This window comes from Microbacterium sp. LMI12-1-1.1 (genome assembly GCF_040676455.1).
Lineage (GTDB): Bacteria > Actinomycetota > Actinomycetes > Actinomycetales > Microbacteriaceae > Microbacterium.
Map to the genome: position 1 here is coordinate 56,253 of NZ_JBEGIA010000001.1, position 228,517 is coordinate 284,769.

A 228,517-nucleotide genomic window follows, 5' to 3' on the forward strand; every position below is an offset into this window, starting at 1 on the left:
GTCCTGGCCGGTCGAGGCGAGCAGCTCGGCGGCGTCCTCGGGGTCGAGATCGATGAGCTCGGACTCGATCTTCGCGTCCAGGAACACGGCATGGGCCGGCGCGACCAGGGCCTCGAGCTCGGCCTTGCGCGCGGCATCCGTCAGCACCGCCTCGTCGACGTTGAAGACGAAGATGAACGGCTTCGCCGTCAAGAGGCCCAGCTCCTTGATCGGCGCGAGGTCGATGCCCGACGCCGACAGCAGCACGCCGCGCTCGAGGGCGTCCTTCGCCTCGACGGCGGTGGCGAGCACCGACGGGTCGAGCTTGCGGCCCTTGACCTCCTTCTCGTACCGCGTGATCGCGCGGTCGAGCGTCTCGAGGTCGGCGAGCTGCAGCTCGGCGTTGATCGTCTCCATGTCGCTCTTGGGGTTGACCGCGCCCTCGACGTGGACGACGTCGTCGTCGTCGAAGCCGCGCACCACCTGGGCGATCGCGTCCGCCTCCCGGATGTTCGCGAGGAACTTGTTGCCCAGCCCCTCGCCTTCCGAAGCGCCGCGCACGATGCCGGCGATGTCGACAAACGACACCGCGGCGGGCAGGATGCGCTCGGAGTGGAAGATCTCCGCCAGCGTGTCGAGTCGCGGGTCGGGCAGGTTGACGACGCCGATGTTGGGCTCGATCGTCGCGAACGGGTAGTTCGCCGCGAGCACCTGGTTCTTGGTCAGGGCGTTGAAGAGGGTCGACTTGCCGACGTTCGGGAGACCGACGATTCCGATGGTGAGAGCCACGGGCATCCAGTCTACGTTGACGCGTGCGGGAGGCCCGCGCCGCTGCGCTCCTGCCGGGCGTCAGTCGGGGTCGATGCGCCACCGCATCAGGCCGTTGCCCGAGCACCGGCGCGCCGCGATACTGAACCCGTGGACGAGTGCTGTGCGCCGCACGCACCGGACGGATTCGATCGCGAGTTCAACGCCCGGTTCGCGCGCCGCCTCGCGCAGCGGTACCGGCGCGAGGGGCTCACGCCGAGCGCGCGGCTGGTGCTCGAGTTCGCCGACTCGCTGGGTCTCGACGGTGCGTCGCTGCTCGAGATCGGCGGTGGCATCGGCGATATCCAGCTCGAGGCGCTCAAGCGGGGCGCGTCGCACACCACCAATGTCGAGCTCTCGTCCGCGTACGAGCCCGAAGCCGCGCGACTCCTCGACGAGGCGGGGTTGCGCGCTCGCGTGACGAGGACGCTGGGGGTCGACCTCGCCGGCGCCCCCGAGGCCGTCGAGCCGGCCGACATCGTGGTGCTGCATCGTGTCGTCTGCTGCTACCCGGACTACGAACGGCTGCTCGGCGCCGCGGCCGGACGCGGAAGGCGCGCCGTGGTGTTCAGCCACCCGACGCACAGCCTCTTCGCCCGTCTGGCGGCTCGCACGATCAACGCCGTGTACGCGCTCACGGGGAATCCGTACCGCGCCTTCGCCCACGCCCCGGATGCGATGGTCGACGTGCTGCGCCGACGCGGCTTCGAACCGCGGTACCGCGGCCGCAGCGGTCCGTGGCACGTCGTCGGCGCGGTGCGCACCTAGCGGCCTGCGCGTCGACGCTTCGAGCGCCGCGCCCGGCGCGATGCCTCAGCGACGGATGCCGCGGTACGCGTGCGTGACGTACGGCAGGTCGACGACCTCGGTGCCGGTGGCGTCCGTGATGCGGCGCTCGTCGAACAGCAGGCCCACTGCGGTGAGGATCGCGCTCCGGTCGGCGTCGGAGGCGGTGATGACGTAGCTTCGCGATGCCACCATGTCCAGCAGTGCCGCCCGCGTGAGTGAGCGGGTCCAGTGCCACGACCGCGCCTCGAGTACGTCGAAGGGCGCGGCGACCTGCGGGCCCTCGCCCGACAGCATCTCCTCGGCGTGGCTGCCATGCATGGCGGCGGTGAGCCGCCCCACCCACGGGTCGGACTCGTCGCGGATGTTCCAGACGAGCCCGAGGACTCCACCGGCGCGCAGTACGCGCCCGACCTCCGCCGAGGCGGCGACGGGCTCGACCCAGTGCCACGCCTGTCCGAGCAGCACCGCGTCGACGGACGCGTCGGGAAGCGGCATCCGCTCGCCCGTTCCCACGAAGGTGGGGACGCCGTGCACGTGTGCGCGCAGCGCGGCGAGCATGTCGGGGTCGGGATCGATCGCGACGACCTCGGCGCCGGCCTCCACGACGGTGCGGGTCAGCTTGCCGGTGCCCGCGCCCACGTCGGCGACGCGGAGCGCGCGTCCGGGCTCGCGCACGGGCGCCAGCATCCAGTCCACCGCCTCGCGCGGATAGTCCGGCCTGCCTGACTCGTAGACTCCGGCGGCGGACCCGAACGACAGCGACATCTCCTCGCGACTGGCCATGCTCCGACCCTACGACGACGCCCTCGTGCGGCGCGCCTTCCGCCGGTGCGGCCCAGGCCGGGTGAGTCTGGGGACGTGCCACTGGATTTCACCGCGATCGACTTCGAGACGGCGAACTCCAGCAACGCGTCAGCCTGCGCGGTCGGTCTCGTGCGGGTGCGCGACGGCCGGATCGTCGAGAAGACCGGTTGGCTCATCCGCCCGCCGGCGGGGCACGACGTGTTCTTCGAGCTGAACGTGCGCATCCACGGCATCCAGCCCGAGGACGTCGCCGACGCCGCCACCTGGAGCCGGCAGCTCGCCGACATCGTCGCCTTCGCCGGCGACGACATCCTCGTCGCACACAACGCGGGCTTCGACATGGCCGTGCTCAAGCGCGCGTGCGACGCGACGGGCGACGACTGCCCGGCCTACCGCTACGCGTGCAGCCTCCAGGTCGCGCGCAAGGTGTACCGGCTCGAGTCGTACCGGCTGCCGTTCGTCGCCGCAGAGGCCGGCTTCGCCGACTTCCCCCATCACAACGCGACCGCCGACGCGCTGGCCTGCGCCCACGTGATGATCGACGCCGCACGCCGGGTGGGCGCGACCGACATCGAAGCCCTCACAGAGGCCGTCGGCGTGCGTGTGTCGCAGATCGCGATCGCCGCCGCACCCGCGATCTCGTTCGCCGTCGCCTAGGGCCGTCTCGTCCCCGTCGGCCGCGCCGCCGCGCGGCACGGCCGCCATGTCGGAGGCATCCCCCACTCTGGAGACATGGACGCAGTCGTGATCGGTGTGGTGGTGATCGCCTGCATCGTCGTGGGCGCCGTGGCGGGGTGGGCGGCGGGACTCGCACGCGGAGCGTCGCGCGCGGCCCGCGAGCAGGCCGATCTCACGGCACGCCTCGCGGGCTCAGAGGCGGCACGACAGGGGGTCCAGGCCCAGCTCGAGCACCAGCAGCTGCTCTACCGTGAACTGGCGAGCCAGGCCCGCCACGACCAGGCCGCGCGCGAGGAGCGCGAACGGCGCGAGCAGTCGGTGCTGCGCGCCCTCGCCCCCGTGCAAGAGACGCTGGCCGCGATGCACACCAAGGTCGACGACCTCGAACGGGATCGGCACCTCCAGTTCGGCACGCTCGCCGAGCAGCTGCGGCGCGCGCACGAGTCCGACGAGGCACTGCGCGCCACCACCGAGTCGCTCGCGAGCGCTCTGCGCTCCGGCAGCACGCGCGGCGTCTGGGGCGAGACGCAGCTGCGGCGGGTCGTCGAGGCCGCCGGGCTCACCCGGCACGTCGACTTCGATCTGCAGACCTCGATCACGACGGATGCCGGAGCCGGCCGCCCCGACATGGTCATCCGCCTCCCCGGCGACAAGGCCATCGCCGTCGACGCCAAGGTGCCGCTCGACGCCTTCCTCGAGGCGAGTGCGATCCCGCTGACGGCCCAGGGCGCCGAGGCGGCACGACGTCGCACCCTGCTCGACAAGCACGTCAAGGCGGTGCGCGCCCACGTCGACGCGCTGGCCCGCAAGACCTATTGGGCCGGCCTGTCCTCCAGCCCCGAGTTCGTGGTGTGCTTCCTTCCCAGCGAGTCGCTGCTCGCGGCCGCGCTCGAAGAGGACGCCTCGCTGCTCGACTACGCGTTCGGCAAGCGCGTCGCGCTGGCCTCGCCGGTGAACCTCTGGGCCGTCCTCAAGACCGTCGCGTACACGTGGACCCAGCAGGATGTGACGCAGGAGGCGCGGGTCCTCTTCGACCTCGGCAACCAGCTGTACGAGCGGCTGGGGTCGCTCGCCTCGCACGCCGACGACTTGCGCCGCGCGATCGAGCGGACCGTCGACAGCTACAACCGTTTCGCGGGATCGCTCGAGACGCGCGTGCTGGTGAGCGCGCGCAAATTCCCCGGTATCGACGCGACCAAGCTCGACGCGGTGAGCGAACCGGCCACGATCGACAAGACGCCGCGCCGGCTCACGGCGACGGAGCTGCTCGACGAGACGCTCGCCGGCATCGACGACCCTCCGCCGGCGACCACGGATGCCGCAGTGACCGCGGAACTGGGCGAGGTGCGCGCGCGCATCGCGGCGCCGAACGAATGAGGCGCGAGCTGCCGCTTGCGCTCTGCGGCGCGGCCGCGGGCTGCGGACTCAGGCGCCGCCGGGGACGAAGCTCAGCAGCACGATGACCGCGGCCGAGACGCCGACGAACGCGCCGACCATCCACCAGGCGCTGATCTCGTGACCTTCGTCGCGCCGCACCCGCAGCAGTACATCGGGTCGGCGTGCCGGATCGATCGCGTTGGCGACCACCGCGTGTGCGCCCGTCTGGGGCGACGACGGATCGGCGGACTGCACAGACATCGTCAACTCCTCGCTTCGGGAACACCGTCGTGTCGCCATCGACACCACAGTCGATTCTGCCAGAGTCGCCCCGCGACGGCGGTCACGAAACAGTCACAGGCGCATCATCTGCCGCACCTGTCACACCGGCACCGCGTGAGGCGTCACAACCACTTCGATACGAGGTGCTCCGACGAGATGCGGCGGAGCGTGCCGGACGCGCCTCGGAGCACGACGCTCTCGGTGTAGACGTATCCGCCTTCGCGGCGGACGCCCGCGACCAAGGCGCCGTCGGTGACTCCGGTCGCCACGAAGATCGTGTTGTTCCCCTTGACGAGTTCGTCCGCCTCGTAGACGTAGCCGTCGAGCTGCAGACCGGCGTCGACGCCCCGCTGCTTCTCGTCGTCGTCGCGCGGCCACAGTCGGCCCTGGATGTGCCCGCCGAGCGCCTTGATCGCGCACGCAGTGACGATGCCCTCCGGGCTTCCTCCGACACCGACGCACATGTCGGTGCGGGCGTTGTGACGGGCGGCGTTGATGCCGCCGGCGACGTCGCCGTCGCTCATCAGGCGCGTGCCCGCCCCTGCCTCGCGGATCTCCTCGATGAGGCGCTCGTGACGCGGGCGGTGCAGCACCGACACCACCAGCTCGTCGACGGGCTTGTCGAGGGCCTTCGCGAGCAGGCGGATGTTCTCGCCGATCGGCAGGCGGATGTCGACGACGCCCACACCGGCGGGTCCGGTGACGAGCTTGTCCATGTAGAAGACGCTGGAGGCGTCGAGCATGGTGCCGTGGTCCGAGACCGCGATCACCGAGAGGGCGTTGTTGCGCCCCGCGGCCGTCAGCGAGGTGCCGTCGATCGGGTCGACCGCGACGTCTGCCTGCGGACCGCGGCCGTTGCCGACGCGCTCGCCGTTGTAGAGCATGGGCGCTTCGTCCTTCTCGCCCTCGCCGATGACGATCGTCCCGTCGAAGTTCACCGTGGTGAAGAAGGCACGCATCGCGTCGACCGCCGCGCCGTCGGCCGCCTCCTTGGCGCCGCGGCCGATGAACGGCACCGCGCGGATCGCCGCCGCTTCCGTCGCCCGCACGAGTTCCAGTGCGAGGTTGCGATCGGGGTGGAGAGGACTCATATCCGCGGTAAGGCTGACCATGCGGTCAGCCTAGCCAGCCTCTCGCCCGATTCACGGGAATTTCACTCAACGGCAAGCGAAGGAATCGCGTTTCTTTGCGATATCGCAGGGACGGGTGTTTCCCACGGCAGCGGGGGCCACCGGCATCCGTGCGCTCTCCGGGGCTTGGGTAGAGTTTGCGTTACGCCCGCAGGGATCAACGGCCCTGAGCCGATACCCCTTCAGACCCGTGAAGATCTAGGAGCACCCATGCCCGTCGCCACCCCGGAACAGTACGCCGACATGCTGGACCGCGCGAAGGCCGGTGGCTTCGCGTATCCCGCCATCAACGCCGCCAGCTCGCAGTCGGTCAACGCCGTCCTGCAGGGCCTCACCGAAGCAGGCTCCGACGGCATCCTGCAGGTGACCACGGGCGGCGCCGACTACTTCGCCGGCCACACCGTGAAGGCCCGCGCGACCGGCGCACTCGCCTTCGCCGCCTACGTCCACGAGGTCGCCAAGAGCTACCCGATCACCGTCGCCCTCCACACCGACCACTGCCCGAAGCCGGCGCTCGAGGACTTCGTGCTGCCCCTCATCAAGGCCTCGGAGCAGGTCGTCGCCGACGGCGGCAACCCCATCTTCCAGTCGCACATGTGGGATGGCTCGGCTGTTCCGCTCGCCGAGAACATCGAGATCGCGAAGGAGCTCCTCCCCCGCCTCAAGGCGATCAACGCCATCCTCGAGGTCGAGATCGGCGTCGTCGGCGGCGAAGAGGACGGTGTCCAGCACGAGGGCTCGAACGAGGCCCTCTACACGACGACCGCTGACGTCTCGCAGGTCGTGGAAGCACTCGGCCTCGGCGAACAGGGCCGCTGGATCGCCGCCCTCACCTTCGGCAACGTGCACGGCGTCTACAAGCCCGGCAACGTGAAGCTGCGCCCCGAGCTCCTCGGCGAGATCCAGGAGGGAATCGCCGCGCAGTTCGGCACCGGTCCCAAGCCGCTCGACCTCGTCTTCCACGGCGGCAGCGGCTCGACCGACGAAGAGATCGCCACGGCGGTCGCGAACGGCGTCGTGAAGATGAACATCGACACCGACACGCAGTACGCCTTCACGCGGTCCGTCGCCGGCTTCATGTTCAAGAACTACGACGGCGTGCTGAAGGTCGACGGCGAGGTGGGCAACAAGAAGGCCTACGACCCGCGCGCCTGGGGCAAGATCGCCGAGTCGGCGATGGCCGCACGCGTGGTCGAGGCGACACAGCAGCTGGGTTCCGCCGGCAAGAGCCTCGCCGCCTGACGGCTTCCGTTCGGGAGCCACGCGCCCCGAACACCTCGGTTGCCTCGGCACCGGTCCTGCGAAGGACTCGGCGTCGGGGCATCCGTCGTCTCACCCCGTCACCGGCGACGGCGGCTCACTCCCCCGGCTCGCCGCGCAGCAGGACGCGGCCGTCCGAGACCGCGCGCACCTCGATCGAGGCGATGTCGGCACGGTCGAGGGCGGTGCCGGCATCCAGATGCGCGGTCGATCCAGGCCCGGCGCGCCAGCTCGACAGCTCGCTGGTGGCGCCGTCGGCCGACGTGACGACGAGCACGTACGGCCATTCCTGATCGTCGGCATAGGGATCGTCGCTGGGCGGGTAGTCGCAGACCATCGAGATCCGCGTGCCCCACGCGACGTCGGTCAGCTCCACGGTCGCGCTCAGCGGCACGTCGGTGACCGGCTGGAGCGCGACGACCTCTTCCGGCACCGCCGCCGGCACGACCGAGGTCGTGACGGCGAAGGCGACCACCACGGCGAGCACCGCGGCGGCGGCGATCCCGCCGCCCCAGGCGAACATCCTCCGACGGCGTGCGCTGCGCGTGCCCCGTGCCACCATCCGGGAGCGGGCCGCCGGGTCGGGGCCGCTATCGCCCGGTGGGTCGAGGAGCGACTCTGCCCGGTCCACTCCCACGCGCGCCAGGAGGCCCAGCGCGGGCGCGAGGTCGGCGATCGCGTCGCGGCAGAGGCGGCACTCGTCGAGGTGCGCCTCGTACAGCCGGCGATCGTCGGAGCTGAGCGCGCGCACCATGTACGCGGCATCCCAGTCGGCGAAGCGGACGTGGTCGGTGCTCATCGCGTCACCCCCTTCTCCTGAAGGGTGAGCCGGAGAGCACGCAGCCCGTAGTGCAGGCGCGACTTGACGGTGCCGGGCGGGATGTCGAGTTCGTCCGCCATCTCGGCGACGGAGAGCCCGCGATAGTACGCGCGGACGACGACGGCGCGGTGCTCCGTCGTGAGTGCGGCGAGCGCCTCCTCGACGAGGATCGCCTCGAACAGCGCGTCGGTCGCGTCGGGCGCGGCGCGCTCGGGCACCTCCGCGACGCCGATCTCACGGCGGCGCCGCGCGCTGCGCGCCTCGTCGATGACGAGGTGACGGGCCACCGTGAACATCCACGAGCGCGTGGTCGAGGGATCCTGCTCGAGGATCCTGGGCGTTCGCCACGCCCGCAGCAGCGTCTCCTGCACGATGTCGTCGGCGCCGGCGCGATCGCCGGTCAGATGCACGACGTAGCGCCAGACCGGTGCGGCGTGGGCGTCGTACAGAGCAGCAAGCCGCTGCGCATCGCGGCCGGCGGCGCTGTCACGACTCTCCACGCTGTCGTGCGGCATCCATCACCTCCCGCAGAGGACACGAGACGTGGCACCCGCAGGTTCAGGTGAGCCGCCACGCCCCCGCCGTCATCACGAGTATGGACCTGCGATGCGGCATCGTGGCAGACCGGTGGGCCGCGTGACCCCGGGGATCAGCCGCCCGCGCTCTCCACGAGCGCCTGCCACACAGCCGGATCGTTCATCAGGGGCACGGCCATGAGCGTGCCGGAGACGAACGTGAACAGGATGCCGCCCACGAGCGGGATCCACCAGGTCAGCCGTCCTCGGCGCACGCTCCACCACGAGACCACGGCCGTCGCGCACCAGCCGACCGCGAGGACGATGACGGCGGCGATCCCCCACGCCCTTCCCGCGGCCGGATCCGTGATCTGCACGTCGACGCCCAGCATGGAGAGCAGCGTCTCGGCGTACGCGCCGTAGTCGAGGAAGGCGGGCACCGACGAGACGACGTTGACCAGGCCGTACGCGAGCAGCGCGAACGTCACGATGCGGTCCACCGGACGAGGACGACGTTCGGCGGGCGCGGGCGACGCGGGGATGCCAGGGGCGGGCGCGTCCGTCATGACCGGCGCCACCGGCTCCTGTTGCCACGGCGCGGGCTCCTGGATGCGCGCGCGCTGCTCCTCGGGCGTGGCGTACTCGCCGAACTGGGGCCTGGGCCGCGACGAGTCCGCACGCGGTGCGGCCGGCCGCACCGGCGGGTCGGGCTCGGTGTCGGCGGACGTGTCGCTCATGCGCGGCTCCGGCCGCCGAGGGCACGGTCGTCGCGCTTGCCGGCGGCATCCGTCCGGAGCTCCTTGGGCAGCGAGAACTGCAGGTCCTCCTCCGCCGTGCGGACCTCCTCGACGTCGCGGTAGCCCGCGGCGGCGAGGTCGTCGAGCACCTGCTGCACGAGCACCTCGGGCACCGAGGCACCGCTGGTGACCCCGACCGTCTCGACGCCCTCGAGCCAGGCCTGCTCGACCTCGTCGGCGTAGTCGACGCGGTAGGCGGCCTTGGCGCCGTACTCGAGCGCGACCTCGACGAGCCGCACGCTGTTCGACGAGTTCGCCGAACCGACGACGATCACGAGGTCGGCATCCTTGGCGACCTTCTTGATCGCGACCTGACGGTTCTGAGTGGCGTAGCAGATGTCGTCCGACGGCGGATCCTGGAGCTCCGGGAACCGCGCACGCAGGCGCCGCACGGTCTCCATGGTCTCGTCGACCGACAGCGTCGTCTGCGACAGCCACACGACCCTCGACGGGTCGCGCACCTCGATGGTGTCGGCCTCGTCCGGCGAGTTCACGATCGTGACGTGATCGGGTGCCTCGCCTGCCGTGCCCTCGACCTCTTCGTGGCCGACGTGGCCGATCAGGAGGATCTCGTAGTCATCGCGGGCGAAGCGCACGGCCTCGCGGTGCACCTTGGTGACGAGCGGGCAGGTGGCGTCGATGGCGCGGAGGCCCCGATCGGATGCCGCATTCACGACCGCCGGCGACACCCCGTGCGCGCTGAAGACGACGTGGGCGCCCTCGGGAACCTCGTCGACCTCCTCGACGAAGATCGCACCGGCGGCCTCGAGCTCGGTGACGACGTGGATGTTGTGCACGATCTGCTTGCGCACGTAGACGGGGGCGCCGAAGCGCTCCAGCGCCTTCTCCACCGCGATGACCGCGCGGTCCACGCCGGCGCAATAGCCGCGCGGGGAGGCCAGGAGCACCCGCTTCTGTCCGGTGCCGGCGATATCCTGGAGCGGTTCGCGCCGCCGCGGGATGCGCGGGACGGGCATGCTCACAGGGGCCTGACTCGCTCGGGTCTGCCCCGCGGTGCTGATGCTCACCCCTCGATTCTACGGGCGGCCTCCTGAGCGGGGCCTCCGCGAGACCGCCCGCGACGCCCGAGGGTTCGCGGGCGAGAGCAGCCCGTCTCGGGCACGAAAGGACCGCATGACGACCTTCCAGCCCGCCGCCGTCCCCGGCGAGCCGCCGCCCGCCGACTCGGTGCGGCCGCGCGACTCCTCGCCGCAGGCGCCGACATCCGTGGCCCGCCTCAACGACACGATCCGCGGATTCGTCCAGACGTGGGGCTCGGTGTGGGTCGAGGGCGAGATCACCGGCTGGAACCAGCGTGGCGGCAATGTGTTCGGGCGGCTGAAGGATCTCGTCACCGACGCCACCATCTCGTTCCGCATCTGGTCGTCGACGCGCGACCGGCTGCCGGGCGACCTCAAGGTCGGCGACCACGTGATCGCCTGCGTGAAGGCCGACTACTTCGTGAAGAACGGGGACTTCGGCTTCGGCGTGTCGGCGATGCGCCACGTCGGGCTCGGCGACCAGCTCGAGCGTCTCGAGCGGCTGCGGGTGCAGCTGCGCTCGGAGGGGCTGTTCGACCCGTCGCGCAAGAAGGCCCTTCCGTTCCTCCCGCGTCTGATCGGACTCATCACCGGCGAGAACTCGGATGCCGAGAAGGACGTCCACCGCAACGCCGAGCTGCGCTGGCCGCAGGTGCGGTTCCAGACGAAGTACGCCGCCGTGCAGGGCGACCGGTGCGTGCCCGAGACCATCGCGGCACTGAAGGCGCTCGACGCCGCGCCCGATGTCGACGTCATCATCATCGCCCGCGGCGGCGGCGACCCGCAGACCCTGCTCGGATTCAGCGACGAGCGCCTGCTGCGGGCGGTGGCTGCGGCATCCACCCCCGTCGTGAGCGCGATCGGCCACGAGAACGATCACCCGCTCCTGGACGACGTCGCCGACCTCCGCGCCTCCACGCCGACGGACGCCGCGAAGCGCATCGTTCCGGACGTCGCCGAGCAGCGCGCCATCGTCGGTCAGCTGCGCGCGCGCATGAACACGCGCCTGGCTCAGCGCATCTCGCACGACATCGCCCAGCTCGAGCAGCTCCGGTCACGACCGGTGCTGCGTGCGCCAGAGACGCTGCTGACCACCCGCGCGCACGAGGTCGAGCTGCTCGCAGCACGAGGCCGGGACCGCGTGGACCGCTCGCTCCAGCTGCACGAGCGGCGCACCGCCGAGCTGCGCGCGACACTGCGCGCACTGTCCCCCGCGTCGACGCTCGCCCGCGGCTACGCCATCGCGCACCTGGCCGACGGCGTGATCGTGCGAGATGCGGCGCAGGCTCCGGCATCCACTGCCGTCGTGGTCACTGTGGGGCGCGGATCGTTCGCCGCGCACTCGGACGGGGAGATCGCCGAACAGCCGCCCGTCTCCGTCGGCACGGCGCCGGCAGACCCCGCCGAGCCCGAACCGGCGGGGCACGGCGCCCCCTCTGCCGCGAACTAAGATGGAGGCCATGACTGAGACGAGCGGCGCCCTCGAGGACGTCGCGACCCTCTCGTTCGAGCAGGCGCGGGATGAACTCGTCCGCGTCGTCGCCGAACTCGAGCAGGGAGCTCCCACCCTCGAGCACTCCCTCGCCCTCTGGGAGCGCGGGGAAGCCCTCGCCGCACGCTGCGAGGAGTGGCTGCTCGGCGCCAAGCGGCGTCTCGAGGCCGCCCGGTCGACGGTCGACCGGGCCGACGGCGAGGAGACGCGATGACACGCGGACCCCGCATCGTCGCCGAGCTCGGCCGCCCCGAGACACCCGAGGAGACCGCCGACCGCAAGGCGGAGTCGTCGCGCGTCTACCGCTCGAGCCAGAATGTGCGCAATCTCATCGCCGCGCTGCTCGCGACCCTCGCCGTCGTCGTCGTCATCGTCTTCGCCGTCCCCCGCGGCACTCCCCCCGAACGCGAGCCGATCGACGTCTCGGCAGTCGCCGCCGACATCGCGGCGTCGGAGGACCGCACCGTCATCACGCCCGAGCTGTCGGACGGCTGGGTCGTGAACAACGCGCGCATCGAGGGCAACGGCCCGGTCCGCGCCTTCACCGTCGTCTACGCCCCGGCCGGCGAGGACGAGCGCGGGTTCCTGCGCGTGGCGCAGGGCTTCGACGCCGACGAGTCGTGGGCCGCCCGCGTCCTCTCGGGCTCGGCCCCGCAGGACACCGTGACCATCGACGGAATCACGTGGGAGCGCTACGACCTCGACCCCGATCGCACGGGGAACATCACTGTCGCCCTCGCCACCGACGCCGGCGCCGACACGGTGCTCATCTACGGCGCGGCGAGCGAGAAGGCGCTGGAAGAGACGGCGCGTTCCGTCACCGATCAGATCACCGCATTGCGCGAGGAGGCCGAGTGACCGACCAGCCCACGCCCGCGAAGGCCTGGCAGGAGATGCAGCGCGGCAACGCCCGCTTCGTGGCCGGGGAGCCCCGGCATCCCCGCCAGGACGTCGACACCCGCCATGACCTCGCGGACGGTCAGCGTCCTCGCGCCGCCCTGTTCGGCTGCGCGGATTCGCGACTGGCGGCCGAGATCATCTTCGACAAGGGCCTCGGCGACCTGTTCGTCGTGCGCAACGCGGGCCAGGTCATCTCCGACTCGGTCGTCGGCAGTCTCGAGTACGCCGTGGCGGTGCTCGAGGTGCCGCTCATCGTGGTGCTCGGACACGACGCCTGCGGCGCGGTGCGAGCGGCGATCGACATCACCGACCCCGAGGCTGACCCGCTGCCGCCGCACATCTGGCGCCTGATCTCGCCGATCGTCCCCGCCGTGCGCCGCGTCCAGCGCGCGTCCGCCGTCGACGGCGTCTACCCCGCCGAGATCGACGCCGACGAGGTCGGGCGCGAGCACCTCCGCGACACCGTGGGTGAACTGCTGCACGCATCCGAGCTCATCAGCACCGCCGTCGCCGAGGGCCGCCTCGCGATAGTCGGCGCCAACTACCGCCTCGCCGAGGGCACCGCGGTCCCCGACGTGATGGTCGGCATCCCCGACCAGGCCTGACCCGGCCTTCCCCCATCCCGTACCGACACATGAGGAACAACGACGTGACCGACATCGAGTACCGCATCGAGCACGACACCATGGGCGAGGTGCGTGTGCCCAAGAACGCGCTCTACGCCGCCCAGACGCAGCGCGCCGTCGAGAACTTCCCGATCTCGGGCGATCGGCTGGAGCCCGCCCAGATCGTGGCGCTCGCACGCATCAAGAAAGCCGCGGCCCTCGCGAACAGAGAGCTCGGCACGCTCGACGGCGCGATCGCCGACGCCATCGCCGGCGCGGCCGACCGCATCATCGCGGGAGAGTTCGAAGACCAGTTCCCGATCGACGTCTACCAGACCGGCAGCGGCACCTCGTCGAACATGAACATGAACGAGGTGCTGGCGACCCTCGCGACGCAGGCGCTCGGCGCGACGGTTCACCCGAACGACCACGTCAACGCCTCGCAGTCGTCCAACGACGTGTTCCCCACCTCGGTGCACATCGCGGTGACGCAGGAGCTCATCGACGACCTGATCCCGGCCCTCGACCACCTGGCGGTCGCCCTCGAGGCGAAGGCCGAGCTGTGGAAGACCGTCGTCAAGTCGGGTCGCACGCACCTCATGGATGCGACGCCGGTCACCCTCGGCCAGGAATTCGGCGGCTACGCGCGCCAGATCCGCCTCAGCATCGAGCGTGTGCAGGCCGTCCTTCCCCGCGTCGCCGAGGTGCCGCTCGGCGGCACTGCCGTCGGCACCGGCATCAACACCCCGCTGGGCTTCCCGCAGCGGGTCATCGAGCTGATCGTCGCCGACACCGAGCTGCCGATCACCGAGGCCAAGGACCACTTCGAGGCCCAGGCCAACCGCGACGGCCTCGTCGAGGCGTCCGGCGCCCTGCGCACCATCGCGGTGTCGCTCACCAAGATCAACAACGACCTGCGCTGGATGGGCTCCGGCCCGAACACCGGCCTCGGCGAGCTGCACATCCCCGACCTGCAGCCGGGCTCGTCGATCATGCCCGGCAAGGTGAACCCGGTGATCCCCGAGGCGACGCTCATGGTGTGCGCGCGCGTCATCGGCAACGACGCGACCGTCGCGTGGGCGGGCGCGTCGGGTGCCTTCGAGCTGAACGTCGCGATCCCGATCATGGGCAGCGCGGTGCTCGAGTCCATCGAGCTCCTCGCCAACACGTCACGCGTGCTCGCCGACAAGACCATCGACGGTCTCGAGGCGAACGTCGAGCGTGCCGCGGCGTACGCCGGGATGTCGCCTTCCATCGTCACGCCGCTCAACAAGCTGATCGGCTACGAGGCGGCGGCGAAGATCGCCAAGCACTCGGTCGCGAAGGGCATCACGGTGCGCGAGGCCGTGATCGACCTCGGCTACGTGGAGCGCGGAGAGCTCACGCTCGAGCAGCTGGACGAGAAGCTGGACCTCCTCTCGATGACGCACCCGGGCTGATCCGCCCGCCCCATGCCGCTGCACCCTCGTCGGCGGGATAATCGGGACATGGCCCGAACGCCCCGCCCGGTCCCCGCGCGCGTCAGGATCCTTGCCGCGATCCTTGCCGTCGCATGCGTCGGCCTGGCGATCGTGGGCAGCGTCACCTTTCTCGTACAGCGCGAGCAGGCCCTCACGAGCGTCAACGAGCGGCTCAAGGCCCAGGTTTCGTCGCTGGACGCCGTGGCGGACGACACCGCCGCAGGGACGCCCTCCGGCGCCTCCGAAGCCACGGACGAGCTCGACAAGGACGAGTTCGATTCGATCGACGACTACCTGAACGCCGTCGTCGCGCGCCTGGTACCCGCCCGCAACGAGGCCTCGCTCGCGCTCATCGACGGTTCACCGCGCTGGGTGCCGTCGACGCTGTCGGGCTTCGACATCTCGCGGAACCAGGAGCTCATCGACCGCGTCGTCACTGAGACGGCCGGCGGCAGCACAGAGATGGGGACGGCGGTCACCGACCAGGGGTCGCTGCGCTACATCGCGATCCCGGTCCGCATGGACGGCGACCCGCGCGAGGGACTCTACGTGCGTGCCGTCAACCTCGGAGCCGAGCTGCAGCCGGTGACTTTCGCGATGACGACGTACGTGATCGCGGCCGTGGCTGTGCTGTTCGCAGTCGGCATCGTCGGCTGGTTCGTCACCGGTCGGCTGCTCTCGCCGATCCGTCACCTCCGCGAGACCGCCGACGCTATCTCCATCAGCGACCTGTCGCGGCGGCTCGAGCCCCACGGCAATGACGACATCTCCGACCTGTCGCGCACCGTCAACTCGATGCTCGACCGGCTCGAGGACTCCGTCGACGATCAGCGCCAGCTCCTCGACGATGTGCGGCACGAGCTCAAGACGCCCATCACGATCGTGCGCGGGCACCTCGAGCTGATGAACCCGCAGGATGCCGCGGACGTGGCCTCCGCGCGTGACATCGGCATCGCCGAGCTCGACCGCCTGACGCGGCTCGTCGAAGACATCGACCTGCTCGCGACGGCCGAGACGGACTCGACGAACCTCGCCGCCGTCGACCTGGCGTGGTTGACCGCTCGCGTCGGCGAGCTCGTCGGCGTGATCCCCGGCCACGACTGGACGATCGAGGCGGTCGCCGACGGCGAGACGACCGGCGATCAGGACCGTCTGCTGCAGGCATGGCTCCAGCTCGCCGACAACGCTGCGAAGTACACGCCCCTGGGCAGCCCGATCGAGATCGGCAGCGCGCGCGACCTGGAGGGCGCCCGGCTGTGGGTGCGCGATCACGGGCCGGGCATCCCCGCGGACCAGCGGACGCGGATCTTCCGCCGCTTCGACCGCGCCCACGTCAAGCGGTCCGTCGGCGGCTCGGGTCTCGGCCTCGCGATCGTCGACGCGATCGCGAAGGGTCACGGCGGGCATTGCGTCGTCACCGACACGCCGGGCGGCGGCGCGACCTTCACCATCCACCTGCCTCCCACGGAGGCCGAGCTGCCGGTGCCCGTTCGTGCCGGTGATGTCGTACTGCAACGGGAGGCCGCGGGATGACCAGGATCCTCATCGTGGAGGACGAGCCGCGGATCGCGGCGTTCGTCAGCCGCGGGCTCGAAGCCGCCGGCTACGAGACGCTCGTCGTCGAGGACGGCCCCGAGGGACTCGAATCGGCGCTGCGCGGCGACGCAGATCTCGTCCTGCTGGACGTCGGCCTGCCCACGATGGACGGCTTCGAGGTGCTTCGCGAACTGCGCGCCCGCGGATCGGCGGTGCCGGTGATCATGCTGACCGCGCGATCCAGCACGCGTGACACGGTGACTGGCTTGGATGCCGGGGCGAACGACTACGTCCCCAAGCCGTTCACCTTCGAAGAGCTTCTGGCGCGCGTCCGCTCCCGGCTGCGTGAGAGCGTCCCGCAGCCCGGCGTGTCGATCTCGCACGGCGACGTGACGCTGGACATCCTGGCGCGGCGGGCGACCGTCGCCGGACGCGAGATCGATCTGTCCGCACGCGAGTTCTCGCTGGCCGAGCAGTTCCTGCGCAACCCCGGCCGTGTGCTCAGCCGCGAGCAGCTGCTGAGCCGCGTGTGGGGGCTGGACTTCGATCCGGGCTCCAACGTCGTCGACGTGTACGTGCGGTATCTGCGCGGAAAGCTCGGATCCGACCACATCGTCACGGTCCGCGGCGCCGGCTACCGCTGGGAGTGAGGTCGGCGCCGGACGTCCGTGGTCCGGCCGGCTCCCCCGCGCGCGAAGAAGCCCCCGGTGCTGGGGGACACCGGGGGCTGTGAAAGGCCGGACTGGGGGATCCGACCGTTGTCAGTCGCGCTTGTCTGGGGAATTGCGCGACTGGTCTTTCTTCGCGTCGTGATCGGCGCCGTTGCCGTTCCCGACGTTTCCGCCCGCATGTGCGGGACGATCCGGGCCGTTCGATGTGCGATCGGCTGAGGACTTCTGCTTCTGCTGCTCCACGGGCGCGACCAGGTTCTGCTGACCGTCGGACTGCGTCCGGACCGGACGCTCGGCCGTCTCGGTCTTCTCGGCCGTCTCACGCTCGAGGCGCGAAACCAGCGCGTCGATCCGCGCGGTGGTCCACCCTTGCGCGTTCGCCCACGAGCGGAGCTCCTCCCACGACCCGGCCGCCTTCGCCGCGGCGATGACGGTCTCGATGTCGGCGGGCGCCGCGGGCTCGGCCGCGATAGGTGCGTTTGTGGTGGCCCGCGAGCCGTCGGACGCCAACGGCTGATCGACGACCTGCGGAGCGGGTGCCTCCACCACTTCGGCGTTGACTGGAGGCACAGGTGCCTCCGGCGTGACGGCCGCGGAGGCGGACGGCGACGGGGAGCTCGCGGAGGGAACGATGACGCGCTCGGAGGCCAAGCTCGTACCGGGCGAATCGGCCAGCGCCATGGTGTTCGCGAGAGCGACCGCGGTCACGACGGCGATGCTCGCAGCGACGGCGGTCACGCCGCCGATCACGAGCCCCGTGCGTGCTTCCACGACTCTGCTGCCTCCCATACGCGGATCGAATTCCCCTCCATCCATGGTGACAGACCGATCGCCGCACAAGTGCCACAGGCGATGAGACTCTTCTCATGCGCCGACGGCGCCGACGGCCGGGATGTCGGCATCCCGGCCCGTCAGCGCCGTCAGTGCAGCTGCGTGTCACCTAGGCGAGCTCGCCCGCCTCCAGAAGGTCGGTGACGAGGGCGGCGATGGCGGAGCGCTCGGAGCGCACCAGCGTGACGTGACCGAACAGCGAGTGACCCTTCAGCGTCTCGATGACCGAGGCCACACCGTCGTGACGACCGACGCGCAGATTGTCGCGCTGGCCGACGTCGTGGGTGAGAACGACTCGCGAGCCCTGCCCGATCCGGCTCAGCACCGTGAGAAGCACATTGCGCTCGAGGGACTGCGCCTCGTCCACGATCACGAAGGCGTCATGCAGCGAGCGCCCGCGGATGTGCGTGAGCGGCAGCACCTCCAAAAGGCCCCGCTCGATCACCTCGTCGAGCACATTGCCCGACACGACCGAGCCGAGGGTGTCGAAGACCGCCTGACCCCAGGGGTTCATCTTCTCCTGCTGGTCGCCCGGCAGATACCCGAGCTCCTGCCCGCCGACGGCGAACAGCGGCCGGAACACGATGATCTTGCGCTGCTGCTGTCGCTCCAGCACCGCCTCGAGCGCCGCGCACAGCGCGAGCGCCGACTTGCCGGTGCCGGCTCGCCCGCCCAGCGACACGATGCCGACGTCGGGGTCGAGAAGCAGGTCGATGGCGATGCGCTGCTCGGCCGAGCGGCCGTGCAGTCCGAAAACCTCTCGATCGCCCCGGACCAGGCGGAACTCACCGTCGTCGATCACGCGCCCGAGTGCGGAGCCGCGCTCGGAGTGGACGATCAGCCCGGTGTTCACCGGAAGTCCTCTCACGTCCTCGCTGACGGCGACTTCGCTCTCGTAGAGATCGCTGATGTCGTCGCCCGACACGTCGATCTCGGAGATGCCGGTCCAGCCCGAGTCGACGGCCTGCTCCGCGAGGTACTCCTCCGCCGTGATGCCGAGCGACGCCGCCTTGACCCGCATGGGCAGGTCTTTCGAGACGACCGTGACCTCCTGGCCGTCCTGGGCGAGGTTCATCGCGATGGCGAGGATGCGGCTGTCGTTGTCGCCGAGGCGCATGCCCGAGGGCAGCACCGACGAGTCGGTGTTGTTGAGCTCGACGCGCAGCGTGCCGCCCAGACCGACGGGGACCGGGAAGTCGAGCCGGCCGTGTTCGACGCGCAGCTCGTCGAGATGGCGCAGCGCCTGCCGGGCGAAGTAGCCGATCTCGGGGTCGTGCCGCTTGCCCTCGAGCTCCGTGATCACCACCACGGGGATGACGACGCTGTGCTCGGCGAAACGGAAGAACGCCCGTGGATCGCTGAGCAGCACTGATGTGTCGAGAACATAGGTGCGCAGATCCTGATCGGGCTCTGCGATCTGCTCGAGATCCTGACTGCGCTGCTCGTGTGGTGCTCGTGTGGTCACAACCCACTCCCGCCCCGGGTGGTTCACCCGGCAGTCACGAGTCGACCAGGGTACCGAGTCGTGGATCGTGAAGTCGCGATCCGTGAGGCCGACTCGACCGGGCTCCTTGCCCGATGGCCTCACGCTACGACCGACCTTCGACATTGCGCGCGCCCGACACGCGGGAACAATGTGACGATCCGGTGAACGGATGCCGCGATCGTGCGGCCGGTCGCTCCCGCTCCGCCTCGCCGGCGGGGCGTCACCTCACGGGTGCGTCACCACACCCGCGCGGCGGAGAACGCGGCGAGCGCATCGCCGAACAGCCGCAGGGTGTCGGCGCCGGTGCCGACGTGCGGCGCGACGCGGATGCGGCCGGCACGGGCGGTCACCGTGAGCCCGTGGTTCGCCAGGGATGCGGCGAGCGGCGCGGCGTCCTGCGGTGCGGGCTCGAGCGTCACGATGCCCGCCCGGCGCTCGGGGTCGCGCGGTGTGACCACCGGCACCTCGTAGCGGTCTGCGGCGAACATGACGTCGGCTGCGCGCGCCGACAGCTCCGCTTCGATCTGCGCGACGCCCACGTCGGCGACCTCGCGCAGCGCGGTCGCCAGGCGAGCCGCGGCGAGTGTGTCGGGTCCCGAGACCGAGAAGGCCTGGGCGGAGGCGGACGGCGCGGGCACGGCGTCGACGGGCAGGTCGCCGTCGACGCCGCGGAAGCCCGAGAGCACGGGGGCGATCCGCTCGAGCGCACGCGCGCCGAACCAGGAGAAGCCGGTCCCCCGGCCCGCGCGCAGCCACTTGTAGCCGTGGCCGCAGACGACGTCGGCGGCGAGGTAGTCGGCGTCGACCATGCCGAAACCCTGGATGGCGTCGACGATGAGCAGGCGATCGCCGATGACCTCGCGCAGGGCGGACAGGTCGGTGCGGTAGCCGGTGCGGAAGTCGACGAGGCTGACCGCGACAGCGCGGGTGTCGTCCGAGAGCGCCGAGCGCACCGCATCGGGTGTCATGAACCCGTCGGCGGGTTCCACCCACTGCAGCTGGAGCGAACCGAACGCCTCGGAGGCACGCGTGGCCGCGACGGTGAGGCTGGGGAATTCGCCCCGGCCCAGCATGAGCCCCCCGGCCAGGCCGTAGACGGCGTGCATCAACCCGTACGTGGTGGACGGCTGCAGCACCACCTGCTCGGCATCCGTCCCGATCAGTTCGGCGACGAGCTCCCGGGCCTCGCGCACGTGGTCGGCGACGAGCTCGATGCTCGTGCGCCGGCCCGAGCCGAGCAGCTCGGTGTCACCCTGCGCCTCGCTGCGGACCGCAGGCGAGAGCGGCCCGAACGCCGCCCAGTCCAGATACCCGGGTTCCCCATCGAACGACGCCAGATAAGAATCCAGATCGGTCACGCGGATCATTCTGGCAGAGCGGCGATCGCCGGTGTGACGAAGTGCTCAGCTGCCGAAGCGGCGCTCCCGCGAGGTGAAGTCGCGGATGGCGCGCAGGAAGTCCACTTCGCGGAGGTCGGGCCCGAGCGCCTCGACGAAGTAGAACTCCGAGTGGGCCGACTGCCACAGCAGGAAGTCGCTCAGCCGCTGCTCGCCCGACGTGCGGATCACGAGATCGGGATCGGGCTGGCCGCCGGTGTAGAGGTGCTCCCCGATCTGCTCGGGAGTGAGGCTCGCCGCGAGCTCTTCGAGGGATCCGCCCTGCTCGTCGTGCTGCGCGATGATGCTGCGCACCGCGTCGACGATCTCGCCGCGTCCGCCGTAGCCCACCGCGAGGTTGACGTGCATGCCGGTGTTGTCCTTGGTGCGGGCTTCGACGTCGGCGAGCACCCGGGCGAGGTCGCCCGGCAGTGCTACGGCGCGACCCACGTGCTTCACGCGCCAGTCGCGCTCGTGCGAGAGCTCGTCGGCGAGCTCGGCGATGATCTCGATGAGGTCCGAGAGCTCCCGGGAGTCCCGCTTGCGGAGGTTGTCGTTCGAGAGCAGGTAGAGCGACACGACGCGGATGCCCACGTCGTCGCACCAGCGCAGGAACTCCTTCATCTTCGCCGCCCCGGCACGGTGGCCGTGAGCAGCGGAGTCGTAGCCGAGCTGCCTCGCCCAGCGGCGATTGCCGTCGATCATCATCGCGAGGTGGTGCGGGACGGCCGCGGGATCGAGCCGGCGACGGAGGCGGTTGATGTAGAGGCGGTAGAGAGGCCCTCTGCCCTCGTTCGTCTCGCCGCGCGCCACAGACCTACGCTACCCCTCGCGCGCCACGGACCCTAGCGCGGCCGGCGCCCCGGCATCCAGGGGCCCGGCTATGTTCCCCGGCCGGCATGCGGCGCCGTCTACGCTGAGGTGATGAGCCGCCGTCGCAGTGCCCCCCGGGCCCCCGAGGTTCCCGTGCTGCCGCTGATGGATGCCGCCGCCGTCGACGCGGCCACGCCCGAGATCAAGCCCTCCTGGCGCGGCTGGATCCATGCGGCCACCTTCCCCGTCGCCATCGTTGCCGGCATCGTGCTGATCGTGCTCGCGCAGGGCGCGCCGGCCAAGTGGGCGTGCGCGGTGTTCATGGCCACGTCGCTGCTGCTGTTCGGCAACTCGGCGCTGTATCACCGGTTCGACTGGAACCCGAGGACCAAGGCGATCCTCAAGCGGATCGACCATGCCAACATCCTGCTGCTGATCGCCGGCACCTACACCCCGATCGCGACGCTCGCGCTCCCGCCGCAGAAGGGCGCGCTGCTGCTCGTGCTGGTGTGGAGCGGGGCGCTGCTCGGCATCCTGTTCCGGGTCTTCTGGATCCATGCTCCGCGCTGGCTCTATGTCGCGCTCTACCTCGCGCTGGGGTGGGCGGCGGTGATGTATCTCGTCGATCTGTTCGAGGCCAACGCCGCGATGATGATCCTCGTCGCCGTCGGGGGGCTCCTCTACACCGGTGGCGCCATCGTCTACGCGCTCAAGCGGCCCAACCCGTGGCCCGGCCACTTCGGCTTCCATGAGATCTTCCACGTGTGCACGGTGCTGGCGTTCCTCTGCCACTGGACGGCGTGTCTGCTGATCGCCCTCGACCCGCTGTCACCGTCGCTGGGGCTCCCGGGCTGACCCGTCCCGGTGCCGCCGCGCGCGCTCAGCGTGCTCAGCGCTTCGGAGCAGGCCCGCCGGCGTCGTCGCCACGGGTCTCGTCATCCGCGGGGTCGATCCTCTCGCCGTCGACCTCGGTGGCCTCGGTCGCCCGGGCCGCCTGCGCCTCGGCGTCCAGCTCCTCCTGGATGTCGGCGCGCACGCGGCCTCGCCGGATGCGGCGCATCATGTCCCACACCAGCAGGATCACCGCGATCGCGATGAACGCGGTGACGACGAAGCCCACGACGCCCGGCGTCACGATGTCGGGGTCCACCTCGGAGGGCGAGGGCGTCGGCGTCGGAGTCGCCGCGGCGCTCAGGAAGGCGACGATCGCGTGCTGCATGGGGTCCTCGCTCTGCCCGCGGGGCGGGCGGTGTCGTCGGGGGTGCGCGCGAGCGCATAGCCTGGAGTCCCAGCCTAATCTTTCCGATCCGGCCCGATGAGACGTCAGGGAGCGGCGTGACCACGCAGGACATGCTCGACGAGCGCTACGGCCGTCAGCGTTCGCCCGGGCGTCGCTGGGCCATCGGCGCCGGCATCCTGGTCGCGGTCGGAGTCGTCGCCCTGTTCGGCTGGTTCACGGTGCAGAACGCGCTGGACGCGGTCGACTCCGACACGACCTCGTTCGAGGTCGTGGACGAGCACTCCGTGACGCTCGGATTCCAGATCACCGCTCCCCCGGGATCGGCGGTCGCCTGCGCGATTGAGGCGCAGGACGAAGAGCACGGAGTGGTCGGCTGGAGGGTCGTCGACCTGCCCGCCTCCGACCTGCATGCGCGGGCCTTCCGCGAGGTCATCCCCACCACTGCCCTGGCTACGACAGGTTTTGTCAACTCCTGCTGGGTGACGTAGTCTGACGGGACATCAGTCGAATCGCGCCCTGGCCGTGAGCCAGGGCGTTCGGTTTATGCCCGTGCCGTCCCGCGCGCCGGGCCCAACGAAGGAGTCAGCCGTGTCCACCGACGCCCCCGTGACCTTCCTCACCCAGGACGCGTACGACCGCCTGGCCGCCGAGCTCGAGCACCTCTCGACGACCGGCCGCGAGGAGATCGCCAAGCGCATCGAGGCCGCGCGCGAAGAAGGCGACCTCAAGGAGAACGGCGGCTATCACGCCGCCAAGGACGAGCAGGGCAAGCAGGAGGCGCGCATCCGCACCCTTCAGCACCTGCTGAAGACCGCCACCGTCAGCGAAGCTCCCGAGAGCACCGGCGTGGTCGAGCCCGGCACCGTCATCACCGCGATCGTCGCCGGAGGCGAAGAAGTCTTCCTCCTCGGCAATCGCGAGATCGCGGTCGGTTCCGAGCTCGATGTGTACAGCGAGGCCTCTCCTCTGGGCGAGGCGATCCTCGGCCGCAAGGAGGGCGAGAAGACCTCGTACACCGCGCCGAACGGGCGTGAGATCGCCGTCGAGATCGTCAAGGTCGAGACCTACAACGGTCAGTAGCAGCCGGCCCCGGCGAGCGCATCCCGCGCGCTAGTCGGGGACCACCGTCGGCGCGTAGCCGGCGTCCTCGAGCACCGAGATGACGTGCGCGCGGTGCTCCTCGCCGCGCGTCTCGACGCTCAGCTGCAGGATCACCTCGCTGATCTGCAGCCCCTGCCCGTGGCGCGTGTGCAGCACCTCGATGACGTTCGCCCCGGCGATCGCCAGCAGCTCCGACACCTGCGCGAGCTGACCGGGGCGGTCCGGAAGCGGGATGCGCAGGGTCATGTACCGGCCGGATGCCGCCAGCCCGTGCGCGACGACGCGCTGCAGCAGCAGGGGGTCGATGTTGCCTCCGGACAGCACCGTCACGGTCGGGCCGTTCGCCATGACCTTGCCCGCGAGGATAGCGGCCACGCCGACGGCGCCCGCGGGTTCGACGACCTGCTTGGCGCGCTCGAGCAGCACGAGGAGGGCACGGGCGATGTCGTCCTCGGTGACCGTGACCACCTCGTCGACGAGGTCGCGGATGATCTCGAACGGCAGGTCGCCCGGCCGCGCCACGGCGATGCCGTCGGCGATGGTGGGCAGCGTCGGGATCTCGAGCGGATGCCCCGCGGCGAGGGAGGGCGGATACGCGGCGGAGTTCGCCGCCTGGACGCCGATCACCCGGATGGTCCGTCCCTCGGCGGCCGCGCGAGCCTTCACGGCCGCGGCGACGCCGGCGATGAGCCCTCCCCCGCCGATGCCGAGCACGATGGTGTCGAGGTCGGGCAGCTCGTCCATGAGCTCGAGGCCGAGCGTGCCCTGGCCGGCGATGACGTCGTGGTGGTCGAACGGGTGGATGAAGACGGCGCCGGTCCGCTCGGCGAACTCGGCGGCCAGTCGCAGCGGCGTCTCGACGGTGGCGCCCTCCAGCACGACGTCGGCGCCGTACCCGCGCGTGGCGAGCAGTTTGGGCACGGGCACGCCGAGCGGCATGAAGATGGTCGCGCGGATGCCGAGCGCCTTGGCCGCGAGGGCCACACCCTGCGCGTGGTTGCCGGCCGAGGCGGCGACGACACCGCGCGCACGCTCCTCGGCCGTCAGCCGCGACAGGCGATACGTCGCACCGCGGATCTTGAACGAGCCGGTCCGCTGCAGGTTCTCGAGCTTCAGATGGACCGGCACGCCCAGGACGTCGGACAGGTGCTGCGACTCGTCGAGCGGAGTGTGGGCGATGACGCCCTCCAGCGTGGCCCTGGCGTCCTCGAAGTCCGCGAGGGTCGGCACCGCGAACGCCGCCGAGCCGGCGTCGGCGGCGGCGGCCGCGGGTCGGGCGTGGCCGGCGGAAGACATGGCGGTGGTCACGAACGGACTCTCCTCTGCCGCGGAACGGTGCTCCAGATGAGGTCGCCGGAGGGTTTGGCTCCGGTCTCCCAGGCGCGTTCGGCGAGATAGACGGCGACGACGTTGACGAACGCCGCGAGCGGGACGGCGAACAGGGCGCCCGGGATGCCGGCGATCATCGCGCCGCCGGCCACCACGAGCACGACCGCGAGCGGGTGCACCTTGACGGCGGACCCCATCAGCAGCGGCTGGAGGACGTGGCCCTCGAGCTGCTGCACGCCCAGCACGACGACGAGCATCCAGAGCGCGATCCACGGACCGTTGTAGACGAGCGCGAGGAACACGGCAACGGTGCCGGTGACGACGGCACCGACGATCGGCACGAATGCGCCGAGGAAGACGAGCACGGCAACGGGGATCGCGAGCGGGACACCGAGGAGGGCGGCACCGAGGCCGATGCCGATCGCGTCGATCGTCGCGACCAGCAGCTGCGTGCGGGCGTAGTTGACGACGGTGACCCAGCCGGCGCGTCCTGCGCCGTCCGCCGCCGGCCGCGCCTTCTTGGGGAACAGCCGCAGCGTCCACCGCCAGATGCCGGCGCCGTCGGCGAGCAGGCACAGCAGGATGAAGAACGCGAGCACGGCGCCGGTGACGACGTGACCGATCGTGGATCCGATCGCCAGCGCGCCTGACCAGAGGAGCTCGGCCTGCTGCTGGATGAAGACCCAGCCCTGATCCAGCAGGTCGTCGATCTGCTCGGGGCTCAGGTGCAGCGGCCCGTCGATGAGATACTGCCGGAACTGGTCGATGGCGGCCACCGTGCTGGCCTGCACGGAGTCCCATTGCCGCATGATCTGCCAGACGACGAGCCAGAGCAGTCCGGTCACGATCGCGAGGGTGCTGACGACCGAGATGACGATGGCGAGCCAGCGAGGCATCCTCCGGCGCAGCATCCACGCGAACGCGGGCCACAGCAGGGCGGTGATGAGGATGGCGATCAGAAGCGGGATCACCAGCAGCTTCAGCTGGATGACGAGCCAGACGCCGATGCCGATGGCGGCGGCGACGACGATGACCCGCCAGGAGTAGGCGGTGGCGACCCGGAGACCACGCGGCACCGCGGCGGAGGTCTCGGTGGAGACCACGCGGCTGCGGTCGCGGACGGCATCGAAGAGCGAGCTGCGGGGCTTGTCTTCGGAGCCGCTCGTACGCCCAGTGCTCATTCGCCCAGTCTAGGCGCGTCGCATTCCGCGACGGTCATGAAGACGGTGGGGCCGATGTCGGAGCCGCTGGCTAAGCTGACGCGCGTGAAGTCCTCGCTCAGCGCCGCAGAAGCGCGGCGCGTCGCGCTCGCCGCACAGGGGTTCGCGCGCCCTCGCCCCTCCGCCGCGGGGACGCGGCAGCTGAACGGCGCGCTGGCGCGGATGGCGACACTGCAGATCGACTCCGTCAACGTCTTCGCCCGGTCGCACTACATGCCGCTCTTCTCGCGCCTCGGTGCGTACGACCCCGCTGCCCTCGATCGGCTGCTGTTCGCCCGGCGCTCGCCGTACGTCGAGTACTGGGCGCATATGGCCTCCTTCATCCCCGCCGCCGACTGGGGACTGTTCGACTTCCGCATGCAGGCGATGCGCGCCAAGTACGGCGGCGCCGGCAGCTGGTCCGACACCCATCGCGAGATCCTCGACTGGGTGCGCGCCGAGCTCGCCGACCGGGGGCCGCTGCGTCCGGCGCAGATCGAGCACGACACCAAGAAGGGCGCCCGCGGCCCGTGGTGGGACTGGGACGTCGTGAAGCAGGCGCTCGAGCACCTCTGGCTGTTCGGCGAGGTCGCGATCGCTGGCCGACGCGGGTTCGAGCGCCGGTACGGCCTGGCGGAGCACGTGATCCCGCACGACGTGCTCGATGCCCCGGTCGCCCGCGACGACGCCGTGCACGAGCTCGTGCGGCGCGCGGCACGGGCCTACGGTGTGGCGACCGCCGCCGACATCGCGGACTACTGGCGGATCGCCGACCGCAAGGCCATCACGGCGGCGCTCGACGATCTCAGCGAGGCCGGTGAGCTGCAGCCCGTCACCGTCGAGGGGTGGACCACCGGCAGGCGACCGGCCAGGGCGTGGCTGCACCGAGAGGCGGTCGTGCCGCGACGCATCGACGCCACCGCGATCCTCACGCCGTTCGACCCCGTGGTGTGGTTCCGGGACCGCGCCGAGCGCCTCTTCGACTTCGAGTACCGCATCGAGATCTACACGCCGGCGGCCCAGCGCCGATTCGGCTACTACTCGCTTCCCGTCCTCATCGACGACGACATCGTCGGCCGCGTCGACCTCAAAGCCGATCGTGCCGCCTCGACCCTGCGCGTGCAGGCGGCGTGGTGGGAGCACGGACGCCCGGCGGATGCCGCACCCCGCCTCGCCGCGGAGCTCCGTCTCGCGGCCGCCTGGCAGGGTCTGGAGTCCGTCTCGATCTCGCGCTGGGGCGACGCCGTCGACGACCTCGCCCGCGTGATGCCCGAGGCCGCCCGACATGACGCCGGGCCGGCTGAACCCGTCGCCCTCTCCCCCGAGGAGCCGGGTGCCGACGAGCCCGCGACCGCGGGGCCCGGCACTGAGGCCGTCGAAGAGCTCGCGAGCTGACGAAGGCGCACCCGCTGAGAACGGCGGTCCAGCGGTCGGACTCACGCGGCGGGGGAACCCACCACCTCGAGGCCGAGCCAGCGGGCGAGGTCCTGGATCTCGGCATCCACCGCCTGCCGGATCTCGTCGGTGAACGGCTCGTCCTCGTGCACCGCGTGCACCCGCAGAACGCCGGCCTTGCGATCGCTCTTGGCGTCGAGCTTGCCGACGAACCGATCGCCGTGCAGGATCGGCAGCGCGAAGTAGCCCCACCGGCGCTGGGCGGCGGGCTTGTACATCTCGAGCAGGTACTCGTACCCGAAGATCTCTTCCAGCCGGCGACGGTCGAACACCAGTCGGTCGAAGGGCGACAGCAGCGCGGTGCGCGGCGCGAAATCGGCGAGCCCGTCGAGCGCCTCGAGGTCGACGCGCCAGACGCCGTCGGTCCGATCGACCACGGCCTCCTCGCCGATCTCGCCGACGTCCACCGGCTCCAGCGGCTGCGCGATGCCCTTCGCCCGCGCGATGCCGAGCGACGCGAGGCGGCGCTCCGCGCGCTCGCGCGCAGCCTCCTCGTCGGTGAGCGCCACCACATCGGGCGGGTAGACCCTGTCGGCGACGTCGAACAGCCGGCCGGCGGCGTCCCTCGACGAGATGGCCACGTCTCCGCACATCACGAGGATCTCGAGGAGCTGCATCGAGTTGCGGTTGTTCGTCCACCCCGACGAGCGCCACGACACCTGGGCGGCGTCGGGGATGTCGGCAGCCCGAAGCGGTCCCTCGGCCCGCAGCCGGGCCAGCACCTCACGACGGAACACGTCGTTGGCGGCCAGCCACTCCCGCGCCTGCGCCGAGTGCGGCCGGTGCCGCATCTCGGAAAGCAGCAGCGGAAGGTCGGTCATCGCCCGGTAGAAGCCGCCCCACTCGAATACGGCGCGGTCCTCTTCGACGAGGCGCACGAGGTCCGCCGGCTGGTAGGGCCACCCGAGCCGGCTCCACAGGATCAGGTCGGCGCTGGGTGCGATCGCCGCCGTCGGCTCGATGTTCACGATGGTGAGCGCATCGATGGTCTCGACGATGCCCGCGGGGCGATGAGCGGTCAGGAGCTGGCCGCGCGCCGCGATGCGGCGGGCCTCCTCACGCGTCAGCCGGACAGTCACGCCCCGACGCTACCGCCGGGCGGCGACATCCGTCTGGTGAGGTTTCGACATCCGTCTGATGAGGTTTCGACTCGCTTCGCTCGCTCAACCTTGAGTCAGAACTGCACGCGGGGCGGCTCCGAGATGGCGGCGCCGTCGATCACCTCGAAGAACTCCCGCTCGTGGAACCCCAGGTTGCGGGCGAACATGTTGTTCGGGAACACCTTGATCTTCGTGTTCAACTCGCGCACGCCGCCGTTGTAGAACCGGCGCGAGGCCTGGACCTTGTCCTCGGTGTCGACGATCGACTGCTGCAGCTGGAGGAAGTTCTGACTCGCCTGCAGCTGCGGATACGCCTCCGCGACGGCGAACAGGGACTTCAGCGCCTGCTGCATGCGTCCCTCGGCGGCGCCGGCCTCGGCGGGCCCGGTCGCCGACAGCGTGTCGGCGCGCGCCTGCGTCACGCGCTCGAAAACGGCCTTCTCGTGCGTGGCATACCCCTTGACGGCCTCGATGAGGTTCGGCAGCAGATCCGCTCGACGCTTGAGCTGGACGGTGATGTCGCTCCACGCCTCATCGACGCGCACGTTCAGCTGGACGAGCGAGTTGTACGTCGCCCAGAGATAGATGCCGACGATGACGGCGAGCGCCACCACGATAAGGACTGGGATCAGCCATTCCATGTGCCGAGGCTCCGTTCGGTAGTGACCTCATCCTACCGACGCGGGCCCCCGCGGCATGAGGCCGATCCCGGTACTCTCAGCCGTTACCCACCGAGGACGCGATCCAGGTACGGGTTGCGGAACAGCCGCTCGGGGTCCAGGCGATCACGGAGGGCGACGAAGTCGTCGAAGCGCGCATACCGCTCGCGGAACGTCTCCGCCCCGAGCGTGTGCATCTTCCCCCAGTGCGGTCGCCCCTCGAAGCCGAGCATGATCTCCTCGACCGCCTCGAAGTACTCCGTGGGGTCCTCGCGCCAGTACCGGTGCACCGCGATGTATCCCGAGGCGCGGCCGTGGGCCGTCGACATCCAGCGGTCGTCGGCCGCGGCGAAGCGCACCTCGACGGGGAAGCCGATGCGCCATCCCCGCTCGTCGACGAGCGCGCGGAGCGCCTCGAACGCCGGCCGCACGTTCGGCACCGGCAGGGCGTACTCCATCTCGCGGAACCGCACCGACCTGCTGGTCGCGAACACGCGGGCCGAGGCATCCGTGAACTCCCGGTCGCCCCACACCTTCGCCGACACGCGGTTGATGGTGGGGACGAGTGCGGGGATCGCCCGGCCCGTCGAGCACGCCACCTGGTGCAGGCCGCTCCCGACGAGCGTGTCGTCGATCCACTTGCCGACCGGTGAGAGCGGATGCCGGGGCGCGCCGTCGGGCAGGCGCGTGTTGGTCTTCGTCATCGCGCGGTCGGTGTGCGGGAACCAGTAGAACTCGAAGTGGTCGGCGGCCGCCACGCGGTCCTCGAGCGCCGCCAGCACGTCATCGAGCGGCTCCGGCTGCTCCACCGCGTGCAGGACGTACGCGGGGACGCACTGCAGCGTGACATCGACCAGGATGCCGAGCGCGCCGAGCCCGAGAGCGACGGCGGGGACCAGCTCGGGGTTCTCGTCCTCGTTCACGGCGAGCAGGTCGCCGGACGCCGTGACCAGCGTCGCGCCGACCACCTGTGCCGCGATGCCGCCGAAGCGGGCGCCGGTGCCGTGCGTGCCCGTGGAGATCGCTCCCGCGATCGACTGCCTGTCGATGTCGCCGAGGTTCTCCATCGCCAGGCCGAAGGGAGCCAGGAGCGCCGGGATCCGGTGCAGACGCGTGCCGGCGAGCAGGGTCACCCGGCCGCGATCCGCATCGACCGACACGAGGCCGCTGAGATCGCGCAGCTCGAGGAGCGCTCCCGGTGCCACGGCGATGCCGGTGAAGCTGTGGCCGGCCCCCACCGCCTTGACGGGGATGTGCTGGGCCGCCGCGGCGACCACCGCTCGTTGCACCGCCGCCACCGTCGGCGGGAACTCCAGGCGCTGCGGTCGCACCGACTCCGTCCGCGCCCAGTTGCGCCAGACGCCGCCGGGGCGGGTCACAGGAACGCCTTCCCCTCGCCGCGGTACGTCGGCAGCTCGCCGACGCGCTCGTCGCCGTCGACGAGGTGGTACGCGGCGACGCGCTCGGCGAGCTCTCCGCTCTTCGAGTGGCGGAACCAGACGCGGTCGCCGATCCGCAGGTCGCGTGCCGCGTCCCCGCGCAGCGGTGTCTGCACCTCGCCGGCGCCCTCACGGGGCGCCATGCGCAGCTGCGCCGGCCAGACGGCACGCGGCTGGCGCGATTCGAGAGCAGGCCCCGAAGCGATCCACCCGCCGCCGAGCACGGTGGCCACGTCGGAGGCCGGCTTGCGCACGACCTCCAACCCGAAGGCCGCCGCCGGCGCCGGGTCGAAGGCGCGGTAGCCGTCGAAGAGGTGGCCGGCGAGCAGTCCGCTTCCGGCGGTCACCTCGGTCACGGACTGATCGGATGCCGTCAGCTCGAGCGACCCGGTCCCTCCGCCGTTGACGAACTCGAGGGGCGCGATGTCGCGCAGGGCCGCGACGATGGCGGCGCGGCGGTCGAGCAGCTCAGCGGCCGAGCGGCGCTGCATCCACCGGATGACGGCATCACCCGACCCCGTCGCATCGCCCTGACCGGCGATCTGGGCCTCGTACATCATCAGGCCGACGAGCCGGAAGCCGGGGCGTGCGGCGATCGAACGCGCCAGCGCGGCCACCTCCGCCGCCTCGTGCACGGGCGAGCGCAGCACGCCGATGTGACCGAGCGCGGGCGCACGCCACGAGGCGTCCGCGTCGATGGCGATCCGGATCTCAGGCCGCGCGCTCGGCGCGGCGATGGCGTCCACCAGGTCGAGCTGGGCGAGGTCGTCGACCATCAGGGTGATGCGTGCGGCGGCGGTCTCGTCGGCTGCGAGGGCGGCGATCGCCGCGCGGTCGACCGTCGGGTAGCCGAGGACGATGTCGTCCATGGTCTCAGCGAGCCACAGCGCCTCGGGAAGGGTGAAGGCGAGGACGCCCGCGTAGCCCGGCAGCGCCAGCACCGCGTCGAGGACCTCGCGGACCCGCACCGACTTGCTCGCCACGCGGATGGGGACGCCTCCGGCCCGCACGACCAGATCGAGGGCGTTGTAGCGCAGGGCCGCGGCGTTGATGGCGGCGACGGGGCCGCTGATCTCGGCGAGGGCATGGGTCATCGCGCCCCAGTAGGACGCGGGATGGGCCCAGGGCTTCTTCGCCGTGGGTGTGGACAGCAGATCGAGACTCATACGGCTCGCTTCGGGTGCGTGCGCATCGCACCAGCCTATGGTGCCGCGGATGCGCTCGATGACCGGATCGCGTCAGCATTCGCAGGTGTGCGACAGCCGACGAGGGGGTCAGTCCTGCGCCCTCTCGGCGCGCTCCTGCTCGACCTCGTCCTCGGCCCCGTACACCGCGATCGGCGGGGCCCCGAGAAGCAGCGCAGTGAGCTTCCACCACCAGCCGCTCTTCGGCACCTTCTGCTCGCTCGCGCTCTGCTCGTGCGCGCTCCGACCGCCCGTGCTGTTCTCGACCATGTCGGGGACCCTTCGCCGCTTTTGCCCAGGCTAACGCGTCTTCTCGGGCAGCGCGAGGGCGCGGAGCCGGTGCCCCCGGTGGGATTCGAACCCACACTCGAGCGATTTTAAGTCGCCTGCCTCTGCCGTTGGGCTACGGGGGCCCACCACGTTCCGCCGGGAACGCGAATGCCGCAGGCTCATCTTCTCAGACGGGCCTGCGGCATCCTGCGAACCTACTTCGCGGCGACCTTCTCGGCGTCGGCGGCCTTCGCGGCGGGCTTGCGCGCAGGGGCCTTCTTGGCCGGCGCAGCCACGGCGGCGGTCTCGACCGGCGCCTCGACCGGCTGCGGCGGACGCGGACGCGCTGCGAACTCTTCGAACACGTAACGAGGGTTCTGCACCGTCGACAGGTTCACCATGTCGCGGCCGAGCCAGAAGTTGTTCCACCAGCCCCACAGCACGCGCCACTTGCGCTCCCACGACGGCATCGCCAGGCCGTGGTAGCCGCGGTGCGCGAGCCACGCGATGGGTCCCTTGAGCGCGAGCTTGCCCGACTGGAACACCCCGACCCAGAGGCCGAGGCCCGCGACGGCGCCGAGGTTCTTGTGGTAGTACTCGCGCGGCAGCTCGCCGCGCAGCACGCCCACGAGGTTCTTCGCGAGGAGCTTCGCCTGGCGCACTGCGTGCTGGGCGTTGGGCACGCAGTAGCCGCCCACGCCGCCACCGGTGAGGTCGGGCACGGCCGACACGTCGCCGGCCGCCCAGGCACCCTCGACGATCTCGTCCTCGCTGCCCACCCGCAGGTCGGCGCGGGTGCGGATGCGACCGCGCTCTTCGACGGGGAGGTCGCCGCCGCGCACCACCGTGGGGTTCGCCATGACGCCGGCGGTCCAGATGATGAGGTCGCTGGGGATGGTCTCGCCCGTGGAGAGCTCGATGTTGCCGCCCACGGCACCGGTGACCTGCGTGTCGAGGTGGACCGATGCGCCGCGCTGGGCGAGGTTCTTGAGCACCCACTCGCTCGTCTTCAGCGACACCTCGGGCATGATGCGGCTCATGGCCTCGATGAGGTGGAAGTGCGTGTCGTCGAACGTGATCTGCGGGTAGCTCTTGACCAGCGACGAGGCGAGCGAACGCAGCTCGGCGAACACCTCGATGCCGGCGAACCCGCCGCCGACCACCACGACGGTGAGGAGGCGATCGCGATCGGGACCGGGAGGAAGCGTCGACGCCTTGTCGAAGTTCGACATCAGCCTGTCGCGGATGGCGACGGCCTCTTCGATCGTCTTCAGCCCGATGGCGTTGTCGGCGATTCCCGGGATCGGGAAGGTGCGCGAGACCGCGCCGGCGGTGACGACGATCTGGTCGTACTCGAACTCGTACGGCTCGCCGGCGATCGGGGTGATGGTGGCGACCTTGCCGGCGTGGTTGATGCCGGTCACCTTGGCGGCCACGACGTTGGTGCGCTTGAGGTGGCGGCGCAGGGCCACGACGGAGTGGCGCGCCTCGATCGAGCCGGCCGCGACCTCGGGGAGGAACGGCTGGTAGGTCATGTAGGGCAGCGGATCGACGATCGTCACTTCCGCCTCGCCCTTGCGCAGATGCTTCTCGAGCTTCCAGGCCGTGTAGAAGCCTGCGTATCCGCCACCGACGATGAGGATCTTGGGCACGGTGTTGGTCACGGTTTGGAGTACTCCTCCTGTGTCAGCGGCTCGGCGCGCGGGACGCCAATCGGATGCGTCGGACAGCAGCGGTGACGCCGAGCGCCACCAGTATAGCCGTCGCTGTGACCAACAGGAGCGGCAGGCTGCCGTACACCACGGTGTCCCGGTCCGGCAGCAGCGGCGAGGAGACGCGCGTCGCGGCATCCGCGTCGGGGAGCGCCGGAACCTCGACGCTCGGCGCCGGCTCCTCCGGCATGGGCGCGACGGGGGCCCGGCGATACAGCCGCACCCAGTCCTCGAGGCTGCCCATCGGGTTGGCGGTCACCGTGGGGAGGCCGGCCGTCACGGCGGCGGCGGCATCCACCAGTCCATAGCCGTACAGCACATCGGGCACGGCGGTCGCACCCGCGGCGGGACGGGCGGTCTTGACGATGCGGTTGATGACGTTCGCGGCATCGAGGTCGGGGTGCGCGGCGCGGACCAGCGCCGCGATGCCGGCGACGATCGGGGCGGCGCCGCTCGTGCCGTCCCACGAGACCAGCGTCGAGTCGGCCGACACGCCGACGAGCTCCTCGCTGGGAGCCGAGACGCCGATGGTGATGCCCTGTGTGGACGCGTCGACACTGGCCTTCCCGGAGCGGTCCACACCACCCACGGTGAGCACGCCGGGGATGGTCGCCGGCGCACCCACACGGGTCGTGCCGCTCCCCCGGTTGCCGGCGGCGACCACGACGACGACGTCGTGGTCGAAGGCGTAGAGGAAGGCGTCGTCCCAGCTCTCGGGCCAGTCCGGGACGTTCGTGGTGAGCGACATGTTGATGACGTCGGCGCCGTTGTCGACCGACCAGCGGATCGCGTCGGCGATCTGGTCGGCGAAAGGCCGCTGCGCGGACGAGCCGAAGGCGACCGATACCGACAGCAGCTGCGCCTCGGGCGCGACGCCGATCATGCCGGTGGCGGGGCCGGTGCCCCGGCCGGCCGCGAGCGACGCGACCCAGCTGCCGTGATCGGCGTCGACTGCGCCCAGGGGCGTGCGCCCGTCGGACGACCCGACCCCCGAGACATCCGTGCCGCCGGCGACGGCACCGTCGAACTCGACCGGGCCGCGGCCGATGCCGGTGTCGATGATGGCGATCTTCACGCCGGCGCCGCGTGTGGTCTCCCACGCCTTCTCGACGCCGTAGTCGTCCAGCCAGTACTCTGCGGCACGGATCGGGTCTTCCTCGGCGGGAGCCGCCTGGGCGGCCACGGGCCCCACCGCGACCAGCGTCGCGGCGACGGCCGCCGACGCGACGGCGGCGAGGGCGCGGCGGATCATCCGCCCGATCCCGGCTGCGCGCACACGCAGCGCTCGGGCGACCACGACGACAGCGCGAGCGCGCGGTCGCCGATCGGATTGATCCCGGGCCCCGCGGCGAGGGCGTGGCCCGCGAGCGCGTGGAGGCACTTGACGCGCGTCGGCATGCCCCCGGCCGAGATGCCGGCGATCTCCTCCACCTCGCCGAACGCGGAGCGGTCCCGCAGGTACGCCTCGTGCGCGAGCCGGTACGCCGCGGCGACCTCCTCGTCGGCGGCCAGCGCGTCGGAGAGCTCTCGCATGACGTGGTCGGCCTCGAGGACCGACATCGCGGCGGTCGCGGCCGGGTGCGTCAGGTAGTAGAACGTGGGGAACGGCGAGCCGTCGGGAAGCCGCGGCGACGTGGCCACCACGGTGGGGTTGCCGCACACGCAGCGCGCCGCGATCCCCACGACTCCGCGAGCCGGGCGACCGAGCTGTTCGCGAAGCACGGTCAGGTCGGCATCGCTGACAGGGGGGTATGGCGGGGTCGTCACAGAGCAGCTCCTTGGTCGGGCCCAGGGTACCGACGCCACCTGGGACGGTGCTGGACCGCGACGCCGCTGAGCGGTCGCGGCGGTCCCGGGCGGTCAGGGCGTCGGCGTGGGCGAGGGTTCGGGGTCGGGCACGCCGATGGTCACCGGCGCCACGGTCTGGGCGAGCCCTGCCTCGGTCACCGAGCGGACGAGCTTCGACATCCAGTCCGCGTCGGCAGCCTCGAGCTCGTCGCTCACCGGCTCCTGCTCCTGGGGCGCGAGTTCGGGCGGCAGGTCGTCGTCGACGAGGTAGACGACCTCGCCGGGCTTGACGTAGTACAGCCGCTCGCGCGCCTGGGTGGTGATGTAGGCGGGGTCCTGCCAGCGCTCGCGCTGGGACTCGAGGTCGGCCACCTCGTCACGGCTGAGCTGCACGGCCGCCTCGAGCGCGGCCACCTGCTGACGCTGATCGACATAGGTGCCGATGGTGGGAACGAGCACGAAGGCGGCGAGCACGACCAGGCCCATCATGATCACCATGAAGCCCGAGAGGCGGATGCCGCCGAGCCAGCCACGTACATCGACGGGGCGTCGCGCGCTCACGGGCCGCCGACGAGGTGCTGTCGCACCCGGGGGACGAGAAGGGGGAGCCGTCGTCTTGGCCACGGCTCCCCCTCACGTCGACTTCAGGCTGTCAGCGCATCAGCCCTTGAACCGGGGGAACGCTCCGCGGCCCGCGAACACCGCGGCCTCACCGAGCTCCTCTTCGATGCGCAGAAGCTGATTGTATTTCGCCACGCGCTCGCTGCGGGCGGGCGCGCCGGTCTTGATCTGACCCGCGTTGACGGCGACCGCGAGGTCGGCGATCGTGGTGTCCTCGGTCTCGCCCGAGCGGTGCGAGAGCATCGAACGGTAGCCGTTCTGGGTGGCCAGAGCGATGGCGTCCAGCGTCTCGGACAGCGTGCCGATCTGGTTGACCTTCACCAGCAGCGCGTTGGCGACGCCGAGGTCGATGCCACGCTGGAGGCGCTCGGGGTTGGTGACGAAGAGGTCGTCGCCGACGAGCTGCACCTTCGTGCCGATCTTGTCGGTGAGAGCCTTCCACGCGTCCCAGTCGTCCTCCGCGAGGGCGTCCTCGATCGTGACGACGGGGTAGTTCGCGACGAGGTCGGCGTAGTAGTCGGTCAGCTGCTCGGCCGACCATGCCTTGCCCTCGACGGTGTACACGCCGTCCTTGAAGAACTCGGTCGCCGCGACGTCGAGGCCGACGCCGATGTCGGTGCCGGGGGTGAAGCCTGCCTTCTCGATCGCCTGGATCAGGAAGTCGAGGCCCTCGCGGTTGCTGGGAAGGTCGGGGGCGAACCCGCCCTCGTCGCCGAGTCCGGTCGCGAAGCCCGCGGCCTTCAGCTCGCCCTTGAGGACGTGGTACACCTCGGTGCCCCAGCGCAGCGACTCGGCGTACGTGTCGGCGCCGATCGGCGCGAGGAAGTACTCCTGGAAGTCGATGCCGTTGTCGGCGTGCTCGCCGCCGTTGATGACGTTGAACAGCGGCACGGGCAGGACGTGCGCGTTCGGTCCGCCGAGGTAGCGGAACAGCGGAAGGTCGGCCGAGTCGGCGGCGGCCTTGGCGACCGCGAGCGAGATGCCCAGGATCGCGTTGGCGCCGGTGCGCGACTTGTTCTCGGTGCCGTCCGTGGCGATGAGGATCTCGTCGACGACGCGCTGCTCGCTCGCCTCGACGCCTTCGATCGCGGGGCCGAGCTCGTCGATGACGGCGGCGACGGCCTTCAGAACGCCCTTGCCGCTGTAGCGGCTCTTGTCGCCGTCACGCAGCTCGTACGCCTCGAAGGCTCCGGTCGACGCGCCGGACGGCACGGCCGCGCGCTGGACGATGCCGTCGTCCAGCAGCACCTCCACCTCGACGGTCGGGTTTCCACGCGAGTCGAGGATCTCGCGGGCGCCTACAGCCTCGATCTGTGCCACAGGGGTTCTCCTTGCTTAGGGTGATTCGCTGGAGCGTCGTCGGTCCGCCCCTCAGCCTACTGACCCGCTGCCGGCTTGTGACGACGGTCAGACGACCAGCGCGATCGCGATGCCGTCGTAGCCCTTCGCGTCGAGCGTCTGGATGGCCGTGGCATCGAAGCGGGGGTCGCGGCCGAGCATCTCGAGACCGCGCTGCACCCCGATGATCTGCGGATTCTCGGTCGCGGGGTTGGCGACCTCGCCGCCGCGCACGGTGTTGTCGACCATCACGACGGTGCCAGGCCGGCCGAGCCGCGCCGCCCAGTCGAGGTAGATCGTGTTCGATTCCTTGTCGGCGTCGATGAAGACCAGGTCGAACGGCTCGTCGCCTTCGAGGGTGGGCAGGACGTCGGCGCCGCGACCGAGCCTGATCTCGACCTTCTCGCCTACTCCGGCGCGATCGAGGTTCGCGCGCGCCAGCTCCGCGTTGCGGGGCTCCGCTTCGATCGTCACGACGAGTCCGTCGCCGGGGATGCCGCGGGCCAGCCAGATCGTCGAGTAAGCGGCGAGCGTGCCCACCTCGAGCACCCGGCGCGCTCCCGAGATCCGCGCCATGAGGTGCAGCAGCTTGCCGTTGACCGGCGCGACCTCGATCGCCGGGAGTCCCGCGTTCTGCTGGTCCGCGACCGCGCGCTCGAGGTCGGGATCGTGGCCGACGAGCAGCTCCGTCAGGTACGCGTCGACGCGGGACCACTTCTCGGGGGTGGGCCAGGTGTCAGGTGTGGGTGCCGCCATGCCCTCAGCCAATCCGGCCGCGGACCGGGCGTCAAGGCCTCGCAGCCGCCCGGTTCACCAGCGCCTCGAGAAGCGCGGCGCCCGTCGCCGCGTCGTCCACGGTGACGACGAACCGCTTGCCGCTGCGGCGGAGCACCTCGATCGCCGCCCCGGCGCGCAGCACCACGCCGAAGCGCCTCCCGGTCGACAGGCGCAGACCCCAGCCGCCGAACTCGCCCATCGGATCCACGTCGACGCGCGCGGCCGATTCGATGTCGGCCAGCGGCACGTGGAATCGCGGGATGCCGAGCACCGACTCGACGTGCAGACCGCTGTCGTCGACGCGGACGTGGAAGGCGAGCGTGGTGGCCGCGAGCGCCAGGAGCAGCACCGCGGTTCCCACGAGGAGCCACACCAGCAGCGGATCCGCGCCGGTCACCCCCGCCACCGCGGCCGATACGGCGATGACGAGCACCCCCGCGAAGATGGCGATCGCGGCGCCGCGGGCGATGCTGGTCGTCCGCATCCACAGCGCCTGCTCGTGCGACGAGAGGGCGAGCGGCCTCGCCGGCGGGGTCGCGACATCCGCCCACTCCTCACGAGGCTGGAGGAACCACGCCGCCACGCCGACGACGGCCGCCGCGGCGAGCGACGCGACGAGGGCTGGCCACACCGCGGGCGCGTCGGCGGAGCTGTCGAGCCCCGCCTGCATCGCGAGCGTCCATGTCAGCGCCACGCTCACCATCGCCGACACCGCGGCGGCCGTGGCGCCCATCAGGCGGTAGGTGGGTCCGTGATCGCCCCGACGGAGACCCGGGAGGGACGTGAGGGCGATGAGCACCGGCACGCCGAGGCCGAAGACGACGGTCGCGATCGGCTGCGTCCACGCGGGTGCGAACCGGTCCGCCTCGCCGGAGGCGTCCCAGTGGACGGCGATCGTGGCGGGTACCTGCGGCAGCAGCAGCAGCTGCACGGCGACGGCGAGCGCGACGAGCGCGACGGGGAGCCACACGGCGACCAGCATGAATCGGCGCAGGGCGGGGCGGGACGGGGCTGTGCCATCAACGGTCACGGGCGATCTCCTTCACAAGGGCGGCGAGGGCGTCGGATGAGAGTCCCGCCGCGCGCGCCCGCGCGACGAGGTCGTGGATGTCGTGGCGGAGGTCCTCGAGCGTGCTGGCCTGGGAGGTCACGACGGCGCCGCGACCGCGGCGGAGCTCGATGAGGCCTTCGTCGCGCAGGTCCTGATAGGCGTGCAGCACGGTGTGCACGTTGACCCCGAGGGCGGCGGCGATGTCGCGTGCCGCCGGAAGCCGGTCGCCGGGCCGCACGCGCCCGGCTGCGGCATCCGCCCGCACCGAGGCGGCGATCTGCGCGAACAGCGGAGCGTCACTCTCAGGATCGATGCGGAGGAGCATGCGTCAATTCTAGTATCACTAGAACAACCCAAGAACACATTTGTGGAGACCCGCCAATCGACTTCTCCGCGCCCACCCGCCTCGGTCATCCTGAAGAACATGCGTGTGACCCCCCGACGCCTCGCTCTCGGCATGAGCCTGTGGATCCCCAACCTGTTCAGCGGCATCCGCGTGCGGAGTTTCGCCGACGACTGGACGAGCGCCACCGTCGAACTGCACGTCAACGTCTTCACCCGCAACTACGTAAAGACGGCGTTCGGCGGGTCGATGTCGGCGATGACCGACCCGTACTACTTCATGCTCGTGATGCATCAGCTCGGGGGCGACTACGTCGTCTGGGACACCCGCGGCGAGATCGAGTTCGTGAAGCCCGGTCGCGGCGTGCTCACGGCCCGGTTCGAGGTGCCGCGCGAGAAGGCCGAAGAGCTCCGCGAGCGCGCCCATGGCGGCGCCAAGGTACTGGAGTGGTTCGAGACCGACATCACGGATGCCGCGGGCGAGGTCGTCGCCCGCGTGCGGCGCGAGGTCTACGTCCGCGAGAAGAAGCGGGTCACCGCGACGAAGATCGCGCCGCACCACGTGCAGCGCGAGGATGCGCCTCAGCGCGCGCGGTAGTCCGAAGCGGTGAACCCGAGCACCGCGCGGAAGTCGTTCGCGAGGTGCGCCTGGTCGGCGTAGCCGAGCTCGGCCGCGATGTCGGCCAGAGCGGCATCCGGATCGTCGCGCACGCGCTGCGCCGCCTCCTGCAGCCGCCGGCGTCGGATCATCGCGGCCGGCGACACTCCGACCGTGCGGTGGGCGAGTCGCTGCAGCGTGCGCACCGAGACCTTGAGACGCTCCGCGGCATCGTCGACGCGGTGGACCTCCGCATCCGACGTCAGGAGCTCCGCCATCGCGTTCGCGAGGCGACCCTCGGGCGTCAGCGGACCGACGCGCTCGCTCAGCCACCGCGACACGACCGCGGCCGCGGCCCCGAGATCGGGCATCGCCGCAGACACGGTCCGCTCGAGCTCCGGCTCGTCCAGCACGGTGTGCCCGTCGACCAGTTCGCTCGGCGCATCGTGCAGCCGCATGAAGGCGGCGGGCTTCAGCACGGCGCCCGCGGCCCAGCCGCTCCCCCGGAGCACTCGCTCGGACGTCCGCGTCGTGGCGCCCCACAGCGTGACGCCGCCCGGCTCCACGGCGAGATTCGCCGCCGGATAGCCGAGGATCGGCTGGCGCGATTCGACGCCGTCGGGCAGGTCCCATTCCGGGAACCAGAACCATTCCACCAGATCGGATGCCGCCGCCGGCGGCGCGAGCCGCGTGAAGCGCGGCAGGCGCTCGGGGTACAGCACGCCGCGCGTCGGATCCGTCACAGGCTCACGCTAATGCGGCGCGCCGACACGGTGCCGCCGAGGGTGTCGCGAATCTCCAAGCCCGCGGCATCCGCCCCGCGTGAGCATGGGGACATGACCACGGAGAACACCACCGGCGTGACCGGTGCCCACACCACCGACGGCCGCCCGCACGCGGCGACGACCCTCACCCCCTTCCTCGCGATCCGCGGGGCGAAGCAGGCGCTCGAGTTCTATCGCGACGTCTTCGGCGCGCGCGTGACCGACGTCACCGAGTTCGACGGCGCGGTCGTGCACGCCGGGCTCGACTTCGGGCTCGGCATCCTGCAGCTGGGCGAGCCGTCCCCCGCCTACGGGCTGGTCGCACCGCCTGACGGCGACGAAGACTGCTACTCGATCGGCATCTACGTGCCCGACGTCGATGCCGTCACGGCCCGCGCGGTGGCCGCCGGCGCGACGGTGCGCGAGGAGCCCTCGACGTTCGTGTCGGGGGACCGCTATGCGAGCGTGCGCGATCCGTTCGGCGTGCGCTGGTCGATCATGACGCGCGTCGAGGACCTCTCCGAAGAGGAGAGCGCGGCCCGCGTCGCCGAATGGGCCGCGTCCGTCAGCACCGGCTGAGGCCGCGGGGCCCGGACCGCGCGTGATCCCGCTGCTCCGGCAAGGCCTCGACAGGTCAACCGGGCTTCCACAGGAGATCTGTTCGCGAAAACGTCCTGCGGAGGCGCGGTTGACCTGTCGATGGGGGGTCAGTCCTGGCCCGCGCCGACCGACGCGAGCTCCGCCAGGAGAGCCGGCAGCAGCGCCTCGGCGGTGCGCCGGTACCCCAGTGCGCTCGGATGGAATCTGTCGAGGCTGAACATCTCGTCGGGCTGGGTGACGAAGAACGGACCCACCGCGCGCCTCAGCGACACCGGTCGCGCACCGCACCGGCATGCCGCACCGGCCTGGGCGTCGGCGAGCTGGCGGGACAGGCGCGAGCCGAGCGCGCGCAGCGGCTGCGGCACCGGTCGCAGCGCCCCCAGGTCGGGGCAGGTCCCGACCACCACCACGGCGCCCCGAGCGCGCAGCCTCAGGATCGCGTCTTCCAGGTGCCCGATCGAGGTGGGCACGGGGACGCGGTGGGTGATGTCGTTGCCGCCGACGACGATGACCGCCGCATCGGGCGCGTAGCCGGCGGGGAGCCCCTCGACCTGCTCGGCGAGCACCGACGACTCGGCGCCGACGATCGCGGCCGTCCGCAGCCGCACCGGACGGCCGAGCTTGCGCGCGAGCCCTTTCGCGAGCCGGGCACCCAGCGTGTCCTTGCGGCGCTCGGCGCCCAGTCCTGCGGCGATCGAGTCGCCGAGCACGACGAGTTCGACCGGCTCGCCGTCGAAGCGCCGCGCCCAGATGCGGTCGGCGTCGAGCGCCTCCTCCCCCAGCGGCTTGCCGATGCGACGGCGGGCGACTGCCGCCTGTCGCGACAGCATCGCGCGGCCTCCGAGCAGCACGAGCCCTGCCCCGAGGGCGGCGCCGGCGAACGCGGCGGCGACGGCGCCCGGGTCGGCGTCGTGCGTGCGTGACATGGCGTCATGCCACAGCACCCGAATGAACGGATGCCGTCATCCCGGTGACGCACCGGGGGCGACGCGGGTCAGGACGCGCCGACTTCGGCCATCCTGGCCGGTCGGAGCGGGCCGTGCACGCCCGGATCCGCGTTCGCGCGAGAGCGCTAGAGTTCGCGCGTGACGTCCTCCTCCCTGCAGCGCCGGCTCGGCCTCGGCGACGCCGTCTTCATCGGCCTGGGCTCGATGATCGGCGCCGGCGTGTTCGCCGTGTGGGCGCCGGCGGCGGATGCGGCCGGCACGGGCCTGCTGATCGGTCTGGCGATCGCCGCGATCGTGGCATTCGGCAATGCCACCTCGTCGGCGCAGCTGGCGGCCGCGCACCCGACCTCGGGCGGGACGTACGCCTATGGTCGCGCCGAGCTCGGCCCATGGTGGGGGTTCGTCGCGGGATGGGGTTTCGTCGTCGGCAAGATCGCCAGCTGCGCAGCCATGGCGCTGACGTTCGCCGCCTACGTCGCCCCGGCCGGATGGGAGCGTCCCGTCGCGATCGTGGCCGTGGTCGCCCTGACGGCGGTCAATTGGTTCGGCGTGACCCGCACGGCCGGCGCCGCCCGCGTGATCGTGGTCATCTCGCTCGGTGCCCTGGCGGCCGCCGTGACGGCCGCCTTCTCGGCGGACGCCGCCTCGAGCTGGTTCTCGGCCGAGACGGTATGGGAGGGCGGCGGCTACGGCATCCTGCAGTCCGCCGGCCTGCTGTTCTTCGCCTTCGCCGGCTACGCGCGCATCGCCACCATGGGCGAGGAGGTGCGCGATCCCCGGCGGGTGATCCCGCGCGCGATCGTGATCGCGTTCCTGGTCGCACTCGCGGTGTACGCGGTCGTGGCCGTCGCGGTGCTGAGCGCGCTGGGCCCGGCCGGAGTCGCCGCGTCGACGGAGCCGGTGGCCGACGCCGCCGCGCGATCGGGATGGGGCTGGATCGGCGTGGTCGTTCGCGTCGGCGCCGCGGCCGCCTCGCTCGGCGCGCTGCTCGCACTCATCGCGGGGGTGAGTCGCACAGCGTTCGCGATGTCGCGCGAGGGCGATCTGCCCCGCCTCCTCGACCGGGTTCATCCGCGGTGGGGCGTTCCGCACCGCGCAGAGGTGGCCGCGGCGTTGGTGGCGGTGGCATTGGTCGCCCTGGTCGACCTGCGGGGAGCGATCGGCTTCTCGTCGTTCGGCGTGCTCCTGTATTACTTCGTCGCCAACGTCGCCGCCTTCCGCCAGGCGCCCGACGCGCGGCGCTACCCGATGGCTCTGCAGATCATCGGCGCGATCGGATGCCTCGTCCTGGCGGCGACGCTGCCCTGGCAGTCCGTGGTGGGGGGCGTGATCGTGGTCGCCGCGGGCGTGCTGTACCGGGCGATCCGCCTCCGCGTCGCGCGGCGCGACTGATCGCGCGCCACGTGGCTCAGGCGAGCGGTTTGACCTCGAGATCGTCGGCCGTCGTGCCCGCCGTCACGGTCGCGAAGGCCGTGTAGCCGTCGGATGCTGCGCGCTCGAGCAGCGCCTTGAGGTTCTTCGTCCGCTGCTCCAGCCGCACCCGCGAACCCTGTCGCACGAGCCCGGCCTTGAGCGCGAGGAGGCCGGCTTCCGGCACGTCGCGGTCGTGGACCAGCACGACGGCCGGTGCCGCGGCATCCGTCCGCTCCGCGACGAGGTCGACGATCCGCTCGAACCCGATGGAGAAGCCGACCGCGGGCACCTCCTGCCCGAGGAACCGGCCGATCATGCCGTCGTAGCGGCCGCCGCCGCCGAGCGAGTAGTCGACCGAGGGGTGGGCCAGCTCGAAGATGGTGCCGGTGTAGTACCCCATGCCGCGCACCAGGAAGGGATCGAACACGAGCGGGATGTCGCCGGCGAGCTCGTCGCCCGCCGTGGCGGCACGCGCCGCGGCCGCCGCCTCGCCGATGCCGACGAGGTGCGCCACGATCTCGTCGGGGGCGTCCGCCGGCAGCGCCTTGCGGATCTGGCGCTCGCCGTACGGGTGGTACTCGAGGGTCATCGGGCGGCGCAGGAAGGCCTCGAACGCGTCGATCGCCGCCGACTCCGGTCCCTGAGCCTGTCGAAGGGCCCGCTCGCGCAGCTCGGCCACGATCCCCTCGGGCCCGATCTTGTCGAGCTTGTCGATCGTGATCAGCACGCCGGGGCGCTCCTGGGCGCCGAAGCCGAAGCTGTCGAGCATCCAGTCGAGCACGCGGCGGTCGTTGATCCGCACGCTGCCGCCTTCGAGCCCGAGGGCGTCGAGAGTGTCGAGCGTCGCGACGACGAGCTCGGCCTCGGCGCGCGCCGAGCCGTCTCCGATGATGTCGATGTCGCACTGCACGAACTGGCGGTAGCGGCCCTTCTGCGGCCGCTCGGCCCTCCAGACGGGTGCGATCTGGATGGAGCGGAACACCGACGGCAGCTGGCCGCGGTTGGTGGCGTAGAACCGGGCGAGCGGCACGGTCAGGTCGTAGCGCAGGCCGAGGTCGGTCAGACTCGCGGGGTCGTCGGCCGCGGCGCGGATGGCATCGGCGTCGAGGCCGCGCTTGAGCACGTTGTAGGCGAGCTTCTCGTTATCGCCGCCGATGCCCGCGTGCAGCCGCGCGTACTCCTCGACCACCGGCGTCTCGATCTCGTCGAACCCGTGCGCGCGGTAGCGCTCCCGGATGACGGCGAGCACGCGCTCGCGACGGGCCTTTTCAGCGGGGAGGAAGTCGCGCATGCCGCGCGGCGGATTGACGGATGCCACGGAGCCATCTTTTCAGATGCGCTACGAGCCCATTCGCAGGTCGTTGAGCGAGCGAAGCGAGGCGAAACGCCTCCCCCGCACGACGAACGCCACCTCAGCGCGTTTCGTCCCGCTCGTTCCTCGCTCGCTCAACGACCGATCGCCTCGGCGGCGCGGATGTCGCGCTCGAGGCCCCGCAGCCGTTCGCGGAGCGCGCGCTCGGCGTCCCAGCCGTTCGCGCGTGCCGTCGCGACCAGCGCCAGCAGCGCCTCGCCGAGTTCCGACTCCGAGCGAGGGTCGCCGTCCACCGATGCGCCCCCCGGGCGAGACGACAACGGCGGGACGAGACCCTGGGAGATCTCCACGGTCTCGTCCACCGCGTGGGGTCTCGCGGGATCGGGGCGGGGCGCGCCCGCCTGAGCGGCCTTCGACAGGAGCTTCTGGGCGAGGGCGAGGCTCGGCATCCGCTCGCTCACGCCGTCGAGCACGCTCGTCCGCGCGCTCTTCTCGGCGGCCTTCGCGGCATTCCAGTGCACCAGGACCTCTTCGGGGGTGTTCGCGACGGCGTCGCCGAACACGTGCGGGTGCCGCCGCACCATCTTGTCGGTCAGCCCGCGGGCGACATCGTCGATGTCGAACGGGGCGTCCGCATCGCGCGAGGCGATCTCGGCGTGGAACAGCACCTGCCAGAGCAGATCGCCGAGCTCTTCGCGCAGCTCATCGCGCGAACCCTCCTCGACGGCGTCGATGAGCTCGGCGCTCTCCTCCACGAGGTACGGCACGAGCGCGCGATGGTCGATCTGCTGCGTCCAGACGCAGCGGTCGCGGACGGCGCGCATGACGTCCGCCGCCTCGCGGAGCGGGTCCGCCGCATCGTGCGGGCGAGCGTCGGTCATGTCGTCGCGGATGCGGTCGTCGCCCGCTGCCGGTAGTGCCATGCCCGCCAGGATACGAGGCCGGCGGCCAGCAGGAGCGAGATCACGGAACCGGCGAGCACGCCGAGCGTCGCCTGATCGCGCAGTGCCGCGGCATCCGTGAAAGCGAGCTCCGACAGCAGCAGCGACACGGTGAAGCCGATGCCGCCGAGCGCTCCGGCGGCGACGAGGTCCGCGAACGCGAGCGGCGGCGCACTCCCCCGGTGCGCGACCCGCAGCGACAGCCAGCCGAAGGCCGCGATGCCGACGACCTTGCCGACGGGCAGTGCCACCAGCACACCCCAGAACGCCGGCGACAGCTGCGAGAGGGGTACCGCGGGGATGACCACGAGCGCTGCGGAGAAGGCGAAGACCGGCAGCACGACGACGTTCACCCACGGCTCGAGCGCGTGCCGCACCCGGAGCGCGGGCTGCTGCGCCATCGCGAGCCCCAGGACGACACCGGCGATCGTCGCGTGCACGCCCGACAGGTACACGAGAACCCAGGTCGTGATGGCGAGCAGCACCAGCAGGACGGCGATCGGCACGCGCCCGCGGGTGTCGAGCTGCCTACTCAGGATGCCGAACGCGACGACCGCGACCGCGGCTCCGGCGAGCGCGGCGATGTTCACGCCGTCGGTGAAGAGCACCGCGATGAAGATGATGCCGACGATGTCGTCGAGGATCGCGAGCGCGAGCAGGAACACGCGCAGCGCGGGCGGCAGCCCCTTGCCGAACACCGCCAGGACGCCGAGGGCGAAAGCGATGTCGGTGGCGGTCGGGATCGGCCAGCCCGCCGTCGCATCCGACCCCCACGCCATCGCGGCGTAGATCGCGATCGGCACCAGGACGCCGCCCGCTGCGGCGATCGCAGGCTGCATCGCCTTGCGGCCGGAGTTGAGCTGCCCGCTGGTGAGCTCGTACTGCAGCTCGACGGCGACGACGAAGAAGAAGATCGCCAGCAGGCCGTCCTTGATCCAGTGCGACAGCGTGAGCTCGAAGACACCCGGGATGCCGAGCTCGGCGTGCATCGCCGCGTCGACGGCGGGCCACAGCGTCGAGTTGGCGACGAAGAGCCCGAGACCGGCCGCGACCAGCAGGATGACGGCGGGAAAGCGGGCGGAGCGAAGAAGCGACATCGGGCCTCCGTGACAGCATCGCGGGGTGAGAAGGGGTCGCGCGTCGACCCGGTCCCGAGCCATCGACGAGCCCGGCTCTCCAGGGGCAGTGTAACGATCCGATGGTTCTTCGCCGGGAGGTCGGCAGGACCGTCGTCACACAAGGTCGGCCGTGACGGCGCGGTGACGGTGCGCCGTTAGCCTGGAGAGATGCGTGAACTCACCCAGACCGAAGCGATCGACCTCGTCGGGCGGTACGAGGCGGAGCAGGCGATCCCCGAGCAGATGCGCAGCGACGTGCGCATGCTGGGAACCCTTCTCGGTCAGGTGCTGCGCGAGAGCGGATCCCCGGGACTGTACGAGGATGTCGAGCGCCTGCGCACCGCGACCATCCAGGCCTACACCGATGAGACGCCCGAGGCATTCGCCCGCGCCGCCGCGATCGCGGACTCCTTCACGATCGCCCGCGCCGACGAGGTCGCCCGGGCGTTCACCGCGTACTTCCACCTCGTGAACCTCGCCGAGGAGCACCAGCGCGTGCGCATCCTGCGCGAGCGCGACGGACGTCCCGAGCGCGAGCAGGCGACCGACTCGGTCGCCGCGGCCTTCGTGCGCCTGGCCGCCGAGGTCGGCGACGACACGGCGCTGCGGCGTCTGCAGAACATGCGATTCCACCCCGTCTTCACCGCGCACCCCACCGAGGCGCGCCGCCGCGCGGTGTCGACCAGCATCCGCCGTCTCGCCACGCTCCTCGAGCAGCACGACGCGTCGCTGCGCGGCGGGGCCGACGAGCGACGGGCACAGCGCCGCATGCTCGAGGAGATCGACACGCTGTGGCGCACGGCGCCGCTGCGCCCCGAGAAGCCCGCTCCCACCGACGAGGTGCGCGCCGTGATGGCCGTCTTCGACGACACGCTCTACACGGCCGTCCCCCACGTCTACCGCCGCGTCGACGACGCGCTGCAGGGACCGGCCGCGGGCGGCCGCGCACCGGTGGTGCGCCCCTTCGTGCGTGTCGGCTCGTGGGTCGGCGGCGACCGCGACGGCAACCCGTTCGTCACGGCATCCGTCACCCGGAAGGCCTCTGCGATCGCGAGCGAGCACGTGCTGCTGGGCCTCGCACGCACCGCGAGCCGCATCGGCCGCACGCTGACGCTGGACGCGACGACAACGCCGCCGAGCGACGCGCTGCTGGCGCTCTGGCAGCGCCTCAAGGCCGCCGATGAGGACGCCGCGAAAGACATCGCCAAGCGTTCCCCCGACGAGCCGCATCGCCGCATCGTGCTGCTGATCGCCCGCAAGATCGAGGCGACGCGCGCCCGCAACGCCGACCTCGCGTACGCCGACCCCGAGCACCTGCTGGCCGATCTCCGCGTCGTGCAGGACTCCCTCGTGCAGGCCGGCGCGCCGCGCCAGGCGTACGGGCACCTGCAGCAGCTGCTGTGGCAGGTCGAGACGTACGGGTTCCACCTCACCGAGCTCGAGGTGCGGCAGCACTCGGCCGTGCACGCCAAGGTGCTCGCCGAGCTCGAGTCCGGGGCGGCGCGCAGCGAGCTGGCCGAGGAGGTGCTCGACGTCATCCGCACGGTCGGGTTCCTGCAGGAGCGCTACGGCCCGCGCGCGGCCGGACGCTACATCGTGTCGTTCACGCAGTCGGCCGAGGACCTCGCCGCCGTCCACAAGCTCGCCGCGTACGCGGTCGGCCCCGACGGCACGCCCCCTGTCCTCGACGTCATCCCGCTCTTCGAGACCTTCGCCGACCTGCAGGCCGCGCCCCGCATCCTCGCCGAGATCGTCGAGCACCCGGAGTTCGCAGCGCGGCTGGAGGCCACCGGCCGGCGCCTGGAGGTCATGCTCGGCTACTCCGACTCGTCGAAGGACGTCGGCCCCGTCGCCGCGAACCTCGCCCTCTACGAGGCGCAGGCGAAGATCGCTGCCTGGGCGGACGAGAACCGGATCGAGCTGACACTGTTCCACGGTCGCGGCGGGGCGCTGGGCCGCGGCGGCGGTCCGGCCAACTCCGCGATCATGGCGCAGCCCCCGCACTCGGTCGACGGCCGGTTCAAGCTCACCGAGCAGGGCGAGGTGATCTTCGCGCGCTACGGCGACCCGGCGATCGCGATGCGGCACATCGACCAGGTCGCGGCCGCGATCCTGCTCGCCTCGTCGCCGTCGAACGAGGAGCGCAACCGCGCGGCGGCAGACAAGTACGCGGGCGTCGCAGCGACGCTGGACGCGGCATCCCGCGAGCGCTTCTTCGCACTGGTGAAGGCTCCCGGCTTCGCGCCGTGGTTCGCCCGCGTCACACCGATGGAGGAGATCGGCCTGCTGGCGCTGGGCTCGCGCCCGGCCCGCCGGGGACTGTCGGTCGAGTCCCTCGAGGACCTGCGGGCCATCCCCTGGGTGTTCGCGTGGACGCAGGCGCGCATCAACCTCGCCGGATGGTTCGGGCTCGGCACCGCACTCGACGCCGTCGGCGACGAGCCGCTGCTGCAGCAGGCGTACCAGGACTGGCCGCTGTTCCGCACGCTCATCGACAACGTCGCCATGAGCCTCGCGAAGACCGACGATCGCATCGCACTGCACTACCTCGAGCTCGGCGACCGTGACGATCTGGCCGCGCTGGTGCGCGAAGAGATGCGGGTCACGCGGGACTGGGTCGTCCGCATTACCGGCGGCACGGAGCTGCTCGGCAACAAGCCGGTTCTGCAGCGGGCGGTCAAGATGCGAAGCCCCTACGTCGATGCGCTCTCGCTCCTCCAGCTGCGCGCCCTGCGCGCGCTCCGCGCGGCTCCCGAGGGAGCCCCGGTCGACCCCGAGCTCCAGCGACTCCTGCTGCTGTCGGTGTCGGGCGTCGCCGCCGGCCTGCAGAACACAGGCTGACCCGCGCCGAGTGCGGCGACACGCGCGTCGCACCCCGGATCCCCGACGGCCGGGCGTACCGTAGCGCCCATGGCACGGATCGTCGCCGCCGAAGTCTGCCCCCGGTGCGGGTCGCTCGATGTGCGGGCGACCGAGCCGAAGTGGTTCCGGATCGAGTGGGATCGTCGAGACGCCTTCGACGACGGCTGGGTCGACCGCCTCGAGTTCGGCTGCCGCGACTGCGGCCTGCTCTGGGACTGACGAAGGCGGATGCCGCGGGGCCGTCGGCCGCGCGGCCGGGACGACCGATGCCTGGTGAGCTTGCATCGGCGCCCGCTCGCTATCGCGTGCGACGCGGTTTCCTCGTGCCCAGCATGTAGGGAAGCCCGCGGCCCACGGCCGAGAAGGTGCTGCCGAGGCGGGACCGCAGGGTCGGAGCCGGCGGCACCGCGTCGACGTGGTCCAGATCGGCGACGTCGACGAAGTAGGCGCGGACGATGCCGATGCCCTCGAGGTCCGGCGCGAGCTCGTTCGCAGACTCGGGAAGCGATGCCGCGTCGGAGCGGCAGAGTTCGTCCGTCAGCAGGACGTACTCGGGGATGCCGACGGAGTTCTTCAGCAGGCGGTGCACCAGGATCACATCGATGCCGACGAGCTTGGAGCGGCCGCCCACCCGCTGGGTCGCCACCTCGCCGACGTGCGCCACGAACTTCAGGGTCAGGTTGCGCGCCTGGCGGCACCCCCCGCACGGGCAGAGGTTCTGCACCACGTACTCGCGCTCGAGATGGAAGGCGCGGTGCATGACGACAGCCAGCTGCAGGATGTCCGCGAGGATCGTGTCGGGATCCCGCGTCACGGCCCGCCGAGAGAGGAAGGCCGCGTCGCCCTCGATCTCGACGAGTTCGAACCCGCTCGCCGCACGGACGATGCTCTCCAGCATCCGCGCGGTGTTGACCTCGGCGTGCGCGAGAGTCATGCGGTGCGAGCCCATGTACTCGGTGTAGCCGCCGATATCAGCGATCAGCAGGGCCGTTCGCTCTGTCCCCATGTGCCCAGTTCCCTTCGTCGGTCGTTCATCCCCGCGGCTCTCACGATGCCTGAGGCCCCTCGAGCAGGTCGTCCGGCGCGTAGCGATCCAGCTGCTCCTCCACCGTCGTGGCGGCCGCCTGCGCGCTGGGCGCGTAGCCGAGCACGACGGCGGTGAACCGGTCCGCGGTGAGCGCCTTCAACTCGAGCGGCGTGCGTGCGACCACCGTCGCCGTCCGCGGCGTCCGGCGGAGCAGTGCGATCTCGCCGAAGCCCTCACCCTCGCCCAGGGTCGCGATCACGCGACCGTCGCCCAGCACGTCGGCCCGGCCGCTCTCGATCACGTAGTAGTGGTCGCCGACGTCGCCCTGAGTGAACACGGCGCTGCCCTGTGTCACCTCGACCGGTTCCAGCCCGCGCGCGAGCTGTTCGATCGCGGGCAGCGGGAGCGGCTGGAACATAGGCACCCGCTGGAGGAGGCCGACCTCGGCGTCCAGCGCACCGACGGACCGATCGAGGCCGCGCAGCCGCCACCACGATGCCAGTGCGAGCACCGGGCACAGCATGCCGATCGCGATGAGCGCGCCCTCGACGCCGAGCCACGCGACCATCACCGACGCGATGATCGCGCCGACGCCGATGGAGACGGCGACCAGGCTCTCGAGCACACCGAAGACGCGCGCCATCAGGGCGTCCGGCGTCAGTCTGCCGATCAGCGTGAACCCGGCGAGGTCGATCAATGCGTTGCCGACCCCGACGAAGGCGAGCAGGAGGAGCGCCGCAGTCTGGGCAGGGAAGACGCCGACGAGGGCGAGCGGCAGACCCCACAGCGCAACGCCGACGGCGAACCACGCGCCCAGTCGGCGGGTCCCGACGAGCAGTGAGGCGGCGAGCGAGCCGAGGACCGCTCCCACTCCGACCGATGCCATCAGCGATCCGGCGCCCGGCTCGCCCATGCCGAGCAGCTCGATGGCGACCACGACCGAGAAGACCGTGAGCGCACCCCGCGTGATCGATTGGGCAGCCGCCAGGCCGAGGATGAGCTGCAGATCGCGGCTCCGCCACACCGCGGCGAGCCCCTCGGCCGCCTCCCTCAGCAGGTCGCGCCGCGGTGCCGCCGGCCTCGGCGGCGCGTCGTAGCGCACGCGGAAGAGCAGCAGCGCCGCCCAGAACGACGCGAGCGCCGCGACGGCGAACACGACGGAGACATCGGTGAAGGCCAGCACGATCGCGGCCACGAGCGGCCCGACGAGCGTCGCGACGGAGTCCAGCAGCCCTCGCACGACGTTGGCGCTGGCCAGCTCGTGCCCGGTGCGGCACAGCGTGGGCAGGAGCGCGGAATGCGCCGGCCGGAACATGGTCGCCGCGATGGTCGAGACGACCGCGAGCGCGTAGACGACCGCGATCGGGCCTGATACGGCCACGACGACCGCCGCCACCGCGGTGGCGGCGCCCCGCACCACCGATACGACGACGAGCACGCGCTCACGCCGCCCGCGGTCGGCGAACGGCGACAGGATCGGCGCCAGCAGCGCGGAGGGCAGCATACGCAGCAGGCCCACCGCGCCCAGGGCGAGCGCCCCGCCGGCGTTGTACGCGACGATGCCGAGCGCCACCGTGAACGCCCACTCCGCAGTCCACGCCCCGAGGAAACTCAGCTGCGCGCGCCGCAGATTGGGGTTGCGCCAGTTGCTCGAGAAGGCCCCCACGGCCTGATCGAGCCTCGAACGGGTCCCCGGACGGCCCATGTCGCGACCCTACGGCCTGAGCCGTGGGAAGGCCAGAGCCACGTCGATCTCGCAACCGCCCGCGTACGCGGCCGATGCGCGGGGATGTCAGTCCAGGCGGCGGTCGTCCACGTGACGGGCGAGGCTGCGACCGTAGCGCTCGGTGAGCTGCACCATGAGGTCGGGGGTGTCGCGGTCCAGTCCGAAGACGTAGCCGGGGAAGTCGAGCTCGCGCTGCGCGGCCCAGATCTCCTCGTGGCGGTCGGGCGGAAGGATCTGCACCGGGTCGCCCACTGCCACCCACCCGATCGGCACAGTGGTCTCCGGCGGGAGCGTCGTGCGCAGGTGCACGACCGCGTTGATGCGCACTTCGCTGCGGGCTCCGAGCCGTGCCCCGTTGAACACGCGCGTGCCCGTCGCGAGGAACACCTCCTCCTCGACGACGGCGCCCGAGACGCTGGCCATCGGCCCGACGAGCACGTGGTCTGAGATGTGCACCGGGTTCGTGGCCGTCGCCCGGATGAGGGCGTTCTCCATCACGATGACGTTCTCGCCCAGCGTGATCGCGCCGCCTTCGGCGGTGATCACCGCGCCGTGCAGGATCTGGCAGTCGGCGCCGATCTCGACGTCGCCGCTGATCACCGCGGTCGCCGCGACGACAGCGTCGGGGTGGATGCGGGGCTGGGCCCCGAGGTGCTCGAAACGCATCATGCCTCCTCGATCCCGTGCCGGCCCGCCCGTCGTCGGGGCCGTCGCGGTCGGTTCACAGCGTAGTGCGGCACATCCGCACCGCACCCGGTCGCCGGCGCGGGCGTCACCTCGGGTGCTCGGTCAGACGCCAGTAGTAGCCGCTCGGATCCAGCACGCGGAGATCGCGAAGGCCCCACGGCTGCGCCTGCACGTCGTCGTCGACGGGCCAGCCCTCGTCGGCGATCCGCCGGCGGGCGGCATCCAGATCGTCCGTCTCGAGCACGAGTTCCACGCCCACCGGCGGGCGGCGCGGCGCGGCGTCGACCGAGGGGCGCCTTGCCGCCCCGACGCGCACGCGACCGAGCTCCAGAGCGACGTAGGCCCACTCGAGGTGCCGCTCGTCGCGCACGAGGGAGAATCCGAGCACGCGGGTGTAGAAGTCGACGGCCTGGTCGAGGTCGTCGGGGAAGATCTCGATGCGAAGATCGGCCACCATCCCCCCACTCTCTCGCACGCGAGCCCGTTGCGTCGCGCCGCGGGCGGGCGTCGCGCACTGTGCCAGGATCGAGCTCGTGACCCTTCACGTGAACGTCGATGACTTCGCCCGCGCCGAGACGGATCGGATGTTCCGCGATCTTCAAGCCCAAGCCGGCGGTGTCAACCGCTTCGTGCACAACCGCGAGCCCGCAGCGATCGACAACCAGACGGTGATCCGGTTGAACCGCGACACGCTGTACAGCTTCGCGGTGGTGGATCTCGCCGCCGGCGCGACGCTGACTCTTCCCGAGCACGGAGACCGCTACCTGTCGGCGATGGTGGTCGACCAGGACCACTATGTCGACGCGATCTTCCACGACGCGGGATCCTACGAACTGGCGAGCGATACCTTCGGTACCCGATATGTCACCGTGGCGGTGCGGACGCTCGTCGACCCGGCCGATCCGAGCGACCTGGCCGAAGTCGCCGCCATCCAGGACGCGATCACCCTCACCGCGGCCTCGTCGGTCGAATTCGCGTACCCCGACTACGACGTCGCGTCGCTCGACGAGACCCGCGAGGCTCTGCTCGTCCTCGCCCGGAACCTGACCGCGTTCGATCGCACCTTCGGATCGAAGGACGAGGTCGACCCCGTCCGACACCTGATCGGCACCGCGGCCGGCTGGGGCGGTCTGCCGTCCAGCGAGGCGTCATACATAGGCGTGGACCCGCGCCTTCCCGTCGGCCGCTACGAGCTCACGGTCGGCGACGTCCCGGTCGACGGATTCTGGTCGATCTCGGTCTACAACGCCGAGGGCTTCTTCGAGCCGAACGACCGGAACATGTACACGGTCAACAACATCACGGGCGTTCGCGACGCAGACGGCTCCACCACCGTGCGGTTCGGGGACTTCCCGCCCGGTACCCCGAACGCCATCCCGGTGGCCGAGGGCTGGAACTACCTCGTGCGGCTGTACCGACCGCGCGCCGAGGTCGCCGACGGCAGGTGGGCGTTCCCGACCCTCGACGGCGCAGGCACGGCATCCTGAGCTGAGTCCCTCAGCCGCCCCGCGTCCCGCCCGCCGGCTGACAGGCGAGTGACGCACGCCGGCGATCAGGCGTTGACGTTCGCCTCGGCTGCAACATCCGTATCCGACTTCTTCGGCGGCCAGAGCTGCTCGATCAGCTGCGCGACCCAGGCGATCAGCTCGTCGTCGCCGAGCGGCGCACCACCGGCCGAGGGAAGCGGCACGACCATCGCCTCGCCGCCTGCGACGAGCTTCGCCTTGGGGTGCAGTCGCTGCAGGCGCACGCGCATCGAGTCCGGCAGGTTCGCCGGCGCGATGCGCAGGTTCGGACCCATCGCCACGACGTCCGCGAGCCCTGCCTGCCCGGCGCGGCGCCGCAGCCGCGCGACCGCGAGCAGACCCTCGACCTCGGCCGGCGGCTCGCCGTACCGGTCGGTGAGCTCCTCGACCACCAGGTCGATCGCGTCCGGCTGCGCGGTGACGGATGCCGCGGCCGAGAGCTTCTGATACGCCTCGAGACGCAGCCGCTCGCTGTCGATGTACGACTCCGGGATCCGGGCCTGAACGGGCAGCTCGAGGCGCAGCTCGGCCGGCCCCTCGGTCTCCTCGCCGCGGAACGTGGCGACCGCCTCGCCGATCATGCGCAGGTACAGGTCGAAGCCCACGCCGGCGATGTGGCCGGCCTGCTCGGCGCCGAGCAGGTTGCCCGCGCCGCGGAGCTCGAGGTCCTTCAGCGCGACCTGCATGCCCGATCCGAGGTCGTTGTTGACCGCGATCGTCTCGAGCCGGTCGGCGGCCGTCTCGCTGAGCGGCTTCATGTCGTCGTAGAGGAAGTACGCGTACGCGCGCTCACGGGCGCGGCCGACCCGTCCGCGCAGCTGGTGCAGCTGGCTGAGTCCGTACTTGTCGGCGCGGTCGATGATGATCGTGTTCGCGTTCGAGATGTCGAGGCCCGTCTCCACGATCGTGGTGCAGACCAGCACGTCCGAGCGGCGCTCCCAGAACGCGTCCACGACCTCCTCGAGGGCGTGCTCCCCCATCTGTCCGTGGGCGACGGCGATGCGCGCCTCGGGAACGAGCTCGGCGAGCTCCGCCGCGACGCGCTGGATCGACTGCACGCGGTTGTGCACATAGAACACCTGACCCTCGCGCAGCAGTTCGCGGCGGATGGCGGCGGCGATCTGCTTGTCGTTGCGCGGACCGACGTACGACAGGATCGGATGCCGGTCCTCGGGCGGTGTCTGCAGCGTCGACATCTCGCGGATGCCGGTGACCGCCATCTCGAGGGTGCGCGGGATGGGGGTTGCGCTCATGGCGAGGATGTCGACGTTGGTCTTGAGCTTCTTGAGCTGGTCCTTGTGCTCGACGCCGAAGCGCTGCTCCTCGTCGATGATCATGAGGCCCAGGTCCTTGAAGATCACCTTCTCGGTGAGGATGCGGTGCGTGCCGATGACCATGTCGACGGTGCCGTCGGTGAGGCCGGCCAGCACCTCGCGCGCCTGCTTGTCGGTCTGGAAGCGCGAGAGCGCCTTGACCTTGACCGGGAAGCCGGCGAAGCGCTCGGTGAACGTCTCGAGGTGCTGCTTGACCAGGAGCGTCGTCGGCACGAGCATCGCGACCTGCTTGCCGTCCTGGATGGCCTTGAATGCGGCGCGCACCGCCACCTCGGTCTTGCCGAAGCCGACGTCGCCCGACAGAAGCCGGTCCATCGGGATCGGCTTCTCCATGTCGGCCTTGATCTCGTCGATCGTCTGCAGCTGGTCGGGAGTCTCGGCGAATGGGAACGCCTCTTCGAGCTCGCGCTGCCAGGGCGTGTCGGGACCGAAGGCGTGGCCCTTCGACGCCATGCGCGCCGAGTACAGCTTGACGAGTTCGACGGCGATGTCGCGCACGGCGCGGCGGGCCTTGCTCTTGGCCTGCGCCCAGTCGCTGCCGCCCATCTTCGACAGTGCCGGCGCCTCGCCGCCGACGTAGCGCGAGAGCAGGTCGAGCTGGTCGGTGGGCACGAAGAGCTTGTCGCCCGGATAGCCGCGCTTGGACGGCGCGTACTCCAGCACCAGGTACTCGCGCACGCTCTTGATCGCATTGCGACCGCCGCTGGAGACCTCGCGCTGCGTGAGCTCGACGAACTTGCCGATGCCGTGCGTCGCGTGCACGACGTAGTCGCCGGCCTTCAGCTGCAGCGGGTCGACGACTGCCTTGCGTCGCGACGCGAGCTTCTTCACGACGCGCGAGTCGCCGCCGATGGTGCGGCCGTAGAACTCCGACTCGGTGAGCACGGCGAGCTTCGCCTCCGCTGCCTCGAACCCGCGCTCCAGCGTGCTCAGCACGAGGTGGGCCACGCCGGGCTCGGGCGCATGCAGCACCTCTTCGACCCTGCGCGCGGCGATGCCCCGCTCGGCGAGCACGTCGCGCGCACGCTCCACGAGCCCGGTCCCGGATGCCGCGACCACGACGCGCCAGCCGTCCGCGAGGAGTGCGCCGACGTGCTGCGTCGCGCCCTCCACGTTCCCCTGGAAGGACGGCACCGCCGATCCCGGCACGCGGATCGCGGCGGCGGCCTCGAGCGCGACGTCGATGTCGTCGTCGATGAGACCCTCGGCGGCGGCATCCGCCTCTCCTGAGTCGAACGAGCTGAGGCTCCACCAGACCCCGCCGCGCGTGCGGGCCGCGGCGCGGATGGCGGGCAGCGTGAGGAAGTCGCCGGCGCCGAGGTCGATCGGGGTGCTCGCCCCTGCGGTGGCCGCACTCCACGCCGCCTCGAGGAACTCCCGGTTCGTCTCACCGAGCGTGATCGCACGGGCGACCGCGCGCTCCGGGTCGACGAGGGCGACGGCCGAGCCCTCGGGCAGGTAGTCCACCACGGTCACGAGCCTGTCGACGACGGCCGGCAGCAGGGACTCCATGCCCTCGACCGGGATGCCCTCGGCCATCTTCTCCAGCATGCCGGCGAGGCCCGGGAACTCGCCCTTCAGCTGCCGTGCCCGGCCGCGCACGGGCTCGGTGAGCAGCAGCTCACGACTGGGGAGCAGGGTGACGTCCCGTACCTCGCCGGGCAGCGAACGCTGATCGGCGACGGAGAACGCGCGCATCTCGTCCACCTCGTCGCCGAAGAACTCGACGCGGTACGGGTGCGCGGCGGTCGGCGGGAAGACGTCGAGGATGCCGCCGCGCACCGCGAACTCACCGCGACGCGAGACCATGTCGACGCGATGGTAGGCGAGCTCGACGAGGCGGGCCGACACCTCGCCGAGGTCGTGCCCGCGGGCGCCGACGACGAGCTCGACGGGCGGCACATCGGTGAGCCCGGCCGCGAGCGGCTGGATGGCGCCGCGCACCGACGCCGTGATCACGAGCGGTGTGGCGGCGTCCCAGCGCGCGATGCGCGTGAGGATGTCGAGCCGGGCGCCGACGGTCTCGGCGCTCGGGCTCAGCCGCTCGTGCGGAAGGGTCTCCCACGCGGGGAAGTGGAGCACCTCGGCCCCGGGCAGCAGTGCGCCCAGCGCCGGACCCAGCGATTCCGCCCGGCGACCCGTCGGCGCGATCAGCAGGACCAGTGGCGGCTTGCCCGCGGCACGGCGGCGCTCGATCAGGGCGGCGAGGAGCGGGGCGTCGAGCCCCTCGACGAGCGAGAAGTCGGCATCGACGGATGCCGCGGCCACCGCATCCCGAAACGGCTCAGCCTGCTCGAGGGCGCGGACGATCCCGGGAACTGTCACCGCACGAGTCTACGGCCCGCCGCCGACACGGGGCCGCCTCGCGGAACGAGCGTGCTACGGCGCGCCGCCGACGCCGGGCCGCCTCGCGGAACGAGCGTGCGACGGCGCGCCGCCGACACGGGGCCGCCTCGCCGAACGAGCGTGCTACGGCGCGCCGCCGACGCCGACGGGTGTCGACCGACCCTCTCCTAGGATGAGCCTGTGAGCCAGCCCGCCGCGCCCGATGCGCCTCAGAACCCGCACGTTCCGCCCGGCGCGTGGGCTCCACCCGCGCACGCCCCGTTCGGACCGCCCGCTGGCGCCGACGCGGGTCAGCCCGGCGCCGGTGGCCCCAGCACGGGGGTGCCCGGCACGGGTGCGGCCGGCGCCGGTGCGCCCGGCGCCGGTGCGGCCGGCGCCGATCAGTCCGGCGCCGGTGCGGCCGGCGCCGGTGCGGCCGACGCGCAGCCCGGGGTTGCGGCGGGATGGTCCGCGCCGCCTGCCGGCGCTTACGCCCCACCACCGGGGTATGCCCCACCCGCGGGTTACGCGACGGTGCCGGTCGCGGCATCCGCCCCGGTGTACGGCGCCCCGCCGGCCAGGCGCAGCGGCGTCCTCGGTGTCGTCGCCCTCGCGCTCGCACTCGTCGCGACCGTCGGCGCGAGTCTGGTGGGGGCGATCGCGAGCTATCGCATCGGACTCGGCGCCGGCCGCCAGATCACCGCGGGGGCCCTCGACACCGACTTCGACTGGTCGATCCTCGCTCCCGTGCGCGACTGGGTGCTGCTGGGCGAACTCTCGTTCTGGGTGGGGACCGCGCTCGGTATCTGGGCTCTGGTGCAGGGTGTGGTCGCGATCGTCACCGCTCGCGGCCGTGGCGCAGGCATCGCCGCCGTGATCGTCGCCGCGCTGGGCCCGATCATCTTCGGCGCCGTGGTGCAGGGCTTCCTCACTGCCGGGCTCACCGTCGGCACCGGCGTCGGCGCCTGATCGGCCCGGCTGCCGCGAGCCGCGTCCGCCTTCACTGCGCGTGTTCCTCAGTTACTGTGCGTGTTCCTCAGTTGAGGACGAGAGCCGAAACGAGGGCGGATCTCGACGTACTGGCCCGCATCTCGGCTCGGTTCCTCAATTGAGGACAGGCCTCAGACGCGGCTATCACCCCACGCGCCGCGCCACATCCCGGCATCCGCTCCTCAAGTGAGGACCGGAGCCGACACGAGGGCCCAACTCGGGCCCACGGTCCCGCATCTCGGCACGATTCCTCAATTGAGGACGGCGGAGTCCGGACACCCCGCCTCAGACGCGGGGGGCGTGGTGCTTCTGCTGTGCGGCGAGAAGTCCCTCCGCGACGAGCTGCTCGACGGCGTCGGCGCCGTCGCCGACGAGGATCGGCAGGTTCTTGCGCTCGGTGGCGCCGAACGGGTCGAGCACCCAGTCGGCGGGATCCTGCCGCCCCATGGGGCGGCCGATGCCGACACGGACGCGCGGGAAATCCGCCGTGCCGAGCGCCTTGGCGACGTCGCGCACGCCGTTGTGGCCCCCGTGCCCGCCGCCGACCTTGAGCTTGATCGTGTCGAAAGGGATGTCGAGCTCGTCGTGCACGACCACCACATGGTCGGGGGCGATGCCGTAGAACTTGGCGAGCCCCGCGACGGGACCGCCTGACACGTTCATGAACGTGTTCGGCTTGGCCAGGATGAGCTTGGCCGCGCCGGGGCGCAGCCAGGTCTCGACGACGCGCGCGTTCGCCTTGTGCGACTTGAAGGACTCGCCGCGCCGCCCGGCGAGCTCGTCGACGACGAGCTGTCCGACGTTGTGCCGCGTGGGCTCATAGCGGGGGCCGGGGTTTCCCAGCCCGACGACCAGCCACGACTCTGCCATGTCATCCATCCTGCCCGAGCGGCGCGGCCGCAGACGAGATCGGTCTACTTGCGCTGAACGCACGACTCGCCCGGCGTGTCGCGTACGTTCAGCGCAAGTGAACGGGTGGGTGCGATCGGCACCCGGTGAGACGGAGCGAGGGGGTGCGGCATCCGCACCCCCTCGACTTCGTGAAAGGGATTACTCGGAGGCGGACTCTTCCGAAGCCTCGGCCTGCTCGGCGGCGACCTCGGCATCAGCCTCGGCGATCTCGTCCTCGGCGGCGAGCGTCGCAGCCGGGACCGAGATGGCGACGATGAGCAGCTCGGCGTCGGCGATCAGCACCGAGCCCTTCGGCAGCTTCAGGTCGGCGGCGGTGACATGCGTGCCGTCCTCGAGGCCTTCGACGTCGACCTCGATGTGCTCGGGGATGTGCGTCGCCTCGGCCTGCAGGGTGACCGTCGTGTTGTCGAGGTTCGCGATGGTGCCGGGGGCGGACTCGCCCACGACGACGATCGGCACCTCGATCTCGACCTTCTCGCCCTTCTTCACGACGAGCAGGTCGATGTGCTCGATGACCTGGTGCACCGGGTCCTTCTGCACGTCCTTGACGAGCGTGAGCTGCGACTTGCCGTCGAGGTCGAGCTCGAGCACCGCGTTGGCGCGGCGGATGAGCAGCGAGACCTGGTGGCCGGGCAGCGCGACATGCACGGGGTCGGTGCCGTGACCGTAGATGACGGCGGGGATCTTGCCGGCGGCGCGGAGGCGGCGGGCGAAGCCCTTGCCGAAGCTCTCGCGGAACTCGGCCTGGACCTTGGTATCGGGCTCGGACGACATGGGGTTCTCCTTGTGGGCGCACTGGCCCGGTAAGCTGCGGCGCGTGGCCGTTCTGACTCGGCCTGCGCGGTGGCGGGCCCGGGGTATTCGGGGTGTCTTCGACTCGAACGCACGCGCGTGAGGAAAGCCCGTTGGGCCGGCATCACTGCGTCGATCACGGATGCCGCAGCCCACCGGAATCGACAGGCGCGAGGCATCCCTCGCCGAAGTTCGACACGAGTCTACCAGCGCCCCCGCTACGATGAGGAACGCACCTGCTTCCCGCTCCCCACGGAGGACCCCATGGACTACGGCTTCTGGAGCCACGCTCTTCTCTGGCTCATCGGCGCCATGGCCGCAGTCGGTGCCCTCGGGACCGCGCTGGCGTTCTGGAGCCTCGGGCGCCAGGGCTACCGCAAGGACTGATACCGCTCGAGCGCCGCCACCGCCGCATCCACGACCTCGGTCAGCGGCGGATCCCCCGCGACGACGACTCCCGGTTCATCCGGCTCGAGATGCTCGAGGGTGCGCAGCTGCGAGGCCAGCAGCGACGACGGCATGAAGTGCTCGCGTGACCCCATGCGGCGGGCCAGTTCGTCCTGCGGCACCCGCAGCTCCACGAAGACGACTCCCGCGGCGCCCGCGCGGATGCGGTCGCGATAGCGGCGGGCGAGCGCCGAGCAGGCCATCACCGCTCCCCCGCGCGCATCGTGCAGCGTCGCGGCGACGACGTCGAGCCACGGCATCCGGTCCTCGTCGTCGAGCGGGATGCCGGCTGCCATCTTCGCGACATTGGCGGCAGGATGCAGGTCGTCGGCGTCGACGAACGCCAGCCCGAGCCGCCGCGCCAGCGCCAGCCCCACGGCGGACTTGCCCGAACCGCTCGGGCCCATCACCACGATGCGCCCCTCGGGCTCGGGGCGCGAACCGGAGGCACCCGGCGGGGCGGGCTCGGGATGCGAGGGCTCGGTCACGACGGCCACGGTAGCCGACGGCCGGCAACGCGTCACACCTTGCCGGGGCCGGGTGTGAGCATCCCGCCGCTGCGGTGTAACACGGACGCGCCAGACTCTAGGCTGAAAGAGACGATCTAACCTCAGGAGCGCGTGTGTCTTCGAACGACCCTTCAGCGAGCGGCAATCAGGCCGAGACCAACATCTCGACGGATCAGGACCAGGCTCCTGACGAGGCGACGACGGCACACGAGGCCGCACCGGCACCCGAGGATGTGGCCCGCCAGACCCCGGAGCCCCAGGGGCCCGACGCCGATCGTGTGGCGACGGCGAACATCGGCGTCGTGGGTCTCGCGGTGATGGGGTCCAACCTCGCCCGCAACCTCGCCAGCCGTGAGGGCAACACCGTCGCGGTGCACAACCGCAGCCGGTCGAAGACCGACGAGCTGCTCGCCACGCACCCCGAGGCCGGCTTCGTGCCCGCGTTCTCGTACGAGGAGTTCGCCGCGTCGCTGCAGAAGCCGCGCGCCGCGATCATCATGGTCAAGGCCGGGCGGCCGACCGACGCCGTCATCGACGCGCTGGTCGAGGTGTTCGAGCCGGGCGACATCATCGTCGACGGCGGCAACGCGCTGTTCACCGACACGATCCGCCGTGAGAAGGCTGTGCGCGAGACCGGCATCAACTTCGTCGGCGCCGGCATCTCCGGCGGCGAGGAGGGCGCCCTCCTCGGCCCGTCGATCATGCCCGGCGGCTCGGATGAGTCGTGGATCACACTCGGCCCGATCCTGAAGTCGATCGCGGCGGTCGCCGAAGGCGAGCCGTGCGTCACGCACATCGGCCACGACGGCGCCGGGCACTTCGTCAAGATGGTGCACAACGGCATCGAGTACGCCGACATGCAGCTCATCGCCGAGGCCTACGACCTCATCCGGCGCGGCACCGGCAAGACGCCGGCCGAGATCGCCGACGTGTTCGCCGAGTGGAACCGCGGCGAGCTGGAGTCGTACCTCATCGAGATCACCGCGGAGGTGCTGCGCCAGGTGGATGCCGCCACCGGCAAGCCGCTCGTCGACGTCATCCTCGACCAGGCCGGCGCCAAGGGCACCGGCGCCTGGACCGTGCAGACCGCGCTGTCGCTGGGCGTCCCGGTGTCGGGCATCGCCGAGGCCACGTTCGCCCGATCGCTGTCGTCGCACCCCGAGCAGCGCGAGGTCTCGCGCGAGCTCCCCGGTCCGGAGGAAGGCCTGGCCGTCGAGGACACCGACGCGTTCATCGAGGACGTGCGCCTCGCGCTGTACGCGTCGAAGATCGTCGCCTACTCGCAGGGCTTCGACGAGATCCGCGCCGGCGCCGCCGAGTACGACTGGCAGATCGACCTCGGCGCCGTGTCGAAGATCTGGCGCGCCGGCTGCATCATCCGCGCCCAGTTCCTCAACCGCATCGCCGACGCGTACGGCGAGACGCCCGACCTGGCAGTGCTGCTCACCGCGCCCTACTTCGTCGAGGCCCTCGGCCGCGCGCAGGGCGCGTGGCGCCGCATCGTGTCGACGGCGGCGGGCGCCGGCATCCCCGCCCCCGCGTTCTCGTCGTCGCTGTCGTACTACGACGGACTCCGCGCCGAGCGCCTCCCGGCCGCCCTCATCCAGGGCCAGCGCGACTTCTTCGGCGCCCACACCTACAAGCGCATCGACAAGGAAGGCACCTTCCACACGCTGTGGTCGGGCGACCGCACCGAGATCGAAGCCGAAGACACCCACTGACCGCGACGCGTCGGACCGACGCGTCCCGCACACGGCGAGGGCGGATCCCCATCACGGGGGTCCGCCCTCGCCGTGTCTGCCTGCGCGGCGCGGAGTCTCAGCCGGCGTGACCGTCGGGCACGGGCTTCACGTTGTGGTTGCGGCAGAACACGTTGCCCGGGTCCCACGCGCGCTTGATCGCGGCGAGGCGGGCCATGGTCGCCGGCGGGTACATGCGCTGGACGATCGTGTCGGCCGTCGAGACGGTGAAGTTGCCGTAGACGCCTGACCCCTTGGCCTCGATGGCCTCCCACGCGGCGTTCGCCTCTGCACGCCCCGCGTCGTCGAGCATGCCGGGGATGTCGAACGCGCCGGCCATCGCGAACCATGTCGCGTCCCGCGCGGGGAAGGCCGAGTCGTCCTGCGCCACGTCTGCGTACGCGCCGCCCAGCGAACGCAGCATCACGACAGAGGCGGGACGCTGTTCCCGGAAGGCGGCGAGACGATCGATCGCCTCGTCGTCGAGGACGCCGAGCAGTGTGTTGCCGCCGACGAACCCCGGCATCGGCTGCTCGGGGTCGAACTCGGGGGCCTCCATCAGGACGTCGGGATAGTCCTGCACCCCGAAGTCCCGCTCGGTGACCCCGGGCGCACTCGCCAGGGGCGCCAGCGCGCGACGCGCGGCATCCTCGTCGGTGCCGACCCAGACCGCCGTGATAGAGGCGCCTGCCGGCGCATTCGGGTCCATCGCCGGGACGTCCATGTAGGTGACGGTGAGATCGCGCGGGGCGTCCGCCATGACCTCACGCAGTACGCGCAGGACGGGGCGCGCATCGCCCTCGAGTCCGTAGACGGCGTGCACGACGCCGTCGAGAGGGTGCGCCTCGAAGTCGAACCGCGTCACGACGCCGAAGTTGCCGCCGCCGCCGCGGAGCGCCCACAAGAGCTCCGGATGAGAGGTCTCGGTCACCTCGACCACCTCGCCGCGGGCGGTGACGAGCTGCGCACCCACGAGCTGGTCGGCGGCCAGTCCCCAGGCCCGCACCATCCAGCCGATGCCGCCGCCGAGGGTGAGACCGCCGACGCCGACCGATGCCGTGTCGCCGGAGCTGAGCCCCAGGCCGCGTTCGGCGAGCGTGTGGGCGACCGCGCCCCACAGTGCACCGCCGCCCACGCGCACGCGGGTGCCGTCGACCTCGACGGCGTCGAGCGCGGAGATGTCGAGGGTGAGGCCGCCGGGTACGCCGCCCCAGGCGCTGTGGCCGCCGCCGCGGATCATGATCTCGAGCCGCTCGGCGGAGGCGTAGCGGACGGCGCCGCGCACGTCATCGACGCTGGCGGCGCGGATCACGGCAGCGGGCTCGCCGATGCCGGAGTGGAAACGGCGGGCGGATTCCCATTCGGAGTCGCCCGGACGGATGACGGTGCCGACGGAGCCGGCGCTGAGGTCGTCGTTGCTCATGATCGCAACGCTAGGGCTCACCGCCGACATCGGGGAAGATGTTCGCCGTCAGCGAGGGAGCGCCTTCCGCCGGGACGCCCGCGTCCGGGCGTAGGCTCGCGTGGGTGACGAGCATCCTCTACATCGGCGGTACCGGAACGATCAGCGCGGCGTGCGTTCGCCGCTCCGTGGCTCTCGGGCACGAGGTCGCGGTCCTCAACCGCGGCAGCGCACGACGTCCGCTGCCGCCGCAGGTCGAGTCGATCGAGGCGGATGTGCGCGATCCGAGCTCAGTGCGCACCGCCCTCGGCGACCGCCGGTTCGACGTCGTCGCCGAGTTCCTGGCCTTCACGCCCGAGCACATCGCGACCGACCTCGAGCTGTTCGAGGGACGCACCGGGCAGTACGTCTTCATCAGCTCGGCCTCCGCGTACGAGAAGCCGCCGCGCAGGGTGCCGGTGACCGAGTCGACGCCGCTGCGCAACCCGTTCTGGCAGTACTCGCGCGACAAGATCGCCTGCGAGGACGTCCTCGTCGCCGCACATCGCGAGCGCGGCCTGCCGGTGACCATCGTGCGGCCGTCGCACACCTACGACGAGCGGCTGCTGCCGACCCTCGGCGGCTGGACCGACATCGCGCGCATGCGCGCCGGCCGTCCCGTCATCGTCCACGGCGACGGGACGAGCCAGTGGACCATCACGCACTCGGACGACTTCGCGGTCGCGTTCACCGGGCTGCTCGGCAATCCGGCGGCGATCGGCGAGGCATTCACGATCACCGGCACGCACGCACCGACCTGGAACCAGATCTACGGCTGGCTGGCCGACGCCGCCGGCGTCGACTCCCCCGACCTCGTGCACGTCGCCTCCGACACGATCGCGGCGTTCGCGCCGGACCTCGGACCCACGCTCATCGGCGACAAGGCCCACTCCATGCTGTTCGACTCGTCGAAGGTGACGCAGCTGGTGCCCGAGTTCCGCACGACGGTGACCTTCGACGAGGGCGCCCGCCGCATCCTCGCCTATTACGACGCGCACCCGGAGGAGCAGCGGATCGACGAGGGCCGCGACGCGCTCTTCGATCGCATCGCGGCCCATGCCCGCTCGGCGGGCTGATCTGCGGAGGACGCCGCCCGTCAGCGCGTGATGTCGCGCACCGTCCCCTTGTCGAGCCGCAGCCGGCGCCGCGCGCGGCGCGCGACGGCCGAGTCGTGCGTGACGACGATGAGCGTGAGCCCTTCGTCGTTGAGCGCCTGCAGCACCGAGAGGATCTCGTCGCGCATGCTCTCGTCGAGGTTGCCGGTGGGCTCGTCGGCGAGGAGCACGCCCGGGCGCTTGACGATCGCCCGCGCGATCGCGACCCGCTGCTGCTGACCTCCCGACAGCTCGCCGGGCCGGTGGTCCGCGCGCTCGGCCAGGCCGACGTGCGCGAGGGCGTCGGCGACCCGCGTTGCGCGCTCGTCCTGAGAGAGCCCCAGCGGCTCCAGCGCCATGTCGACGTTCTCATGCGCCGTGAGCGTCGGGATGAGGTTGAACCCCTGGAACACGAACCCGATCTCGTGCGCGCGGATGCGGCCGAGCTCGCGGTTGCTCGCGGTCGCGATGTCGATCTCGCCGAGATGCACGGAGCCGCTGCTCGGGCGGTCGAGCGCGCCCAGCAGCTGCAGCAGTGTCGATTTGCCACCGCCGGTAGGCCCCTGGATCGTGACGAAGTCTCCCGCGTCGATCGTGAGGTCGACGCCGGCGAGTGCCTTCACGACACGGCCCTTCTGGGTGTAGGTGCGAGTGACGCCCTCGAGCCGGTACTGCGCCGCGGCTGCGGCATCCGGAGCCGAGGCGGCCTCCGTGTCGATCATGGTCATGACGTGCTCTCCCTTCGTGGAGGTGGATTCGGGTGCAGCGGGGATGGTGTCGGACACGGGATGCCTCAGCCCACGGATCGGAGGGCTTCGGCGGGGCTCAGCCGCGCAGCGCGCCAGCCGCCGAAGGCGCCGGCGACGAGTCCGCCGAGCACGGCGATGCCGACCGCCGCGACGACGACCCAGAGCGTGACCGGTGCCTGCAGCACGATGTCGGCGCCGGTCTGCTGCATGACGGCGTTCCCGAACGTGCCGGGGCCTCCGCCGGGCATCTGGGCGCCGTCGCCGCCGGGCCCGAAGCTCTGGGTCGAGGGCGCCGTCGAGATGGTCGGGGCGATGACGTTGATGGCGAGGATGCCGGCGAAGCCGATCACGAGACCGACGACACCGCCGATGAGGCCCTGGACGACCGATTCGCCCGCCACCTGGCCGACGACGCGGCCGTTGGACCAGCCGATCGCCTTGAGCGTGCCGAACTCGCGCGTGCGGCGCGACACGCCCGAGATCGTGAACAGCACCGCGAGGACGAGTGCGACGGCGAGCACGATGAGCGACAGCCACGTGCCGAGGCTCGTGATGAGCGACGAAGCGCTCGAGAGCGACCCCGACACGGTCGAGGCGAGATCGGACTGCGAGCTCACGGTGGCGTCGGGCAGCTCCTCCTGGAGCGCCGTCTGCACCGACGAGATCGCGTCGGAGGACTCTGCCTGCACATACACCGTCGAGATCACGTCGCCTGCGCCCGAGAGCTCCTGGGCGACGTCGAGCGGGATGTAGGCGTTCGACGCGGTGTCGGCCTCGTCGGACGTCGAGGCCACGAGGCCGACGATCTCGAAGTCCTGGCCGCCGACGTCGATGGTGTCGCCGACTGTGAGGTCCGCGGTCGTGGCGTAGGTCGCATCGAGCACGGCGACGTACGCGCCCTCGTCGGACGCCTCGAGGCCGCGTCCGTCGCTGAGCTCCACCGCGGAGAGCGGGCCCACGGCGTCGGCCGCCGGGTCGATGCCGAGCACTGTGAACGAGTCGACGCCGAACGAGCCGCCGCCGAAGCCGCCGCCGCCCTCGGTCTGCTGCGGAGGCTGCGCCTGGGTGGCGTCGTCGCCTGAGCCGTCGGGCCGCTGCGGCAGCTCGCCCGAGAAGGTCATGTTCGTGAGGCTGAGGGCAGCGGATGCCGACTCCACGCCGTCGACGGCGGCCACCGTGTCGAGCGTCGTGGCGTCGAGGGTCGAACGCATCGGCTCGGTCACCAGCCGCGACTGGCTGAGCTCGGTCGTGCCGTCGTCGGCGGTCTCGCCGCCGTCCTCGCCGAAGTCGAACCGCGCGCCGCCCTGCCCGGGCTCGGCCTGGGCACCCGTGACCGTGAGGTCGGTGCCCACGCCGTATACCGACTCGAGCGCCTGGGCCTGCGCGGCGCTCACGCCGGCGGCGAGCGAGTTCACGATCATCACGAGCGCGATGGCGATCGCGAGGCCGGCGGCCACGATGATCGTCTGCTTCTTGCGGCCGGCCAGCTCCCGCCGCAGATAGGTCATGTACATGGGTCTCCTCCTGGCGGGCGGAATGCCGCCGTCGAGGGGACGCTACGAAGGGCCGTGATGCACACCCCCAGCGGCGCCTATGGAGACCTTATGAACCGCGAGACCCCAGCAGCAGGACGAGACCCTGGGGTTTCCCCTCGGTCTCGTCCCGCTGCTGGGGTCTCGCGGAGACGAGCGGTTTTCACAGCCGGCGCATAGCGCGCGCCATAGGAACCACATAGGAACGCATCCACAATGGACGCATGACCAACCCCGCACCCGCCCTGCTGCGTCCCGACGGCTCGAACCTCCGCGTGCTCGTGGTGGACGACGAGCAGATGCTCACCGACCTGCTGTCGATGGCGCTGCGCATGGAGGGGTGGGAGGTGCGGACGGCCGGCTCGGGCTTCGAGGCGCTGCAGTCCGCACGCGAGTTCGAGCCCGACGCCATGGTGCTCGACATCATGATGCCCGACCTCGACGGCATGGCCGTGCTGCAGCGCCTACGGCAGGCGGGCGACGACGTCCCGGTGCTGTTCCTCACCGCGAAGGATGCCGTGAGCGATCGCGTCGCCGGCCTCACCGCGGGCGGTGACGACTACGTCACGAAGCCGTTCAGCCTCGAGGAGGTCGTGGCGCGCCTGCGCGGCCTCATGCGCCGCGCCGGCACCGCTCACGCCGCGGGGGCGGAGCCGATCCTCCGCGTGGGCGACCTCACCCTGAACGAGGACAGCCACGAGGTCGAGCGCTCGGGCGAGGAGATCGAGCTCACCGCGACCGAGTTCGAGCTGCTCCGCTACCTCATGCGCAACCAGCGCCGCGTCGTGTCGAAGGCGCAGATCCTCGACCGCGTGTGGAACTACGACTTCGGCGGGCGCTCCAGCGTCGTCGAGCTCTACATCTCGTACCTGCGCAAGAAGATCGACGCCGGCCGCGAGCCGCTCATCCACACCGTCCGCGGCGTCGGCTACATGATCAAGGCGCCCCAGTGACCGACGGGACCGGGTCGGAGCCCAGCGGGACGAAGCCGGGGACGGATGCCGCCGCGGTCGCCTCGGCATCCGTCGATGAATCCGCACCCCCCGCCGGGGCCGGCCCCGACTCCCCCGCCGACGAACGGCTCCCCCGCCGCGCGCCGTGGACGCTGCAGCGCAAGCTCATCGTCACGGTCGTGGGCATCACGTCGTTCATCATGGTGCTGGTCGCTGTCGCGACCAGCGCAATCCTCGGCAGCGTCCTCGAGGACGGGCTGGCGAAGGACCTGGAATCGCAGACCGCACGCACGGCGAACATGGTCCGCGGCCCGGTCGCCGCCGGGCTCACGGCGGAACAGATCCTCGCCGAGCAGCCGCTGCCGCCGGGGACCTTGCTGGTCGTCGAGACGCCTCCGGCTCGTCCGACGGCCGCGTACACCACCGAGGACGGCTCGGTGGAGGCCCTCACCGACGACCAGATCGCACAGCTCATCGAACGCATTCCCGAGGAGGGGCCCCTCGTCGTGACGATCGATGACGTGGGGACGTTCCGCGTGCAGGGAGAGCCCGTCGGAGGGTCCATCGTCGTCCTGGGACTCTCACGCGATGACGTCGCGGCGACGATCGGACGCATGCTGACCACGATCGGCCTCCTCACGGCCGGTGGCCTGATCCTGCTCGCCGTAGCGACCGCCTGGACCATCCGGCGAGGCCTTGCACCCCTGCGCGCCGTCGCCGATACAGCAGCCCGGGTCTCGACCCAGCGACTGGACCAGGGCGAGGTCACCATCGCAGAACGGGTGCCGTCCCACCAGGCCGACCCGCGCACCGAGGTCGGCCGTGTGGGCGAAGCGCTGAACACGCTCCTCGACCACGTGGACGAGTCGCTCTCCGCCCGGCAGCGCAACGAGGAGCGCATGCGCGCGTTCGTCGCGGACGCGAGCCACGAGCTGCGCACACCGCTCTCGTCGATCCGCGGCTACAGCGAGCTGTCGCTGAAGGCACTCAGCCGCGGGCAGGGTGCGGCGACCATCGAGACCACGGAAGCTTCGCTCGAGCGCATCCAGGCCCAGTCGCTGCGCATGACCTCGCTCGTCGAGGACCTGCTGCTGCTGGCGCGCCTCGACGAGGGCCAGGAGCTCGTCTACGGCACCGTCGATCTCACGCGCGTCGCGATCGACGCGGTCGGCGACGCGACACCCACCGGCCCCGATCACGAGTGGGTGCTCGAGGTCGGCGACGATCCCGTGCTTATCGCCGGCGACACCGGACGCCTGCACCAGGTCGCCGCGAATCTCCTCGCGAATGCGCGGACGCACACCCCGCCCGGGACGACGGTCACCGTGAGCGTCGTCCGCGAGGGCGACACCGCCGTCCTGCGGGTGCACGACGACGGCCCGGGCATCGATCCGTCGATCAAGGACGAGCTGTTCGAGCGCTTCGCGCGCGCCGACCGCTCGCGGGCGCGCCAGACCGGCGGTACCGGCCTCGGCCTCTCGATCGCCCGGGCCATCGTCGACGCCCACGGCGGCAGCATCCGTGTCGACAGCACGCCCGGCGACACGACGTTCGAGGTGCGCCTGCCCGCTCGCTCCGCCGACCCGGCCTGACCCCCGCGCCGTCCCGCGCGTGCGACGACCCGCCGCCCCACGACGTCGAGACCTCATCTGACCGCCGAGACCGCGGGGTTCACCCGATGTCTCGGCCGTCAGATGAGGTCTCACGGCCACAGGCCGGGGCGCGAGGGACGGCTCAGTAGCCGCTGAAGGCGTCCGTCGTGATCGAGCGGGCGCGCTCGAGCGCCGGCGCCAGATCGGCGATGAGCGCCGCCGGACCCGAGATGTACGCGTGACGCGACCCGATGTCGGGCACGACGCGCAGGAGCCCGTCGGCGTCGAGGCGCACGCCCTGCGCCCACACCCAGTGGTCCGGCAGATCGGCCGGCCGGTCGCGGGTGAACAGGATGACGCGCGCACCTGAGGCCGCGATCTCGTCGCGGTACGCCAGCTCCGAGGATTCCGAGGCCACGTAGACCAGGACGATGTCGCGGTCGAGGGCAGCGGCCCGCGCGTGGCGCAGCTGCGACACGAACGGCGTGACACCGATGCCGGCGGCCACCATCAGGATCGGCGCCGCGTCGCGCTTGGGCAGCAGGAAGTCGCCCCAGACGCCGGTGATCGCGAGCGCGTCGCCGGGCTGAACCTCGGCGAGCGCCTTCTTGTACGAGCTCAGCGGCTTGGTGGTCTTGCCGTCCTTGAACGCCACCTTCAGCAGCGGCAGGTCCTCGGGCGCCGACGCGATGCTGAACTCGCGACGCGTGCCACGGGCGTCCGGGTGGCGGTGCGGCACCTCGAGCTCGAGGTACTGGCCCGGAAGGAACGCGAGCCGGTCGTGCACGCGGAAGGTGAGCTCCTGCACGCTCGGCGTGGGCTCGGCGCGTGCGACGAGGGTGAGGCGCACGGCGGTGCGCACGGCGAACGCGAACGCGACGAGGTTGCCGATGAGGAGCGCCCGCTCCTGGCCGAGGGTGATGTCGCCGATCGGGATGGGCCACCCGGCCAGCACGCCGACCACCGTGGCGACGGTCAGCTGCTGCCAGCGGCGCGGCGGCAGCGTGAGCGGCTCGGACAGCATGAAAGCTCCGAGGAAGAGGAACGGCGACGACCAGAGGATCGGCCACAGCAGGTCGAGCACGTCGATCTCGACGCCCGCGGCCTGGTACTGCGCGGCGGTGCGGAAGACCGCGACCGCGACTGCGAACACCAGGAACACGGCGACGACCCGCAGCTTCTCGGTGCGCACCAGCACCGCGAGCCCGAGCAGGATGACGGGCGCGGCGAGCGCCGGCGTCCCCACCCACCAGGACGACGCGCCGAGATCGGGCCATGCCAGGCTCAGCAGCGTCAGCACCGTCGCGCCCACCGCCGCAGGGTTGAAGATGTGGCGTCCCCGCCACGCGAGCAGATACTTCGAGAGCGAGGCGACCGCGGCGGCGATCACGATCCCCAGCAGCCCCACGAGCTCGAGCGTCGGGCGCAGCACGAACAGCAGGATGTGCGCCGTGATGAGCGACGACTCGAGGCGCCACGGCAGGTTGAGCACGCGCTGGGCGGCGGCATCCACCCCCACGCACACCGCCGAGAGCACCGCGAGCGTCACGATCAGCTGCAGCGGATCGGGGCCGACGAGGCCGAAGAACGAGAGCAGCAGGGCCACGACGGCCAGCGTCGCGAGCGCGAGATACACCAGGCGGTACATCGACACGCGGCCGAGCACCGCGAAGGCGCGATTCCAGATGGCGGTGAGAGTGCCCATCCGGGTCACACCGGCTGCAGGGGCTCGTGGCGGCCTGCGGGCGGGATGACTCGGATGCCGTCGCCCGGGCGCACGACACCGCCCTCGAGCACGACCGACATGACGCCCGCCAGGCGCACGGTGGCGCCCGTGTCGTCGAGGTGGACCAGCTCCTTCATCAGTCCCTCCGAGACGCCGTCGATCTGGACGCACGGGTTGCGGAGGCCCGTGATCTCGATCACCGCGTCGTCGCCCAGTGCGAGTCGCGTGCCGCGCGGCAGCCCGAGCAGGTCGATGCCGGTGGTGGTCACGTTCTCGCCCAGGGCGCCCGGGTGCACCTCGTGGCCGCGCTCGGCCATGTCGTCGAACAGCTCGGCGTGGATCAGGTGCACCTGGCGCAGGTTGGGCGTCGTGGGATCGCGCCGGATGCGGGACAGGTGCTGCACGGTGGTGCCGGCGTGGGCGTCGCCCTCGACGCCGATGCCGGCGATCAGGGTGATGCTCTCGCGCGTCGGCTTGCTGAAGCGATGCGCGTCGTCGCGGGCGACCGCGATGACGTGTCCGGAGAGGGTTTCGGTCACTGTTCCAGGCTATTCGGTCGCGAAGCCGGCGCGATCCCGGGTCCGACATCCGTTCGCACGAACAGGTCGGCGCGGCATCCCGGAGACCACTCGACGCGGCCGTCCGTCGTCATGCGCACCCATTCGACGCCCCACTCGTGGGCGAGGCGGGGGCCGCCGTCGAAGAACAGGGCCGTCGCGACGGCATCCGCGGCCATCGCATCGGCCGCCACGGTCCACGTCGCGGCGATCGTCCGCACCGGCTGCCCGGTGCGCGCGTCGAGCACGTGGTGCAGTGCGGTGCCCGTCGCCGAGGGCCACGCGCGCCGGTTGACGGCCGACGCGCAGAGCGCGGCATCCGTCACCTCCCACACGCCGATGGCACGACGCGGATCGAACGGGTGCTCGAGCCCGATGCGCTGCGGACGCCCCCGCACAGCCAGGTCGCCGCCGGCGTCGACGGTGATGTCGCCCGACTCGGTGCGCATGAGGATGCCGAGGACCAGGTCGACGAGGCGCCCCTTGCCGAGGGCGCCGACGTCGATGGTGGCCGGCTCGATGAGCGCGAGGCTGCCGTCGTGCCAGCTCAACAGCTCCCGCCACCCGTCAGGCGCCGGCGTCGCCCCGCGATCACGCAGCGAGTAGGCGGCGTCATAGCCGCGCGCGACGAGGGATCCGCCGACGAGCGGGTTGACGGCCCCTGCCGTCGCGTCCGAGAGGGCGGCGAGGGCGTCGAGCATCGGCACCGCATCCGCCGGCGCGGGGACGGCACCGGCCGTCCGCGCCAGCGCGCTCACGAGCGAGTCCGCCCGGAATCGCGACCACTCGCGGTCGAACTCGTCGATGCGCGAGGTCACCTCGTCGCGCGCCGTCGCCGGCAGGCCACGCTCGGTGACGATCTCCCACGTCGTGCCGATGGCGTCGAAGCGCCAGGAGTCCGGCGCGGTGTGCACGGCCTAGTTCGCCGCCTCGGACTTGATCGTCTCGATGGCCTCGATGAACCCGCCGCTGGTGAGCGACGACCCCGCGACGCGACTGACCTGGATGTCGTCGATGTCCTGCCCGACGACGACATCGGCGATGCCGCCGATGAACTCGCCCTGGTACTGCTCCGACTCGCGCTTCTGCGGGTCGCCGGTCACCTCTACCGCCGTGATCACGTCGTCCTCGAGGGTCACCGTGACGGTGATCGTCTCGACCGATTCGGGCGTCGCGTACGAGCCGTCCGCCGTGTACGTGCCGTCGGCGTACGCGCCGCTCGAGCCGCTGTCGGCGGAGCCGCTGTCGGTGCTCTCCGAGGTGTCGGTGGTCGCCGGTTCTTCGGCCTCCGAGGCCTCCGGCGTGCAGCCGGCGAGGAGCGCGATGCCGGCGACGGCGGTCAGCGCCGCTCCGGCGCGAACGGGGCGGGAAGCGAGTGCGGTGCGGATCATGACGGTCCTCCTGGCTCGGGTCGGGCTCGTGTCGTGCGAGCGGTGACGCGGAAGCGTCTGGAAAGGATCCTGCCAACCGCTCCTATGAGCCGCCTTTGAGGGTGTCCGGGGTCGTCGATGACGTGCCTCGTGCGCGCAGCACAGCCTTGAGCACCTCGACGGCGAGGAAGATGCCGATGGACACCACGATCGGGAGGATCCAGGATGCCGCGTCCAGCGGCCGCGAGTCGAACAGCACGTTCATGAACGGCACGTAGGTGTAGATCAGCTGCAGCACGATGAGGGCGATCGCGGACCACCACACCACGCGGTTGCCCCGCAGCACGTCGAGGGTGAGGCTCGAGCGCCCGAGGAACCGGCAGTTGAGCAGATACGCGAGCTGTCCGAGCGCGAGCATGAGCACGGCCTCGGTGCGGGCCACCTCGATGTCGGCTCCGGTCGCGACGACGCCGTAGAAGACGCCCATCGCGGCGCCGCCGATGAGGAGCGACACGACCAGCACGAACCCGAGCTCGCGGCGATCGATGATCGGTCCGCCGGTGGCGCGCGGGGGCGGCGCATGATGCCGCGCTCGGCCGGCTCGTACGCGAGCGCGAGCGAGAGGGTCACCGCGGTCACCATGTTGACCCACAGCACCTGCACGCTCGTGATCGGCAGCGCGAGCCCGAACACGACGGCGACGAGGATCACGAGCGACTGGGCCCCGTTGGTCGGCAGCAGGAACACGATCGACTTGCGCAGGTTGTCGTAGATGCGACGTCCCTCGGCGATCGCGCTGCGGATCGTCGCGAAGTTGTCGTCGGCCAGCACGAACTCGGCGGCCTCCTTGGTCGCCTCGGTGCCCTTGATGCCCATCGCGATGCCGACGTCGGCCCGCGTCAGCGCGGGAGCGTCGTTGACCCCGTCACCGGTCATCGCGACGACCTCGCCGTGCGACTGCAGCGCCCGCACGATGCGGATCTTGTGCTCGGGGCTCGTGCGCGCGTACACGTCGACGTCGCGCACGACCTCGCGCAGCTGCTCCTGGGTGAGCGCCTCGAGCTCCGCGCCCGTGAGCACCTCGGCGTCGGAGCCGGCGAGCCCCATCTCGTGCGCGATGGCGAGGGCGGTGCCGGCGTGGTCTCCCGTGATCATCTTCACGCGGATGCCGGCGGTGTGGCAGTCCGCGATCGCCTCGACGGCCTCCGGCCGGGGCGGGTCCACGATCCCCCAGAGGCCGATGAACTCGAGGTCGATGAGGTCGTCGAGCGCGAACTCGTCGGTCGTCGGTCGCACCGGCTTGCGTGCCGCCGCGAGCACGCGCAGGCCCTGCGAGCTCAGCGCCTCGATCGCCGCGTTCCAGCGCACCAGGTCGAGCGGCTCGGACCCGTCGGCGCCGCGCTGGGTGAGCGAGCGCTCGAGCAGGCGGTCGGGCGCGCCCTTGACGAGGATCGCCCGCGAGACCTCGCCGGCCGCACCCCCGGATCGGGCGCCCTCGTTGAGCGTCGCCATCAGCTTGTTGGCGGAGTCGAACGGGATGACCGCGACCCGGCGTCCGCCCGCGCTCCCGACACCGCCCTTCATCGCGACGACCTTGAGCGCGCCCTCCGTCGGCTCGCCGACGAGGCCCCACTCGCCGTCGTCGCCGCGGACGATGTGGGCGTCGTTGCAGAGCGTCGCGATGGCCAGGAGCGCCGCCAGATCGCCCCGGTCGGCAGGTGCCCCCGCGCCCTCGGCAGCAGCGGCGTCGGGGTCCGAAGCCGCGCCCGCAGCCGTGGCCGTGCGGACGATCTCGCCCTCGGGCACGTAGCCCAGCCCGGTGACGCTGTACTCGCCCAGCGGTGTGACGATGTGCCGCACGGTCATCTCGTTGCGGGTGAGCGTGCCCGTCTTGTCGGAGCACACCGTGGTCACCGAGCCGAGCGCCTCGACCGCGGGGAGCTTGCGCGTGATGGCGTTGTGGCGGGCCATCTGCTGCACGCCGATCGCGAGCGTGATGGTCACCAGCGCCGGCAGCCCCTCGGGGATCGCCGCGACGGCGAACCCGATGGCCGCCGAGATGAGCTCGGGGTACGGCATCCCGTGCAGGAAGCGCCCGATCATCATCATGATCGCCGCCATCGCCAGGATCACGACGGTGAGCACGCGGCCGAACCCGTCGAGCTGGCGGGTGAGCGGCGTGGCAAGCGACTCAGCCTCGTCGGCGAGGCTCTGGATGCGGCCGAGCTCGGTGTCGGATCCGGTGGCGGTGACGACGCCCCGGCCCTGCCCGGCGCTGACGATGGTGCCGGAGAACGCCATCGATCCGCGGTCGCCCACCCCCGCCTCCGGGACCGACGGGTCGGTGGTCTTCGACGACGGGACGGACTCCCCCGTGAGCGCGGCCTCATCGATGCGCAGCTGGAAGGCCTGGAGCAGCCGCAGGTCGGCGGGCACCTTGTCGCCGGGCATGAGCCGCACGACATCGCCCGGCACCAGGTCGGCGGCGGGCACCGTCACCCAGCCGTCGTCGCGGCGCGCACTGGCGTCGGCCGACAGCATCCCGCGGATGCCGGCGAGCGCCTTCTCGGCGCGCCCCTCCTGGATATAGCCGATCACCGCGTTGATGATCGCGACGACCATGATCACCCAGAAGTCGAGCCAGTCCCCCATGAGCGCCTTGATGACCGCGGCGCCCAGCAGGATGTAGATCAGGGTGTCGTTGAAGTGCGCCAGGAACCGCAGCACCGCCGGCTTGCGCGCAGGCTCGGGGAGGCGGTTGGGTCCGGCGATCTCCAGGCGCGCCGCCGCGTCGGCGGTGCGCAGTCCCCCGGCGTCGGCCTCGAGATGCGCCAGCACCTCGCCGGTGGCCAGCGCCCAGGGACGCGCCACGGTGAGGCGCGCTTCGGTCAACGGTGCGGAGCTCAGCGGCTGCGTCATGGATTCGTCATCCTTCCGTCGCCGCCGCGGAGTCGGGGGTCCGACCCTGTGCCGGCGTCAGGCCGCCCCGTCGAACATGCTGGTGACGGAGCCGTCCTCGAACACTTCGTGGATCGCGCGTGCGAGCAGCGGTGCGATTGGCAGAATCGTAAGGCTCGGGAACCGCTTCTCGTCGGGGATCGGCACCGTGTCGGTCACGACGACCTCGTCGATCGCCGGGCTCTGCAGGCGTTCGGCGGCGGGATCGCTGAAGATCGCGTGCGTCGCGGCGACGATGACCTTGGTCGCGCCGTTGGCCTTGAGCGCCTCGGCGGCCTTCACGATCGTGCCACCCGTGTCGATCATGTCGTCGACGAGCAGACAGACGCGTCCGTCGACGGCGCCGACGATCTCGTTGACGGTGACCTGGTTGGCGACGTTGGGGTCGCGGCGCTTGTGGATGATCGCCAGCGGAGCGCCCAGGCTGTCGGACCACTGGTCCGCCACGCGCACGCGTCCGGTGTCGGGTGAGACGACGGTGAGGCGGGCGCGGTCCGTCTCGCTGAGCGTGTTCTCGAAGTACTCCAGCAGCACGGGCTTGGCGAACAGGTGGTCCACGGGACCGTCGAAGAAGCCCTGGATCTGCGCGGCGTGCAGGTCGACGCTCATGACGCGGTCGGCGCCGGCGGTCTTGAACAGGTCGGCGACGAGGCGGGCGCTGATGGGCTCGCGGCCCCGGCCCTTCTTGTCCTGACGCGAGTACGGGAAGTACGGCGCGACGACGGTGATGCGCTTGGCCGACGCCCGCTTCGCGGCGTCGAGCATGATGAGGGTCTCCATCATCCACTCGTTGACCGGCGGCCCGAAGCTCTGGATGAGGAACAGGTCGCAGCCGCGGATCGAGACCTCGAACCGCGTCAGGATCTCACCCGACGCGAACGTGCGGTACTCGGTGGGGACGAGCTCCGTGCTCAGCTGCTCGGCGACCTGCGCCGCGAGCTCGGGATGCGAGCTCCCGCGCGCGATGACGAGCCGCTTCTTCGTCTTGGCGACGAGGCCGGGGGCGATGTCATTCGCCCGGTCGAGTTCAACGGTCTTCTTCTTGCGCGCCATCGTCCGCCTTCTGTGCGCTGCGGGCCTTGGCGGCGACATCCGCCGCGTGAGTACCCGGTCTGTTCTTCTCGACCCACCCCTCGACGTTGCGCTGAGGGGCGACGCTGAGAGCGAGAGCACCGGCGGGCACATCCTTGCGGATGACCGCCCCCGCCCCCGTCTTCGCGCCGTCTCCGATCCTAACGGGCGCCACGAAGACGTTATGCGAGCCGGCGTGCACTTCGTCGCCGATCTCGGTGCGGTGCTTGGCCAGGTCGTCGTAGTTGGCGGTGATCGCGCCGGCGCCGAGGTTGACGCCGCGGCCGATCGTGGTGTCGCCGATGTACGACAGGTGCGGCACCTTGCTGCCCTCGCCGATGGTCGAGTTCTTCGTCTCGACGAAGGTGCCGATCTTGCCGTTGTCGCCGAGGTACGTGCCGGGGCGGACGTATGCGAACGGGCCGACGGTCGCGTGGGCGCCGATCACGGCGAGCGTCGCGTCGGCGCGCCGGACGGTGGCGCCCTCTCCGACCTCGCAGTCGACGAGGCTCGTGTCGGGTCCGACGATCGCGCCGGTGTCGATCACGGTGGCGCCGAGGATGTGCGTGTTGGGAAGCACCGTCACGTCGGGGGCGAGCTTCGCGTCGACGTCGATCCAGGTGGTCGCCGGGTCGAGGATCGTCGCCCCCTCGAGCTGCCAGCGGCGCACCGTGCGCGCGTTGAGCAGACGCCCGACCTCCGAGAGCTGGGCGCGGTCGTTCACGCCGTACGTGACGGTGACGTCGTCGACGACGGATGCCGCGACCCTGCCGCCGGCTCGCCGGACGAGCCCCGCGACGTCGGTGAGGTACTTCTCCGCCTGAGCGTTGTCGATGCCGATCGCCGGCAGGTGGGTGCGCAGCGCGTCGATGCGGAAGACGTACATGCCCGCGTTGATCTCGCGGACCGCGACCTCGGCGTCGTCGGCGTCCTTCTGCTCCACGATGCGGGCGACGTCTCCGTCGGCGTCGCGGATCACGCGTCCGTACCCGTTCGGGTCGTCGACGACGGCGGTCATGACGGTCACTTCCGCATCGGTCGTGCGGTGCGCCGCGAGGAACGCGGTCAGGGTCCCGGCATCTGCCAGCGGGCAGTCGCCCGAGAGCACGAGCACATCGCCGGCGAAGCCCTCGAGCTGGGCGAGCGCGACCTCGACCGCGCGGCCGGTGCCGGGGACCTCATCCTGGTCGACGACCCGCGCCTCGGGTGCCAGGTCGGCGACCGCCGCGGCCACCTGGTCGCGCTCATGGCGCACGACGACGAGGGTGCGCGCCGGCCCCAGGGCGGCGGCGGAGGCGAGGACGTGCCCGACGAGGGGGCGACCGCCGATGCGGTGCAGCACCTTCGGCAGCGACGACTTCATGCGGGTGCCCTGTCCGGCGGCGAGGACGATGACGGCCAGAGCGTTGTCAGGGGTGTCGGTCATGCTCCGCCGCCAGGATTCGAACCTGAACCTCACAGCTCCAAAGGCTGTCGTGCTGCCGTTACACCACGGCGGAACGCGGCGACCAGGACTCCGGATGCCGCCCGTCAAGTCTGCCAGACCGCCTCCGGTCGCTGAGCCTGCGGAAGCACCGGCCCCGCGATAATGAGGGCATGACGGCGCAGAGCGACGAAGTGGACCGCATCGTCGAGGCGTGGACGACGCAGCGCCCCGACCTCGACTTCTCACCGCTCGGCGTGCTCTCGCGCGTCGACCGCCTCTCGCGGCACCTCGACCGCGCGCGGCGCGACGCCTTCCGTCGGAGCGAGCTCGAGCCGTGGGAGTGGGACGTGCTGTCCGCTCTCCGCCGCGCGGGTGAGCCGTTCCAGCTCAGTCCCAAGCAGCTGCTGCAGCAGACGCTCGTCTCGAGCGGCACGATGACCAACCGCATCGATCGCCTGGTCGGCCGACGGCTGGTGCGCCGCGAGTCCGATCCCGACGACGGCCGGAGCGTCCTGGTCACCTTGACAGACGAGGGGAAGATCCGGGTGGATGCCGCCATCACGCGTCTCGTCGACGCCGAGGCCCTGCTGCTCGACACCCTCTCGCGCGGCGACCGGGAGCGGCTCGCCGGGCTGCTGCGCAAGCTCAGCCTCGGCTTCGACGCCCACGACTAGATCGCCGAGGTCAGCCGATCTGCTCGGTGAGCTCGAACCAGCGCTCCTCGACGCCGTCGCGCTCCTTCTCGAGTTCGCCGATGCGCGCCATCTCCGCTCCGAGGCCCACATAGTCCGCCTGGTCGTGGTCGGCGAGCGCGACGCGGGCGGCACCGATCTGCGACTCGAGCTTCTCGAGCCGACGCTCGAGCGCAGATACCTCCTTCTGCGCGGCGCGCAGGTCGGCGCCCGACAGCGAGGGGGACGTAGACGCGGAGCCTGCGGCATCCGTTTCGGCGCCGCGTTTCGTGTCGTCGCGCTCGCTCAGTGCCCGGGCGCGCAGCCGCAGGTACTCGTCGACGCCTCCGGGGAGGTGGCGCAGATGGCCGTCGAGGATCGCGTACTGCTGGTCGGTGACGCGCTCGATGAAGTACCGGTCGTGCGACACGACGAGGAGGGTGCCCGGCCAGGAGTCGAGCAGATCCTCGATGGCGGCCAGCATGTCCGTGTCGAGGTCGTTCGTGGGCTCGTCGAGGATGAGCACGTTCGGCTGCTCGAGCAGGATCAGCAGCAGCTGCAGCCGCCGCTTCTGACCGCCCGAGAGGTCCTTCACCGGCGTCGAGAGCTGCGCGCTCTGGAAGCCCATGCTCTCGAGCAGCTGGCCGGGAGTGAGCTCCTGCGCCTTGGAGCCGGCCCCGAACGTGTAGGTCGTGCGCAGGCGCGAGATGACGACGCGCACCGGATCGTTGAGATGCTCCTCGAGTTCGTCGAGGCGCTGGGTGAGGGTCGCGACCTTCACCGTCTTGCCGCGCTTGACCCGCCCCGCGGTGGGCTCGACGTCGCCCGCCACGAGTCCGAGAAGGGTCGACTTGCCGGCGCCGTTGACGCCGAGGATGCCGGTGCGCTCGCCGGGAGCGATCCGCCACTCGACCGGATGCAGCACCTCGCGGCCGTCGTACGAGACGGCGGCGTCGAGAAGGTCGACGACGTCCTTGCCGAGGCGCGAGACGGCGAGCGAGCGCAGTTCGGTCGCGTCGCGGATCTCGGGCACGTCCGCGATCAGGACGTTGGCGGCGTCGATGCGGAACTTCGGCTTGGACGTGCGCGCGGGCGCACCGCGGCGCAGCCACGCCAGCTCTTTGCGTGCCAGGTTCTGTCGCCGCTGCTCGATCACCGCGGACTGGCGGTCGCGCTCGACCCGCTGCAGGATGTACGCCGCATAGCCGCCCTCGAAGGGCTCGACGAGGCGGTCGTGCACCTCCCACGTGGTGTTGCACACCTCGTCGAGGAACCAGCGATCGTGGGTCACGACCAGGAGGCCGCCCTGGTTGGCCGGCCAGCGGCCCTTGATGTGCGCGGCGAGCCACGAGATGGCCTCGACGTCGAGGTGGTTGGTGGGCTCGTCGAGGAAGAGCACGTCATGGTCGCCCACGAGCAGCGTCGCGAGCGAGACGCGCCGCCGCTGGCCGCCCGACAGCCCAGCGACGGGTCCGTCCCAAGGCAGATCGCCCAGCAGCCCGGCGATGACATCGCGCGCTCGGGCGTCACCGGCCCACTCGTGGTCGGGACGATCGCCGACGACCGTCTGGCGCACCGTGAGCGTGTCGTCGAGAGTGTCGGCCTGGTCGAGCACGCCGACACGGATGCCGCCGCGCACGGTCACGCGACCGCCGTCGGGTTCGAGCCGGCCGGCGAGCATCGCCAGCAGGCTCGACTTGCCGTCGCCGTTGCGGCCGACGACGCCGATGCGGTCGCCCTCGTCGATGCCGAGCGAGACCCGGTCGAAGACGACCTTCGTCGGGAACTCCAGGTGCAGGGCCTCGGCCCCCAGAAGATGTGCCATGTCCCCTCCAGGCTAGGCGAGGTGGGGGGCCTGGCCGCGCGCCGGGCGTCCAGGAGTCCGGGTCGGTGGGCGTTCTGGCGGGGTCAGTACCAGATGCTCAGCCGCGGCGCGGTGTGCCAGCCCAGCACGCGAGCAGCGGCCACGGCATCCGTCGTCTTCACACGTCCCGCCGCGGCGAGCGTCGCCGGCGAAACGGCTCCGAGGTAGGTGGCCGACAGCTCCGTGATGCCGAGCGCGACCTCCACCGCTCCGTCGGGCGACTCGCCGTCGGCGAGCGTCGTCACCCGTCCGACGCCGTCAGCGTCGACCTCGAGCAGGTAGCGGCCCGTCGAGAGCCCGATCGGGTCTGACACGTCGAGCACGAGCGTTCCCGCCGCGCCGTAGCGACGCGTCTCGAGGCATGCGACCACGTCGATGATCCGCACGTACTGGTGATCGCGGATCGCGACCTTCGCCGCACGCTGATCGGCGATCATCCACAGCAGCGGCTCGTCGATCGACAGCTCGCCCGCGTGGACCTCGGCCACCAGGTCCAGCTCCAGCAGGAACCGCCACAGCGCGGCATACGCGTCGTCCGTCTCGGCCAGGAGGTAGTGGACGGTGACCGTCGCCTTGGTGAAGTCGTCGTGGTTCTCGCGCACGGCGTACACCGCGGCGCCTCGCACCTCGCCCTCGGCATCCGTGTACTGCACGGCGCGCTTCTCGCCCGCCTTCTCCGCGGCTGGACTCGTGCCGGCGAACCCGTCCCAGTGACCACCGGGAACGTCGATCTCGCCCGGGAAGCGGTGGCGGACACGCTCGTGCAGCGACGGCAGCAGTTCCCGCACGCGCTCGCGGGTGACGAAGTCGATGCGCCCGGCGGGCTGCGGGCCGATCCACGCGGCGCGCTTGGTCTCGATCCGCCACGACGCGCTCGCAGCGGCGGGGGCGAATCCGTAGCGGCCGTAGAGCGGCGACTCGCTCACCGTGAGCATCGCCATCGGGATGCCGGCGCCGTGAGCGGCCCGCAGCTCCCCCTCGAGCATGGCCCGGGCGACGCCGCGCCGACGGTGGGTGGGCGCCACCGTGACAGCCGAGATCGCGCACGACGGGATCGCCGCGCCGCCGGGCACGGTGAGCTCGCCGAGCCAGGACGCGATGGTCGCGACCGGCGCATCGGCCATCGGTCCGGCGGGGTCGTAGACCCCCGTGAGCCGTCGGTAGCCGCTGCGGTCGCGCGTGGCCGCAACCTGCTCGTCGGTGCGTTCGCCGTCCTGGAAGCCCCGCACCACGCTCTGCAGCCAGCCGACGAACCCGTCGCCGTCGACCTCGAGCCGGCGGTAGTCGAGGCCGTTCGCGGCGAGGCCTGTGCGGGACTGCTCGTCGACGGGTCCGGCCCGGAAGGCCGCGCGGTCGGACTCGTCGGCACCGCGCGTGCGATCAAGCGTGTTCATGGGATCTTCCTCTCCACACCCGCAGAGGCGGGCTCAGGTCGGCGTGCGGGACTCAGGCCGGCGGTCTAGGTGACCACACGCGCACCGGCCACCGGGCCGTGCACGTGAAGCGCCTCGTACCCCGCGGCCGACAGCGTGATCTGCAGTTCGAGTGCGGACTCCGGATCGACGGCCAGGAATGCCAGGGTAGGGCCGGACCCCGACACCAGCCCCGCGAGCGCTCCGGACTCCTCGCCCAGTTCGAGCACCTCCCGCAGCTGCGGGAGCAGCGAGAGCGCCGCGATCTGCAGGTCGTTGCGGGTGTGTTCGGCGAGGGCGACCGGATCGCCGGCGCGCAGCGCCTGCAGCACCGCCGGATCCACGGCCGGCGCACCGGTCGCCGCGATGTCGGGGCGCGCGCGCAGCTCGTCGAGGTGCGCGTACACCTCGGGGGTCGACAGGCCCGCGTTCGACGGCACCAGCACCCAGTCGAACCGGCCCTTCGCGAGGGCAGGGCTGAGCTGGTCGCCGCGGCCGGTTCCGATCGCCGTTCCTCCCATGAGGGCGAAGGGCACGTCGGCGCCCAGACGGGACGCCAGCTTGTGCAGTTCGGCGCTGCCGAGCTCGGCCCCCCACAGCGCGTCGCAGGCGACGAGGGCGGCTGCGGCATCCGCGGATCCGCCGCCCATGCCGCCGGCGACGGGCACGTGCTTGACGATGTCGAGGTGCACGCCGCCGGAGTATCCGATGCGCTGAGCCACGAGCCGCGCCGCGCGCACCGCGAGGTTGCGGTCGTCGGCCGGCACGCCCGACACGTCGACCGTGCCTGAGATCGCCACGGTGAACTCGTCGGACGACGAGGCCCACACGTCCTCGTAGAGCGAGACCGCCTGGTACGCCGACGCGACGTCGTGGTAGCCGTCGTCGTGCACGCCGCCGACCTCGAAGAAGAGGTTCAGCTTGCCCGGCGCCCGCACCCGGACGCCGTCGGGGGCGAGAGCCTGCGTCACCGGTTCGCCGATTCCGCCCAGAGGTCCACGTCGATGCCGTCCGACAGCGCGTCGATGCGCTCGAGCTCCTCGGTGTCGAACGCCGGACCATCGAGCGCCTTGAGGTTCTCGTCGAGCTGCGCCGGACGCGATGCGCCGATCAGCGCGGATGCGACCACGGGGTCGCGCAGCACCCACTGGATCGCCATCTGCGCGAGCGTCTGCCCGCGCCCCTTCGCGATGACGTCGAGCGAGCGGAGGGTGCTGAGACCCTTCTCGCTGAGCAAGCCGCCCGGAAGCGACGCGCGCTGCTGCGCGCGCTCGGCGGAACCGTCGCCGAGGTACTTGTCGGTGAGCAGGCCCTGGGCGAGCGGAGTGAACGCGATCGCGCCCATGCCCTCCTGCGTCAGGACGCCCGTCAGGCCGTCTTCGATCCAGCGGTTGAGGATCGAGTACGACGGCTGGTGGATGACCAGCGGGGTGCCGAGCGAGCGGGCCACGGATGCCGCCACCGCCGTCCGCTCGGCGCTGTACGACGAGATGCCCACGTAGAGGGCCTTGCCCTGACGCACCAGCGTGTCGAGCGCCCCCACGGTCTCTTCGACCGGCACGTCGGGATCGACGCGGTGCGAGTAGAAGATGTCGACGTAGTCGACGTTCATGCGCCGCAGGGACTGCTCGGCGCTGGCCAGCAGGTACTTGCGCGCGCCGCCGTTCCCGTAGGGCCCGTGCCACATGTCGTAGCCGGCCTTCGACGAGATGATGAGCTCGTCGCGGTACGGGGCGAAGTCCTCGCGCATCATGCGGCCGAAGTTCGTCTCGGCGCTGCCGTACGGCGGACCGTAGTTGTTGGCCAGATCGAAGTGGGTGATGCCGCGATCGAAGGCGTGGCGCAGCAGCGCCCGCTGGTTGTCGAAAGGGATGTTGTCGCCGAAGTTCCACCACAGGCCGAGAGAGACGGGCGGAAGGGTCAGGCCCGACGTTCCGACGCGGCGGTATTCCGCGAGATCGTAGCGGTCGTGGGCGGCGGCGTAAGGGCGGTGGAGGTCTCCTCCACGGGACAGGTAGCGCGCGTCTTCGGTCACCGGTCCAGGCTATCGGCGCGGCGTCCCGCGCGCAGGTGACAGCCGCCGGCGTGTACTCCCCCGGGTGTCCTCGAGCAGGGCACACGCAGTGCCGGCCTGTCAAGGGATGCAAGAGGAAACGTCTTCGTAACGGATGATGCCTAGGGTGACCACACCGGACGGCGACACGTCGTCGCCAGCGAAGGAGGAAATATGGCCGCACTCTCGGCTCTGCCGCAGCCCGCCCGTACGTGGACGGGGCTGCTGGAGCGCGCGGACATCGCCGTCGACCGGGGCATCCTGCATCTCGTGCACGACGATGTCACGCCGGTCGAGGCCCGCACGTCGGATCTGCTGCTCGTCGCCGGCGCCCTGGAGGCGGCCGGCATCACCGTGACGCTCATCCGCCACGATCGCGCGGTCCCCGCGCTGGCGATCGACCTCGCCGATCGCGACGCCGCCCTGGCGGCGCTCGACGGCCTCTGCGATACGGAGCCGCTGTACCTCAAGGCGAAGGGGCGTCCGCCGGTGCTCGCCTCAGACGCCCAGCCCCTCGCGGCGGCACCGACGGCCGTGCGCGTCTACCGTCCCCGGATCAGCCGCAACGGCACCCTTCGCTACACCGCCGCGCTCGGCGCCCACCTCGAGCTCTGGCGCTTCACCGACGACCTCGTCGAGGCGCCGCGCGACAACGCACTCACCCGCAAGCTCACGCCCGCCGACGACCTCGCGTACACGACCGTCGAGCGCTACGGGCGTTCCTGGCGGACGCTCGACGGCATGTTCGATCCGCAGCCCCACGAGTTCACCGAGGAGGTCGACCTCGTCTTCTCGTGGGTGGACGGCTCATCGAGCGCGTTCCAGCGCATGCGCGCCGCCCAGATGGCCGAGTACGTCGTCGGCGACGGCGACGACAGCCCCGCGCGCTTCCGGCACGTGGACGAGCTGCGCTATGCGTTGCGCAGCGTCCACATGTACGCGCCCTGGGTGCGGCGGATCTTCATCGCGACCGACTCGCCCGCGCCGTCGTGGCTGCTCGACCACCCGAAGGTGACGATCGTCCGCAGCGAGGAGTTCTTCGCCGACCCGTCGGTGCTGCCGACCCACAACTCGCACGCCGTCGAGGCGCAGCTGCACCGGATCCCGGGGCTGGCCGAGCACTTCCTGTACTCGAACGACGACATGTTCTTCGGGCGGCTGGTGGAGCCGGAGCTGTTCTTCACGCCCGCGGGGGTGACGAAGTTCGTCGAGTGCGAGGTGCGGATCGGGGCCGGTGCCCCCGCGCCGCACCGCAGCGGACACGACAACGGACTCCGCGTCAACCGCGCCCTCCTCGGCGAGCGGTTCGGGCGCACCATCGTGCGCGACCTCGACCACTGCGCGACGCCGCTGCGCAAGAGCGTGATGGCCGAGCTCGAGGAGGCCTTCCCCGACGACTTCGCCCGGACGGCGGCATCCCGCTTCCGCTCGGCCACCGATATCTCGGTCACGAACAGCCTCTACCACTATTACGCGCTCATGACCGGGCGCGCCGTCGCCACGCGCGAGCCGCGCGTGCGCTACGCGCAGACCACGATGGCGTCGGGTCTTCGCCGCATGCAGCGCCTGGCCGAGCGCACTGATGTCGACATGTTCTGCCTCAACGACGGCGGCAACGCCGAGGTGCCCGAGGACGTGCGCGTACAGAGCCTTCGCGATGCGCTGGAGCGCATGTTCCCGGTGCGGGCGCCGTGGGAGCGGGCCGAGCTCAGCGCAGCAGAGGAATCGGCTCGGTCGGCGCATCCCTCGGCGCGGCGCTGAGGGGCGCGACGTCGGCCAGGCGCAGCCGGCGCTGCGCCTCGTCGGCGTCGATGTACTCGAGGGTGCGCGGCGCGTCGACGGGCACGACCGAGTGCACGACGGTGTCGTCGTAGACGTGGACGAGATTGAACGCCTGCGCGCCGTCCTGCGGCCGGGTGCCGCCGACGGGGACCGTCAGGTCCTGCGCGTAGCAGGTGGATGACGCCACCGACACGGGGATGCCGGCGAAGGTCGCGAAGGTCGAGTAGTGCAGATGGCCGGCGATGACGGCGCGGACGTCGCTGCCGCGCAGCACCGCCGCCAGGCGCGCCTGGTCGCGCAGCTCGACGCTCGCCGCGAGCGGCAGCACCGCCGGAACGGGAGGGTGGTGCATGGCGAGGATCGTGCCGAGCGGCGCCGGCGTGGCCAGTACGTCGGCGAGCCACGCGAGCTGCTCGTCGCGCAGTTCGCCGTGGTGGTGCCCGGGGACGCTCGTGTCGAGGGTGACGACGCGGAGGCCGTCGAGCTCGTCGACGCGGTCGACGGGGCGGAGATCCGATGCCTCGCCGAGCAGCTCGGCGCGGAATGCCGCACGATCGTCGTGGTTGCCCATCACCCACAGCACCCGTGCGCCGATGCGCGCTGCGAACGGCTCGACGAGGGCGCGGAGGTCGGCGTAGGCGCCGCGCTCCCCCAGGTCGACGAGGTCGCCCGTGAAGACGACCGCGTCGGGCCGGATGCCCGAGTCCTCGATGACCCCCAGCGCGCGGGCCAGCTGGGCCGCACCGTCCAGGGCATCGAACAGGCGCGGCGTCGACGCCGCGCGCAGGTGGGTGTCGCTGATGTGCAGCAAGATGCGTTCAGGGGCCGGATATTCGGCGGGTCGCATGTCGATTCACTCCGGTCCGCCGCGAGGCGAGCTGCCCGTGGAACGGGACGGCGGACGCAGAAATGTTACCGGCATGTTTCGGGCCGTCCGGTCACCACACGGTGAACAATCACGAAACTCACACGACGACGGCGTCTCCGGCAGCCCGCGCGATGCGCACGAAATCGTCGATGGAGAGGTCCTCGCCGCGTGCGGTCGGCGCCACTCCCGCGCTCTCCAGCACCGCCGACGCCGCGGCCGCGGTGCCCCCGAGAACGCCCGACGTGGCCTGACGCAGCATCTTCCGCCGCTGCTGGAAAGCCGCGTCGACGATGCCGAACGTCCTCCGGCGGAGGGCCTCGTCACCCCGGGGCTCGGGGTCTCGACGGAATCCGACGAGCACGCTGTCGACGTTCGGGACGGGCCAGAACACCTGGCGCGAGACGGTGCCGGCCAGACGCCAGGGTCCGTACCAGGCGGCCTTGACGCTCGGGGCGCCGTACACCTTCGATCCGGGCGGGGCGGCGAGGCGCTCCCCCACCTCGGCCTGCACCATGACCACACCGCGTTCGAGGCCGGGGAAGTTCTCGAGGAAGTGCAGCAGGACCGGCACGCTGACGTTGTAGGGCAGGTTCGCCACGAGCACGGCGGGGTCGCCCGGAAGCTCGGTGACACGCAGCGCGTCCGCGTCCACGACGGTGAGGGCGCCGTCTGCGACGCCGTGCGCGGCCGCCGTCGCCGGCAGGCGCTCGGCGAGTCGGTGATCGATCTCGACGGCGGTGACGGACGCGCCCGCCTCGAGGATCGCGAGAGTCAGCGACCCGAGTCCCGGCCCCACCTCGACCACACGGTCGCCCGGAGCCACCTCGGCGACGCTCACGATCTTGCGCACCGTGTTGGCGTCCACGACGAAGTTCTGCCCGAGCTTCTTGGTCGGCGTCACGTCGAGGTCGGCGGCCAGCGCGCGGATCTCGGCCGCACCGAGGAGTGTCACGGGCATGCGTTCACTGTACCCATCGCCGCGGCGGGGGCCGGCCGGAGCCCGTGGCAGCCGGCACTGCGGGTGCCGGCATCCGACCTGCGGCGCCGGCGGGAGCCGCACCGCTCGGTTCGCCGACGAGCCGTCGATTGCCTCGCCCTCGGGGCGGTCGGCCGCTAGCGTACGACCATGAGTTCGACCGGATCGATCCCCGCAGACGCGTTCTCTCTCCGCAGCCCCTACGGGCGACGGGCGATCGGCCTCTCGGTCGCCGCCGCCGTCGGCGGCTTCCTGTTCGGCTTCGACTCGTCGGTCATCAACGGCGCCGTCGACTCGATCTCGAAGGACTTCGCGCTCAACGACGTCATCACCGGGTTCGTCGTCGCCATCGCCCTCCTCGGCTGTGCCGTGGGAGCGATCATCGCCGGCAACCTGTCGGACCGCTGGGGGCGCCTGCGGGTCATGTTCCTCGGCGCGATCATGTTCTTCGTCAGCTCCATCGGCGCCGGCCTCGCGTTCTCGGCCTGGGACCTCGCGCTGTGGCGCGTCATCGGCGGTCTCGGCATCGGCATCGCGTCGGTGATCGCTCCCGCATACATCGCCGAGATCGCGCCTCGCCAGATCCGCGGCGGGCTCGCGTCGCTGCAGCAGCTCGCGATCACGATCGGCATCTTCGCCGCCCTCTTGTCGGACGCACTGCTGGCGAACACCGCGGGTGGCGCCGACAACGTGCTGTGGTTCGGACTCGAGGCGTGGCGGTGGATGTTCCTCGTCGGCGTGATCCCGTCGGCGGTGTACGGCATCCTGTCGTTCACGCTGCCGGAGTCCCCTCGCTACCTGATCGCGAAGGGCCGCTACGACGAGGCGAAGGAGATCTTCTCGCGGCTCGTCCCGGCTGCCGACCTCGACCACACCATGCGCGATCTGCAGACCGCGATCGAGACGGACCGCAAGAATGCCGGCGTCTCGCTGCGGGGTCCGGTGCTGGGCCTGCAGCGGATCGTCTGGGTCGGCATCATCCTGTCGGTGTTCCAGCAGTTCGTCGGCATCAACGTGATCTTCTACTACTCGACGAGCCTCTGGCAGTCGGTCGGGTTCGACGAGAGCGACTCGTTCACGATCAGCGTCGTGACCTCGATCACGAACGTGCTCGTGACGCTCATCGCGATCTTCCTGGTCGACCGCGTGGGGCGCAAGCCGATCCTGCTCACGGGCTCCGTGATGATGGCGCTCTCGCTCGGGCTGATGGCGATCTCGTTCGTGTTCTCCGAGACCGACGCCGAGGGCGCGGTCACCCTGCCCGCACCGTGGGGACCGATCGCGCTCATCGCGGCGAACGTCTTCGTCGTCGGATTCGGCGCCTCGTGGGGCCCTCTCGTCTGGGTGCTGCTCGGCGAGATCTTCCCCAGCCGCATCCGCGGCAAGGCTCTCGGCGTCGCCGCCGGCGCGCAGTGGATCGCGAACTTCCTCATCACGATCTCGTTCCCCGCGATGTCGTCGTGGTCGCTGCCGCTCACATACGGCATGTACGCCCTGTTCGCGGCGCTCTCGTTCTTCTACGTGCTCCTGCGCATTCCCGAGACCAAGGGCATGGACATCGAGCAGACCGAGACGCTGTTCACGCATAAGGGCGCGGCCACGCCCACGAGCTGACGTCGCGCCCGCGGGCCGTCGCGCATCCCGCCGCCCTCATAGGATGGCGGGATGCCTTCGCTCGGGGAGATCATCGCGCCGCGCCGCCTCGGGACAGACTTCCGCTGGCTGCTCGCGTCGTCGTGGACGAGCAATCTCGGCGACGGCATCGCACTCGCCGCCGCGCCTCTGCTGATCGCGTCGCTGACCTCGTCGCCGTTCCTCGTCGCCGCGGGCGCCATGATGCAGTTCCTGCCGTGGCTGCTGTTCGGGCTGCTCGCAGGGGCTGTCGCCGACCACCACGACCGCCGCCGCCTCGTCATGCTGGCCAACGGACTGCGAGCGGTGGTCGTCCTCGCCCTGGTCGTCTTCCTCGTCACCGGCCAGGCGACCGTGTGGCTCGTGCTCGCGACGGCGTTCCTCTACGGCACGGCCGAGGTGTTCGCCGATTCCGCCGGCAGCACGCTGCTGCCGATGCTGGTCAAGCCCGCCGACCTCGGCATAGGCAACGCCCGGATGCAGGCCGGCTTCCTCGTGGCCAACCAGCTCGCCGGTCCGCCGCTGGGAGCGTTCCTCTTCGCGCTCGGATCGTTCTGGCCGTTCCTGCTGCAGGTGATCTGCGTGTCACTCGCCGTGCTGCTCATCTCGCGCATCGCCCGCACGCCCGTGCCGGATCAGCCCGGTGCCCCACCGGGCACCAAGGTGCACGCGATCCGCGAGGGCCTCCGGTGGCTGCGTCACAACGCGCCGGTGCGCACCCTCGTGATCATCATCCTGGTGTTCAACGTCACCTGGGCCGCGCCGTGGGGCGTCCTGGTGCTCTACGCCACCGAGCACCTCGGCATGGGCCCCGTCGGCTACGGGGCGCTCACCACCGCATCCGCGCTCGGCGGCCTCGTGGGCATCGCGAGCTTCGGCTGGCTCGAGAAGCACGTGTCGTTCTCGACGCTGATGCGCGTGTGCCTGTCGCTCGAGGTGCTCATGCACCTGGGTTTCGCCCTCACGACGTCCCCGCCCGTCGCGTTCGTCATCATGTTCGGCTTCGGGGTGTACGCGTTCGTGTGGGGCACGATCTCGACCACCGTGCGCCAGCGACTCGTGCCGATGGAGCTGCAAGGCCGGATCGCCTCGGTCAACATGGTGGGCGTCTTCGGCGGTCTCGTGATCGGGCAGTTCATCGGCGGCATCCTGGCCCAGCTGTTCGGACTCACCGCCCCGTGGTGGTTCGCCTTCGCGGGATCGGCGATCACTCTGCTGCTGGTGTGGCGCTCGATCTCGCACATCGCCGCCGCCAAGCCCGTGCTCGGCGACGGCACGGAAGGCGATGTGCGACCCTCGCAAGAGCCGGGTGCCGGCGGGATGCCGTTGCCCGACTGACGGGTGCAGCGGCAAGGCTCATCGGCAGACACCCGTGCGGTATCGGATCGACACCTGAGCCGCCGCCCGGTGGATCAGCCGGCTACGCGCCTCGCGACTCCACGAGCTCGGCCAGACGCGTGCCGAACCGCTCCAGCCGCGGCACCCATGGCGCTGCCATCTCGCCCGCCGCTGCGCGGCGGAGCGCCTCCGCGAACGGGACCCACGCGCTCTCGCACACCTCTTCCGGGTCGAGCGTCAGGGCCGGGTCGCCCGCGACGGCCGTGACATAGACGTCGAACAGGGCCGTCCGCTCGGTGAGCCGGCCGACCAGCACCACGTCGTCGGCGCCGACCCGGACCCCGGCCTCTTCGGCGAGCTCACGCACCGCGGCCTGGGCGCTCGTCTCGCCGGTGAGGGCGCTGCCCGCCGGGAACTCCCAGTCCAGCGGGAAGTCCTTGGTGGCCGCGCGGCGCGTCATGAGCACGAGCCCGTCGCCGCGCACGACGCACACCGACGCCACGATGTGGAACATCCCCGCCGGGAAGTCCGGGTCGCCGCGACGGTGCGTGCGTCCGGTGGGGATGCCGTCGGCATCCGTCACATCCCACAGCTCGCCGTCCACAGCGCTCCTCGAATCCCGTCAGTCCTCGAACGCTCCGTAGACCTCGAGCGTGTTCGCCGCGAGCTGTACGCACAGCTCGTCGACGTCGACGCCGAGTTCGGCGGCCATGAAGCGCACCGTCACCGGGACGAGGTACGGCGCGTTCGGACGACCGCGATGCGGCGTCGGGGTCAGGAACGGGGCATCCGTCTCGACCAGGATCCTCTCGCGCGGGATCACCGCGAGCGCGTCGCGGAGGTTCTGCGCATTGTTGAAGGTGACGTTGCCGGCGAACGACAGCCAGTAGCCGCGCTCGCCCGCGAGGCGGGCCATGGCGGCGTCGCCCGAGAAGCAGTGGAAGACGGTCCGCTCCGGCGGACCCACCCGATCCAGGGTCTCGAGCACGGCGTCGTGGGCGTCGCGGTCGTGGATCTGCATCGCGACGCCATGCTTCTTCGCGAGCGCGATGTGCGCCTCGAAGCTCTCGAACTGCGCGGGCCGCCCGTCCTCGCCGGTGCGGAAGAAGTCGAGGCCGGTCTCGCCGATCGCACGCACGCGCGGCTGCGCCGCCAGCTCGTCGATCACCGCGATCGCCTCGTCGAGCCGGCCGGCCGTCTTGTACGCGGGCGCCTCGTTGGGGTGGATGGCGACGGCCGCCAGCACGCGGGGATGGGATGCCGCGGCCCACGCGGACCACCGGCTCGAGTCGATGTCGCCGCCCGCCTGCACGACGCCGACGACGCCGACCGCCGCCGCGCGCTGCAGCTGCTCGTCGAGCGACATACCGACCTCGCCGTCCTCGATCTCGAGGTGGGCGTGGTTGTCGTAGACCGGCACCGCGAGGGGCTCCGGCGCCACGGGGTACGTGACGTCGCGCGAGCCCTTCTCGCGGGTGCGGACGTACTGCGAGGGGTCCGAGCCCTCCGCCGGGTACGGGACGGGGGGTGTCGCCATCAGACCGACTGCTCGACGCGCGGGAAGAGCGGTGCCAGGCCGTTGACCGACGTGCCGGGCTTCAGCACGCCCCATCCGCCCGCCTCGCGGATCGGCTGGTCCTGCAGGCGGCCGATCGACTCTGCGGCGCCGAGCGCAATCCAGAGCTTCTCGGTCGACTCCGGCATGACCGGCGACAGCAGCACCGCCAGCGCACGGAGGCCTTCCGCCGCCGTGTACAGCACGGTGCCGAGGCGCTCCCGCTGGGAGTCGTCCTTGGCGAGCGCCCACGGCTCGTTCTCGGTGATGTACAGGTTGAGCGCGTCGACGATCGTCCAGACCGAGCTGATCGCCTCGTCGATGCGGAATCGCTCGATCGCATCGTCGGCGCGAGCCGCGGCATCCGCCACCGTCGTCTGGATGTGCAGGTCGGCCTCGGTGTACGACGAGGGCGGCGGCACGATTCCTTCGAAGTAGCGCTCGACCATGGCGGTGGTGCGCGACGCGAGGTTGCCGAAGCCGTTCGCGAGCTCCGCCTGGTAGCGGGCCGAGAGGTCCTCCCACGAGAACGATCCGTCCTGCCCGAACGCGATCGCCGACAGGAAGTAGAACCGGTAGGCGTCCGAGCCGAACACGTCGGTGATCTCGGTCGGGGCGATGCCGGTGAGCTTCGACTTCGACATCTTCTCGCCACCGACGAGCAGCCAGCCGTGCGCGAAGACGCCCTTGGGCACGTCGACGCCGGCGGCCATCAGCATCGCGGGCCAGATGACGGCGTGGAAGCGCAGGATGTCCTTGCCGACGACGTGGTAGGCGGGCCAGCGTCGCGCGAACTCCACGGGGTCGCTGCCGTAGCCGACGGCCGTCGCGTAGTTGAGCAGCGCGTCGACCCACACGTAGATCACGTGCGATTCGTCCCACGGCACCTTGATGCCCCAGTCGAACGTCGACCGCGAGATCGAGAGGTCCTTCAGGCCGTTCCTGACGAACGAGACGACCTCGTTGCGCGCCGACTCCGGCCGGATGAAGTCGCCGCCGGAGTAGAGCTCGAGGAGCTTGTCCTGGAACTCGCTCAGCTTGAAGAAGTAGTTCTTCTCCTGCAGCAGCTCGAGCGGCTTGGAGTGGATCGCGCAGACCTTGAGACCCTCGAAGGGCCCGGTGCCGTCGACGATCTCGGACTCCGTCTTGAACTCCTCGCAGCCCACGCAATAGAGCGCCTCGAACTCGCCGGCGTAGATGTAGCCGCGGTCGTAGATCGCCTGCACGAACGCGCGGACACGCTCCTCATGGCGCGGCTGCGTCGTGCGGATGAAGTCGTCATTGGCGACGTCCAGCGTCTTCAGCAGCGGGAACCACGACTCGCCCACGAGACGGTCGACCCATTCCTGCGGCGTCGCGCCGTTCGCGGCGGCCGCCCGCATCATCTTCTGTCCGTGCTCGTCGGTGCCGGTCAGCATCCAGGTGTCGTCGCCCGCCTGGCGGTGCCAGCGCGCGAGGGTGTCGACCGCCACGGTGGTGTAGCCGTGGCCGATGTGGGGCACGTCGCTCGGATAGTAGATCGGCGTCGTGATGTAGAAGGACGAGGGGCCGGAAGTCACCCGACGAGTCTAGCCAGCGCGGATGCCCCGTCCGCCGCTGTGACCGGACGCCGCCACGCGCGCGGAGAAAACGGGCCCGAACGTAATACTCGGGCCCGGAAGGCAGCGCTCAGGCCCGGAGCGCAGCACTCAGGCCCGGAGCGCAGCACTCAGGCGCTGTCGCGCACGATGAGGGTCGTCGGCAGCGTGATGGGCTCCGGGTGAGCCCCGGCGATGACCTCCAGGAGCAGCGACACCATCCCGTCGCTGATGCGGTCCCATGGCTGGCGCATCGTGGTGAGCGCGGGCTCATGGGTGGCGGCGAGACCTGAGTCGTCGAATCCCGCGACCACGATGTCTTCGGGGACGCGCAGCCCCGCCTTGCGCAGCGTCGCGACGGCGCCGGCGGCCATCAGGTCGCTCGCGGCGAAGACGGCGTCGATGTCGCGCGTCCGCTCCAGCAGGTGCGCCATCGCGACGGCCCCGGACTCCTGGCTGTAGTCGCCCTCCTCGACGAGCGCGGGGTCGAAGTCCGCGCCCATCTCCTCCTCGAAGCCCACGAGCCGGAACCTGCCGCCCGGCGTGTCGTGAGGGCCGGCGATCATCGCGATGCGGCGATGGCCGCGCCCCCGGAGGTAACGGGTCATCTCGCGCGCCGAACCGATCTCGTCGACCGACACCGTCGGCACCTGGGCTTCGTGACCGAGCGGGATGCCGCAGCATACGGTGGGCACGCCGGCTTCGAGCAGCTCCTCCACGAGCGGATCGGCTTCGTGAGACGAGATGAGCAGCACGCCGTCGACGTGACCGGCACTGACGAAGTGCGTGACGTTGGCGCGCTCGGCCGGTGTGCCGGCGACCAGCAGCACCAGCGTCATCGACCGCTGGGCGAGCGCCTCGGCGGCGCCGCGGAGCAGGAGCGCGAAGGTCGGATCGTCGAACAGCAGGTGCTGCGGCTCGGTGAGCAGGAACGCGAGCGACCCGGCACGACCGGTTGCGAGGCTGCGCGCCGCGTGGTTGGCGGTGTAGCCGGTGCGGCGGATCGCCTCCTCGACGGCCACGCGAGCGTCGGGCGACACCCAGTGCCCGCCGTTGATGACCCGTGACACCGTGCCGCGAGAGACGCCGGCCGCCGCGGCCACATCGCGGATCGTCGGTTTGCGCCGCACGGTCGTCGTCTCGTCCACGACGAGCGACTCTACTCCCCGCCGGGCCGCGAACATCGCGCCGACACGACCTGACTGTGACCGGTCACAGTTGGGTAACGGTTGACGCCGTGCGCCTGCGTCCGGGCACACGCTCAGGTAGAACTGTGACCGGTCACAGTCGCACTCGCCGACCGTGCCCGCCACGACTTGCGGATCACACCCGCATCGACCCGATGGAGCGTCCATGACTTCGCCCGACCGCTGGCCCGAGATCCGGGGAATCGCCTATGGCGGCGACTACACCCCCGAACAGTGGCCCCGGGAGGTGTGGCGCGAAGACGTCGCCCTGATGCGCGAGGCCGGCGTCAACATGGTGAGCGTCGGCATCTTCGCCTGGGCTCTGATCGAGACGAGCGAGGGCGTCTTCGACTTCGCGTGGCTCGACGAGCTGCTCGACCTGCTGCACGACAACGGCATCTCGGTCGACCTCGGCACCCCCACAGCCTCTCCCCCGGCGTGGTTCTTCGCCGATCACCCCGACGCCCGCGTCGTCACGCGCGACGGGGTCACGATGGGCTTCGGAGCGCGCGGCATGGCTTCGCACTCCTCACCGGCCTACCGCGAGGCGATCGTCCGCATCGCGTCGGCGCTCGCCGAGCGCTACGCGTCGCACCCCGCCGTCGTCCTCTGGCACGTGCACAACGAGTACGGCGTGCCGGTCGGCGAGGACTACTCCGACCAGTCGGTCCGCGCTTTCCGGGGGTGGCTCCGCGACAAGTACGGCACCCTCAATGCGCTCAACGCGGCGTGGGGCACGACGTTCTGGGGCCAGCGCTACGGCGAGTGGCACCACATCGGCGCCCCCGCGGCGGCGCCATCGGTCGTGAATCCGGCGCAGCGCCTGGACTTCGCCCGCTTCACCGACCACCAGCTCCGCGCCTGCTTCGTCGCCGAGCGCGATGCCATCCGCGCCCATGCCCCGCAGCCGATCACGACGAACTTCATGGCCAACCAGAGCTGGACGACCGACATGTGGGCCTGGGCCCGCGAGGTCGACATCGTGTCGGACGACCACTACCTGTGGGCGGCCGACCCGGAGGGGGAGGTCGGGCTCGCGATCGCGGCCGACCTGTCGCGCTCCGTCGGCGACGGCAAGCCGTGGATCCTCATGGAGCACTCGACGTCGGCGGTCAACTGGCAGCCGCGCAACGTCGCCAAGCGTCCCGGCGAGATGGCCCGCAACTCGCTCACGCACCTCGCGCGCGGCGCCGATGCGATCCTCTTCTTCCAGTGGCGCGCCTCGCGCTCGGGCGCCGAGAAGTTCCACTCGGCGATGATCCCCCACGCCGGCACCACCTCCCGCGTGTGGCGCGAGGTGGTCGAGCTCGGCGACGCGCTGGGACGCCTCGACGAGGTGCGCGGCTCGCGGGTACAGGCGGAGGTCGCGATCCTGTGGGACTTCGAGTCCTTCTGGGCCCAGGACCTCGAGTGGCGCCCGTCGGTGGACGTCTCGCACGCCGAGCAGATCCGCGCGTTCTACGAGCGGCTCTGGCGCGACGGCATCACCGTCGACTTCGCGCTGCCCGGTCAGGACCTGTCCGGCTACAAGCTCGTCCTCGCCCCCGCGCAGTACCTGCTGAGTGCCGCGGATGCCGCCAACCTGACGCGGTACGTCGAAGCCGGCGGCACGCTCGTCGTCTCCTTCTTCTCCGCGATCGTCGACGAGAACGACGCCGTCCACCCGGGCGGTTTCGTCGCCCCGCTGCGCGACGCGCTGGGAGTGGCCGTGGAGGAGTTCCTTCCCCTGCGCGAGGGTGCCCGCCACGCGGTGCAGTGGACGGGTGCCGCACCCGCCACGCTCCTCGCCGACGCCTGGCAGGAGGACCTGGTGCCGAGCGGGGCGGACGTGAGGGCGACGTACGTCGACGGCCCCGGTGCCGGCAAGCCCGCGATCACCCGCCACGCGCACGGCACCGGACACGGCTGGTACATCAGCACCCGCTTGGATGCCGCGGGCCTGCGCACCGTGATGAACGACGTGTACGCCGACGCCGACGTGGCGCCGTCGGTGCACCCCGAGGGGCTCGAGGTCGTCGTGCGCCGCGGAGACGCGGCCGACTACACGGTCGCGATCAACCACCGGGACGGCGACGTCACGCTCGCCGCCTCGGGCGTCGAGCTCCTCACCGGCCGGGCGGTCGACGGGGAGTTCGTCGTGACCGCCGGCGGCATCGCGGTCGTCCGCACCGACCGCACCTCCTGACCCGAACCCGAAACCTGCAACACCACCCACCACCGAAAGGGAAACCATGCGAAAGCAGATCGCACTCGGAGCGCTGGCGCTCACGGCAGCGGTCGTCCTCGCCGGCTGCGCCGGCGGCGGCTCGTCCGACAACGGCGACAGCGAGTCCGACGGCAGCGGCGCCGAGCTCGTCATCTGGACCGACGAGGAGCGCGAGCAGTCCATCGCCGACGCCGCGGCCGCCTTCGAAGAGGAGACCGGCGCCACCGTCACACTCGTGCAGAAGAACTTCGAGGACCTCCGCAACGACTTCATCGCGCAGGTCCCCACCGGCGAGGGCCCCGACATCACCGTCGGCGCGCACGACTGGCTGGGCGCGCTCGTCGCCGCGGGCGTCGTCGACACGATCGACCTCGGCGACAAGGCGTCGGAGTTCGAGCCGGTCGCCCTCGAGGCCATGACCTACGACGGACAGCTCTATGCCCTCCCGTACTCGCTCGAGACCATCGCGCTGGTGCAGAACGTCGACCTCGTCGGCGCCGAGGCCCCTGCGACGTGGGACGACATGATCCAGAAGGGCCTCGCGTCCGGCGCCGAGCGTCCGTTCGTGATCAACACCAACGGAGAGACCGGCGACGGCTACACGATGTACGGCTTCCAGACGTCGTTCGGCGCCCCGGTCTTCGTGCAGGACGACTCCGGCTCGTACACGACCGAGGTCGGCATGGGCGGCGCGGCGGGCGAAGGCTTCGCCACGTGGCTCGGCGCCAACGGCTCGGCCGGCACCGGCTACGTCTCGACGACGGTCGACTACGACATCAACAACGAGCTGTTCAACACCGGCAAGGCGCCGTACACGATCCAGGGCCCCTGGGCGATCAGCGCCTACCCCGACGTCGAGAACATCGCGGTGAACCCGATCCCCACGGCGGGCGGCGAGACGGCGGCGCCGTTCGTGGGCGTGCAGGGGTTCTATCTGAGCTCGCAGTCGAAGAACGCGCTGCTCGCGCAGGAGTTCCTCGTGAACTACCTCGGCACCGAGGAGGCGCAGCGCGCCCTCTACGAGGCGGACCCGCGCATCCCGGCGTGGTCGACCCTGGCCACCGAGGTCTCCTCCGACCCGATCATCGCGGGGTTCCTCGCGTCGGCGCAGAACGGCGTGCCGATGCCGAGCATCCCCGAGATGGGCTCGGTGTGGGACCTCTGGAACGCCGCACAGTCGCAGATCATCAACGGCGCCGACCCCGTGTCGACGTGGAACACGATGGTCGCCGACGTCCAGGCCGCGGTCGCCGGCTGATCGCGGTCGCCTGAACGGGCCGCAGGACCTCCTGCGGCCGATCGACTCCGGGAGGCGGGTGAGTGCCTCTCCCCGCCTCCCGGACCCCACCATCTCGACCCCACACATCCGCACCCCGATTGCCCCAGGTCGACGGGGACCGTGACAGGAGCAGACGAATGACGGTGGACGCACCCACCACCCCACGGGCGCCGGCAGAGCCCGCGCCGCGCGAATCGCACGCGCGCCGCTGGCGGGGCCCCGGCTGGGGCTTCCTCGCGAAGCTCGCGCTGATGGCGCTCGTCAACGCATTCGGGGTGATGACGCTGCTGAGCGCGTTCCGCGTCGAGTCGTGGGTCGTGTTCTCGGCGACGCTCGTGCTGCTGCTCGCGGCCGACGTCGTCTACTTCACCAGACGATCGCTGCCGCTCAAGTACCTGCTGCCGGGGCTGGTGTTCCTGCTCGTGTTCCAGGTGTTCATCTTCGGGTACACCGCGTACATCGCCTTCACGAACTACGGCACGGGCCACGCCGGCACGCAGGAGCAGGCCGTCGAGGCGGCGCTCATCCAGGGCGAGCGTCGCATCGAGGACTCGCCGACCTACCCGCTCTCGGTGGTCGAGCGGGTCGGCGAGCTCGGCTTCGCGGTCGTCGACGAGAACGGCGACGTGCTCGTCGGGTCGGCCGAGCAGCCGCTGGAAGAGGTCCGGGATGCCGAAGTGGGCAGCGGCGGCGTCCCCACGGAGGTCCCCGGCTGGGACGTCGTGCCGCGCGCCACGGTCATCACCGACGCCGAGCTGCAGGAGCAGATCGCCGGCCTGCGCGTCGCGGTGTCGGAAGACCCCAACGACGGCTCGATCCGCACGCGCGACGGTTCGTCGGGCGCCGTCTACGAGTCCACGCTGGTGTGGGATGCCGGTGCCCAGACGATCACCGACACGACCACCGGCACGGTCTACACCGCGAACGACCAGGGCTCGTTCGTCGCCGAGGACGGCTCGGCGCTTCCCACCGGCTGGTACGTGAACGTCGGGTTCGAGAACTTCTTCCGCCTGTTCACCGATCCCGCGCTCGCGCAGACGCTGCTCTCGGTCACCGTGTGGACCTTCGCGTTCGCGACGCTCTCGGTCGTGCTGCCGTTCGCGCTGGGGCTCCTGCTCGCGCTCATCTACAACGACGCACGCCTGAAGGGCCGGCGGTTCCTGCGAACGCTGTACATCCTCCCCTACGCGTTCCCCGCGTTCATGTCGGCGCTGCTGTTCCGCGGCATGTTCAACGCCGAGTTCGGCGTGATCAACGACCTGTTCTTCTTCGGCGCCAACATCAACTGGCTGGGCGATCCATGGCTCGCCCGCGCCGCCGTGGTCTGGGTGAACCTGTGGCTCACCTACCCGTACTACTTCCTCGTGTGCACCGGCGCGCTGCAGGCGCTTCCGCAGGACACGCTGGAGGCGGCATCCATCGACGGCGCCGGCCGGACCCGACAGCTCCGGTCCATCATCCTGCCGCTGGTGCTCGTCGCGACCGCGCCCCTGCTGATCTCGTCGTTCGCGTTCAGCTTCAACAACTTCACGGTCATCTACATGTTCAACAACGGCGGCCCGGCGATACCCGGCGCGCCGTACGCGCTCGGCGCCACCGACATCCTGATCTCCGCGATCTACGACATCTCGGGGGTCTCGGGCGGCGCAGCCGACTACGGCCTCGCGAGCGCGCTGTCGATCCTCGTGTTCGCCGTCGTCGGGGGCATCTCGGCGATCGCGTTCCGCCAGACCCGCAAGCTCGAGGAGTTCCAGTGATGACAACCACCACCGAGGTCGCTGCGGGACGGGCCACCCGTGCCCCCGAAGATCGCCGTGCCGCCCGCCGGCGGCGCTGGCTGCTCGAGGTCGGCTGGAAGTATCTCCTCGCCGTCGTCGTGATCTTCTACGCGATCTTCCCGCTCGTGTACGTGCTGTCGGCGTCGCTGAACCCGAACGGCACGCTCGCCGCCAGCAACGCCCTCTTCAGCGTGATCGACGTGTCCAACTACGCCGCACTCGGCGAGACCCGGTTCTGGACGTGGGCGGGCAACACCCTGCTGATCGGCGGCATCGCCGCGGTGGGCGCGGTGCTGATGGGCGCCGCGGCGGCCTACGCGTTCTCGCGCTTCCGCTTCTCAGGGCGCCGGGCCGGGCTCACGGGCCTCCTCATCATCCAGATGTTCCCGCAGGCGCTCGCGTTCGTCGCGATCTTCCTCATGCTGCTGGCCCTCGGCGAGGTGGTGCCCGTGCTCGGACTCAACTCGAAGATCGCGCTCATCTGCGTATACCTGGGCGGTGCGCTCGGCGTGAACACGTTCCTGATGTACGGCTTCTTCAACACGGTGCCGATCGAGATCGACGAGTCCGCGAAGATCGATGGCGCGACGCACGCGCAGATCTTCTGGCGGCTCATCATCCCGCTCGTGACGCCGATCCTCGCGGTCGTGGCGCTGCTGGCCTTCATCGCCGCGTTCGGCGACTACATCATCGCCAAGATCGTCCTCGTCTCGGAGGAGAACTGGACGCTCGCCGTCGGCATGTACCAGTGGGTCTCCAACCAGCTCGCCTCCAACTGGGGCCTGTTCGCGGCCGGCGCCGTCATCGCCGCCATCCCCGTGCTCGTCCTCTTCCTGTCGCTGCAGCGCTACATCGTCGGCGGCCTCACCGCCGGCTCCGTCAAGGGCTGACCCACCCCGGGTCCCTGATCACCGTCGATCGGAGAAGAACATGTCCACCCTCTTCCGCCGCCACCCCGTGCGGTCCGTCCTCGCCGCCGCCGCGGCATCCGTCACCCTCGTCGCCGGCTTCGCGCTGGCGGCCCCGGCAGCCGCCGATGAGGCCGACGAGCCGGTCGACGCCGGCATCTTCGTCGACAGGGTCGACGGTCTCGCCGACGACTTCGCGATGGGCGTCGACGTCTCCACCGTGCTCTCGCTCGAAGAGAGCGGCGTGGTGTTCCGGGATGCCGCAGGGCAGCCCGCCGACCTCTTCGAGGTGCTCGCCGCCGACGGCGTGAACTCGGTGCGCGTCCGCGTCTGGAACGACCCCTACGACGCGACGGGCCGCGGCTACGGCGGCGGCGACGTCGACGTCGACCGCGCCGTCGAGATCGGGGAGCGTGCGACCGCCGCAGGCTTGGACGTGCTGGTGGACTTCCACTATTCGGACTTCTGGGCCGACCCCGCGCGTCAGCTCGCGCCGAAGGCGTGGGAGGCTCTCACCGAGGCCGAGACCGTCACGGCGCTGCACGACTTCACCGCCGGCGCGCTGCAGCGTTTCGCCGACGCCGGCGTGGACGTGCGGATGGTGCAGATCGGCAACGAGACCAACAACGCCATCGCCGGCCACACCCGGTCCGGCCGTGAGATCGACGCGCAGTTCGCAGCGCTGGTCTCGGCCGGCAGCGCCGCCGTCCGCGAGGTGCTTCCCGGCGCACTGGTCGCGGTGCACTTCACGAACCCCGAGACGGCGGGCCGGTACGCCACCTACGCGGCCGGCCTCGCGTCGTTCGGTGTCGACTACGACGTCTTCGCGAGCTCCTACTATCCGTACTGGCACGGCACCGTGGAGAACCTCACCGCCGTGCTGTCGGACATCGCCACGACCTACGACAAGAAGGTCATGGTCGCCGAGACCAGCTGGGCGCACACGCTCGAGGACGGCGACGGCTACCCGAACGTCATCGGCGCGGGCGGCATCACCGGCCAGTACCCCGTGAGCGTGCAGGGTCAGGCGTGGGAGCTTCGCGACGTGATCGCGGCTGTCGCGGCCGTCGGCGCCGCGGGCATCGGGGTGTACTACTGGGAGCCGGCCTGGCTGCCCGTCGGACCGGCGTCCGAGGTCGATGCCAACCGCGTGCTCTGGGAGCAGTTCGGCTCGGGCTGGGCGACGAGCGCCGCCAGCGACTACGACCCGCTCCACGTGGGCGAGTTCTACGGCGGTTCGGCGTGGGACAACCAGGCGCTGTTCGCGTGGGACGGCACACCGCTCGAGTCGCTCCGCACGTTCTCCTACGTGCGCACCGGCGCTGTCGCGCCCCGCGAGATCGTCGCCGTGGAAGAGGTGTCGCTCGTCGTGGTCGACGGCGCGCCGATCGAGCTGCCCGGGAACCTCGCGATCGACTTCAACGACGGCACCACCGAGTACCACGCGGTGCAGTGGAGCGATGCCGTCGAGTGGATCCGCGGGCCCGGTGAGTACTCGATCCCCGGCCGCACCGATTCCGGACTCGCCGTGACGGCGAGCGTCACCGTCGACGCGCCGAACTTCGTCGTGAACCCCGGGTTCGAGAGCGCCGCCATGGGCGCGTGGTCGCTGACGGCACCCGCGGCGCGCCAGGAGAGCGCCGACGCGTTCGCCGGAGACTACGCCGTGACGTTCTGGAACGGGTGGGCGTACGAGACATCGGTCTCGCAGACGGTGACGGGCGTCCCGGCGGGGACCTACGTGCTGCAGGCGACGACGCAGGGCACGAACAGCCCCGACACGGACGCACGCACGTTGCGCGCCACCACGTCGGAGGGATCGTGGAGCGCACCGCTGGAGTTCACCGTGTGGAACGACTTCCACACGGCCGAGGTCCCCACGATCGTCGTCGGAGCGGACGGCGTGGTGGAGATCTCAGCGGAGTTCTCGCTCGCGGCCGGCGCGTGGGGCGTCCTCGACGAGGTGCGCCTGGTCGACGCGGCCACGACCGGCGGCGGCGGTGAAGCCGACACCACCGCGCTGGAGCGCGCCCTCGCGGCGGCGGCAGCCGTCGATCGCGCGCGGTACACGGACACCTCGCTGGCCCGACTCGACGAGGCGGTCGCGGTGGGCGAGGTCGTGCTCGCCGGTTCGAAGGCGACGGCCGTCGATGTGAAGGCGGCCACGAAGCTCGTCGAGAAGGCGGTGCACCAGCTGAAGAAGCGGAAGCCCTAGGCGCGCTATCCGCGCATCGAGAGGGCTGCCTGATACAGCTCGCGGCTGGAGTGTCCGGTCAAGCCGGACACTTCGGCCGCGGCGGCCTTGAGGCGTGTGCCCTCGCGGACGAGCTCGAGGACCTGGGTCACCGCGTCGGAGAAGGCGACGGCGCGCGCCGGCGCCCCCTCGACGACGATCACGAGCTCTCCCCGCACGCCGGCCTCGGCCCAGACGACGAGGTCGGCCAGCGGTCCGCGCGCTACCTCCTCGTGCAGCTTCGTGAGCTCGCGGCAGACGGCCGCACGCCGATCCGCGCCGAAGGCGGTCGCCATGTCGGCGAGCGTGGCCGCCGCCCGCGAGGGCGCCTCGAAGAAGACCATGGTGCGCGGCTCCGAGGCGAGCGAGCGGAAGCCCGCCGCTCGTTCTCCCGGCTTGCGCGCCACGAATCCCTCGAAGGTGAAGCGGTCGGTCGGCAGCCCCGATACCGCGAGCGCGGTCACGACCGCGCTCGGCCCCGGGATCACTGTCACGAGGACGCCCGCGTCGGCGGCAGCCGCCACGAGCCCGTAGCCGGGGTCGCTCACCGTGGGCATGCCGGCGTCGCTCAGCACGAGCACGTCCTGGTCACGGGCGAGCTCCACGAGCTCCGGAGCGCGTTCCTTCTCGTTGTGGTCGTGCAGGGCGATCAGGCGCGGTCTGTTCGAGATGCCGAGCGCGGCGAGCAGCCGCTGCGTCGTGCGGGTGTCCTCGGCGGCGACGACCGTCGCCTCGGAGAGCGCCTCGACGAGGCGGCGGGACGCGTCCCCGAGGTTTCCGATGGGGGTCGCCGCGAGGATGATCACGCCCTCAGCCTAAACTTGCCGGGTGACGGATGCCCCACGGCCCGCGGTCGACCAGCCCAGTGTGGACCAGCACAGTGCCGACCAGCCCGCCGCACCCCTCATTCCGCCGGCACGTCCGAGCCTCTACGACCGCTTCGCACGCCGCCTGAGCCGGGATGCGCGCGCCCGGCGCCTCTACGCCTGGCTCGGACCGGCGATCGTGCTCGTCATCGCCGCCGTCCTGCGGCTGTGGAACCTCGCCGCCGCGCACGACCTGATGAACCAGTTCGACGAGACGTACTACGTCAAGGACGCGTGGACTCTGCTCAACCTCGGGTACGAGGGATCCTGGCCGGGCGGCGCCAACGAGCGGTTCCTGTCGGGCGATGTGAACGTCTTCTCGACGGACCCGTCGTTCGTCGTGCACCCGCCGCTCGGTAAGTGGATCATCGCGCTGGGCATGATGGTGCTCGGCCCCGAGTCGGGGTGGGGGTGGCGGATCACGACCGCGCTCCTCGGCATCGCCTCCGTGCTCCTGCTGATGCTGATCGCCAAGCGCCTGACGCGATCGACCACCTTCGCGGTGGTGGCGGGCCTGCTCATGGCGGTGGACGGCCTCGCGATCTCGATGAGCCGCGTCGCGCTGCTCGACACCTCCCTGACGTCCTTCGTGCTGCTCGCCGTCCTCTTCCTGCTGCGCGATCGGGAGCGCACGATGACGCGGATCGCCGAGTCCGTGGCGGCGCGGCTCGACGGCGACGAGGCTCCGTCGTGGGGGCCGGTGCTCTGGAACCGGCCGTGGGTCATCGCGGCGGGTGCGGCGCTCGGCGCGGCGAGCGCCGTGAAGTGGTCGGGCGCGTGGGTGCTGGCCGGGCTCGGCGTCTACCTCGTGGTGACAGATGCGCTCGCGCGTCGCCGCGCAGGTGTGCTCTTCTGGCCGACGGATGCCGTGCGCCAGGGTCTCGTGACCTTCCTGCTGTTCGTCCCTGTCGCCGTGCTCGTGTACGTCGCGTCGTGGACCGGCTGGCTGGTCACCGACGGCGGATACGACCGCCACGCCGGAAGCAATCCGCTCGAGAGCCTGTGGCTCTATCACGTCGCGATGTACACCTCCACGGCGGGCATCACCTCGGGTCACGCCTACGCGAGCCCGGCGTGGCAGTGGCCGCTGCTGATGCGCCCGACCGGTGTCTACTACCACCACGATGCGCTCGGCGTGAACGGCTGCGGCGCCTCGAACGGCTGCGTCGAAGTGATCTCGACGATGCCGAATCCGCTCGTCTGGTACGCCGGGGTGGCTGCGGTCCTGTACCTGGTGTACCGCTTCGTGGTGGTGCGCGACTGGCGCTACGCGCTCGTGCTCACCGGTGTGGTCGTCACCTACATGCCCTGGCTGTTCCTGCCCGAGCGCACGGTGTTCCAGTTCTACACGGTGCTCATCCTGCCGTTCATGCTCCTGGCGCTCACCTTCGCGCTCAAGGACATCGCCGGGCCGCCGAGGGCCGACTCGTACCGCCGGCTCACCGGCCAGCGCCTGGTGCTCGTGTTCCTCGGGGTCGCTGTGGCGCTGTCGGCGTTCTGGTACCCGATCATCGCGGCGGCGAACGTGCCGTACGACTTCTGGCACCTGCACATGTGGCTGAGCAGCTGGATCTGACCCTTCGCGCCGCTCAGAGCTGCAGCCCGGCCGGATCGGTGACCGGCAGCCGGCACGCGAAGTCGCGGCAGTCGTAGGCGGTCGGCAGCCCGTCGCGCACGGCCTTGTCGGCGAACAGCCCGAAGCCGGCGTCGGCCCAGGCGGTCGCCTGCGCGGGCGACACGATGCTCACGACGTCGGCACGGATGCCGCGAGCCGCGCTCGCGATCGCTGCTCCGGTGTCGTCCGTCACGACCACGACCTGCCGCGGGGCCGCGGCGAGAGTGGTGGCGACACGCAGCAGGGCGCCGTACGCGAGCGGCTGGGCGAGCGCGGCCGACGCATGTGTCGCGACCAGACGCTCGGCGACGGATCGGTACCGCTCTCCCGCGCCCAGCACCCAGAGCACCGCGGCGGCCTCCGCGAGCGCTGCGGTACCGGAGGGCTCATCGGCGTCGGAGGCGGCATCCGGTGCTCCGATCCCCTGCCGGGTCAGCACCGGGTCTCCCCCGCCGGGCACCATGACGCGACCGTCGGGTTGCACGCAGGCGTCGACGAGCTCGCGGGCGCGCACCGCGTACGCGATCTCGCCGGTGCCGACCGCCAAGGCCAGGAGCCCGGACGCGAGCTGGCCGTGGTCGGCGACGGTCGCGTGGGCGCGCGACGGCACTTCGTCGAGCGATGCCCGCAGCAGCCGGCCGTCGGCGGTGACGTTGGACTCGAGGACGGCGTCGGCGGCCCAGCGTGCCGCCTCGATCCAGGACGCCTCACCGAGGCGGACGCCGGCGCGGGCGAGAGCGCCGATCGCCAGGCCGTTCCAGCCGCTGACCACCTTGCCGTCCACCGCGGGCGGCTCGAGCGGGGCGCGGCCGGCGGCGTCGCGGGCGTAGTAGCCCCCCTCGCTGCGCGCACCGTCGATCCAGGACTCGGAGTCCTGTGCGGCGCCGAACCCGCCGCTCGGCTGCTGCAGCACGTCGACGAGGAATCCCGCGACGCCGCGCGCGACATCGTGCCGGGCCGGTGACGCGTCCATCGCCACGTCGAGGAGCTGGGCGTTGTCGGTCAGCATGCGCTCGTAGTGGGGTACGGTCCAGTCGGGACGCGTGGCGTAGCGGAAGAATCCGCCTTCGACGGGGTCGCGCAGCGGCGACGAGGCCATGGCGGCGAGCGCGCGATCGGCGACGCCGGAGGCCGCAGCCGCCTGCTCGCGCACGATGCGGGTCTGCAGGAACCGCAGCGCCGTCGCCACAGGGAACTTGGGCGCGTTCGAGGCGGGATCGCCGAATCCGCTGTGACGCGGATCCTCGCGGGCGGCGAGTGCGTGCGCGGCGTGCGCGAGATCCTCGGCGGTGGGAACGACGGCGTGGGTGGCCGGCGCTTCCGCCCGCACCTCCGCGAGAGCGCCGGCGACGGCATCCGCGGTCTCGTCGATCTGATCGCGTCGTTCGGTCCATGCCTCCTGCACGGCGGCGAGCACCTGCCGGAAGGCGGGGATCCCCGCTCGGGGCTCGGGCGGGAAGTACGTGCCGGCGTAGAACGGGCGTCCGTCGGGTGTGGCGAACACGGTGAGCGGCCACCCGAGGCTCGGGCTGAACGCGGATGCCGCTGCCATGTACGCCGCGTCGACCTCGGGGTGCTCCTCGCGGTCGACCTTGATCGACACGAAGCCGGCGTCGAGGTCCGCGGCGGTCTCGGCATCCTCGAAGGACTCCCGTGCCATCACATGGCACCAGTGGCACGTCGAGTAGCCGATCGACACCATGACCGGCACGTCGCGCCGCCGAGCCTCGGCGAACGCCTCCTCGCCCCACGGGAACCACGCGACCGGGTTGCCCGCGTGGGCTCTCAGGTACGGGCTCGTCGCATCCGCGAGGCGTGGGTTCACGGCATCCGCTCCTCCCGCTCGCGAGCGGTCAGTTCAGCTCGTCGGGGTGCGCGCTGACGCGGCCGGTGCCGTCGCCGGGGTCCATCGCGTCGATCGCCGCCATCTCGTCGGCGGTGAGCTCGAAGCCGAAGACGTCGAGGTTCTCCTCGAGACGCTCCCGGCGCACCGACTTCGGGAAGACGATGAAGCCCTTCTGCAGGTGCCAGCGGAGCACGGCCTGCGCCGGAGTCCTGCCGTGCGCCTCGGCGGCGGCCGTCACCGGCGCGGCGCCGAACAGGTCGTACTTGCCCTGTCCGAGCGGGCCCCACGACTCGATCCTCACGTCGTGCGCCGCCGCCCAGCCGGTGACGTCGCGCTGCTGATAGGCGGGGTGCAGCTCGATCTGGTTCACCGCCGGCGCCACACCCGTGGCCGAGACGATCTTCTCGAGGTGCGGCACGAGGTGGTTCGAGACGCCGATGCTGCGGGTGAGCCCGGCGCTGCGCAGCTCGATGAGCTTCTCCCAGGCGTGCAGGTAGTTGTCGCGGGCGGGAGTCGGCCAGTGGACGAGGTACAGGTCGACCTGCTCCAGGCCGAGTCGGTCGAGGCTCTCGGCGATCGCCGCGTTCGGCTCGTCGCCGTCGTGGCGGTCGTTCCACAGCTTCGTCGTGATGAACAGCTCGTCGCGCGCGATGCCGCTCGCCGCGATGGCCGCGCCCACGCCCTCTTCGTTGCCGTAGATCGCGGCCGTGTCGATGTGACGGTAGCCGACCTCGAGCGCCTCGGTGACGGCCCGCTCGGTATCGGCCGGCGGCACCTTGAAGACGCCGTAGCCGAGCTGCGGGATGGTGTTGCCGTCGTTGAGGGTCACGGTGGGAACTGTCATGCTCCCAGCCTAGGCGGGCGCGGGTCGGCGGGGTCGGTGTGGCCGACGTGAGCGCCGCCGAGGTGCTCGACGTCGCCAGCGTCGAGGTCGTCGTCTTCTTCGTCGTCGCCGGCTGCGTCGGCCGCGCGCAATGCGGGCGCTGGAAAAAGGTCGATCATCGGCGGCACCGGAGCGATGTCATCCGGAGATGCGTGCGGCTCGCATGCCGTCTGCCGACCGCGATGACCGCGCTTGAGCGCCCTCCCCGGTCCGCGGAAGGGGACGGCGGGGTAGACCGGGAGCACCGCCAGCGGGTCGCGCTGTTGACCGGCGTCGGCATCCCACCCGATCGCGCTCGCCATCTTCAGCTTCAGGTCGGCTACCGCGTTCTCCAGCGTCGCGAAGCCCGAAAGTTTCAGCCGGTACCAGCGCCAGTTCTCGTCCGCCCGCACGTCGACGTACTCAGCGTTGCGCAGCAGCCGCAGGTGCTTCGACACGGCGGTGCGGCTGATGCGGAACTCGAACCCGATGACATCGGCCAACTGGCCCGACGTGTGCTCGCCGCTCGCGAGTATCTCGATGATCCGTCGCCGCACGGGTTCCGCGAGGGCTTCGAAGGGGTCCATGCACCGACGCTAAGCCGGACGCGTCGTGTCGTTCATCGCGAGCGCCCGATCGGTGCGAAGGATCGCCCGCGCTCCTGCTGGGGAGGAAGCGGCCGACGCTCGCAGTCAGCACAGCGCCCCATCGGGCGACACCATGTCTTTTTCGCCGATGAACTTCCGGTTCACACTGCCTCGATGAACTTCCGGTTCACACACGCCCCCCCCCGGCAGGGTCTCCGCCGACAACTCGAGGGACAGGGGCCCGGGAGACGAGGGTTGACGGCGACCCGCGTATCCGCCGCGTGTGTCGACGACGCTCGGAAATGAGGCCAATGCGACGTCGTCGCTCATGCGTCAGCTCGGACCGTCGCCGACAGCGTGTTCCGGGGATCCGGGTGGACCTCAAGCCCGACGCCATCGGACGCGAAGTTTGTCGACCCGCGTGAACCGGAAGTTCATCGGTCCCGCATTAACCGGACGTTCGTTGAACCCGTTGACGCCGAATTTCACCGAACCGGTGACCCCGAAGTTCGCTGGAGCTGTGTGAGCCGGAAGTTCATCGGAGCCGTGTGAGCCGGAAGTTCATTGGATCCGATGACCCCGAATTTCACCGAACCGGTGACCCCGAAGTTCACTGGAGCCGTGTGAACCGGAAGGTCATCGGAGCCGTGTGAACCGGAAGTTCATTGGATCCGATGACCCCGAAGGTCATCGGATCGGTGACCCCGAAGTTCACCGCGGCCGTGTGACCCCGAAGTTCATCGGAGCCGTGTGCACCGGAAGTTCATCGGAGCCGTGTGAGCCGGAAGTTCATCGGAGCCGTGTGAGCCGGAAGTTCATTGGATCCGATGACCCCGAAGTTCACCGAACCGGTGACCCCGAAGTTCACCGGAGCCGTGTGCACCGGAAGTTCATCGGAGCCGTGTGAGCCGGAAGTTCATCGGAGCCGTGTGAGCCGGAAGTTCATCGGAGCCGTGTGAGCCGGAAGTTCATCGGAGCCGTGTGAGCCGGAAGTTCACCGGGGTTTTCGGAAGGTGCGTTCCGGTGGACCCAGAGACGGCGCACGGAAGACTCGGTTCCCGGCACTTCGGCCGCCATCGCGCCCCGCAATGGCACGGCGGCTGGAACGGCACCGCAGCCCGACGGCATGGACCGCGCGAACGGCATGGACCGCCCGAACGGCTCAACGGAGGACCGGTCCCGGCTCCTCAGCGGTAGCGCTTGCCCTCGTCGCGCCGGTAGAGCGCGAGCGAGACGAAGAGCATCACAGCGGTCCAGACCAGGATGCCGACCCACACCCACCACTCGAGGGGTCCACCTTCGACAGCCCAGATGACGAACTCGCGGGCCTGGCGCGACGGGGTGAACTTCGAGATCTCGTTCAACCAGTCGGCGAAGAGGATCGGCGGGAGGAACAGCCCGCCGATGAACGCGAGCGAGAACATGACGATCTGGATGACGGCGATCGCCGCCTTGAACGGCAGCGCATAGCCGATCGCGGTGCCGATCAGCATGAACGGCACCGCCGATATCGCGAGCGCGAGAATGCCCGCCAGAATGCGGACCGGCGGCGCCGTGGCAGCGGTGAAGAAGCCGCCGACGAGCACCACAGGCAGGATCGCCACGAGTCCGAGGGCACCGGTCGAGAGGATCTGCGCCAGCACCCGTGCGATGCCGGGTGCGGGCAGCGTGCGAAGGTACGGATCCCACGGCTTCTCGCGGTTCTCCGAGATCGTCAGGCCGAACGAGAACAGCGCGTTCGACATCACCGCGAACACGCAGAGCGAGATCACCGCCTGCGTCGCGTACAGCGGGTCCTCGGCGACCACCCGCTGCGGCACGACGAAGAAGAGCAGCGCGAGCGCAGGGAACACGACGGTTCCGATGACGGCGATGGGCACGCGGAACGTCTCGATGAGCCCATACTTCGCATGCAGCGCCGTCAGTCGCATCGTCGAGGGGACGGATGCCGGCAGGGATGCCGCGGGCACACGTGCGGTGGTCATGACAGGTCCTTCCGTGAGGAGGTCGGCGATCCCGGCGCGGAGTGCGCCATGGCCGAGCCGGCGGCTTCCGTGAGAGCGAGGAACGCCTCTTCGAGCGTCGCGCCGCGCACGGCGAGATCGCGGAAGTCGGCTCCGCTGTGCACCAGCGCGCGGATGAAGGCATCGGCATCCCTCACTGTCAGCACCTCGATGCCGTCCGCCTGCTGATGGCGCACGACGCCGGGAAGCGCGGCGACCCCATCGGCATCGTCGATCGTGAGCTCCACCCGACTCACGCCGACGCGGCCCACAACACTCGCGACGGTGTCGTCGGCGAGCACGCGGCCCTCCCCCATCACCACGACACGCTGGGCGAGTGCCTCGATCTCTTCGAGGTAATGGCTCGTGACGACTACCGTCGCGCCCGCCTCATGCTGGCGCCGGATGGCTGCCCACAGCGTGCGGCGGGCATCGACGTCGAGACCGGTGGTCGGCTCATCCAGCAGCACCAGACGAGGTCGCCCGACGAAGGCGAGGGCGACCGCGACACGCCGTTTCTGACCGCCCGAGAGCGACCCGCACTGTCGCCGCAGCACCTCGTCGAGGCCGAACTCCGCCGCCAGCTCTGCTGTCGGCGCCCGATCGGCGAAGTGGCCGCCGACGTAGTCGATCACCTCGCCGACGCGCAGCGTGTCGGGCAGCGCCGTCTCCTGCGGCGTCGTCCCGAGCAGCCGGCGGTTGCGCGGATCGGACGGATCGCCGCCGAACATCTTCACGCGTCCGGAGGTCGGCCGGCGCAGGCCCTGCAGGAGGGAGAGGAGGGTGGTCTTCCCCGCCCCGTTCGGACCGAGCAGCCCGACGATGACACCGGGATCGATCCCGAGGGTGACGTCGTCGACGGCGACGAGGTCACCGTAGCGACGTGTGACGTGCACGAACTCAGCGATGGTCATGGCCGTTCCCCCAGTACGGAGCGCAGGGCGTCGGTGTAGTCCTCGAACGCGCGGCGGCCCTGCTTCGTCAGCGCGAGATAGGTGACGGGTGTGCGCCCGCGATGCGTCTTCTCGACCGCGACGTAGCCGGCGTCCTCGAGCTTGCGGACGTGCGTCGAGAGGTTTCCGGCGGTCATGTCGAGCAGTTCCTGCAGGCGCGGGAACGCGATGCTCTCGCCGGGGTCCAGCGTCGCGAGCGTCGCGGTGATCCGCAGGCGCGCAGCGGCGTGGATCACGGGGTCGAGCTCGGTCATCGGCGGATCCACAGCCAGGCGACGAGGGCACCGACGAGGAAGACGCCGCCGCCCGCGATCGAGAAGACGAGGTAGTGCGTCGGATACCCGAAGAACGGCGCGACCAGGGCGACGACCACGATCCAGCCGCCGAGCCACAGCAGCGGCTTCGCGTGCCAGATCCCGCCGCCGACGAAGTAGAGGAGCCCCACCAGCAGCGTCGACGCGGTCGGGTAGTAGATGTTCGCGAGATCGGGCGGCATCCCGTTCTGGACGAGCGCGGTGCCGAAGACGAACATCGCGACGAACGCGATCGTCCAGCTCCAGCCGTACACCGCCCCGGTGAACGCCGCTTCCGCAGATGCCCGGATGCCGCGACCGCTGCGGATGCCGAGGATCGCCGTCGCGCCGAGAGCACCGGCCATCAGCACGATGAAGACGGTGACCGCCACCGGCAGCGGCACACTCACGGCGGGCTCAGCCCCGTCGATGAGCCACAGCAGCCCGAACCCCACGAACCAGGCGATCCCCCACACGAGCAGGATGAGCGGCACCTCGGCCGCGAGCTGCCGGGTGACGCGGTCCTGCTGGCTGCGGACGAGATCCAGCATCGCGGCGGCGTCGCGGGGCGCGTCGTCGTCGGCCGGATCGGAAGGGTCAGTGGTGCCGGGGATGTTCATCGGACTCCGTCCGCGAGGAAGAAAGGCACGGCGAGCGCGGGAAGCGTCGACAGCAGGTTCACCAGACCGTGGGCGATGATCAACGGCAGCAGCCGCCCTTGGCGCCACGCGATGATGCCGGAGCCGATTCCCCAGACGAAGAAGGCGCTGGCGTAGACGACGACGGCGTCGGGCGTGGGCGCGTACCAGACATGCTGCAGGCCGAAGAACGCCGCCGAGATGAGGATCGCGGCGGGCAGCGGCATCCGGCTCCCGAGATCCCGCTGCGCCGACCCTCGATAGACGAGCTCCTCCGTCGGCGCATTCAACGGCGCGAACGTCAGGACGGCGACGACCGCGAGCACCGCCGCGACACCCGGAGACAGCGGCGGAATCGCTTCCGGATCGAAGAAGACGGTCTCGAACGCCGTGAACATGCCGGCGCCGTGCAGCGCCCACATGACGAGCATGATGGTCAGCACGAACGGCACGTACAGCACGGCCAGCCACAGCAGACCCCACAGGATGTCGCGGCCGAGGCGCCCGCGCCGGTAGCCGATCAGCGCCGCGGCGCTCGTGCCGGAGGCGCGGAGGCGGCGCACCACCACCAGCAGACACACGACGTTGACCGGCAGCATCGCCACAGCGGCCACGAGAGGCGGCGGCGGGAAGACCGCGGGCCCCGCCCACGCGGTCAGCAGCAGCCATGCGAGCGTGCAGGCCGCGGCGACGAGCAGCACGCGCAGAGCCGGCAGCCCGATGCCCCAGGCGAGCGCGCCGCGATCGGAGCGTCGCCCGGACGGGGGCGGCGGCGCGAGAGTGCGCGACGAGGTGGTCATGAGAACTTTGTACCGCAAAGTTGTTTGCCGATCAAGACCCTGCGCGGCTCGACCCGACGACCCTGCAGGCGGAGCACGCCGCCACACGGGATACGATCGAAGGCTATGTCCGTGCCCGAACCCGTCATCGCGTACCCACCGGAGCTCCCCGTCAGCGCCGCGCGGGACGAGATCGCGCGCGCGATCCGCGACCATCAGGTCGTCATCATCGCGGGCGCCACCGGCTCCGGCAAGACGACGCAGCTGCCGAAGATCGCGCTGGAGCTGGGCCGCACGCGCATCGCCCACACGCAGCCACGCCGGATCGCGGCCCGGACCATCGCCGAGCGCATCGCCGAGGAGCTCCAGGTGCCCCTCGGCTCCACCGTCGGCTACAAGGTGAGATTCACCGACAAGGTGTCGGAGGACACGCGGATCGCGCTCCTGACCGACGGCATCCTGCTCAACGAGATCCACCGCGACCGGCTGCTGCGCCGGTACGACATGATCATCGTCGACGAGGCGCACGAGCGCTCGCTCAACGTCGACTTCCTGCTGGGCTACCTGCGACGGATCCTGCCGAAGCGCCCCGATCTCAAGGTCGTCATCACCAGCGCGACGATCGATCCGCTGAGCTTCGCCGAGCACTTCGCGAAGGCCGACGGCACGCCCGCGCCCATCATCGAGGTATCGGGACGCACCTACCCCGTCGAGATCCGCTACCGTCCGCCCGCGCGGGCCGCCAAGGACGCAGACGAGTCGGACGACGTCGACGGCATCACCTCGGCGCTGCGCGAGCTCGACCGGGAGCCTGCGGGCGACGTCCTGGTGTTCCTGCCCGGCGAGGCCGAGATCCGCGACGCCGCGGACGCCGTGCGCGGGATGTACGCGAAGGATGCCGCGCCCACCGAAGTCCTGCCACTGTACGGGCGGCTGTCGGCGGCCGAGCAGCACCGGGTGTTCGAGAGGTCGCATGTCGCCGGCGTCCGTCGCCGCGTGATCCTCGCGACGAACGTGGCCGAGACGAGCCTCACGGTGCCGGGCATCCGGTATGTCGTCGACACCGGTTCGGCCCGCATCTCGCGGTACAGCAACCGCAGCAAGGTGCAGCGCCTGCCCATCGAAGCCGTGTCGCAGGCATCCGCGCAGCAGCGCTCCGGCCGCGCGGGGCGCACCAGCGACGGCATCGCGATCCGGCTCTACTCGGAGGAGGACTTCGACACCCGTCCCGAGTTCACCGAGCCCGAGATCCTGCGTACGAGCCTGGCCTCGGTGATCCTGCAGATGCTGTCGCTCGGGTTCGGCGACATCTCGTCGTTCCCGTTCCTCACCCCACCCGACTCCCGTGGGGTGAAGGCGGCGTTCGACCTGCTCGTCGAACTCGGCGCCGTGACGGATCGGTCGTTGAGCGAGCGAGGAACGAGCGAGACGAGACGCCACCCGACGCTCACCGACCTCGGGCGCGAGATCGCGCGGCTGCCGATCGACCCGCGCTTCGCCCGCATGCTCGTCGAGGCCCGCCGCACCGGCGTCCTGCGCGACGTGCTGGCGATCGTCGCGGGGCTGTCGATCCAGGACGTGCGGGAGCGGCCCGAGGACCGTCGGGAGGAGGCGGATCGCCTGCACGCGCGGTTCACCGACCCGTCCAGCGACTTCCTCAGCCTCCTCAACCTGTGGAACCACCTGCGGGAGAAGCAGTCCGAGCTCGGCTCGAGCGCGTTCCGGCGGCTGTGCCGCGCCGAGTACCTCAACTACGTGCGCGTGCGGGAATGGGCCGATGTGCATCGGCAGCTGAGCGCCCTCGTGAACGCACCCCGCTCCTCGGTCGTTGAGCGAGCGAAGCGAGACGAAACGGGCGCCGCCGACGCCGACGAGGTCCACAAGGCGATCCTCTCAGGCCTGCTGTCGCAGCTCGGGATCCTCGACGAGCGCACGACGGGCACCGCGGCACGGGGCCGATCGGGCGAGCGCTCGGAGCGCTCCGAGCAGCGCCGCGTCGCCGAGTACGTGGGCTCGCGCGGCACGCGCTTCGCGATCTTCCCGGGCTCCGGCCTCAAGAAGAAGCGCCCGAGCGCGGTGATGGCCGCCGAGGTCGTCGAGACGAGCCGGCTGTTCGCGCGCACGGTCGCGGCGATCGATCCGGAGTGGGCCGAGCCGCTCGCGGGCGACCTCGCCAAGCGGTCGCTGAGCGAGCCGCACTGGTCCAAGGCGTCGGGGGCGGCATCCGCCTATGAGAAGGTCACGCTGTTCGGGCTCGAGATCGTGCCGAAGCGGCGCGTGCAGCTCGCCCGGTTCGACCGGCCGTTCGCGCGCGAGCTGTTCCTGCGCCACGCCCTGGTCGAGGGCGAGTGGGACCCCCCTGGGTCCCTGAGCTCGTCGAAGGGCGACAAGAGGCTGACCGCCTTCGAGCGGCGCAACCTCGAGCTGCGCCGCCGCCTCGAGAAGATCGAGGAGCGCGAGCGGCGCCGCGACATCCTGGTGGGCGACGAGGCCGTCTACCGCTTCTACGACGCGCGGATCCCCCGTGACGTCTTCGACGCGCGCTCCTTCGAGGCCTGGTGGCGGGAGGCCTCGGTCCGCACGCCGCGCCTGCTCGACATGACCGAGGCGGACCTGGTCGACGAGGCGTCCCGCGGCGACGAGCGGGACTTCCCGGCGCGGTGGACGCAGGGCGACCAGGTGCTCTCGCTCGCGTACCGCTTCGAACCGGGCGCCGCCGACGACGGCGTGACGGCGGTCGTGCCGCTCGCACTGCTGGCCCAGCTGCGGCCGGACGGGTTCGACTGGCAGGTGCCGGGCATGCGCGACGAGCTCATCACGGCGCTGCTGCGGTCGCTGCCCAAGTCCATCCGCCGCCACGTCGTGCCCGCCGCGGACTGGGCGGCCACTTTCTCGGCCGATCTCGCGGGGCAGGGCCCCGAGGCGCACGCCGGACTGCCGCCGGTGGGGTTGCGCGAGGCGCTCGCCGCGCGCATCCAGCGTGTCGCGAGTCAGCCGGTGACCGCCGCGGACTTCGAGATGGAGCGGGTTCCCGGCCACCTGCAGGTCTCGTTCCGCGCCGTCGACGAGCGCGGGCGCGCCGTCGGCTCGGACCGCGACCTCACCGCGCTGCAGGCGCGTCTCGCCGACCGTGCGCGGGCCTCGGTCTCCCGCTCGCTGAGCGCATCGACACCGGCGTCCGGACCCGCGCGAGCGGCAGGGCCGGCGCCCCGATCGACGGGCACGCCGGGCGGCGCAGCGCGCCCCGAGTCCACGTTCGTCGAGCAGACCGGTCTCACCGACTGGACGTTCGGCGACCTCCCCGAGGTCGTCGACACGAAGGTCGCCGGCGGCGTCGTGCGCGGCTACCCCGCCATCGTCGACGAGAACGCCTCGGTCGCGCTGCGCATCGAGACCACCCCCGAGGCAGCGGCCCGCGCGACGCGGGCGGGCGTGCGACGGCTCGTGCTGCTGTCGGTCGCCTCGCCCACGGCGTACGTGCTCGAGCACCTCACCTCCGCCGAGAAGCTCGCCCTCGCGGCATCCCCCTATCCCTCGGCGAAGGCGCTGATCGAGGACTGCCGCGTGGCGGTCGCGGATGCCGTGATCGCCCGCACCGCCCCCGACGCTCTGGTGCGCACGCGCGCGGGCTTCGAGGCGGTGCGCGACGCGCTCTCGGGAGCCGTCGTGGACGAGCTCTTCCAGACGGTGTCGCTGGCCGCGCGGATCCTCACCGCCGCGCGCGAGGTCGAGAAGGCGATGCGCGACGGCAACTCGCTGACACTCCTCGGCGCCCTGAACGACGTGAAGGGCCAGCTCGCAGGCCTGGTGTTCCCCGGTTTCGTGTCGCGCACCGGCACAGCGCGCCTCGCACACCTCCCGCGGTACCTCCGCGGCGCGCTGGACCGCGTGCGCACGCTGGCAGACAATCCCGGCCGCGACCGGCAGCGGATGACGGAGTTCGAGCGCGCCGCGACGGTGTTCGCCGAGGCCGGCGGCACCATCCCGCCGCCCGATGACGCCCCGGTGGCACTCGTGCACGCACGCTGGCTTCTCGAGGAGTACCGTGTGAGCCTGTTCGCGCAGTCCCTCGGCACGGCGGAGCCCGTGTCGCTGCAGCGGCTGCAGCGGGCCCTGCGCGGCTAGCCGCTCGACGAGCAGAGCCCGTGCGCGAATACCCGCCTCGACGACAGGAGTTGCCCCCGCCATGACCACTGCGATCGCGTACACCGAGTTCGGCGGCCCCGAGGTGCTGCATGAGATCCCCGTGCCCGAGCGGGCGCCGCGCACCGGGGAGGTCGCGATCCGCGTCACGGCGGCGGGCGTGAATCCGATCGATGCGAAGCTGCGTTCCGGTGCGCGCCCGTCAGGCGAGATCACCGAGCCGCGTCGGGTCGGCGGCGACGGCGCCGGCGTCGTGATCGCCGTCGGCGACGAGGTGGACGGGTTCCGCGCCGGCGACCCGGTGGTCTTCGCGGGCGCCTCCGGTGCGTACGCGACCGAGGTGGTCGTCGCCGCAGACCGGGTGTTCGCGCGGCCGCCACAGGTGAGTGCCGCGGAGGGCGCGGCACTCGGCATCCCGGTCGGCACCGCGTATCAGGCGCTGCGATCGCTCGGTGTCGGAAGCGGCGACACGCTCCTGGTCCACGGCGGGTCCGGTGCCGTCGGCCAGGCGCTCATCCAGTTCGCGGTGCTGTGGGGCGCCACCGTGATCGCGACGTCGTCCGAGCGCCGCTTCGACCGCGTCAGCGCGCTCGGCGCCATCCCCGTCAGCTACGGCGACGGGCTCGCCGACCGGGTGCGCGAGGTCGCGCCGCACGGCGTGACGGCCGCGATCGACGCGGCCGGCACCGACGAGGCGCTGCAGACGTCCGTCGAACTGGTGCCCGATCGACAGCGGATCGTGACGCTGGTGCGGGGGCGGGATGCCGGGGGCCTCGGCATCCGTGCGTTCTCGGGCGGGCCTCCCCTGCCGCTCACCGCGCAGCAGCAGGCGTGGCGCACCGAGGCGGTGCCGGTGGCGGTGGCCCTGATGGCCGCGGGGCGCTTCTCGGTGGAGCTCGGACCGTCGTTCGCCCTGGTCGACGCCGCCGACGCGCATCGCGCGATCGAGGCGGGCGTCGACGGCAAGATCACCCTGGTGCCCTGACGCCGGCCGTCACACGCTGGCGGTGACCTCGGCCGGCGCGGCGCCGGTGGCGATCGGCCGCCCAGGAGTGTTCGACCACTGGCTCCACGAGCCCGGGTAGATGCCGAGCCGCAGTCCCGCGAGCTCGGCGGCGAACACCGCCTGCGCGGCGGTGACGCCCGAACCGCAGTACGCCGCCGCAGTGACGCTCTCGGCGATGCCGACGCTGCCGAACAGCTCACGCAGGCTCTCGGCATCCCGGAACCGCTCACCGTCCATGTAGGCACCGGTCTGCAGGTTCGCCGCGCCCGGGATGTGGCCCGCGATCGGGTCGACAGGCTCGACCTCGCCGCGGTAGCGCTCGGCGGCGCGCACGTCGATGAGCACGCCGGAGGCGGCGAGCGCCGCCGCCTCGTCGATCGAGAGCACCGGCTCGGCGATGGGCGTGAGCGACACGTCTCCCGGCTCCGGCACCACGGGGCCGCTCTCCAGCGGCAGGCCGGCGGCGACCCATGCACGCAGCCCGCCGTCGAGGAGGCGCACATCGGCGACGCCCGAGCGGGTCAGCAGCCACCACGCGCGCGAGGCGCCGAGTGCCCGGTCGTCGTCGTAGATCACGACCATGTCGCCGTCGTGGATGCCCCAGCGGCGCGCGGCCGCCTCCAGATCCGCGGTCGCCGGCAGCGGGTGGCGGCCGTCCTCGGGACGGCCGTGCCGGGAGAGCTCGGTCTCCATGTCGACGTAGACCGCGCCGGGCACATGGCCGTCGAGGTGGTCGGCGCTGCCGTCCGGGCGGTCGAGCCGGTAGCGGACGTCGAGCACGCGGACAGTGCCGGAGCGGACAAGGCGGTCGAGTTCTGCGGGGGTGATCAGCTGCGCCACCCGTCCATTCTCGCCCGCGCGCGGGCTACCGCCGCCCGGCAGGCTCGGCGCCGCCGGCGCAACAGTTCGACACACGACGCACCGGCGCGGCCCCCGCGGCTCGACAATGGTCAGCATGCCTCGTGCCACCGACAACGATCTGCCGCCTCGCCCGGCCGCCCCTCGCTCGTTCGCGACGGCCCAGGTGCAGGCCGGGTTCGACCCGGGCGTGGCCGAGAACACCGCCGTTCCGGCCATCCACCAGTCGAACGGCTTCGAGTTCCGCTCGCTCGCGGAGGCACGTGATCTGTTCGCGCTGCGCAAGGACGGCAACATCTACAGCCGCGCCGCCAACCCCACCGTCCTCGTGTTCGAGCGCCGCGTCGCCGAGCTCGAGGGCGGCATCGGCGCCGCAGGTGTCGCCTCGGGTCAGGCGGCCGTCGCGGTGGCTCTGCTCGCCCTCGCCAAGCAGGGCGAGCACATCGTCGCGGCGCGACAGCTGTACGGCGGCACCGTCGATCTGCTGCAGGACACGTTCGCCGACTGGGGCATCGAGGTCACCTTCGTCGACCAGGACGACGTCGACGCGTGGTCGGCCGCGGTGCGCCCCACCACCCGGGCGCTCTTCGCCGAGTCGATCTCGAACCCCATCGCGCAGGTGCTCGACCTCGGCGCCGTCGCGGCCGTCGCCCGTGACGCGGGCGTGCCGCTCGTGATCGACAACACCGTCGCGACGCCGTACCTGCAGCGCGCCAAGGACTTCGGCGCCGACATCGTCGTCCACTCCGCGACGAAGTTCCTCGGCGGGCACGGCACGTCGCTGGGCGGCGTCGTCGTCGACCTCGGCACGTTCGATTTCACCGCCGACCCCGAGCGCTGGCCGCAGTTGACGCAGACCTACCGGCGCGTCCCGGACGGCAGCCTCGTCGAGCGCTTCGGCGAGACCGGATCGCCCTACATCGCCCTGGTCAAAACCAAGTACGTGCACGACCTGGGGCCGTCGCTGTCGGCGTTCAACGCCTTCCAGCTGCTGCAGGGTCTCGAGACGCTCGATCTCCGCATGCAGCGCCACACCGAGAGCGCACTCGCGGTCGCGCAGTTCCTCGACACGCACCCGGCGGTCGCGCGCGTGCACCACCCGGGGCTCGAGACCAGCCCGTGGCACACCCAGGCCCAGGCGTATCTGCCGCACGGGGTGAGCTCGGTCTTCGCGTTCGACCTGCCCACGACAGGCGACGACGAGGGCGACTTCCGCCTCGTCGAGGAGTTCATCTCGCGCCTGCAGGTGATCCGGCTCGTCGCCAACATCGGCGACGCGCGCAGCCTCGTCGCCCACCCTGCCTCGATGACCCACAGCCACATGTCGCGCACCCAGCTCTCGGAGGCGCACATCGGTCCGACCACCGTGCGCCTGTCGATCGGCCTCGAGGACGCCCGCGACATCGTCGACGACCTGGCCCGCGCGCTCGAGCGGATCGGCGAGACGGCCGGCCGTCCCCGGCTGGCGGAGAGCGTCCCGCGCTAGTCGACCCGGCGAGTGCGCCGTGGCGCCACTAGCCTCGTGTCATGACCTCACCGTCCTCACCCCGCTGGGGCATCCTCGGACCGGGCGGCATCGCACGCGCGTTCACCAGCGATCTGCGCACCGCCGGCCTCGACGTCACCGCCGTCGGATCCCGTCGCCGCGAGACCGCCGAGGCGTTCGCCGCCGACTTCTCCATCCCCCACGCCCACGGCTCGTACGAGGACCTGGTCGCCGATCCGGATGTCGACATCGTCTACATCGCGACGCCGCATCCGATGCACGCCGCCAACGCCCTGCTGGCGCTGGAGGCGGGAAAGCACGTGCTCGTCGAGAAGCCGTTCACGCTGAACGCCGACGAAGCGGCAGCGGTCCGCGACGCCGCCGCCGACCGCGGGCTCCTCGCCATGGAGGCCATGTGGACGCGGTATCTGCCGCACATGGTGCGCATCCGCGAGCTGGTGGCCTCCGGCGCACTCGGCGAGATCCGCGCGGTCACCGCCGATCACACCCAGCTGCTGACGTCCGACCCCGCGCACCGCATCAACGCGCTCGAGCTGGGCGGCGGCGCGCTCCTCGACCTCGGCATCTATCCGGTCTCGTTCGCGTGGGACATGCTCGGCGAGCCGCTGTCCATCGTCGCGTCCGCGCGCATCGGCGACGCCGGATCCGACACGGAGGTCGCCACGATCATGGCGCACGCCAACGGCGCACTGTCGACAACCCTGTCGGCGTCCCGTGGCGCGGGGCCGAACACCGCGTCGGTGATCGGCACGGACGCCCGCATCGACATCGACCGCGTCTGGTACACGGCGACCTCATTCCGCCTGGTGGGGCCCGACGGCACGGTGCGCGAGGAGTTCCGCTCCGACATCGAGGGGCGCGGTATGCAGTACCAGGCGCTGGCAGCGGGGCGGTACCTGGCGGAGGGCCGCACCGATTCCGACATTCTGCCGATCGACGAGACCGTCGCGATCATGGCCACGCTCGATGAGATCCGCACGCTCGTGGGCGTGCGCTACCCCGGTGAGGAGTGACATGCCCGACCTGCAGAATCCCCGCGTCGCGGTGTACCTCGATTTCGACAACATCGTGATGTCCTGGTACGACCGCGTCCACGGCCGCAACTCGTACTCGCGCGACCGCCAGCGCATCGCCGACAACCCCAACGATCCCGAGATCGCCGAGCGGCTCGCCGCGGCCACCATCGACGTCGGTGCGATCATCGACTTCGCGGCCTCCTTCGGCACGCTCGTGCTCACCCGCGCATACGCCGACTGGTCGGCCCCCGTCAACGCGATCTACCGTTCGCAGCTCGTCGCCCGTGCGGTCGATCTCGTGCAGCTCTTCCCCGCCGCCGCATACGCCAAGAACGGAGCGGACATCCGTCTCGCGGTGGACGCCGTCGAGGACATGTTCCGGCTCCCCGACCTCACGCACGTCGTGATCGTCGCCGGCGACTCGGACTACGTCCCGCTCGCGCAGCGGTGCAAGCGACTCGGCCGCTACGTGGTCGGAGTCGGTGTGGCCGGGTCCACGGCGAAGTCGCTGGCGGCCGCGTGCGACGAGTTCGAGGCATACGACTCGCTGCCCGGGGTCCCCCGTGTCACCCGCGAACCCGCGAGGGCCGCCAAGACGCCGGACAAGGCCGCCGAGAAGGCACCGTCCAAGGCGGCCTCCGGCCGTGCGACCAAGACGAAGGAGACGGCGGCGAGTGCGGCGACCGGCGGTACGGCCGCGCGGTCGGGAAGCCGTCGCGGAGCGGCGAAGTCCGTGCCGACAGAGGCTCCTGCGATGACGGATGCCGTGACCCCGGACCCGTCGGCTGAGACCACGGCCTCGACCGCCGAGGCCCGTTCGACGGTCGAGATCGAGGCTGCGCTCAACGAGGCGCTCGAGACGACGGCGCCGCCGAAGCGGGGGAACCGTCGCGCGTCGTCGAAGACCGTCGCGGCGAGCCTCGAGCCACCCGCTCCCGAGCCGGTGCAGCCGGTCGAGGAACCTGCCGAGGACCCGCAGGAGACGGCCACCCGCCTGCTGGAGCGCGCCCTGCGCCTCGGCCACGACAAGAACGACGACTCCGAGTGGCTGCACAGCTCGGCGGTCAAGACGCACATGCGTCGGATGGACCCGTCGTTCAGCGAGAAGGCGCTGGGCTACCGGTCGTTCAACGACTTCGTGAAGGCACGCGAGTCGATCGCCGAGCTCGAGGAGACCGGGCACGAGCGACTGGTGCGTCTGCGCGAGTAGCCCGCTCGCGCGGGCCGCGTTCGTCTTCCTACCGGCGATCCCGGGGCCGATCTGGGAAATCGCAGGTGGGATACAGTGTGAACTGTGGCACGCCGTCAAGCTCCGCCGGGCTCGCAGACCTCGCTGCGCGAGGCCAATCGCGCGCGCGTCGTCGAGTCCCTCAAGCGCCACGGCCGCCTCACGCAGATCGAGCTGGCCGGCAGCACCGGGCTCTCCCCCGCCACGGTCTCGAACATCGTCAAGGAGCTGACCGCTTCGGGCCTGCTCCACACATCCTTCACGACGAGCAGCGGTCGCCGCGCGACCCTGGTGTCGCTCGCCCGCCGGCTCGGTCTCGTCGCGGGCGTCCACTACAGCTCGCGGCAGCTGCACATCGCGATCGCCGACACCGCACGCACCATCGTCACGCAGTCCTCGCTCCCCCTCCCCCTCGACCACCGCCATGACTCCGAGCTCGACCGCCTCGCACTGCTGCTCGGCGACATGATGGAGTCGCTCGGCGGGTCGCTCACCGATCTCCTCGCCGTGGGCCTCGCTCTGCCCGCCCCCATAGACCCGCGCACCGGCATGGTGTCCACCCCCGGCCTGCTGCGGGGCTGGGAGGGCGTCGACGTCGCCGAGAGCCTCGCGGCGCGCATCGGCCGCCCTGTCTACGTCGACAGCGAGGCGAACCTCGGCGGTCTCGCCGAGGCCCGCGAGGGCAACGGCCGCGCCGCCGCGTCGTCGGTCTTCATCCGCGTCGGCCACACGATCAGCGCCGGACTCGTGGTCGGTGGCGACCTGTTCCGCGGCGTCAACGGCAAGGCGGGCCAGATCGGCCACGTCACGCTCGACGAGAACGGCCCCATCTGCCGCTGCAGCAACCGCGGCTGCCTCGAGACCTACGCGGGCGGGCCCGCGCTGCTGTCGCTGTTCCCCTCGAGCGAGGGCATGCACCGGCTGGGTGACCTGCTGCAGGCCGCCGAGGCGGGCGACGGCGCGGCACGGCGCGTCATCGCCGATGCCGGGCGCCACATCGGCATCGCTGCGGCGAGCCTCTGCAACCTCTTCGATCCCGAGGTCATCGTCGTGGGAGGCGAGCTGGGTCAGGCGGGCGAGATCCTCATGGCGCCGATGCGGCACTCGCTCGAGCGCACCGCCCTCCCCTCAGCTGACGGCCTGCCCGAGATCGTCGGCGCCTCCTTCGGCGAGTGGGCGGAGACGCGCGGGGCCATCGCTATCGCCCTCGACCACGTCACCGTCAGCGCCCAGCTCCCGGCGGCGTCGACGCTTCCCATCACCGCATAGGCTCGTCCGATGTCCCGCACCCGACACGATCGGCCGCGGCGGCGCTCGGTCGGGCATCGCGCGGCGGCGGCCGCCGGCATCCTCCTCGTCGCCGCCGGGATGCTGTCCGCCTGCACGGGAGATCCCGGTGCCGGGGAGGGCACGCCGACCGACGACACCATCGCACTGCTCCTGCCCGATGCGAAGACCGCCCGCTACGAGACCTTCGACCGGCCCCTGTTCGAAGCGCGCGTGGCCGAGCTCGGCGACTACGACGTGCTGTACGCCAATGCCGATCAGGATGCCGCGAAGCAGCAGCAGCAGGCGGAGTCCGCCCTGACCTCGGGCGCGGGAGTGCTGGTGCTCGACCCGGTCGACGCGAACGCCGCCGTCAGCATCGTGAACTCGGCGAACGCCAAGGGCGTGCCCGTCATCTCGTACGACCGCCTGATCGCCGGTGGCGACCTGGCGTACTACATCTCGTTCGACAACGAGAAGGTCGGCGTCCTGCAGGCGACCGCGTTCGTCGAAGGGATGCGGGCGACCGAGGACGGCAGCGGCATCCTCATGGTGAACGGCTCGCCGACCGACAGCAACGCGGCGCTGTTCAAGCGGGGCGCCCACAGCATCATCGACGACAGCGGCCTGCGCGTGCTGGCCGAGTACGACACCCCGGGCTGGAACCCCGAGAAGGCGCAGGAGTGGGTGTCGGGGCAGATCGCGCAGCACGGCGGCGCGATCGCCGGGGTCTACGCCGCCAACGACGCCACCGCCGGCGGTGCGATCGCGGCGCTGCGCGTTGCGAACATCGATCCGCTTCCGATCGTGACCGGACAGGATGCCGAGCTGTCGGCGATCCAGCGGATCCTCACCGGCGACCAGTACATGACGGTGTACAAGGCGATCAAGCCGCAGGCGGAGCTCGCCGCCGAGATCGCCGTCAAGCTGCTGCACGGCGAGGAGGTGACGGCACCGCTGGAGATCGAGGGGACTCCAGCCACGCTGCTCGACCCCGTGGCGGTGACGATCGACGACATCATGGACACTGTGGTCGCCGACGGATTCTGGAGCGTCGACGACATCTGCACCCCCGCCTACGCGGATGCGTGCGAAGCTGCCGGCATCGGGTAGGGTCCTGACTCTGGCAGGGGACGGCGGGGGCTGGGAACGACGATGAGGACAGGGCGAGGATGTCGATGACGCACCCGCGGACCGGGCGGCCGCGTGAACGCGTGCTCACGATGCGCGGCATCGGCAAGCGGTTCGGCGCCGTAAAGGCGCTCACCGACGTGGATTTCTGGGTGAACGAGGGCGAGGTCGTGGCGCTCGTGGGCGACAACGGCGCCGGCAAGTCGACCCTCGTCAAGGTACTGGCGGGTGTGCACCCTCCCGACAGCGGATCGATCGAGTTCGACGGCGAGGAGGTCGGCATCGCCTCCCCCGCCGACGCCCAGCAGCTCGGGATCGAGACGATCTTCCAGGACCTCGCGCTGTGCGACAACCTCGACGTCGTCGCGAATCTGTGGCTCGGGCGCGAGCTGCGCGACGGCGCCACGCTCGACGAGGTCGACATGGAGCAGCGCACCTGGACGCTGCTGCGCGAGCTGTCGGCCAAGATCCCGTCCGTGCGCGTGCCGGTGGCGTCGCTGTCGGGCGGGCAACGCCAGACCGTCGCCATCGCCCGCTCGCTCATCGGCGAGCCGCGCGTCGTCATCCTGGACGAACCGACGGCGGCACTCGGCGTCGCGCAGACGGCCGAGGTCCTGAACCTCATCGAGCGTCTCCGCGAGCGCGGGCACGGCGTCATCCTCATCAGCCACAACATGGCCGACGTGATGGCGGTCGCCGACCGCGTGGTCGTGCTGCGCCTCGGTCGCAACAACGGCGTGTACAACGTCGCGGACGTCACCAGCGAGACCCTCATCGCGGCGATCACCGGCGCGGTCGACCACTCCGCGGCACCGCGGCGCGTGCCGGAGCGGACGGATGCCGCGCCCGCCGCCGCGCGCGACGATGAGCCCTCCGAGCAGACCTCCGGCGGCACGGTCATCCGCATGCCGCGCGGCGGGTCGCGCCGCACCTCCCGACCCCGCGGGGACGGGAGCCTATGAGCGCCCGCGGCGACGAGCGCCTGACCGAGCCGACCGGCGGCGAACGGCTCCTGAGCGGCAGCGGCATCCGCCTCGCCCTGGAGGGCTTCGTGACCCGAATCCGGGGCGGAGACCTCGGCGCGCTCCCCGTCGTCCTCGGGATCGCGGTCATCTGGACCGTCTTCCAGCTGCTGAACCCGGTCTTCCTCTCCAGCGAGAACCTGGTGAACCTCACGATGCAGTGCGCCGCCATCGGCACGATCGCACTCGGTGTGGTGCTGGTGCTGCTCGTGGGCGAGATCGACCTCTCGGTGGGGTCGGTGTCGGGGCTCGCGGCGGCGGTGCTCGCCGTGACGTTCGTGCAGCTGCAGTGGAACCTGGTCCTGTCACTGGTGGCCGCGATCGCCGTCGGGTGCCTGGTGGGTCTGCTGTACGGCTACCTGTTCACGCGTTTCGGGCTGCCCAGCTTCGTCATCACGCTGGCCGGCCTCCTCGGCTTCCTCGGACTGCAGCTGTGGGTGCTCGGCGAGACGGGATCCATCGCGATCCCGTTCGACTCGTGGCTCGTCCAGTTCGCCCAGCAGATGTTCCTGCCGGCCTGGGCGTCGTACGTCGTGGCCGTGCTGGCCGTGGCGGCGTTCGCGTGGTCGCTCCTCAGGCGCGCGAGACGGCGCGCGGCGGCGAACCTGGTGAGCCAGAGCTACACCGAGATCGCGGTGCGCAGCGGCGTCCTGCTCGCCTTCCTGCTCGTGGCGACGTGGTATCTGAACCTGTATCGCGGCGTCGGCGTGATGTTCCTGTTCTTCCTCGCGCTCATCGTCGCCATGAACTTCGTCCTGACCCGCACCCGCTGGGGGCGGGCCGTCTACGCGGTCGGCGGATCGGTCGAGGCCGCCCGGCGCGCCGGCATCCGGGTCGACCGCATCTACCTGTCGGTGTTCGCGATGTGCTCGGCCTTGGCCGCCGTGGGAGGCATCCTCGCCGCCGCGCGGCTGGCGTCGGCGAACCAGAGCTCGGGCACGGGCGACGTGAACCTCAACGCGATCGCCGCGGCCGTCATCGGCGGCACGAGCCTCTTCGGCGGCCGAGGATCCGCGTTCTCGGCTCTCGTCGGCATCGTGGTGATCCAGTCGATCTCTTCGGGCCTGACCCTCATGAACCTCGATTCGTCGGTGCAGTTCATGGTCACCGGCGTCGTGCTCGTGCTCGCGGTGATCGTCGACTCGCTCTCGCGCCGCACACGTGCCGCCACCGGGCGCGCCTGAGCTTCGCACAACGCCCGTGGCGCACTGGCTTCACTTGGCGAACACTCCGGAGGATGGCTTCGGGCGACCGGTTGCGACCAGGGCGCATTATGCCTCTTCTGCAGCCTGAATCGGCGCACTCTGCACGGTAAGCGCTCTCTGCTGTCCCGAGCTTGCCGCATCCCAGCTCCAACGTCGGGTGCGTTGCCAAAGCGTTACGTTCAAGACTTGACGCCAAGAACGCCGGTCATCGATGATCGCATCAGCGTGAAGAAACCAGGGACGCTCCTGGAACGCGCTCGCTTCAACGACGAAAGGCGAATGATGAAGAAGTCTTCGATCCTCGCCGTGGCCGCCCTCACGGGCGCGGCCGCGGTGATGCTGGCCGGCTGTGCCGGCGGCAACGGCGACAGCGGGGACGGCGGGGATGGCGGCGGCGAAGCCGCGGACCGTGCCTGTGTGATCCTGCCTGATGCGGCGTCCTCGCCGCGCTGGGAGAACTTCGACCGCAAGTACCTCCAGGAGGGGCTGGAGGGGGCCGGCTTCGACGTCGACATCCAGAACGCGCAGGCGGACGTCAACAAGTACTCGACGATCGCCGACCAGCAGCTCACTCAGGGCTGCGGCGTCATGCTGCTCGTCGACTATCAGGGCGCTGCGGAGGCCGTCGCGACCAAGGCGAAGGCCGAAGGCATCCCCGTGATCGCCTACGACCGCCCGTTCGAGGGCGCCGACTACTACGTGTCGTTCGACAACACCGAGGTGGGCCGCATGGAGGGTCAGACCGTCCTCGACGGCCTCGAAGCCGCCGGCAAGGACCCGGCGACCGCGGTCGTCGTGTACATGGGCGGAGACCCGACCGACGGCAACGCGGCGATGTTCCACGACGGCGCCGTCGAGGTGATGGAGGCCGCGGGCATCACGCCGGCAGCCGAGCCCCCGGGGATCTGGGACCAGGCCAAGTCGCAGACCAACTTCGAGCAGGCGCTGACGGGCCTCGGCGGCCAGGTCGACGGCGTGTGGGCCGCGAACGACACCAACGCCGCGGGCGTCATCAAGGTCCTGCAGGACAACAACCTCACGGGCGTTGCGGTGTCGGGCCAGGACGCGAACGTCGCGGGCCTGCAGAACATCCTGCTCGGCTGGCAGACCGCCACGGTCTACAAGCCGGTCAAGGACGAGGCCACTGCTGCCGTCGACACGGCCGTCGCGCTCCTGAAGGGCGAGACTCCCGAGGCCGACGCCGAGCTCGAGGACGGCACGCCCTACATCCAGGTCACGCCGATCCTGGTCGGTCCCGACCAGGTCAAGGACGTCATCGCGGCCGGCGACGCCGAGTACGACGATGTCTGCACCCCTGACGTGATGGCCGCCTGCGAGCAGTATGGGGTCACCGCCGAGTAGCGGATCGGCTACGGCTGAACCCGCGAGGGGGCGTCGCGCCGATCGGCGTGACGCCCCTTCTCGCCGGACCACGGGCACTCCCAAGGAAGCGAGCATGTCAGATACATCCACCACCACTCCCGCCCCGGTCGGCGCAGAGCCGATCATCCAGCTGGTCGGGGTCAAGAAGTCCTTCGGCCCCGTCAGCGTCCTGAAGGGCGTGGACCTCAAAGTCCACCCCGGCAAGGTCACCGCCCTCGTCGGCGACAACGGCGCCGGCAAGTCCACGCTCATCAAGGGTCTGGCCGGCGTGCAGCCGTACGACGAGGGCGAAGTCCTCATCGACGGCGTGCACCGCGACCTGCACGCGCCCCGCGACGCGGGGCACCTGGGCATCGAGGTCGTCTACCAGGACCTGGCCCTGTGCGACAACCTCGACATCGTCCAGAACATGTTCCTCGGCCGCGAGGAGCTGACGTTCGGCACCTTCGACGAGGGCCGCATGGAGAAGGAGGCGTCCGACACGCTGCGCTCCCTCTCGGTGCGCACCGTGAAGTCCGTCCGCCAGAAGGTGTCGAGCCTGTCCGGTGGCCAGCGGCAGACCGTGGCGATCGCTCGTGCCGTGCTGAAGAAGGCCCGAGTAGTCATCCTCGACGAGCCGACGGCCGCCCTCGGCGTCGCCCAGACCGAGCAGGTGCTGAACCTGGTGAAGCGCCTGTCGGAGCAGGGCGTCGCCGTGATCCTCATCAGCCACAACCTGGTGGACGTCTTCGAGGTCGCCGACGACATAGCCGTCCTGTACCTCGGTCAGATGGTCGCCCAGATCCCGGCGTCCTCGACGACCCGCGACGACGTCGTGGGCTACATCACCGGAACCAAGGCGCCCGCCGGTGTCACGATCCTCGATACGTCGACCGTTCGCACCGAAGGAGGCGCGGAATGAGCAGCAATGCCACCCGGACCGAGGCCGCTCCCGATCCCATCGCGAGCGACCTGATCGGCAGCGGCGTGGAGGGCGGCGTCGGCGACCAGCTCCGGGCGTGGTGGCAGCGTGTACGCGGCGGCGACATGGGCGCTCTCCCCGCGCTCGGCGGCCTCATCGTGCTCGGCGCGCTGTTCTCGATCATGAGCCCGTTCTTCCTCACCGAGCGCAACTTCGCCAACCTGCTGAACCAGGCGGCGACGCTCGTCGTGCTCGGCATGGCGCTCGTGTTCGTGCTGCTCCTCGGCGAGATCGACCTGTCCGCCGGTGTGACCGGCGGTGTCGGCATGGCGCTGTTCGTCGTGCTGAACGCCCAGTTCGGCATCCCCTGGCCGCTCGCGCTCCTGATCGGCTTCGGGTTCGGGTTCCTCACGGGGGCCTTCATCGGCTTCTTCGTGGCGAGGGTGGGCATCCCATCGTTCGTCGTCACGTTGGGGTTGTTCCTCGGGTTCCAGGGCCTCGCGCTCGTCATCATCGGCCCCGGCGGCCTGTTCCGCCTCGAGGTTCCCGAGCTCATCGCCCTCCAGAACGGAAATCTGCCCGTGTGGGGCGGATGGGCGATGCTCGTGATCATGCTCGCGATCTCGGGGGGAACGTCGTTCTGGGACCGGGCACGCCGCACGCGTGCCGGTGTTCCGAACCGTGCCCTGTCGATGGTGTGGATCAAGCTCGCGGCGATCGCCGTGATCGGCGGCGCGGTGGTCTTCGTCCTCAACCAGAACCGCGGCCAGTCCGTGGTCGAGGTGGCCGGGGTCCCCATCGTCGTGCCGGTCGTGCTGACGATCCTCTGGCTCGGCACGTTCCTGCTGGACCGCACCAAGTTCGGCCGCTACATCTACGCCATCGGCGGCAACGCCGAAGCCGCGCGCCGTTCCGGCGTCAAGGTGCGGTGGATCAAGTGGTGGGCGTTCGTGATCTGCTCGAGCCTCGCGGTGTTCTCGGCGCTGCTGAGCGTCGCGCGCGTCGGCTCCGTCGACGCCACCGTCGGCCGCGACATCGTGCTGTCGGGCGTCGCTGCGGCGGTCGTCGGCGGTGTCAGCCTGTTCGGCGGCAAGGGGCGCCTCATGCACGCTGCGATCGGCGCGCTCGTCATCGCGACGATCACGAACGGCCTGGGCCTGCTCAACCTGCCCGCGGGTGTCAACCTGCTGGTGACCGGCGGCGTGCTGATCCTCGCCGCGACCGTGGACGCACTGTCGCGCGTGCGGTCGGGCGGCGGCAGGGCATAGCCGCAGCACCCGATACGAAGGCGCCGGGCGGAGCAATCCGCCCGGCGCCTTCGTGCTGCGCGGCGCCCTCGACCTTGCGCGGCGCGCTCAGCTCCGCTCGGCGCCCGCGCGACGCGTCGTCAGGATCTCCTCCACCCAGGCGGGCACGAGTTCGCTCGCACGACCCGCTCGGGCGTCATCGAACGGCACGGCCGCGTCGCTCGGCTCGAGATTGAGCTCGACGGTGCGCGCTCCGAAGGCGGCCGCGAGCGCCACGTAACCGGCAGCCGGGTACACCGCGCCCGACGTGCCGATCGACACGAAGACGTCGGCGGCGACGACGGCGTTCTCGATGCGGTCGAGGTCGTACGGCATCTCCCCGAACCAGACGACATCGGGGCGCAGCATCCGCTCTCCGCATTCGGGACAGGCCGGGCGATCGATGAGGTCTTCGTGCCACGCAGGCCGGGAGCCGCACGCGAGGCACAGCGCCCGGCGCAGCTCGCCGTGCATGTGGACGAGGTTGCGGCTGCCGGCGCGCTCGTGCAGGTCGTCGACGTTCTGCGTGACGACGAGCAGGTCGCCGCCGATCGCACCCTCCAGTCGTGCGAGTGCGCGGTGGGCGGCGTTGGGCACGACGGTTCCGAGCGCCCGGCGGCGCGCATCGTAGAAGGCGAGGACGGTGTCGGGGTCGCGCTCGTATGCCTCCGGTGTGGCGACGTCCTCGATGAGGTGCCCCTCCCACAAGCCGTCCGCGCCGCGGAACGTGGGAACACCGCTCTCCGCGGAGATGCCGGCGCCGGTCAGGACGACGATCCGGGTCATCGGATGGTTCCGGGGGCGACGTGCGACAGCACGCGCTCCCAGACCTCGCCCAGGACGAGGCGCGACTCGGGGTCCGATGTCTGCGGCACCATCTCGACGCGGGCGGAGGCGAGCCTCTCGGCGAACCAGCGTGCTGCGGCGTTCGCGGCATCCGGGTCCTCCCGCGCGTTCATCAGCAGCGTCTTGGCCGGAATCCTCTCCAGCAGCTCCGCGACCTCGTGGCGGCCGAGCTCGGACTCGGGTGGCGGCACCGCCAGGAGGGCGAGCCGGTCGACGCCGGCGCCGAGGAGGGCGGCGACCTGGATGGCCACTTCGCCGGCGGTGGCGACGCCCACGAGGCCGACGGGCCGATCGCCGCGCTCCTCGGTGACGAACTGCGCGATCCGCCGGGCGGTGGCCTCCGCGGGCGTCGTGCCGCGGTAGGCCACAGGGTCGTCGATGTCGTCCACCGTGAGCCCGATCGCCACGACCCGCGCGTCCCGTCGTGTCGTCGCGTCGGGCAGCGGATCCGACAGCGTCGAGACGCCCCCGCGGAGCAGGAACACGGCGCGCTCCGCGCCGGGTGCCCCGAAGCTGCGGTGCTCGTAGGCGGCGTCGGGTGCGGCTGCTCTGGTCATGGCCAAAGCCTACGAGCCGTGGACGCCGCCGGGGAGAACCAGCCGGCAGCCGGTCCGCTCAGGCCATGAGCGGGATCGCGCCCACCAGCACGCCGACGGCGAGCATCGCGAGCGACACGACGCACGCCCGCCAGAGCACCTTCCTGTGGTGGTCGCCGAGGTTGACGCTCGCCAGTGAGACGAGCAGCAGGATCGCCGGCACGAGCGGGCTCTGCAGGTGCACCGGCTGGCCGGTGATCGAGGCGCGGGCCATCTCGACGGGCGCGATCCCGAAGTGCTCGGCGCTCTGGGCCAGCACGGGCAGGATGCCGTAGTAGAACGCGTCGTTCGACATGAAGAACGTGAACGGGATCGACAGGATGCCGGTGATCACGGCCAGGAAGGGTCCGAGCGAGGCCGGGATCACGGTCGTGATCCACGTCGCCATCGCGTCGACCATGCCGGTGCCGTTCAGCACGCCGACCAGCACGCCGGCCGCCAGGACCATCGAGACGACGCCCACGATGCTCGGCGCGTGGGCGACGATCTCGTCGGCCTGGCTCTTGAGCTTCGGGAAGTTCACGAACAGCGCGATCGCCGCGCCGACCATGAAGACGTAGGCGAGGGGGAAGACGTCGAGCACCAGCAGCACCATCACCGCGAGGGTGAGCGCCAGGTTGAACCAGATGAGCTTCGGCCGCAGCGTCGCACGGTTCGGGTCGAGCATGGTGTCGGCCATCGCGGTGTCTTCCCGGTCGACGACCGCGGTGGCGACGGGCAGGCTGCCCCGGCCGCCGGCGAGCGTCACGATGTTGCCGGTGCGCAGCGTCGCACGGGCGCCCGGCTTCGTGTCGGCGCCGCGGAAGATGCGGGATCCGGCGAGCACTCCCCCGCCGTCGAGGCGCGACTCGTCGATGCTGCCGATGCGCTTGCGCTCCGACAGTCCGAGGAACCAGGCGAAGGCCAGCGAGATGACGATGCCGGCGGCGAGCGAGGGCAGCATCGGCACGAAGATGTCGGTGGGCTGCAGGCCCAGCGCAGTCGCCGCCCGCACGGTGGGGCCACCCCACGGCACGATGTTCAGCGTGCCGTTCATGAGGCCCGCGACGCAGGTGAGCACGACGGGGCTCATGCCGAGGCGCAGGTAGATCGGCAGCATCGCGGAGGTCGTGATGATGAAGGTCGTCGACCCGTCGCCGTCGAGCGACACCGCGCCCGCCAGCACGGCCGTGCCCAGCACGACCTTGGCCGGATCGTCACCGAGCAGGCGCGTGATCGCGCGGATGAGCGGATCGAACAGGCCGACGTCGATCATGATGCCGAAGTACATGATGGCGAACATCAGCAGGGCTGCCGTCGGGGCCATGCTGCCGATCGCGTCGAGGATCATGTCGCCGAGTCCCAGGCCGGCGCCGGCGAACAGCCCGAAGACGGTCGGCACGATGATGAGCGCGACCATCGGGGTCAGCCTGCGCGTCATGATGAGCGCCATGAAGACGAGCACCATCGTGAAGCCCAGGGCGACGAGCACGCCGTCGGACGGGACGAAGGCCGTGGCGTAGCCTTCGTCGGCCTCGGCGGCGTGGAACAGGAACGGAACTGCCGCGTTCATCTCGACTCCTTCGTCGTGTCGTGCGGGTGGTGGCGTCGCACCGGTGGCGGTGCGTTTCCGCGAGGCTAGACGCCCGCCGCGACGCGTCGCGCGCTAAGTCGCATTCCTGCAGGTTGTGCGCGTAGCGTGTCTTCTGCGCATTGTGCTCACGTGCGTGCACGGTCGGTGCCTCTCACCGGCCCCAGCCCTCATCGGCTCCGGGAGGTGGGATGCGCTTCGCGACGCGGCTGCTGCTGATGCAGCTGGCGACGGTGACTGCCGTCGTCGCCGTGTGCGCGCTCGTCTTCGGGTGGCTGGGCGTGCGCCAGCTCCGTGCCGAGTCGGAGTCCGCCGCCCTCAACATCGCCCGCACGGTCGCGGAGGACCCCGACGTGAAGGCGCTGGTGGCTGAGTTCTCCGCCGACCCGGGAACGCCGGATGCCGCCCAGCTGCGCACCGGCGCGCTCCAGCAGATCGCGGCCGACGTCGCGGATCGCACGGACGCGCTGTTCGTCGTCATCACCGACGACCACGGCATCCGTCTCGCCCACCCGACGGAGGAGCTTCTCGGTCAGGTCGTCTCGACTCCGTTCGCCGAGGTGCTCGAGGGCAATGAGGTCGTCGACTGGGAGGTGGGCACGCTCGGCGAGTCCGCCCGCGCCAAGGTGCCCGTCTACCCGGAGGACGGCGGCGATCCCGTCGGCGAGGTCAGTGTCGGGTTCGAGCGTGCGAGCGTCTTCGACGACCTCCCCGCGCTCGTCGCGACGATCGCGATCGCCGCGATCGGCGGGCTGGCTCTCGCCGCGGTGGCCACGCTGGTGCTCCGACGACGGTTCGAACGACTCACCCTCGGGCTCCAGCCGGAGGAGCTCGTGACCCTCGTGCAGAACCAGGCGGCGGTGCTCGAGGGGGTCGGCGACGGCGTCGTGGCACTCGATCCCGACTGCGTCGTGCGGGTGTGCAATGAGGCGGCCGAACGGATGCTGGGGATCGACGCACCGCTCGGGCGCCGCTTCGACGAGCTCGAGCTGCCCGACACGGTGCGCGCCGCCGTGCGGGACGGGGCCTCCGGCGTCGAGGCCGTCGTCGGCGACCGCGTGCTGTACCTCGACACCCGACCGGTGCAGCGGGACGCGCGGGCACTGGGCCAGATCGTGGTCGTGCGGGACCGCACCGACGTCGAAGCCCTCGCCGGCCGGCTCGAGACGGTGCGCGCCATGACCGAGGCGCTGCGCGTGCAGCGGCACGAGTTCGCCAACCGCCTGCACGTCGCGTCCGGCTTGATCGACGCCGAACGCGTCGACGAGGCCCGCGCGTTCCTCGGCGACCTGACCGAGCGCGGCGCCGTGGACTTCGGCGTCGCGGGGCTCGAGCGCGTCCCCGACGCGTTCCTGACGTCGCTTCTCGGCGCGACCGCCGCGACGGCGCGCGAGCGGGGCGTCACGGTCCGCATCTCGGAGGACACCCTGCTGCTGAGCGAGGTGGCCGCGGCGGAGGACGTCGCGGCGGTGCTCGGCAACCTGGTCGGCAACGCGGTCACCGCGGCTGTGGGCGGCCCACGGCCCGGCTGGGTCGAGGTCGCGCTGCTGGGAGACGGCGACGAACTGGTGATCATGGTGGCCGACTCCGGCGGCGGCATCCGACCGCCGGGGGCGGACCCGTTCGCGCGCGTCGCCGCGCGCGAGACCGAGGCGAGCAGGAATGACACCGTGCACGGGCACGGCTTCGGGCTCCCGCTCTCCCGCGACCTCGCGCGCCGCCGCGGCGGCGACGTCTGGCTGATCGGTCCCGGCGGCGCGGCGGCGGGCGCCGTGTTCGGCGCCCGGCTGCCCGGGGCGCTCCGCCCCGCTGACGGGAACCCCGAGGAGAGGAACGCATGAACCGTCCCATCCGCGTGCTGGTCGTCGACGACGACTTCCGCGTCGCCGGCCTGCACCGCGACATCGTGGCGTCGCGCACCGGGTTCACCGCCCTCGAGGCCGTGCAATCGCTCGGCGCGGCACGGCAGGCGGTGCGTGCGCACGCCCCCGATCTGCTGCTCGTCGACGCGTTCCTTCCCGACGGCGACGGCGTCGAGTTCGCCGCCGCGGCCGGCATCGACGCATTCGTGCTGTCGGCCGCGACCGATGCCGCCACGGTGCGCCGCGCCCTGCAGGCGGGGGCGCTCGCCTACCTGACGAAGCCCTTCGACGCCCGGGTGCTCGCCGAGCGGCTCGATCGCTACGCGCGGATGCGGAACCTGCTGGTCACCGACCGACCTTTGGAGCAGGAGCAGATCGACCGCGCCCTCGCGATCATGCACGGCGGTGCGGAGCCGGCGACCGTGGCGCGCTCGGCGACCGAGCAGCTGATCCTCGAGGGGCTCGGCGACGACGAGGCGTCCGCCGCGCAGATCGCCGACCGCGTCGGCATCTCGCGGGCGACGGCCCAGCGGCACCTCGCAGGCCTCGCCAGCCGCGGACTGGTCGAGGTGCGCCTGCGCTACGGGACGACCGGCAGGCCCGAGCACCGTTACCTCGCCGTACGCCGCTGACCTCGGTGCCGCTCCCGCTCAGCCCCGCAGCAGTCCGCGCAGGGTCTCGATGGTGTCGGCTTCGTCGGCGCGCTTGTCGGGGCGGTAGCCCTTCACCCGTGCGAAGCGCAGCGCGACGCCGCCGGGGTAGCGCGTGGAGCGCTGCACGCCGTCGATCGCGATCTCGACGACGGTCTCGGGCCGCACGTGCACGGCGTACGAGGAGCGATGGCTCTCGATGGTCGGGAAGTACTCGGTCTGCCAGCGCAAGGTCGCGTCGGTCAGGCCCTTGAAGGTCTTGCCCACCATCACGAAGCCCCCGGGCTCGCCGAACGCCCCCTCGGGGTCGCGCGCACCGAGGTGCAGATTCGAGAGCTGGCCGGTGCGCCGGCCCGAGCCCCACTCGACGGCGAGCACCACGAGGTCGTAGGTGAGCACGGGCTTGACCTTGAGCCAGCTCTTGCCGCGTCGCCCGGCAGCATAGGGCGCGTCGAGCGCCTTCACCATCACGCCCTCGTGCCCGGCGGCAAGGGCTTCGCGCGAGAACTCCTCGGCACGCGTCGCGTCGTCGGTGACGATGCCGGGCATGCGGGCGTCGCCGACGGCGCTGTCGAGGAGTGCCAGGCGCGTCGACAGCGGCTCGTCGATGAGGTCGCGGCCGTCGAGGTGCAGGATGTCGAAGAACCAGGGGCGCAGCACCACCGCGGCGGCGTCGTCGGCGCCCAGCGACCCGAAGCGGGCCATGGTGTCCTGGAACGGGCGCGGCCCGCCGTCCTCGTCGAGTGACAGTGTCTCGCCGTCGAGGATCACCCGGTCGGCCGGCAGCTCCCGCACGGCCTGGACGATCTCGGGCACACGGTGGGTGATGTCGGCGAGGCTCCGGGTGAACACGCGCACGTCCTCGCCGTCGCGGTGCACCTGGATCCGCGCCCCGTCGAGCTTGTATTCGACGGATGCCGCTCCTCCGAGCGTCTCGAGCGCCTCGGTCGCCGAGCCCGCCGTCGAGGCGAGCATCGGCAGCACGCCGCGCCCCACCTCGAGCCCGATCGCGGCGAGCTCTTCGGGCGTGCCGGTGAGGGCGACGCGCGCCGTGGCGCCGAGGTCGCCCGACAGCATCGCGGCCCGGCGGACGGTGGCGGCGTCGCGTTCCGACGCCTTCGCGACGGCGTCGAGCAGCACCCCCTCGAGCGCCCCGGTGCGCAGTTCGCCGAGCATGACGCGGGCGAGGAAGTCCCACTCCTCCGCCGTGGCCGAACGGGCCAGCGCGTCGAGCGCGGCAGCACGTGCGGCGACCGAACCGGGGCCGTCCGCCCCCGCGAGACGATCGAGCGCCGCATCGACGTCGCCCACGGTGAGCGTCGGCTCGTCGGCGTGCGTCACGGCCAGGTTCGACAGGCTCCGCCACCCGACGCCGAGGCGACCCTGGCGGGGGCTCGCGGTCAGGAACCCGATGGCCGGCCCGACCTCATCGGGATCGAGCAGGCGCAGGGCGTCGGACAGCGCGGCGACCTTGGCCAGTCGCGACGACGTCGAGGCCACGGCATCCGTCGCCGTCACGAGCTCGTGGAGCAGCATTCCCGCATTCTCCCATCCGGCCCCGACACGCACGCGGTGGCGCCGTCCGGTCTCAGTGCCGCCGCCCGCTGAGAGACCCCACGACGTCACGCAGGGCCGGCTCCAGTTCGGGGTAGGTGAACTCGTAGCCCGCCCCGGTCAGAGTCTCGGGAGCCGCCCATCTGCTCTTGAGCACGAGCTCGGGCTCGGTTCGCAGCACCCACATCGCCGGTTCCAGCATGAAGCGCCAGGCGGGCAGCCCGATCGGCGCGCCCACGACGCGGCGGAGCGCCGCCATGAGCCCTCGGTTGTCGGAGGTGCCCGGCGCCGCGAGATTGACGGGCCCGGAGATCCTCGGGTCGTCCCGCACGAACCTCACCGCCCCGACGACGTCGTCGAGGTGGATCCAGCTGAAACGCTGACGGCCGCGGGAACGGTGGCGGGGCGCGCGGCCGTCGCCGGTGGGATGCGGGCCGATTCCGCGATAGCGCCGATGCGGGAACCACCAGCCGTCGTACTGGGGTCCGCCGAGTCCGAGGCGGGCCAGCCGCACCAGACTGCGCGTCGCGGGCCCGTCGCCGAGGACGATCGCCATGCGCAGCGCGACGCGCCGCGTGGAGGGGAGGCTCCCCGCGAAGAACTCGTCCTCCCACCCGCGTGCGACGTCCGCCGAGAAGCCGGTGCCCACTTCGCCGTCCCGCTCCGTCTGCGGCCGGTCGAGCGCGTAGCGGTAGATGGTCGCCGTGCTCGCGTTGAGCCACAGCGGTGGCGGCGTGCCTGCGTCGCCGATCGCGGTGCGCAGTGCCCGCGTCGTCTGCACGCGCGAGCGCAGGATCTCGTCGCGGTTCGCGTCGGTGTAGCGGCAGTTCACCGATTTCCCCGCGAGGTTCACCACGATCGCCGCGCCATCGACGAGCGCGCGGATGCCGTCTCTGTCGGTCCACGACGCGTCGGCGCCGGCACGGCCGATCGTGCGAACGTCGTAGCCGTCGTCGGCGAACGCACGCGCGATCGCCTGGCCGACGAACCCCGACGCGCCCGCGATCACGGCGACCGGCCGGCTCATCCGCGCCTGCCCGCCGCGGCCTCGCTGCTCCAGAGCGCCCAGACCACGAGCAGCGGCTGCAGCAGCAGTCGCACGAACCGCGACCGGTCGGTGCGCAGCATCGGGGCGGGGCGACCCGTGCGCCACTGATGGACGTTGCCCGGAAACACCGCCACGAAGAACGCCGCCACGGCCCAGCCGACCCGGCGGCGTTCGGCGGGGAGCGCGACGAGCGCGCCCCCGAGCATCAGCTCGACGACGCCGGAGGCGAGCACGATCGTGTCTTTGTCGGTGTGGAGTAGGCGCGTCGCCCAGTCCGGCACGACGATCCGGTAGCCGCGGCGACCCCAGGTCAGGTGCGAGGCGCCCGCGACGACGAGGAGCGCGGCGAGCGCCCAGCGGGCGACGACCCGCGTCACGCGACGGCCTCGGCGACCGCGTCGATGAACCGCAGGTGGTCGTCCGCGCTGCCCGTCGGTGTGATCGCGCGCAGCACGACTTCGTCGACCCCGGCGCGGTAGGCGCCGACGCGGTCTCCCAGGTCGGTCGGGCGGATGACGGTGTCGGCGGCGGCGATGCCCAGGCGGGCGAAGTTGGCGGCGTACGCCGGATATCCGGCGTAGCGCGAGGTCTCCTCGTCGAGTGCGGCGACCGCGGCGGCGTCGGCGGCCGTCCGCACGTACAGCGCGACATGGGTTCCGGGGGCGATCGCGTGCGCCTGTGCGGCCTGCGCGGTCGCGGCCGCCGGGGTTAGCCAGCTCAGCAGGACGCCGTCGGATGCCGCAGCCCCGGCCCGCCGCATCCTCGGGCCGAGCGCTCCGACGACGACGCGCGCGTCGGTGCGCGTGCGCAGCTCGGTCGCGGCATCCGTCACCAGCTCCACCGCGCCGGTGCGCACCTGACCGGAGCCGATGCCGAGCACCAGGCGGGCGGTGGGCAGACCAGACGCCGCGGCCGCGATGTCGCCGGGCGTGCGGCGGTCGACGGGGATCACGCCAGTGGCGAGCACGAGGTGCTCGGAGACGGCAGCTGCCGCGGCGAGAACGGCCAGGGCGTCGTGCCCGGGCGTGTCGTTCACCCAGAGGCCGTGGAAGCCGGCCGCTTCCGCGGCGGGTGCGATCCGCTCTGCGAGGGCCGGGCCGGCCGCGGCCGCGATCCCGAGCGAGAGCTGCGCCGTCACGCGGCGTCCGTCCCGACCAGGCGGGCGACCTCGGCGGCTGCCCGGTAGAACTCGGCGATGTCGCCGCGGGAGGAGGGCAGGAGCACGAGGTCGTCGACACCGGCGTCGAAGAACCGCTGCGCGCCGGCGGCGACCTGTGCGGGGTCGCCCCAGAGCGCACGCTGGGCGGGGTCGGGTTTGTCGCCCACGTCGGCGATCGCGCGGGCCTCGGATTCCGCGCCGAACGCCGTGACGACGTAGGCGACCACGTCGTGATGGCCGCCGCGCCCGGCGAGTTCGCGCGCCTCGCGGATCGACGCGGTCGCCGTCGCGTACTCGTCTGCGGTGTGGCCGCTGTCAAGCACTGTGCCGTCGGCCACTTCGCCGCTCAGCCGGAGGGTCTTGGGGCCTTCCGCTGCCGCGTAGACGCGGGGCGGGATCGTCGGCGCGTAGTCGAGCCGCACGCCGTCGAGCGTCACGTAGCGCCCTGCCGCGGTGACCTCGTCGCCGGCCAGCAGGCTCCGCAGCGCCGGCACGTACTCGCGCATGAGCGTCAGGGGCGATGCGACCCGCGCGCCGACCTGCCCCATCCAGTCCAGCACGCCGTGCCCGACCCCCGGCAGCAGTCGGCCGGGGAAGAGCCGCTCGACGGTGGCGAGCTCCATGGCGGTCGCCGCGACGTTGCGCAGCGGCATGGGCGCGATGCCGATCCCGATCCGCAGGGCCTCGGTCCAGGCGAGTGCCGCGCCCACCGTCGCGAAGGCGGACTGCCGGAAGCAGTCCTCCCAGATCCACAGCTCCGGAAGACCCGACGACTCGGCCGCAAGGACGGCGTCGCGAAACTCGTCGGGAGTGTGGGTGTAGGGGTTGAAGATCGCGCCGATGCGGGTCATGCCCCCACTCTGTCAGCGGTGGCCGACACGCGCATCTCGCGCGGTGGCTAACGCGGCCGGCCCGCTGATGCAACCCCCGTGCCCGAGGCGGTTCTGGCCCGGCACGCTGGAGCGATGGCACGCATCGGGACGTCGGGATGGGTCTACTCGCATTGGCGGGGCGTGCTCTACCAGGGCCCTCAGCGCGACTGGCTCTCGCAATACACCGCGGTGTTCGATGCGGTCGAGCTCAACGGCAGCTTCTACCGCTGGCCGGCCGATGCGAGGTTCGCGGCATGGCGGGAGCGGCTGCCGGAGGGATTCGAGATGGCCGTCAAGGCGCCCCGCGGCCTGACGCACGCGCGGCGACTGCGCGAACCCGAGGTCTGGATCGAGCGCGTGACCCGCGGGCTGCATGAGCTCCGCGGTCGCCGCGGGCCCCTGATCGTCCAGCTGCATCCGGGCATGGAGCGGGACGACGCGCGCCTGGACCACTTCCTGAGCGCCCTGCCCGAGTGGACCCGGCCGGCGATCGAGTTCCGGCATCCGTCGTGGGCGGACGAGGCGGTGTTCGGGATGCTCGAGCGCCACGGCGCTGCCTACTGCGTCATGAGCGGGGCGCGGCTGCCGTGCATCCTCCGCGCCACCGCCCACCTCGTGTACGTGCGCCTGCACGGGCCCGACCCGGATCACCTGTACGGCGGCTCGTACTCCGACGAGGACCTCGCCTGGTGGGCCGAGCGCATCCGGGAATGGGAATCCGCCGGGCACGAGGTGCACGCCTACTTCAACAACGACGGCGAAGGGAACGCCGTCCGCAACGCCTGCACCCTGAAACGGATGCTGGGGACCTGACGCTTCGCCGGGGCGGCGTCCTTCGGCGCGACCGCCCTGGACATGGCGAGAGGCGCCGTGCCCGAAGGCACGGCGCCTCTCGCCGAGGAGGCCGCCTCTCGCCGAGGAGGTGCTCAGCTCACGCGGCGACCGCGAACGACTCGCCCGCGACCACCGACAGCCGGTCGCCCACGGCATCCACCGTCACGACCCCGCCGTCGACGAGCGCACCCGTCACGAACAGGTCGGCGATGCGGTCGTCCACCTCGCGCTGGATCAGGCGACGCAGCGGCCGGGCGCCGTACTCGGGCTCGTAGCCGTGCTCGGCGAGCCAGGCGACGGCGCCGTCGGTGACGACGAAGTCGACCTCGCGCTTGGCCAGCCGCGCCTCGGACGCGCCGAGCAGCAGTCGCACGATGCTCTGCAGCTGCGGCTTGTCGAGCTTGCGGAACAGCACGATCTCGTCGATGCGGTTGAGGAACTCGGGCCGCATCGCCTCGCGGAGCTTGCCGAACACGCGATCGCGCAGGTCCTTCTCCGAGCCGAAGCCGGTCTCCCCTCCCCCGTCGGGAAGGAAGCCGATGGCACCGCCCCGCGAGGCCAGGAACTCCGAGCCCAGGTTCGAAGTCATGACCACCACGGTGTTGCGGAAGTCGACCGTGCGCCCCTGGCCGTCGGTGAGCCGGCCGTCGTCGAGCACCTGCAGCAGCAGGTTGAACACGTCGGGGTGCGCCTTCTCGATCTCGTCGAACAGCACGATCGAGTACGGGTTGCGCCGCACGCGCTCGGTGAGCTGCCCCGCCTCGTCGTAGCCGACATATCCAGGAGGAGCGCCGACCAGGCGCGACACGGTGTGCCGCTCGCCGAACTCGCTCATGTCGAAGCGGATCACGGCGCTCTCGTCGTCGAACAGGCTCGCGGCGAGCGCCTTGGCGAGCTCCGTCTTCCCGACGCCGGTCGGGCCGAGGAAGAGGAACGAGCCCACCGGGCGGCGTGCGTCTCCCATGCCGGTCCTGTTGCGGCGCACGGCCTTGGCGACCGCAACCACGGCGTCGTCCTGCCCGATCACGCGGTCGTGCAGCTCGTCCTCGAGGGACGCCAGCCGCTCGCGCTCGGTCTCGGTGAGACGGTTGACCGGGATGCCGGTGGCCCGGCTGATGACGGCCGCGATCTCCGGCTCGCCGACGACCGCGTCGACACGTGCGGCGGCGACGCCGGACGCCGTGGCCTGGTCGAGCTTGGCCTGCACCTCGGCGATCTGGTCGCGGATCCGCGACGCCTCCTCGTAGTGCTCGGCCGACACAGCGGCGTTCTTGTCGGCCTCGAGGGTCGCCAGACGCTCGATCAGGCCGCTCACGTCCACCTTCGCGCCGAGGCGCAGACGCAGCCGCGCACCGGCCTGATCGATGAGGTCGATGGCCTTGTCGGGCAGCACCCGCTCGGTGAGGTAGCGATCGCTGAGCTCGACGGCGGCGCGGAGGGCCTCGTCGGTGTACGCGATACCGTGGTGCTCCTCGTACGCGGGCTTCAGGCCCCGCAGGATGAGCACGGCGTCCTCGACGGACGGCTCGCCCACGCGCACCGGCTGGAAGCGGCGCTCGAGCGCGGGGTCCTTCTCGATGACGCGGTACTCCTTGAGCGTCGTCGCACCCACGAGGTGCAGCTCGCCGCGGGCGAGGCGGGGCTTGAGGATGTTGCCGGCGTCCATGCCGCCGTCGCCGGCGCCGCCGGCGCCGACCACGGTGTGCACCTCGTCGATGAAGACGATCAGCTCGCCCTTGTGGGCGGCGATCTCGTCCATCGTCTTCGTGAGGCGCTCCTCGAAGTCGCCGCGGTAGCGGGTTCCGGCCAGCATCGCGGGAAGGTCGAGCGCGACGACCCGCTTGCCGAGCAGCTGCGCGGGCACGCCCCCGTCCACGATCGCCTGCGCGAGTCCCTCGACGATCGCCGTCTTGCCGACGCCGGCCTCGCCGACCAGCACCGGGTTGTTCTTGGTGCGGCGGCTGAGGATCTCGATGGTCTGCTCGATCTCGTCGGCGCGCCCGATGACCGGGTCGAGGTCACCGGCGACCGCGCGCGCGGTGAGGTCGGTGCCGTAGGTGTCGAGCAGGGGGGTGTCGGATGCCGCGGCATCCGCTCCCGCCTCCGCAGCGGCCGCCTCGCTCGGCGTCACCGTCTCGCGGGCGCCCTGCATCAGCGCCTCGGCGGTCACACCGGCGCGTGCCAGCACCTGGCCGGCGGGCGTGTCCTGCGCGAGCACGAGCGCGAAGAAGAGGTGCTCGGGGTCCACGTACGTCGAGCCCGACGAACGGGCGACCTGGAACGCGTGGAACAGCGCACGCTGCACGGACGCCGTGACCACGGCGCCGTCGACATCCGCCGCGACGGAGGCTGCGGGCAGCCGCTCCTCGGTCGCGCGCGAGATCTCGTCGGGGTCGGCGCCGACACGGCGCACCGCGTCACGGGCCGGGGCCTCGGCGACGAGGATCCGCAGGACGTGCAGGGCATCGAGTTCCTGCTGGCCGCGGTCCAGCGCGTACTTGCCGGCACGCTGGAGCAGTTCCTGGGTGCGAGCGCCGAGGTAGCGGCTCAGGTCGATCGACCGCTCGGCACGCGCGCGCTCCCCCGCGAGGTAGCGTGCCAGGAACTCGTCGAACGAGCTCCCGTCGTCGCCGGCCTGGGGCGTGAAGTCTTCGGGCATTCCGTCTCTCCTGAAACTTGAGTGATCGAGCATCAAGTTTTGAACTTGATACACGCATTGTCAAGTTCAACGGCACCTGCGCACGAGTATTCCCTCCCGTTTCGGACATGACTCCGGCCTGAGCCCGTGCCGGCGTCGGTGGGTCGGCGTAGCCTCGTCGCTCGGGGGAACCGCATCCCGGAGGAGAGAACCATGGACTGGAAGATCGAGCTCATCTTCGTGCCCGTCACCGACGTCGACAGGGCGAAGGAGTTCTACGAGCGGATCGGATTCCACGCCGACCACGACCAGGTCCCCTTCGAGGGCCTCCGCTTCGTGCAGATGACGCCGCCCGGGTCGGCCTGCTCCATCGCGTTCGGCACCGGCCTCGGCAACGATCTCGAGCCGGGCCGCCAGAACACGATCCAGGTCGTCGTCCCCGATGCGGACGAGGCCCTGGCGCACCTGCGCGGCCTCGACGTGGAGGCACGAGGCGTCGATGAGCAGGGGTGGGGCCGGTTCGTGCAGTTCGACGACCCGGACGGCAACACCTGGACGCTGCAGCAGCTCCCGCCGCGCGACTGAGCCATCCGCCGCCCGAGCGCCGGTTGCGTCAGTCGCGACCTCCGGGCGGGCCGACGATCAGCAGCACCACGAAGAGCGCGACGACGGCGACAGCGATCAACGCGGCGAGCACCCAGGGGCGCCGCAGGAACCACCGCATGAGGCGGTCGTACCAGGCGCCGTCGTGCGGGTCGTCGGACGGCTCGAGCCGCCACCATCCCGCCAGCCGGCCGGTGCGCTGCAGCCACACCTCGGCCGGGATCGTGGCGTACGGGATGACGGCGCTGACGAGCGCGATCACGGTCGGCCATGCGCGCCACCGGTTGTTCAGCGCGACGAGGATCGCCGTTGCGCCGTACGACAGGAAGACGAACCCGTGGATGCCGCCGCCGATCGTGACGCCGAGCGCCCAGCCGGTGGTGGCGCGGAGGAGGAGGCCGACGATGAGCAGGGTCCACGAGATCGCCTCGGCGATCGCGAGCGCGCGGAAGAGGGTGTGAGGAGTTCGGAACACACCTTCAGCCTAACTGAAAGGTCTTCAGCGAACCTGAAGGTTCACCCGTCCGATGGTCCTGCCTCCGCACCGAAAGGCTGCTCGTGCAGCCCTTCCAGGGCTGTCGCGAGGGCGGGGGCGCCCTCGCCGAGCGCGCCGTCGAGCGCCGCGAGCCGCTGCTGCGCCGACTCCAGCACGTCGCTCCCCCGCGCGGTGACCCGCAGGTCGGACGCCGAACCCGCGTGCTTCGTCGCATCGGCGACGAGTCCGTCGGCGACGAGCGTCTGCACGGCGGTGTGCGCGGACTGCACCGTGATCTGCGATCGACGGGCGAGCTCGCTGAACGAGATGCCCGGCGTCGCCTCGATGTGCGCGAGCAGCGCGTACTTGCGCGTGGTGAGGCCCAGGTCGCGCAGTTCTGCCCCCAGGCGCGCGTCCCACACGGCGGCCACAGTCAGCAGCGAGATGACGGGACTGAACGCACGGTCTGGCACCGTTGAATGCTAGCCCCGCTGTCGCGCGGCGGGGCGCATTCGCCGACCGCGCGAACGAGGCGAGGCCCGCTAGCGTGGGTACGGTGACGTTCTCGCTCGACGGACTGCGCCGATGGCCCGACGTCGAGGCTCCGGGCCTCGTGGCGACGGATGCCGCGGACCGGCTGCTCCTCGATGAATCGGCGTCCGCCCGGGCCGGCCTCGGTGACGGCGACCTCGCGGTGATCGGTGACGGCTACGGCGCGCTCACCCTGGCCGCGGCGGGGGACGGCGGGCGCGGCATCCGTGTCCACCAGGACCCGCTCACCGGCGAGCGGGCCCTCGCCGCGAACGCCGAGCGATTCGGGTTCGGCGGCACCTTCGCGTCACTGTCGCTCGCGCCCGGCGTGGTGCGCGGCGCGCGGGTCGTGCTGGTGCGTCTGCCGCGATCGCTCGAGGCGCTGCGCGACATCGCGGGCCTCATCGCTGCGCACGCGGCGCCCGACGTCGTCGTCTTCGCCGGCGGGCGCGTGAAGCACATGACGCTCGCCATGAACGACGTGCTGCGCGAGAGCTTCGCGCGGCTCGACGTCAGCCACGCGCGCCAGAAGTCGCGCGTGCTGACGGCGCGCGAGCCCCACGACGGCCGCAACCCGTCGCCGCGTCAGGAGCGGCACGACGACATCGTCGTCTGCGCGTTCGGCGGCGCGTTCGCGGGCACCTCCATGGATATCGGCACCAGATTCCTGCTCGAGCAGCTCCCCGCCGTGTCCGACGACGGTGGGACGGTGATCGACTTCGCGTGCGGCACGGGAGTGGTTGCGGCCGCGCTGGCGCTGCGGAACCCCGGCCTGCGCGTCATCGCCTCCGATCAATCGGCCGCCGCCGTCGCATCGGCGGTCGCCACGGCGGAGGCGAACGGCATCGGGGATCGCGTGGAGGTCATCCGCGACGACATGCTCGGGGCGCAGCCGGACGCCAGTGCGTCGTTCATCGCACTCAACCCGCCCTTCCACTCCGGCGGCGCGGTGCATGAGGGCATCGCCCCGCGCATGTTCGCCGACGCGGCGCGCGTCCTGCGGCCCGGCGGCGAGCTGTGGACCGTGTGGAACTCGGGCCTGGGCTACCGGCCCGCGCTGGAACGCGTGGTCGGACCGACACGGCAGGTCGCCCGCAACACCAAATTCACGGTGACGGTGTCGACGCGCCGGTGACGGTGTCGACGCACCACTGACGGTTACTCACTCGGCTCGGGCGAGGGCTCCGGTGTCGCATCGGGCGTCGGGCCGAACAGCACCCAGCCGTCGTCCGTGCACTCGTAGAACTGCACGGCGGCCGTGTCGATGAACACGTCACCGTCGGCGGTGCAGTCCTCGTCGTCGGGTGCTGCGGTGCCGAGCGTGACCTGAGTCCCCGGCGCTCCCGGCGTTCCACTCGGCCCCTCGGCACCTTCCGCGCCCGGCGCCCCCTGCTCACCGGCAGGTCCCTGTTCACCGGCGGGTCCCTGCTCGCCGGTGAGGTTCTCGGCGGCCGAGGCTCGGATGTTGCCGACGAAGGTCCAGTCGTCCTGGAACAGATAGACGTCGGCCGTGAGGATGTCGATGTAGACGTCGCCCTCGTAACCCTTGCCAGCCTCGGGCGCTCCGGAACCCGCCCGAACGGCCGAACCGGCAGGGAGGATCTCGGCGAGCGCCTCCTCATACTCGGGGGCGGCTGTCACCGAGGCGGACGGCGCGGGCGCGGGCGCGGCGGTATCCACCGATCGTGCCAGCCAGGACCCGAGGAACGCGGCGAAGAACGACAGCAGCACGAAGCCGATTCCGAACCACACGAGCGTGCTGCGCGTCACCGGAACCACCGTCGGCGCGGCCGCGGATGCGGGGGCGGGGGCCTCTGTCGAACCCTCATCATCGTCCACGGCACGTTCCCCTTCCACCGCGCGCACGGCCTGCAGCCGGTCCCCATCACCGGGCGCGCTGTCATAACTGTAGGAACGCGGGCGCCCGGTGTCACCTGTTCCGGCGGAATTGGCCTCACACGAAGCGTTCCGCGGCAGGGAGCCGCAGCCCGGGGAATTGACCGGGGGGCCGACGCGAGAATGCCGGCACCCCCGGTAGCCGCGAGCTCGGGACCCACGGCCGGGGTGCCGGACCGGGGCTCCGGCGCATCCCCCACTCAAGAGACAGCATCGACGGCCGTCTATTACGCGACTTCGCGTGCCTTTCTGACCGACGCCGAGCCGGCCACGAAGGAGAGGACGGATGCCGCGATCCGCGGCATCCGTCCTCTCGGTTGACGTCAGAACTGCGTCAGAAGTCCCAGTCCTCGTCTTCGGTGGCCTCGGCCTTGCCGATGACGTACGACGAGCCGGACCCCGAGAAGAAGTCATGGTTCTCGTCGGCGTTCGGCGACAGGGCCGACAGGATCGCCGGGTTCACGTCGGTGACCGTCGAGGGGAACATCGCCTCGTAGCCCAGGTTCATGAGGGCCTTGTTGGCGTTGTAGTGCAGGAACTTCTTGACGTCCTCGGTGAGCCCGACGCCGTCGTAGAGGTCCTGCGTGTACTGGATCTCGTTGTCGTAGAGCTCGTAGAGCAGCGAGAACGTGTAGTCCTTGATGTCGTTGCGCGTGGCCTCGTCGACCTTCTCGAGTCCCTTCTGGAACTTGTAGCCGATGTAGTACCCGTGCACGGCCTCGTCGCGGATGATGAGGCGGATCAGGTCGGCGGTGTTGGTGAGCTTGGCGCGGCTCGACCAGTGCATCGGCAGGTAGAAGCCCGAGTAGAACAGGAAGCTCTCGAGCAGGGTAGAGGCGACCTTGCGCTTGAGGGGCTCGTCGCCGCGGTAGTACTCCATGACGATCTGAGCCTTCTTCTGAAGGTTCGGGTTCTCGACCGACCAGCGGAAGGCCTCGTCGATCTCCTTCGTCGAGCACAGCGTGGAGAAGATCGACGAGTACGACTTGGCGTGCACCGACTCCATGAACGCGATGTTCGTGTAGACGGCCTCCTCGTGCGGGGTGATCGCATCGGGGATCAGCGAGACGGCGCCGACGGTGCCCTGGATCGTGTCGAGGAGCGTGAGCCCCGTGAACACGCGCATCGTGAGGGTCTGCTCGTCGGGGGTGAGCGTGTTCCACGACTGGATGTCGTTCGACAGCGGCACCTTCTCGGGCAGCCAGAAGTTGTTCACGAGGCGATTCCAGACCTCGAGGTCCTTGTCGTCCTCGATGCGGTTCCAGTTGATCGCCTGCACGTGCGAGAGCAGCTTGAGCGGTTCGGGAGTCATTTCATTCTTCTTTCGGTCCCTGAGGATGTCGCGGGGCTACAGCGTGCAGCTCACGCACATGTCGAGCTCGGTGCCTTCGAGGGCCATCTGCCGCAGACGGATGTAGTAGATGGTCTTGATGCCCTTCTTCCACGCGTAGATCTGCGCCTTGTTGATGTCGCGAGTGGTCACGGTGTCCTTGAAGAACAGCGTGAGCGACAGACCCTGGTCCACGTGCTGCGTCGCGGCCGCGTAGGTGTCGATGACCTTCTCGTAGCCGATCTCGTAGGCGTCCTCGTAGTAGTCCAGGTTCTCGTTCGTCATGAACGGAGCCGGGTAGTAGACGCGACCGAGCTTGCCTTCCTTGCGGATCTCGATCTTCGACGCGATCGGGTGGATGGAGCTCGTCGAGTTGTTGATGTACGAGATCGAGCCGGTCGGCGGCACCGCCTGCAGGTTCTGGTTGTAGATGCCGTGCTGCTGGATCGAGGCCTTCAGCGCCGTCCAGTCCTCCTGGGTCGGGATCGGGATGCCGGCGAACAGCTCCTTCACCTTCTCGGTCTGGGGAACCCACGCCTGGTCGGTGTACTTGTCGAAGAACTCGCCCGACGCGTACGTCGAGTCCCAGAACCCGTCGAACACTTCGCCGCGCTCGATCGCGATGAGGTTCGAGGCCCGCAGCGCGTGGAAGACGACCGTGTAGAAGTAGATGTTCGTGAAGTCCAGGCCCTCTTCCGAGCCGTAGTGGACGTGCTCGCGGGCGAGGTAGCCGTGCAGGTTCATCTGACCGAGGCCGATGGCGTGCGAGCGGTCGTTGCCGTCCTCGATGGAGCGCACCGAGGTGATGTGGCTCTGGTCGCTCACCGCGGTCAGCGCACGGATCGCCGTCTCGACGGTGCGGCCGAGGTTGCGGCCGTCCATCGCGAGCGCGATGTTCATCGACCCGAGGTTGCACGAGATGTCCTTGCCGATCTCGGCGTACGAGAGGTCCTCGTTGTACGTGGTCGGGGTGTTGACCTGGAGGATCTCCGAGCAGAGGTTGGACATGTTGATCCGGCCCTTGATCGGGTTGGCCTTGTTCACCGTGTCTTCGAACATGATGTACGGGTAGCCCGACTCGAACTGGATCTCGGCGAGGGTCTGGAAGAACTCGCGCGCGTTGATCTTGGTCTTCTTGATGCGCGGGTCGTCGACCATCTCGCGGTACTTCTCGGTGACCGAGATGTCGCCGAACGGCACGCCGTAGACGCGCTCCACGTCGTACGGCGAGAACAGGTACATGTCCTCGCCGTTCTTGGCGAGCTCGAACGTGACGTCGGGGATGACGACGCCGAGCGAGAGCGTCTTGATGCGGATCTTCTCGTCGGCGTTCTCGCGCTTGGTGTCGAGGAAGCGCAGGATGTCGGGGTGGTGCGCGTTGAGGTACACCGCGCCCGCGCCCTGACGCGCGCCCAGCTGGTTGGCGTACGAGAACGAGTCTTCGAGCAGCTTCATCACGGGGATGATGCCACTGGACTGGTTCTCGATCTGCTTGATCGGCGCACCCGACTCGCGGATGTTCGACAGCAGCAGCGCCACGCCGCCGCCGCGCTTGGACAGCTGGAGCGCCGAGTTGATGCCGCGGGCGATCGACTCCATGTTGTCTTCGATGCGCAGCAGGAAGCACGAGACGAGCTCGCCGCGCTGGGCCTTGCCCGTGTTGAGGAACGTCGGCGTCGCCGGCTGGAACCGGCCCGAGACGATCTCGTCGACGAGTTCGAGCGCGAGCGTCTGGTCGCCGTCGGCGAGGCCGAGGGCGGTCATGACCACGCGGTCCTCGAAGCGCTCGAGGTACCGCTTGCCGTCGAACGTCTTCAGCGTGTAGCTCGTGTAGTACTTGAACGCGCCCAGGAACGTCTCGAAGCGGAACTTCTTGCCGTAGGCGTGGTCGTTGATCTTCTGGATGAACTCGAACGGGTACTTGGCGAGCACCTCGGGCTCGTAGTACTCCTTCTCGACCAGGTAGTCCAGGCGCTCCTTGAGCGAGTGGAAGAACACCGTGTTCTGGTTCACGTGCTGCAGGAAGTACTCCCGCGCAGCGCGCTTGTCGGCGTCGAACTGGATCTTTCCATCGGCGTCATAGAGGTTCAGCATCGCGTTGAGGGCGTGATAATCCATGCCCTCGAAGCGTGCCTCCGTCTTGAAGTCGGTCTGCGTCAGAGTTCCCACCATCGTTCCAATCCCGCGTTCACGCGTTCCACATCTTCAGGCGTGCCGAATACCTCGAGCCGATACAAGTGCGGCACGTTGCACTTGCGGCTGATGATGTCGCCGGCGAGACAGAAGTGCTCGCCGAAGTTGGTGTTCCCCGCGGAGATGACCCCGCGGATGTGGCGCCGGTTCCGTTCGTCATTGAGGAACCGGATCACCTGCTTGGGAACGGCGCCCTTCTCGACGCCCCGCCCTTGGCCTCCGCCATAGGTGGGGGTCACGAGGACGTACGGCTCGTCGACCACGAGCTCCGGATCCGTCGCATGCAGCGGGATCCGGAGCGCTCGCGCTCCGAGCTTCTCGATGAAGCGTGCGGTGTTGCCCGACACGCTCGAGAAGTAGACCAGCAGCGGTGTCTCAGTTGCTACGACGCCCATGACGCCCCTTGCTCGGACACACCCGACGGCGGTCGTTGAGCTCCGTCGAAACGGGTGGGCTGCGTCGAACTACGCCAGCCGCGCTGCGAGTTCGTCGATCTTGTCGGGACGAAAGCCCGACCAGTGGTCCTCATCGGTGATGACGACCGGCGCCTGGAGGTACCCCAGCGCCTTGACCTGCTCGAGGGCCGAAGGGTCCTGCGAGAGGTCATGGATTTCGTACTCGATCCCCTTGGAATCCAGTGCTCGATACGTCGCCGTGCACTGCACGCACGCGGGCTTCGTGTAAACCGTGATCGCCATGTCGATTCCGTCTCCTCAGTGCTTCCCCCGGTGGCATCCGGTGCTCTTCCCGGTAGTCCCCCCACCGGGAGTCCAATACTACATATGGGTACCGACATCCGATAGCACCACAAGGGCTAGTAGTTACATCCGTGTGATTTTCCACCGTTCTCCCCATGTACAACACAGGTTCTCCACGGATTCATCCACAGCCTGGGAGCTGTGGAAAAGGCCAGGATCACGGTGCTTTCGCGAGCCTCGGCGGCATCTCTCCACAGCCAGACGGTAGATCCGGGCTCCGACATCGGATCGGCCTGTGGAGAAGTCCTCCGGCGTGTCGCGGGCGTGTCGCGATCGTGTCGTGCGCGTCGGCGCGTGTCGTAACGTTGACAGGTGGCCGGCTACCGGGATCTTCTGCGCACCCCCGGGGTCGCCCGCATCATCGCGGCGCAGCTGACCGCGCGCTTCCCGAACGGGATGATCAGTCTCGTGATCCTCCTGCACATCGAGGGGATCACCGGCTCCTACGGCGCGGCGGGCATCGTGCTGGCGGCGGTGTCGATCGGACAGGCGCTCGCGGGCCCGGTCACGAGCCGGTGGATGGGCCGCTGGGGCATGCGCCGTGTGCTCACGCTCACGACGGCCGTGTCGGCGGCCTCCCTGCTGGCGATCGCGTTCCTCGTCGTGCCTGTGCCGGTCTACATCGTGCTGGGGTTCATCGCCGGCGCGGCGACGCCGCCCATCGTCGCGGCGGTCCGCACCATTTACGCGAAGATGGTCAACTCGACGCAGCTCACGGCGCTGTACTCGCTGGACGCGTCGCTGCAGGAGGTCATCTGGATCCTCGCCCCGGTTCTCATCACCTTCGTCGCAACGCAGGCGGGGACCGTCACCGGCCTCGTGCTCGTCGTGGTGTTCCTGGTGGGCGGCGGGGCGTGGTTCATCCTCTCCCCCGAGGTCGGCCGGGTGCGCATCCCGCGCAGCAAGCGCTCCTTCGGCACCGTGCTGACGCGTCCGCCCATCCTGCTGGCGACGGTCATCGGCTTCCTGCTCGTCGGCTCGTTCGCCGCCGTGGAGGCGAGCGTGGTGGCGACCTTCGACCACGGCGGCCTCGAGGCGGGGCTCGTGCTCGCCGTGTTCGCGATCGGCAGCCTCGCCGGCGGCCTCGCGTTCGGGCACCTGCCGATGGGCAGCTGGGCGATGGCCCGGCGACTCACCGTGGTCACCATCGGTCTGGCGCTGACCGCGCTGTGGATCAACGTGTGGTGGATCGGCGGCACCCTGTTCGTGGCCGGCATCGGCATCGCGCCGGCGCTGGCCGTGCTCTCGGCGGTCACGACCGCCAGCGTCAAGTTCAGCGACACCGCCGAGGCGTTCGGGTGGGTGGGCACCGGCCAGCTCATCGGCGCCGCCGCCGGCTCGGCCGTGGCGGGGCTTCTCATCGACGGTCCGGGCGGGGTGACGGCCGCCTACACCGCCGCAGCGGCGTTCTGCGCGCTCGGGCTGGTCGTCGCGATCGTGTTCGCGCGTGGCCTGCCCGACCTGCGGGTGCGGGGCGCGAGCCCGATCCCTGATACCGAGCCGATCGCGACGATCGGCTGAGGTCCCCCGCCGGATCTCACGCGAGGCGCCGCAGCATCTCCAGCAGCGCCAGGGCATAGGCATCCGCGGGCTCGGGATGCTCGAACGCCAGGCGCTCGCCGCCGAGCACGATCTCGACCTCATGCGTGTCGGGCAGGCGCCGCAGGCCCCGGAAGGCGCCGCGCAGCAGCTCGCGCAGCTGGTGCTCGTGCGGCAGCCACAGCGCGTCCTCGAGCGCGACGGAGTCCAGTGCCCACTCGGTGGTGCCGTTGAAAGCGAGGATGCGGCCGGTCGGGTACTCGCGCGGCTCGATGGTCATCTCGCTGACCGTGAAGACGTCGGCCTCGAACTCGGGCTCGTCGAGCTGGAACCGGTCGCCCGAGCGCGGGTGCCACACCAGCCCTGCTTCGCGCAGCGCCACAGCCATTTCCGTCGAGATCACGCCAACCCCCGCATCTATCCTGCCGTGCGTCGGGACGGCCGGGGCCGCGCTCCTAGGCTGAGCGTATGCCCAGTCGCGTCATCCTCCCCCGCCTGTCGTGGGGCTCGCCCGCGGCCGAGCGCCGCGCACTGCTCATCCACGGCCTCGGTTCGAACGGCGCGCTGATGTGGCTCTACGGCGTCGCACTGGCGGACGCCGGCTGGCGGGCGGATGCCGTCGACCTGCGTGGACACGGCACGGCGCCGCGCGCGCTCGACTACACGCTGGCCGCGTACGGGGCCGACGTGGTCGGCACCAGGGCGGGCGCCGACCGGCCGTGGGACCTCGTGATCGGGCACTCGCTCGGCGGTGCCGCATCCGTGCTCGCCGCCGCCGAGGATCCGTCGTGGACGCGCCGGCTCATCCTCATCGACCCGGCGATCATGCTCACCGATCGCGACCGCGACATCGTGCGCAACAGCCAGACCCGGGCGTTCGACGACCCGTCCGAAGGGGCCGTGCGCGAGGAGCACCCGTACTGGCACCCGCAGGACATCGAGCTGAAGGCGCTGTCGGCCCAGCAGGCCAGCCGCTGGGCGGTCGAGCAGACGAGTGCGCAGAACGTGCAGTGGGACGTGACGGATGCCGCCCTCCGCGTCTCGGTGCCCACCCACGTCATCGCGTCCGATCCGCACGTCTACTCGATCTTCCGCGGCAAGCCCGCCGAGGCCGCCGTCGCCCGCAACCCGATGTTCACCGTCTCGGTGGTGGCGGAAGCGGGACACTCGCCCCATCGCGATCGGCCCGAGGCGACGATCGAGGCGCTGCGCGGCGCGCTCGGCTGACGCCGGGCGCCCCGCCGCCCGTCGCCCGGCCGGCTACTGGACGGGGATCTCTACGCTCTGCCCGACGTCGACCACGACACCCACGAACGACGGGACCACTGCGGCAACCGCCTTCTGGAGCTCGTCGAGCGGCGGGGTCTCGCCGTCCTCGGTGGTGACCTCGATCGTCGCGGTCGCGCCCGACCAGTCCACGCCGTAGACGCGGGCGCCCTCCTCGTCGTCGAGCCACTGCGTGGCGGCATCCTGGATGCCGACCGACCACCTCGCGAGCGCCACCGAGACGACCGAGTTGACGACCAGCGGGATCGTGATGACGACGGCCAGCAGTGTGACGATGGTGTAGGCGCGGCGGCGATTGGCGACGCGCGAGGATCCGGGATCGCGCGCGTACCCGGCGAGGGTGAAGACGATGCTCCCGGCGATGACGAGTGCGACGACGTTGGAGAGGAAGAGCCACAGCGCACCGACGGCGTCCGTCCAGAGACCCTGGCCCGCACAGACGCCGACCACGCCGAGCGGCGGGACGAGAGAGATCGCGATCGCCACTCCCGGGAGGATGGCGCTCAGGTCCTTGCGGCACATGGCGAAGCCGCCCGCGAAGCCGGTGGCGAGCGCCGCCACCAGATCCATGAAGCTCGGTGAGGTGCGGCCCACGACCTGGGAGTTGGTCTCCAGGCTCTCCGGCGTGGAGACGAAGACCGAGAACGCGAGTCCCAGCACGATCACGATGGCGACCCCGAGGAGCACCCACAGGATCGACCGCACCACGAGGCTGAGGTGGCCTCGGACGATGCCGAGGCCGATGCCGAGGATCGGCGTGCCCAGCGGCGCGATGATCATGGCGCCGATCACCGTCGCCGTGGAGTCGGTCAGCACGCCCGCGATCGCGATGATCCCGGCGAGCGTCAGCATGATGAGGAATCCGCTGCGCTTGCCCGCGCGGTCCCCGGACCCCAGGTCGAGCGCCTCGGTGACCTCCGCCGCCGTCTGCCGCTGCGTGGCGGGGATGAGCGCCTGCATCATCTCTGAGAGCGTCGCCATGCGCACATCATGGCGCAAGAATGGCGGGGTGACCCCCAACGATGCCGCCGACCTCCTTCCGGACGAACTCCTCGAGCGCTTCCGCGCCCGGGCGGCGGTGCATGACCGCGAGAACACCTTCCCCGACGACGATCTGGCGGATCTGAAGGATGCCGGCTACCTCGCGATCCTCGTGCCCGAAGAGCTCGGCGGTGCGGGGCTGGGCCTCGCCGAGGCATCCGTGCTCCAGCAGCGCCTCGCGAGCGCGGCGCCGGCGACGGCACTCGCGATCAACATGCATCTGGTGTGGACCGGGGTCGCGAAGGTGCTCGCGGATCGTGGCATCGACGCGCTGCGGTTCGTGCAGGAGGGTGCGGCGGCCGGCGAGGTGTTCGCCTTCGGGATCAGCGAGGCCGGCAACGACCTCGTGCTGTTCGGCAGCGGGACGGATGCCGCTCCCCTGCCCGATGGCGGGTACTCGTTCACCGGCACCAAGATCTTCACCTCGCTCGCCCCGGTGTGGACGCAGCTGGGGCTGCACGGCCTCGACACCTCGTCGGAGGACGCGCCGCGCATGGTCTACGCGTTCGTGCCGCGCTCGGAGGTCGAGGTCGGCCGCGTCGTGGTGCGCGACGACTGGGACACGCTCGGCATGCGCGGCACGCAGTCCCGGACGACCGAGCTGCGGGATGCCGTGGCACCGGCCGACCGGGTGGTCCGCCGGCTCGCCCCGGGACCCAACGCCGACCCGCTGGTCTTCGGCATCTTCAGTGTCTTCGAACTGCTGCTCGCATCCGTGTACACCGGCGTCGCACGGCGGGCGCTCGACCTCGCGGTGGCGGCCGCCGGCAAGCGCACCTCCAAACGCACCGGCAAGGCGTACAGCCAGGATCCCGACATCCGCCGGCGCATCGCCGGCATGGCGCTCGCGTACGACGCGCTGCCGTCGCAGATCGAGGCGCTCGCGCGCGACGTCGACGAGCTCACCGACCACGGGGCACGCTGGTTCTCGCTGCTCGCGGGCGTCAAGCATCGTGCGGTCACGGCCGCGAAGTCGATCGTCGACGACGCGATGCTGGTCGGTGGCGGCTCGTCGTACTTCTCCGCCAACGAGCTGAGCCGGCTCTACCGCGATGTCCTCGCGGGCCTGTTTCACCCGTCCGACCCCGAATCCGCGCATGCGACGGTCGCGACCGCGTGGCTGGGGCCGCTCGAGGACTGAGCCGACCCCCCTCAGTCGGGCAGCGCCCGCGTCAGCAGCTGCATGAGGCGGACGTGCACGCGGAAGCTCCGCAGCATCTCGCGGGTGGAGTGGAAGTTCAGGACGATGCGGATGCCGCGCTCGGGGACCGTGAAGGCGTGAGCGCCCGTCACCCCGAGGTGGCCCACCGGCCGCGGCAGCCCGCGCAGGAATGGGGAGAATCCCTCGTAGTGCAGGCGCATCAGTCCTGCGCCGTAGCGGATGCCGGGGCGGAAGCTGCTCCGGATGTCGGCCATCGCGCGGCGCGACCGCTCGCCCACGAGAACGCCCGCGTCCCACGACGTCCAGAACCGTGCGAGGTCATCGAGCGTCGTGACGACCCCACCGCCGCCCCAGTCGCAGCTGAGGCTGCGAGCCCGGCTCAGCTCGTCGCGGCCGAGCCGGAGAGGGGCGATGTCGAGCTGGGCGGCCGGGTCCGCGGCTTCGGACGGTGCGCCACCGGGCAGCGTGTGGAACAGCAGGCACGAGTCGGCCATCCTGGCCGGCGCGAAGATCCGCTCATGCAGCTGCGCGCCGAGCGTCGCACCGCCGACGTGCTCGATCACACGACCGAGCAGGACGTAGCCGGTGTCGGAGTACGAGAAGCGGCGTCCCGGCTCGGCGACGGGTCTCTGGTGGTCGCGACTGAACGACAGGAGATCGGCAGGCGTCCACAGCCGGTCGGGCTCGCGGACCAGAAGCTGCCCGAAACGGAGGCCGCCGGTCACCCTCCCCGCGAAGTAGTCCGCGACTCCGCTGGTGTGGGTCAGCAGGTGCCGTGTGGTCACCGTGGCGGCGTGGTCGCGGCCGTCGCGCACGAAGAGGCCCCGCCGGTCGTCCGCAGGCAGGACCTCGGTGATCGGCGCGTCGAGGTCGAGAGCACCCTCCTCGGCGAGCTGGAAGACGCGTGTCGCCGTCATGGACTTGCCGACGCTCGCCGCATGGAAGCGACGGGCCCGCCCGCCCGAGGCGAACTCGAAGCCCCGCCCCTGCACCAGCACCTGCGCCTCCGGCAGACCGCGCCGGGCACGCGCTCTGTCAGCCCCGGCGACGACGCGCGCCATCGCCGCAGCGAGGCGGTCGGGCTCGGAGACGGCGTGCGTGGGAAGATCGGTCTCGACATCGCTCACGGATATACCTCCTAGATATATCTGTTAGATATACCGCAGCAAGGAGCGTCGATGCAACAGGTCATCCTCGGACTGCTGATCCTCCATGGCCCGCTCTCGCTCTACGCGGTGCAGCGGCAGTTCCAGCAGGGCGTGTCGCTCTTCTACAGCGCGAGCTTCGGCAGCATCCAGCGCGCCTTGAAGCAGCTCGCCGAGCAGGGACTCGCAACGGTCTCGGATGCCGCCGCCGACGCCCGCGGCAGCAAGCCGTACACGGTGACCGATGCCGGGCGCCGCGCCTGGCGGGAGTGGATGCTCTCCCCGGTCACCGGTGGAGACGTCGAGACCACGGCGCTCGCGCGCACGTTCTTCGTCGGCCTCCTCGACGAGCGGAGCGAGCGCCGGCAGGTGGTCGGCGCGATCCGCGCGCGCGTGGCGTCCGACCTCGCCGAGCTCGAAGCCGTCGCACGCGGCGTCGACGCGGCGGAGATCCCCGCGGAGTTCGCCGACGTGTTCGCCTTCCAGCGCGCGACGCTGGATTACGGCATCCGGTCGAATCTCCTCGCCCTTACCTGGTGCGACGAGCTCGCCGCAAGCCTCGATGCGTAAGGCGCCCGCGAGCTGAGCGCGTGCGAGGATGACCCCATGGCGCGGACCCCGACCCATCTGCTGAGCCCGGCCGACCAGGAGCGCCGACGGGGTCTGCGCACCATGAAGGGCGTCGCCCTCGGCGCGCTGGTGTTCATGGCGGTGCTGTTCGCGTTCTCGTTCGCCTTCCAGCAGGACATCCCCGCGCTCGCGTACGTCCGCGCAGCCGCCGAGGGCGGCATGGTCGGTGCGCTGGCCGACTGGTTCGCGGTGACCGCACTGTTCCGGCATCCGCTCGGCATCCCCATCCCGCACACCGCGATCATCCCCAGCCGCAAAGACGAGATCGGCCGCACGCTCGGCGAGTTCGTCGAGACCGAGTTCCTCCGCGCCGAGGTGGTGCGCACCAAGCTCGATCAGACCGCGATCGCCGCCCGGCTCGGCGAGTGGCTGAGCTCGCCGGCGCACGCGGAACGGGTCGCGGCCGAGGGGTCCGTCATGGCGAGCAGCGTCCTGCGGGCGCTGAGCGACGACGACGTGCGCGACGTCATCGAGGAACTCGCCCGCGAGCACCTCATCACGCCGGAGTGGGGGCCGCCGCTCGGCGAGTGGCTCGGCCGCATCGTCGAGGCCGGCGCTCACCGCGGCGCCGTCGATCTCGCCGCCGACAGCATCGCGGCGTGGCTCGCCGCCAACCAGGCATCCTTCTCCGGCGTCATCTCGCGGCGCCTGCCGGGATGGGTACCCTCGATCGCGCACCGGTTCGTCGACGACACCGTCTACAACGAAGCCGTCAAGTTCGTGGCCGCCGTGCGCGCTGACCCGAGCCATCCCGCGCGCGTCGCGATCGACGCCTACCTCGACCGCCTCGCGGCGAACCTGCAGCACGACCCGGCGACGATCGGGCGCTTCGAGGACGCGAAGCTCGCGGTCTTCGACAGCCCTCGCGTGCGCGACCTGGCCGGCGAGGTGTGGACCACCGCGAAGGCCGGGCTGCTGCGCTCCCTCGCCGACCCCGAGAGCGGGCTCCGACGGCGCAGCGTCGAGGCGCTGGTCGAGATCGGCGGGCGGCTGATGACGGATGCCTCCCTCCAGCGCCGCGTGGACTCCTGGGTCACCGATGCCGCCGTCTTCCTCGTCGACCGCTATCGCCATGACATCGCGTCGATCATCACCGACACCGTGGAACGATGGGACCCCGCCGAGACGACGGAGAAGATCGAGCTCATGGTCGGACGCGACCTGCAGTACATCCGTCTCAACGGCACGATCGTGGGGGCGCTGGCGGGCCTCGCGATCTTCTCCATCGCGCACGCGGTGCTGGGCTGATCGCGCACGCGGTGCTGGGCTGATCGCGCACGCTCTGCGGGGCTGACCGGCGTGCGCGGTCGCGTGTAAACACTGCGTGAAGACCCAGGAGCGCGGCGACGCCGCGCGTTAGCCTGATGCCGTGTCGGTGGACGAGCCCCTCGAGTACCTGTTCAGCTACGGGACCCTGCAGCACCCCGACGTCCAGCTCGACACGTTCGGGCGCCTGGTCGAGAGCGAGGACGACGCGCTCCCCGGCTACACCGTGGACTACGCCGAGATCGAGGACACCCGGGTGGTGGACCTCTCGGGCCTGTCGGTGCACCCCATCGTCCGCGAAACCGGCAACCCGCTCGACAAGGTCGTGGGCAAGGCTCTCGTCGTCACCGCGGACGAGCTCGACGCGTCCGACGAGTACGAGGTGGCACTGTACCGCCGCATCGCGGTCGTGCTCGCGAGCGGTCGTTCCGCGTGGGTCTACGTCGCGGCCTGACCGGGCCGGTAGCGTCGAGGCGTGACGCTCGCCCATGACCCACTCTGGCCCCGCGCCGGCGCGTGGCCTGCCATCGACGACGGCGGCTGGGATGCCGCGATCCTCGGTGTCCCCGCGTTCCGCACCTCGCTCTCCCCGACCGGCGCGCACGCCACGCCCGGCGCGATCCGAGAGGCTCTGCACCGGTACAGTCCGACGCTCCTCGGTCCGCCCCCGCTGGACCTCGGCGAGGTGCTGCGCATCGCCGACGCCGGCGACGTCGACGAGCCCGACGGGCCCGCGGGCGAGGTATCCGTCCGCTCCGCGGTGGCGGCGCTGCGGGAGCGCGCCGACCTCGTCGTCGCGCTCGGCGGCGACAACTCGATCACGTACGCCGTCACGCAGGGCGCTGCGGCCGGCGGACTCATCACCATCGATGCGCACTTCGACCTGCGCGACGGCGTCTCCAACGGGTCGCCGGTGCGGCGGCTCGTGGAGGACGGCCTCGACCCCCGGCGCGTCGTCCAGCTCGGCATCGCCGACTTCGCGAACTCCGTGGCGTACGCGCAGCGCGCGGCCGACCTCGGGATCACCGTCGTGACGATGGACGATCTGCGACGCCGGGGCGCGGCCGACGTCGTCGCCGAGGCGCTGGAGATCGCGGGCGCCGAGGGCGCCGGCGTGCATCTCGACATCGACGTCGACGTGTGCGACCGCTCCGTCGCGCCCGGGTGCCCGGCATCCGTTCCCGGCGGGCTCGCCGCGTGGGAGCTGCGTGCGCTGGTGCGCGCCGTCGCCTCGGATGCGCGCGTGCACAGCGCCGACATCGCCGAGGTCGATGCGACGGCGGATGCGCCGGACGGGCGCACGGTGCGGCTGGCGGCGCTGTGCGTGCTCGAACTCCTCGCCGGAAAGGCCCTGCGAAAGGTGGCGTCATGATCCGTCTCGTGCTGGTGCGGCATGCCAAGTCGGACTGGGGGGACTCCAGCCTCGACGATCACGACCGTCCGCTGAACGACCGCGGCATGCGGGACGCGCCGCGCATGGCGGCCCGGCTCGCGGCGAGCGGGTTCAGACCCGACATCATCCTGTCGAGCACGGCACTGCGGGCGCGGACGACGGCCGAGGCCTTCGCCGCCGAGCTGGGTGCGGCGGTCTCACTCGACCCCGAGCTGTACGGCGCCCCGGCGTCGAAGATCCTCGAGTCGGCCGCGGCGACGCGTGCTCCGGCGGTCATGGTCGTCGCGCACGACCCCGGAATGAGCGCACTGACCGCGCGCCTCTCGGACGACGACATCGCCCACATGCCGACGTGCGCTGTCGCGACCTTCATCTGGGCCCAGGACGACTGGGATGTCGCGGCCGCCGTCGATCCCGACAACTGGACGTTCGACGCCCCCCGCTGACCAGGGTCCGCCGCGCCTGCTCCACACGAGGGACGGCGCGGAGTTCGCCGAGCGCTGACGACTCGACGGCCGTCCGCCCGCCTGTCACGATTTGTCGCTGCGCCCCCCAGATCGTGACAGGCGAGCGGTCGTCTCACAGCTGCACGCCACCCGTCCACACGGCGTGCACGAGCGGCACACCGGGACGGTAGGCGAGGTGCACGCGCGTCGGCGCGTCGAGCATCACGAGGTCGGCGCGCATGCCGGGGGCGAGCGCGCCGACGTCGTCACGGCGCAGGGCCCGAGCGCCGCCCGCGGTCGCGGCCCAGACCGCCTCGGACGGCGTCATGCCCATCTCGCGGACGGCGAGGGCCACCATGAACGGCATCGAGCTCGTGAAGCTCGAGCCGGGGTTGCAGTCGCTGGCGAGCGCCACCGTCACTCCGGCGTCGATCAGCCGTCGCGCGTCCGGGTAGGGCTGTCGCGTCGAGAACTCCACGCCGGGCAGGAGCGTGGCTACCGTGTCCGAGCCGGCCAGCGCGGTCACATCGTCGTCGTCGAGATACGTGCAGTGGTCGACGGATGCCGCGCCCATCGAGACCGCCAGGCGCACGCCCTCGCCGGGTCCGAGCTGGTTGCCGTGCACGCGCGGCTCGAGGCCGTGCGCGACGCCGGCCGCGAGGATCCGCCGCGACTCCTCCGGGGTGAAGGCGCCGCGCTCGCAGAACACGTCCACCCACCGGGTGTGCGGCGCGCAGGCGCGGAGCATCTCGTCGCACACGAGGTCGACGTAGGCGTCGCGGCGGTCGGCGTACTCGACGGGCACGACGTGGGCGCCGAGGAAGGTGACCTCCGGGGTGACCTCTGCGGCCAGGCGCGCCAGCCGCTCCTCGTCGGCGACAGTGAGCCCGTAGCCCGTCTTGATCTCGAAGGTCGTCGTGCCCTGGCCATGGAGTTCGGTCACGAACCCGGCGAGGCGGGCGCGCAGCTCATCGTCCGTCGCCGCCCGCGTCGCCGCCACCGTGCGCCGTATGCCCCCTGCGGCATACGGCGTGCCGGTCATGCGCGCCTCGAACTCGTCGGCCCGATCCCCGCCGAAGACCAGGTGCGTGTGGCTGTCGACGAAGCCCGGGATGACCGCTCGGCCGCCGGCATCCACGACCGACGCCCCGGTCTCCGAGCGAGCGAAGCGCGACGCGACGTCGTGGGCCTCGGTCCCGGCGCCCACCCATGCGATCCGGTCCCCCTCGATCACCACTGCCGCGTCGTGCAGCGTGCCGCACGGGTCATCGTCGCGCTCGACGTTCGTCGTCAGCTCCGCGATGTTCGTGATCAGCGTCGTACCCACGGCATCCGTCCGTCCATGTCCGAGGCTACGCATCGAGCATCGGCACCTGGAGCCCGCGCTCGCGCGCGACCTCCCTTGCCCGCTCGTAGCCGGCGTCCACGTGGCGCATGACGCCGGTGCCCGGGTCGTTCGTGAGCACGCGGGCGAGCTTCTCGGCGGCGAGCGCGGTTCCGTCGGCGACCGTGACCTGCCCGGCATGGATGCTGCGGCCGATGCCGACGCCGCCGCCGTGGTGGATAGACACCCAGGCCGCGCCGGAAGCGGTGTTGAGGAGCGCGTTGAGCAGCGGCCAGTCGGCGATCGCGTCGGACCCGTCGGCCATGGCCTCGGTCTCGCGGTACGGACTCGCCACGGAGCCGGCGTCGAGGTGGTCGCGGCCGATGACGATCGGGGCCGACAGCTCACCTGAGGCCACCATCTCGTTGAACTTGAGGCCGGCGAGGTGGCGCTCCTGGTAGCCGAGCCAGCAGATGCGCGCCGGCAGCCCTTCGAAGTGCACGGCGTCGCTCGCCTTGTCGAGCCAGCGCACGAGCCCGGCGTTGTCGGGGAAGAGTGCCTTGACCGCCTCATCGGTCTTGCGGATGTCCTCGGGATCTCCCGAGAGGGCGACCCAGCGGAACGGTCCGCGCCCCTCGGCGAACTGCGGGCGGATGTACGCCGGCACGAAGCCCGGGAAGTCGAAGGCGCGCTCGAAGCCGCCGAGCTGCGCCTCGGCGCGGATCGAGTTGCCGTAGTCGAAGACCTCGGCGCCGGCATCCTGGAATCCGACCATCGCGGCGACGTGCTTCGCCATGCTGCCGCGGGCGCGGGCGGTGAATGCCTCGGGATCGCGGGCCGCCTCCGCCTTCCAGTCCTCGAACGCGACGCCGACCGGCAGGTACGCGAGCGGATCGTGTGCGCTGGTCTGATCGGTGACGATGTCGACGGTGACCTCGCCCGCGCGCTGGCGGAGCAGGATGTCGCCGAAGACCTCTGCGGCGTTGCCGACGACGCCGACCGAGAGCGCCTCGCCCGCCGCCTTCGCGGCGACGACCCGTGCAAGCGCGGCGTCGAGGTCGGTCGTGTACTCGTCGAGGTAGCCGTGCTCGACACGGCGGGCGAGCCGCGACTCGTCGACGTCGACGATGAGCACCGCTCCCCCGTTGAGCGTCACGGCGAGCGGCTGCGCGCCGCCCATCCCTCCCGCGCCGCCCGTCAGTGTCAGCGTGCCGGCGAGATCGTCGCGGCCGAGCGACCGCGCGACCGCGGCGAACGTCTCGTACGTGCCCTGCAGGATGCCCTGCGTGCCGATGTAGATCCACGAGCCGGCCGTCATCTGGCCGTACATCGTGAGGCCGAGCGCTTCGAGCCGCCGGAACTCGGGCCACGTCGCCCAGTCGCCCACGAGGTTCGAGTTGGCGATGAGCACGCGCGGCGCCCACTCGTGCGTGCGGAAGACGCCTACGGGCTTGCCGGACTGCACCAGCAGCGTCTCATCCGGCTCGAGCTCATCGAGCGTGCGCACGATCGCGTCGAACGCCGCCCAGCTGCGCGCCGCGCGGCCGGTCCCGCCGTAGACGACGAGATCTTCGGGGTGCTCGGCGACCTCCGGGTCGAGGTTGTTCATGAGCATGCGCTTGGCGGCCTCGGCGCCCCAGCTCTTGGCGGTGCGTTCCGGGCCGCGCGGTGCGCGCACTGCGGGGGCCTTCACGCCGGTCGTCGAACCTGTCGAATCGGACATATCACTCCTTCGTGGTGGTCTGGTAGGCGGTCCGTGCGACGGCTCCCGACGCGACGAGCGTGGTCGCCGCCTCGATCTCGGGCGACAGGAACCGGTCGGGCCCGGGACCCCCGGCGACGGTGCGCACCAGGTCGCGGACGGCGCCGGTCGCGGCGGCGGGTCGCAGGGGTGCGCGCAGGTCGAGGGCGCGGGATGCCGTCAGCACCTCGATCGCGAGGACGCGCGAGAGCCCATCGATCGCCCGGCGCAGCTTGCGGGCGGCGGCCCACCCCATCGACACGTGGTCCTCCTGCATCGCAGACGAGGGGATGGAATCGACGGATGCCGGTACCGCGAGTCGCTTCAGCTCCGAGACGATCCCCGCCGCCGCGTACTGGGCGATCATGAACCCCGAGTCGACGCCCACCTCGTGCGCGAGGAACGGCGGGAGCCCATTGCTGCGGGCCGGGTCGAGGGCGCGGTCGGTGCGGCGCTCCGAGATCGAGGCGACGTCGGCGACGGCGATCGCGAGGAAGTCGAGCACGTACGCCACGGGAGCCCCGTGGAAGTTGCCGTTGGATTCGACGCGCCCGTCGTCGGTGATGACGGGGTTGTCGACCGCGGCGGCGAGCTCTCGCGTGGCGATCATCAGCGCGTGGTCGGCGGTGTCGCGCGCGGCGCCGTGCACCTGCGGCGAGCACCGCAGCGAATACGCATCCTGCACACGCGTGCAGACGGCCGGGTCGCGGTGCGACGCCACGATCGGCGAGCCGGCGAGGACGGCACGCAGGTTCGCTGCCGACACCGCTTGGCCCACCTGTGGGCGCAGTGCCTGCAGGTCGGCGGCGAACACAGCGTCCGTGCCCAGCTGCGCTTCGACCGACATGGCCGCAGTGACGTCGGCGGTGTCGAGCAGCACCGAGATGTCGTGCAGCGCGAGCAGCAGCATCCCGAGCATGCCGTCGGTGCCGTTGATGAGCGCGAGCCCCTCCTTCTCACGGAGCACCAGTGGTGTGAGGGATGCCGAGGCGAGGGCGTCTGCGGCGTCGACCTCGTCGCCGTCGGCGTTGCGGACGCGCCCCTCGCCCGTCGCGGCGAGTGCGACGTGCGACAGCGGGGCGAGGTCCCCCGAGCAGCCGAGCGAGCCGTACTCGCGGACGATCGGGGTGATGCCGGCGTTGAGCATGCCCGCGTAGGTCTCGACGACGACCGGGCGCACGCCGGTGTGGCCGGTGGCGAGGGTCTGCAGCCGCAGCAGCATGAGGGCGCGCACGACCTCGCGCTCGACCTCGGGTCCGGTGCCGGCGGCGTGCGAACGGATCAGGCTCGCCTGCAGCTGCACGCGGCGCTCGGCGGCGATGAAAGTGGTGGCGAGCGCGCCGAAGCCTGTCGAGATGCCGTAGTGCGGCTCGGGGTCGTCGGCGAGTCCTTCCACGAGGGCGCGGGCGGCGGCGACGCGGTCGAGTGCTTCGGGCGACAGGGCGACGTGCGCGCCGTGCCGGGCGACGGCGACGACGTCCGCGGGGTTGAGGGGCGCCGCGCCGACGGTGACCGCACCGCGGGTGAAGGCAGCGGTGTCGCTCGCGGGAGGGGGCGTGACGGTGGTCATGCTCCGATTCCACACCGCGGGACTGCCGCGCGACAGCAGACCGTGCCATCCTGTGTCTGTCATGCCAGACAGCCAAGATTCCTCGCCCGACCGGCAGCCGGCTGCCCCCGCACGCCCGCAGGTGCCCGCCGCCGACCAGACGCTGCGGATCCTGACGTTCCTCGCACGTCAGCGCGGACCGGCGCCGGCGAGCGTGATCGCGACGGCGCTCGGCATCCCGCGCTCGAGCGTGTATCACCTGCTCGCCACTCTGCAGGAGCACCATTTCGTGGTGCACCTCCCGGAGGAGCGGCGCTGGGGCCTGGGCCTTGCCGCCTTCGAGCTCGCCGGCGGCTACTCGCGCCAGGAGCCGCTCGCCCGTCTCGGACGCCCGGTGCTGGCCGATCTCGTCGATCGCGCCGGCGAGAGCGCCCACCTCGCCGTGATGCACGGCCGCGACGTGCTGTACATCGTCGAGGAGCGCGCACCGCGCAGGCCCGCGCTTGTGACGGACGTCGGCGTCCGCCTGCCCGCGCACCTCACCGCGACGGGCCGGGCGATGCTCGCGGCGCTTCCTCGCGAGCAGGTGCGGGCACTCTTCCCGGATGCCGCGGCCTTCGCCGATCGCACCGGCCGCGGCCCCCGTCGGCCGAGCGAGCTGCGCGAACTGCTGCGCGACGTGCGGGTGCAGGGCTGGGCCTTCGAGGACGGCGAGGTGACACTCGGGCTCGGGTCGGTCGGCGTCGCCGTACTCGACCACGTCGGCTGGCCGATCGCGGCCATCGCGGTCACCTATCCCGCCGAGGGCGAGCGCGACCCGGCGGCGTTCGCCGCTCTCGTCGCCCCCATGGCGACGGAACTCGGCCGGCGGATCCGCGGCGCACGTCCCGCGAGACCAAAACTCTGAAAGGCTCTTGCAGATCTCTCCACCGAAGCGCATAATCTGAAACGACCTTTCAGATTGGACGATGATGGCCGACCCCGAGATCAGACGCACGATCACCGACCCGGCGGCCCTCGACGCCCTCGCCCACCCGGTGCGCCTCGACCTGCTGAGCTTCCTGATGTCGCACGGTGCGGCGACCGCCTCGGAGTGCGCGCGAGCGGTCGACGACAACCCTTCGAACTGCAGCTATCACCTCCGCGTGCTGGCCAAGCACGGTCTGGTCGAGCCGGTCGAGTCCGACGACGGCCGCGAGCGCCCGTGGCGTGCGACCATCACCGGCCTGAGCCTCGATCTCGACTCCGACGACCCGTCGGTCGTCGCCAGCGCGACGGCGATGCTCGAGGCCTCCATCCAGCTCGACTACCAGCTGGCCCGCGAGCATGTGCGGCGCCGTGACCGCATCGAGGGTCCGTGGCGAGATGTCGACGCCCACGCCCAGTACGGTCTGCAGGTCAGCCCGGACGAGCTGCGGTCCATCGTCGAGCGCATCGACGCCATCGTCCGTCCCTACATCGCGGCGACGCGGCAGGACGCTCCCGAAGACGCCGCTATCGCGAATCTCTCGCTGCTGGCGTTCCCGCGCCCGACCTTCGGCGAGGCCGCGAAATGACCTCCCGCACCGCCTTCGCGATTCCCGCGTTCCGCCGGCTCTGGGCAGCCGGGCTCATCTCCGACACCGGCGACTGGCTGCTGTTCATCGCGCTTCCGCTCGTCGTGTTCCAGCTCACCGGCTCGGCGCTCGGCACGTCCATCGCGTTCCTGCTGGAGCTCGTGCCCGCGGTCGTGCTGGCGCCGCTCGCCGCCCGGCTCATCGGCCGGTTCGACCGCCGTTGGATCATGGTCGCGGTCAACATCGGCCAGGCCCTCGCGCTCCTCCCCCTCCTCTGGGTGAACGAGGTCGCCGACCTTCCGCTGGCGTACGCCGTCATCTTCGTGCACGCTTCGCTCAGCACGCTGTTCGAGCCGGCGAAGAACACGCTGCTGCCCGATCTCGTCGACACCGAGCGGCTGGTCTCGGCCAATGCGCTGATCGGCCTGAACCAGAACCTCGGCAGGCTCATCGGCGGCCCGCTCGGCGGCATCCTTCTCGCGGTCGGGGACCTGGGCCTGATCGTCGCCGCCGATGCCATCACGTACATCGTCTCGGCGGTGCTCATCGCGACGCTCCCCGCGGTGAAGACAGCCGTGCATGACGCCGGCAGCGCCGACGCGCCCGTCGATGCCGCCCGCCCCGACACCGCCGGCGCGCGACCGGTCGGTCTGGTCGAGGCGCTGCGCATCCCGCGGCTGCGCGGCGCGTTCGCGGTGATCCTCGTCTCGAGCGTCGCCCAGGGCATGTTCCTCGTGCTCTTCGTGCTGTTCGCGCTCGGCCCGTTGCGGGGGTCGGATGCCGACGTGGGCCTGCTGCGCGGCATCCAGGCGGTCGGCGCGGTCCTCGCGGGCGTCGTCCTCGGGTTCATCGCCCGCGGATCGTCGCCGCGGGCGCTCACCGCGGCCAGCCTGTTCGCGTTCGGCGTCCTCTCCCTCGTCACCTGGAATCTTCCGACGGTCACCACCGAGATCTGGCCCTACGTCCTGCTGTTCGCGGCTGTCGGGGCGCCGGGGGTGATCATGATCGCCGGCCTGATGAGTGTGCTGCAGGAGCAGTCGGAGCCCCGTCAGCGAGGCGCCGTGTTCGCCGCGGTCGGGCTGGTCGGCGCCGTCGGGCAGGCGCTCGGCATCCTGCTGGGAGCTCTCTCCGACGGCGCGATCGGGCTGCTTCCGCTGCTGGAGGCACAGGGATGCCTGTACCTGCTGAGCGGCGTGATCGCGCTGCTGTGGCTCCCCCGCGCGGCGGATCGCCCGACGCCGAAGGCGGAAGGCGCCACGGATGCCGTGAGCCGCACGCCGTAGGCAGCGGCGATCGTCTGCCGCGAGATCCTGCGGGGGTGACGGCCTGGCGCGCGCTCAGTCGACCTTGGCGACCGTCCCGTCCGTGAGGCGCACGAGTTCGTCATACGTCATCGGGAAGACGGTGTGCGGGGTGCCTCCGGCCGCCCAGATCTCGGGGTGGCGGGCAAGGTCTTCGTCGACGATGGTGCGCAGCGGCGACGGATGCCCCGTGGGAGCGACACCGCCGATCGCCTGACCGGTGGCCTCGCGTACCTGCTCGGGGGTCGCACGCTGGATCTTTCCGAGGCCGAGCCGCCCGGCGAGCGCGGCCGTGTCGACGCGGTGGGCGCCGCTGGTCATGACGAGGAGGGGTGCGCCGTCGCAGAAGAACACCAGGCTGTTGGCGATCGCGCCCACCTCGACTCCGAGCGCCGCGGCCGCCAGGGCTGCGGTGGATGCGGCATCCGGGAGCACCACGATGTCGCCGGTGATGCCGACGGCACGGATCGCATCGTGGACGAGACGGCTGCGGACAGGAAGCGAGGCGGGCGTCGTCATCGGCTCAGCCTAACGACGCGGCCCGTGGGCGAGGATCTCGCCGTGCGGCATGAGCAGCCAGCCGTCTTCGGTCGCGGCCCACTCCCGCCAGCCGTCCGAGATGCGCTGCAGCTGCGCGTCGTCGGCGCCCGTCGCGCGCGCCGAGTCGGCGAACGCCGACTGCAGCACCCGGTCGGCCCACATCCCGCCCCACCAGGCGCGGTCGGAGTCGTCCTCGAACAGCCACAGCGACGCCGTGGCACGGATGTCGGTGAGCCCCGCGTCGCGCGCCCACGCCTTCAGGCGACGACCGGCGGCGGGCTCACCCGCGACGCTCCGGTGGGTCGTGAGGTAGAGCGCGAGCCATTCCTCGAGCGCCGGGATGAGCGGGTACCAGATCACGCCCTCGTAGTCGACGTCGCGCGCGGCGACGAGTCCGTCGGATCCGGCGACGCGGCCGAGCTCGCGCAGCATGTCGATGGGCCGGTCGACATGCTGCAGCACCTGATGGGCGTGCACGACGTCGAACTCGCCGTCCGCATACGGCAGTCCGTAGGCGTCGCCGACCTCGAACGACAGGCCGGGAGCCGCGTGATCGGCGGCCGCCTGCGCGACCACATCGGCCGAGGCGTCCGTCCCGACGACGCGTCCGGGCGCCACCCGCGTCGCGAGGTCCGCCGTGATCGAGCCCGGTCCGCTCCCCACGTCGAGCACCGAGACGCCGGGCCGCAGGTGCGGCAGCAGGTAGGCGGCGGAGTTCTCTGCGGTGCGCCAGCGGTGCGACCGCAGGACGCTCTCATGATGACCGTGGGTGTAGGCGTCGGGCATCCATCGATGCTATCGACGGCGCGCACTCTGCTGACACCTGCGCAGCGTGCTGCGAGCCGACCGCGCATTCTGCCCACTCGCCGACGGCAGGCTTGAACAATCCGACGAACCGGTGTCCAATGGGGGTGGATGGCGCAACGCCGCGTCGTCCGCAGCGCACTGCCCACGAGGCCCGCCGAAGGAAGTATCGCGATGACGCACACCGTGCCCACTCTGCCCCTGCCCGATTTCGCACACGAGCGGGTGGAGGTGATCACCGGACGACGCAGCGGCCTGTTCATCACCGTCGCCCTGCACTCGTCTGTGCTCGGCTCGGCTCTCGGCGGCGCACGCCTCTGGACGTATCCGCACTGGAGCGACGCGCTCGGCGACGCGTTGCGGCTGTCGGCCGCCATGACGCTCAAGAACGCCGCGGCCGGTCTCGACGCGGGTGGCGGCAAGTCCGTCATCGCCCTTCCGCCCGGCACGACGCTCGACGCCGACCGGCGTCGGGCCGCCTTCCTCGACCTCGGCGACGCGGTCGAATCGCTGCACGGTCTGTACCGCACCGCCGAGGACGTCGGCTCGACGACCGACGACATGCTCGTCGTCAGCGAGCGTACGGAGCACGTCGTCGGGCTGCCCGACGCCGTCGGCGGCTCGGGCGAGCCCGCCGGGCCTACGAGCCTCGGGGTCTACGAATCCCTCCGCGCGACGCTCGAGCGCGTCGCCGGCACCGCCGACGTCGAGGGTCACCGCATCACGATCTCGGGCCTCGGTCAGGTGGGCAGCCGTCTCGCCGTGCGGCTGTCGGCCGAGGGTGCGCGTCTCACTGTGACCGACGTCAATCCGGCCAAGCGCGATCTGGCGGCCGAGCTCGGCGCCGACTGGGTCAGCCCGGGCGAGGAGCACCTCGTGCCCGCCGATGTGTTCGTACCGGCCGGCATCGGCGGCCTGCTCACGGATGAGGTCATCGACGCGCTCGACGCGAAGGCCGTGTGCGGACCCGCGAACAACCCGCTCGCCGATCACAGCGGTGCAGGGCGACTGGCCGGGCGCGGCATCCTGTACGCGCCCGACTTCGTGGTGAATGCGGGCGGTGTGATCTATCTCGACCTCGAGGCGAAGCAGCTCGGCTCCCGCACCGAGATCATGGAGCGGGTCGGCCAGATCGGCGACACCGTGCGGCGGATCTTCGACGAGGCCGAGTCGCGTGGGGTCACCCCGCTCGAGGCGGCAGAGGGTCTCGCCGCCGAGCGGCTCGCCGCAGGCGGCCGTCAGCCCGCTCTCGCCCACTGAGGCAGGCGGCACCCGGCCGTCGCGGCGATGGCGGTCGGGTGCACCGGCTTGACACTGCGTTCCACGCATCGCGGAATCGCGTACCAGGATCTGCGATCGGGGTGACATGATGGTCGCACGGCGCGGCCATGGCCCGCCCACGGCGACTTCACGCCGCCCGATCAAAGGAGATCCGGTGTTCACCAGCCCCCGCCCCGATGTCGAGATCCCCGAGCTCAGCATCTACGACTACCTCTTCGCGAGCCTGACGGACGAGGATCTGGGCCGCGTCGCGCTCATCGATCCGTCCACGGGCGCCGAGACCACGTATGGCGCACTTCGTGGGCAGATCGATCTGTTCGCAGGGGCCCTTGCGGCCCGAGGCGTCGAGGTCCACACGGTCGTCGGCCTGTTGTGCCCGAACGTCCCGGCGTTCGCGACGGTATTCCACGGCATCCTGCGTGCGGGTGCGACCGTGACGACCGTGAACTCGCTCTATACGGCGGGCGAGATCGAGAAGCAGCTGAGGGATGCCGGGGCGACGTGGCTCATCACCGTCAGCCCGCTGCTCCCCCAGGCCGCGACCGCCGCCGAGGCGGTCGGCATCCCGCACGAGCGCGTCATCGTGCTCGACGGCGCCGCGGGGCACCCGAACCTGCGTCAGTTGCTCTCCGAGGGGGCGCAGGCTCCCGAGGTGTCGTTCGACCCCGCAACGCATGTCGCCGTGCTGCCCTACTCGTCGGGCACGACCGGCATCCCGAAGGGCGTGATGCTCTCGCATCGCAACCTCGTCGCGAACGTCGCGCAGTGCCGCGTGGCGCTCGATCTCAGTGAGAGCGACCGCGTGCTGGCGGTGCTGCCCTTCTTCCACATCTACGGCATGACGGTGCTCCTCAATCTCGCGCTGCGTCAGCGGGCGAGCCTCGTGACGATGCCGAAGTTCGACCTCGCCGAGTTCCTCACGAACATCCAGAAGTTCCAGTGCACCTACCTCTACATCGCGCCGCCGATCGCGGTCGCGCTGGCCAAGCACCCGATCGTCGACCAGTTCGACATCTCGAGCGTGCACACGGTCTTCTCGGGGGCTGCGCCGCTCGACGGCGAGACGGCCGAGACCGCGGGTCGTCGCATCAACGCCCGCATGATGCAGGGGTACGGCATGAGCGAGCTGAGCCCCGTCTCGCACGCGATGCCCACGGATCGCTACGACATCCCGGTGAGCTCGGTCGGCGTGATGCTGCCGAACACGCTCAACAAGCTGGTCGATCCCGAGACGGGTGAGGAGATCACCGAGGTCGGCGCCGACGGCGTGACGAAGCCGGGCGAGCTGTGGGTCAAGGGACCCAACGTGATGCTCGGCTACCTCAACCAGCCCGAGGCGACGGCCGAGACCCTCGATGCCGACGGCTACCTCCACACCGGCGACGTGGCGGTGTACCACGAGGGTGGATACTTCTCGATCGTCGATCGCGTGAAGGAGCTCATCAAGTACAAGGGCTACCAGATCGCCCCGGCCGAGCTCGAGGCACTGCTCCTCAGTCACCCGAAGGTGATGGATGCCGCGGTCATCGGTGTCCTGGATGAGGACAAGCAGGAGATCCCCAAGGCCTTCATCGTGCCCGCGCCCGACTCGGGGCTCACCGAGGAGGAGGTCATGGCGTTCGTCGCGGAGCAGGTGGCCCCGCACAAGAAGGTCCGTCGCGTCGAGTTCATCGAGGCGATCCCCAAGTCGAGTTCCGGCAAGATCCTCCGCAAAGATCTGCGAGCTCGGGAGGCCGCGACCGTCTGAGCCGGTTCGGGGTCGTCGAGCGGCGAGCGCGTCGAGTGCGTTCGTCGCGCCTCGCTCGTTCCCGGATCGCGGCGACTAGGTTGGCGCCATGGATGGCGTGTGGCTCGCAGCGCTCAGCGGTCTCATCGGTGGCGGGACGCTTCTCGTCGGCGCTGCGGTCGCCTGGTTCGTCGACATCCCCCAGCGCCTCGTCGCCGGCATCATGGCGCTCGGCGCGGGGGTGCTCATCTCGACGCTCGCGTTCGAACTCGTCGAGGAGGCGGCCGAAGACGGCGGGCTGGTCCCGACGACCGTCGGCTTCCTCGGCGGTGCGATCCTCTACATCGTCGCGGATCAGCTCGTCTCTCGCCCGAGGAAGCACAAGACGCCCGCGGGTGGTGCACGCACGGCCGGCACGCCCGCGGGGGCAGCCCGCGCCGACGGTGCGCCCGCGGCCGATGCACGCGCAACCCGCACGCCCGCGGCCGATGCACTCGCGGGTGATGCCATCACGCGCGGTGCGCCCCGACGTCCTGCACCTCTCAGCGAGGTGCCCGCCAACATCGCCGCGCGGCGCGCCGCGGGGGCGGCGGGCAGTGCCGGCGTCGTGATCGCGATCGGTGCCTTGATCGACGGCATCCCGGAGTCGATCGTGATGGGGTTGTCGGTCCTGCAGGGTGGAATCAGCATCCCCATCGTTGCGGCGATCGCGATCAGCAACATCCCCGAAGGCCTGGGGTCGACGGCGGCTCTGAAACGCGGCGGCCGCCACGGCCGGTTCGTCGCTCTGCTGTGGCTCGGGATCGCCCTGGTGACGGTGGTCGCTTCGGTTTCCGGGTATGTGCTGTTCCAGTCGGCGTCACCGGATGTCATCGCGCTGATCACGACGATCGCCGCCGGCGGCCTGCTGGCGATGGTCTGCAACACGATGATCCCCGAGGCGTTCGACGAGCAGCACGCGCTCACCGGGCTGTGGGCGACGATCGGGTTCCTCGGCGCCTTCCTCCTCCACGAGCTCGCCTGAGTCCTCACCCGGCTCGCCGGTTACCGCGCTCCCGGTCGCTGAGCGAGCGCCGGCGAGACGAAGCGCACACCAGTCGCCGGTCGCTGAGCGAGCGCCGGCAAGACGAAGCGCAGCACGCGCTCCGCACAAGTCGGATCAGGCGCTGGCCCAGAGGTCGTCGTCGTCTTCGGCATCCGCGACACCCGGCGTGTCGATCGACAGGCCGTGGAGCAGTTCGAGCGCAGAGCGCGCCTCGTCGATGCGTCCTTCGACGGCGAGTTCGCGGATCCGCACTGACGGCTGGTGCAGCAGCACACCGGCCAGGTGACGAAGGGCCGCCTCGACGTCGTCGCCGGCGCCGCGCGAGCGCGCCCGTGCGATCTCGTCGTCGACGATCTTCAGCACGTCTCCGCGCAGCGCGCTGATCGCCGGCCCGGCGAGGCGGTCGGCGTGGAACTCGGTCGCGGCGTCGCCGACGATCGCCCGCGCATCGGCGTGCGCGCTGAACTCCTGGAGCGGAGCGTGCAGGCGAATGGTCTCGAGGTCGAGCAGCTCGACGGCTTCGACGGCGCCCACGGCGGGGTCGACGTTGCGGGGAAGACCCAGGTCGATCACGAGCACCCGGTGTCCGGGCACGAAGGCGTCGGCGTGCACCACGGCGTCGGCGGTGCAGGTGATGACGACGTCGGCCTCGGCCGCGGCGGCGGCGAAGTCCGACACCGGGATGAGCCCGTGCTGCGTCGCGAACGCCGGCGCGCGACCCGACGGAGAGAAGACGTGGATGTCGCCCGCACCGCGAGCGCGCAGCGCGTCGACGGTGCGGGAGGCATAGCGTCCCGTGCCGACGAGCACGACGCGGGCGGCCGCCCAGTCGGCGATGCGGCTGGAGGCGAGTTCGAGGGCGAGGCGCACGAGCGAACGGTGCGCGCCGCGCAGCTGCGTGCGGTTGCGCACGCCGCGGCTGGTGTGGGTGGCCTTCTGGAAGAGGCGCTCGAGCTCGCTGCTGGTCATGCCGTCCGCGCGGGCGGCGTCGAGGGCACGGCGCACCTGGCCCGAGATCTCGTCTTCGCCGACGACCATCGACTCGAGTCCGCTGGTGACGGCGAACAGGTGGGCTGCGGCATCCGCTCCCTGGTGCACAGCGACGGACGCGCGCAGCAGGTCGACGGAGACGTCGGATGCCGCGGCCATCGCCTCGACGACCGACTCGACCGCGACGGCCTCGCCGCCGGTGAGCGGCTCGTCGATGTCGAGATAGGCCTCGAACCGGTTGCACGTCGCGAGCACGACGGCGCCGGAGACGAAGAGCTCGTCATCCACGAGAGCGCGCGTCGCCGTGGGCGCTCCCACAGAGAGACGCTCCAGGATGTCGAGGCTCGCGTTCCGATGGTTCGCGGTCAGACAGAGGAGCACGAGCCTAATCTTAACGTGTGTCTTTGCATGTCTCTCACCCTTCCGTTCTTCAGAGAAACGATCCCCCTCCGCTGATACGTGCGTATCGCGGTGAGCGGCCGGCCAGGACGCCGGTGTGGTTCATGCGCCAGGCGGGGCGCTCCCTGCCCGAGTATCGCGAGCTGCGTGTGGGCACCGACATGCTGGACGCCTGCCTGAACCCCGAGCTCGCCAGCGAGATCACGCTGCAGCCCGTGCGTCGACACGGCGTGGATGCGGGCATCTTCTTCAGCGACATCGTGATCCCGGTGCGCCTTTCGGGCGTCGACGTGCACATCGTCGCGGGGCGCGGTCCGGTTCTCGAGAACCCGGTGAGGACGGCGGCGGATGTCGCGGCCCTGCCTCCACTGGACCCCGAAGCGCTCGCGCCCATCCGTGAAGCGGTCGCCCTCACCGTCGCGGAACTGGGCTCGACGCCGCTCATCGGCTTCGCCGGCGCCCCCTACACGCTGGCGTCGTACCTCGTCGAGGGCGGGCCGTCGAAGGAGCAGCTCAGGACTCGCGCGCTCATGCACTCCGACCCCGCGACGTGGTCGGCACTGCTGACGTGGTGCGCCGAGATCACCGGTGCGTTCCTCGCCGCACAGATCGAGGCGGGCGCGTCCGCGGCGCAGCTCTTCGACTCATGGGCGGGCTCCCTCAGCCTCTCCGACTACACGCATCACGTCGCGCCCTTCTCGGCGCGCGCCCTCGAGCCGGTGCGCGACCTCGGCGTGCCCCTCGTGCACTTCGGGGTCGGCACCGGCGAGCTGCTCGCCGCGATGCGCGACGTGGGCGTGGACACGGTCGGCGTCGACTGGCGCCTCCCCCTCGACGAGGCCGTCCGGCGCCTCGGCCAGGACGTCTCGGTGCAGGGCAACATCGACCCGGCGCTCCTGCGCGCCCCCTGGCCGGTGCTCGAAGCCCACATCCTCGACGTGCTGGAACGCGGCCGTGCGGCCCGCGCCCACGTGCTGAACCTCGGCCACGGCGTTCCGCCCGACACCGACCCGACCGTGCTCACGCGCATCGTGGAGTTCGTCCACGCGCATGGCTGAGTCCACGGCGCCCGGACGCTTCTCTGTCGTCGGCGGCGGCGTCGCGGGCCTGGTCGTCGCCCGCCGGCTCGCGGCCGCAGGCGCTGCAGTGACCCTGTTCGAGGCATCCGATCGCCTCGGCGGGACGGTGGCGCGGCACGAAGTGGGCGGGATCGCGCTGGATGCCGGCGCCGAGAGCTTCGCCGTCCGCGGCGGGGTCGTCACGGCCCTCCTCGCGGAGCTCGGCCTCGCCGACGACATCGTGGCTCCCGCGCCGGGACCGGCGTGGCTCCAGCCCGTGATCGGCGACGCAGTGCCGCTGCCGGCGACCGCGCTGCTCGGCATCCCGTCCGACCCGCTCGCCGACGACGTGGTGCGCGTGATCGGCAGACCCGCCGCGGAGCGGGCAGTCGGGCGCGACGCTCGCCCGCTGGGAACGGTGCCGTCGACACTCGGCGCCCTTGTCCGCGACCGCTATGGCGACGACATGCTCGACCTCCTCGTGGCCCCTGTGGTTCACGGCGTGCACTCGCAGCACCCCGACGAGCTGCCCGTCACCCGCGCGCATCCCGGGCTCCCCGACGCCCTCACGAGCGCCGGATCGCTCGGCGGCGCCGTCGCGCAGCTGCGCGCCGCCGCTCCCCCGGGCGCGGCGGTCGCCGGCATCCGCGGGGGTGTCAACCGCATCGTGCCGGCACTCGCCGAGGATCTCGCGCGCCTCGGCGGCGACATCCGCCTCCGCGCCCCCGTCGACGACCTCGCGACGCTCGACGGAACGGTGGTCGTCGCGGCGCCCAGCCTCGCGGCGCCCGCCGCCCCAGGGCGACGCATCGACCTCGTGACTCTCGTCGTGGAGCAGGACGAACTGGATGCCGCACCCCGCGGCACCGGGCTGCTCGTCGCCGCAGGAGCACCGGTGGGCGCGCGCGCCCTGACCCATGCCACCGCGAAGTGGGCGTGGCTGCGGGACGCCGCCGCCGGCCGTCACGTGCTCCGTCTGTCGTACGACGCCACCCCCGCCGATCCCGTCGCCGCCGCGCGCGCCGACGCCGAGACGCTCCTCGGCGTGCCGCTGCCGGTGGTCGTCGGTGCCGCACACGTCTCGTGGGTGCGGCCCGCCGCCGCGACTGCACCCGCCGGGCTCACCGTCGTCGGCGAGACCGTCGCCGGGTCTGGCCTCGCCGGCCTCATCGCCCACGCCGAGCGCACCGCCGCCGGCCTGCTCGCCCGCTGAGCCCGCCGCCGGCCTGCTGAGCCCGCCGCCGCCCCACCCGCCCGCTGAGCCCGCCGCCGGCCTGCTCGCCCGCTGAGCCCCCCGCCGCCCCGCCCGCCCGTTGAGCCCGCCATCGCCCCGCCCGCGCCGTCACCGGATCAGGTGATTTCACGAGCGCAGGACGATTCGCACCGCAACGTCCTGCACCCGCCGCATCACCTGATCTCGTGACACGCGGCGCGTCGGCGCAACCCTCCGCTGCTCGCCGGCGGCCGCCGCCGCCCCGCCCGCGCCGTCACCGGATCAGGTGATTTCACGAGCGCAGGACGATTCGCACCGAAACGTCCTGCACACGCCGCATCACCTGATCTCGTCACACGCGGCGCAACGCTCCCCTGCTCGCAGGCGGTCGGCCGCCGCCCCGCCCGCGCCGGTCACCACATCAGGTGATTTCACGAGCGCAGGACGATTCGCACCGAAACGTCCTGCACCCGCCGCATCACCTGATCTCGTGACACGCGGCGCGCGGGCTCTCGGCAGACGGCGGATGCCGGGAACGGCGCCACCGGAAACGCTCCGCGCGAGGAGTGAAAGGATAGGAGCATGACCGATGTCTCGGCGAGCCCCTCCACGGAAACCCTCGGCTACACCCTGTGGGCTGTGTTCCGACGCGATCCCCAGCGCCCTGCGCCTGCCGGCGATCTGACGGCCGCGGTCGCCGAGGTCGAGGCATCCGGAGTCACCGTCCGCGGGTTCTACGACGTCTCCGGCCTGCGCGCGGACGCCGACCTCATGATCTGGCTCACCGGCACCGGTGTCGCGCCCGAGGTCCTGCAGTCCGCCCTGCGGACGCTGCGCCGCGCCGAGCCGCTCGCCTCGCTCGTGCCGGCGTGGAACGCGATGGGCGTGCACCGCGACGCCGAGTTCACCGCCAGCCACCTGCCCGCATTCATGCGCGACAAGGATCCCGAGACGTGGCTCACCGTGTACCCGTTCGTGCGCTCGTACGACTGGTACATCCTGCCCGACGAGGAGCGCCGCCAGATGCTCGCCGACCACGGCCGCAAGGGTGCGGCGCACCGCAGCGTGCTGAGCAACACCGTGGCGTCGTTCGCCCTCGGCGACTACGAGTGGATCCTCGCGCTCGAGGCTCCCGAGCTCGTCGAGCTGGTCGATCTCATGCGCGACCTCCGCCAGACCGAGGCGCGCCGCCACGTGCGCGAGGAGGTGCCGTTCTACACCGGCCGCCGCATCGGACTCGACGAGATCTCCGAGGTGCTCTCGTGACCACCCTGCGCATCGGCACGCGCGGCAGCACGCTCGCGCTCGCGCAGACGGGCATGGTCGCGGACGACCTGGCCGACGCGACGGGCGTGACCACCGAGCTCGTCACGATCACCACCGACGGCGACCGCTCGAACGAGCCGCTCTCCCGCGCCGGCGGCACGGGGCTGTTCACCGGAGCGCTGCGCGACGCGCTGCTGGCCGGGCAGTGCGACGTCATCGTGCACTCGCTCAAGGACCTCCCGACCGCGCCGCACGACCAGCTCGTCGTCGCCGCGATCCCGGCCCGGGAAGACCCCCGCGACGCCCTCTGCGCGCGCGACGGGCTCACCCTCGCCACGCTCCCCGCCGGCGCACGCGTCGGCACCGGCTCGCCCCGGCGCATGGCCCAGCTGCGCTCCCGGCGTCCCGATCTCGAGGTCGTCGACATCCGCGGCAACGTCGACACCCGCCTCGGCAAAGTGGCCGGCGGAGAGCTGGATGCCGTCATCCTCGCCGCCGCGGGCCTGCGCCGCATCGGCCGCACCGAGGTCGTGACCGACTACCTCGACGCCGACTCCTGGCCGACCGCCCCCGGCCAGGGCGCCCTCGCGATCGAGGTGCGCCGCGGCGAGGAGGACCTCGTCAGCGCGCTCGACCACGCCGAGACCCGTGCTGCGGTGGAGGCCGAGCGCGAAGTCCTCGCTCTGCTCGAGGCCGGATGCTCCGCGCCCGTCGGCGCGCGCGCCGTCGTCGACGCGGGACTCCTGCTGCTGTCGGCACGCGTGTACAGCCTCGACGGCGCCACCGCCCTGACCTCCTCCCATGCCACCACGTGGCCCGAGGACGAGGGCGACCCGCCGCGCGAGGTCGCGGCATCCGTCGCCCGTGAACTGCTCGACGCCGGCGCCGCCGGCCTGACGGGAGAACGCCCGTGACGTACGCCCCGACTGACCGCCCCCGCCGCCTGCGCGCCACCCCGGCGATGCGGCGGCTCGTCGCCGAGACGCGGCTGCACCCGGCCGAGCTGATCCTCCCGATGTTCGTGCGCGAGGGCGCAACCGAGCCCGTGCCGATCTCATCGATGCCGGGCGTCGTGCAGCACACGACCGAGAGCCTGAAGAAGGCGGTGACGGATGCCGCGACCGCCGGCATCGGCGGCATCATGCTGTTCGGCGTGCCCGAGCACAAGGACGCCACGGGCTCCGGTGCGACCGATCCCGACGGCATCCTGAACGTCGCCACCCGCATCGCGGCCGCCGAGGCCGGCGACGCGCTCGTCGTGCAGACCGACCTCTGCCTCGACGAGTTCACCGACCACGGCCACTGCGGCGTGCTCGATGGGAACGGCTACGTCGACAACGACGCCACGCTCGAGCGCTATCGCGACATGGGCGTGGCGCAGGCCGAGGCGGGCTCGCAGCTGCTGGGCCTCTCGGGCATGATGGACGGCCAGGTCGCCGCCGTGCGCGATGCGCTCGATGACGCCGGCTACGCGAACACCCCGATCCTGGGCTACGCCGCCAAGTACGCCTCCGCCTTCTACGGCCCCTTCCGCGAGGCGGTGCAGTCGTCGCTCGAGGGCGACCGCCGCACGTACCAGCAGGACCCCGCGAACCGCCGCGAGGGCGCGCGCGAGCTCGACCTCGACCTCGCCGAGGGCGCCGACATCGTGATGGTCAAGCCCGCGATGAGCTACCTCGACGTGCTGTCGGATGCCGCGGCCACGAGCCCCGTCCCCGTCTGGGCGTACCAGGTGTCGGGCGAGTACGCGATGATCGAGGCCGCCGCGGCGAACGGCTGGATCGACCGGCGGCGTGCGATCGAGGAGTCGGTGATCGGCATCCGCCGCGCCGGTGCCGACGCCGTGCTCACCTACTGGGCTCTCGAACTCGCGGAGTGGATCCGATGACGACCAACGCGCAGGAATTCGCCCGCGCCCGCGGTGCCATGCCCGGCGGGGTGAACTCGCCGGTGCGCGCGTTCGGCTCCGTGCATGAGACCCCTCGCTTCTTCGTGTCGGCGTCGGGTCCGTACGTGACCGACGTCGAGGGCCGCGAGTACGTCGACCTCGTCGGCTCGTGGGGTCCGGCGATCCTCGGGCACGCGCATCCCGCCGTCGTGAAGGCGGTGCAGGATGCCGCGGCCCACGGCCTCGGCTTCGGCGCGAGCACACCGGGCGAGACCGAGCTGGCCGAGCTCATCGCCGGCCGTGTCGCCCGCCCCTCCCCGGTCGGTGAGCGAGCGAGGAACGAGCGAGACGAAACGCGCCCCACCAACCCCCCGATCGTTGAGCGAGCGAGGAACGAGCCAGACGAAACGCGCCCCACCAACCCCCCGGTCGTTGAGCGAGCGAGGAACGAGCGAGACGAAACGCGCCCCACCAACCCCCCGGTCGTTGAGCGAGCGAGGAACGAGCCAGACGAAACGCGCCGAACCGACGCGAACTCGCAGGTTCACGACGTTTCGTCTCACTTCGCTCGCTCGACCGCTACGCGCCCGATCGAGCGCGTGCGCCTGGTGTCGACTGGCACCGAGGCGACGATGACCGCGATCCGCCTCGCGCGCGGCGCGACCGGGCGCGACCTGATCGTGAAGTTCGCGGGGCACTACCACGGCCACTCCGACGGCCTCCTGGCCGAGGCCGGATCGGGCGTCGCCACGTTGGCGATGCCCGGCTCGGCGGGCGTTCCCGCCCCCATCGCCGCGCAGACGCTCGTGATCCGCTACAACGACCTCGACGCGGTGCGCGAGGTGTTCGCCGCCCGCGGGGACGACATCGCCGCCGTGATCGTCGAGGCCGCACCCGCGAACATGGGCATCGTGCCGCCCGCGCACGGCTTCAACGCCGCCCTCGCCGACATCGCCCACGCGCACGGCGCGCTGCTGATCCTCGACGAGGTGCTGACGGGTTTCCGCGTCGGCCCCGCCGGCTGGTACGGCATCGACCCGGTGCCGTTCACCCCCGACCTCATCACGTTCGGCAAGGTCGTCGGCGGCGGGCTGCCGCTCGCCGCACTCGGCGGCTCCGCGGCGCTCATGGAGCTGCTCGCCCCGCTCGGGCCGGTGTACCAGGCCGGCACGCTGAGCGGCAATCCGCTCGCCGTCGCGGCCGGCCGCGCCACCCTCGACCACCTCGACGCGGACGCTTACGCCCGCATCGACGCCGCTGCGACGAGGATCGCGGATGCCGCCACATCCACCCTCTCCGAAGCCGGCGTGACGCACGTGGTGCAGCGCTCGGGCAACCTGTTCTCGATCCAGTTCGCGGCGACGCCGCCCGTCGACTACGACACCGTGAAGGCGCAGGAGGCGTACCGCTACGCGCCGTTCTTCCGCGCCATGCTCACGCAGGGCGTCTCGCTGCCGCCGTCGGTGTTCGAGGCGTGGTTCGTCTCGTCCGCCCACGACGACGCCGCGGTGGCACGGATCATCGACGCGCTGCCGGCCGCCGCCCGGGCCGCTGCCGAGGCTCGACCCGACTGACGCCGTCGGGAGGCTGACATCGTCGCTTGCCGGGAACAGGTGATCCGGCGGACACAGGATGGTCGGCGCCGAGACCTCCGGTATGCGACGGATCGCCTGATCTGGGCAGCAGGGCAAAGCGTCCGAGCCGCTGACGCATGATGGAGCCATGACCACGCTCGTCGCCGTCCATGGAGACATCACCGCCCAGACGACGGATGCCGTCGTCAATGCCGCGAACAACGCCATGCGCGGCGGTGGCGGCGTCGACGGAGCGATCCACCGGGCCGGCGGACCCGAGATCCTGCGGGACTGCATCGCCCGCTTCCCGGACGGGCTCGGCACCGGGGACGCCGGCTGGACCACCGCCGGCGCCCTGCCGGCACGCTGGGTCGTGCACACGGTGGGTCCGAACTTCGGCGCCGGGCAGCGCGATCGCGGACTCCTGGAGTCCTGCTACCGCCGCTCGCTCGCGGTCGCCGCCGAGGTGGGCGCGCGAAGCGTCTCCTTCCCGCTCATCAGCGCCGGCATCTACGCGTGGCCTCGACGCGCCGCCATCACCACCGCCATCGACGCGATCGCCGCCGCGCACCCCGCCGTGGACGAGGTGCGGCTCGTCGCGCACGATGAGTCCGCGCATCACGAGATCGCGTCGGCGCTGCTCATGACGACCTCGGTGCGCATCCTGCAGGGCGTGCGTGAATTGCACCGACGGGGCTTCCACCGGCTCCGAGTGTCGCCGGGCCTCGCCCCCTCCGGCATGTACCACCGGATCGTGCTGACGGATGCCGCCGACCCGGACGCGACGATCCACTACACGTCGGGCGCCGAGACCGAGTTCGCCGGTGGCACCGTCGACGCGATGTCGACGCCGGGCGATGTCGCCGAGCTCATCCTGCGGGCTCTCCCCCGCCTCGCTGCGACGCACGACGCAACCGAGTACGCCGCATGGTTCGCGGGCCTGCTCGCGGCGGTCGAACCGGAGCACGCGCTGCCGGTCTCGTTCGCGGACTACTTCGACGACAGCGCCGGCTGGGAGATCGGCTGGGGCAGCGGCCTGCGGTATCCAGCGCCGCCGCGCTGACCCAGCTCGCAGCCGAACGCGGCGCTGCGAAAAGCGCGGTCGATCGGGGAAAAGCAGAAGGCCCCCGACGTGACGGGAGCCTTCTTGTGGTGGACCTGAGGGGAATCGAACCCCTGACCTCCTCGATGCGAACGAGGCGCGCTACCAACTGCGCTACAGGCCCGTGAACCTCAGAAACACTATCACGGTTCGAGGCGCGTCCCGAATCGACGGGGGCCTCGCGGAGGGCCTATTCGCCGGCTGCGCGACGGGTCAGAAGCTGCCGAACGTGGGCCTCGATCTCGGCGTCGTCGACGTATCCCATGCGGGCGTAGTCGGAGTCGGCCGAGGCGGTGCGGGCCGTGCGCGCGGTGTCGATCGACGGCGGCTTCTGGGCCTCTGCGCGGGCCAGCATGGCCTGCTCGAGCGCGGCCTGGCGCAGGGCCGCGCGAGCAGCTTCGGCATCCAGTACGGCCGCGGCACGCGATCCCGCCGACGCCGTGAGCGGCCGCGGCAGGTCGCGCGGCGCCCAGGCGCGCTGCTCGCGTTCGAGCGCGACATCCTGCAGCTCGGCGGCACGGCGCGGCGCGGCATCCGTCTCCCGCGCCACGGCACGCGCCGCAACGCGGGACAGGCGATGAAGCGTGATGCTCGACGCCATCACGAGACCGACGCCGAGCCACAGCAGCGTCTGCGCCCCCGCGGTGAGCGTCTCGAACACGCCCCAGCCGGCGAGGGCGAGGCCGCCGAGCCCGACGAGGGTGGCGACAAGACGGAAGGCGCGACGCACGCGCGCGCGGCGCGCAGCGGGAATCGCCCGCGCGGCGGCCAGTTCGGCGCGTGCGGCCGCCTCGGTCGACGCGCGTTCGGCGCGAGCGCGCTCGAGGTCGACGCGGGCAGCGGCCTCGGCGGCGACGCGCTCGGTGCGAGCCCGCTCGCGCTCGAGACGTGCCGTGGCCTCGGCCACCTCGCGCTCGGTGCGTGCACGCTCGAGGTCGACCCGCGCCTCTTCGAGGGCGGCATGCTCGCGCTCGGCGAGTGCTCGCTTCGCGAGCCGCTGCTGTGCGGCCGCGGTCCGGGCGTTCAGCTCGAGGCGCACTTCCTCCGGCGTCTCGCTCGTCTCGGCGAGAACGCGCAGCGCCTGGTTCAGGCGGACGGCGTTGCGCTCTGCCGCGTCGAACTGGCGGCGGCTGTGCCACGTCGGCAGCAGATAGACGAGCCACAAGCCCACGGCGACGAGAACGATGACTCCCCCGCCCCACACCTGCCCACCCATGCAGACCACGGTATGCGACGGATGCCGGTCGCCCCGGCATCCGCTGGCGTGTCCCTCAACACCAGCCGGCGGCCCGAATCGACGCGCTCACCTGGGAAAGGGCGTCCCGAGACCCGTATCGCCTACGCGTGCAAGCGATCCGTGGGCGGGACGGTCGCGGCGTCCTGAGGCGCCCGGCCCGAGATCCAGCGCTGCAGGACGCCCTCGGGGACGTCCTCCCGCACGAGGGCGAACGCATAATGGTCGCGCCAGTCGCCGTCGATGTGGATGAACCGGCGACGGAGCCCCTCGTAGCGGAAGCCCAGCTTCTCGACGACGCGCAGGCTCGCACGGTTCTCGGGTCGGATGCAGATCTCCATGCGGTGCAGCCGCAACTCGGAGAAGCAGATGTCGGTGGCGAGCGCGACGGCAGTCGGCGTGATGCCCCGGCCCGCGAACCGCTCGCTCACCCAATAGCCGATCGTGGCCGATGCGAGCGAGCCGCGCGCGATGCCCCAGACGTTCAGCTGGCCCGCGACCTCACCGTCGTACTCCATGACGAACGGCACGCCTGCGCCGTCGCGGTACTGCTGGAGCAGCCGGCGCACACCCATCCGCATGTCGAACGACACCGGCCCATCGGGGCTGGTCGCCTCCCACGGCCGAAGCCAGCCCCGATTGGACAGCAGTTCGTTCTGCAGCACGCGCGCGTCGCGCTGCTTCACGAGGCGGATCGCCACCGACCCGTGCCGACGAGGAGCCGACAGATCCACGTGACTCCCTCGAACGGGCGGCGTCAGAGATTCGCCGCGAAATCCTTGAACCAGGGACGCAGCGCGGGACCCAGATCGTCACGATCCGCCGCGAGCTGCACGATGGCCTTGATGTAGTCCACCCTATCGCCGGTGTCGTAGCGGCGGCCACGGAAAACCACCCCGTACACGCCGGGGCCGTCGGGGTCCGCCGCGAGCTCCTGCAGCGCGTCGGTGAGCTGGATCTCGCCGCCCTTGCCGGGCTCGGTGCGCTCGAGGATCTCGAACACGCTCGGCGACAGCACGTAGCGGCCGATCACCGCGAGATTCGACGGTGCGTCCTCGGCGCTGGGCTTCTCGACCAGGCCGTTCACCTTGACCACGCCGTTGCCGTCGGTCGACTCGACCGAGGCGACGCCGTACAGGTGGATGTGCTCGGGGTCGACCTCCATGAGCGCGATGATCGCCGCGCCGGTACGCTCGTGCTCCGCGATCATCGTGGTCAAGAGCGGGTCGCGCTCGTCGATCAGGTCGTCGCCTAGCATGACCGCGAACGACGAGTCGCCGACGTGCGCCTTGGCGCGCAGCACGGCGTGGCCCAGACCCTTCGGCTCGCCCTGGCGCACGAAGTGGATGTCGGCGAGGTCGCTCGACTCCAGCACGCGGTGCAGGCGGTCGGTGTCGCCCTTGTCCTTGAGCTTCTCCTCGAGCTCGGGAACCGAGTCGAAGTGGTTCGAGATCGCGTTCTTGTTGCGTCCGATGATGACCAGGATGTCCTCGATGCCGGCCTGCGCCGCCTCTTCGACGACGTACTGGATCGCCGGCTTGTCCACAACGGGGAGCATCTCTTTGGGCATGGCCTTGGTGGCGGGGAGGAAGCGCGTGCCGAGACCTGCGGCCGGGATGACAGCTTTGATGGAGGTGTGGGGCATCCCCCGAGTCTAGGTGGCACGGACCACCCGGCACGGGCGCACCGACCCGTGTGACGCGCGCGCCGTAGAATCGACTGCATGTCCGACGCCATCGCCGATGCGAAGCGCGCACTGCGCGCCGAGCTGCGCGAGCGCCGCCAGCTGATCACACCGCAGGCGCGCGAATACGCCGAGGCCGGCGTCCACGCTCAGCTCGACGCCCTCGTCGCCGAGCACGGTGCGCGATCGATCTCGTGCTTCCTGTCGACCACCACCGAGCCGGGCACGCGTTCCTTCGTGACGGATGCCGTGGCCCGCGGCATCCGCGTCCTCCTTCCGGTGACGCGCACCGACGGCCTCCTCGACTGGGCGGTCGCGACCGCCGACGGCGACATCGCCGAGGGCATGTTCGGACTCCCCGAGCCGGTCGGCGAGCTGCTCGGACCGATCGCGGTCAACGACGTCGACCTGCTCGTCATCCCGGCGGCCTCGGTCGACCGCAACGGCATGCGGCTCGGATGGGGCCGCGGCTTCTACGACAAGACCCTCGGGTCGATGGAGCGCTGCCCACCCGTGTACGCCGTCGTCTTCGACTCCGAGTTCGTCGACGAGGTTCCGAGCGACGAACTCGACCAGCCCGTGACCGGCGTCGTCACGCCCACGCGCACCATCACCCTCGCGCCCAGCCGGCGCTGACACCCACCGAGAGAGCCATGCCCACCTACGCCTACGCCTGCAAGCAGTGCGGCCACCGCTTCGACGCGGTGCAGTCCTTCGCCGACCCCACCCTCACCGAATGCCCCGAGTGCGGCGGCGCGCTGCGCAAGGAGTACGGCTCGATCGGCGTGACCTTCAACGGCTCGGGCTTCTACCGCACCGACTCGCGCGCCGGCGCGAAGAGCGGTGGAGCGGCGGCGACCGGCGGCGCGGATGCCTCGAGTGGCGCCTCCTCTTCGACTTCGACATCATCGAAGTCCGAGGCGAAGGCCTCACCCGCGTCGTCCGGATCCTGATCGTCCGGAGCCCCCGGCGCGGGCGGACACCCAGGGGGTACGCGTGATCAAGGGCTTCAAAGAATTCATCCTGCGCGGCAACGTCATCGACCTCGCGGTCGCCGTCGTCATCGGCGCGGCGTTCACCGCGATCGTCAACGCCATCGTCACCGGGCTGATCAATCCGCTGATCGCCCTCGTGTTCCAGGCGGACAGTCTCAACGACATCATCATCGGGGTGCCGAACCTGCGGGGCGGGACGACCGACTTCGCGATCGGCCTCATCCTCGCGGCGGTCATCAACTTCCTCGCCGTCGCCGTCGTCGTGTACTTCGTGTTCGTCTACCCGATGAACCGGCTCAAGGAGCGGGCAGCCGCCAAGGCCGGCCTCACCGAGGCCGATGAGGAGCCGAAGCTGCCGACCGAGCAGGAGATCCTGGTGCAGATCCGCGACATCCTGGAGAAGCAGAAGTCCTGAGCTTCTCCCCGACGCGCTTCGTCTCGGTCGCTGGCGCTCCCTCGCTCAACGACCGGACTTCCAGCACACCTCGCACCCGGTCGTTGAGCGAGCGAGGAACGAGCGAGACGAAACGCACCCGCATCACCCTGCACGCGGCGCACCAGATCGGCTCGACCCGTTTCGTCTCGGTCGCTGACGCTCCCTCGCTCAACGACCGGACTTCGCACCCGGTCGTCGAGCGAGCGAGGAACGAGCGAGACGAAACGCGCCCGCATCACCCTGCGCGGCGCACCAGATCGCCCGGACGCGCTTCGTCTCGATCGCTGGCGCTCCCTCGCTCAACGACCGGAACTCGAACCCGGTCGTTGAGCGAGCGAGGAACGAGCGAGACGAAACGCGCCCGTTCCTAGTAATGCGGGGGGACGTCGCGCCGCAGGCGCTCGTCGTTCGGCCCCGCTGACCCGGGTGCCGCGTCGGGCGCCGCGGTGGCGGCATCCGTCTCGTCGTCGCCCGGGATGGGCTCGGCGCTCGTTCCGGGCGCGGGCGTCAGCTTCGCCCGCCGGGAGCCCTTGACCCGCTCGATGCGCTGGCGGTCACTCGACGACATCGATCGGCTGGGTCTCGTTGTCGACCCGCGGCGCGTCGGGCGGCACGCCGAGCATCGCGGCGATGCGCTGCGCGACGTCGGCGGGGTCACGGTACAGGTCGAACGAGTGCACGCGCACGTAGTGCCAGCCGAGGCGCCGCAGGATCTGCGGGCGCAGGCGCAGCGACTCGCGCAGCGACTCCCCGATCGTCTCGGGGTCGCTCTCGACCACGACCGCCTTGCCGTCGTACTGCGCGACCAGCGGCAGCAGGCCGCGGTAGTGCACGTCGACCGAGAGTCCGGCGCGGCGCAGTTCGCGGGCGAGGCCGCGGGTCAGCGGATCGGCGAGGTCTTCGAGGCGCGCTTCGCGTGACCGCGCGGCGATGCCGCCGAGGATCGTCATGAGCGTCGCGGCACCGTACTCGAGGCGTCCGTCGTCGAAGGCCGACGGCCGGATCGACGACACGATCACCATCGACCGGCGGGCGCGGGTCATGCCGACGGTCAGCAGCCGCTCCCCGTCCGGCGACGAGAGGTCGCCGAAGTCGCTCAGCACACGGCCGTGCTTGGTGAGGCCGAAGCCAAGGGAGAAGACGACGCGGTCCCGGCTCTCGGCGACCGACTCCTCGAGAGTCAGCACGGCGAACGGCTCGGCGGTGTCGCGCGAGACGAAGTCGGCGACGTCCGAGCGCCCGGCGAAGGCTGCCTCGACGGCGGCGCGGATCCGCTCGGCATGCCGCGCGCTCGCGGTCACGACCATGAGCGACTCGCTCCCCCGGTTGACTGCGTGCTCGACCACGAGAGTCACGACGCGGGCGACCTCGGAGTCGGGACTCTCGACGGCCCCGGTGACGGGATCGGGCGTGCCGTGACCGCCCTCCACGTAGTCCACCGCGAGGCTGCCGCGTCCGAGGTACGAACCCGCCCAGGGCAGCGACACGAGCTCGCCGCCGTAGAACGCGTCGTTCACGAGCGCCGCCAGGTCTTCGCCGCCGGCGCGGTAGCTGCGGGTGAGCGTCTCGACCGGCAGCAGTTCGGCGAGGCGCTCGAACACGCTCGTCGAATCGAAGGGGACCTCGTCGTCCTCCGGCCGGTCGGCCGAGGCCGCTGCAGTGGTGGCAACGGTCCCGTTGGTCTGAGGCGGCGTGGTGGCGCCCGACACCGCGGATCCGGCGGCGACGCGGAACGGCGTGGGCTTCTGCGTGACCGGATCGCCGAACGCGACGACCTGCCCGGCCCGGCGGAGCGCCGGCGCGGCCTCGGCGAGGCAGAGGGCTCCGGCATCCGCCAGAATCACGACGTCGAACCCCACCGCGTCGGGGATGCGCGGCACCTCGTACGGCGACGCCAGCCACACCGGTGCCAGCGTGCGCGAGAGCACCGGAGCGACCGTCGCGAGCTCGGCGGGGGTGATCGCCCCGCGCTTGAGCGCCTGCTTCAGCCCGTCGGCCTCGTTCTTGTGATCGACGATCCCGATGCGCCACTGCGTGGCGAGGTGGGCGGCCAGGAGGGGGCCGGATGCCGAGGCATGGGCTTCGTCGACGAGCCGGAAGTCGCGCTCGAGACGGTCGACGACGGCGGTGTTCGCGCCGAGGACGGCGCGGTCGGTGCGCAGCAGCAGCTCGAGCGCGGACTGCCACCAGGCGTACTCGAGCTCGGCGGCCACCTGATCTTCGGGAACGTGGCGCACCGACAGCTCCAGCAGGAGGGGCTCGAGGCCCATCGCGGCGAGCTCAGTGCGCAGCGTCGCGCGCTCCTTGAGGTTGTCGAACACGTCGGAGTCGGCGGCAAGACCGGCGAGCGTGCGCACCAGCTGCTTGACGGGGAGCGTCGCGAGCCGGTCGGCCTCGCTGCGGCCGAGAGCGGCGTCGAGCTCGGCGAGCTCGGCATCCACCCGCTGCCATGCGACCTGCACATCGGCGAGGCCGAGCGGCAGCTCGGGCGTCACGCCCGTGTCGACGTACCGCTGCCACTCGGTGCGCTGCTGCTGGATGCGCACGAGCGCCTCGTACATGTCGGGCACGTGGACACCCGGGCGCAGGTACTCTCGCGACAGCCGGCGCAGCCGGCGACGGTTGGCGCCGGTCATGTCGGGCGCGTCGCGCCGCGGCGCATGCGCCTGGATCAGCTCGCCCAGCGGCCGCTCGAAGACGGTGAGGCTGAACCGGTCGAGGGAGTCGCGGATGCCGCGCAGCAGGCGCAGGTACACACCGAGTTCTGCGATCGTCCGGAACGGACGCATGCGCGTCTGGGCGATGAGCTCGTAGCCGCGCTCGAGCAGGGTGGGCACATCGCTGCGGTGCAGCTTGCCGGCGAGCCCGTGAGCGCCGCGGGCCTCTTCCACGGTCGCGAAGGTCACGCCGTACCAGGGCGAGTCGTCAGGACCGAACCGGAACTCGCCGAGCCGTGCGGCGGCGGCGAGCTTGGCCGCGGCATCCTGTCGGGTCGTGGCGAGGTTGGCGAGCGCCTCGGCATCGAAGCGGGCCTCGGTCACCGGTGCGACGCCGCCCTCTGCCAGCTGCGCGAGCTCGCGGAGGATGTCGAGGACCGACACCCCGAACGCGGGATGCTGCGCGGTCACCGCCGAGCGATAGTCGCGGAGCACGCCGCGCAGGCGCACGAGCGCGTCGTCGATGTCGGAGACCTTCGGCGCCTGGGCCTTCTCGTTGCGGCCGATGGCACGGATGAGATCGCGCTGCAGACGGTCCGGCGAGACCGCCAGCCCCGGGAGCCCGATGCCGGCGAGCCGATGGCGCACGCCGTCGAGCGTCGAGCGCCGGGCACTCACGACCAGCACGCGCTTGCCGTCGCGCACGAGGGCGCCGACGGCGTTGATCACGGTCTGGGTGCCACCGGTGCCGGGGAGCGTGTGGACGACGAGCGACTGCCCGTCGGTCACCCGGGCGAGCACGCGCTCCTGCTCGGAGTCGGCATCCAGCAGCAGCATGTCGGCGGCGGGCGGGCGCTCGTCGGGGCTCGTGGGCACGGGTCCGCGGCGGTGGAGCGTGAGCGACTCGCGATCGGCGACGTGGCCGGCCAGCGCGTTGAGCACACGGTGATCGAGGTTCGATGCATCGAGCGCCATGTCACCGCCGACGTCGGCGAAGCTCGACACGAGCAGGCGCGGCTTCACCGCGAAGCTGTCGATGGATGCCGTCAGCGCACGGATGTGGTCGATGACCGGCTGCGGCTTGAAGACGCCGTTCTCGTAGGCGAGGGCGGCGAGACCGCCGGCGTCGATCATGATGCCGAAGTGGGTGCGCATCGCGCGGACCAGTTCGGGGTTGACCGAGAACGTGCCGTGCAGCTTGAGCTCGAAGTCGCCGTGATGACGGCGGATCGCGAGCGGCCGCAGCAGCACCGGCGCGCTCCAGCTGATCCCGCCGACACGCCAGGTCGCGAGGCCGACGGCCAGGCGCACGGCATCCAGCCCGCGCGTCGTCCGGAGCTCCTGGTCCTTCGCGGTGATGCGCTCGGCGGCCAGCCGTGCGTTGCGCAGCGCGACCTCGTCGCGGAAGAGGTTCGACAGCAGCGTCGAGCGCCCGGTGATGAACTGGGGCAGGCTGCCGGGGTGCGCCTTCGTGATCTCGATGGACGCGTCCTGGACGTCCGTGAAGTGCAGCAGCGTCGACCTGCCGCCGAGGGCGGCGGACTGCAGGCGGAGCCGGTCGCGCTCGGACTCGGCGACGTGCACGACCGTGACGTCGGGTTCGGCGAGACCCAGATCACCCGGGGTCACGTCATACCCGCGCTCGGCGTCTGCTGGGCCCAGCACGGCGCTCCGTTCTGCTCGCCACACACGTGCCACCCTAAAGGCGACGTCCGCCGGTCACTTGCAATGGACCTGAGTTTCGCGGTATTGGACGCGGCGCGATCGGGCATCGAGCTCCCCCTCCTCCCCAGGATGCGGCGCGACGCGGCATCCCACAGATCCCGCTCCGACGCCTCCGCCTCGTCGGCGCACGGGGCCAGGATGGTCGCATGACCCCTGAGGAACCGCCCCGCTTCCGCGTCCACCCGTCGCCGATCGGCGACATCCTCATCGTCACGACCGCCGACGGCATCGTGACCCTCCATCCCTTCGACGGCCCCCTGCGCACCGAGATCGAACGCGTCGCGCTGCAGCTGCGCGCAGTGCCGGTTCCTGACGAGGGGACGGATGCTTCGTCTCGTTCCTCGCGCCGCACACGAGCCGCCGCCGACAGCGTCTTCGATGTCGCGATCGCGCAGCTCGACGAGTACTTCGAGGGCGAACGCCGCGGGTTCGAGTTGCCGCTGGACTGGCGGCTGGTCCGCGGCTTCACGCGCGCGGCGCTCGAGGCGGTGTGCGACATCCCCTATGGCGAGACGGCGAGCTACGGCGAAGTGGCCGTCATGGCGGGCACCGCTCGCGCGGCCCGGGCCGTCGGCACGGCGTGTGCGACCACTCCGTTCTCGATCGTGGTCCCGGTGCATCGGGTGGTTCGTGCCGACGGATCGCTCGGCGAGTACGGCGGGCGGCCCGACCTGAAGCGGTTCCTCATCGAGCTCGAGCAGGGGCCAGGCATTCCCCCCGCGCCGAGCGGTGCCGACGCGACCGAGGCGGAAGCGGCGGCCGACGCGTCGAGCGGGGCCGACGCGACCGATGCGGACGCGTCGAGCGAAGCCGAGGCGACCGGCGCCGGGGCCCCCGCCGCGCCTGTCGGAGCGAAGCCGGCGGCGGGCGTGTAGGCCGCCCGCACGCCGCGAGGCCCGGGCGGAGTGTCCGCCCGGGCCTCGCATTCCCGATCGATGTGGCGTAGGCCCGCCGTCTCCGAGCACGGGCGCGATGGCCGGCGAGCAGATCCCACGGTCGGCGCCGCGCGGAGGCCGGGTGCGATGATCGTGTCCGGGGCGCTTCATCGCGCCCACCGGGGAGACCCGGACCACGTGTGGGCGGTGCCCCGGGTGGTAAAGTCGGCGCTACGAAAGGCGGCGAGGACGCCGTCACCCCTCGGAAGCAGGTAGTCGTGGGCGCGTCCCTCCCACCACGTGCACCGAACCCCGATCGCACTCGCGCGGGAGCCGGTGTCGCTGCCGCTGCACTCGACGGCGACAGCGGCGATGCACGGGCGCTCGATCACGCCGTCGCCGAACTCGTGCGCCGCACGCGATTCCCGGTCGGGTTCGGCGGACTCGCGCAAGGCGACGCGATCCATGTCACCTCGATCCACGGCGCTCGCACGCGCCGGCTCGAGGGCCTCGTGGTCGAGGCGTCACGCGGACTCGGCGGGCGCGCACTCGTTGAGAAGCGCCCTCGGCTCGCGCTGGACTACGGGTCGTCGCGCAGCATCACGCACGACTACGACCGCGCCGTCCTCGGCGAGGGCATCGCCACGCTGTTCGCTGTTCCGGTGATGGTGGGCAACCGCGCGCGCGGCGTCATCTACTGCGGGTCGTGGGCCGAGTCGCCGGTCGGCGATGTCGTCGCCCGGCCCGCGTTCGCGGTCGCCGATGAGCTCTCGGCCGAGCTGCGCATCCGTGAGGAGGTGCAGCGCAGACTGACCCTCTCCCCCGCGCCCGCCGGGCAGGTCACGATGCCGGCCGCCACGCGCGAAGAGCTGCGCGAGACCTATGCCGAACTGCGCAGCATCGCCGCCGTCGTCGACGACCCCGCGCTGCGCGCGCGACTGGACCGCCTCGAGAAGCGCCTCGCCGCGCTCTCCCATGATGCGACGGAGCCGTCGCTCGACCTCGACGTCAGGCTGTCGCCGCGCGAGATCGACGTGCTGGCGTGCGCCGCGCTCGGCGCGACGAACGCCGAGATCGCCTCGACGCTCGACCTCAAAGAGGGCACCGTCAAGTCGTATCTTCAGTCGGCGATGGCGAAACTGGATGCCTCGACCCGGCACGCCGCGGTCGTCACGGCTCGTCGCGCCGGCCTTCTCCCCTGACCTCGAACTCTCGTTCGGCATCCCACGCGACATGTCGCGAAATCCGCTGCTGTCAGGGGTGAATCATCGGCATTCGACCGACGGTCCGAATTATCCCGGATAAAAGTTCTCCAGACCGCGAAAATACCCGATGGTCGGGAGCGACAATTGAGCGTATTGTGCCACCATGGCCCGAAGAATCGTTCACCAGCTCGTCGATGACATCGACGGTACCCTTTTGGAAGCCGGAGAAGGCGAAACAGTACTGTTCTCGCTCGACGGCGTCGCTTACGAGATCGACCTCACCGAAGAGAATGCCAGCGCTCTGCGCAGCGCTCTCGAGCGGTACACCAAGGCGGCTCGCGCCGTCTCCTCCTCCCGTGCGACATCCAGCGCCGCGTCGGCCGGGCGAAAGCGCCGCCGCAGCGGGCAGCAGGATTTCAGCGCCGTCCGCGAATGGGCGAAGCAGAACGGCTATCAGGTGTCGGAGCGGGGCCGGGTTCCGGCATCCGTTCTCGAGGCCTACGAGGCGGCGCACTGACGCACGCCTCCTCGCGGCTATTCACGATTCAGCGCAGTTCCGACGTGCGTGAGAGCTGGAAGAGAATCTCCTCGACTTTCTCCTTCGCGTCTCCGAAGAGCATCTGCGTGTTCTCGCGATAGAAGAGCGGATTCTGCACGCCCGCATATCCGGATGCCATCGACCTCTTGAAGACGATGACATTGCGGGCCTCCCAAACACGCAGCACCGGCATCCCGGCGATGGGGCTGCCCGGATCCTCGGCGGCGGCCGGATTGACGGTGTCGTTCGCGCCGATGACGAGCACGACGTCGGCGGCTGAGAGGTCGTCGTTGATCTCGTCCATCGAGAGGACGATGTCGTAGGGCACCTTGGCCTCCGCCAGCAGCACGTTCATGTGCCCGGGCAGGCGGCCGGCGACCGGATGGATGCCGAACCGCACGTCGACGCCGTGCTCGCGCAGCTTCTGCACGAGGTCGGCGACCCCGTGCTGCGCCTGGGCGACGGCCATGCCGTAGCCCGGTGTGATCACGACGGTCGACGCGCCCACGAGCATGTCGGCCGCACTCTCCGCATCGATCTCGCGATGCTCGCCGTACTCCGCGTCGCCGCCGGTCGGCGCTTCGATGCCGAAGCCGCCGGCGATCACCGAGAGGAACGAACGGTTCATGGCCTTGCACATGATGTAGCTCAGGTAGGCACCCGACGATCCGACCAGCGCGCCCGTGACGATCAGCAGGTCGTTGTTCAGCAGGAAGCCCGCCGCGGCGGCCGCCCACCCGGAGTAGCTGTTGAGCATCGAGACGACGACAGGCATGTCGCCGCCGCCGATCGAGGCGACGAGGTGCCAGCCGAGGGCCAGCGCGAGCAGAGTCACCGCGACGAGGAGCCACAGCTCCGGTGTGATGACGTACCAGACGGTGAGGACGAGGAATGCGACGAGCGCGCCGATGTTGAGCGCGTTCTTGCCGGGAAGCATGAGCGGCTTGGAGGAGATGCGGGCGGACAGCTTCAGGAACGCGACGATCGATCCCGTGAAGGTCACGCCCCCGATGAAGACGCCGATGAACACCTCGGCATGGTGGATGTCGGCGAGCGCGCCCTCGAGCCCCGTGTCGTAGAGCGCGCCGTTCCACCCGACGAGCACGGCGGCGAGGCCCACGAAGGAGTGCAGCAGGGCGATGAGCTCCGGCATCCCGGTCATCTCCACGACGCGCGCGCGCCAGAGCCCGATCGCGCCGCCGACCGCGACCGCGACCACGAGCAGCACGAGCCCGGTGAACGCCGCGCTCCCGGTTGCTGAGCCTGTCGAAGCCGCGCCGGCGGCCGTCACCCACACGGTGGCGACGAGCGCGATGGCCATGCCGACGATGCCGAACGTCACCCCGCGGCGACTGGTCTCGTGCTTGCTGAGCCCCGCGAGGCTGAGGATGAACAGCAGCGCGGCGACGATGTAGGCGGCGCCTGCCACCTGGCCGGCGACCGCGGTCATCGGGTCTCGCCCTTCTGGAACATCGCGAGCATTCGCCGCGTGACGGCGAAGCCGCCGAAGATGTTGATGCTGGCGAGCAGCACGGCCACCGCAGCGAGGATCTGAACGGTCAGATCGGGCAGCGTGATCTGCACCATCGCGCCGACCACGATGATGCCCGAGATCGCGTTGGTGACGCTCATCAGCGGCGTGTGCAGCGCATGGGTGACGTGGCCGATGACGTAGAAGCCGACGACGATGGCGAGGGTCAGCACGAGGAAGTGCTGCGGCAGCGGGGGCGGCGCGAACGCGCAGATCGCGAACAGTGCGGCGATGCCGGCGGCCACGAGGCCGGTGCGGGCGCCCGTCGACATCGGCTTCTTCGCCGCGACCGGCGCCGCTGCCGCCTTCGCGGGCGCCGGGGCGGCCGAGACCTGAACAGGAGGCGGCGGCCACGTGATCTCGCCGTCCTGCACGACGGTGACCGTGCGCTGCACGACGTCGTCGAAGTCCAGCGCGAGAACGCCGTCCTTGCCGGGGGTGAGCAGTTTCAGCAGGTTGACGAGATTCGTCGCGAACAGCTGTGACGCCTGCTGCGGCAGGCGGCCGGGCAGATCCGTGTAGCCGAGGATCACGACGCCGTTCGCTGTCACGGTCCGCTCCCCCGCGACCGACCCCTCGACGTTGCCGCCCTGCCCCGCGGCCATGTCGACGATGACGCTGCCCGGCCGCATCGAGGCGACGTCGGCGGCGGTGATGAGGCGCGGCGCGGGACGGCCCGGGATCAGTGCCGTCGTGATGATGATGTCGACGTCGGCGGCCTGCTCCGAGTAGATCTCGGCGGCACGCCGGTCGTACGCCTCACTGGTGGCCTTGGCGTAGCCGTCGGCGGAGACCTGCTTCGCCTCGTCGGGCACGACCACCTCGAGGAACTCGCCGCCGATCGAGGCGACCTGGTCGGCCACCTCGGGCCGCGGGTCAGTGGCGCGGACGATCGCGCCGAGGCTGGACGCCGCGCCGATCGCGGCGAGTCCGGCCACACCGGCACCCGCCACGAGCACCTTCGCCGGGGGCACCTTGCCCGCCGCCGTCACCTGCCCGGTGAAGAAGCGGCCGAACTCGTGCGCGGCCTCGACGACGGCGCGATAGCCGGCGATGTTGGCCATCGAGCTCAGCACGTCCATCGACTGCGCGCGGGAGATCCGCGGCACCGCGTCGAGCGCGATGGCCGTGATCCCCCGGGTGGCGAGCGCCTCGACGAGGTCGGGCCGCAGCGCCGGGCTCAGCGTCGCGACGATCGTCGCGCCGTCTGCGAGCCGGTCGATCTCGGCCGGTGTCGGCGCGACGACCTTGAGCACGATCGGCGACGCCCACGCGGTCGCGCCGTCGACGACGGTTGCTCCCGCCTGCGCGAACGCGGAGTCGGGGAACGACGAGCCGGCGCCGGCGCCAGCTTCGACGACGACGTCGTAGCCCAGCGCGATGAGTTTGGGGACGGTGTTCGGGGTCGCCGACACCCGGTTCTCTCCGGGCGCTTCGGCGACGATGCCAATGCGGGTCATGCGTTCCTCACGGTTCGGGTGGGACGGTCGGGTGGGCAGCGCGCTGCCGCCGAGACTCGGAATCGGCGAGCGCCTCCCGGTGCTCGCGACGTCGCCTCCACCATGTCAGACCGCGGCGCGGATGGAGCCCGCGTTGTGTCCGACACGATGACAAGAATCACAGATCTTGCTGTCCGCGCACCACAATCCGGCTTCTTCGACGCTCCCGCAGCCCGGCCCCGCGGCATCCACACCGAGAATTTTCATAGCCGGCCGCGAAGGTCGTCGTAAGTCGGCCGCCTATCCATGAACGCATGGACAACAAGAGCAGCGACCGCACGAGGGCCGGCAGGCGCCGGCTTCGCAACACCGTCATCGCCTCCGGCCTGGTCGTCGCCCTCTCCGGCGGCGCCGGTGCCGTGTGGGCCGCCGACCGCTTCCTCGTCGAGCACGTCGAGATCGCCGACGTGTCGGAGTACGAGGCGCAGAACTCCTCGACGAGCGCGACCACCGACGCGACGACGGAGGGGACGGATGCCGCAGACGGCGCCGACGCGGTCGTCACAGCGACCTCGTACACCGACGCCGGAACAGTCATCACGATCTCGACGGTCACCGAGGGATCGGGCTCCGACACCGTGACGTACTACGTCGCCGACGTGACGCTGTCGGACGCCACGACGTTGCAGAGCGCCTTCGCGAAGGACCAGTTCGGCGAGAACATCACCGAGCTCACGAGCGAGATCGCCGCGGACAACGACGCGATCTTTGCCATCAACGGCGACTACTACGGGTTCCGCGACACCGGCATCGTCATCCGCAACGGCGTCGTCTTCCGCGACGAGCCCGCCCGCGATGGCCTCGTCTTCTATACCGACGGCACCGTCGAGATCTACGACGAGACGACGACGAGTGCCGACGAGCTGCTCGCCGACGGCGCGTGGAACACCCTCAGCTTCGGCCCGGCGATCGTCGCGGACGGCGCCGTCGTCGTCGGCATCGAAGACATCGAGATCGACACGAACTTCGGCAACCACTCGATCCAGGGAGATCAGCCGCGCACGGCGGTCGGCGTCATCGACGAGAATCGCCTCGTCTTCGTCGTGGTCGACGGCCGCCAGTCCGGCTACAGCGAGGGTGTCACCCTCACGGAGCTCGCCGACATCATGATCGACCTGGGCGCCACCACCGCGTACAACCTCGACGGCGGCGGCTCGTCGACGATGTACTTCAACGGCGAGGTCATCAACTCGCCCTCCAACGGCGGCGAGCGCGCCACGAGCGACATCCTCTACATCGCCGACGCATCCGCGTCCACCGCGGAATGACGCCGTGATCGTCCTCATCCCCGCTTACGAGCCGGGCCATCGCCTCGAGCCCGTCGTCGCGGGCCTGTTCGCCGCCGATCCCGACGTCGAGGTGGTGGTCGTCGACGACGGCAGCGGGGCGGCGTTCGCGCCCACATTCGCACGCGTCGCCGCGGCAGGAGCGACGGTGCTGCGCCACGACGCGAACCGCGGCAAGGCGGCTGCGTTGCGCACGGGGCTCGACCGTGCGCTCGCCATGCACCCCGGCGACGACGTCGTCACCGCCGACGCCGACGGACAGCACACCGTGACCGACATCCTCCGCGTCGCCGACGCCCTGCGCGAAGACGCGGCGGCCGCGACCCCGACGCTGATCCTCGGCTGCCGCGCCTTCTCGGGCCGCGTGCCGCTGCGTTCGCGTGCCGGCAACGCGGTGGCGCGCGGGGTGTTCCGGCTCGCGGCCGGATGGGCGCTGAGCGACACGCAGACCGGGCTGCGCGGCATCCCGTCCGGACTCATCGCCTGGGTGCGCGACCAGCCTGGCGAGCGCTTCACCTTCGAGCAGAACGTGCTGCTGCGCTGCCGGCGCGACGGCGTCGCGACGCGCGAGGTGCCCATCGAGACCCTGTACCTCGACGGCAATGCGTCCAGTCACTTCCGCCCGGTCATCGACTCGCTGCGCATCATGCTGCCGCTCCTGCTGTTCGCGGGATCGTCGCTGCTCGCCTTCGCCCTCGACACCGTCCTGTTGCTGGCACTCAACGCGCTCACCGGCATGCTCGTGCCGTCGATCATCGCGGCCCGTGTGGTCAGTGCAACGGTGAACTTCACCGTCAACCGTCGCATGGTCTTCCGCGCCGGCAACGGCAGACGGATGCCGCGCCAGGCGCTGCGCTATGCGGTGCTGGCTCTCGCGCTGCTGGCCTCCAACGTCGTGTGGCTGGACGCGCTCACGCGGTACGGGCTGCCGCTGGTCGTCGCCAAGATCGCGACCGAGGCCGTGCTTTTCGTGACCAGCTACGGCGTGCAGCGCAGCTTCGTGTTCGGCGCTCAGCAGGATCGTGCGGAACTCAGGAGCGGGGCTGACGCCCGTCATAGCAACCGCATAGCGGCGCCGACTCGACTGGATGCGAACGAACACCCCATCGGGAGGAACCCATGACCAGCAGTGCGATGATCCTCATCGGCATCGATCTGACGGCCGCGCTCGTGCTGAGCCTCGGCCTGTACTACCGCCGGCACCACCGCCGCGACCTCGTCGTCGCGTTCCTGGGGGTGAACGTCGGGGTGATGGCCGTCGCCGCCGTGCTCGGGACCGCCGAAGTCGCGATGGGGCTGGGTCTGGGCCTGTTCGGCGTGCTGTCGATCATCCGGCTGCGCTCGTCCGAGATCACCCAGCGCGAGGTCGCGTACTACTTCGCAGCGCTCGCGATCGGGCTCCTCACCGGCCTGCCGCAGACCGACCCCTGGCCGGTCGCCGCGCTGGTCGCGCTCATCCTCGTGGTGCTGTGGGCCGCGGATCACCCCGCGTTCCTCTCCCGCTCACGCCACCAGGTGGTGCGGCTCGACCGCGCCGTCGCCGACGAGGGCGAGCTGCGGGCCGAGCTCGAGACGCGCCTGGGCGGCACGGTCGCCTCCACCACGGTGCAGGAACTCGACCTGGTCAATGACACGACCCTCGTCGATGTCCGCTACCGCGTCCCGCGCGGCGGGGTGCGATCGGCGCGCGGGCGTGGCCTCCCCCTTGGCCGCGGCACGGGTGCAGCCACGACGCCCGCCCTGGAAGGAGCCCGGCGATGACGACCTTCGACCGCTTCGACGCCGTGGCCCTCGACGCGCTCGTGGCCGAGGCATCCCTTCTCACCCGCGTCGACCGCAAGTACGTCGTGCCGCGGGCCGACCTCGAGCGGGTGATCGCGGCTCTCGACGCCCGCACCCGCGTGCTCGAGATCGACGGCGCCCGCGACTTCGCGTACGAGTCGGTCTACTTCGACACCCCCGACCTGCTGAGCTTCCGCATGGCTGCGCAGCCGCGCCGGCGCCGGTTCAAGCTGCGCACGCGCAGCTACCTCGACACCGGCACGTCGTACCTCGAGATCAAGACGCGCGGCGCCCGCGGCACGACGGTGAAGGATCGCGACGAGTACGACCTGCGTGACCGCGACCGGCTGACGGATGAGGCGCGCGACGACGTCGCCGACGCCTTCGCGACGATCGGGGTTGCCGCCGAACGCGCCGACGAGCTCGGTGCGACCCTGCTGACGCGCTATCGCCGCGCGACCCTCCTCGCTCCGGACGGCTGCGGCCGCGCCACCGTCGACACCGCGCTCGAATGGATCGAGCCCGACGGGCTCGGCTTCGCGCTCCCCGGCACGGCGATCGTCGAGACGAAGTCGGGCGCGCAGCCGTCAGGGGTCGACCGCGCCCTTTGGCGGGCGGGTCACCGCCCGGCCACCGTCAGCAAGTACGCCACCGGACTCGCCGCCCTCCATCCCGCGCTTCCCCGCAACCGCTGGGCGCGCCTGCTGCGCGGCCCCTTCGACGCCACCCACCGCGCGTTGCCTTCCCGCAGCCAGCCCTCGACCCGGACCTCCGTCACCTCGACTCACCCGACCCCTGCTCAGAAGCCCACCAGCGCCACCCCGAAGGAGGACGCCACATGTCCCGTCACCTCTCGCTCCGCCGCCGCCTGATCCTGGCCGCCGCGCCGCTCGCACTCACCGGTCTCGTGCTCGCCGGCTGCGCCGTACAGAGCTCGGCCGCGTCGACGACCTCGACCACATCGACCGACGACGCCACCACCGAGACGGCGACCGTCGTCGATTCCGACCTCAGCGCGACGGCGGTGCTCGCCGCCAATGCCGACGTCACCGTCGTCGAGGACGACGAGTGGAGCGAAGCGGATGCCGCAGACATCTCGCTCGACGACACGACCGCGTCGAGCGACTCCGACGCCGTGACGGTCGACGGGTCCACCGTGACGATCACCGCCGCGGGGGTGTTCCGGCTCTCCGGCTCGCTCGACGGCCAGGTCGTGGTCGCGGCGCCCGGGGACGCACAGGTGGTGCTGATCCTCGACGACGCCGAGATCTCGGCATCCGATTCGTCCGCGATCACCGTCACCAGCGCCGACGATGTCGCGATCTTCCTCGCGGACGGCAGCGACAACAGCGTTTCGGACTCTTCGTCGTACGCCGACGACGCCGAGGCGAACGCCGCGATCTACGCCGACGCCGACCTCACGATCTCGGGCACCGGAACCCTCGAGGTGTCCGGCAACGGCAACGACGGCATCGCGAGCACCGACGATCTCGTCATCCTGTCGGGCACGATCACGGTCGCCGCCGTCGACGACGGCCTGCGCGGCAAGGACTCGCTCTCCGTCGCCGGCGGCACGGTCGAGATCACCGCCGGCGGCGATGCGCTCAAGAGCGACCGGACCGACGACGCCACGCAGGGCTTCGCCGCGACCCACTGCTGCGCACCGGTCGGCGCCACCAGCGGCGATGACGGGATCGCCACGGCGACGGATGCCGTCATCACCGGCGGCACCGTGACCCTCACCGCAAGATCGGATGCCTCGACCGCCGACGACTCCCCCAAGGGCATCTCGGCCGCGGTCGTCGTCGCGCTCGACGGCGGCGAGGTCAGCGTCGACGCGGTCGACGACGCGGTCCACTCCGACGGCTCGGTCGGCATCGGCGGCGGCACCGTCACCGTCGCTTCGGGCGATGACGGCATCCACGCCGAGCAGCGTCTGGAGATCCGCGACGGCGGCGTGACCGTCGCCGAGTCGGTCGAGGGCCTCGAGGCGACCGACGTCGCCATCTCGGGCGGCACGGTCGACGTGACCTCGAGCGACGACGGCATCAACGCCGCCAGCGGAACGGCGTCCGACACGCAGGGCGGTGGCATGGGCGGCGGCGGCGAGCAGGACACCGGCGAGACCCTCGCGATCTCGGGCGGCGCCGTGCGCGTCGCCGCGGCCGGCGACGGGCTCGACTCCAACGGCTCGATCGCGATCACCGGCGGCTCGACCGTCGTCAGCGGCCCGAGCTCGGCCGGCGGTCAGGGCGCCGTCGACTCCAACGGCGCCATCGCGCTCGACGGCGGCGAGCTCTTCGTCGCCGGCTCGGTTCTCGTGACGCCGACCGGTGCGCAGCAGTGGGTCGCGGCGACAGCCAGCGGGTCGGCGGGCGACACCGTGGAGGTGTCGGATGCCGCCGGCAACGTTGTCGCCACCTTCGCGGCCGACCAGAGCTTCGGCGCGGTGTTCTACAGCGGCCCCGCGGTGGCGGACGGCGCGGAGTACGCGATCGCCGTCAACGGTGTCTCGGCCGCGACCGTGAACGAGGGCGTCAACGTGTCGGGTGGCATGGGCGGAGCCGGCGGCGGCGGGGGCGGACGCCGACCCTGATCCCCGTTCTCGGTCGCCGCTGGAGTCGTCAGTCGGCGGCGACCGAACGTGGGAACTCCCTCCGAATGCGCGGCTCTCGGCGCGTAGGGGTTGCATCCGCGCTGGGATCTCGGAATCGTGGCCGACTCGGAACCGCACGAGGAAAGGAAAAGCATGCTCACGCTGACCCAGACCGCCGCCGAGGCCGTCGAAGAACTCATCGCCCGCGTCCCGCTCGCCGAAGACGGAGGTGTGCGAATCCGCGACACGGGAACCTCCGAAGGATTCGAACTGAGCGTCGTTCCGGCTCCCGAGGCGACCGACACCGTCGTGCGCGAGGGCGGCGCCCGCGTCTTCCTCGACGAGACGGCGGCCTCGGTTCTCGAGAACCGCGTTCTCGACGCGGAGCTGTCGAACGACGGCGCCGTGCGCTTCGCCCTCGCAACCCAGGGCTGACGATCTCACGAAGAGCCCCGGCATCCGTTCATGGATGCCGGGGCTCTTCGCATGCCGCTCGCTACTGTCGGAGCTATGAGAGGCGAAGCCGTCGATGAGCCCGACACGGCGTGGGAGAGCTGCGATGCGCGCTACCGGGTATTCGTGTACACAGGCCCCGAAGCCGCGGTGAAGGCGATCGACATCGTGGACGCCTCCCTCCACGAGGTGATGGACTCCACGCGGGCGCTGGCAGAGAACGACCGGAACATGTGGTCCCTCGCCCTCGTGATGGATGCGGCCGAGCCTCGCGGCCGCGGGCTGGTCTGGCTGTCGGGGATGGACTATCACCGTGCTCCGGCATCCGCATTCGAATGGCGCCTGCGCGCCGAGATGCAGGACCGCTACCTGTCGGCGCGCGGCCGCCGCCACGAGGCCGTCGTGCTGCCGAACGGTCTGCGCGTGGTCCGCATGTTCCCCGAGTGGGGCGTGACCTGGCCGCTCTGGGAGTCCTTCACCGACAACTACCCGATGGATGCCGCAGCCCTCGGCCTATCGGACTCACTCGCCGCGGACCTGGCCGCCTGGAACGACCGGTGGCAGGACGGCGGCCTCGAAGGACCAGTCCCCGTGGGCTGGCACGACGAGGGATGGGCGCTGTACGGCCGTCTGCAGGACGAGCTCGACGGCATCGCCGAGGTGCGCCCCGACTTCGGCCGCTGACGGGCTGTCGCGGGTTCGGCCGCTGACGGGCCGTCGCGAGCAAGCCCGTAGACTGTGGGGGCCAGCCTCTGTAGCTCAATGGAAGAGCAGTTCCGTCCTAAGGAAACGGTTGGGGGTTCGAGTCCCTCCAGGGGCACAGACTCTTTTTTGCTCTGACCAGGAGTTTCTTCTGTGGTCAGACCACTCAGATTGCGTTTTTGGCCGCTTTTTGGCCGCATTTGAGAAAGCTGTGAGCCGAAACCGACGCAGACTTGACGCCCTTCACGGAGCGTCGTTCGACGTCTCAGAACGACGAAATCGAGCATTTCTGGCGTCCTGCGCCTCGTCGAAAATTGAGCAGTCTGCTCTCCGGCGTTACCTCGGTCGGGCGTAGCGGGTCTGCGGACCTGACGGCAGTGCTACCAGCGGCATCGCATCGTTGAGGCGCGATGCGACGGCATCCAGATCGTCGTCGAAGAGGTCGGCGTAGGTGTCGAGTGTCATGGCCGCCGACGCGTGCCCCAGCATCCGCTGCACGGCCTTCACGTTGGCGCCGGAGCTGATCGCGAGCGATGCGGCGGTGTGGCGGAGGTCGTGAGGCGTCAGCCGCGGGATCGATGGGTCCACAGCCTGCGCGCGGCGGACCGCGTTCGCGAACCACCCCTGTGCGCCTGAGTTGCGCATGTGGTTGACGCCGTCGCCGAACAGCAGTCCTTCCGGCCCCTTGCCGGCGCAGGCCTGCTCGATCATCGGAGCGAGCCGCTCGGGGTAGGGCACCGAGCGCTTCTCGTGCGTCTTGGGCGTGCCGACGTGGATCTCGTAGGCGATCATCACCGCGTTCTCCTCGATGACGAAGCGCCGACGCAGCCGGTTCACGCTGCGCACCCGCAGCCCCGTCGCCTCGCCCCAGCGCAGTCCGGTGTAGGCCAAGGTCAGGACCATTGTCGGATGCGCCGAGCATGCCGCCAACGTCGCCACCTGGTCGTGCGTGAGATAGACGCGGCGCTTGCCTGGTCCGCTCCGAGGGAGATTGCGGATGTGTCGCGCCGGATTGTTCGCAAGCCGACGATCATCGATCGCGACATCGAGGATGCCTGCGAGGACTCCCAGCGCGCGAAGAACGACCGTGCGCGACTTCGCCGTCGCGAGCTCTGACACCCAGTCCTGAACTTCAGACCGCCGGATCGACCAGATCTCCCTATCTGCCCACACGGGAGCGACGTGGTTCTTCCACGCCCGCTCAAGCGTCATGTAGTACGAAGGCTTCGACATCGGCGGCTGCTTCGACCGCAGCCAGCTGTCGGCAAACATTCGCACCGGCACCCGCGACGCCCCGGGATCGATGTACTCGCCCTTCGACTTCGACACGGTGACCATGGACAGGTACAGCTTCGCTTCGCGCATCGTCGTGAAGCCGCGCTTCTGCGCTTCGGTGCGATCAGGCTTGCGGTAGCGCACGCGGTAGCGGCGGCCCTGAGCCGTTTCGTACGGGGTGATGGTGCCCATCTCGACCTCCGCTCATGCCGGCTCGACAGTCAGTATTTGGCCAGTGTCGGACACTGGTCGGGCCCCGTCAACGCGGCCGATCACAGATGTGGACACATGTCGGAAGATGTCCCGAATTGGCGTTGAGTTAGAGGGGCGCCTCCCTCCGACGCCGAGAGTGTAGCGATCGGTCACGTCTCCGTTCTCGCCGCTCACTCCTTGCAGACTCCGCGCTGGCGCGCGTCGCTTAGCAGCCGTTCGACGACGAGCACTGCGCCGCGCCCGACCGCTGGGGCGGCTGATTGTCGGAAGGGAGGCCGCTGTGCGATACCGTCACACCGTGACGAGTGAGCGAGTTCGTGAAGCCTTGTCGGAGTTCGTGCGCGAGCGCGACTGGGCTCAGTTTCATACGCCGGCAAACCTCGCGAAGAGCATTTCGATCGAGGCTGGCGAACTGCTCGAGTGCTTCCAGTGGAGCGACGATGCAGACGAGCTTCGCGTGCGCGATGAACTCGCCGACGTCGTCACTTACTGCGCACTGCTCGCCGCTCAACTGGGAGTCGACCTGGACGAGATCGTCCTGCAGAAGCTCGCGGTAACAGGCTCGAAGTACCCCGCCGATCGATCGAGAGGGCGGAGCACGAAGTATGACGCCCTTTGAGATCGAACGGCTCGACTTCACCACGCCCGCAATCTCAACTTGGGCGTCCGGCGATGAACGGCGGACGAATTGGCCTGTCGTCTACGTTCTCGACAGCGCCGGGTCCCCAGATGCGCCATCTGTCTATGTCGGCGAGACGGTCAGTGCCGTGTCACGCATGCGTCAGCACATCCAGAATCCATCAAAGGCAGGGTTCCGCCGGGTGCGTGTCGTCATAGACGAGACGTTCAACAAGTCGGCGTGTCTCGACCTCGAGTCGCACCTCATCCGCTGGCTCGCCGGCGACGGGCACTTCAAAGTGCTCAACGGAAACGAGGGCATCATCGACGCGCGGTACTACGAGCGCGACCAGTACCGCGCGAGCTTCCGTGACATCTTCGAGCAGCTGCGATCGGACGGGATCTTTCAGCGCAGCATCCCCGAGATCGAGAACAGCGATCTCTTCAAGCTCTCGCCTTTCAAGGTCCTAACCCGAGAGCAGGCCATCGCCGTCGAGCAGATCGTTGAGTCGCTGCTCGCGGACCTCGCGACGGGCACACGATCGACCAGCGTCATCCAGGGCAATCCGGGTACGGGCAAGACGATCGTGGCGATCTTCCTCATGAAGCTGCTGGCCGACATCCGCGACTACGAAGACACAGATGAGATCGAGCAGGACTCCCTCTTCTCCGAGTTCTTCGTCCCTGAGAACCGCGAACTACTGAAGAGCGTCCGCGTCGGACTGGTCGTACCTCAGCAGTCGCTTCGAGACTCGATCAAGAAGGTGTTCAAGAAGACGCCGAAGGTCAGTGAGGACCTCGTGTTGAACCCGTTCGACGTCGGCAAGTCGTCTAAGCCGTTCGACCTGCTCATGGTCGACGAGACGCACCGGCTCAATCGCCGCGCGAACCAATCCTCGGGTATGCGCAACCGCGACTTCGCGGACATCAACGAACGACTCTTCGGATCAGATGACCTCAGCAGGACCCAACTGGACTGGATCCGCGCCCAGAGCACGCACCAGATCCTCCTCATCGACGAGCAGCAGGGGGTGCGGCCGGCAGACCTCTCGAGCGAGGTTCTTGCCGCTGAGATCGCTGATGCAAAGCGAGTGCATCGGTGGTTCCCGTTGGCGAGGCAGATGCGGGTGAGGGCGGACGCAGACTACGTGGGATTCATACGCCAGCTGCTTCGGGGTGAACTTCGCACCGGCGACCGCCCGGACTTCGGTGAGTACGACCTGCGGTTCTTCGAGAGTGTCGGAGAAATGCGGCAGGCCATCCTCGACCGCGACCGCGAGGTGGGGCTCGCCCGGCTCGTGGCCGGCTACGCCTGGGACTGGAAGACCCGCGGCAACAGACCCGGCTTCGACTTCGAACTCGAGGGAACTGGGTTCGTCTGGAACCGCACTGACAAGGACTGGATCAACTCCGCGGGATCGATCGACGAGGTCGGCTCGATTCACACGGTGCAGGGCTACGACCTCAACTACGCCGGGGTGATCATCGGCGGCGACCTCCGATACGACGAGCTCACCCGACAGGTGGTGGTCGACCGTGACGCCTACCGCGACAAGAAGGGCAAGGAGAACCTCGCGAAGCTGGGAAGGGAGACGACCGACGGGGATCTCCTGACACTGATTCAGAACATCTACGGCGTGCTGCTCACACGAGGAATCTTGGGAACGTACGTCTACGTGTGCGATCCAGATCTACGCGAGTACGTGCGCGGAAAGATCGTGAACGTCGGTTCCGAGCAAGCTCAGTGAACACAGCTGAGGTGTTGGACTTCTCCTCCTCTCAGGCGGTGGCGAAGAACTCAGGGGCGGCCCCCTCTATATGCGTGCGAGCAGACTCTGCGAAGCGGCGCTCAGAGTCTTCGGGATCAGTCCCGTCGCCAATTGCCCAGCGGAGACGCGAAACGTGGATATCGCCGACCTTCAGCGAAGGGTGAAGTACCTCCATCTGAGCGAAGTCCGCGATAACCGCGTGCGGACTTTTGTATGCCGCCGCGAACAGGACGGCTTGGGCGAGGTCCTGGCGATTCCAGCTTCGATCACCAATCTTGTACTTGACGTCTCCCGTGAATGGAGGCGGCCCAATCTCGAGGTCTGGATTCACCGACACAAACGCGGGTAGCAGGTGGCGTCCACCGGTCTTGACGACGCGCATCGGGGCGAGTGCTTCGGCGAGCACCTCGCGGATCGCATCCTCGGCAACGGCTGCCGAGTTAAAGAGGAACGTCCCCGAGGCGTGGTCGCCGGACTCGAGAGAGCGGCCGACCCCAGTCAAAATGTCGATCGCGTACTTCAGAGCCGGCCGGTAGTGGCGATATCGCGCGGGGAGTCGGTCGAGATCAACGTCGTCCCACGCTTCACGGGACACGGGGGGCAGCTCGCGTGCAAAGTAGGCCAGCCTCATCCGAAGGCGATCGTCAACCGCCGGGGAGCGAAAGGACTGGGAAACTGCCGCTGCGAGGTACTGATTGAACGGTGTGGCTTCGGTGAAGTCGTCGAACTCGCAGTCGACAAGAACACGGCCCTGCAGCCACTGACGAGATGTTGTCACCAAGTTGACATGGCCTCGCACATGCGGAAGACGTTCCGTCGAATGCACGTAGTCCTTCACAAGGCCTCGACGGAACAGCGTGTCGAGCTCTCCCACAAACCACTCGATTACTAGTCGCTGGAGACCTGATGCAGCCTCGAGCGACGTCATCGACGAGTCGACGCGAGGCATGCCGTTTGACCGGGCGAGTAGATGCATGAAGTGCTGCATGCCGACCTTCGGTTCGACGATTATCGTCAAGTCGGGAAGTCCGACAACGCCAACGACGTTGCCAACCTCGACACGCCAGCTGCCCCCGAAGAGTTTGGTCAGCCGGAAGACGGATCGGGAATCGTCGCTGTGCGCCCCGTTGCTCCCCCACCACCGGCGCTCACCCGCGAGCTTCTTGCCAAGCAGTGCCAGCCTCCCCGCTTGATCGTCGGTGAGCATATGTGTGGCTGTTCGCGCCTCCGCGAGGCGGAGTGTTTTCATTCGCCGAAGAGGCTCTCAACGCTCAGGCCATCAAGGCTGGCGACGTTCCCGCCCACGTAGTCCTCCAGTAGCGGCTGCACCTGTCGTTCCCACACTGCCCGCAGAGTGGTCCGACTCATTCGATCCAGCATGAAGTAGCTGTGGCCGATGCCATGGTGACGGTCACCCATGAGGGCGAAGACTGCTTCATTCAGGGCATCGAATCCGGAGTATAGGGACGGTCCCAGCTCATTCAGATGGCCATCCTCAGAGTAGTGCGCCTTCAGAATCTCCGATGATGGCGTGACATCGAAGAAGTCGAAACGCCTTCGTAGCGCAAAGTCCACGCTCCTGATACTCCGGTCCGCGGTGTTCATGGTTCCGATGATGAACAGCTGTTCCGGCAACGCGAATCTATTCCGGTACATGAGTCGGACTTGCTGCTCGCGGTACTCAAGCAGGTAGTACAGCTCGCCGAATACACGGGGAAGATTCGCCCGATTCATTTCGTCGATGATTAGCACGCGCGGCTGGCCGTCCTCTGCGATGGCGTCGGCCAGTTGGATGATCGTCCCGGCAACTGGGGCGAACTCGAACGCGCCGGTGGGGCCAATCGTGGGGCGGAGGCCCTCGACAAACTCTTCATACCCGTACGTCGGATGAAACTGCACGACTTCGATCTGCGGATTGTTGTCGACGTATCCCGCTTGCCCCAGGAGGTAGGCCGCAAGGTGGCGAGCAACGAAGGTCTTGCCCGTGCCTGGAGGTCCCGCCAATACAATCTGCGGACTCGCGTCTCGGAGGCTCTCAACCGTGTTCAGGATCTCGTCCTCAGACCAGTGGATCGCGTTGGCAATCGTCCTGAGTTCCGCCTGCCCCACGTCTTGGAACGCCGGAACGTCGAGGACTCCCGGCTCCGCCGCGGCGCGATTCTGACTGGGCAGGGCGTCAGTAGTCGGAAGAATCGTCAACAGCTCTGACAGCCAGCGAAGGTGCCGTTTGATGTCCCCGTCACTGGGGATCCCGTCTCGGTTGTATCTGAAGGCCAGCAAGTTGCCGCGAGCGTACTGGGCGCCGAGACCCGGGTCGCGGAGGTCGACATTGCGAGTTGCTTCGTCCATCAATGGAGTCCTCGAGGCCGGCGATTCGGATACTCGGCCCCATCCATCTGCGACGTTGACTTCGATGCCGTCCGGATCCAGCTTGGTTACGCCCTGGTTGAGCGACAGATAGGCCGCAGATCCGTCCGCGGCGAACAGGAGCACGACGTACCAGCCAAGCGTTGGTCGGGGCGATTGAGCAGGGTCGAAGACCCGGACCCAGGGCACCTTTGCATTGTTGCCGGCCCCGTTACTTCCCTTCACCTGCGATACATGATCATCTGACGCGGCGAGAAGTGAGGCGAACTCAGCTGCGATTGCGTTGATCAGTTCGCGGCGGCGCGACATCGCGGGCGAAGTCAGGGGTGTGAAGTGGACTTGGAGCTCGAGCACTCCCTGGATCAATTCGCCAAGGCCACGCGGGAGGCTTTGGAGTTCGTCTGTCATCTCGCCAACCTATTGCAGGCGCGAATCCGGTGGGCCGCGCCATCCCGGGCGCCGCGGGCGAAGGAGAACACACGATCCAGATTCGCGCACGCCGAACGTCCGAGACTCGGACCGACCGCGGACGATTCGCTGTTCTGAGCGGCTGGAAATCTCTGTGGGGTGTGGCGGCCTCGGACACCTCCATTAGTAGAGGAGTCGCCCGATGCCCGGTCGTCAAGCGAGGGCATCGAGTTGAGTAGCGGGTCCTGAACTCGTTACAAACTCCACGGACTACCCGTGGGTCATCGCGAGCGTACATGCGACGTCGGCGCGCCGCGGCATGATGGGTCGAGTGCGCTCGTCGATCGGCAGCGCGGGGACGTGGGGAGAAGCATGGGCTGGCTCGATTGGTTGTTCGGCGGCGGTAACGCGAAGAAGGATGCGGCGGCACCGCGGGTGGCCTCGCCGCCTCCCATTTCGCGTCCGCCCTACTTCGCCATCATCGACGTGGAGACAACAGGCCTGTCACCCAAGAAAGACCGCGTACTAGAGCTCGCGGTCGTCCGAGTGGATCAAGGCGGCAACGTCGTGGACGAGTGGTCGACCAGGTTCAACCCCGAGGGGCCTGTCGGCGCAACGCACATTCACGGCATCACGCAGGCCGATGTCGCGAACGCGCCCCTGTTCCGCGATGTCGCCGCTTCCGTCGTGCCGTACATCGCGGGGCTGCCCATCGCTGCGCACAACGCACGCTTCGATCTTGCGTTCCTGCGCGCGGAGTTCCGTCGCGCCGGGTGGGACTTGCCATGGCTACCGGCATACTGCACGCTCGACGGCAGCCATCACTACATGCCCGATCTCGACCGCCGGCGTCTCGTCGACTGCTGCTGGAGCGCTCGCATCCCGCTGAACGATGCCCACTCGGCCCTTGGGGATGCTCGTGCGACCGCCGGACTTCTTCGTCACTATCTGCAGGCGCAGGGTCGAGCGCGTCCGCACCCTGCCCTCCTCTCTGTGCAAAATGACGCACGAGGCGTGGTGTGGCCCGCAGGACCGAGCCGTGCACCGCTCGCATTCCTGCCAGACGAGCCGGCCCCGGCGCGGTCGCGTCCCATCAGGGTCACCAACGCGAAGCCTAAGCAACCGGCTCTCATCACACAACTTTCGAAACTCAGCCTCGTCGAAGTGCTCGACGAGGGGGCCCCCGTGGGATCCCTCACCTACGTCGAAACCCTCCTGGACGCGCTCGAGGACGGCGTCGTTTCCGAGGATGAAGCCGCCGCTCTGCAGGACCTCGTCGAGGTCTACGAGCTCAGCGACGCCGATGTCGCTGACGCACACCAGGCCCTCGTGCTCGCTCTCGCACACAAGGCGCTCGACGACGGCCATGTCTCCCGCGACGAGCGGACCGAACTGGAGTCCATCGCATCGTCGCTGCGACTGTCGGGCGAGCTCGTCCCGAAGCTGATCGCCGAGGCGGACGCCGCACGTGCAACCCGGCTGAGCGCGAAACTTGGTCCGCTTCCTGCCGACTGGGCACTCGGGGAGCCGCTCCGCGTCGGCGACAAGGTCGTATTCACCGGTTTCGACGGGCGAGAGCGTGAACGAGCACGGCTGGAGCGTCGAACCCAGGAGCTCGGCGTCCGCTTGCTCGGAACTGTTTCCGGCCTCACCGCGATGCTCGTGAGTGACGGTTCCTTCGCAGGAGGCAAGCTCGCGCGAGCACAGGAACTAGGTACCCGCATCGTTGACCCCGAAACGTACGCCATCCTCCTCAAGCACCTCCAACCCGCTAAGGCCGCGGCACCCAAGCCGAAACGGGCCGCACGAGCGACCACGACCGCTGTCGCTGGGAGCACGCCCGTCACGGTTCAAACGACCACCTCGCCCGGTGCGATCCGCGCGTGGGGCATCGAGAACGGCTACACCGTCGGAGTTCGCGGCAGGCTCTCGACGGAACTCGTTCAGGCATACGAGCTTGCGCTGCTCGATGCGCAGAAGGAGCCCGCAGGACCGTAACCCGGTCACTAGGCGAGCCAGGCCCGGAGGCGGCCTGTGAAAGTTCGCTGTTGGCGACGCGCGGTCTGGTGCTGAATCGATCCGCATTCGGGCATTGCCCGCTCAAGGTGAGTGGCGAACAGTCTTAGGCGCGTTCGTTCGGCATCCTATTCGGACAGTGCGCGGATGGGGCCGGAGGCGAACCCACGCGCAAGGCGTTGGGACTGCGCGCCGCGCCGTCACGAACGGTCGAGCGGCTCCAGGCGGAAGCGGCCCGCATCAACGATCTACTGTGAATTGCTGTCTCGTGCGGCAGGCCCGCTGAGCCAACGCTCAACAACCTCCGACGCCGACAAGGCGGCTACGTCCCATGCGGCCTGGAGAGCCTCTCCCTCCGCTTCAAGATGCCGGAGGACCAGGCGCGAAAGGTGATGATGAGCAAGGGACTTGAGCCGGTCGCGCCCTAACCCGGCAGCAGCGCGCCTTTGCGGTGCCGGCACACCTGCGGGAAAGATGTCACCCCTACGCTCGGCAACGCGAGAATGGGACGCGGCATCTGTCAGTACTGTTTCGCATCGTCAATAGGGTCCTTGGATGCGACGCTACGCCGCGCGCTCGCGGCGCGCGAGCACCACTCGTATTCGGGCGTCGCCCGCCACCGTGCGGCGCAGGGAGTGCGGGACGTGCCTCCGCGACGCGCGCTGGCATACCGGGCGCAGGTGAGCTTGTCGTTCCATGGCTTACGCTCGCCATAGATGCGCACCACGACAACTGCACCGAAGCCCGACCTATGGCGAGTGGCCTCTGAGCTCACGATCACCCCGACCGGGGACGACCTCGGGTCGCGTGTTGCGCGGCGGCTCGTGCGCCTTCGTCGCCGGCGAAACTGGTTGTGGTTCGGAGGCGCAACGTTTGTCGCCTTCACGGCGGGCCTCATTGCGGTACTGCTCCAACACCCCGTCGCGAGTTCAGCCCTCACCGTTCTAGCCGTACTCGGCTTCTCGATTGCCGCCGCTGCCGGGACTGTGCAATTGCGCGCGGGAACCTATAGGCGCTTGACGTCCCGGATGAGGCGAGGAGCCACACCCGCGTGGTGGGTGTTCACTTCGCTTGCGTGGGCTGCGGTCCTCTCAGCGGGCGTGGCCGCGATCATCACAGTGACATCTCAGGGGTCGTTTACCTCGGTTGAATCCCTCGTTTCGACCAAGCTGACGGCTTTCATCCTCGGCTTCACGGGTTTGTTGCTCAGCGCAGCGAGCTCGGCATCCGTGCCGCCATTGCTTTCCGCTTCTCCTAAACCGCGACCGTATCAAGCGCACTGGAGCCAGCTCACCTGGACCGCGTCACTACTTGCAGCGACTCTCAGTGCAATGTCGCTCGCTCTGTATCGCGGCCAAGAAAGCTGGGTCATTGAAGTGACGCTCACGATTGGGTTCGCCTTAATCGCGGCCCTTCTTGCGTGGCACGCACGGGCGCTTCACAACCTCCGGTCTCAACGAGCACGACTGCTCGATGGCTTGGCGGGGGTCTACGAGTTCATGACGGACAGTGGGAGTTCGGACGCCGCCACGACGCGCGCGCTGCTCACACTCCGCGCACTCACCGTGCCGGACCCATTTCGCTCGCAGTCTCCCGCCGCCCCACCTGCGGCAACCGGCTGGGAGATCGCGGAGGTTGTCAGCATCTTGTTGCATGCATACGGATACGGCGACATGCCGGAATCAGTCACGAGCAGGGCCCTACTGGCGGGCGAGCTCGGGCAGCCGTTTCGCGACGTGCTGGGCGCGGACAACACAGAACTACGGGTTGCGGGGTGTAATTTCGTATCTCGGACGATCGAGTGGGCGTCGCGGAACACCGCCACCGGCTAGCGCCGCATGCCACGATCTATCCCATCCGTAAGATCGACGAGTCGATGGCAATCCCCTCGTCACTGTGACGATCTTGTCGGTGGGGTCTTCAGGCATCCAACCGGTCACGGTTCGCGTCACCTGGAAGGGCCAGGCGAGCTAGTCATCCTCGTCGTCGGGCGAACCCGTGTCCACGTGCTCAGGAGGTAGATCAACGACGAGCCCGTTCGGCCCGTACCAGCGAGCCTCCCCTGAGCTGAAGAGAACCTTGCCAACTAGGCGGTCTCGGAGCTGCCAATCAGTGAGGTCGGGCTCCATCCGTCCTTCCTCCGGCTTGAACCCCAAGATGCGGCGATCCTCGCGACGCACGTCCGGCGCGGGATACTGAGGCGGTGCCCGTAGTGGGCGCCGGCGCATCAGCCAGCGAGTGCCCGCGAGCCGGTGGTCCAGCGCGCTATCTGCCCGGAAGACGTCGGTACACGGCTGTCGGGTTCTCCGATGGCGCTGGTTCCATGGGGGCCAGGTCATCGTTAACGAACGGCATCTGAGTTCCTCGCCGCCAGTACGCGAACCAGGATGCGTGCAGCTCGCCCCGCCGGTAGTCCATGAACGCTTCGACAAGCATGTGCATACGAGTGATGAACTCCGGGTCCAGTTGATCGCCCAGCGTCGATTCATGCCAGTTGTCCCACACATCGGTCTCGATGTCAGTCACGACGGCCAGGTCGCTCCCTCGGGCGATGAGTGACGCCTGACGAATCCGAGTACGGAACACTCGCAGCGCCTCCTCAACGGCGGCCGATGGCGTGAACCGTTCGGGTACGCTCCGCCGATTGGAGGGCTCCGCGCTGAATCGCAGGGCGCCGAACACCCGCGCCTCTTCTCCCAGCCGATTGGCAAACGCGTCGAGCGCGTCCATCCAGAGGAGATTCCTGTCGTCCAGTCGTTCCGAGTACTTGTCAGCTCGCTCGCGCCGCTGAATGCGGTGCGCTGCCAACCAACTCAGGTAAGCACCAACTGCGACGCCGATGAGAGTGGCAAGCACCGTTGCCCAGAACGAAGCTCCCCACGGGTCGACCGCGACGGCGACCGCGATCTGTTCGAGTAGCTTCTCAATCTCGTCGAGGTTCGGCGTTGGCGGCACGACCTAGACCGTAGTGGATCTCGGTGAGTGCGCGGCTCATCCATCGCCGACGTACCCGAGCAGCGGGGCGTGGTCGGCGCTCGCAGGCCGGTCCGCGATCGTACGATGCGTAGTGCGGGTTCGCATCTTGCCTCTGGAATCACTCGCCCGGCCGTGCGCTACGCCTTCGAGACGCTCTGGCCGTCAGACGGCGCCACTGGTGTCCCAAGGCCGGACTGGGATCAGCGCGCGAAGCTTGGATACTGTCTCGTTAGCTGCATCAAGGGGGAGACATGACTGACGCAACTCGGTTCTTGGCGTCGGACGCGGTTGTCACGATCGGCGCAGAGTCGAACATCTCCGCGGACACGTTCATCGCGCTGACTCAGGGCACGACGTTCGGCCTTCAAGTGGCCGCGCGAATGGCCACCGCCTCAATACCGAGCCACACGCAGCCTCCCTCATCCGCACGGGTGCGGGAAGGCATCGAGTTCAGCCGTGTGCAGTACGGCAGCCCTGCCCAGTTCTTCATCGACTTGGAGCCCATGCTGGCGATGATGAAGGAGAACGGGTTCGTCATCTTCACGGGCATCGCGTTGGCGTTCTTCAAGACCGGCGCCAGCATCTGGAAGACCATGGAGGATGCCAGGTTCGCCCGAGCGCAGCGGCGGAGCTTGACCCGCTCGAACGACCCGGGCGAGTCGATCATCGTGCGACCGGACGGTGGACTCGAGATTGGTCCCGACCCCTTCCCGACCACGGAGCAGTTGAAGGCCGACATCATGCCGACGGCGGTCGACCTAGAAGTTCTCGAACCGCTGGCGAAGATTGTCGAGAAAGAGAACGGCGATACACAGGCTGCGATGGCCGCGGGCTTCCAGACAATAAAATCGCTCAGTCATCGCGAGGTACTGCGCATCATGGCGGAGCACCCCGACCAGCAAATCGAGTTCCGCTAAGTCTTGGGAGTGCACCACCTCGCCCGTCTCGTCGGGAGAGTCCTCGAACGCGACGCGCGCGAGCTTGGAGGCCGGTGCTGTGCCCAGCTCGCTGGAGGGTCCTGCACCGGACGGGTCGGCTAGCTTGACGCTGCTCCAAGCAACGGCTGCGAAGCGCTCGGGTTTCGATAGCCGTCCTGCCAGGGAAAGTGCCCTGCTGAGTCTGGCCACACGAGCTGCAATGCGGTGAACGCGCGGACAATCTCGGTCGTGGCAGACATGCCGCTGACATCGTCGGCCGACAGGAACACGACGTCGCCTGTCTCCGTCAGTTCGTCCGTTCGGTCACCAGGCCTGAATGGCCCCTTCTCGACCTGCACATCCACAGCGTTCCGGATGAATACGTCAGCGACCATCGGAGGGAGCCCCGTGATGATCAGCTCTGGCCACCCCCGAGACGTAAGTCCGACCGTGTACGAGAAGGCCGCCTGGCCTGCGGGGGTGTCGGCTAGGACATGTCGAATGGCCCACCCGTGACGCCTGACGAGGTCCCTGATGTCTGCGAGGGCATCGTCGCGCGGATCGGTCACTCGACGAGCGTAACCCCGGGTGCCCGTTGGCTGAACTCACCGCCGACGGCCCGCACGACGGTGCCCTTGCGGGCGATGCGCGAGGAATGTACCCCCGCGGCGCTAATCGTGTTGCGGGATCGCGGCTGGCCGGTCACGCGCAACCGCCGCCTGCTTCAGAGGAAGTCTGAGAAGACTTCGCTGAGCGAGATGGACGTAGCGGTGAAATTCGGGTTGCCGCGCTCCGTCCTTTTCACTGGGGAATTGTCATCGCGGCCGATCCTGACGCCGGGGCATTGGTTCCCGATGTGGTGCCGGGTTCGCTCGTTTCCTCGAATCAGCATGGCGTCGTCCCCCTTGTGCGCCATGCACAGGACATCGATTCGTTTGACGACACCGTCGACTGGGCGTAGGCCGAAGTCGTCGTGCGGCTCCTGCCGGCTGCCGAGGCTCCTTCGGTCGATAGGCGCGAAGTCTTTCGTGGCCGTCTGCACCGACGAGCGGCCGACTTTCCATCGGCGATGCGGACAGCGAGGTCATCCATCCGGCACATCAAGGCTGGAACGAGCTCGTGATCACCGTGGCCAGTGATCTCTCGCCCACCGACCTTTCCCCCGACCGCCTGAGGATCGATCTTCTCCCAACGGAGTAGGGGACCTCTGGCCGCCGCCTCAGGCGGCTGTCCGGATACGGGTCGTCTAGCGTGCCGATGTGGAGGTGAGGGGGAACGTGAATCCGCTGCTCAGTCGATAGCGGCTGAAGCTAAAAGGCGATGGCGGGGTTCGTAGGGTCCAGCAGGCTTGACACACAGGGCGGATTTCTCGTAGTCACCCCTCGCTGCGCTAGAGTGCGAAGCAGTTCAACAAACTCTCTGTAGCTCAGTGGATAGAGCACCGGCATGAGAAGCCGGAGGTCGCAGGTTCGAATCCTGTCAGGGACTTAGGGGCCCCTGATGCTTCGCGCTCGGGGGCCTCGCCACTTCTACATCTGCGACTCCACGGCGTTGCGTTCGGTGCGCGATAGCCGGTCCGCTAGCGCGCGGAGATGTACTCGCGCAGGGTGGTCATCACGGCGTCGCTGCGTGCAGCGTTCTCGAAGGGACCAGGCATGCGGAAGAGTGCTCCTCCCCACGGTGTGGTGTGAACCTGAAACCCGACGACGCTCTTGCCGTCGAGGATGGCATCGGCGGGATGCCGGAAGACGCAGACCACCAGCGGCACTGCGCGGCTCGCTAGCTCCGATACGAGCGCGTCTCGACCGTGTGCCTGTTCATGGCCAGGCACGTCCGCCTCCCCCGTTGTGGGTCTCTTCACCAGGTCGGTGAACCCAACGCCGGCGGCGATCGCTTCGTTCTCGAAGTAGCGGTCGCTGGGTCGTTGGAACAGTCCCGCGTCGGCCAACCGGAGTAGTTGCCGTCGACCGACTGCGCCCTGGTAGTAGTGACCGGCGGCGACGCTCTTGGGTGCAGGGTTGAGTCCGACGATCATCGCCCTAGTCGGTTCCGGCCAGACGTCGGCAAGAGTCAACACTGACGCACCCATCCATGGCAGTACTTCTTGAAACCCGATGGTCTGCATTGCGTCAGTTCTACAGCGTGGCCGGTCTTCGAGTCACTCGATCGAAGACGCATCAGAACTCGGTCAGGGCATCAGTGCCGCGTAGCGACGCGACCAGGTGCGGTGATAGGTGGGGCGCATCTCCCCGGCGCCCGCGGAGATCAGCGCTGGATAGAGGGATGTGAGCCCATCCCAGTCGTCGCTGCGCAAGCGCGTGTCGAGCAACGGCATGTCAGCGATCAGCGTGTCTGACTTACGCGTGTTGCAGGCTGCGTGGAGGGTGGTCAAGTTGTTGAGTTCATTCGCCCCGCCGCGGCTGTGCGCGAGCACGTGATCAGCCTCGGGTGCGAGGGCCCAAAACACAGGATGCATCTTCCCTCGCGTGTAATGGACGTCGTACGAGACCTGGTCAGGGAAGAGGTCGTGAATCGCTACGAGGATGCTGCGGGGAATGGCGCGTCCTCCGCAACAGGTGCAGCGGAACCTATCCCGGACAAACACCTGAGCCCTCAGCGTTTCGTTGCCAACTCGACGAGCAGCTCGCACCGCATTGCTGCCTGATCTGTTCGCCGTGGTGAGCCGCCCCATCCAGATCTCACCGGCAATCGGGTGCAACGCCGCGATGGCCGCATCCCGATCAGCGCGCGCCACCGCCTGTGCCGTTTGCGTTAGGACTTCCGCATACCGTTCGACCTCCACGGCGCCGAACTCCAAGATGTCCACCATGGCGACGAACATATCGCCGACCGCCACTCCGACCACTCATCTGGCGCGCGGTGGGCGGGTGGCTAACCGTGGGCATCCGTGGCGCTTCTGACTGCCGGACGGTAGTGCGGTTGCCGGTGCGAATAGCCAGGCCGATGGCATGCGCGATGACGGGGCCATGACCGGACGGACTCACGCCGACGGAGAGAGCCGAGCACAGACGCAGTGAAGACCACGGGGACGAACTTCACATGAACCAGAAGCGACTAGGAGCAAGAGCCCAGAGCCCAGAGCCCGGCCAAGAGCCCAGCCAAGAGCCAAGAGCCAAGAGCCAAGAGCCAAGAAGAGAGACGAACCGTAATGCACGCAGGCACCCAGGGTGAGCAACCCCCTTTACAGGCACTCCCCTACACACACCTGCACACTCGAAAAATCCCTGGATAATGGGCAAAACACACCCTATCCTGGCGGCATGCGAGGCGGCCTGGAGCGATGGAAGCGAGGTGTCGAATCCCGCGGGGTTCGACAGGCGATCGGCTACGCGCTCGAGGGCACATGCGATGCTCACCTGCACCACTCCCCCGGCGTGGACGCGCTCGAAGCGTACAGTGCCGCATCCGATTCCACCGTCTCGCGGTTCATCGTGGCGAACGGCGTCATCACCTCCGACAAGCTCACCGCCAGCGGCCTTCGTGTCTGGCTCACCGGACACGACCCGGTCACCGGGGAAGAGCGGGGCCATCAGCGACTGAGCCCCGACGCCGACCTGCTCCTCGACGGAACCATCAACCACCCGAAGTCCTACAGCATCGCCGCGCTGCTGCATCCCGAACTCGCCGCCGAGTTCGAAGCGCTGCAGGACCGGCTACGCGAACGCATCCTGCTCACATGGCAGACGGAACTCAACGCGCGGCGCGGGCACGGCGGGCTCATCCGCGAGGAGCTCACCCGCATCGAGGTCGTCGAGCTGCAGCATCGGCGCTCGCGCGCGCTCGACCCGCACATCCACCGTCACCTCTGGCTGAACATTAAGGTGCTCGGCGCCGACGGCAAGTGGTCGAATCTCGACTCGCGCGTCGCGATGAAGCTGCACACCGTCGTCAACGCCGAGGGCGAGCTCGCCGCCCGCACCGATCCCGCCTGGATCACCGCGCTCGCCCGGCATGGATACACGCTCGACCACACTGGCGAGATCGCCGCACTCGCCGGCGCCGTCCGACCCGTCTCGCGTCGGTCGGCGCAGATCGAAGGCAACCGCGCGCGCCTGATCGCGGAGTGGTCGGCGGCGCGCGGAGGATCTGCGCCGAGCGTGGAAGTGCTGCAGCAGATCGATCGGCGCGCCTGGGCGGTGTCGCGTCCGAACAAGCCGGCCGGTCTCGACGAGACGGTGTGGGAGGCGCGCGTCCACGACGAGATCGCAACGATCGATTCGAGTCTGATCACCCCGCGCTCACCCATTCCCGTTGCTGCGACAGACCTCAATGCCGTCGACCTGGATCTGCTCGCTGCACAGGCGATCGTCGATGCGGACGAACGGTCCACATCATGCGGCGGGAGGTTCAGCATCTTCGACATCCGCGCGGGCGCAATACGCGCGCTCTCGCGCACAGGCGTCGTTGCGGAGCGCGACCGGCTCGACGGCGTGCTCGCCGAGATCACGGAGCGCGCCATGCGTTCCGTCTATCGGCTCATTGCGGACGATCCGCCGGCGCACGTCAAGGCACTCATGGCGACCGAGACCGTACGCGCTAAGGTGCGTCTCGCCGGCCGCTTGGACGTGCTCGCCCAACCCGGCCGCTCCCTCCTGCCGGGTGAGTTGCACCGGCTCGCACCGAACGCGGATCGGTCGGCACTGGATGCGTCGCAAAGCGTTGCCGCGTGCGCCATCGCCGGCACGGACGGGCTCGTGACGGTGACCGGCCCCGCCGGCGCGGGCAAGACGACAATGCTGCGCGCTGCGTTCGCGGCGCTCACGTCACAACGGCGGCGGATGCTCGTCCTTGCTCCCACGCGGAAGGCGGCGTCGGTGGCGTCGCGCGAGGTCGGCGCCGCGGCATCCAGTATTCATGCCCTGATCTCGGATCACGGCTACCGATGGGGCGCCGACGAGGCCGGCGCGAAGGTGTGGACCAGGCTTCGAGTGGGAGACGTCGATCCCAGCACGGGGGCGGTATACGGCGGTCCAACCCAGTACGCGTTGCGTTCTCGCGATCGGATCGTAGTCGACGAAGCCGGGATGGTCGACCTGCAGACGGCGAACGCCCTCGTCGAGCTCGCGATCGAGCAGGGTGTCGGGCTGGCCTTCGTGGGTGATACGCATCAGGCATTGCCGGTCGGGCATGCGGGCGCGATGGGTTCTGCGATCCGGCACGCGAACGCCCCGGTCGAGCTCGATACGGTGCACCGGTTCCGCGATCCCGACTACGCGGCGCTCACGCTGCGGCTGCGGGATGCGGGCGATCGCCAGCGTGCGCTGGCGGTTGCGGCCGAGCTTGCCGATCACGGCCACGTCGACCGAGTCGACAATCACGACGCGGCGCGTGAGCGGATGATCGACGCGTACTTCGAGTGGCACGCGCGCGGCAAGCGGGTGACGCTGGTATCCGGCACGAATGCTGAGGCGGATGCGATCAACGACGCCATCCAGCAACGGCGAGTCGATCAGGGCGAGCTCGACGTCCGCGTCGCCGCGTGGGGAATCGGGCAGCAGCGCATCCTCGTCGGCGACACCGTCCAGACCCGCCGCAACGACCGGCTCACGGGAGTAGAGAATCGCGCGCAGTGGATCGTGCGCGGCTTCCGCGACGAGTACCTATCGCTTGTCTCCGTGAGCGACAGCGGCGAGGTGGCGCGCGTGTCCACCGAGTACGCGCGCGAGCACCTGCAGCTCGCCTACGCGTCCACCGTGCACGGCGTGCAGGGCGACACCGCCGACGCATCGGTGGTCGGACCGGATGTGGATGCCGCGGGACTCTACGTGGGCCTCACGCGCGGCCGGCTGAGCAACATCGCGATCGTCGTGGCGCGGACGGATGCCGCGGCCCGCGAGTGCCTCGCCGAGTCGATGCAACGCGGCACTCCGGAGTTGACGATGCAGGATGCGGTTCGAGCTGCCGAGGCCGAGGTGCGACGTGCGGCAAGGAACCGGGAGGCGGCAATGGCTACGGGGCCGGTGGTTGGGGCGCCGGGGGCGGGGCGCGGGATCGGGATGTGAGAGCGCTCGAATGTGCGGCCGCTGATCGGGCATCTTCCGAGCAGTGCTATGCGGTCGGTGGTCCCGGCAGACACACGAGGCCCCCTCTCACCAACTGGCGGACAACCACGTTGGAGGCGTCACTGCAAACAGATGGGTTGTTGGAGTCATATATCGACTCCGAATTTCCCACGAGCGACCGTGGCGTCCTCGTGGTGACTGCCAGACACGGCCACGCGCATCGCTCAAAGGTCAGACGCTGCTCGGGCAAAG

At 70.6% G+C, this 228,517-nt stretch carries 202 protein-coding genes, 5 tRNA genes and 2 pseudogenes (1 of these 209 running past the window's edge); 96 read left to right on the forward strand and 113 right to left on the reverse strand.

Annotated elements, in window-relative coordinates; all coding sequences use genetic code 11:
• A protein-coding gene (gene ychF, locus MRBLMI12_RS00270) for a redox-regulated ATPase YchF (protein WP_349427915.1) crosses the window boundary here: on the reverse strand, positions 1–768 show its 5' portion. It extends 306 nt beyond the left edge of the window; the window shows 768 of its 1,074 coding nt (coding positions 1–768); its start codon is at positions 766–768; the stop codon falls past the left edge of the window.
• A 129-nt stretch (positions 769–897) separates the two neighbouring features.
• Here ychF and MRBLMI12_RS00275 point away from each other — a divergent pair, with 129 nt between their 5' ends.
• A complete protein-coding gene (locus MRBLMI12_RS00275) occupies positions 898–1,554 on the forward strand; it encodes an SAM-dependent methyltransferase (RefSeq protein WP_349427916.1) in 657 nt (218 codons plus the stop codon).
• Positions 1,555–1,599: 45 nt separating this feature from the next.
• On the opposite strand, the gene MRBLMI12_RS00280 is transcribed toward MRBLMI12_RS00275, so the two are convergent.
• Complete coding sequence (locus tag MRBLMI12_RS00280) at positions 1,600–2,358, reverse strand: class I SAM-dependent methyltransferase (protein WP_363352904.1); 759 nt, start codon at positions 2,356–2,358, stop codon at positions 1,600–1,602.
• A gap of 75 nt (positions 2,359–2,433) precedes the next feature.
• On the opposite strand from MRBLMI12_RS00280, the gene MRBLMI12_RS00285 reads away from it, so the two are divergent.
• Complete coding sequence (locus MRBLMI12_RS00285) at positions 2,434–3,036, forward strand: 3'-5' exonuclease (RefSeq protein ID WP_349427918.1); 603 nt, start codon at positions 2,434–2,436, stop codon at positions 3,034–3,036.
• 75 nt (positions 3,037–3,111) lie between these two features.
• Complete coding sequence (locus MRBLMI12_RS00290; RefSeq protein WP_363352906.1) at positions 3,112–4,434, forward strand: DNA recombination protein RmuC; 1,323 nt, start codon at positions 3,112–3,114, stop codon at positions 4,432–4,434.
• A gap of 48 nt (positions 4,435–4,482) precedes the next feature.
• On the opposite strand, the gene MRBLMI12_RS00295 is transcribed toward MRBLMI12_RS00290, so the two are convergent.
• Complete coding sequence (locus MRBLMI12_RS00295; RefSeq protein WP_349427920.1) at positions 4,483–4,695, reverse strand: UDP-N-acetylmuramyl pentapeptide phosphotransferase; 213 nt, start codon at positions 4,693–4,695, stop codon at positions 4,483–4,485.
• A gap of 143 nt (positions 4,696–4,838) precedes the next feature.
• Positions 4,839–5,828: a class II fructose-bisphosphatase gene (glpX, locus tag MRBLMI12_RS00300; protein WP_308869542.1), complete on the reverse strand. Its 990-nt coding sequence runs from the start codon at positions 5,826–5,828 to the stop codon at positions 4,839–4,841.
• Between the two features lie 228 nt (positions 5,829–6,056).
• Between glpX and fbaA the strand changes: the two genes are divergently transcribed.
• On the forward strand, positions 6,057–7,088 hold the full coding sequence (gene fbaA, locus MRBLMI12_RS00305) for a class II fructose-bisphosphate aldolase (protein ID WP_349427921.1): 1,032 nt from the start codon (positions 6,057–6,059) through the stop codon (positions 7,086–7,088).
• A 115-nt stretch (positions 7,089–7,203) separates the two neighbouring features.
• Here the strand turns inward: fbaA and MRBLMI12_RS00310 are convergent, their stop codons facing one another.
• From MRBLMI12_RS00310 to MRBLMI12_RS00325, 4 genes are all read right to left on the reverse strand, one after another.
• Positions 7,204–7,905: a hypothetical protein gene (locus MRBLMI12_RS00310; protein ID WP_363352909.1), complete on the reverse strand. Its 702-nt coding sequence runs from the start codon at positions 7,903–7,905 to the stop codon at positions 7,204–7,206.
• Complete coding sequence (locus tag MRBLMI12_RS00315) at positions 7,902–8,441, reverse strand: sigma-70 family RNA polymerase sigma factor (RefSeq protein WP_349427923.1); 540 nt, start codon at positions 8,439–8,441, stop codon at positions 7,902–7,904. Before MRBLMI12_RS00315 ends, MRBLMI12_RS00310 begins: the two co-directional genes overlap by 4 nt.
• Positions 8,442–8,575: 134 nt before the next feature.
• Positions 8,576–9,178, reverse strand: coding sequence for a DUF6264 family protein (locus tag MRBLMI12_RS00320; RefSeq protein WP_349427924.1), 603 nt, complete (start codon positions 9,176–9,178; stop codon positions 8,576–8,578).
• A complete protein-coding gene (locus MRBLMI12_RS00325) occupies positions 9,175–10,215 on the reverse strand; it encodes a 4-hydroxy-3-methylbut-2-enyl diphosphate reductase (protein ID WP_349428988.1) in 1,041 nt (346 codons plus the stop codon). The genes MRBLMI12_RS00320 and MRBLMI12_RS00325 overlap by 4 nt, the downstream gene beginning before the upstream one ends.
• A 157-nt stretch (positions 10,216–10,372) precedes the next feature.
• Between MRBLMI12_RS00325 and xseA the strand changes: the two genes are divergently transcribed.
• The 7 genes from xseA to MRBLMI12_RS00360 are packed head-to-tail and all read left to right on the forward strand — an operon-like array spanning position 10,373 to position 16,921.
• Positions 10,373–11,728 (forward strand): exodeoxyribonuclease VII large subunit, encoded by a 1,356-nt coding sequence (xseA, locus tag MRBLMI12_RS00330; protein WP_363352912.1) that lies wholly within the window; start codon positions 10,373–10,375, stop codon positions 11,726–11,728.
• A 10-nt stretch (positions 11,729–11,738) separates the two neighbouring features.
• Entirely contained in the window at positions 11,739–11,984 is a 246-nt protein-coding gene (locus tag MRBLMI12_RS00335; RefSeq protein ID WP_349427926.1) for an exodeoxyribonuclease VII small subunit, read from the forward strand.
• Positions 11,981–12,628 carry a DUF4245 family protein gene (locus MRBLMI12_RS00340; RefSeq protein ID WP_363352914.1) on the forward strand — a complete coding sequence of 216 codons (648 nt, stop codon included), beginning with the start codon at positions 11,981–11,983 and terminating at the stop codon, positions 12,626–12,628. Before MRBLMI12_RS00335 ends, MRBLMI12_RS00340 begins: the two co-directional genes overlap by 4 nt.
• 35 nt (positions 12,629–12,663) lie before the next feature.
• Entirely contained in the window at positions 12,664–13,275 is a 612-nt protein-coding gene (locus tag MRBLMI12_RS00345) for a carbonic anhydrase (protein WP_404929977.1), read from the forward strand.
• 29 nt (positions 13,276–13,304) lie between these two features.
• Complete coding sequence (locus tag MRBLMI12_RS00350; protein ID WP_414686143.1) at positions 13,305–14,714, forward strand: class II fumarate hydratase; 1,410 nt, start codon at positions 13,305–13,307, stop codon at positions 14,712–14,714.
• A 48-nt stretch (positions 14,715–14,762) separates the two neighbouring features.
• Entirely contained in the window at positions 14,763–16,268 is a 1,506-nt protein-coding gene (locus MRBLMI12_RS00355; protein WP_363352918.1) for a sensor histidine kinase, read from the forward strand.
• The gene (locus MRBLMI12_RS00360; RefSeq protein WP_363352920.1) at positions 16,265–16,921 is read left to right on the forward strand and encodes a response regulator transcription factor; all 657 of its coding nucleotides are present in this window, start codon (positions 16,265–16,267) and stop codon (positions 16,919–16,921) included. The genes MRBLMI12_RS00355 and MRBLMI12_RS00360 overlap by 4 nt, the downstream gene beginning before the upstream one ends.
• Positions 16,922–17,032: 111 nt before the next feature.
• Here the strand turns inward: MRBLMI12_RS00360 and MRBLMI12_RS00365 are convergent, their stop codons facing one another.
• The 4 genes from MRBLMI12_RS00365 to MRBLMI12_RS00380 all read right to left on the reverse strand — a co-directional run bounded on the left by MRBLMI12_RS00365 (position 17,033) and on the right by MRBLMI12_RS00380 (position 21,448).
• Positions 17,033–17,713, reverse strand: coding sequence for a hypothetical protein (locus MRBLMI12_RS00365; RefSeq protein WP_363352922.1), 681 nt, complete (start codon positions 17,711–17,713; stop codon positions 17,033–17,035).
• 169 nt (positions 17,714–17,882) lie between these two features.
• Positions 17,883–19,238: a PhoH family protein gene (locus MRBLMI12_RS00370; RefSeq protein WP_349427933.1), complete on the reverse strand. Its 1,356-nt coding sequence runs from the start codon at positions 19,236–19,238 to the stop codon at positions 17,883–17,885.
• Between the two features lie 257 nt (positions 19,239–19,495).
• Entirely contained in the window at positions 19,496–20,617 is a 1,122-nt protein-coding gene (locus tag MRBLMI12_RS00375) for an aminotransferase class V-fold PLP-dependent enzyme (protein WP_414686144.1), read from the reverse strand.
• Positions 20,618–20,662: 45 nt separating this feature from the next.
• On the reverse strand, positions 20,663–21,448 hold the full coding sequence (locus MRBLMI12_RS00380) for an isoprenyl transferase (RefSeq protein WP_349427935.1): 786 nt from the start codon (positions 21,446–21,448) through the stop codon (positions 20,663–20,665).
• 111 nt (positions 21,449–21,559) lie between these two features.
• Between MRBLMI12_RS00380 and trhA the strand changes: the two genes are divergently transcribed.
• Positions 21,560–22,303, forward strand: coding sequence for a PAQR family membrane homeostasis protein TrhA (gene trhA / locus MRBLMI12_RS00385; RefSeq protein ID WP_363352926.1), 744 nt, complete (start codon positions 21,560–21,562; stop codon positions 22,301–22,303).
• A gap of 34 nt (positions 22,304–22,337) precedes the next feature.
• Here the strand turns inward: trhA and MRBLMI12_RS00390 are convergent, their stop codons facing one another.
• Positions 22,338–22,667 carry a hypothetical protein gene (locus MRBLMI12_RS00390; RefSeq protein WP_363352928.1) on the reverse strand — a complete coding sequence of 110 codons (330 nt, stop codon included), beginning with the start codon at positions 22,665–22,667 and terminating at the stop codon, positions 22,338–22,340.
• A 116-nt stretch (positions 22,668–22,783) separates the two neighbouring features.
• On the opposite strand from MRBLMI12_RS00390, the gene MRBLMI12_RS00395 reads away from it, so the two are divergent.
• Both MRBLMI12_RS00395 and greA read left to right on the forward strand, forming a co-directional pair.
• Positions 22,784–23,176 (forward strand): DUF4307 domain-containing protein, encoded by a 393-nt coding sequence (locus tag MRBLMI12_RS00395; RefSeq protein WP_363352930.1) that lies wholly within the window; start codon positions 22,784–22,786, stop codon positions 23,174–23,176.
• Positions 23,177–23,276: 100 nt separating this feature from the next.
• Positions 23,277–23,768 (forward strand): transcription elongation factor GreA, encoded by a 492-nt coding sequence (gene greA, locus MRBLMI12_RS00400; protein ID WP_349427939.1) that lies wholly within the window; start codon positions 23,277–23,279, stop codon positions 23,766–23,768.
• A 30-nt stretch (positions 23,769–23,798) separates the two neighbouring features.
• Here greA and ilvA read toward each other — a convergent pair whose 3' ends face one another.
• Complete coding sequence (gene ilvA, locus MRBLMI12_RS00405; protein WP_414686206.1) at positions 23,799–25,085, reverse strand: threonine ammonia-lyase; 1,287 nt, start codon at positions 25,083–25,085, stop codon at positions 23,799–23,801.
• Between the two features lie 8 nt (positions 25,086–25,093).
• Entirely contained in the window at positions 25,094–26,299 is a 1,206-nt protein-coding gene (locus MRBLMI12_RS00410; protein WP_363352934.1) for an AI-2E family transporter, read from the reverse strand.
• An 84-nt stretch (positions 26,300–26,383) separates the two neighbouring features.
• Between MRBLMI12_RS00410 and MRBLMI12_RS00415 the strand changes: the two genes are divergently transcribed.
• The gene (locus MRBLMI12_RS00415) at positions 26,384–27,712 is read left to right on the forward strand and encodes a winged helix-turn-helix domain-containing protein (protein WP_363352936.1); all 1,329 of its coding nucleotides are present in this window, start codon (positions 26,384–26,386) and stop codon (positions 27,710–27,712) included.
• 41 nt (positions 27,713–27,753) lie between these two features.
• Here MRBLMI12_RS00415 and MRBLMI12_RS00420 read toward each other — a convergent pair whose 3' ends face one another.
• From MRBLMI12_RS00420 to MRBLMI12_RS00485, 14 genes are all read right to left on the reverse strand, one after another.
• Positions 27,754–28,851 (reverse strand): DNA glycosylase AlkZ-like family protein, encoded by a 1,098-nt coding sequence (locus tag MRBLMI12_RS00420; RefSeq protein WP_363352938.1) that lies wholly within the window; start codon positions 28,849–28,851, stop codon positions 27,754–27,756.
• Positions 28,852–28,946: 95 nt separating this feature from the next.
• Positions 28,947–29,513, reverse strand: a complete 567-nt coding sequence (locus MRBLMI12_RS00425; protein ID WP_349427944.1) for a LemA family protein — start codon at positions 29,511–29,513, stop codon at positions 28,947–28,949.
• A gap of 83 nt (positions 29,514–29,596) precedes the next feature.
• Positions 29,597–30,910: a D-arabinono-1,4-lactone oxidase gene (locus MRBLMI12_RS00430; protein WP_363352940.1), complete on the reverse strand. Its 1,314-nt coding sequence runs from the start codon at positions 30,908–30,910 to the stop codon at positions 29,597–29,599.
• Positions 30,907–32,136, reverse strand: coding sequence for an alanine racemase (locus tag MRBLMI12_RS00435; RefSeq protein WP_363352942.1), 1,230 nt, complete (start codon positions 32,134–32,136; stop codon positions 30,907–30,909). The genes MRBLMI12_RS00430 and MRBLMI12_RS00435 overlap by 4 nt, the downstream gene beginning before the upstream one ends.
• A gap of 108 nt (positions 32,137–32,244) precedes the next feature.
• Complete coding sequence (locus MRBLMI12_RS00440; RefSeq protein WP_363352944.1) at positions 32,245–32,424, reverse strand: hypothetical protein; 180 nt, start codon at positions 32,422–32,424, stop codon at positions 32,245–32,247.
• A 70-nt stretch (positions 32,425–32,494) separates the two neighbouring features.
• Positions 32,495–32,567: transfer RNA gene (locus MRBLMI12_RS00445), tRNA-Leu, on the reverse strand.
• 72 nt (positions 32,568–32,639) lie between these two features.
• On the reverse strand, positions 32,640–34,076 hold the full coding sequence (locus tag MRBLMI12_RS00450; RefSeq protein ID WP_349428989.1) for an NAD(P)/FAD-dependent oxidoreductase: 1,437 nt from the start codon (positions 34,074–34,076) through the stop codon (positions 32,640–32,642).
• Between the two features lie 34 nt (positions 34,077–34,110).
• Positions 34,111–35,388 (reverse strand): S8 family serine peptidase, encoded by a 1,278-nt coding sequence (locus MRBLMI12_RS00455; protein WP_363352946.1) that lies wholly within the window; start codon positions 35,386–35,388, stop codon positions 34,111–34,113.
• On the reverse strand, positions 35,385–35,903 hold the full coding sequence (locus MRBLMI12_RS00460) for a DUF501 domain-containing protein (RefSeq protein ID WP_363352948.1): 519 nt from the start codon (positions 35,901–35,903) through the stop codon (positions 35,385–35,387). Before MRBLMI12_RS00460 ends, MRBLMI12_RS00455 begins: the two co-directional genes overlap by 4 nt.
• Before the next feature lie 93 nt (positions 35,904–35,996).
• Positions 35,997–36,485 carry an FtsB family cell division protein gene (locus tag MRBLMI12_RS00465; RefSeq protein ID WP_349427950.1) on the reverse strand — a complete coding sequence of 163 codons (489 nt, stop codon included), beginning with the start codon at positions 36,483–36,485 and terminating at the stop codon, positions 35,997–35,999.
• A gap of 99 nt (positions 36,486–36,584) precedes the next feature.
• The gene (gene eno / locus MRBLMI12_RS00470; protein ID WP_363352950.1) at positions 36,585–37,865 is read right to left on the reverse strand and encodes a phosphopyruvate hydratase; all 1,281 of its coding nucleotides are present in this window, start codon (positions 37,863–37,865) and stop codon (positions 36,585–36,587) included.
• Between the two features lie 87 nt (positions 37,866–37,952).
• Positions 37,953–38,639, reverse strand: coding sequence for an O-methyltransferase (locus tag MRBLMI12_RS00475; protein ID WP_363352952.1), 687 nt, complete (start codon positions 38,637–38,639; stop codon positions 37,953–37,955).
• 31 nt (positions 38,640–38,670) lie between these two features.
• On the reverse strand, positions 38,671–39,690 hold the full coding sequence (locus MRBLMI12_RS00480) for a DUF1648 domain-containing protein (RefSeq protein ID WP_363352954.1): 1,020 nt from the start codon (positions 39,688–39,690) through the stop codon (positions 38,671–38,673).
• Entirely contained in the window at positions 39,680–40,036 is a 357-nt protein-coding gene (locus MRBLMI12_RS00485) for a GntR family transcriptional regulator (protein WP_349427954.1), read from the reverse strand. Before MRBLMI12_RS00485 ends, MRBLMI12_RS00480 begins: the two co-directional genes overlap by 11 nt.
• Positions 40,037–40,135: 99 nt before the next feature.
• On the opposite strand from MRBLMI12_RS00485, the gene MRBLMI12_RS00490 reads away from it, so the two are divergent.
• Positions 40,136–40,651 carry a PaaI family thioesterase gene (locus MRBLMI12_RS00490; RefSeq protein ID WP_363352956.1) on the forward strand — a complete coding sequence of 172 codons (516 nt, stop codon included), beginning with the start codon at positions 40,136–40,138 and terminating at the stop codon, positions 40,649–40,651.
• On the opposite strand, the gene MRBLMI12_RS00495 is transcribed toward MRBLMI12_RS00490, so the two are convergent.
• Positions 40,636–41,394, reverse strand: coding sequence for a helix-turn-helix domain-containing protein (locus MRBLMI12_RS00495; protein ID WP_363352958.1), 759 nt, complete (start codon positions 41,392–41,394; stop codon positions 40,636–40,638). The genes MRBLMI12_RS00490 and MRBLMI12_RS00495 overlap by 16 nt on opposite strands.
• Positions 41,395–41,487: 93 nt before the next feature.
• On the opposite strand from MRBLMI12_RS00495, the gene MRBLMI12_RS00500 reads away from it, so the two are divergent.
• Positions 41,488–41,994 (forward strand): VOC family protein, encoded by a 507-nt coding sequence (locus MRBLMI12_RS00500; protein ID WP_363352960.1) that lies wholly within the window; start codon positions 41,488–41,490, stop codon positions 41,992–41,994.
• Positions 41,995–42,122: 128 nt separating this feature from the next.
• Here the strand turns inward: MRBLMI12_RS00500 and MRBLMI12_RS00505 are convergent, their stop codons facing one another.
• Positions 42,123–42,941, reverse strand: coding sequence for an SGNH/GDSL hydrolase family protein (locus tag MRBLMI12_RS00505; protein WP_363352962.1), 819 nt, complete (start codon positions 42,939–42,941; stop codon positions 42,123–42,125).
• Between the two features lie 159 nt (positions 42,942–43,100).
• Between MRBLMI12_RS00505 and MRBLMI12_RS00510 the strand changes: the two genes are divergently transcribed.
• Positions 43,101–44,354, forward strand: a complete 1,254-nt coding sequence (locus MRBLMI12_RS00510) for an APC family permease (RefSeq protein ID WP_363352964.1) — start codon at positions 43,101–43,103, stop codon at positions 44,352–44,354.
• Between the two features lie 16 nt (positions 44,355–44,370).
• Here the strand turns inward: MRBLMI12_RS00510 and hisS are convergent, their stop codons facing one another.
• From hisS to MRBLMI12_RS00525, 3 genes are all read right to left on the reverse strand, one after another.
• Positions 44,371–45,666, reverse strand: a complete 1,296-nt coding sequence (gene hisS, locus MRBLMI12_RS00515; RefSeq protein WP_363355687.1) for a histidine--tRNA ligase — start codon at positions 45,664–45,666, stop codon at positions 44,371–44,373.
• Between the two features lie 155 nt (positions 45,667–45,821).
• A complete protein-coding gene (locus MRBLMI12_RS00520; protein WP_363355689.1) occupies positions 45,822–46,568 on the reverse strand; it encodes a MazG family protein in 747 nt (248 codons plus the stop codon).
• Positions 46,565–47,725: a Na+/H+ antiporter NhaA gene (locus tag MRBLMI12_RS00525; protein ID WP_363352966.1), complete on the reverse strand. Its 1,161-nt coding sequence runs from the start codon at positions 47,723–47,725 to the stop codon at positions 46,565–46,567. The genes MRBLMI12_RS00520 and MRBLMI12_RS00525 overlap by 4 nt, the downstream gene beginning before the upstream one ends.
• 189 nt (positions 47,726–47,914) lie before the next feature.
• Here MRBLMI12_RS00525 and MRBLMI12_RS00530 point away from each other — a divergent pair, with 189 nt between their 5' ends.
• Entirely contained in the window at positions 47,915–50,587 is a 2,673-nt protein-coding gene (locus tag MRBLMI12_RS00530) for a phosphoenolpyruvate carboxylase (RefSeq protein ID WP_363352968.1), read from the forward strand.
• Between the two features lie 69 nt (positions 50,588–50,656).
• Positions 50,657–50,827, forward strand: a complete 171-nt coding sequence (locus MRBLMI12_RS00535; protein ID WP_363352970.1) for a hypothetical protein — start codon at positions 50,657–50,659, stop codon at positions 50,825–50,827.
• 79 nt (positions 50,828–50,906) lie between these two features.
• On the opposite strand, the gene MRBLMI12_RS00540 is transcribed toward MRBLMI12_RS00535, so the two are convergent.
• From MRBLMI12_RS00540 to MRBLMI12_RS00555, 4 genes are all read right to left on the reverse strand, one after another.
• Positions 50,907–51,614 carry a DUF2652 domain-containing protein gene (locus tag MRBLMI12_RS00540; protein ID WP_363352972.1) on the reverse strand — a complete coding sequence of 236 codons (708 nt, stop codon included), beginning with the start codon at positions 51,612–51,614 and terminating at the stop codon, positions 50,907–50,909.
• Positions 51,615–51,654: 40 nt separating this feature from the next.
• Positions 51,655–53,340: an MFS transporter gene (locus MRBLMI12_RS00545; protein WP_363352974.1), complete on the reverse strand. Its 1,686-nt coding sequence runs from the start codon at positions 53,338–53,340 to the stop codon at positions 51,655–51,657.
• Positions 53,341–53,427: 87 nt separating this feature from the next.
• A complete protein-coding gene (locus MRBLMI12_RS00550; protein WP_349427965.1) occupies positions 53,428–54,027 on the reverse strand; it encodes a gamma carbonic anhydrase family protein in 600 nt (199 codons plus the stop codon).
• A 106-nt stretch (positions 54,028–54,133) separates the two neighbouring features.
• A complete protein-coding gene (locus MRBLMI12_RS00555) occupies positions 54,134–54,505 on the reverse strand; it encodes a VOC family protein (protein WP_363352976.1) in 372 nt (123 codons plus the stop codon).
• Between the two features lie 76 nt (positions 54,506–54,581).
• On the opposite strand from MRBLMI12_RS00555, the gene MRBLMI12_RS00560 reads away from it, so the two are divergent.
• Positions 54,582–55,535 carry a DUF1254 domain-containing protein gene (locus MRBLMI12_RS00560; protein ID WP_363352978.1) on the forward strand — a complete coding sequence of 318 codons (954 nt, stop codon included), beginning with the start codon at positions 54,582–54,584 and terminating at the stop codon, positions 55,533–55,535.
• A gap of 65 nt (positions 55,536–55,600) precedes the next feature.
• On the opposite strand, the gene mfd is transcribed toward MRBLMI12_RS00560, so the two are convergent.
• Positions 55,601–59,233, reverse strand: coding sequence for a transcription-repair coupling factor (gene mfd / locus MRBLMI12_RS00565; protein ID WP_363352980.1), 3,633 nt, complete (start codon positions 59,231–59,233; stop codon positions 55,601–55,603).
• Between the two features lie 201 nt (positions 59,234–59,434).
• On the opposite strand from mfd, the gene MRBLMI12_RS00570 reads away from it, so the two are divergent.
• Positions 59,435–60,202, forward strand: coding sequence for a hypothetical protein (locus MRBLMI12_RS00570; RefSeq protein ID WP_363352982.1), 768 nt, complete (start codon positions 59,435–59,437; stop codon positions 60,200–60,202).
• A 306-nt stretch (positions 60,203–60,508) separates the two neighbouring features.
• On the opposite strand, the gene pth is transcribed toward MRBLMI12_RS00570, so the two are convergent.
• Both pth and MRBLMI12_RS00580 read right to left on the reverse strand, forming a co-directional pair.
• Entirely contained in the window at positions 60,509–61,093 is a 585-nt protein-coding gene (gene pth / locus MRBLMI12_RS00575; protein ID WP_349427970.1) for an aminoacyl-tRNA hydrolase, read from the reverse strand.
• Between the two features lie 180 nt (positions 61,094–61,273).
• Positions 61,274–61,909: a 50S ribosomal protein L25/general stress protein Ctc gene (locus tag MRBLMI12_RS00580; RefSeq protein ID WP_363352984.1), complete on the reverse strand. Its 636-nt coding sequence runs from the start codon at positions 61,907–61,909 to the stop codon at positions 61,274–61,276.
• 282 nt (positions 61,910–62,191) lie between these two features.
• Here MRBLMI12_RS00580 and MRBLMI12_RS00585 point away from each other — a divergent pair, with 282 nt between their 5' ends.
• On the forward strand, positions 62,192–62,314 hold the full coding sequence (locus tag MRBLMI12_RS00585; RefSeq protein ID WP_284444971.1) for a hypothetical protein: 123 nt from the start codon (positions 62,192–62,194) through the stop codon (positions 62,312–62,314).
• Here the strand turns inward: MRBLMI12_RS00585 and MRBLMI12_RS00590 are convergent.
• Positions 62,299–62,862: a gluconokinase gene (locus MRBLMI12_RS00590; RefSeq protein WP_404910952.1), complete on the reverse strand. Its 564-nt coding sequence runs from the start codon at positions 62,860–62,862 to the stop codon at positions 62,299–62,301. The genes MRBLMI12_RS00585 and MRBLMI12_RS00590 overlap by 16 nt on opposite strands.
• 299 nt (positions 62,863–63,161) lie before the next feature.
• Here MRBLMI12_RS00590 and gndA point away from each other — a divergent pair, with 299 nt between their 5' ends.
• Positions 63,162–64,604, forward strand: coding sequence for an NADP-dependent phosphogluconate dehydrogenase (gene gndA, locus MRBLMI12_RS00595; RefSeq protein WP_363355691.1), 1,443 nt, complete (start codon positions 63,162–63,164; stop codon positions 64,602–64,604).
• Between the two features lie 97 nt (positions 64,605–64,701).
• On the opposite strand, the gene MRBLMI12_RS00600 is transcribed toward gndA, so the two are convergent.
• Positions 64,702–66,045, reverse strand: a complete 1,344-nt coding sequence (locus MRBLMI12_RS00600; protein ID WP_363352987.1) for an FAD-binding oxidoreductase — start codon at positions 66,043–66,045, stop codon at positions 64,702–64,704.
• Between the two features lie 104 nt (positions 66,046–66,149).
• Here MRBLMI12_RS00600 and MRBLMI12_RS00605 point away from each other — a divergent pair, with 104 nt between their 5' ends.
• A complete protein-coding gene (locus MRBLMI12_RS00605; RefSeq protein WP_363352989.1) occupies positions 66,150–67,139 on the forward strand; it encodes an SDR family oxidoreductase in 990 nt (329 codons plus the stop codon).
• 20 nt (positions 67,140–67,159) lie between these two features.
• Here the strand turns inward: MRBLMI12_RS00605 and MRBLMI12_RS00610 are convergent, their stop codons facing one another.
• Both MRBLMI12_RS00610 and MRBLMI12_RS00615 read right to left on the reverse strand, forming a co-directional pair.
• Positions 67,160–67,885 carry an ABC transporter ATP-binding protein gene (locus tag MRBLMI12_RS00610; protein WP_363355693.1) on the reverse strand — a complete coding sequence of 242 codons (726 nt, stop codon included), beginning with the start codon at positions 67,883–67,885 and terminating at the stop codon, positions 67,160–67,162.
• A gap of 65 nt (positions 67,886–67,950) precedes the next feature.
• Complete coding sequence (locus MRBLMI12_RS00615; protein ID WP_363352991.1) at positions 67,951–69,420, reverse strand: ABC transporter permease; 1,470 nt, start codon at positions 69,418–69,420, stop codon at positions 67,951–67,953.
• Positions 69,421–69,662: 242 nt separating this feature from the next.
• Between MRBLMI12_RS00615 and MRBLMI12_RS00620 the strand changes: the two genes are divergently transcribed.
• The gene (locus MRBLMI12_RS00620; RefSeq protein ID WP_308869607.1) at positions 69,663–70,391 is read left to right on the forward strand and encodes a response regulator transcription factor; all 729 of its coding nucleotides are present in this window, start codon (positions 69,663–69,665) and stop codon (positions 70,389–70,391) included.
• Positions 70,388–71,983 carry a sensor histidine kinase gene (locus MRBLMI12_RS00625; RefSeq protein WP_363352994.1) on the forward strand — a complete coding sequence of 532 codons (1,596 nt, stop codon included), beginning with the start codon at positions 70,388–70,390 and terminating at the stop codon, positions 71,981–71,983. The genes MRBLMI12_RS00620 and MRBLMI12_RS00625 overlap by 4 nt, the downstream gene beginning before the upstream one ends.
• 142 nt (positions 71,984–72,125) lie before the next feature.
• Here MRBLMI12_RS00625 and MRBLMI12_RS00630 read toward each other — a convergent pair whose 3' ends face one another.
• From MRBLMI12_RS00630 to MRBLMI12_RS00665, 8 genes and pseudogenes are all read right to left on the reverse strand, one after another.
• A complete protein-coding gene (locus tag MRBLMI12_RS00630) occupies positions 72,126–73,688 on the reverse strand; it encodes an FAD-dependent oxidoreductase (protein ID WP_363352996.1) in 1,563 nt (520 codons plus the stop codon).
• Positions 73,689–73,693: 5 nt separating this feature from the next.
• Positions 73,694–74,248: an MOSC domain-containing protein gene (locus tag MRBLMI12_RS00635; RefSeq protein ID WP_363352998.1), complete on the reverse strand. Its 555-nt coding sequence runs from the start codon at positions 74,246–74,248 to the stop codon at positions 73,694–73,696.
• On the reverse strand, positions 74,245–75,180 hold the full coding sequence (locus MRBLMI12_RS00640) for an FAD:protein FMN transferase (RefSeq protein ID WP_363352999.1): 936 nt from the start codon (positions 75,178–75,180) through the stop codon (positions 74,245–74,247). The genes MRBLMI12_RS00635 and MRBLMI12_RS00640 overlap by 4 nt, the downstream gene beginning before the upstream one ends.
• Before the next feature lie 3 nt (positions 75,181–75,183).
• Complete coding sequence (locus MRBLMI12_RS00645) at positions 75,184–75,657, reverse strand: FMN-binding protein (protein ID WP_363353001.1); 474 nt, start codon at positions 75,655–75,657, stop codon at positions 75,184–75,186.
• 82 nt (positions 75,658–75,739) lie between these two features.
• Positions 75,740–78,555: pseudogene (locus MRBLMI12_RS00650) on the reverse strand (HAD-IC family P-type ATPase).
• 57 nt (positions 78,556–78,612) lie between these two features.
• Positions 78,613–79,647: a ribose-phosphate diphosphokinase gene (locus MRBLMI12_RS00655; RefSeq protein WP_349427980.1), complete on the reverse strand. Its 1,035-nt coding sequence runs from the start codon at positions 79,645–79,647 to the stop codon at positions 78,613–78,615.
• Complete coding sequence (gene glmU / locus MRBLMI12_RS00660; protein WP_363353003.1) at positions 79,622–81,091, reverse strand: bifunctional UDP-N-acetylglucosamine diphosphorylase/glucosamine-1-phosphate N-acetyltransferase GlmU; 1,470 nt, start codon at positions 81,089–81,091, stop codon at positions 79,622–79,624. Before glmU ends, MRBLMI12_RS00655 begins: the two co-directional genes overlap by 26 nt.
• Before the next feature lies 1 nt (position 81,092).
• Positions 81,093–81,164, reverse strand: a tRNA-Gln gene (locus tag MRBLMI12_RS00665).
• Between the two features lie 97 nt (positions 81,165–81,261).
• On the opposite strand from MRBLMI12_RS00665, the gene MRBLMI12_RS00670 reads away from it, so the two are divergent.
• A complete protein-coding gene (locus tag MRBLMI12_RS00670; RefSeq protein ID WP_308869616.1) occupies positions 81,262–81,765 on the forward strand; it encodes a MarR family winged helix-turn-helix transcriptional regulator in 504 nt (167 codons plus the stop codon).
• Between the two features lie 10 nt (positions 81,766–81,775).
• On the opposite strand, the gene MRBLMI12_RS00675 is transcribed toward MRBLMI12_RS00670, so the two are convergent.
• The 4 genes from MRBLMI12_RS00675 to MRBLMI12_RS00690 form a co-directional block, all read right to left on the reverse strand.
• The gene (locus MRBLMI12_RS00675; protein ID WP_363353005.1) at positions 81,776–83,587 is read right to left on the reverse strand and encodes an ABC-F family ATP-binding cassette domain-containing protein; all 1,812 of its coding nucleotides are present in this window, start codon (positions 83,585–83,587) and stop codon (positions 81,776–81,778) included.
• Between the two features lie 83 nt (positions 83,588–83,670).
• The gene (locus MRBLMI12_RS00680; RefSeq protein ID WP_363353007.1) at positions 83,671–85,020 is read right to left on the reverse strand and encodes a GNAT family N-acetyltransferase; all 1,350 of its coding nucleotides are present in this window, start codon (positions 85,018–85,020) and stop codon (positions 83,671–83,673) included.
• Between the two features lie 65 nt (positions 85,021–85,085).
• Complete coding sequence (locus MRBLMI12_RS00685; protein WP_363353009.1) at positions 85,086–86,009, reverse strand: 4-(cytidine 5'-diphospho)-2-C-methyl-D-erythritol kinase; 924 nt, start codon at positions 86,007–86,009, stop codon at positions 85,086–85,088.
• Complete coding sequence (locus tag MRBLMI12_RS00690; protein WP_363353011.1) at positions 86,006–87,073, reverse strand: aldo/keto reductase; 1,068 nt, start codon at positions 87,071–87,073, stop codon at positions 86,006–86,008. Before MRBLMI12_RS00690 ends, MRBLMI12_RS00685 begins: the two co-directional genes overlap by 4 nt.
• Before the next feature lie 192 nt (positions 87,074–87,265).
• Here MRBLMI12_RS00690 and MRBLMI12_RS00695 point away from each other — a divergent pair, with 192 nt between their 5' ends.
• The gene (locus tag MRBLMI12_RS00695; RefSeq protein WP_363353013.1) at positions 87,266–88,852 is read left to right on the forward strand and encodes a stealth conserved region 3 domain-containing protein; all 1,587 of its coding nucleotides are present in this window, start codon (positions 87,266–87,268) and stop codon (positions 88,850–88,852) included.
• Here the strand turns inward: MRBLMI12_RS00695 and MRBLMI12_RS00700 are convergent.
• Positions 88,800–89,720: a phosphodiesterase gene (locus tag MRBLMI12_RS00700; RefSeq protein WP_349427988.1), complete on the reverse strand. Its 921-nt coding sequence runs from the start codon at positions 89,718–89,720 to the stop codon at positions 88,800–88,802. The genes MRBLMI12_RS00695 and MRBLMI12_RS00700 overlap by 53 nt on opposite strands.
• A gap of 118 nt (positions 89,721–89,838) precedes the next feature.
• Positions 89,839–90,699: a 16S rRNA (adenine(1518)-N(6)/adenine(1519)-N(6))-dimethyltransferase RsmA gene (gene rsmA / locus MRBLMI12_RS00705; RefSeq protein ID WP_363353015.1), complete on the reverse strand. Its 861-nt coding sequence runs from the start codon at positions 90,697–90,699 to the stop codon at positions 89,839–89,841.
• Between the two features lie 168 nt (positions 90,700–90,867).
• On the opposite strand from rsmA, the gene MRBLMI12_RS00710 reads away from it, so the two are divergent.
• On the forward strand, positions 90,868–92,331 hold the full coding sequence (locus tag MRBLMI12_RS00710; protein WP_363353017.1) for a sugar porter family MFS transporter: 1,464 nt from the start codon (positions 90,868–90,870) through the stop codon (positions 92,329–92,331).
• Positions 92,332–92,382: 51 nt separating this feature from the next.
• A complete protein-coding gene (locus MRBLMI12_RS00715) occupies positions 92,383–93,687 on the forward strand; it encodes an MFS transporter (protein WP_363353019.1) in 1,305 nt (434 codons plus the stop codon).
• 82 nt (positions 93,688–93,769) lie between these two features.
• Here MRBLMI12_RS00715 and MRBLMI12_RS00720 read toward each other — a convergent pair whose 3' ends face one another.
• The 4 genes from MRBLMI12_RS00720 to MRBLMI12_RS00735 form a co-directional block, all read right to left on the reverse strand.
• Positions 93,770–94,291 carry an NUDIX hydrolase gene (locus MRBLMI12_RS00720; RefSeq protein ID WP_363353021.1) on the reverse strand — a complete coding sequence of 174 codons (522 nt, stop codon included), beginning with the start codon at positions 94,289–94,291 and terminating at the stop codon, positions 93,770–93,772.
• An 18-nt stretch (positions 94,292–94,309) separates the two neighbouring features.
• Positions 94,310–95,224 (reverse strand): TatD family hydrolase, encoded by a 915-nt coding sequence (locus tag MRBLMI12_RS00725; RefSeq protein ID WP_363353023.1) that lies wholly within the window; start codon positions 95,222–95,224, stop codon positions 94,310–94,312.
• Positions 95,224–96,801: a methionine--tRNA ligase gene (metG, locus tag MRBLMI12_RS00730; protein ID WP_363353025.1), complete on the reverse strand. Its 1,578-nt coding sequence runs from the start codon at positions 96,799–96,801 to the stop codon at positions 95,224–95,226. The genes MRBLMI12_RS00725 and metG overlap by 1 nt, the downstream gene beginning before the upstream one ends.
• A gap of 149 nt (positions 96,802–96,950) precedes the next feature.
• Complete coding sequence (locus MRBLMI12_RS00735) at positions 96,951–97,967, reverse strand: LacI family DNA-binding transcriptional regulator (protein ID WP_363353027.1); 1,017 nt, start codon at positions 97,965–97,967, stop codon at positions 96,951–96,953.
• A gap of 205 nt (positions 97,968–98,172) precedes the next feature.
• Between MRBLMI12_RS00735 and MRBLMI12_RS00740 the strand changes: the two genes are divergently transcribed.
• The 5 genes from MRBLMI12_RS00740 to MRBLMI12_RS00760 all read left to right on the forward strand — a co-directional run bounded on the left by MRBLMI12_RS00740 (position 98,173) and on the right by MRBLMI12_RS00760 (position 106,392).
• Entirely contained in the window at positions 98,173–100,191 is a 2,019-nt protein-coding gene (locus MRBLMI12_RS00740; protein ID WP_363353029.1) for a beta-galactosidase, read from the forward strand.
• Positions 100,192–100,237: 46 nt separating this feature from the next.
• Positions 100,238–101,470 (forward strand): sugar ABC transporter substrate-binding protein, encoded by a 1,233-nt coding sequence (locus MRBLMI12_RS00745; RefSeq protein ID WP_363353031.1) that lies wholly within the window; start codon positions 100,238–100,240, stop codon positions 101,468–101,470.
• A gap of 158 nt (positions 101,471–101,628) precedes the next feature.
• Entirely contained in the window at positions 101,629–103,248 is a 1,620-nt protein-coding gene (locus tag MRBLMI12_RS00750; protein WP_363353033.1) for an ABC transporter permease subunit, read from the forward strand.
• Complete coding sequence (locus tag MRBLMI12_RS00755) at positions 103,248–104,159, forward strand: sugar ABC transporter permease (protein WP_363353035.1); 912 nt, start codon at positions 103,248–103,250, stop codon at positions 104,157–104,159. The genes MRBLMI12_RS00750 and MRBLMI12_RS00755 overlap by 1 nt, the downstream gene beginning before the upstream one ends.
• Positions 104,160–104,199: 40 nt before the next feature.
• Entirely contained in the window at positions 104,200–106,392 is a 2,193-nt protein-coding gene (locus tag MRBLMI12_RS00760; RefSeq protein WP_363353037.1) for a glycoside hydrolase family 53 protein, read from the forward strand.
• 5 nt (positions 106,393–106,397) lie between these two features.
• Here MRBLMI12_RS00760 and rsmI read toward each other — a convergent pair whose 3' ends face one another.
• Positions 106,398–107,216, reverse strand: coding sequence for a 16S rRNA (cytidine(1402)-2'-O)-methyltransferase (rsmI, locus tag MRBLMI12_RS00765; RefSeq protein ID WP_363353039.1), 819 nt, complete (start codon positions 107,214–107,216; stop codon positions 106,398–106,400).
• 22 nt (positions 107,217–107,238) lie between these two features.
• Here rsmI and MRBLMI12_RS00770 point away from each other — a divergent pair, with 22 nt between their 5' ends.
• Entirely contained in the window at positions 107,239–108,852 is a 1,614-nt protein-coding gene (locus tag MRBLMI12_RS00770) for a dolichyl-phosphate-mannose--protein mannosyltransferase (protein ID WP_363353041.1), read from the forward strand.
• 13 nt (positions 108,853–108,865) lie between these two features.
• Here MRBLMI12_RS00770 and MRBLMI12_RS00775 read toward each other — a convergent pair whose 3' ends face one another.
• From MRBLMI12_RS00775 to MRBLMI12_RS00810, 8 genes are all read right to left on the reverse strand, one after another.
• Entirely contained in the window at positions 108,866–110,716 is a 1,851-nt protein-coding gene (locus MRBLMI12_RS00775) for a thioredoxin domain-containing protein (protein ID WP_363353043.1), read from the reverse strand.
• A 28-nt stretch (positions 110,717–110,744) separates the two neighbouring features.
• Positions 110,745–111,581, reverse strand: coding sequence for an aldo/keto reductase (locus MRBLMI12_RS00780; RefSeq protein ID WP_363353045.1), 837 nt, complete (start codon positions 111,579–111,581; stop codon positions 110,745–110,747).
• Entirely contained in the window at positions 111,578–112,186 is a 609-nt protein-coding gene (locus MRBLMI12_RS00785) for an ArsR/SmtB family transcription factor (RefSeq protein WP_363353047.1), read from the reverse strand. The genes MRBLMI12_RS00780 and MRBLMI12_RS00785 overlap by 4 nt, the downstream gene beginning before the upstream one ends.
• A 1,187-nt stretch (positions 112,187–113,373) precedes the next feature.
• Positions 113,374–114,171 carry an ABC transporter permease gene (locus MRBLMI12_RS00790; RefSeq protein ID WP_363353049.1) on the reverse strand — a complete coding sequence of 266 codons (798 nt, stop codon included), beginning with the start codon at positions 114,169–114,171 and terminating at the stop codon, positions 113,374–113,376.
• A complete protein-coding gene (locus MRBLMI12_RS00795) occupies positions 114,168–115,103 on the reverse strand; it encodes an ABC transporter ATP-binding protein (protein ID WP_363353051.1) in 936 nt (311 codons plus the stop codon). Before MRBLMI12_RS00795 ends, MRBLMI12_RS00790 begins: the two co-directional genes overlap by 4 nt.
• A complete protein-coding gene (locus tag MRBLMI12_RS00800) occupies positions 115,100–115,396 on the reverse strand; it encodes a transcriptional regulator (RefSeq protein ID WP_194413531.1) in 297 nt (98 codons plus the stop codon). The genes MRBLMI12_RS00795 and MRBLMI12_RS00800 overlap by 4 nt, the downstream gene beginning before the upstream one ends.
• Positions 115,393–116,055, reverse strand: a complete 663-nt coding sequence (locus tag MRBLMI12_RS00805) for a hypothetical protein (RefSeq protein WP_363353053.1) — start codon at positions 116,053–116,055, stop codon at positions 115,393–115,395. Before MRBLMI12_RS00805 ends, MRBLMI12_RS00800 begins: the two co-directional genes overlap by 4 nt.
• Positions 116,052–116,873 (reverse strand): CPBP family intramembrane glutamic endopeptidase, encoded by an 822-nt coding sequence (locus MRBLMI12_RS00810; RefSeq protein WP_363353055.1) that lies wholly within the window; start codon positions 116,871–116,873, stop codon positions 116,052–116,054. Before MRBLMI12_RS00810 ends, MRBLMI12_RS00805 begins: the two co-directional genes overlap by 4 nt.
• Positions 116,874–116,978: 105 nt before the next feature.
• Here MRBLMI12_RS00810 and hrpA point away from each other — a divergent pair, with 105 nt between their 5' ends.
• On the forward strand, positions 116,979–120,977 hold the full coding sequence (gene hrpA, locus MRBLMI12_RS00815; protein WP_363353057.1) for an ATP-dependent RNA helicase HrpA: 3,999 nt from the start codon (positions 116,979–116,981) through the stop codon (positions 120,975–120,977).
• A 61-nt stretch (positions 120,978–121,038) separates the two neighbouring features.
• Positions 121,039–121,980 (forward strand): quinone oxidoreductase family protein, encoded by a 942-nt coding sequence (locus MRBLMI12_RS00820; protein ID WP_363353059.1) that lies wholly within the window; start codon positions 121,039–121,041, stop codon positions 121,978–121,980.
• A 9-nt stretch (positions 121,981–121,989) separates the two neighbouring features.
• Here MRBLMI12_RS00820 and MRBLMI12_RS00825 read toward each other — a convergent pair whose 3' ends face one another.
• Positions 121,990–122,841 carry a sulfurtransferase gene (locus MRBLMI12_RS00825; RefSeq protein ID WP_363353061.1) on the reverse strand — a complete coding sequence of 284 codons (852 nt, stop codon included), beginning with the start codon at positions 122,839–122,841 and terminating at the stop codon, positions 121,990–121,992.
• 115 nt (positions 122,842–122,956) lie between these two features.
• Between MRBLMI12_RS00825 and MRBLMI12_RS00830 the strand changes: the two genes are divergently transcribed.
• The 10 genes from MRBLMI12_RS00830 (at position 122,957) to MRBLMI12_RS00875 (ending at position 134,786) form a co-directional block, all read left to right on the forward strand.
• On the forward strand, positions 122,957–124,345 hold the full coding sequence (locus MRBLMI12_RS00830) for an O-acetylhomoserine aminocarboxypropyltransferase/cysteine synthase family protein (protein WP_363353063.1): 1,389 nt from the start codon (positions 122,957–122,959) through the stop codon (positions 124,343–124,345).
• Between the two features lie 41 nt (positions 124,346–124,386).
• The gene (locus MRBLMI12_RS00835) at positions 124,387–125,379 is read left to right on the forward strand and encodes a Gfo/Idh/MocA family protein (protein ID WP_363353065.1); all 993 of its coding nucleotides are present in this window, start codon (positions 124,387–124,389) and stop codon (positions 125,377–125,379) included.
• A gap of 1 nt (position 125,380) precedes the next feature.
• Complete coding sequence (locus tag MRBLMI12_RS00840) at positions 125,381–126,592, forward strand: NYN domain-containing protein (RefSeq protein ID WP_363353067.1); 1,212 nt, start codon at positions 125,381–125,383, stop codon at positions 126,590–126,592.
• Positions 126,593–126,676: 84 nt separating this feature from the next.
• Positions 126,677–127,879: an ROK family transcriptional regulator gene (locus MRBLMI12_RS00845; protein ID WP_349428016.1), complete on the forward strand. Its 1,203-nt coding sequence runs from the start codon at positions 126,677–126,679 to the stop codon at positions 127,877–127,879.
• A gap of 9 nt (positions 127,880–127,888) precedes the next feature.
• Positions 127,889–128,989: a sugar ABC transporter substrate-binding protein gene (locus MRBLMI12_RS00850; RefSeq protein ID WP_363353069.1), complete on the forward strand. Its 1,101-nt coding sequence runs from the start codon at positions 127,889–127,891 to the stop codon at positions 128,987–128,989.
• A 59-nt stretch (positions 128,990–129,048) separates the two neighbouring features.
• Positions 129,049–129,969, forward strand: a complete 921-nt coding sequence (locus tag MRBLMI12_RS00855) for an ATP-binding cassette domain-containing protein (protein ID WP_363353071.1) — start codon at positions 129,049–129,051, stop codon at positions 129,967–129,969.
• Entirely contained in the window at positions 129,966–131,213 is a 1,248-nt protein-coding gene (locus MRBLMI12_RS00860) for a sugar ABC transporter permease (protein WP_363353073.1), read from the forward strand. Before MRBLMI12_RS00855 ends, MRBLMI12_RS00860 begins: the two co-directional genes overlap by 4 nt.
• A 300-nt stretch (positions 131,214–131,513) precedes the next feature.
• On the forward strand, positions 131,514–132,596 hold the full coding sequence (locus MRBLMI12_RS00865) for a sugar ABC transporter substrate-binding protein (RefSeq protein WP_363353075.1): 1,083 nt from the start codon (positions 131,514–131,516) through the stop codon (positions 132,594–132,596).
• 94 nt (positions 132,597–132,690) lie between these two features.
• On the forward strand, positions 132,691–133,518 hold the full coding sequence (locus MRBLMI12_RS00870) for an ATP-binding cassette domain-containing protein (RefSeq protein ID WP_349428021.1): 828 nt from the start codon (positions 132,691–132,693) through the stop codon (positions 133,516–133,518).
• Positions 133,515–134,786 (forward strand): sugar ABC transporter permease, encoded by a 1,272-nt coding sequence (locus MRBLMI12_RS00875; RefSeq protein ID WP_349428022.1) that lies wholly within the window; start codon positions 133,515–133,517, stop codon positions 134,784–134,786. Before MRBLMI12_RS00870 ends, MRBLMI12_RS00875 begins: the two co-directional genes overlap by 4 nt.
• Before the next feature lie 87 nt (positions 134,787–134,873).
• Here the strand turns inward: MRBLMI12_RS00875 and MRBLMI12_RS00880 are convergent, their stop codons facing one another.
• The 3 genes from MRBLMI12_RS00880 to MRBLMI12_RS00890 are packed head-to-tail and all read right to left on the reverse strand — an operon-like array spanning position 134,874 to position 137,798.
• A complete protein-coding gene (locus MRBLMI12_RS00880) occupies positions 134,874–135,590 on the reverse strand; it encodes an NAD-dependent deacylase (RefSeq protein WP_363353078.1) in 717 nt (238 codons plus the stop codon).
• Positions 135,587–136,207, reverse strand: a complete 621-nt coding sequence (locus tag MRBLMI12_RS00885) for an alpha/beta fold hydrolase (RefSeq protein WP_363353080.1) — start codon at positions 136,205–136,207, stop codon at positions 135,587–135,589. The genes MRBLMI12_RS00880 and MRBLMI12_RS00885 overlap by 4 nt, the downstream gene beginning before the upstream one ends.
• Before the next feature lie 58 nt (positions 136,208–136,265).
• Entirely contained in the window at positions 136,266–137,798 is a 1,533-nt protein-coding gene (locus MRBLMI12_RS00890) for a CitMHS family transporter (RefSeq protein ID WP_363353082.1), read from the reverse strand.
• Between the two features lie 209 nt (positions 137,799–138,007).
• Here MRBLMI12_RS00890 and MRBLMI12_RS00895 point away from each other — a divergent pair, with 209 nt between their 5' ends.
• The gene (locus tag MRBLMI12_RS00895) at positions 138,008–139,657 is read left to right on the forward strand and encodes a sensor histidine kinase (RefSeq protein WP_363353084.1); all 1,650 of its coding nucleotides are present in this window, start codon (positions 138,008–138,010) and stop codon (positions 139,655–139,657) included.
• The gene (locus tag MRBLMI12_RS00900) at positions 139,654–140,310 is read left to right on the forward strand and encodes a response regulator (protein WP_363353086.1); all 657 of its coding nucleotides are present in this window, start codon (positions 139,654–139,656) and stop codon (positions 140,308–140,310) included. Before MRBLMI12_RS00895 ends, MRBLMI12_RS00900 begins: the two co-directional genes overlap by 4 nt.
• A gap of 18 nt (positions 140,311–140,328) precedes the next feature.
• Here the strand turns inward: MRBLMI12_RS00900 and MRBLMI12_RS00905 are convergent, their stop codons facing one another.
• From MRBLMI12_RS00905 to MRBLMI12_RS00925, 5 genes are read right to left on the reverse strand one after another with little or no spacing between them, the layout of a single operon-like run.
• On the reverse strand, positions 140,329–141,864 hold the full coding sequence (locus MRBLMI12_RS00905; protein WP_363353088.1) for an ATP-dependent DNA ligase: 1,536 nt from the start codon (positions 141,862–141,864) through the stop codon (positions 140,329–140,331).
• Positions 141,865–141,916: 52 nt separating this feature from the next.
• Positions 141,917–142,909: an epimerase gene (locus MRBLMI12_RS00910; protein ID WP_363353090.1), complete on the reverse strand. Its 993-nt coding sequence runs from the start codon at positions 142,907–142,909 to the stop codon at positions 141,917–141,919.
• On the reverse strand, positions 142,906–143,307 hold the full coding sequence (locus MRBLMI12_RS00915; protein WP_363353092.1) for a DoxX family protein: 402 nt from the start codon (positions 143,305–143,307) through the stop codon (positions 142,906–142,908). The genes MRBLMI12_RS00910 and MRBLMI12_RS00915 overlap by 4 nt, the downstream gene beginning before the upstream one ends.
• Positions 143,304–144,068 carry an LLM class flavin-dependent oxidoreductase gene (locus MRBLMI12_RS00920; RefSeq protein ID WP_363353094.1) on the reverse strand — a complete coding sequence of 255 codons (765 nt, stop codon included), beginning with the start codon at positions 144,066–144,068 and terminating at the stop codon, positions 143,304–143,306. Before MRBLMI12_RS00920 ends, MRBLMI12_RS00915 begins: the two co-directional genes overlap by 4 nt.
• On the reverse strand, positions 144,065–144,940 hold the full coding sequence (locus tag MRBLMI12_RS00925) for an LLM class flavin-dependent oxidoreductase (protein WP_363353096.1): 876 nt from the start codon (positions 144,938–144,940) through the stop codon (positions 144,065–144,067). Before MRBLMI12_RS00925 ends, MRBLMI12_RS00920 begins: the two co-directional genes overlap by 4 nt.
• 114 nt (positions 144,941–145,054) lie before the next feature.
• Here MRBLMI12_RS00925 and MRBLMI12_RS00930 point away from each other — a divergent pair, with 114 nt between their 5' ends.
• The gene (locus MRBLMI12_RS00930; protein WP_363353098.1) at positions 145,055–145,774 is read left to right on the forward strand and encodes a DUF72 domain-containing protein; all 720 of its coding nucleotides are present in this window, start codon (positions 145,055–145,057) and stop codon (positions 145,772–145,774) included.
• Positions 145,775–145,892: 118 nt separating this feature from the next.
• Here MRBLMI12_RS00930 and MRBLMI12_RS00935 read toward each other — a convergent pair whose 3' ends face one another.
• Positions 145,893–148,454, reverse strand: coding sequence for an ATP-dependent Clp protease ATP-binding subunit (locus MRBLMI12_RS00935; RefSeq protein ID WP_363353100.1), 2,562 nt, complete (start codon positions 148,452–148,454; stop codon positions 145,893–145,895).
• A gap of 192 nt (positions 148,455–148,646) precedes the next feature.
• Here MRBLMI12_RS00935 and MRBLMI12_RS00940 point away from each other — a divergent pair, with 192 nt between their 5' ends.
• Complete coding sequence (locus tag MRBLMI12_RS00940) at positions 148,647–149,018, forward strand: GNAT family N-acetyltransferase (RefSeq protein ID WP_349428034.1); 372 nt, start codon at positions 148,647–148,649, stop codon at positions 149,016–149,018.
• 28 nt (positions 149,019–149,046) lie between these two features.
• Here MRBLMI12_RS00940 and MRBLMI12_RS00945 read toward each other — a convergent pair whose 3' ends face one another.
• Together MRBLMI12_RS00945 and MRBLMI12_RS00950 are read right to left on the reverse strand one after the other, a co-directional pair.
• On the reverse strand, positions 149,047–149,511 hold the full coding sequence (locus tag MRBLMI12_RS00945) for a DUF3817 domain-containing protein (RefSeq protein WP_363353102.1): 465 nt from the start codon (positions 149,509–149,511) through the stop codon (positions 149,047–149,049).
• 41 nt (positions 149,512–149,552) lie between these two features.
• Positions 149,553–149,984 (reverse strand): MarR family winged helix-turn-helix transcriptional regulator, encoded by a 432-nt coding sequence (locus tag MRBLMI12_RS00950; protein WP_349428036.1) that lies wholly within the window; start codon positions 149,982–149,984, stop codon positions 149,553–149,555.
• Positions 149,985–150,067: 83 nt separating this feature from the next.
• On the opposite strand from MRBLMI12_RS00950, the gene MRBLMI12_RS00955 reads away from it, so the two are divergent.
• Positions 150,068–151,177, forward strand: a complete 1,110-nt coding sequence (locus tag MRBLMI12_RS00955; RefSeq protein WP_363353104.1) for a class I SAM-dependent methyltransferase — start codon at positions 150,068–150,070, stop codon at positions 151,175–151,177.
• A 23-nt stretch (positions 151,178–151,200) separates the two neighbouring features.
• Here the strand turns inward: MRBLMI12_RS00955 and MRBLMI12_RS00960 are convergent, their stop codons facing one another.
• The 5 genes from MRBLMI12_RS00960 to nrdH form a co-directional block, all read right to left on the reverse strand.
• Complete coding sequence (locus MRBLMI12_RS00960) at positions 151,201–151,881, reverse strand: hypothetical protein (protein ID WP_363353106.1); 681 nt, start codon at positions 151,879–151,881, stop codon at positions 151,201–151,203.
• Between the two features lie 391 nt (positions 151,882–152,272).
• Complete coding sequence (nrdF, locus tag MRBLMI12_RS00965; RefSeq protein WP_349428039.1) at positions 152,273–153,250, reverse strand: class 1b ribonucleoside-diphosphate reductase subunit beta; 978 nt, start codon at positions 153,248–153,250, stop codon at positions 152,273–152,275.
• A gap of 36 nt (positions 153,251–153,286) precedes the next feature.
• On the reverse strand, positions 153,287–155,440 hold the full coding sequence (gene nrdE, locus MRBLMI12_RS00970) for a class 1b ribonucleoside-diphosphate reductase subunit alpha (RefSeq protein ID WP_349428040.1): 2,154 nt from the start codon (positions 155,438–155,440) through the stop codon (positions 153,287–153,289).
• Complete coding sequence (nrdI, locus tag MRBLMI12_RS00975) at positions 155,425–155,856, reverse strand: class Ib ribonucleoside-diphosphate reductase assembly flavoprotein NrdI (protein ID WP_308869670.1); 432 nt, start codon at positions 155,854–155,856, stop codon at positions 155,425–155,427. Before nrdI ends, nrdE begins: the two co-directional genes overlap by 16 nt.
• Positions 155,857–155,925: 69 nt before the next feature.
• Positions 155,926–156,159, reverse strand: coding sequence for a glutaredoxin-like protein NrdH (gene nrdH / locus MRBLMI12_RS00980; protein WP_194413491.1), 234 nt, complete (start codon positions 156,157–156,159; stop codon positions 155,926–155,928).
• A 372-nt stretch (positions 156,160–156,531) separates the two neighbouring features.
• Here nrdH and MRBLMI12_RS00985 point away from each other — a divergent pair, with 372 nt between their 5' ends.
• A complete protein-coding gene (locus MRBLMI12_RS00985; protein WP_363353110.1) occupies positions 156,532–157,740 on the forward strand; it encodes an MFS transporter in 1,209 nt (402 codons plus the stop codon).
• 16 nt (positions 157,741–157,756) lie between these two features.
• On the opposite strand, the gene MRBLMI12_RS00990 is transcribed toward MRBLMI12_RS00985, so the two are convergent.
• Complete coding sequence (locus MRBLMI12_RS00990; protein ID WP_308869672.1) at positions 157,757–158,161, reverse strand: pilus assembly protein CpaE; 405 nt, start codon at positions 158,159–158,161, stop codon at positions 157,757–157,759.
• Between the two features lie 65 nt (positions 158,162–158,226).
• Here MRBLMI12_RS00990 and MRBLMI12_RS00995 point away from each other — a divergent pair, with 65 nt between their 5' ends.
• Entirely contained in the window at positions 158,227–158,985 is a 759-nt protein-coding gene (locus MRBLMI12_RS00995; protein WP_363353113.1) for an alpha/beta fold hydrolase, read from the forward strand.
• A gap of 33 nt (positions 158,986–159,018) precedes the next feature.
• Here the strand turns inward: MRBLMI12_RS00995 and MRBLMI12_RS01000 are convergent, their stop codons facing one another.
• Complete coding sequence (locus MRBLMI12_RS01000; RefSeq protein WP_363353115.1) at positions 159,019–160,026, reverse strand: TIGR00341 family protein; 1,008 nt, start codon at positions 160,024–160,026, stop codon at positions 159,019–159,021.
• On the opposite strand from MRBLMI12_RS01000, the gene MRBLMI12_RS01005 reads away from it, so the two are divergent.
• Complete coding sequence (locus MRBLMI12_RS01005; RefSeq protein ID WP_363353117.1) at positions 160,025–161,227, forward strand: acyl-CoA dehydrogenase family protein; 1,203 nt, start codon at positions 160,025–160,027, stop codon at positions 161,225–161,227. The genes MRBLMI12_RS01000 and MRBLMI12_RS01005 overlap by 2 nt on opposite strands.
• 11 nt (positions 161,228–161,238) lie before the next feature.
• Here MRBLMI12_RS01005 and MRBLMI12_RS01010 read toward each other — a convergent pair whose 3' ends face one another.
• Positions 161,239–162,375 carry a serine hydrolase domain-containing protein gene (locus tag MRBLMI12_RS01010; protein ID WP_363353119.1) on the reverse strand — a complete coding sequence of 379 codons (1,137 nt, stop codon included), beginning with the start codon at positions 162,373–162,375 and terminating at the stop codon, positions 161,239–161,241.
• A 51-nt stretch (positions 162,376–162,426) separates the two neighbouring features.
• Between MRBLMI12_RS01010 and MRBLMI12_RS01015 the strand changes: the two genes are divergently transcribed.
• The 5 genes from MRBLMI12_RS01015 (at position 162,427) to MRBLMI12_RS01035 (ending at position 166,128) form a co-directional block, all read left to right on the forward strand.
• Positions 162,427–162,963: a PadR family transcriptional regulator gene (locus MRBLMI12_RS01015; protein ID WP_363353121.1), complete on the forward strand. Its 537-nt coding sequence runs from the start codon at positions 162,427–162,429 to the stop codon at positions 162,961–162,963.
• A gap of 36 nt (positions 162,964–162,999) precedes the next feature.
• A complete protein-coding gene (locus MRBLMI12_RS01020; RefSeq protein WP_363353123.1) occupies positions 163,000–164,271 on the forward strand; it encodes a DUF445 domain-containing protein in 1,272 nt (423 codons plus the stop codon).
• Between the two features lie 121 nt (positions 164,272–164,392).
• Positions 164,393–164,743: a gamma-glutamylcyclotransferase family protein gene (locus tag MRBLMI12_RS01025; RefSeq protein WP_363353124.1), complete on the forward strand. Its 351-nt coding sequence runs from the start codon at positions 164,393–164,395 to the stop codon at positions 164,741–164,743.
• A gap of 21 nt (positions 164,744–164,764) precedes the next feature.
• Positions 164,765–165,661 (forward strand): agmatinase family protein, encoded by an 897-nt coding sequence (locus MRBLMI12_RS01030; RefSeq protein WP_363353125.1) that lies wholly within the window; start codon positions 164,765–164,767, stop codon positions 165,659–165,661.
• Positions 165,658–166,128 (forward strand): SixA phosphatase family protein, encoded by a 471-nt coding sequence (locus tag MRBLMI12_RS01035; RefSeq protein ID WP_363353126.1) that lies wholly within the window; start codon positions 165,658–165,660, stop codon positions 166,126–166,128. The genes MRBLMI12_RS01030 and MRBLMI12_RS01035 overlap by 4 nt, the downstream gene beginning before the upstream one ends.
• Before the next feature lie 133 nt (positions 166,129–166,261).
• On the opposite strand, the gene hutI is transcribed toward MRBLMI12_RS01035, so the two are convergent.
• The 3 genes from hutI to hutH are packed head-to-tail and all read right to left on the reverse strand — an operon-like array spanning position 166,262 to position 170,763.
• Positions 166,262–167,488, reverse strand: coding sequence for an imidazolonepropionase (gene hutI / locus MRBLMI12_RS01040; RefSeq protein WP_363353127.1), 1,227 nt, complete (start codon positions 167,486–167,488; stop codon positions 166,262–166,264).
• On the reverse strand, positions 167,481–169,175 hold the full coding sequence (gene hutU / locus MRBLMI12_RS01045; RefSeq protein ID WP_363353129.1) for a urocanate hydratase: 1,695 nt from the start codon (positions 169,173–169,175) through the stop codon (positions 167,481–167,483). The genes hutI and hutU overlap by 8 nt, the downstream gene beginning before the upstream one ends.
• A 1-nt stretch (position 169,176) precedes the next feature.
• Entirely contained in the window at positions 169,177–170,763 is a 1,587-nt protein-coding gene (hutH, locus tag MRBLMI12_RS01050) for a histidine ammonia-lyase (RefSeq protein ID WP_363353131.1), read from the reverse strand.
• A gap of 61 nt (positions 170,764–170,824) precedes the next feature.
• On the opposite strand from hutH, the gene MRBLMI12_RS01055 reads away from it, so the two are divergent.
• From MRBLMI12_RS01055 to MRBLMI12_RS01065, 3 genes are all read left to right on the forward strand, one after another.
• A complete protein-coding gene (locus tag MRBLMI12_RS01055; RefSeq protein ID WP_363353133.1) occupies positions 170,825–171,649 on the forward strand; it encodes an IclR family transcriptional regulator in 825 nt (274 codons plus the stop codon).
• Positions 171,650–171,710: 61 nt separating this feature from the next.
• Complete coding sequence (locus tag MRBLMI12_RS01060; RefSeq protein WP_363353135.1) at positions 171,711–172,298, forward strand: winged helix-turn-helix domain-containing protein; 588 nt, start codon at positions 171,711–171,713, stop codon at positions 172,296–172,298.
• A complete protein-coding gene (locus tag MRBLMI12_RS01065; RefSeq protein ID WP_363353137.1) occupies positions 172,295–173,581 on the forward strand; it encodes an MFS transporter in 1,287 nt (428 codons plus the stop codon). The genes MRBLMI12_RS01060 and MRBLMI12_RS01065 overlap by 4 nt, the downstream gene beginning before the upstream one ends.
• Before the next feature lie 54 nt (positions 173,582–173,635).
• On the opposite strand, the gene MRBLMI12_RS01070 is transcribed toward MRBLMI12_RS01065, so the two are convergent.
• Together MRBLMI12_RS01070 and MRBLMI12_RS01075 are read right to left on the reverse strand one after the other, a co-directional pair.
• Positions 173,636–174,118, reverse strand: coding sequence for a YbaK/EbsC family protein (locus tag MRBLMI12_RS01070; RefSeq protein WP_363353139.1), 483 nt, complete (start codon positions 174,116–174,118; stop codon positions 173,636–173,638).
• A gap of 9 nt (positions 174,119–174,127) precedes the next feature.
• On the reverse strand, positions 174,128–174,925 hold the full coding sequence (locus tag MRBLMI12_RS01075) for a methyltransferase domain-containing protein (protein ID WP_363353141.1): 798 nt from the start codon (positions 174,923–174,925) through the stop codon (positions 174,128–174,130).
• A 192-nt stretch (positions 174,926–175,117) separates the two neighbouring features.
• On the opposite strand from MRBLMI12_RS01075, the gene MRBLMI12_RS01080 reads away from it, so the two are divergent.
• From MRBLMI12_RS01080 to MRBLMI12_RS01090, 3 genes are all read left to right on the forward strand, one after another.
• On the forward strand, positions 175,118–176,203 hold the full coding sequence (locus MRBLMI12_RS01080) for a Glu/Leu/Phe/Val dehydrogenase family protein (RefSeq protein ID WP_363353143.1): 1,086 nt from the start codon (positions 175,118–175,120) through the stop codon (positions 176,201–176,203).
• Positions 176,204–176,378: 175 nt separating this feature from the next.
• On the forward strand, positions 176,379–177,971 hold the full coding sequence (locus tag MRBLMI12_RS01085) for an AMP-binding protein (protein WP_363353145.1): 1,593 nt from the start codon (positions 176,379–176,381) through the stop codon (positions 177,969–177,971).
• A gap of 88 nt (positions 177,972–178,059) precedes the next feature.
• Positions 178,060–178,974 (forward strand): ZIP family metal transporter, encoded by a 915-nt coding sequence (locus MRBLMI12_RS01090; RefSeq protein WP_363353147.1) that lies wholly within the window; start codon positions 178,060–178,062, stop codon positions 178,972–178,974.
• Between the two features lie 135 nt (positions 178,975–179,109).
• On the opposite strand, the gene MRBLMI12_RS01095 is transcribed toward MRBLMI12_RS01090, so the two are convergent.
• Positions 179,110–180,366 carry a glutamyl-tRNA reductase gene (locus MRBLMI12_RS01095; RefSeq protein ID WP_363353149.1) on the reverse strand — a complete coding sequence of 419 codons (1,257 nt, stop codon included), beginning with the start codon at positions 180,364–180,366 and terminating at the stop codon, positions 179,110–179,112.
• A 17-nt stretch (positions 180,367–180,383) separates the two neighbouring features.
• On the opposite strand from MRBLMI12_RS01095, the gene hemE reads away from it, so the two are divergent.
• The 7 genes from hemE (at position 180,384) to MRBLMI12_RS01130 (ending at position 188,446) form a co-directional block, all read left to right on the forward strand.
• Entirely contained in the window at positions 180,384–181,442 is a 1,059-nt protein-coding gene (gene hemE / locus MRBLMI12_RS01100; protein WP_363353151.1) for a uroporphyrinogen decarboxylase, read from the forward strand.
• Positions 181,435–182,655 carry a protoporphyrinogen/coproporphyrinogen oxidase gene (locus MRBLMI12_RS01105; RefSeq protein ID WP_363353153.1) on the forward strand — a complete coding sequence of 407 codons (1,221 nt, stop codon included), beginning with the start codon at positions 181,435–181,437 and terminating at the stop codon, positions 182,653–182,655. Before hemE ends, MRBLMI12_RS01105 begins: the two co-directional genes overlap by 8 nt.
• Before the next feature lie 582 nt (positions 182,656–183,237).
• Positions 183,238–183,921 carry a hydrogen peroxide-dependent heme synthase gene (gene hemQ, locus MRBLMI12_RS01110; protein ID WP_363353155.1) on the forward strand — a complete coding sequence of 228 codons (684 nt, stop codon included), beginning with the start codon at positions 183,238–183,240 and terminating at the stop codon, positions 183,919–183,921.
• Positions 183,918–184,835 carry a hydroxymethylbilane synthase gene (gene hemC / locus MRBLMI12_RS01115; RefSeq protein WP_363353157.1) on the forward strand — a complete coding sequence of 306 codons (918 nt, stop codon included), beginning with the start codon at positions 183,918–183,920 and terminating at the stop codon, positions 184,833–184,835. Before hemQ ends, hemC begins: the two co-directional genes overlap by 4 nt.
• Positions 184,832–185,809 carry a porphobilinogen synthase gene (gene hemB / locus MRBLMI12_RS01120; RefSeq protein WP_363353159.1) on the forward strand — a complete coding sequence of 326 codons (978 nt, stop codon included), beginning with the start codon at positions 184,832–184,834 and terminating at the stop codon, positions 185,807–185,809. Before hemC ends, hemB begins: the two co-directional genes overlap by 4 nt.
• 38 nt (positions 185,810–185,847) lie before the next feature.
• On the forward strand, positions 185,848–187,383 hold the full coding sequence (locus MRBLMI12_RS01125) for a glutamate-1-semialdehyde 2,1-aminomutase (protein WP_414686207.1): 1,536 nt from the start codon (positions 185,848–185,850) through the stop codon (positions 187,381–187,383).
• A gap of 148 nt (positions 187,384–187,531) precedes the next feature.
• The gene (locus MRBLMI12_RS01130; RefSeq protein WP_363353163.1) at positions 187,532–188,446 is read left to right on the forward strand and encodes a macro domain-containing protein; all 915 of its coding nucleotides are present in this window, start codon (positions 187,532–187,534) and stop codon (positions 188,444–188,446) included.
• 87 nt (positions 188,447–188,533) lie between these two features.
• On the opposite strand, the gene MRBLMI12_RS01135 is transcribed toward MRBLMI12_RS01130, so the two are convergent.
• The 4 genes from MRBLMI12_RS01135 to galU all read right to left on the reverse strand — a co-directional run bounded on the left by MRBLMI12_RS01135 (position 188,534) and on the right by galU (position 191,364).
• Positions 188,534–188,609 (reverse strand) — tRNA-Ala (locus MRBLMI12_RS01135).
• A 66-nt stretch (positions 188,610–188,675) separates the two neighbouring features.
• On the reverse strand, positions 188,676–189,701 hold the full coding sequence (locus tag MRBLMI12_RS01140; RefSeq protein ID WP_363353165.1) for a large exoprotein: 1,026 nt from the start codon (positions 189,699–189,701) through the stop codon (positions 188,676–188,678).
• A 122-nt stretch (positions 189,702–189,823) separates the two neighbouring features.
• Positions 189,824–190,453, reverse strand: coding sequence for a GNAT family N-acetyltransferase (locus MRBLMI12_RS01145; protein WP_349428089.1), 630 nt, complete (start codon positions 190,451–190,453; stop codon positions 189,824–189,826).
• Between the two features lie 23 nt (positions 190,454–190,476).
• Positions 190,477–191,364: a UTP--glucose-1-phosphate uridylyltransferase GalU gene (galU, locus tag MRBLMI12_RS01150; protein ID WP_349428090.1), complete on the reverse strand. Its 888-nt coding sequence runs from the start codon at positions 191,362–191,364 to the stop codon at positions 190,477–190,479.
• A 78-nt stretch (positions 191,365–191,442) separates the two neighbouring features.
• On the opposite strand from galU, the gene MRBLMI12_RS01155 reads away from it, so the two are divergent.
• The 3 genes from MRBLMI12_RS01155 to mscL are packed head-to-tail and all read left to right on the forward strand — an operon-like array spanning position 191,443 to position 192,813.
• Entirely contained in the window at positions 191,443–192,039 is a 597-nt protein-coding gene (locus MRBLMI12_RS01155) for a 5-formyltetrahydrofolate cyclo-ligase (protein ID WP_363353168.1), read from the forward strand.
• Positions 192,040–192,056: 17 nt separating this feature from the next.
• Positions 192,057–192,356, forward strand: a complete 300-nt coding sequence (locus MRBLMI12_RS01160; protein ID WP_363353170.1) for an FmdB family zinc ribbon protein — start codon at positions 192,057–192,059, stop codon at positions 192,354–192,356.
• Between the two features lie 43 nt (positions 192,357–192,399).
• Positions 192,400–192,813, forward strand: a complete 414-nt coding sequence (mscL, locus tag MRBLMI12_RS01165) for a large conductance mechanosensitive channel protein MscL (protein ID WP_363353172.1) — start codon at positions 192,400–192,402, stop codon at positions 192,811–192,813.
• 388 nt (positions 192,814–193,201) lie between these two features.
• Here mscL and MRBLMI12_RS01170 read toward each other — a convergent pair whose 3' ends face one another.
• Both MRBLMI12_RS01170 and MRBLMI12_RS01175 read right to left on the reverse strand, forming a co-directional pair.
• On the reverse strand, positions 193,202–193,402 hold the full coding sequence (locus MRBLMI12_RS01170; RefSeq protein WP_363353174.1) for a hypothetical protein: 201 nt from the start codon (positions 193,400–193,402) through the stop codon (positions 193,202–193,204).
• Positions 193,389–197,153, reverse strand: a complete 3,765-nt coding sequence (locus MRBLMI12_RS01175; RefSeq protein ID WP_363355695.1) for an AAA family ATPase — start codon at positions 197,151–197,153, stop codon at positions 193,389–193,391. The genes MRBLMI12_RS01170 and MRBLMI12_RS01175 overlap by 14 nt, the downstream gene beginning before the upstream one ends.
• A gap of 209 nt (positions 197,154–197,362) precedes the next feature.
• Here MRBLMI12_RS01175 and MRBLMI12_RS01180 point away from each other — a divergent pair.
• The 3 genes and pseudogenes from MRBLMI12_RS01180 to MRBLMI12_RS01190 form a co-directional block, all read left to right on the forward strand.
• Positions 197,363–197,917, forward strand: a pseudogene (locus MRBLMI12_RS01180) (methylated-DNA--[protein]-cysteine S-methyltransferase); the annotation flags it as partial.
• 452 nt (positions 197,918–198,369) lie between these two features.
• The gene (locus tag MRBLMI12_RS01185; RefSeq protein WP_363353178.1) at positions 198,370–199,293 is read left to right on the forward strand and encodes a LuxR C-terminal-related transcriptional regulator; all 924 of its coding nucleotides are present in this window, start codon (positions 198,370–198,372) and stop codon (positions 199,291–199,293) included.
• A gap of 166 nt (positions 199,294–199,459) precedes the next feature.
• On the forward strand, positions 199,460–199,813 hold the full coding sequence (locus MRBLMI12_RS01190) for a histone-like nucleoid-structuring protein Lsr2 (RefSeq protein WP_363353180.1): 354 nt from the start codon (positions 199,460–199,462) through the stop codon (positions 199,811–199,813).
• Between the two features lie 28 nt (positions 199,814–199,841).
• Here the strand turns inward: MRBLMI12_RS01190 and pntB are convergent, their stop codons facing one another.
• Both pntB and MRBLMI12_RS01200 read right to left on the reverse strand, forming a co-directional pair.
• Positions 199,842–201,284: a Re/Si-specific NAD(P)(+) transhydrogenase subunit beta gene (gene pntB, locus MRBLMI12_RS01195; RefSeq protein WP_363353182.1), complete on the reverse strand. Its 1,443-nt coding sequence runs from the start codon at positions 201,282–201,284 to the stop codon at positions 199,842–199,844.
• Positions 201,281–202,825, reverse strand: a complete 1,545-nt coding sequence (locus MRBLMI12_RS01200; RefSeq protein WP_363353184.1) for a Re/Si-specific NAD(P)(+) transhydrogenase subunit alpha — start codon at positions 202,823–202,825, stop codon at positions 201,281–201,283. The genes pntB and MRBLMI12_RS01200 overlap by 4 nt, the downstream gene beginning before the upstream one ends.
• 293 nt (positions 202,826–203,118) lie before the next feature.
• Here MRBLMI12_RS01200 and MRBLMI12_RS01205 point away from each other — a divergent pair, with 293 nt between their 5' ends.
• The 8 genes from MRBLMI12_RS01205 (at position 203,119) to MRBLMI12_RS01240 (ending at position 209,801) form a co-directional block, all read left to right on the forward strand.
• Complete coding sequence (locus tag MRBLMI12_RS01205) at positions 203,119–204,132, forward strand: phosphodiester glycosidase family protein (RefSeq protein ID WP_363353186.1); 1,014 nt, start codon at positions 203,119–203,121, stop codon at positions 204,130–204,132.
• A gap of 4 nt (positions 204,133–204,136) precedes the next feature.
• Entirely contained in the window at positions 204,137–205,273 is a 1,137-nt protein-coding gene (locus MRBLMI12_RS01210; RefSeq protein ID WP_363353188.1) for a bifunctional glycosyltransferase family 2/GtrA family protein, read from the forward strand.
• A complete protein-coding gene (locus tag MRBLMI12_RS01215) occupies positions 205,270–205,911 on the forward strand; it encodes a DUF4956 domain-containing protein (protein WP_363353190.1) in 642 nt (213 codons plus the stop codon). The genes MRBLMI12_RS01210 and MRBLMI12_RS01215 overlap by 4 nt, the downstream gene beginning before the upstream one ends.
• Positions 205,908–206,804, forward strand: a complete 897-nt coding sequence (locus tag MRBLMI12_RS01220; protein ID WP_363353192.1) for a polyphosphate polymerase domain-containing protein — start codon at positions 205,908–205,910, stop codon at positions 206,802–206,804. Before MRBLMI12_RS01215 ends, MRBLMI12_RS01220 begins: the two co-directional genes overlap by 4 nt.
• Entirely contained in the window at positions 206,771–208,528 is a 1,758-nt protein-coding gene (locus tag MRBLMI12_RS01225; RefSeq protein WP_363353194.1) for a carbohydrate-binding domain-containing protein, read from the forward strand. The genes MRBLMI12_RS01220 and MRBLMI12_RS01225 overlap by 34 nt, the downstream gene beginning before the upstream one ends.
• Before the next feature lie 153 nt (positions 208,529–208,681).
• The gene (locus tag MRBLMI12_RS01230) at positions 208,682–208,963 is read left to right on the forward strand and encodes a Fe-S cluster assembly protein HesB (RefSeq protein WP_349428101.1); all 282 of its coding nucleotides are present in this window, start codon (positions 208,682–208,684) and stop codon (positions 208,961–208,963) included.
• 75 nt (positions 208,964–209,038) lie between these two features.
• On the forward strand, positions 209,039–209,665 hold the full coding sequence (locus MRBLMI12_RS01235; RefSeq protein ID WP_363353196.1) for a hypothetical protein: 627 nt from the start codon (positions 209,039–209,041) through the stop codon (positions 209,663–209,665).
• A gap of 64 nt (positions 209,666–209,729) precedes the next feature.
• Positions 209,730–209,801 (forward strand) — tRNA-Arg (locus tag MRBLMI12_RS01240).
• Positions 209,802–210,019: 218 nt separating this feature from the next.
• Here the strand turns inward: MRBLMI12_RS01240 and MRBLMI12_RS01245 are convergent.
• Complete coding sequence (locus tag MRBLMI12_RS01245) at positions 210,020–211,150, reverse strand: tyrosine-type recombinase/integrase (RefSeq protein WP_363353198.1); 1,131 nt, start codon at positions 211,148–211,150, stop codon at positions 210,020–210,022.
• Positions 211,151–211,469: 319 nt separating this feature from the next.
• On the opposite strand from MRBLMI12_RS01245, the gene MRBLMI12_RS01250 reads away from it, so the two are divergent.
• Entirely contained in the window at positions 211,470–211,790 is a 321-nt protein-coding gene (locus MRBLMI12_RS01250) for a nucleotide pyrophosphohydrolase (RefSeq protein ID WP_363353200.1), read from the forward strand.
• A complete protein-coding gene (locus MRBLMI12_RS01255; RefSeq protein WP_363353202.1) occupies positions 211,777–213,537 on the forward strand; it encodes a DNA/RNA helicase domain-containing protein in 1,761 nt (586 codons plus the stop codon). Before MRBLMI12_RS01250 ends, MRBLMI12_RS01255 begins: the two co-directional genes overlap by 14 nt.
• 31 nt (positions 213,538–213,568) lie before the next feature.
• Here MRBLMI12_RS01255 and MRBLMI12_RS01260 read toward each other — a convergent pair whose 3' ends face one another.
• Together MRBLMI12_RS01260 and MRBLMI12_RS01265 are read right to left on the reverse strand one after the other, a co-directional pair.
• Positions 213,569–214,765: a 5-methylcytosine restriction system specificity protein McrC gene (locus tag MRBLMI12_RS01260; protein WP_363353204.1), complete on the reverse strand. Its 1,197-nt coding sequence runs from the start codon at positions 214,763–214,765 to the stop codon at positions 213,569–213,571.
• Positions 214,766–214,803: 38 nt separating this feature from the next.
• On the reverse strand, positions 214,804–216,333 hold the full coding sequence (locus MRBLMI12_RS01265; protein ID WP_363353206.1) for an McrB family protein: 1,530 nt from the start codon (positions 216,331–216,333) through the stop codon (positions 214,804–214,806).
• A 372-nt stretch (positions 216,334–216,705) separates the two neighbouring features.
• Here MRBLMI12_RS01265 and MRBLMI12_RS01270 point away from each other — a divergent pair, with 372 nt between their 5' ends.
• Together MRBLMI12_RS01270 and MRBLMI12_RS01275 are read left to right on the forward strand one after the other, a co-directional pair.
• A complete protein-coding gene (locus MRBLMI12_RS01270; RefSeq protein ID WP_363353208.1) occupies positions 216,706–218,331 on the forward strand; it encodes an exonuclease domain-containing protein in 1,626 nt (541 codons plus the stop codon).
• A gap of 1,118 nt (positions 218,332–219,449) precedes the next feature.
• On the forward strand, positions 219,450–220,181 hold the full coding sequence (locus MRBLMI12_RS01275; RefSeq protein WP_363353210.1) for a hypothetical protein: 732 nt from the start codon (positions 219,450–219,452) through the stop codon (positions 220,179–220,181).
• 433 nt (positions 220,182–220,614) lie between these two features.
• Here MRBLMI12_RS01275 and MRBLMI12_RS01280 read toward each other — a convergent pair whose 3' ends face one another.
• Positions 220,615–221,304: a hypothetical protein gene (locus tag MRBLMI12_RS01280; protein WP_363353212.1), complete on the reverse strand. Its 690-nt coding sequence runs from the start codon at positions 221,302–221,304 to the stop codon at positions 220,615–220,617.
• Positions 221,305–221,576: 272 nt separating this feature from the next.
• On the opposite strand from MRBLMI12_RS01280, the gene MRBLMI12_RS01285 reads away from it, so the two are divergent.
• Entirely contained in the window at positions 221,577–222,242 is a 666-nt protein-coding gene (locus MRBLMI12_RS01285) for a hypothetical protein (RefSeq protein ID WP_363353214.1), read from the forward strand.
• Between the two features lie 119 nt (positions 222,243–222,361).
• Here the strand turns inward: MRBLMI12_RS01285 and MRBLMI12_RS01290 are convergent, their stop codons facing one another.
• Positions 222,362–222,811, reverse strand: a complete 450-nt coding sequence (locus MRBLMI12_RS01290; RefSeq protein WP_363353216.1) for a DUF4262 domain-containing protein — start codon at positions 222,809–222,811, stop codon at positions 222,362–222,364.
• An 847-nt stretch (positions 222,812–223,658) separates the two neighbouring features.
• On the opposite strand from MRBLMI12_RS01290, the gene MRBLMI12_RS01295 reads away from it, so the two are divergent.
• Positions 223,659–223,730: transfer RNA gene (locus MRBLMI12_RS01295), tRNA-Leu, on the forward strand.
• Positions 223,731–223,821: 91 nt separating this feature from the next.
• Here the strand turns inward: MRBLMI12_RS01295 and MRBLMI12_RS01300 are convergent.
• On the reverse strand, positions 223,822–224,367 hold the full coding sequence (locus MRBLMI12_RS01300; protein ID WP_363353218.1) for a uracil-DNA glycosylase family protein: 546 nt from the start codon (positions 224,365–224,367) through the stop codon (positions 223,822–223,824).
• Between the two features lie 63 nt (positions 224,368–224,430).
• The gene (locus MRBLMI12_RS01305) at positions 224,431–225,099 is read right to left on the reverse strand and encodes an HNH endonuclease (RefSeq protein WP_363353220.1); all 669 of its coding nucleotides are present in this window, start codon (positions 225,097–225,099) and stop codon (positions 224,431–224,433) included.
• A 424-nt stretch (positions 225,100–225,523) separates the two neighbouring features.
• Here MRBLMI12_RS01305 and MRBLMI12_RS01310 point away from each other — a divergent pair, with 424 nt between their 5' ends.
• Positions 225,524–228,265, forward strand: coding sequence for an AAA family ATPase (locus MRBLMI12_RS01310; protein WP_363353222.1), 2,742 nt, complete (start codon positions 225,524–225,526; stop codon positions 228,263–228,265).
• The last annotated feature ends 252 nt before the right edge of the window (positions 228,266–228,517 follow it).

Bases quoted from the DNA above. Each gene is read 5' to 3' on its own strand.
- nrdE (WP_349428040.1), bottom strand. From the start codon at position 155,440: ATGGTGGGAACTCTGACGCAGACCGACTTCAAGACGGAGGCACGCTTC.
- MRBLMI12_RS01205 (WP_363353186.1), top strand. From the start codon at position 203,119: ATGGACAACAAGAGCAGCGACCGCACGAGGGCCGGCAGGCGCCGGCTT.
- MRBLMI12_RS00880 (WP_363353078.1), bottom strand. From the start codon at position 135,590: ATGACCCGGATCGTCGTCCTGACCGGCGCCGGCATCTCCGCGGAGAGC.
- MRBLMI12_RS00905 (WP_363353088.1), bottom strand. From the start codon at position 141,864: ATGCTGCTCCACGAGCTCGTGACGGCGACGGATGCCGTGGCCTCGACG.
- MRBLMI12_RS00800 (WP_194413531.1), bottom strand. From the start codon at position 115,396: ATGACCGAGCTCGACCCCGTGATCCACGCCGCTGCGCGCCTGCGGATC.
- MRBLMI12_RS01235 (WP_363353196.1), top strand. From the start codon at position 209,039: ATGAGAGGCGAAGCCGTCGATGAGCCCGACACGGCGTGGGAGAGCTGC.
- pth (WP_349427970.1), bottom strand. From the start codon at position 61,093: ATGGCAGAGTCGTGGCTGGTCGTCGGGCTGGGAAACCCCGGCCCCCGC.
- MRBLMI12_RS00505 (WP_363352962.1), bottom strand. From the start codon at position 42,941: ATGTCACGCACGCACGACGCCGACCCGGGCGCCGTCGCCGCCGCGTTC.
- MRBLMI12_RS01015 (WP_363353121.1), top strand. From the start codon at position 162,427: ATGCAACAGGTCATCCTCGGACTGCTGATCCTCCATGGCCCGCTCTCG.
- MRBLMI12_RS00290 (WP_363352906.1), top strand. From the start codon at position 3,112: ATGGACGCAGTCGTGATCGGTGTGGTGGTGATCGCCTGCATCGTCGTG.
- MRBLMI12_RS00350 (WP_414686143.1), top strand. From the start codon at position 13,305: ATGAGGAACAACGACGTGACCGACATCGAGTACCGCATCGAGCACGAC.
- MRBLMI12_RS00695 (WP_363353013.1), top strand. From the start codon at position 87,266: ATGGCCGCACTCTCGGCTCTGCCGCAGCCCGCCCGTACGTGGACGGGG.
- MRBLMI12_RS00280 (WP_363352904.1), bottom strand. From the start codon at position 2,358: ATGGCCAGTCGCGAGGAGATGTCGCTGTCGTTCGGGTCCGCCGCCGGA.
- MRBLMI12_RS01200 (WP_363353184.1), bottom strand. From the start codon at position 202,825: ATGACCCGCATTGGCATCGTCGCCGAAGCGCCCGGAGAGAACCGGGTG.
- MRBLMI12_RS00925 (WP_363353096.1), bottom strand. From the start codon at position 144,940: ATGACCCGCATCGGCGCGATCTTCAACCCCTACACCCACACTCCCGAC.
- MRBLMI12_RS01020 (WP_363353123.1), top strand. From the start codon at position 163,000: ATGGCGCGGACCCCGACCCATCTGCTGAGCCCGGCCGACCAGGAGCGC.
- MRBLMI12_RS01035 (WP_363353126.1), top strand. From the start codon at position 165,658: ATGATCCGTCTCGTGCTGGTGCGGCATGCCAAGTCGGACTGGGGGGAC.
- MRBLMI12_RS01070 (WP_363353139.1), bottom strand. From the start codon at position 174,118: ATGACGACGCCCGCCTCGCTTCCTGTCCGCAGCCGTCTCGTCCACGAT.
- hutH (WP_363353131.1), bottom strand. From the start codon at position 170,763: ATGACCACCGTCACGCCCCCTCCCGCGAGCGACACCGCTGCCTTCACC.
- MRBLMI12_RS00785 (WP_363353047.1), bottom strand. From the start codon at position 112,186: ATGGACCCCTTCGAAGCCCTCGCGGAACCCGTGCGGCGACGGATCATC.
- MRBLMI12_RS00860 (WP_363353073.1), top strand. From the start codon at position 129,966: ATGAGCGCCCGCGGCGACGAGCGCCTGACCGAGCCGACCGGCGGCGAA.
- MRBLMI12_RS00525 (WP_363352966.1), bottom strand. From the start codon at position 47,725: ATGTCGCTTCTTCGCTCCGCCCGCTTTCCCGCCGTCATCCTGCTGGTC.
- MRBLMI12_RS01060 (WP_363353135.1), top strand. From the start codon at position 171,711: ATGATGGCCGACCCCGAGATCAGACGCACGATCACCGACCCGGCGGCC.
- MRBLMI12_RS00830 (WP_363353063.1), top strand. From the start codon at position 122,957: ATGCCTCGTGCCACCGACAACGATCTGCCGCCTCGCCCGGCCGCCCCT.
- MRBLMI12_RS00910 (WP_363353090.1), bottom strand. From the start codon at position 142,909: ATGAGCCGGCCGGTCGCCGTGATCGCGGGCGCGTCGGGGTTCGTCGGC.
- MRBLMI12_RS01190 (WP_363353180.1), top strand. From the start codon at position 199,460: ATGGCCCGAAGAATCGTTCACCAGCTCGTCGATGACATCGACGGTACC.
- MRBLMI12_RS00355 (WP_363352918.1), top strand. From the start codon at position 14,763: ATGGCCCGAACGCCCCGCCCGGTCCCCGCGCGCGTCAGGATCCTTGCC.
- MRBLMI12_RS00615 (WP_363352991.1), bottom strand. From the start codon at position 69,420: ATGTACATGACCTATCTGCGGCGGGAGCTGGCCGGCCGCAAGAAGCAG.
- MRBLMI12_RS01000 (WP_363353115.1), bottom strand. From the start codon at position 160,026: ATGGCGACGCTCTCAGAGATGATGCAGGCGCTCATCCCCGCCACGCAG.
- hrpA (WP_363353057.1), top strand. From the start codon at position 116,979: ATGTCCGTGCCCGAACCCGTCATCGCGTACCCACCGGAGCTCCCCGTC.
- MRBLMI12_RS00320 (WP_349427924.1), bottom strand. From the start codon at position 9,178: ATGAGCGACACGTCCGCCGACACCGAGCCCGACCCGCCGGTGCGGCCG.
- MRBLMI12_RS00310 (WP_363352909.1), bottom strand. From the start codon at position 7,905: ATGAGCACCGACCACGTCCGCTTCGCCGACTGGGATGCCGCGTACATG.
- glpX (WP_308869542.1), bottom strand. From the start codon at position 5,828: ATGGTCAGCCTTACCGCGGATATGAGTCCTCTCCACCCCGATCGCAAC.
- MRBLMI12_RS00940 (WP_349428034.1), top strand. From the start codon at position 148,647: ATGGACTGGAAGATCGAGCTCATCTTCGTGCCCGTCACCGACGTCGAC.
- pntB (WP_363353182.1), bottom strand. From the start codon at position 201,284: ATGACCGCGGTCGCCGGCCAGGTGGCAGGCGCCGCCTACATCGTCGCC.
- MRBLMI12_RS00440 (WP_363352944.1), bottom strand. From the start codon at position 32,424: ATGGTCGAGAACAGCACGGGCGGTCGGAGCGCGCACGAGCAGAGCGCG.
- MRBLMI12_RS00885 (WP_363353080.1), bottom strand. From the start codon at position 136,207: ATGACCAGAGCAGCCGCACCCGACGCCGCCTACGAGCACCGCAGCTTC.
- MRBLMI12_RS00840 (WP_363353067.1), top strand. From the start codon at position 125,381: ATGCCCGACCTGCAGAATCCCCGCGTCGCGGTGTACCTCGATTTCGAC.
- hutI (WP_363353127.1), bottom strand. From the start codon at position 167,488: ATGCGTAGCCTCGGACATGGACGGACGGATGCCGTGGGTACGACGCTG.
- MRBLMI12_RS00755 (WP_363353035.1), top strand. From the start codon at position 103,248: ATGACAACCACCACCGAGGTCGCTGCGGGACGGGCCACCCGTGCCCCC.
- MRBLMI12_RS00875 (WP_349428022.1), top strand. From the start codon at position 133,515: ATGAGCAGCAATGCCACCCGGACCGAGGCCGCTCCCGATCCCATCGCG.
- MRBLMI12_RS00890 (WP_363353082.1), bottom strand. From the start codon at position 137,798: ATGAACGCGGCAGTTCCGTTCCTGTTCCACGCCGCCGAGGCCGACGAA.
- hemQ (WP_363353155.1), top strand. From the start codon at position 183,238: ATGACCGATGTCTCGGCGAGCCCCTCCACGGAAACCCTCGGCTACACC.
- MRBLMI12_RS00580 (WP_363352984.1), bottom strand. From the start codon at position 61,909: ATGTCGTCCGAGCCCGATACCAAGGTCCAGGCCGAGTTCCGCGAGAGC.
- nrdF (WP_349428039.1), bottom strand. From the start codon at position 153,250: ATGACTCCCGAACCGCTCAAGCTGCTCTCGCACGTGCAGGCGATCAAC.
- MRBLMI12_RS00475 (WP_363352952.1), bottom strand. From the start codon at position 38,639: ATGGCGGCACCCACACCTGACACCTGGCCCACCCCCGAGAAGTGGTCC.
- MRBLMI12_RS00700 (WP_349427988.1), bottom strand. From the start codon at position 89,720: ATGCGACCCGCCGAATATCCGGCCCCTGAACGCATCTTGCTGCACATC.
- MRBLMI12_RS00410 (WP_363352934.1), bottom strand. From the start codon at position 26,299: ATGAGCACTGGGCGTACGAGCGGCTCCGAAGACAAGCCCCGCAGCTCG.
- MRBLMI12_RS00360 (WP_363352920.1), top strand. From the start codon at position 16,265: ATGACCAGGATCCTCATCGTGGAGGACGAGCCGCGGATCGCGGCGTTC.
- ilvA (WP_414686206.1), bottom strand. From the start codon at position 25,085: ATGTCTTCCGCCGGCCACGCCCGACCCGCGGCCGCCGCCGCCGACGCC.
- MRBLMI12_RS01080 (WP_363353143.1), top strand. From the start codon at position 175,118: ATGACGCACACCGTGCCCACTCTGCCCCTGCCCGATTTCGCACACGAG.
- MRBLMI12_RS01140 (WP_363353165.1), bottom strand. From the start codon at position 189,701: ATGGGTGGGCAGGTGTGGGGCGGGGGAGTCATCGTTCTCGTCGCCGTG.
- nrdI (WP_308869670.1), bottom strand. From the start codon at position 155,856: ATGGGCGTCGTAGCAACTGAGACACCGCTGCTGGTCTACTTCTCGAGC.
- MRBLMI12_RS01220 (WP_363353192.1), top strand. From the start codon at position 205,908: ATGACGACCTTCGACCGCTTCGACGCCGTGGCCCTCGACGCGCTCGTG.
- MRBLMI12_RS00335 (WP_349427926.1), top strand. From the start codon at position 11,739: ATGACTGAGACGAGCGGCGCCCTCGAGGACGTCGCGACCCTCTCGTTC.
- MRBLMI12_RS00835 (WP_363353065.1), top strand. From the start codon at position 124,387: ATGACCTCACCGTCCTCACCCCGCTGGGGCATCCTCGGACCGGGCGGC.
- MRBLMI12_RS01055 (WP_363353133.1), top strand. From the start codon at position 170,825: ATGCCAGACAGCCAAGATTCCTCGCCCGACCGGCAGCCGGCTGCCCCC.
- MRBLMI12_RS00715 (WP_363353019.1), top strand. From the start codon at position 92,383: ATGCCTTCGCTCGGGGAGATCATCGCGCCGCGCCGCCTCGGGACAGAC.
- MRBLMI12_RS00435 (WP_363352942.1), bottom strand. From the start codon at position 32,136: ATGAGTCTCGATCTGCTGTCCACACCCACGGCGAAGAAGCCCTGGGCC.
- hutU (WP_363353129.1), bottom strand. From the start codon at position 169,175: ATGTCCGATTCGACAGGTTCGACGACCGGCGTGAAGGCCCCCGCAGTG.
- MRBLMI12_RS00600 (WP_363352987.1), bottom strand. From the start codon at position 66,045: ATGAGCAACGACGACCTCAGCGCCGGCTCCGTCGGCACCGTCATCCGT.
- MRBLMI12_RS00610 (WP_363355693.1), bottom strand. From the start codon at position 67,885: ATGACCATGATCGACACGGAGGCCGCCTCGGCTCCGGATGCCGCAGCC.
- MRBLMI12_RS00930 (WP_363353098.1), top strand. From the start codon at position 145,055: ATGGCACGCATCGGGACGTCGGGATGGGTCTACTCGCATTGGCGGGGC.
- MRBLMI12_RS00535 (WP_363352970.1), top strand. From the start codon at position 50,657: ATGGCACGGATCGTCGCCGCCGAAGTCTGCCCCCGGTGCGGGTCGCTC.
- MRBLMI12_RS01300 (WP_363353218.1), bottom strand. From the start codon at position 224,367: ATGCAGACCATCGGGTTTCAAGAAGTACTGCCATGGATGGGTGCGTCA.
- MRBLMI12_RS01005 (WP_363353117.1), top strand. From the start codon at position 160,025: ATGCGCACATCATGGCGCAAGAATGGCGGGGTGACCCCCAACGATGCC.
- MRBLMI12_RS00870 (WP_349428021.1), top strand. From the start codon at position 132,691: ATGTCAGATACATCCACCACCACTCCCGCCCCGGTCGGCGCAGAGCCG.
- MRBLMI12_RS00390 (WP_363352928.1), bottom strand. From the start codon at position 22,667: ATGCAGCACGCGATCGTCGCCTTCCTGAGCGCCGCGGCGACTCCGACG.
- MRBLMI12_RS00725 (WP_363353023.1), bottom strand. From the start codon at position 95,224: ATGGCGACACCCCCCGTCCCGTACCCGGCGGAGGGCTCGGACCCCTCG.
- MRBLMI12_RS01230 (WP_349428101.1), top strand. From the start codon at position 208,682: ATGCTCACGCTGACCCAGACCGCCGCCGAGGCCGTCGAAGAACTCATC.
- MRBLMI12_RS01270 (WP_363353208.1), top strand. From the start codon at position 216,706: ATGGGCTGGCTCGATTGGTTGTTCGGCGGCGGTAACGCGAAGAAGGAT.
- MRBLMI12_RS00935 (WP_363353100.1), bottom strand. From the start codon at position 148,454: ATGCCCGAAGACTTCACGCCCCAGGCCGGCGACGACGGGAGCTCGTTC.
- hisS (WP_363355687.1), bottom strand. From the start codon at position 45,666: ATGCGCGACTTCCTCCCCGCTGAAAAGGCCCGTCGCGAGCGCGTGCTC.
- MRBLMI12_RS00345 (WP_404929977.1), top strand. From the start codon at position 12,664: ATGCAGCGCGGCAACGCCCGCTTCGTGGCCGGGGAGCCCCGGCATCCC.
- MRBLMI12_RS00760 (WP_363353037.1), top strand. From the start codon at position 104,200: ATGTCCACCCTCTTCCGCCGCCACCCCGTGCGGTCCGTCCTCGCCGCC.
- MRBLMI12_RS00790 (WP_363353049.1), bottom strand. From the start codon at position 114,171: ATGACCACCGCACGTGTGCCCGCGGCATCCCTGCCGGCATCCGTCCCC.
- MRBLMI12_RS00620 (WP_308869607.1), top strand. From the start codon at position 69,663: ATGACCAACCCCGCACCCGCCCTGCTGCGTCCCGACGGCTCGAACCTC.
- MRBLMI12_RS00545 (WP_363352974.1), bottom strand. From the start codon at position 53,340: ATGGGCCGTCCGGGGACCCGTTCGAGGCTCGATCAGGCCGTGGGGGCC.
- MRBLMI12_RS01215 (WP_363353190.1), top strand. From the start codon at position 205,270: ATGACCAGCAGTGCGATGATCCTCATCGGCATCGATCTGACGGCCGCG.
- MRBLMI12_RS00555 (WP_363352976.1), bottom strand. From the start codon at position 54,505: ATGGTGGCCGATCTTCGCATCGAGATCTTCCCCGACGACCTCGACCAG.
- MRBLMI12_RS00585 (WP_284444971.1), top strand. From the start codon at position 62,192: ATGGACTACGGCTTCTGGAGCCACGCTCTTCTCTGGCTCATCGGCGCC.
- MRBLMI12_RS00820 (WP_363353059.1), top strand. From the start codon at position 121,039: ATGACCACTGCGATCGCGTACACCGAGTTCGGCGGCCCCGAGGTGCTG.
- rsmA (WP_363353015.1), bottom strand. From the start codon at position 90,699: ATGCCCGTGACACTCCTCGGTGCGGCCGAGATCCGCGCGCTGGCCGCC.
- MRBLMI12_RS01155 (WP_363353168.1), top strand. From the start codon at position 191,443: ATGTCCGACGCCATCGCCGATGCGAAGCGCGCACTGCGCGCCGAGCTG.
- trhA (WP_363352926.1), top strand. From the start codon at position 21,560: ATGAGCCGCCGTCGCAGTGCCCCCCGGGCCCCCGAGGTTCCCGTGCTG.
- MRBLMI12_RS00655 (WP_349427980.1), bottom strand. From the start codon at position 79,647: ATGGCGCGCAAGAAGAAGACCGTTGAACTCGACCGGGCGAATGACATC.
- nrdH (WP_194413491.1), bottom strand. From the start codon at position 156,159: ATGGCGATCACGGTTTACACGAAGCCCGCGTGCGTGCAGTGCACGGCG.
- MRBLMI12_RS01255 (WP_363353202.1), top strand. From the start codon at position 211,777: ATGACGCCCTTTGAGATCGAACGGCTCGACTTCACCACGCCCGCAATC.
- MRBLMI12_RS01170 (WP_363353174.1), bottom strand. From the start codon at position 193,402: ATGTCGTCGAGTGACCGCCAGCGCATCGAGCGGGTCAAGGGCTCCCGG.
- MRBLMI12_RS01260 (WP_363353204.1), bottom strand. From the start codon at position 214,765: ATGCTCACCGACGATCAAGCGGGGAGGCTGGCACTGCTTGGCAAGAAG.
- MRBLMI12_RS00540 (WP_363352972.1), bottom strand. From the start codon at position 51,614: ATGGGGACAGAGCGAACGGCCCTGCTGATCGCTGATATCGGCGGCTAC.
- galU (WP_349428090.1), bottom strand. From the start codon at position 191,364: ATGCCCCACACCTCCATCAAAGCTGTCATCCCGGCCGCAGGTCTCGGC.
- MRBLMI12_RS00895 (WP_363353084.1), top strand. From the start codon at position 138,008: ATGCGCTTCGCGACGCGGCTGCTGCTGATGCAGCTGGCGACGGTGACT.
- MRBLMI12_RS00680 (WP_363353007.1), bottom strand. From the start codon at position 85,020: ATGAACACGCTTGATCGCACGCGCGGTGCCGACGAGTCCGACCGCGCG.
- MRBLMI12_RS00805 (WP_363353053.1), bottom strand. From the start codon at position 116,055: ATGAACATCCCCGGCACCACTGACCCTTCCGATCCGGCCGACGACGAC.
- MRBLMI12_RS00900 (WP_363353086.1), top strand. From the start codon at position 139,654: ATGAACCGTCCCATCCGCGTGCTGGTCGTCGACGACGACTTCCGCGTC.
- MRBLMI12_RS00750 (WP_363353033.1), top strand. From the start codon at position 101,629: ATGACGGTGGACGCACCCACCACCCCACGGGCGCCGGCAGAGCCCGCG.
- MRBLMI12_RS00645 (WP_363353001.1), bottom strand. From the start codon at position 75,657: ATGATCCGCACCGCACTCGCTTCCCGCCCCGTTCGCGCCGGAGCGGCG.
- MRBLMI12_RS01265 (WP_363353206.1), bottom strand. From the start codon at position 216,333: ATGACAGACGAACTCCAAAGCCTCCCGCGTGGCCTTGGCGAATTGATC.
- glmU (WP_363353003.1), bottom strand. From the start codon at position 81,091: ATGACCGACACCCCTGACAACGCTCTGGCCGTCATCGTCCTCGCCGCC.
- MRBLMI12_RS01075 (WP_363353141.1), bottom strand. From the start codon at position 174,925: ATGCCCGACGCCTACACCCACGGTCATCATGAGAGCGTCCTGCGGTCG.
- MRBLMI12_RS00710 (WP_363353017.1), top strand. From the start codon at position 90,868: ATGAGTTCGACCGGATCGATCCCCGCAGACGCGTTCTCTCTCCGCAGC.
- MRBLMI12_RS00490 (WP_363352956.1), top strand. From the start codon at position 40,136: ATGCGTGTGACCCCCCGACGCCTCGCTCTCGGCATGAGCCTGTGGATC.
- MRBLMI12_RS00740 (WP_363353029.1), top strand. From the start codon at position 98,173: ATGACTTCGCCCGACCGCTGGCCCGAGATCCGGGGAATCGCCTATGGC.
- MRBLMI12_RS00795 (WP_363353051.1), bottom strand. From the start codon at position 115,103: ATGACCATCGCTGAGTTCGTGCACGTCACACGTCGCTACGGTGACCTC.
- MRBLMI12_RS01225 (WP_363353194.1), top strand. From the start codon at position 206,771: ATGTCCCGTCACCTCTCGCTCCGCCGCCGCCTGATCCTGGCCGCCGCG.
- MRBLMI12_RS00670 (WP_308869616.1), top strand. From the start codon at position 81,262: ATGACGGCGCAGAGCGACGAAGTGGACCGCATCGTCGAGGCGTGGACG.
- MRBLMI12_RS01065 (WP_363353137.1), top strand. From the start codon at position 172,295: ATGACCTCCCGCACCGCCTTCGCGATTCCCGCGTTCCGCCGGCTCTGG.
- MRBLMI12_RS00745 (WP_363353031.1), top strand. From the start codon at position 100,238: ATGCGAAAGCAGATCGCACTCGGAGCGCTGGCGCTCACGGCAGCGGTC.
- MRBLMI12_RS00850 (WP_363353069.1), top strand. From the start codon at position 127,889: ATGTCCCGCACCCGACACGATCGGCCGCGGCGGCGCTCGGTCGGGCAT.
- MRBLMI12_RS00520 (WP_363355689.1), bottom strand. From the start codon at position 46,568: ATGACCGACGCTCGCCCGCACGATGCGGCGGACCCGCTCCGCGAGGCG.
- MRBLMI12_RS01245 (WP_363353198.1), bottom strand. From the start codon at position 211,150: ATGGGCACCATCACCCCGTACGAAACGGCTCAGGGCCGCCGCTACCGC.
- MRBLMI12_RS00780 (WP_363353045.1), bottom strand. From the start codon at position 111,581: ATGACAGTTCCCACCGTGACCCTCAACGACGGCAACACCATCCCGCAG.
- MRBLMI12_RS01310 (WP_363353222.1), top strand. From the start codon at position 225,524: ATGCGAGGCGGCCTGGAGCGATGGAAGCGAGGTGTCGAATCCCGCGGG.
- MRBLMI12_RS00675 (WP_363353005.1), bottom strand. From the start codon at position 83,587: ATGGCACATCTTCTGGGGGCCGAGGCCCTGCACCTGGAGTTCCCGACG.
- MRBLMI12_RS00455 (WP_363352946.1), bottom strand. From the start codon at position 35,388: ATGATCCGCCGCGCCCTCGCCGCCGTCGCGTCGGCGGCCGTCGCCGCG.
- MRBLMI12_RS00530 (WP_363352968.1), top strand. From the start codon at position 47,915: ATGCGTGAACTCACCCAGACCGAAGCGATCGACCTCGTCGGGCGGTAC.
- MRBLMI12_RS01125 (WP_414686207.1), top strand. From the start codon at position 185,848: ATGCCCGGCGGGGTGAACTCGCCGGTGCGCGCGTTCGGCTCCGTGCAT.
- MRBLMI12_RS00295 (WP_349427920.1), bottom strand. From the start codon at position 4,695: ATGTCTGTGCAGTCCGCCGATCCGTCGTCGCCCCAGACGGGCGCACAC.
- fbaA (WP_349427921.1), top strand. From the start codon at position 6,057: ATGCCCGTCGCCACCCCGGAACAGTACGCCGACATGCTGGACCGCGCG.
- MRBLMI12_RS00550 (WP_349427965.1), bottom strand. From the start codon at position 54,027: ATGCGTTTCGAGCACCTCGGGGCCCAGCCCCGCATCCACCCCGACGCT.
- MRBLMI12_RS00810 (WP_363353055.1), bottom strand. From the start codon at position 116,873: ATGACCACCTCGTCGCGCACTCTCGCGCCGCCGCCCCCGTCCGGGCGA.
- MRBLMI12_RS01090 (WP_363353147.1), top strand. From the start codon at position 178,060: ATGGATGGCGTGTGGCTCGCAGCGCTCAGCGGTCTCATCGGTGGCGGG.
- MRBLMI12_RS00500 (WP_363352960.1), top strand. From the start codon at position 41,488: ATGACCACGGAGAACACCACCGGCGTGACCGGTGCCCACACCACCGAC.
- MRBLMI12_RS00315 (WP_349427923.1), bottom strand. From the start codon at position 8,441: ATGCCGCACGACAGCGTGGAGAGTCGTGACAGCGCCGCCGGCCGCGAT.
- MRBLMI12_RS01105 (WP_363353153.1), top strand. From the start codon at position 181,435: ATGGCTGAGTCCACGGCGCCCGGACGCTTCTCTGTCGTCGGCGGCGGC.
- xseA (WP_363352912.1), top strand. From the start codon at position 10,373: ATGACGACCTTCCAGCCCGCCGCCGTCCCCGGCGAGCCGCCGCCCGCC.
- MRBLMI12_RS00325 (WP_349428988.1), bottom strand. From the start codon at position 10,215: ATGCCCGTCCCGCGCATCCCGCGGCGGCGCGAACCGCTCCAGGATATC.
- MRBLMI12_RS00340 (WP_363352914.1), top strand. From the start codon at position 11,981: ATGACACGCGGACCCCGCATCGTCGCCGAGCTCGGCCGCCCCGAGACA.
- MRBLMI12_RS00995 (WP_363353113.1), top strand. From the start codon at position 158,227: ATGCCCAGTCGCGTCATCCTCCCCCGCCTGTCGTGGGGCTCGCCCGCG.
- MRBLMI12_RS01160 (WP_363353170.1), top strand. From the start codon at position 192,057: ATGCCCACCTACGCCTACGCCTGCAAGCAGTGCGGCCACCGCTTCGAC.
- MRBLMI12_RS00425 (WP_349427944.1), bottom strand. From the start codon at position 29,513: ATGGAATGGCTGATCCCAGTCCTTATCGTGGTGGCGCTCGCCGTCATC.
- MRBLMI12_RS01285 (WP_363353214.1), top strand. From the start codon at position 221,577: ATGACTGACGCAACTCGGTTCTTGGCGTCGGACGCGGTTGTCACGATC.
- MRBLMI12_RS01130 (WP_363353163.1), top strand. From the start codon at position 187,532: ATGACCACGCTCGTCGCCGTCCATGGAGACATCACCGCCCAGACGACG.
- MRBLMI12_RS00485 (WP_349427954.1), bottom strand. From the start codon at position 40,036: ATGCTCCTCCGCATCGATCCTGAGAGTGACGCTCCGCTGTTCGCGCAG.
- MRBLMI12_RS00630 (WP_363352996.1), bottom strand. From the start codon at position 73,688: ATGGGCACTCTCACCGCCATCTGGAATCGCGCCTTCGCGGTGCTCGGC.
- MRBLMI12_RS00855 (WP_363353071.1), top strand. From the start codon at position 129,049: ATGTCGATGACGCACCCGCGGACCGGGCGGCCGCGTGAACGCGTGCTC.
- MRBLMI12_RS00865 (WP_363353075.1), top strand. From the start codon at position 131,514: ATGATGAAGAAGTCTTCGATCCTCGCCGTGGCCGCCCTCACGGGCGCG.